The organism is Paenibacillus sp. FSL R7-0340, from assembly GCF_038002205.1.
GTDB classification, from domain to species: Bacteria; Bacillota; Bacilli; order Paenibacillales; family Paenibacillaceae; genus Paenibacillus; species Paenibacillus polymyxa_B.
This window is the reverse complement of sequence record NZ_JBBOBY010000001.1, coordinates 3,697,501-3,928,186: the sequence shown is the minus strand read 5'-3', so window position 1 is coordinate 3,928,186 and position 230,686 is coordinate 3,697,501. Positions and strand designations below refer to the sequence as shown.

Genomic DNA, 230,686 nt, shown 5'->3' with positions numbered 1-230,686 from the left:
CGTTTTCAGAAAGTGATGATGGAAGGTGAAGATTGACAGCTACTTTTAGTAAACATATAATTAGATATATATCTATTTTATGTGATTAAATTCGCTTGCATAGCAAGTATGTACTAGTGAAAAGAGGTGCAATAACGATGCAACTGGATAAAATGGTCAATTATCATAAAGCACTTGCTGATCCAACGCGTATGCGAATATTACTTCTTTTGTCCCGTGGGGAGATGCATGGCCAAGCTTTGGCGAAAAAGCTGAATTTGTCTCAGCCGACTGTTACACATCATGCTTCCAAACTCCGTGAGGCTGGGCTGATTAAGGAACGACGTGATAAAAACACGGTGTATTTTACACTGAATCCAGAGCTGATCCGGCAGCATGCCGAGGCGACGGTGCGATTTATTTTCGAAAAAGGAGAGGGGGAGGAAGAGATGTCAGAGTTGAATGAAACGCTGGAGGCGTCGGTCTTACGCAATTTTTTTTCCAAGGACGGCAAGTTGCGCCAAATCCCTGCGCAGTATAAGAAAAAATTAATCGTACTTCAGATGCTGGCAGAAAAGCTGGAGCCAGGCCGCATGTATCCTGAACGTGAATTAAACGAGTGGATCAAGCAATACCATGAGGATTTTGCAACGATTCGGCGTGAGCTGATTATGCATCAGTTTATGTACAGGGAACGGGAAATGTACGAATTGAACCCGCGTGAGATGTGGACGCGCTGGGATCAAGTACACTAAACGAAACTTGACAAAGATTTCAAAAAAGTTTCGTGGGCAGCCTTGACAGACAATTGATGGACTTGTATGATAAAGGAAATTTTAGGAGGAGGCGATGTTATATGCGTACGAACATGAATGGATGGGTTCAGCAGCAGAATGACTTGTCTCCCGCACGGACGATGCACGGTTAAAGACTGTATAGATCTATAGTCTTGGCTTAGCAGTTGGTTGGCAGTAGAACCAACGAAATCCGCAGGGAGTGATTCCCTGCGGATTTTTTATGGTTAGGCATCTTGTTATCCAGTTGCTGGTTCTGGGGAGTGGTCTGTGAAGACTGCTTGCTTAAGTGAACGAACGGATCACATCGGCCTGAATCGTATACCCTCCGCAGGGAAACCCCTGCGGATTTTTTGCGTTGTTTGCATGCGGGGAGAAAAATGTATACCTATCGATCGAATAACACTACGATCAAAAAAATAATAATGATTTCAGGAGGAAAACAATGAGTATACATGAATACGGTTGGTCTGATTACTGGAACGGTTTTTGGGACCAATGGAAGCAAAGTTTTGAGGAACGCGTAGGAAATACACAGGTACGTCCTGCCCGCTTGATTGCCGATTATGGACAAAAGGTGAAACTTATCACAATGGATGGAGAACGCTGGGGAGCGGCTTCAGGTAAGCTACGACATGCTATTGTCGATCCGGCGGAAATGCCTGCCGTAGGGGACTGGCTAGCAATCACTACGCCAGATGAAGTGTCGGATGCAGTCATCCATGCCGTCTTGCCACGGAAAAGTCGAATATCTAGACAGGCCGCGGGCTTTGAGACGAAGGAACAGCTGATCGCTACCAATGTGGATACGTTGTTCCTTGTTAATGCGTTGAATCATGATTTTAATATGCGCAGACTGGAACGGTATTTAATTATGGCTTGGAACAGCGGGGTAAACCCAGTTGTCGTTTTGAGTAAGAGTGATCTTTGTGAAGATGTCGAACAACGGGTTGCTGAAGCGGAGGGAGTTGCCCCTGGTGTACCTGTTATCGTTATTTCTGCTTTGCAGAACGAAGGCAGAGAGCAACTGGAGGCGTTTCTTCAACCTGGCTGTACAGTTGCTTTGACAGGCTCTTCCGGTAGTGGAAAATCCACGATAGTAAACTGGCTCTCCGGGTCTGAAGTTCAACTGACACAGGATGTGAGGGAGGAAGACAGCCGGGGCAGGCACACAACCACTCACCGACAGCTTTTTCCCATCGCAAAGCAAGCCGTTTTGCTGGATACACCTGGTATGCGCGAGTTAAATCTGTGGGATGATTCCATGGGGGTCGCTCATACCTTTACGGATATTATGGAAACGGCGCAGCAATGCCGTTTTGCAGATTGCAAGCATAAGGGCGAAGCTGGATGTGCAGTGGAGGAAGCTATAGAGAGAGGAGAATTGTCGGAATCCAGAGTGAACAATTATCGCAAAATGCAGCGGGAACTGGAATATCAGGCGCGTAAGGAGGCAGACCGGCGCAGGAAAGATAGCCGTTCAAGCACAACCCCGGGTCGTAGGGATCAGCGAAGCGGCTGGCGACGTGATGTGGAGTGGTAAGCCGAACTGCAGTGAAGCATCAAATGTAAAAATATAAGAAAATCTATGTTGTAGTCGGCATAGGGTATAAAGGGGTGAATATATGCCGAACTACAGCATTGTGGTGGATTTATCGGATCGTCGTTTATATTTGAAAGATGGAGATCAGATTGTTCTTAGTTATCCAGTCGGTATTGGCAAACTGGCTACACAGACACCGCATGGGCAATTTACGATTATTAACAAACAGCCCAATCCCGGCGGCCCTTTCGGAGCGTTCTGGATGGGGCTGTCCAAGCCGCATTATGGCATTCACGGCACCAATGAGCCATGGTCCATTGGCAAGATGGTGTCACATGGCTGCATTCGAATGCAGAATAAGGATGTGCTTGAGCTTCAGGAAAAGGTAAGTATAGGCACGCCAGTCACGATACAGCCGTAGCGGCTAGACGACACTAGATTCTGTATCTACTCAGACGTGGATACCGCGTCATAGGCTGTATCTGTGAAGCGTATTTCATGACGAACGGCCGTAACTTTAAGTTAGATGCTGTGTTTAGTTACGATTTGGGTTGGATAGGGATACGGGCTTCAATCTGTTTGGAGCCCTCTTTGTCGTCTGCGGATTTGACTAACGGTCCCGAAAGACGTTCTCCTTGTGTACCATACGCCTGTTTGGCGTTGGTCCACATATCTTCGTTTGGTTCGAAACTTATGACTATGGTGTAACGGTTGGCAAGGCTCGGCTTTTTGACCCTCATGCTGAAGGAGCCGTCAGGCATAACTTTGGTTTGATCATCGTAGCCAAACTGCCATCGTCCCGGAAAATCAATCGTGAGTTTGACGTCCGACCCTTCCAGCAAATTGCTGCGCGCATATACATGATAATAGTTACCTTCTTGCTTCACATCAGGCTTAATCCACACTTGAGGGCTACCGTAGTCCTTAGGTTTGTTCCAGACGGGCTTAACTAAAGGGGTATTGCGTTCTTGTTCAGGATCAAATTCAGCCCCAATCCGAACTTCATGCAGAAGCTGTTTGTTTTCTTCGTATTGATATACATAAGGACCTTCCAATTTGTTGCCACCGCTACCATACAGATTTCGTATTTCATTGTCTTGGTCATCCGGACGGAACAGAACAGTCAGATCCATACTGCCCTGTATACCTGGGCGTTGTACCTGAAGTACAAAACTTCCGTCCTTTTGAATGGTGGTCTCATCCGTGTACCCAGTTAACAGGGAGTTTTTGACCGCAAGATTCCCTTTGATCCGTGCTCCGGCCGGGAGGTTGGAATGTCCTGTAACTTTCACGGTATTTTTATCAATGCTAACGCCACCTGATATTTCGACATAGCTGCTGCCTTGCTGATGAATAGGTGTATGATTGGCAGCTCGTTCATCAAGGGATGATGCGCCTTGGTTGGGATTGCCCGTTACGGTGTAGGCACGTGCTTCAGCTTCATGTTGGGCCATACTCCGGGTTGAAGCTTTGTCCCTGCTGCATGCAGCCAGCATCGTTAGGATTAAGAATGCACATAAAAGGTTCCAGCCTATTTTGGTAATCATGTGTTTAATCATGGTTTCTGCTCGCTCCTTGTCCATAGCTTCCAGACTTAACGTGATAAAATTTTCGAAACTTTATGTATTTACCCTAATTAAAGGGTATGTAATCCTGCCTGCTTTATCCTATAAGGAACGTACCTGTTTAAACAACGTACAGAATGGTTAAAAATGGATAGCCTGATCATCCCCTTGAAAAGCAGGGGCAGCTTGCTGTAAAGGAGCCTGAGTCATATGTCCATTGACCGTTTTATCTTAAAAAAGCTGGACAACTGCCGGGAAGAGCATACACGCGCTAATTTACTAGAACTGTTTAGAATACGGATTGAGAAGGCGCAGAATAAGGAACGAGGCGGTAAAAAAGGTTATCGCAGAATACTTTAAATAGAGTCTGATCAAATGCATAAGCTGCGGTAAGTCACATGTATCATGTTTCAAAGTTGCTGATATGGAGAGGGTGCTGAAATGCCCCTCTCTTTTTTGTGTCTAATGTGGACAAAAAAAAGTCCCTCTTAATAGAGGGACAATGCCAATGAATCATTTTCACTAACGCTATGCAGGATGGCTTCACAACCGACAATCTCTATACTGATCAAAGAGTTAAGACATTTTTGAAGGGCACGTTTGCCGCTGGAGATTTTATTCTCCAAAGTGTTACTTAGAAGTTTTAAAGTTTTTTGTACCGGTTGCTTATTTTCTTGATTGAAGTATACGGGAATACGTTTGTTTTGAAATGTAATTAATGTTCTCACAAAAATCACCTCGCCTGAGTTATTTCATGGCTTTATTGTAGTGCCCGTTTCTTAAAATTACCTTAAAAACACCTTATAAAAACATAAAGGTCTGAAAAATTTACAAAGTGTTCACAACAGCCTAGGGAACAATCGAATTTAGTTCTAACTAATCGACAAAATGACGTATATAGCCGTATTAGAAACGATTAAATACATATTATTGATACCAATGACTCTACTAATGTGAGAGAATATGACTAAAGTCGCTGTTTTATTTTTAGAGTGGGTATTTTGTAACAAATTGACAGTCTAATAGTCGGATGCTACAGTTACGATAGCCATTTTTCCGTAGAAATAGGCTTTTTGCGTGAACTTTGCCATATATTAAGGATCGGGAGGGATGACAGATGATCCTGACCGTGCTTTCAGGACGACAGGAAACAGAGTGGTTTGACATCGAGGTAGCTGACGAATACTCGGTGGAACATTTAAAGCTGATGCTGGGTGTGCGCATTTTCGGCGAGCCTCCGGCGGAAGGCATGCAATATATTATGGAAGCAAAGTTTCCGGAAGGGCTTTGGTTCAGGGTGGGAGATAACCAGCTACTCACAGGATCAGGCTTACGGGAAGGCTGTACTGTGCGCATTCAGCGCGCTTTTTCGACAACTCAGGACGAAGCGCCTGTGTATGGAAGGCGTTCTCTGTTTCAAAGTGAAAAAAATGGGTAAATACACACATGAAATTATATGAAACCTTGGTAAAATGAAATAGTAAGCGAAAAGGGGGACTTTTGTCTTGAATGCATTATACCAGCGATCCCCGAGATTAAGGCCGGCGCTCCGAGAGGAGAAGCTGGAGATTTTACGGCCTCCGGCTGAGCCGAGCAAGCCGTCTTTTTCTATTATATCTATACTTATTCCGTTAATGATGACGTTGGTGACTATAGGCTTTTACGTATATATGAGCAAAACAGGCAAGATGGGTAACAGTAACTATTTGATGTTCCAGATGGTCACCGTGGTCATGATGCTTACATCTTATACGATTCCTTTTTTCGTCTATTTAAATAATAAGAAGGAATACAAGCGCAATCTGGAGGAACGGGACCGGATGTACCGGGAACAGCTTCAAAAGCATCGTGAAGAACTTGAAATGAAACGCGAGGAGCAAATTCGCACACTATATGAAATTCACGGTGACCCGCAAATATGCACTCAAATCGTCAAAAACCGCAATAGTTCACTCTGGGAACGATCACCGGAGGATGAGGACTTTTTGCAGGTGCGTATTGGGACTGGACAAGTTCCCTTTCATATTAAATTGCAAATCCCACGTCCAGATGGTTATGACCGAGATCCTTTGTTGGGAGCTGCGGATGAACTGGAAGAGGAATTTCGTCTGGTAGACGCTGCTTCCATTGCATTACCGCTGTTTCAATCCAAAGTGGTTGGATTGGTTGGCGACCGGGAGCATACCCTTGCTGCGTTAAGAGTCATTTTGGCACAGGTGACGGTTCGTCACTCGCCAGATGAAGTGAAAATTGCTTCCTTCTATGACGAGCGAGAGGAAAGTGAATGGACTTGGATGCGCTGGCTTCCACATGTGTGGGATGATGACCGCATCCAGAGAATGATGTCAGACCGCAGTAGCAGTGCACATCAATTAGCTGATTTTCTGTTTGCCAGACTGAACCGTCGTAAAAATAATCGCAATGATCGCCAGGGCAAAGGAATGGAAGTCCCGTGTTATATCGTTGTTTTATCTGACACCCAGCTGATTGAGGAAGAACCGTTGCTGCCGTTGTTACTGGAGGACGGTCGAGCCATTGATGCGTGTACGATTGTGCTGGCTTCTCGTAAAGAGGCTTTGCCGATGCAGTGTCAGCTGATTGTGGAGGCTTCCAAAGAGCAGGGCGTATATGCCCGCAAATCAGAATCGGCGGAGGTTGAACAGCAAAGTTTTAAACCGGATCGTTTGTCAAAAGAGGAAGCCGATGCATTGGCGAGGTACATGGCTCCTATTCGCTTGAAGCGTTCCTCTGCTTCTGACATTCCCGCTGTGCTACCTCTGTTTGATATGATGAGCGTAGCGAGTGTGGAAGAACTGGACGTGGCAGATCGGTGGCGACGTAACCGCCATCCCGATACCTTACCTGTGCCGATGGGCGTGCGAGCAGGCGGTAAGAGGATTATGATTAACCTGCATGATAAGATAGAGCGTCAAGGACATGGTCCCCATGGCTTGATCGCCGGTACAACGGGTTCAGGGAAGAGTGAGGTTATCCAGTCCATCGTAGCCTCGCTTGCTGCCGAGTTTCATCCGCATGATCTTGCTTTTATGCTGATCGATTACAAGGGTGGAGGCATGTCCAACACGTTCGTTAACTTGCCGCATGTTGTGGGTACGATCACGAACTTGGACAATAATTTGATTGAACGCGCCAAAATATCTCTTAAAGCAGAACTGGTTCGTCGACAGAAGATATTGAACGATGCAGGCAATTTACAGCATATTGATGAATATTACAGACTACTCCAGCAGCGGCAGGAACAACCGCTGCCTCATCTGGTTATTATTATTGATGAATTTGCACAATTAAAGCGGGATCAGCCAGAGTTTATGGACGAGCTAATCAGTATTGCCGCGATTGGGCGGACACTAGGTGTCCATTTGATTTTGGCGACGCAAAAGCCCGCAGGTGTCGTAGATGATAAGATCTGGAGTAACTCCAGGTTCCGCATCTGCTTACGGGTGCAAAGCGAAGGTGATAGCCGTGACATGTTGAAAATACCGAATGCCGCGTGGATTACGAAGCCGGGACGAGGATATTTCCAGGTCGGTAGCGACGAGGTGTTTGAAGAGATGCAGTTTGCTTGGAGCGGTGCGCCGTATATAGGCAACAGCGATATTTCTTCTGCACTACCTGTACATGAAGTGAGACTGAACGGGAAACGTGAAGCGCTACTGACGGGCGGCGAACGGGCAAGCTCAGGCTTAAAAGGAGAAGAAGCCCCTAAACAGCTTCAAGTATTTATTGATTATATTGCGAATGAGGCTGCTAAGGCAGGGATCGAACGACTTCAGGGACCGTGGCTTCCGCCGCTGCCTGAATTGCTGGATTTAACAAATCTGCCGGCATGCACCGAAATAGATAGTACATCATCACCTTTGGAGTTGAAGGCCCTTATTGGTCTGGTGGATGATTTGCCGAATCAGCGGCAGGAGCCAATTTATGCATCGCTGGATCATGGTCATTGGGCTGTGTATGGCATGCCGGGCATGGGAAAAACGACCTTTTTGCATACATTGCTGATGTCCACGGCTCAGCGTTTTGCAGCGAATCATTGGAACGGGTATATCATTGATATGGGTCGAACGATGCGCGACTTTGGGGAACTTCCCCAAATCGGGGCTGTTATGATGGCTGAGGAGGATGACCGGATCAAGCGACTGTTCCGTTATCTGTTCAAGATGGTGGCCGTACGCAAGGAAATGCTTTCCGAGGCTGGTGTCAAAACAATAAGCTCTTATCGACGTTCTGCTGTTGAGGATATTCCGCAAATTGTCGTAGTTATTGATGGATATCTTAATTTCCGTAATGCTTATCCAGATGAAAATGAACTGCTGGAATCTCTTTTGCGAGAAGGAGGCAGTCTAGGTATTACGTTTATCATTACAGCGAATCGGATTACCGATGTGTTTGAGAAATTCCGCAGTAACATACCGAATGCTGTTTCTTTTGAAATGTCCGACCCGAGTGACTATTACTATGCGGTAGGACGACCAGCCAAAACGCCAGGACCGTTAATTCCAGGCCGCGCTCTGGTTAAAGGGCATGTTCCTCCGCTGGAGTTCCAGACGGCATTGCCTTCACCAGGAGAAGATGAGGCGGAGCGATCAGCACGGTTACGTCGCAATATTGCTGGCATTGTGCAGGAATGGAAAGGCAAGCACGCACCAGCCATCCTCCCATTACCTGAGCGGATTCCACTGTCGGAACTGCTTCAGCAGTGGGATCGAACAAGTGGACCATCGGGTGCACTTCCTTATGAAGTACCTGTAGGTCTACAGAGTGACGATCTTGAGCCTTTTCTCCTGAATCTGAAAGAAGGGCCCAATTTTATAGTGGGTAGTCCAATGGAGGGTGGAAAAACCTCTTTTCTAATGAGCTGGATTATATCGCTTGCTTATTACACATCACCCGATCAATTGGAGGTCTATACGATCGATACACGCTATGGAGGCGGAGGACTATCTAGATTACGGCATCTTCCTCATGTTAAGGCTGCTGCCGAAAGCGAGGAAGAAATGGGACCTCTGGTACAGAAAGTGTATGATATCGTTCAACAGCGGAACAAGGAGGGGAATGATCCCGAATTGCTCCTGGTCATTGATGATGCGGATATGTTAAGTAAGCAACTGAACGATTTTATGATAAAGGATCAGCTCTCTGCCATTGTACGGTTGGGACGTGATCGCAATGTGCATGTCGTGCTCTCGGGTGTGCCATCTGATTTCCCTACCTTTGGTGTGGACTGGTTTAATGATGTCAAGGCAAGCCAAAGCGGTATGCTATTTGGAACACTAGATTCGAATGATCTATCGTTCTTTCGTATCCCTTATTCGGAGGCGAACGCCGCTGCTGGTGGCCTAAAAGTCCTGCCACCTGGGCAGGGATACTACGTACGGCGCAAATTTACCAGGATAAAAGCGGCAATTCCCTTCTCAGAGCAAGTGAGCTGTGAGGATTGGATAACGAAAATTCGTGACCGATGGCATGTTGTAGTTTGAAGGGAGGTGGCTCATAATGTTAACGTTTCAAGCTTCCAAGCAGAAGTTAATAACCCTCAAGGCGAAGGAACTGTTTTTTCTGGCAGGCGTACTGGGTTCTGACAGACTGCTTGGGGTGGAAGATCCGTTTAAGGGCTATCTAGCAGAGGAGTTGGCGGAAGAGTGGGAGCAGGTAAAAGCTACTCTTTTGGAAAAGGGGTATCTAAAGCGGGTAGATAAGGGCAAAGAGCTAGCAATGCCTCCTACCGTTTTTTCAAGAGTCGCTATCGCGGGATTATCCAACAGGGCTTGCCGTATACGCTATGTGCGGGGAGGTAAGCGGTTTGAAGGCTATCTCCATTGCACGAACGAGCGTGTAGTGGAACTCGTGAAATCCGCTGATGAACCCGATGAGTATCGACTGTATGATCTGGGTAATGTGGAAAAGGCTTGCGAGACATTGATTGATAAAATGGGTTGGGTAGATCGACTTGTGCCTGAATCCCCCGCACTTATGTTCTCCAAGCAGGCATTTAATAAAATTTACGAGCAATCGGCAGGAGAAAGTGTGTCTCTGATCAGCAGTAAACTGACCGAGGCTAGCGGAGATGCAGAGGGGGCTGCAAGACTGGCTCAGTCTTTGAGTTCCCGTGTTGCCGAGGGAGAACTGCAATTGCTGGTATGGAACGGCAGGGAGTGGGAATCACAACGGGCAGCCTTTGTCCTGTGTCCTGCAATGAACTGGATATTTCGGATGAGCTCAAGTGGTAACGGAGACTGGCTGATTGCAGCTATGGCTTCAAGAGATCAGTTTGTGGATTTATTATTAAATTGGTTGAAACAGTCGGCAGTGAATGAAGAAGTGACAGAAGAAGGGTGATGGATATGCGCATTCGAGTTGAACCGGATGTGCTTCGGGGGCTTAGCGGGCAGCTACAGCATGCGGCGGAGCAAATTCAACAGTTAACAGCAGGTTTGGAGCAGGCGTTACAATCGCTGGATTGGGATGTATCTGCACGCGAGGCGATCTTGAATCATTGGATGCAGGCCAAGCGGATGTCAGAACAGATCCATGCTTACCTCCATACATCAGGTACACAACTGAACCGAAAGGCAGAGCAGTTTCAGTCTGTTGACCACAACTATCAAACGATTCTGTCATTTGCCAGCCAACCATTGGGACGACCCGTCACAATGCTCGATTGGTCGAATCAGCAATCACCGTCTATTCTGCCTGGGCAAGCTTCGGAAGCAGGCAGTCTGATTTCAAACCCGCAGTCTGTCGTACATGCCATTGCTGGTGTACAGTCTTCGGATGTAGAAACGTTGCATCAGGATATTCTGATGCAGGCGTCTTCTAGCAGTCCGCAGGATTGGTATTTTACTGATCCGTCTACAGCAAGAGATCAGCCTGTCGCTTAGTTGGGATCGCGTTCCGGGACAATCTGGATCGACTGCAAAATTTACTTGATTCGTTTCGCAATTCCCGACTTTATGGGACTTATTAGGTGGTTGTTTTGTTAATATTATACTGTTAGATGCTGTTTTATAGTTAAAAAGTGGGATTGTTACAATTAGGTCCTTTGCCTTTTGTAGGGAATTAAATAGCCATAGTACAATTTGAACTAGATAAAACAAAAACATTTTTATCATCAAGGAGGACGCAAAAAATGGCAGGACGCATTTTAATTACCCCAGAACAGGTTGATCAGGTGGCTAACCAATTTAAACAAAGTGGTGAGCAAAGCCAACAGATCGTTTCCAGTTTGACACAGTCCATCTCAGGTATGGAAGGTCAATGGGAAGGTATGACTAAACAACGCTTCTTCCAAGAGTTTCAGGAAGCTAGCAAACAAATGCAAGCTTTCGTAACGACTTTGAACAGCATCAGCCAAGAATTGACAGCTATCGCTAACAAATTCCGTACGGTTGACCAAACGAAATAAGTTGCCTTGCCTGATAGGCATTAACTTGTCATATACCACTCTATAAGAAGCAATATGTGAGCCATTCCTCACGGTTTGGCACAGGATGTTCAGGAAAAACCGGGCGATCTTCGGATACCCGGTTTTCTTGCCATCCATAGATGTATATAATAAGGTGAGGAAAACTAGCATACTGAATGATGTAAGGAGAGGGATGTTTCATGTCTTTTCAACCGAATCCGGGAGACGAATTGATCATAAACGGCACAGCTTATGTGGTTGGACGACATCCCGCTGCACCCGGTTTAGCCTATGCTCAAGCAGGGCGGCAGGGAATTGTATACCAGCTGAATGCCAAAAACGGAGCACCGCATGAGGCAAAAGCCCTTAAAGTGTTTTTTCCGAAGTTCCGCATCCCGGCTATGGTTTATCAATCTGAGCATATGGAAGCATACGGGGATATTCCCGGTTTGCAGGTATGCAAGCGTGATGTGCTCACTCCAGAAAGAAACGGAAGTCTGATCGCCGAGCAGCCTGATTTGCTGTATGCGGTGCTGATGCCATGGGTTCACGGTATGACATGGTTCGATTGTCTCACAGATCAGCGTCAGCTTGAGGCTTCCGATAGTCTGGCTTTAGCCAGAGCATTGGCAGGGATCGGTTCAGCTATGGAGCAAAAAGGATTGGCGCACTGTGATTTATCGGCGCCGAATGTGATGCTTCCGTTTTTTTCTGAAGTGGAACTGCCTCAAGGCACGTCAGCTGTGGAATTGGTGGACGTGGAACAAATGTATAGTACTAAAATGGATCGTCCAGATGCTCTATTGGCAGGTTCGCCAGGGTATGCCGCCCATCGTACCGTCCACAGCGGTTTATGGAGTGCGTATGCAGACCGTTTTGCAGGGGCAATTATTATAGGAGAAATGCTAGGCTGGTCTGACCGTGTTGTAGTCGACAAAGCGTGGGGCGAAAGTTATTTTGATCAGCATGAAATGCAGACGCCTTGCGAACGTTATTTTATTTTACGAAAATCACTTGAATCCCGCTGGGGCAGCAAGGTGGTAGAATTGTTCAGCCGCGCCTGGGATAGTCAGGATTTAAGCAGTTGCCCTACTTTTGGCGAATGGTTGGTTGTACTTAATGCAGTTACTGAGCAGGAAATTCCAGTTGAGGCTATAGAACCGGAGCCTGCTGCGACAGAAACAATAGAATCGGCAGCGGTGAGTGGCCTTTCCAGTGAAGCTGCATCTTCTTTGTCAGCACCTGCACCGCTCAAGGCTGAACAGGCTGCACTGCTAAATCAGGCTGCCCTGGAGCAGGGAGAGCGTGGGGTAACGGACAAGCTGTTCCGACAGGCACGTGATTTGGAGCAGCAGAACAAACCTGCTGCAGCGCTGGAAGTATACCGGTCGTTGTATCATTTTGTAGAAGACGGCAGTCCTCTGCATGTGGAGGTGTCGGCTGCGATCACAGGGCTAGAGGAGCAGTTGAATCCCAAGACGCCGGAGCAACCTGAAAAATCAAAAGCCTGGTATCGCTCCAAAGTGTTTATCGTGACAACTGCGGCCGCAGTCGTTCTGTTGGCAGCTGGAATCCCAGCCGTGAATATTCTTGCAGATCAGTCCAATCAGCGGCAAATCGAGGCGGCCAAGCAGGAAGAGGCAGCGAAGGCTGCAAAGGCGGCCGAGGAAAAGCTGGCAGCCGAGCAGGAAGCCGCTCAAAAATTGCTGACGGAGAAACAACGCCAGGAAGCGGAACAGCAGGCCAAACAGCAGGTACTTGCCGCTCAAAAGCAACAGGAAGAGCAGAAGAGACAGCAAGCCCTTATCGATCAACAGGTTAAATATGAAGCTTATCTCGCCCAAAAGGAACAAAATAAGCAGGCGGCTGCCAAGTTGGCGAAGCAAAAAGCGTATGATCAACAGGCAAAGTATGAAAAATACTTGGCTTTGAAAAAGGAGCAGGAAACCCGTGCCGCCCAGGAAGAGGCAGCTCGTAAGGCAGCAGCCGAGGCGGAACAAAAGCAAAAAGAGTCTATGCATGCACGAAACAAGGAGAACGTTCTTCAGCTTATTTCCCTGTACAACAAGGCATATGCCTCTCAGGAAGGTGGAAGCGCTGCGAAGGCAAAGAGCTTTGCGAAGCGTTTTAGAACACTATATGATAGTAATCCTTCTTATTATCGTTCTGTAGGCGAAGTGGGATATCGGGCTTCCTCGATCTATAATTTTTTAGGCGATACGAATTTTAGACTGCCTAAAATTTAATATTTCATATGTTTATATATGGGCGGAATGATAGCTACAAAACAGATGAAGATAGAAGGTAACTGAGGGGAGCATGTACAAACCATGAATTATACAATACAGGCTTCACAACGCACTCCCGCCCTGATCATTTACCTGATTGACATCAGCGCGTCGATGAACATGCTGATGGAGGGGCGGCGGCGTATTGACGTTGTATATGAAGCTATATCGTTGGCGATCCGGCAGATGGTTTTCCGATCAACCAAAGGAAATCGGCTGACAGCACGCTATCGGATTGCGATTTTAGCTTATAGTGACGACGTGTATGACCTGCTGAATGGTGTCAAGGGAATTGATGAAATCGCGGCCATTGGTTCGTTGCCCGATTTGACACCCAAACGATTTTCAGATTCAGCAAAAGCCTTCCTGCAAGCTGAGCGTATTTTGCAGGCAGAATTACCAGGGATGCAGGACTGTCCTGCACCTTTGGTCTGTCATATGACAGATGGGGTTTCCACAGGCGATGATCCGGAACCGATTGCGAAGCGCATTATGAGCATGAGTGTACCGGACGGTAATGTACTGGTGGAGAATATATTTTTATCCGACAGGTTGCTGGAAACGCCTATTCAGGACCCCCGTCGCTGGAAAGGTCTGACGCATAATACGCCGTTGCAGGATGAACATGCAGTGAAATTGCGTGATATGTCTTCTGTACTGCCTGAAAGTTATCGGGAAATGCTGTTTGAAGCAGATTATCAGTTAGGTGAAGGAGCCATTATGATGCTGCCCGGAACCTGTGCGGAACTGGTGTCCATTGGGTTCCAAATGTCGGCTGCAACGCCTGTACGGTAAGGAGGTAAAAGCATGAATCCACTGCTGTCCCTGCTCCCCGCGAGCAAAAAAAAGGGAATGAATGCAAGGCTGACTCAGCAATTTGCTTACATAAGCTCTCAGACAGGCGATCAGCCTTTATCATCTCATCACAGTCGTTTTATGTGTCGTTATGGCTATGGAAGATCTGCCGAATCTGCCAGTATGGGGGAAAGCGGACAGGATTTCGCCGCAGTACGTATTCATAAATCCGTCTGTTGTTTTGTCTTGTGTGATGGTGTCGGGCTCAGTTACCGAGGAGATTTTGCAGCCCGCTATCTGGGTTCCTCTTTACTGGATTGGATGGAACGGGGACAAGATCTGTCTGTTGATCAGTTAAGAGTGTACCTTGAACGTTTGGCAGGTACAGCGGCAGAGGAACTGGATCGGCAGCCTTTGGATCATGAATCAGGCTTAATGCGCTCGGTATTGGAAGATAAACGTCGTCAGGGAAGCCAGTCCATGTATATTTGCGGTAAAATCGAACTGCCGAAGCGTGGTAGCCGTGGCCGTCTCCGACTTGCCTGGCAAGGGGATTCACGTTTGCGACTATGGAACGGTGCCGAGGAAATTAGCGAGCTGTTCGATCATACCTTTTCTACATCGGAGCGCTGGTCTACAAGTCGTGGGCCGATTGGTGGGAAGCCTCATTGGTACGAAAGAAGCATACCCGCAGATATGCCTATGAGATTACAGGTGTATACGGACGGTTTATCCGATTTAGACCCCATTCGCGAGCCAGTCCCTGATGAGCAGATACAGGTATTATTGGACGCATCCCATACCGGGGGACTTGATGATGATGCTGCATTTATTGAGCTTCAGTGGTAAATGAATAAGCAAAAGGACGTATGCATCCATATCCATGGTTGTATAACGTCCTTTTTTTGATGAATACATAGAAAAATACGATTCGTTAAGATATTTATAGAATGTAACGAGGAGGAGAAGGAAAGACGCGCTAATGCGCGTAATATTCGTCCTTTTCTTAAATACCGCAAAGGAATAGCAAAAAATGCGCAAAAATGGTGATTATAAAGTATATCCTTTTGGGTAATCTTGTGATTATACAGATTACTGAAAGGGAGCGATACATATGAGCTACATATATGCAGGAGGCGCGCGCTTTGAAGGCAAAACCGCTCTAATCACGGGGGCTGGTTCTGGGATTGGAAAGGCAACGGCCATTCAAATGGCCAGAGAAGGAGCGAATGTCGCTCTTTTTGACGTAAGTAATGAGCGCATTTTGGAGACGGAAAGAGAAATTAATGCCATACGTGAAGGATCAGCTCGGGCATTTGACGTGGACATTGCTGATCCGGTGCGTGTGGAAAAAGCAGTTCTGGAAGCGGTTGAATTATTTGGCGGTCTGCATATCATTTTTGCTAATGCCGGGATTAACGGGGTCGTCGGACCGATCGAGGATCTGAGCATTGAGGATTGGCGGCAAACATTGTCCACGAATCTGGATGGTACCTTCCTGACGGTGAAGTATACAATACCACATTTGAAAAAGAACGGTGGTGGCAGCATTATTATTACCAGCTCCATTAATGGAAATCAGCGCTTTACCAGCTTTGGAATGTCAGCCTACAGCACATCGAAGGCGGGTCAAACCGGTTTTGCTAAAATGGCTGCGCTGGAGCTGGCTAAGTTCCGTATTCGTGTGAATGTCATCTATCCGGGTGCCATTTCGACGAATATTGATGAAACCACGGAGAAATCGGAAGGGTTAAAGCAAATTACCATCCCCGTCAAGTTTCCCGAAGGAGGGCAACCGTTGGCTGATGGGCCGGGTCAACCCGAGCAGGTAGCTGATTTGGTGACATTTTTGGCTTCTGATCATTCGCGTCACATTACTGGTGCACAAATTGTAATTGATGGGGCAGAGTCGTTATTGTTTTAGAAAATAGAGCATTCTCTGGGACAGAGAAATGTTTTGTGGTATCCTGAGTGTATTGTCTTGGTTACGGTGCGAATGTGAAGCTCACATAAAAACCCCGGGTCCTTCGCACCTCGAAATTTGTCGAAATGGATTCGGATTAGCTTTCTTCGTTAGAAGTCAATAGTCGATTCAAGCTTTTTTGGCATCGTTTTTTTCGAAAATGCATGGAATTGATATCATTAGGGTATGAATTCCTTCATTTTCGCTGTCGCACTCTATGTGAGTGCGTGGATTGAAATGGCATACCAATTGAGGAAGTGGACAAGGCTCTACGGGTCGCACTCTATGTGAGTGCGTGGATTGAAATCGTTGTATGCTCGGATGATTTACCAAGACCACACTCGTCGCACTCTATGTGAGTGCGTGGATTGAAATGTCAATCACTTCGGATGATGGTCTACCTATTACGTCGCACTCTATGTGAGTGCGTGGATTGAAATGACCTGGTTCGAGTGCATAAGTTTGGGGAGCTTGAGTCGCACTCTATGTGAGTGCGTGGATTGAAATAATGCTTCCAGCAATAATAAACCAGGTGTCATTGTCGCACTCTATGTGAGTGCGTGGATTGAAATTTTTGCCTTCATATGAAAGAATGTGAGCTATTCTGAGTCGCACTCTATGTGAGTGCGTGGATTGAAATAGGCAAGATTTTAAGATTGTGTAAGGTCACAGTCACGTCGCACTCTATGTGAGTGCGTGGATTGAAATATACCATCGCTCCTTTTTTTTATTTTTTTGTTAATCGTCGCACTCTATGTGAGTGCGTGGATTGAAATACACCATCCAAGCTCCTCACCTCAGCCTGGAAGGTCGCACTCTATGTAAGTGCGTGGATTGAAATATTGCTGTTCACCTCCCCTCTTTGATAAAAGTAGTCGCACTCTATGTGAGTGCGTGGATTGAAATAGCCGCCTTGACTGCACGCTGGATTAGGCGCTCAGTCGCACTCTATGTGAGTGCGTGGATTGAAATACGAGACTCAAATTCATTAGCTATGATCCGCGCAATCGTCGCACTCTATGTGAGTGCGTGGATTGAAATTACACTGGCAGATGATATGAATGAGAATGTCGAGAGTCGCACTCTATGTGAGTGCGTGGATTGAAATTTAACGGTTCTAATGATACTGCGCTTTTTACCTTCTTGTCGCACTCTATGTGAGTGCGTGGATTGAAATCCTCCGCGTTTTGGTCAGACGGCGCAGCCCTGTAAACGTCGCACTCTATGTGAGTGCGTGGATTGAAATATTGATTACCTGGGTACACCTGACGGGCTGTATGAGGTCGCACTCTATGTGAGTGCGTGGATTGAAATAAAGTGGAAAACACTACAAAAAAACTGTATACGAGTCGCACTCTATGTGAGTGCGTGGATTGGAATTTCTGTTCCTTGAAAAGCGAGATTGATAGAGTTGTGTCGCACTTTATATGAATGCATATATTGAAATCGTCCAAAACAAGAGATAACCAGAGCAGAATCTGCGGTCGGTCATACTCTGTATTAGAGTGTGGATTAATATATATAAAGTCCGCTCAGTGAGGTTCAAACAGAAGAAACGGGCAGCATTCAAATAGAATCTTCAGGAAGCTCAAGATAACAGCGAGGGAAACTCGCGTCTTACATTTAAATTCTATCCTGTAGATATTATGAATCCTCAGAGGAAAGACTCTGGGGATTTTTAATTTTTGTAGAGGACGAATAAAAGAGCGGTACATGCTCCTTCTCTATGAATAGTACCGCGCTGCTACAAGTTTTTTTATGTTAGTCAATTTATCTGTTAATTTGATTTTTTTAGGAGGTATTTGTCATTGGAAGTCGAAATAAGGTAAAAGTAAATAAGTCTTTATTCCTTTTTTGTTATTTTGTTAGTAAATAAGACTTGGTTCAGGAGGCACTTTAAATGAAATATATAGCTCACATTCGTCAGAAAGACGGACGTATTCAGACAGTGAGAGATCATCTACAGGAAGTGAAAGAGAGTTGTGAGCATTATGGAGGGAAAATTGGTGTCGGTCATTTGGCTGGACTGGCGGGTTGGTTACATGATTTGGGGAAAAATACAAACGAATTCAAAACGTATATTCAAGGAGCTGTGGCTAATCCGGATGCACCTTCACGCAGAGGTTCTGTAGATCATTCAACAGCTGGTGGTAAATTACTCTTTGACCGTTATCATCATTCCTCTTCCATTCATGACAAGGTTACCGCAGAATGGATCGGAAATTGTATCATTTCACATCACCAAGGGTTACGGGACTTTATTGATCCCGAACTGAATTCTCCTTTTTTTAAACGCGTTTCCAAAGACTTGGAAGAGTTTGAGCAAACAGTATCTGAATTTTTTGAAAATGTTCCACAACATGAGCTGGATCAATATTTTTCTGAAGCTAAGAAGGAACTAGAACATTATTTAGGCCTTATTAAACAGCATAAACTTCCTTCTATTGCTGCTTCACTTCTTATGAAGTACATATTTAGTTGCCTTATTGATGCGGACCGAACCAATACCCGGCAGTTTGAAGAGGGTGAAGAACCGGAGCAGCCTCTGGATAGTCATTCGTTTTTTAAAAGAAGCTATGATGCTTTGACAAACATGCTAGAGACACTTGAGAACGATAGTGACTCGGAAGAGCCAATTAATCGCTTAAGACGTGAGATGTCCCGGCAATGTGAAGCTTTTGCACTACGACCATCTGGTATATACACGCTATCCATTCCTACAGGCGGGGGCAAAACACTGGCGAGCTTGAGGTATGCGCTTAAACATGCGATGACCTTTAACAAAGATCGAATCATTTACATTGTCCCTTACACAACAATCATTGAGCAAAATGCTGCAGAAATCAGGGGTATCTTGCAGGAAGACGACATGATTTTGGAGCATCACTCTAACGTAATTGAGGGAGAAGATGAGCTTGAGAACGAAGACTATGACGTGCATCAGAAAAAAATAAAGTTAGCAAGAGATACTTGGGATCGTCCGATTGTTTTCACTACTATGGTTCAGTTTCTGAATACCTTCTATGCGAAAGGTACGCGTAATGTACGAAGATTGCATCAGTTGTCGAATTCAGTCATTATTTTTGACGAAGTTCAGTCGGTACCTGTGAAATGTATTTCTTTATTCAACGCGGCACTAAATTTTTTGCACATTATGGGTGATTCCAGTTTGTTGCTTTGTACAGCGACGCAACCTGCCCTTGATTTTGTAAAGCACAAGCTTCATTTTTCCGATCAGGCCGAAATTATCGAAAATATGGATGAAGTGGGCAAAAGCTTCAAACGGGTAGAAGTGGTGAATCGTACAACAACTCTGGGGTGGAGAGCCGAGGAACTGGCCGACTTTGTTCAAGAACAAATGGAAGAAGTTAATAGTTTGCTTGTGATTCTGAATACAAAAATGGCTGTACGCAAGCTATTTGACCAATTAACCCAACGTGAGGGATTGGGAGAAGGTGGCGCAAGATTATTTCATCTGAGCACGAATATGTGTGCGGCCCATCGTAAAGATGTGTTGTCCGAACTAAAACAGGCCCTTGAGGCAAATGAGCGTGTCATCTGTGTTAGTACGCAGCTTATTGAAGCAGGAGTCAATATCAGCTTTGAATGCGTTGTTCGCTCACTATCTGGGCTGGACTCTATTGCGCAGGCAGCAGGTAGATGTAACCGACATGGCAAGGATAAGCTACGGTATGTGTATATCATTAAATCGGCTGACGAGAATCTTTCAAGGTTGCCTGAAATTCAGATTGGCAGGGAACAGACAGAGCGTATATTAAATGAGTTTGAGCAGAACCCGCAACGATTCGACTATGATTTATTATCTGCATCAGCAATGAAAGCCTATTTTGAATATTACTATCACAATATTAAAGAAGAAATGGATTATCCCGTTTCCAAGCTGGAAAAAAATTTGTTCGAATTGTTGAGTGCAAACAAGGACTATTATGGAGCTTATAAGAAAAAGTGGGGTAAAAATCCCGAGATTCTAAGCCGCCCATCTATAGCGACTGCGGAGCAATATTTTGAGGTTATCAGTAACAAGGCTACATCAGTATTGGTACCTTATAATGACGAAGCAAAAGAGTTAATCTTAGCGTTTAATGGTGAACTGGGCAGTTGGGAACTGGGTGGGCTACTGCGGAAACTGCAACCCTATGTCGTTAATATCTATGACTATGAGCTAAAAAAGCTGGAGAAAAACGGTGATCTATATCCTTTATTGCATGGTCATGTTCTGGCATTGAGGGAAACGGCTTATTCTGGGCAATTTGGAGTTGGGTCAGAGGGTGAAGGGGAATGGTCGATGGCTATGATCTAAAAGAGAAAACCCGCCAAAGGCGGGCACTCAAATAATCCTATATAATTTTCAATCCACGCTTCTCAGCGACACATTGAGTGTAGCACAGGATGAGAAACACAATCAATCTGCAAAGTGATGGTTGTATTTATTTGGAATATAGTATATGCTGAAAAAGTGAATTCTATAAAAATAAATGATCCTTTATAAGAAGGGGGGATAAAAATGCGGAATCAAATTGAGTTTGAGGTGTCCGGAAGATACGCTCTTTTCACAGACCCATTAACCAAGCTTGGAGGAGAAAAATTTTCATATCAGGTTCCTAGTTATGAAAGCTTAAAGGGGATTGCGGAAAGCATCTACTGGAAGCCCACCCTGATCTGGTATATAGACGAGGTTCGAGTTATGAATGTTATCCAGACCGAGTCAAAGGGAATTCGCCCTATTGAATATAGCGGGGGAAATACCTTGGCTTACTATACTTATCTCAAAGACGTTCGTTATCAGGTTCGTGCGTATTTTGAATTCAATCTTCATCGTGAAGACCTCATTTATGACCGCAACGAACATAAGCACCATAATATTGCTAAACGGGCGGTCAAGGCCGGAGGACGCAGAGATATTTTTCTGGGCACGCGTGAATGCCAAGGCTACGTTGAACCCTGCGTTTTCGGCGAAGGAGCGGGGGACTACGATGAGGTTCCTGAAATTGATTTTGGCACAATGGTGCATGGGATCAGCTATCCAGATGAAACCGGTCGAAAAGAACGGGAAACCCGGCTTTGGAGGGCCAAAATGCAATATGGTGTAATCCGCTTTATTCGTCCGGAGGAGTGCACACTGGTGCGTAAGACAGGTGAGGGGGCAGTGAAAACGTTCAGTTCTGCCAACATGCAAGATGTGGACAGTCTGTACGAAGAAATGTTCGTGGATGGGGGAAGTGAATGAGCTGGCTGGCGAATTTATATAAAACGTATGAAAAACATACGCGTGATGTCGGACAATTTGAGAAAAAGAAAAATAACCGTGAATACGCGTTGATCCCCGTATCCCATACGACACAGAGCGCTCACATAGAGGTCAATCTGGACGGGGAGGGTAACTATCTTTCAGCAAAAGTTATCGACAAAAACGAGGGGAGCACTATTATTCCATGTACGGAGGCCTCAGCTAGTCGGACAAGCGCTCCAGTTCCGTATCCACTTTTTGACAAGCTTGTCTATGTGGCAGGCGACTTTGTACAATATTGTGGCGAAGTAAAAGGAACGCCACACACAGATTATATGAAGCAATTGCGTTCCTGGTGCGAATCTCCCTATGGGCACTCGAAGGTAAAGTGCGTTCATGAATATCTGGCCAAAGGAACTCTCATAACAGATCTGATCCGGGACAAAGTTCTCTGGATTGACAGTCAGGGCAAATTGATTGAAAAATGGACGGCAGCACTAGAAGCGGAGCGTGGGGAAAAGCCTGATATTTTCAAAGTAATTGTCTCCGATCAAAGTGCGGCTTTTATTCGCTTCGCGGTTCAGGTGCCAGGGGAGGTAGAGTCCAGATTATGGCGTGACCCATCTGTTCAGCAATCTTTTATCCAATTTTATGAGATGAGCTTAGTGGAAAAAGACTTATGTTATGTGTCGGGTGAACTGTTGCCTTATGCAGACAAGCATACTTCGCGCATCCGCAACTCCGCTGACAAATCCAAGCTGATTTCAGCGAATGATTCTGACGGCTTCACCTATCGGGGACGATTTCGTAGCAGCCGCGATGCGGCGACGGTCAGCTACGAAGTATCTCAGAAGGCTCACAATGCCTTAAAGTGGCTGATCGAACGTCAAGGGATTACTGTGGACGGTAGAGTTTTCCTTGTGTGGGGAATAGAAAGTCTGGACATGCCTGATCCGCTCGGTGATACGTTCAGCCTGTATCAAGATGAGGATGAAGAGCCGACAGGAGGAGACAGTACTCATAAGGAATTTGCTAATCAAGTGCGTCGCGCCATTGGCGGTTATCGTTATGATGGCGATTATGCCTCCAATGTCATCATTATGGTATTGGATGCGGCAACACCGGGGCGGCTGGCAATGGTATATTACCGTGATCTGAACAAGGAGATGTTTCTGGATCGGTTACAAGCTTGGCACGAAACCTGTTACTGGCAACATCGGTATCGGAAAAGTGCAGATAACAAGAACATTACCTTTATTGGAGCACCTGCAACGAGAGATATTGCCTTTGCAGCCTACGGTCCACGAGCGAATGATAAGATTGTCAAAGGTTTAATTGAACGGATGCTTCCATGCATTATTGACGGACGAAAAATTCCGCTTGATATTGTACGCTGTGCGGTTAATCGTGCCTCTAATCCAGTGGGCTTGGATGAATGGGAGTGGGAGAAGACGTTGAGTATCACCTGCGCATTGGTAAACAAAACATTTGAGAGGGAGGGCTTTGAAGTGGCTTTAAATACCGAAAATAAAGACCGCAGCTATTTGTTCGGCAGGATGTTGGCGATTGCGGATGTACTGGAAAGACGGGCACTGGGTCGGGAAGAAAAACGGGCTACAAATGCGGTTCGTTATATGAATGCTTTTGCACAGCGGCCTAGTCGAACCTGGATGATTATCCAGTCGAATATTCAACCGTATCAGGCAAGAATGGGAACCGATGCGGGATATTACAATCGCCTGCTGGATGAGGTAGGTGCACAGCTAGAAGCTGAGAATTTTACGGACAAACCGTTAAGCGGTCTGTACCTGCTCGGATTTTACAGCCAGCGTAACGATTTGTACACGAGCAAGAAAGATAAGGAAATAGGAACTGATACCGAACAAGACCAGGAAAATAATGAACAGGGAGAGATCGTATAAATGAGTGTACTTGACCATAAAATTGATTTTGCCGTTGTACTGTCAGTTCGTAATGCTAACCCGAACGGTGATCCGTTGAATGGCAATCGTCCGCGCCAAAATTATGACGGTTACGGTGAAATTTCCGATGTATGTATCAAACGCAAAATCCGTAATCGTCTACAAGATACGGGGGAATCCATTCTTGTACAATCCGATGAGAGACGTGTGGATGCTTACCGCAGCATTAAAGAACGTGTAGACGCTAATGAGGAAGTACAGGAATTTGGTAAGGGCAAAAAGCAAAACAATGAGCTTTACGCCCAAGCAGCCTGCAAATCCTGGATCGATGTACGAAGTTTTGGGCAAGTATTTGCTTTTACCAAAGAGGATATATCCCTGGGCATTCGTGGACCTGTGTCTATACATACGGCGGTAAGCCTTGCTCCTATTGATATTTCCAGTATGCAAATTACCAAGAGCGTCAACGCAGTAACCCCGAAGGACCCTAATAAGAAAAGCTCTGATACGATGGGGATGAAGCACAGGGTTGATTTTGGCGTCTATGTTTTTTATGGAAGTATAAATACACAATTGGCGGAAAAAACCGGATTTACCTATGAGGATGCGGAGAAAATTCGGGAAGCTTTAAGAACACTGTTCGAAAATGATACCTCTTCCGCACGTCCTGATGGGAGTATGGAAGTTCATCATCTGTACTGGTGGGAGCATAATTCCAAATTAGGGAAATATTCTTCGGCTAAAGTCCATCGTTCACTACAAATTCAGCTAAATAAAGATGTGAGCGAAGCGAGGTCTTTTGAGGATTACGTATGCACGGTTCAACCGCTCGAAGGCTTAGAGGTCCAAGAGTATGCAGGGCTATAACGAAGAAGATTATTTGCTGCTATCCGGTTTACAGCATTTTAATTTTTGTAGAAGACAGTGGGCGCTTATTCACATTGAGCAGCAATGGGAAGAAAACGTGCGGACGATTGAGGGCAATCATTTGCACAGGAAAGCCGATCAGCCCATGATTCGTGAAAAAAGAGGGGATAAGCTCATCGTACGCGCGTTACCTGTACATTCCAGAGAGCTTGGAATTACAGGAATCTGTGACGTGGTAGAGTTCATATGTGATCCCCTTGGTGTTCCGCTTGCAGGGGAGGAAGGTACCTACCTTCCTTTTCCTGTTGAATACAAGCGTGGCAAACCGAAACGAAATGACTCGGATCATGCACAATTGGTCGCACAAGTGATGTGTCTTGAAGAAATGCTCGTGTGTGAGATTTCAAAAGGCTACTTTTATTACGATGAGATCAAACACCGTGTAGAGGTCATCATCACGGCGGCTGACCGCGAGCGTGTGCGTACAAGCTTGCAGGAAATGCGGCATTATTTTGAGCGAAATCATACACCTAAAGCCAAAGCGGGACCACACTGCCTGAGCTGCTCACTACATAACATATGTGTTCCCGAAATACTGAATAAAAAATCAGTTTCAAGCTTTATTGAAAGCAGGATAGCTGAATGAAAAAATTACTAAACACATTATTTGTGACCATGCCAGATACGTACTTATCACTAGATGGGGAAAATATCGTGATCAAACAAGAAGAGTCCATTCTTGCACGGTATCCTTTGCACAATTTGGAGGCGGTTTGCACTTTTGGCTATTCAGGGGCCAGTCCAGGCCTCATGGGAGCTTGTGCAACACGCAATATAGACCTAACCTTTATGACACGAAGCGGACGCTTCTTGGCGAGAGTTACCGGGGAAAGCCGGGGAAATGTGGTACTGAGAAAAGAACAGTACCGGATTTCCGATGATGATAGAAGAAGTGCTCTTGTAGCCAGAAATATGATTATAGGCAAAATATATAACCATAAATGGATTTTGGAACGGGCAACGAGGGATTATCCACTTCGTATTGATACGGAACGCATGAAGAAGGTGACCGCTTCTTTGACAGAGATCATGAAGCAAGTCCGAGAAGTGGAGGAACTGGACATTTTACGCGGTTTGGAGGGGACGGCGGCAGTTCAGTACAATTCCGTGTGGGATGATCTGATCTTGCAGCAAAAAGATGATTTTTACTTCCATGGGCGCCATAAGCGCCCACCGCTAGATAATGTGAATGCCCTATTATCTTTTGCCTATACATTGTTATCCAACGATATGAAATCTGCACTGGAAGCTGTCGGTCTGGATGCTTATGTAGGTTTTCTGCATCGAGATCGTCCAGGGCGAGCCTCCTTGGCACTGGATGTGATGGAAGAGCTTCGAGGAGTATATGCCGACCGTTTTGTCCTTACATTGATTAACAAAAAATTGATTCATGGGAAAGGATTTTACAAAAAAGAAAACGGGGCTGTGATGATGGACGATGATACGAGGAAAATCGTACTGAAGGCATGGCAAGAACGGAAACAGGAAAAAATGATTCATCCTTATTTGAATGAGAAAATGTCTTGGGGACTGGTGCCCTATTCACAGGCTTTGCTCTTGGCTAGATATATTCGGGGAGATTTGGACGAGTACCCTCCATTTTTGTGGAAGTAGGTGTGAACACTTGCTCATTTTGATCACGTATGATGTAAGTACAGTAGACAGAGAAGGTAGAAAAAGACTGGCAAAGGTTGCGAAAAAGTGCGTAGATCACGGACAAAGGGTGCAAAATTCTGTGTTTGAATGTATTTTGGACTCGACCCAGTTCCGCAGCTTAAAGTATGAACTCGAAGAATTAATAGACCCAAAAGAAGACAGCTTGCGCTTCTACAACTTAGGAGATAACTACAAGAAGAAAGTAGAACATATAGGGGCAAAGGAAGCTTATGATATGGAAAGCCCACTGATTTTGTAAGGTGCGAATGTGAAGCTCACATAAAAACCCCGGATCCTTCGCACCGCGAAATTTGTCGAAAAGCAATTAAATCAGTTACCTTCAGTAAAAGTCAATGGTTGACTCAAGCCTTTTTGGCATCAGTTTTTGCGACAATGTGTGGAATTGATATCATTAGGGTATGAATTCCTGCATTTTCGCTGTCGCACTCTGTATGGAGTGCGTGGATTGAAATTCCCGGTACCATTGAGCAAATATACCCAACATAAAGTCGCACTCTGTATGGAGTGCGTGGATTGAAATAAAACATAGATACTTCTCGATCTATAAAGTTATAAGTCGCACTCTGTATGGAGTGCGTGGATTGAAATTTTGATCTGACCGCCTGAGCGGTGCTGACGTTTGAGTCGCACTCTGTATGGAGTGCGTGGATTGAAATCAATTAGATAAAGTTGGGGATGCGGTCAAAGAATTGTCGCACTCTGTATGGAGTGCGTGGATTGAAATTTCCCACTCTACCAAGTCCTCAGAAAAACCCGTGTCGCACTCTGTATGGAGTGCGTGGATTGAAATCTCTGCCCGCTGTAGAGCATAATAAGATTGCTCAGTCGCACTCTGTATGGAGTGCGTGGATTGAAATTCTTTATCCTTCAAACGCCGCTTGCTGCCTGGCGTCGCACTCTGTATGGAGTGCGTGGATTGAAATCCACCTGATGAACCGAATGGTGAATATATCATTTTGGGTCGCACTCTGTATGGAGTGCGTGGATTGAAATACTATGGTTGAATTGTCGCAGACTTTAAAGAACCTGGTCGCACTCTGTATGGAGTGCGTGGATTGAAATCGTCAGTCGTCCCGTTCGTATCTTTTTACTGTCAAGTCGCACTCTGTATGGAGTGCGTGGATTGAAATATCCATAACCTTGTTGATATCTTGATCGTAACCATTGTCGCACTCTGTATGGAGTGCGTGGATTGAAATAATAATATAGCCCCTAAAGGGCAAGGAGAGGAATAAGTCGCACTCTGTATGGAGTGCGTGGATTGAAATACCTTCATTATATAGACTCAAATCGACATAAACGAGTCGCACTCTGTATGGAGTGCGTGGATTGAAATGAGAATCCAGTTCTACACCGCCAAGCAGAAGGCGCCGTCGCACTCTGTATGGAGTGCGTGGATTGAAATAGTTAAAGCCCTACGACACCGTGGTGCAGGATATCGGGTCGCACTCTGTATGGAGTGCGTGGATTGAAATTATAGATAGCGTTGATGTGGATAAGCCAAAGAAAATGGTCGCACTCTGTATGGAGTGCGTGGATTGAAATCCCATTGCTGTGAGCACGGCGACGTCCCGATTTCGGTCGCACTCTGTATGGAGTGCGTGGATTGAAATGTACTGTACCGCACCACCATTACGACTATCATCCGTCGCACTCTGTATGGAGTGCGTGGATTGAAATACCTGTCAGACAACAATAGCGACGAGGCGTTTTTCAAGTCGCACTCTGTATGGAGTGCGTGGATTGAAATGCCAGCGTCACTCCACTCATTATCATTCGCCGTCGGTCGCACTCTGTATGGAGTGCGTGGATTGAAATAACTTGAAGTGGAGGCCGTACACGTTAGGTATAAGTCGCACTCTGTATGGAGTGCGTGGATTGAAATCGCAACTGGTTTTCGATAGTTGAAAGCTTTAAGAAGGGTCGCACTCTGTATGGAGTGCGTGGATTGAAATCTTTAGGTGCAGTTCGTTCCTGCCGAAAAATTGAGGTCGCACTCTGTATGGAGTGCGTGGATTGAAATCCAAACCTCCTTATTACGCTGACCGTGTACCTTTGCCGTCGCACTCTGTATGGAGTGCGTGGATTGAAATAATTGATCTACGCTCTATGCGTTTTTTGCGCTCAGCGTCGCACTCTGTATGGAGTGCGTGGATTGAAATAGGACGGTGACTCCATCCCTAAGCGCCATCCCTGAGTCGCACTCTGTATGGAGTGCGTGGATTGAAATAGTTTGTTGTGGTGCTGCTGTTACTTATTGGACTTGGAGTCGCACTCTGTATGGAGTGCGTGGATTGAGATGATATGGGGAAGGATTACGCAAAATTTTCAGGAGGTCGCACTCTGTATGGAGTGCGTGGATTGAAATAATATCGGTACTGGGGATATCGTCACTTTAATTGACGTCGCACTCTGTATGGAGTGCGCGGATTGAAATTTGCTAGGACTTGAAGAATTAACAGTAGAAGCTAAAGTCGCACTCTATATGGGTGCGTGTTGGAGACGTAGTATATTTCATAAGGAGGTTTTGTATTGGCTCCGGCGCATTATCGCTACTTTTTGGAGTAAGGAAGAAGACAATGACGCTTTTGAGGCAGGTGTTCAATCTCTTCTAATGAAAATCTCAGAACAATACAAACTAACGTATGGCGAAAAAACACAGCTGCTTGCTTCAATGATACTAGAGTATTCGAAATACGTAATAAGATGGGAACGTCACAGTACAATGGATGAAGAAGGAATGTGGGAGTAATTGAGACAAATGCGGCACTGGAGTTGAACGAACTGGACTTGATAGAGGAGAGGAGGAGAGAATGAAAACTTCTGTATGGCTACATAATTATACTCAATTCACAGCCCTAGGACCTATTAGCACCGAAAACAGTACCATTTTGCGTGGCTCTAAGGGGGGAAGAGCAGCCACCTTAGAGCCAGTACATCCCGCCAAGGAATTTAGTAGCAGGACGGCGTGTTTTTATTGAGTGAGTTAATTTGTCCGAAAAGGCACATATAAGTTATTACCTGCCAGTCATTATTTATATTTTTCTAATACACTTTTCTTCAGCTCATTATACTGATTATTAGTAGCTTGTAATGTTTTTTCTTCTGCATCAGTCCCAGACAAATCATGCTTTCCTTGTTCTAAAGCATTAATCCAATATCCACCAAGCGGCTCACTCCATACTAAAAATAAGATGTATTCCTTCCCTTCTTGCATTGGTGTGTAATCTTCATAATTCATTCTAATACTGCCCTGTTTGTCTTGGATCACATAGGTAGGCTCGAATGCTACAAGCTCAGAACCGATTTCCTTTTTTATGGAATCTTTATATACTTTAGTTACTTTGACCTTAGTTTCTGTTCTACCTGAAGGCCCCCAATCAAAATTTTCAATGACATTTTTGCTTTCTCCGGTTGCAATGACTTTAACTACAGCATCAGATTGAGCTTCCGCATCATCTGCATTTGTGAAAATTGCATGGTTGGCTTCAATTTCACCTGTACGTAATATAGATGAAGGGTCTTTCATAGCAATTAGATTAGCATTATGTTGGGCTTGCTTACTTATTGCCGCACTATTTGAATATGAATAGGAGAAAATCCCCATCCCAAGTGCTAGAGAAGCAGCGACCGTCAATACCAGTTTTTTCCTCATGTTTAATTCCCCCATTTCTTAACCACATGTGAAGTATCTGTTGATGTAGGTGATGAGAGAGCATATCTACCTGATTTCATCCAATGTTCTCCTGCATGAGCAGGAGCATTTTGAAAGTGGTTTAAGCCAAGTACATGACCAAGTTCGTGACCAGCATTCATAAATCTTTCTGATTGTGACCAGCCGCTTGTCCAGCCTGCATCTAATACAACTCTAGCCACATCATAATTTGACCCATTTGTTATGGCTCCAGCGTCAACTTGCTGTCCGTTAGAAAGAAAGTAAGAGGTTGATCCGTAAGTACCTCCAGGAAGTGAGTAATTCCCGGCATAAACTTTTAATTTTGCACTTGAGGAACTTCCAGAACTCCATCCAATTCTAGATGATGTTGCATCCCACTTACTTCTCGCATTGTCTACAGCACCAGTTTGGCCGTATGTTGAAAGAGATGAATCGTACCAATAGGAGATATTACTTGCCCCACCTGATATAGAACCAATTTTAATATGCGCGGCTCCAGTGTCAGCGCTTACTGTTGCTGCCATTAAAGATAAAACAAATGTCATTGAAGTGATAATCAATTTCGTTTTCCATTTCACTTTTCTCAATGTTTGTTCCTCCTATGGAATTTTTTATAAATCAACGATCAACTATATAGACGTTGTTATTCAGCAAAAAGTTTCCATATTATAATATTTTTTGTCATTTTTTATTTCAGTAGCCTTGATAAGAGGAGGAGAATGAAAGCCTCTGTATGGCTACATAATTAGAATGGCAAAAGTAAAGCTGATCCCTTCTTGGATCAGCTTTACTTTTAACTCAATTCACACCCTACGACCCATCTGCAAGGAAAACAGTACCATTTCACATAAGGGATTCTATGGTTTTAGCGTTCTTCCCTTAAAGAGAATATACGACAGCTCATGTTTGATAATTTTATTATTCTCAATTGTTTTCACATAATCTATGTCATATTCGCGAGTTACAATTTCATCCTTATCTATATTGGGTCTTTTACGATTTCTATTTTCCCCGGCCGTGCTATCGTCAGAAAAAATAAAAGTGGTATTTAAATCTTCAATGCCCTCACTAATCTTTTTCCCTGTCATATTCTTAGCTGTAATGGCCAGATGAATTTTTTCTCCCATGGCCAATTTGTACGATAATAACTGAAATGCATTTTCATTATCAACATGTTCTCTAAAATGATCCAAATCTTCTACATTCTCCATCATAGGTGTCTTCATTAATTCTTTCCCTGATAGGGAATACAGTTTATTTTGCTGATCCCATTCCTGGTGTATGTCTAAGTGCTTAGTAAGTACCCCTAAAGGGACAAACATCGCATTTTTATAAAGCACAGGGACGGTATCCATCACGGACGTGCTCGAGTCGGTAACAATCTCAGTGGAGTTCATTTTAAACTCAACCTTGTGTGTTCCAAACTTAATTGTGGCCGTATTAGAAGTTGGGTTAAACGTAGTCTGTCCCCCCAACAAATCATTAATGGATCTCAAAGGCACCATATAGCGATTATTCTGATCAATATAAGGTGCTTTAGGAGCTGTGAACAAGACATAGTAATTGTTAATCTTCAAAAATGGAGAGCTTGGAGCTATACTCTGAGCTGACATTTTTCCTGTATAGGGTTGAGAAAAGCAAAAAAACAATGCACCTATAAGCATAATTCTGAACAACATCTTTCCCACAAAATTTCCTCCTTAAAAGAGAGGGGTGAAGCAGCCCCTCTCATAAAAATTCAGTCTAAAAATATACTGTCTGTTTCCTCTCCTCCATGCACGTAATCCACTTCAACTTTACTCCGTGGCATAGAACAATAATCATAGGTTTGACTGTTACGCCAAGGGATATTATCTTCTGAATTTGAACCGATATAGGATGTGGCCCAACGAACTCTTCTAATGTAAGATCCATCATTATAGTCTTGTCGATCTTGTATCTGCCCTATACTTGTCGTTCTTTTGATAAGGTTACCGTTGCCAGTAGCAGTCCAACCTGGGGCCGGCTCGACATAGCTCCTACTTATCTTTTCACCGTCTGCATAACCTGTTACAGTCAAGGCAATGTTACCGTCAGAAGGAACATGAAATTTCATTTGTACTTCCTGATCGGGTTCAAAACGTGGCTTAAAAGTATAAGGGTTCTTCACACCTTCAATAAGCATAAAAGTAGCCCAGTCATTATATTTTGTACTATGCTGCAAACCAACATCAACCGCCATATTGGTGTTACTCCAACCACCCATATAGATAAATCCTGTGCTTCCATTATAACCACTATTATTATCACGAATCTCTCTAGCACTTGGTAAATGAACCCGTGTACTAGCCCATGCAAACCCTATATGTGACCATACCGAACGATACGGCCCGTTTCTCAGGTCTCGACATTCAGGAAAGCTCGCGGAGTTAGTGCTAAAATCCATTGGTGTTAATGAGTGATTTCCCATACACGCTGGTTTAGGCTGTAATACGGGTAAAGTATATAACTGCCCCGTTGAATCTTTATACCTATTATTTTTATACGTAGTATCAGTTACGGATGTGAGGGATGAATTCGAATTCTTATACGTAACCTGACTCACTGGTTCCAGGGGGATAACTTCCTGCGTTAAACTTTCCTTGTTTACCAGCACTTATGATGTACATTCAATCTCGTATGATGATGATATAAACAGGGACTATTGAGGTATTTATATGAAAACTGGATTATATTATCATCCAGGCAGAATTAAATCTGACCAATGTCCTGTCATCATGAACGCATGGCATCACAGAGAAGTGAAGGAGCTGGTGATTTTACGCTGTTTGGAGGGGAGGGAGGCGGTTCAGTACAATTCCGTTTGGGATGAACTGATTTTGTAGTGAAAAATTGATTTTTACTTCCATGGACGCCATAAGTGCCTGCCGTTAGATCATGTGAATGCTTTGTTATCTTTTGCCTATACACTGCTGCCCAACGATATGAAATCAGCACTGGAAGCCGTCGGCTTGGATGCTAATGTAGGTTATCCGGGATGAGCCTCCTTGACACTGGATATGATGAAAGAGTTTCGAGGCGTATGCCGGCTGTTTTGTCCTGTTTTTGATTAACAAGAAAATGATTAGATAAAGGATTTTACAAAAAAAGAAAATGGGCTGTCATGATGAAACGATGATATAAGGAAAATCGTAATGAAGGCATGGTACAATGAAACAGGATAGGATTATGTATCTCTATTTGAATGTATTTTGGATTTGCCCAATTTAGACGTTTAAAGTATGAACTAGAAGAATTAATAGACGAAAGAGAACTTAGCCTGCATTTCTACAATTTGGGTGATAGTTATAAAAAGAAGAAGAGCATATAGGGGCTAAGGAAGCTTCCAATATGGAAAGCTCACTGATTTTATAAGGTGCGAATGTGAAGCTCACATGAAAACCCCGGGTCCTTCGCACCTCGGAATTTGTCGAAAAGTATAGAAAATGCTATCAGTGAGAAAAAGTCAATGGTTAATTTAAGCCTTTTAGACATTGCTTTTTTCGAAAATGCATGGAAATGATATCATTAGATAATCAATTACTGCATTTTCGCTGTCGCACTCTATATGAGTGCGTGGATTGAAATAAGCTCCACAAGTAGTTGCACAGACTACGCATGACGTCGCACTCTATATGAGTGCGTGGATTGAAATCCCACACTTGCAGGAGCCTGGGGCGGACAGCTTTGTCGCACTCTATATGAGTGCGTGGATTGAAATTTTATCTCCACGGATTTATTGTAAATCCGAAGTTGTCGCACTCTATATGAGTGCGTGGATTGAAATTCTCTTGAACACAATATACCATGTTTTGAACACAGTCGCACTCTATATGAGTGCGTGGATTGAAATTTGGCGGCGGGCTTTGGTTGTTTGATTGTCGGGGTCGCACTCTATATGAGTGCGTGGATTGAAATAAATTTTCGTATCTATACGTTCCACCGATTAACGTCGCACTCTATATGAGTGCGTGGATTGAAATTCATTTGCTGATTAGGGTACCCGTTAATGATTTCAGGTCGCACTCTATATGAGTGCGTGGATTGAAATGATTCTGAACGCGGTAATACTACGTAAATCACCAGTCGCACTCTATATGAGTGCGTGGATTGAAATCGACGCCGAACGGGAGTAGGTTATGTTACCGTCCGGTCGCACTCTATATGAGTGCGTGGATTGAAATATTTGCGAAAATGACAGTATCTTAGCTATCAGACGTCGCACTCTATATGAGTGCGTGGATTGAAATATGATGAATGGAGGACGTCCTCAAGAAAGAAATAGGCGCACTCCATGTGACAATTGACGATGCGGCAGGATTCACGGTCAGTCGTTACGGCATATGGTTTTGTTTGACTGGTATGCTTTGCATAGTTCTCAGGGCTTCAGCCGCAGAAGGAAGAAAATAAAATCGAAGTGAAACGATCTTTGTGATATGTACAATGCTCGCAATGGGCGCGATGAGAGGCAATGATGCGGGGGAATGAGGCAAGAATATGAGTGCGTACAGGGGATAAAATGAGGAAGAACCACCGAAGGATGAAAAATCCAGTGCGGTGGTTCTTTTTTTTCACTCGTCTTGTATGCCATCATTATAGGGGGAGGGGATGAAGGATGTTCCAGGATTTCAAGCTCGTAAGTGACCGGCCGGTCTCGATACAAGTAAAAGAATACGTCAATCGTTTAATTATAAAAGGGGCGCTTCAGGCGGATCAGAAGCTACCTTCCACACGAGAAATGAGCGTTCTGCTTAAGGTGAGCCGCAATACAGTCATTGCAGCCTATGAAGGCTTGGAGGATGACGGGTTTACGTATGCGATTCCCGGAAAGGGTAGTTATGTGGCCGCCATGGTGGGCCAGTCGGCCGTAGATAACGGAGGATCTGACGGTTCTGCCACCTGGGAGATCGACTGGAAGGCAAGAATGAACGAGTATGCTGTATCGGCTGTTGATCTGGATATGATGAAGCAGGGCATTCGTGCCCAAAAGGGAACTATCTCGTTCACAAGCATCGCTCCGGATGAGCAGCTGTTTGATCTGGGGGATGTAAGGCGAGCTTTTATGGATCGGATGGCAATCGAAGGGCAGGTGCTGCTCAACTACGGCTATGCCAAGGGCTACAAGCCGCTGATTGATTACCTGATGCATTATATGGAGAACAAAGGCGTCGATATAATTGGCAAGGATATGCTGATTACAGGCGGGTTTACAGAAGGCTTTGACATTGTGCTGTCGGCTTTACGCCCTTCTGCACGCCGTGGAGCGGCAATTTGTGAAAATCCGACCCATCACACAGCGATCAAAAATTTGAAGTTGCAAGGATTTGAGATTACCGGCATTCCGATGAAGTGTGACGGTATTGATGTAGAGCGGCTAGAGGAGGTATTACAGACCAATAGCTTCGATTTGGCCTATTTGACTCCTTCCTATCATAATCCGACAGGCATCGTCATGTCGCCAGCAAAGCGTAGCGCTGTTATGAAATTAATGATGCGCTATCAGATTCCGGTGATCGAGGATGGATTCAATGAGGAGCTACGCTACTCGGGAGCGCATGTTGCGCCCTTAATAGCGACAGCAGGCCAAGGGAACGGAGTAATCTATATTGGCAGCTTCTCCAAGGTGCTGTTCCCTGGCTTGCGTGTAGGCTGGGTGCTTGGAGACCGAGCACTGATTGACACTCTGGAAAGCATTAAGCGTGCGCGCACCATTCATACCTCAACAATCGATCAATCGATTTTATACCAATATATGCTTAACGGAAATTTCGATAAACATGTAAAAAAAGCACGTACAGAGTATAAGCGCAAATATGAGCTGACAAAGGCATGCTGTGAAGCACATCTTCCTGAGGCGCAGGTGTCTGGTGACGGAGGCTTGCATTTGTTCCTTACCTTCCCGACAGGCGTAAATACACGCAAGTTGCTAGAAGCTTGCACAGAACAGGGCGTCATTTTCACACCGGGAGACAAGTTTTTTATTCAAGAAGGCGAAGGGACGAATACATTGCGGCTTGGGTTTTCACGAGTAACAGATGAAAATATCGAACGGGGTATTCAAATAATCGGTAAACAGACGCTTAACTTTCTTAAAGCATAATAGAAAAAAAAGAACTACAGAGACGGAATATTGTTCTGAAGAAGCACCAGCGATCAAAAGAACAATCCGTAACCACATAAAGATTTTGAAGAAAAATGAGGTGTCATGATGAAAATTGGTGTTATTATGGGCGGTATTTCCTCTGAGCGTGAGATTTCTTTGCAGACAGGTCAAGAGATGATCGATCATTTGGATCGCAGCCGTTATGAAGTGGTTCCAATGGTGATTGAGCAGCGAGTGGATTTGATCATGCAGGTCCAGCAGGCTGGCATTGATATCGCCTTGCTGGCACTACATGGTCAGTATGGCGAGGACGGCACGGTGCAGGGAGCGCTGGAGACGCTGGGCATTCCCTACACAGGCAGCGGTATCCTGGCAAGCAGCTTATGCATGAATAAACAGTTGTCCAAGACGCTGTTGAAGGCAGCGGGTGTGAATACCCCTGAAGGCCTTTGTTGGCAGGGGATGAACGATTATGATCCGCAGGTGGTGGAGCGTTTGGGCTACCCGGTAATTGTGAAGCCGAATACGGGGGGATCCAGCATCGGCATCCAGCTTGTACAAAATGAGAAGGAGCTGCTACCAGCTGTTCAGGAGGCTTGCAGCTTGGATCAAGCGATCTTGATTGAGCCCTATTATAAAGGGACGGAGATTACCTGCTCCATCGTAGATGGCGAGGTATTACCGATTATTAGCATTAGCTCCGCTCGTTCGAAGTGGTTCGACTACCAAGCGAAATATGAGGTCGGCGGCGCTGAGGAGAAGGTGGTCGAGCTTCCCCCCGTTATTGAGCAGCGTGTGCGTGAGGCGGCACTGGCCAGCTACCGGCTGCTGCAATGCAAGGTCTATGCAAGGGTCGATATGATTTTGTGTCAGGATAGACCTTACGTGCTGGAAGTGAACACATTACCGGGAATGACCGCCAACAGCCTGCTTCCGAAGAGTGCGGCAGCTGCGGGTATAACCTTTACACAGCTACTGGACCATATTATTGCCAGCTCGCTCCATGAGCGGAAACAGGAATGGGGGATGGCGTAATATGTTTAGTGAAAAGGGGACAGGGCGGTTTGTATCCTCGCGTGTACGGGATATTCGGCCATCGGGAATTCGCGCTTTTTTTGATCTGAATGCAGCAGGCGGAGGTACAATCGCCCTTGGGGTCGGAGAGCCTGATTTCGTTACACCGGAAAAGGTACGTGAAGCTTGCATTCAGGCATTGCGTGAAGGACAGACGAAATATACTTCGAATGCCGGCTTGATGGAGCTGCGGGAGGAGATCTCGGCTTATTTTTCCAGCAGCTTCGCGCTTTCCTATGACCCTGAGCAGGAAATGATTGTGACGGTGGGGAGCAGTGAAGCCGTCGACCTGGCGCTGCGAGCAGTGATCGATCCGGGTGACGAGGTGCTGATTCCAGCACCAAGCTATATTGCCTATGAACCCATTACCCATCTGCATGGCGGTAAAATTGTAGAGGTGGCGGCTACGGCAGAGGAGCAATTCAAGCTGACCCCGCAAGCGCTGCAAGCGGCAATTACACCTCATTCAAAGGTTTTAATGATCAATTATCCCTGTAATCCGACTGGAACAGTTATGACGGAGCAGGATTGGCTGCCGATGACAGAGCTCATTATCAAACATAATCTGGTCGTCATTTCGGATGAAGTGTATGCCGAACTGACTTACGGGAGAAAGCATGTCAGTATCGCCTCTTTGCCGGGCATGAAGGAGCGTACGATTGTCATCAGTGGTTTTTCCAAAGCATTTGCGATGACAGGCTGGCGGGTAGGCTATGCGTGCGGTCCGCATGAGCTGATTGCCGGCATGCTGAAAATCCACCAGTACACAGCCATGTGTGCGCCCACCATTGCACAGATTGCCGCGCTGGAATCATTGCGCCATGGCTTGGCTGCCAAGGATGAGATGATGGCGAGCTACAATGAACGTCGCAAGCTGTTTGTGGCCGGCTTGAATGCAATCGGGCTTGCTTGTCATGAGCCTGAGGGGGCTTTCTATGCCTTCCCTTCAATTACTTCTACTGGCATGTCATCTGAGCAGTTTGCACTTCGTATGCTGAAGGAAGCGAAGGTGGCGGTCGTACCGGGACATGTATTCGGATCAGGCGGAGAGGGCTTTATTCGCTGCTCATATGCAGCCTCGCTCGTCGATTTGGAGAAGGCGCTGGAACGGATGGGAAGGATTATGCAGGTAATGCAGCCTGTATGATGAACAGGGTTAATAACTCAACTTTTGCCGAACGTTTTCATAAAATATTTTACAAATACCTTTATGATTTTCGAAAATATAAAGGTATTTTTCTGATCAATGTAGTCGATATTTCCGGATGTATTTACCCAAAGCCAGAACGTTCAGCTTTGGTGTTAACTGGTGGAGCCCTGCTTTTAAATGCGCTATCGATGAATTAAATATATTCGAATGTGCGCTTACTCCTTCACAGGTGGCAGAACTGGCAGAGGTGAAATAAGTCCAGGCAGGTATTTGTTGCTAAGCTAAAAAGCGAGTCTGTCCAGGTGCGAATGTGAAGCTCACATGAATTCTCCGAGAGATTCGCACCTCAGATTTTGTCGAATTACATCGAATGTGAACAAGTTTTAAACGATCGCAAGAGGATAAGGTAATATTAGATGCGTTTTTGCCAAAATAACGCTAGAATGTTACTTAAATAGGGGGCATTTGACCCATTTTCGCTGTCGCACTCTATATGAGTGCGTGGATTGAAATCAAGTGTACCAAATGAGTAACCACCAATACAATACGCGTCGCACTCTATATGAGTGCGTGGATTGAAATACCAGTTGCACCCCTTTACTTGAACGTTTTCCCAAAGGTCGCACTCTATATGAGTGCGTGGATTGAAATAAGTAGTGATGCCGTTATACTGTCTGTCGTTGATGACCGTCGCACTCTATATGAGTGCGTGGATTGAAATACTCTCTAGCAGATACCCCTAAGGATGAACAGGAAAGTCGCACTCTATATGAGTGCGTGGATTGAAATACTGCTACGAGAAAGGAAGGTTAACCCCTGCAACGTCGCACTCTATATGAGTGCGTGGATTGAAATGAACCAAGGACCGCGGCTGTATAAGAACCGAACTCGTCGCACTCTATATGAGTGCGTGGATTGAAATTTTTAGTTAGGGGGTTATGGCGTGCAGTCTTTCAGAGTCGCACTCTATATGAGTGCGTGGATTGAAATATTTTGTCAAAAAGCAAAGCCTCATAAATGATCGTAGGGTCGCACTCTATATGAGTGCGTGGATTGAAATAGTTTGGATGATCCGTGCCGCCGCTGAACGTGATAGTCGCACTCTATATGAGTGCGTGGATTGAAATACCAATTGCCAATTCGTTAAAGAAGGTACTCACCGTCGCACTCTATATGAGTGCGTGGATTGAAATCTCTATAGAATACGCCGCACGTAACATATCTGCCGTCGCACTCTATATGAGTGCGTGGATTGAAATATTTGACTGAATGACATGATTTTGTCTATCAAACGTCGCACTCTATATGAGTGCGTGGATTGAAATTGTGACATTTGTAGGGGAACCTTGGTGGCTGCGTCGTCGCACTCTATATGAGTGCGTGGATTGAAATCAGTCAGAGGTGTAGAGATACCGTCTATTGTTGCCGTCGCACTCTATATGAGTGCGTGGATTGAAATATACACTGGTGTCCTCCTTCTCTGGCGTGTCCTTCTTAGTCGCACTCTATATGAGTGCGTGGATTGAAATTTATTTGAGCCAAGATCAACCTCCCCCTTTCTCGTCGCACTCTATATGAGTGCGTGGATTGAAATTCATTGGGCAACCCTTACTCTAAAAGCATTCAGCGGTCGCACTCTATATGAGTGCGTGGATTGAAATTACAGGTCAGGGTAGTGGCGCTCAATTAACCTTAGTCGCACTCTATATGAGTGCGTGGATTGAAATATCATCACCACTCATTTCCGAACTTTATTTCAACGTCGCACTCTATATGAGTGCGTGGATTGAAATTCGCTTGACGGTATACAATTGGTGCTTTTTGCGCCTGTCGCACTCTATATGAGTGCGTGGATTGAAATTTCTTAGTCGCTGGTTTGGGCGCTGGTTTTGGTGCGGTCGCACTCTATATGAGTGCGTGGATTGAAATACGACTTGATCCATTAGGCTTTGTCCATGCCAGCCGTCGCACTCTATATGAGTGCGTGGATTGAAATCACCTTGTCACGCTTACCGCTACGGGATCAAACAGTCGCACTCTATATGAGTGCGTGGATTGAAATACCCATAGTCAAACTGTGAAAAACTTGAATGGAGTCGCACTCTATATGAGTGCGTGGATTGAAATTGATTAGCCGCATTTGCTGGATTAGCATTAGCCTTGTCGCACTCTATATGAGTGCGTGGATTGAAATTAAGGCGTCTTTAAGCGCCTGACATCCAGCCGGAGTCGCACTCTATATGAGTGCGTGGATTGAAATATATTGCGTTTTACAGTAGAAATTATTTTGCATGGTCGCACTCTATATGAGTGCGTGGATTGAAATCCGCCGCCAGTATCGCCCCCGCCTGTATTCCCGCGTCGCACTCTATATGAGTGCGTGGATTGAAATAGATCCCAGGCCCTTAAACGACTTGAAGCTCATGCGTCGCACTCTATATGAGTGCGTGGATTGAAATTCGCCATATGAAATCATGCGGAGGTGCTGATATAAGTCGCACTCTATATGAGTGCGTGGATTGAAATTTGTTCGTTCCCGGCGTGATTTGATATCGTCCTTGTCGCACTCTATATGAGTGTGTGGATTGAAATGTTTCTCTGCCATCTCTGCTTTTAAGAGTTTTGGTCGCACTCTATATGAGTGCGTGGATCATGACGGAGCAGCCGCCACTTGGTCGTACGAGTGGAGAGCGCCTCTTTATCCGAAATCATGAAGGGGTCCGTGAAGTGAGGAGCTGGAGATTTTACGTGGTTTGGAGGGAGACGGCGTTGGTTCAGTACAATTCCGTGTGGGATGATCTGATCTTACAGCAAAAAGATGATTTTTATTTCCATGGACGCCATAAGCGCCCGTCGTTAGATAACGTGAATGCCCTATTATCTTTTGCCTATACACTGTTGTCCAACGATATGAAATCCGCACTGGAAGCTGTCGGTCTGGATGCTTATGTAGGTTTTCTGCATAGAGATCGTCCAGGGCGAGCCTAATTGGCACTGGATGTGATGAAAGAGCTTAGAGGAGTAAATACCGACCGTTTTGTTCTTACATTATTAACAAAAAATGATTCATGGCAAAGGATTTTACAAAAAAGAAAACGAGGCTGTCATGATGGACGATGATACGAGGAAAATCGTATTGAAGGCATGGCAAGAACGGAAACAGGAAAAAATGATTCATCCTTATTTGAATGAGAAAATGTCTTGGGGGCTTGTGTCCTATTCACAGGCTTTGCTCTTGGCTAGATATATTCGGGGAGATCTGGACGAGTACCCTCCATTTTTGTGGAAGTAGGTTGATCTTGTTAATACTAATTACGTATGATGTAAGTACATTAGATAGAGAAGGCAGAAAAAGACTGGAAAAGGTTGTGAAAAGGTGCGTAGATCACGGACAAAGGGTGTAAAATTCCGTGTTTGAGTGCATTTTGGATTCGACCCAGTTCCGCCGTTTAAAATATGAATTAGAAGAATTGATAGACAAAAAAGAAGACAGCCTGCGTTTCTACAACTTTGGAGATAGCTATAAAAAGAAAGTAGAGCATATAGGGGCTAAGGAAGCTTACGATATGGAAAGCCCACTGATTTTATAAGGTGCGAATGTGAAGCTCACATAAAAACCCCGGGTCCTTCGCACCTCGAAATTTGTCGAAAAGTATTAAAATTGCTATTTATCCGTAAAGTCAATAGTTGATCCAAGCTTATTTGACATCAGTTTTTGCGACAATGTGTAGAATTGATATCATTAGGGTATCAATTACTGCATTTTCGCTGTCGCACTCCATGTGAGTGCGTGGATTGAAATATCGAGTTATATACGGCGGCATGGGCGGCGGTGGAGTCGCACTCCATGTGAGTGCGTGGATTGAAATCAATTGGACGTAGCTCATGGACTTGTGGGCACGGTCGCACTCCATGTGAGTGCGTGGATTGAAATTTTACGCCCATTACAAAATACGTATTTGCCCAATTAGTCGCACTCCATGTGAGTGCGTGGATTGAAATTATTTAATCTCCCCTGTAGCGTCCTGTGCGCCATCCTCGTCGCACTCCATGTGAGTGCGTGGATTGAAATTTAAATAATATTCACTCGCCTTCAAGTGCCTTCAGTCGCACTCCATGTGAGTGCGTGGATTGAAATTGTTTAAACACGGGGGATGGGTTTCCAAAGGTAAGTCGCACTCCATGTGAGTGCGTGGATTGAAATTGCTTCACACCACTGTTTACTATTTTCGCCGCCTGCGTCGCACTCCATGTGAGTGCGTGGATTGAAATTGGCAGACCCACCCTTTCATGTGGCTCGGGCTGGCAGTCGCACTCCATGTGAGTGCGTGGATTGAAATCTTATCAGCCGCAAAGGTACGGACTACAATATGCGTCGCACTCCATGTGAGTGCGTGGATTGAAATAATCATGACCAGTTCACCCTTGCTGTCGAACTCCGTCGCACTCCATGTGAGTGCGTGGATTGAAATAGCCTAAACTTAAACTTGACGACTTTGACAATTATTGTCGCACTCCATGTGAGTGCGTGGATTGAAATAGCCTGTCTCCGCTAAGCTTCAGCAGGAGGAAGGCGGTCGCACTCCATGTGAGTGCGTGGATTGAAATTCGCATATCAAAGATGGACTCATGAACCACTTTGAGTCGCACTCCATGTGAGTGCGTGGATTGAAATCTTAATAAGTTCAGAGAGCATACAGCCTGACATGAGTCGCACTCCATGTGAGTGCGTGGATTGAAATCTCCAGAAACACCTTTCTAAACAATGACCTTTTCGTCGCACTCCATGTGAGTGCGTGGATTGAAATTATCCTCCAATAAACTCCCACTCATCAAAAGCGGGGTCGCACTCCATGTGAGTGCGTGGATTGAAATAGAGGGGCATTAAAGGGTTGCAGTTGGGAACCGCGTCGCACTCCATGTGAGTGCGTGGATTGAAATCAGATAGCTGCGGGATGCCCTGCCAGTGCTGTCGTCGCACTCCATGTGAGTGCGTGGATTGAAATCCAAGGAGGAAACTGATTTGGATGGACTCGTTATTAGTCGCACTCCATGTGAGTGCGTGGATTGAAATCACAAATAGCCCTCCTTATAGAACTTTTGCTACGTCGTCGCACTCCATGTGAGTGCGTGGATTGAAATCTCGAATAAGGAACACGTCAATTGGGGTTCCAAAGTCGCACTCCATGTGAGTGCGTGGATTGAAATTGGAGCATTTGCAGATAGTATTGCTGCATGTTAAGTCGCACTCCATGTGAGTGCGTGGATTGAAATATTAAGCCGCAGGCCAGTGGTGGCCAGCAGTAAAGTCGCACTCCATGTGAGTGCGTGGATTGAAATCCTTAGATTGATTTGAGTAGATTTATTTATACCATGTCGCACTCCATGTGAGTGCGTGGATTGAAATTTTGGTTCAAGGCCCTTATCAAGTGGTGGTAAGCAGTCGCACTCCATGTGAGTGCGTGGATTGAAATCACATCGAATAGTTGAAATAATTTCTATTTTTTTGTCGCACTCCATGTGAGTGCGTGGATTGAAATTGGCGCAATGCCTTTTCCAAGTCGCTAATAGCATCATCGTCGCACTCCATGTGAGTGCGTGGATTGAAATACTTTCGATGGATCACGGGCAACTAATTTGTACTTGTCGCACTCCATGTGAGTGCGTGGATGGTATGAAAAAGAAGGCTTGTTTCGTGGCCTGCCCAGCAGTGAATAGGTGCAAATTTCTTCTTAACGGATTCCTGATTCGGAAAATTCCCCTTACTTTTATGCGACAATTAACTAACATTTACAATGGTTGAAGTATAAATTTAGGTGGGAGTTGCTTATGAGAATTTCCATGAGTAAGTTACTAAAACGCTATGCAGCGATTTTGTTGGGCTACGCAATAGGTATAGGGTTATTTTACGCTTTGGGATATAAGATGAGCGCTATGGGAATCTATGCAATTTTGACAGGAATGGTGACTGGAGAAATAATCAACTTCGCATTATCAAAGCGAGAGAAATGAACCTATGTATCCCTTGATTACATCAACATCAGGGGATTTTTCATGTAATTTAAAGGTCCAACAGAGTTTCTGCATGGGACCTCACCTCTATATCATTTACTGGTGAGAATCCACATGGGAAATGAATTAGTCATATCAACGCTGTGAAATCTTTACTTGGAACCATCCAATGATTCCAGGATGTCGCTTGTCCAACATGTCCCAATATGTGTAAGTTATGCTGAATTTTCGCTATAAACATTAGTTGCATAATATATTGACAGATGGTTAATTATGGAGAAGAATAGAGGGTGATTTTTAAAATAATGGAATTTTTATGTGAAGGGTGGTTATGACTTGAAGCATACACCTACGATTTCAGCGGAGTTTGAGGATTATCTAAAACAAAATGATATGACATTGAGTCAATTTGCCGAATATTCAGGGGTTCATCAAAGAACGCTTAGTAATTGGATTACTCAGCATCGTCCTGTTTCCGTACAGCAGCTAGACCGAATCACTGTGGCTATGGATTTGCCAGAAGGCTATTTTTACGATCTATACATAGAAAATTACATCATTGACCTTTCCCCGAATTTTAGGCGAATCGAGCCATTATTGTATCGTTGTGCGGAGCTGGACAAGCTGGATGCAATCCGTCGAATGGTTGGACATATCATGGATAATCCGCTGTATGCGTCCAGGCTATTTGATGTTGCAGAAGCATTATTTGAACAGGGACGACATGCTGCTGCGCTGCCTCTCTATGAGAATGTCGCAGAAGTGGAGAAATATCAGCATTCTGAACGCTTGGCCATCTGTCAATATCGTATATTCTCGATTCAAGTTGGAGACGATCAGAGCCGTAATCTCAAGGCAGCAACACTATTTGAACCCTTTGTGGAACGTCTGGATGAAATAGACCAACTTGATGCGCTAAAAGATTTGGCGAATGTGTTTCGTTCTTTGCGCTTATGGGACAGGCTTGATGTGACCGCTCGAAAAATGAGAGTTAGAGCGGAAATTCAATATACATTAGAGCATCAGCAGAAAAAACGAAAGCCTGCGGAACTTGAAAAGAGGCTGAGCCGTCCATTGTTTGTGTACATCACCTATTCTGATTTACTGTGTGCCAGTGTATATGAGGCCAAAGGAGATTATGAGCAGGCATTAGAATATACATACGCCTACGCTAATTTAGATTGGGTCAAAGAGACTGACGAGGATACTCTGCATTGGATTAAACAGTTTCAAGATTGGGCGTTATGTAATACTTATGTTAATAAACTACTGTTTGGAGATATAAGCGTGCTTTCGGATTATGTTGAATATATTGCTGCATCAAAAGCCGATAAAGAAATGGTTACTAAGCTACTGAATGTAATGTTTGCTGCTAACCGGTATCAGTTAAATGTGAATCACGTACTTGAGCGCTTTGAAACCCTTATTGACTTTTTCGTGAAACAGGGGCAGTCATCATCTGACATGTATACTAAACAAGTTATACCAGAACAGTTTGCACGTCTTGGATATGAGTTAGCTTATTATTATTTGTATCAAGGAAAGTATAACGATGGCTTTAAATACTTGATGTATGCAATGCTAAGGTCACATATAATAAATAATGAGACTTATTTTATAAATTGTATGGGTTTGTTTTTACATTTTCGGGAATATGCGATTACTGAAACCAAAGCGGGTTTTTTAAATCTTATTGAAAAGGTGTGGTTAGAGAATGTTGAAAAAAATGGTACTGCTGATCATCGCGGCTAGTTTTTTGTTTATTGTTACTGTGCCGGTTCATTCGCATAGTCACATCCAACTTAATGACCAAGTCGGAGGAGCCTAAAGGGAATTGGTTAACCTTACTTTTAACGGGTGTTGTTGGTTGCAAGTTTAACTCTGAACAACTTGAAACCAACTGAAAATAAACATATACCGACAAAAAGTGCCTCTGGAATATTCCAGAAGCACTTTTTTTGTTAAGCGTATTTTAAAAAAATTCAAAAATTTACGTTTTGCATTAGGATATGACATAGAAGGGGGAATCATGCTGATGAATCCAGGTGTGACTTTACTTCGTGTCGAACGGGCCAGAAAAAGACTGTACCAAGTCCAGAAGAAATACGGATTTTTAACGCATCCCAAAGTGATTGAACAATCCATGAAACTGGATGAACTATTGAATCAATACCAAATATACAAAATGAAATCTTAACAAATGAGTTCATGACATGTTGCTAAAGGAAGAGCGTGAAATCCAATCTCCAAACCCCAATCATAATCCTAAATCCTAAATCCTATACTATGAAGAGGTGATAACGTTGTTGAACAAACGAAATCCTGTAACCCCTTTTGGTTGGAAAATCAAAGAAAAGCTAGTCGAGAGGCAAATGGATCAGAGAACATTTTGTGATACCTACCATATTCCTGCTAGTCGCCTGTCCAATCTCATTCATGGAACACGTAAGGCCAAAAAATATAGAGTACAAGTATGTCAATTGCTTGGGATCGAGGAATAACCCTCTTTCTCCTTTATGGATACAGGACATCCTAATGATATGTAAGCTACAGTGGCAAAGGACTCCAGGTTTCTTTAATATAGATTGTACATAGGATGTTTAATACAAGAGTGGAAAGGATCGATGGAAATGTTCTCCAGAATGGCAGAGCAGAAGATTGCTGAGGCGATGGCCAAAGGTGAGTTTGATCATTTACCGGGAGCGGGCAAGCCACTGGTCATCGAGGATTTGTCACATGTTCCAGAGGAGCTGCGGATGTCGTACAAGCTGTTGAAGAATGCAGGCATTTTACCGGAAGAGCTTCAGTTACAAAAGGAATGTGTCCAGTTACGTGATTTGCTTCACGCTTGTCATGAGGCAGGAGAGCAACAACGGATCAGTCGCAGGCTGACTGAAAAATCACTTCGTCTCCGTATGCTGCTGGAGGAAAGAGGGCTAAATACGTCGTCTGTATTTTATGAATATGAGTCCGCTATGCGTAAGCGACTGGAGGAATAGAAGCGAGCGGAGCAAAGGGCGGAATGCCCTTGCCCGTACACTTTGATTTCCGCGCTTTACCTCATTACCGTTGCAGTGCAGATAATCTCATGAGGCATTGTTTCGTCAGGATGACGGGTTCTTTGGGCAGTTTGTCCAAATGAAAGTCATCGATTAAATCCACAGCCTTCACAGGCTCAGGTGAATCCAGCAGCCCGGAAAAATAGGCGAGCCAGCCAATGACTGCTTCCGGTGTGATACCTTGTCGGCGCATAGCTCGGAGTGCTACGCCACCATGTCGTTTGGCCAGCCTTCGCCCATCAGGGCCCAGGACAAGGGGAACGTGTGCGAAACGTGGCGACTGCAACCCCAAAGCTTGGTACAGCAATAGCTGACGAGGAGTCGAATCGAGAAGATCATACCCACGTAGTACGTCGGTCATATACATATCTGCATCATCGACAACGACAGCCAGCTGATAGGAAAACATGCCGTCCGCCCGTTTGACGATAAAATCGCCGCCCTCTGCCGCACCGAAGGTCACATGGCCTGCTACCTGATCATGAAACGAAATAACGGCATCTGGATTTTGCGGTACTTTAAAGCGAAGTGAAGGGAGTTTATGTTGTGCTTTGGCTACGACATCTTGAGAGCTAAGGTTACGACATGCACCTGAATATGCGGGTCCTTCACCAGACAGTCCATGTGGAGCATGGGCGGCAGCCACAATGTCGGCCCGACTACAAAAACAAGGATACAGCAAATCTTGCTCCTGTAGTATCTCCAATGCAGATTGGAAGCGTTCCAGCCGCTGGCTTTGAGTGTAGGGACCGTAGGGACCGCCTACGTCGGGTCCTTCGTCCCATTCCAGCCCGATCCAGCGCAAATCTTCCATAATCCCTTGCGCCAACTGGCTGCGAGCTCGCGTCATATCGATATCTTCCATGCGCAAAATATAGGTTCCACCCAGGGACCGAACGTGCAGCCAGGATAATAAGGCGGTGCGAGCGTTTCCTAAGTGTATCCATCCCGATGGTGTTGGGGCAAATCGCCCTCTGATGGGTTGGGCCTGTAATTCCATACGAAAGTGACCTCGATTCTATATTCCGTCCTTCAGCAATCCATATCAACCATATTATAAAACGAACTTGCCGCGAGTGCATCCCGACAGGGTATAGGAGCTAACACAGAAAACTTACATAGCTGCGATGGCCAGACGGGAAATTTAAATATCTGTATAATAGATTTAGAAGAATTATGCACGACAGATCAAAGAGAAGTCCCAGAGTGCAGCTTAACATTTTTTATTCAATATTCAATAATTACAGGTAATGAAAAATTCACAATAATAAAGGAATTAAAACTTAGATTCTACGCATCAAGCGTATCATTGGAGAGATTTCATTGACAGATAAACAACTGCCTATTATGCAAGTGATCCCCGAGCTTAAACATACACTGCAATCCCATTCGGCGGCGGTACTGATTGCACAGCCGGGAGCGGGGAAAACGACGGTAACACCGCTGGAGCTGCTGCATGAGCCGTGGCTGGCAGGGCAAAAGATGATTATGCTGGAGCCGAGGCGTTTGGCAGCACGTGCAGCAGCAGCGCAAATGGCGAAAGCGCTGGGAGAGCCCACCGGGAAGACCGTGGGTTATCGAGTTCGTATGGATACAAAAGTAGGACCAAACACGCGGATTGAAGTGGTTACGGAGGGCGTACTGACCCGGATGCTGCAACATGATCAGGCATTGGAGGGAGTCGGGCTGATTATGTTTGATGAGTTTCATGAACGCAGCCTGCATGCAGACTTGGGATTGGCACTTGCCCTGCAAAGCCAGGCGCTGTTGCGACCGGATTTGAAGATATTGATCATGTCTGCCACCCTGGAGGCAGAGCCTGTATGCAGACTATTAGGGGATGCGCCATTGCTGGAATGTCCAGGCACCGTATTTCCAGTAGAAACCTTTCATATGTCCAAACCTTCATCAATCTCATTAGAGTCTTTTACGGCTGAGACGGTAGATAAGGCGCTTGATGTTCATGAAGGCGATCTGTTGGTGTTTTTACCAGGGGCTAGAGAAATTCATAGAACGGAACGAGAATTGGCTTCAAAGCATTTACCAGCACACGTCAAGGTAATTCCGCTGTACGGCAGCATGAAGCTGGAGCAGCAGGATGAGGCCATACGTTCATCGGCTTTGGGCAGTCGAAAAGTGGTATTGGCCACATCGATTGCCGAGTCCAGCTTGACCATCGCCGGGATTACGGTGGTGATCGATAGCGGACTGTCGCGGGAATCGGTGTTTTCCGCGCGAACCGGTATGAGCCGTTTGACCACCGTCAAGGTGTCCAAGGCCTCCGCCGACCAGCGGCGCGGACGGGCGGGCCGTCTCCAGCCGGGCGTATGCTACCGGCTGTGGAGCGCACAGGAGCATGCCGCGCTCCCCGATGCCAGTCGCCCGGAAATCGCCGCGGCGGATCTGGCCCCACTCGCGCTGGAGCTGGCGGCCTGGGGCGTGCGCGAGCCCGCCGAGCTGGCCTGGCTGGATGCCCCGCCTGAGGCCGCGTACCGCCAGGCCACAGGTCTGCTGCACCAGCTCGGCTGCCTGGATGAAGCAGCCGACGGCACTACAGGCGGCATCACCGCGCATGGGCGCGAGGTGTCCGCCCTAGGCACGCACCCGCGCCTTGGACACATGCTGTTGCGCGCAGCCGCCCTTGGCCTGGCCCCGACTGCCAGCCGTCTGGCTGCGCTGCTGCAAGAGCGGGACCCGTTCCGCGCACATGGCGGAACGGATTTGCGCCCGCGGCTGGATGCCCTGCGCGAGGCGGCCCATGCCCGCAGTACGCACAGCCTGCTGCGGGCAGCAGACGATACGGTGATTCGCCGTATCGTGCAAGAGAGCCGGCAACTGCTAGCCACGCTGCCGACAGCAGCCGCAGCGCAGGACGAGCCTGACGGCTCCGCGGCTTGCGGGCTGCTGTTGGCCTTTGCGTATCCGGATCGGATCGCGCAGGGCCGGGGGGATGGCCGCTTTTTGCTTAGCGGCGGCCGGGGCGCGCGACTCCGACAAGTGGAGTGGATGTCGCGTTCGTCCTATCTCGTCGCCGCCGAAGTGGACGACGAGGGAGCAGATGGCGCCATTCAGTTGGCGGCACCGGTTGAACTGCAAGAGCTGATCCAGCATTGCAGCGATTTGCTGCTGGAACAAGCCAGCGTATACTGGGATAGCTCCGCCTCAGCAGTGAGAGCCCGCAAGGTACTGCGGCTGGGCTCACTCGTCTTAAAGGAAACGTCCTATGAGCGACCTCCGGCAGAGGAAGTAGCTGCCGCCTTGATGCAGGGTGTCCGTGAACGAGGTCTGAAGCTACTGTCATGGAATCGGCAAACCCTCCAGTTGCAGGCTCGTTTGATTTTTATGCACTTCTCGGCGCCTGAGGACTGGCCGGACTGCACGGAATCGGCATTGCTGGATTCATTGGAATCGTGGCTGTTGCCTTTTGCTCTAGGAGCCAAAAATGTATCCGATTTGCAACGGCTGGACAGTGCTGCATTGCTGCTTGGCAGGCTGGATTGGGAACAGCGGCAGCAGCTTGATCAGGAAGCGCCGACGCATATCCGCGTACCCAGCGGTTCCCGCATTCCTGTCGATTATTCGAATCCTGAGGCACCAGCGCTGGCCGTACGACTACAAGAGTTGTTCGGTATGAGGGATACGCCTCTTATTGGACGCGGACGCGTACCCATTGTATTGCATTTACTGTCACCTGCCCAGCGACCTGTCCAAGTGACTTCCGACTTGTCCAGCTTCTGGAGCGAGGCTTACTTTGAAGTCAAAAAGGACCTGAAGGGCAGATATCCCAAGCATTATTGGCCGGATAATCCACTGGAAGCTGTGGCGACCAACAGAGCAAAGCCAAAGCATTGACCAGCAGCTGTCTTATTATGCGACAGAACGGTGTGAGAAGTAGTAAGCTGAATTCAAAAAAGTCACATAAAAACGGAGTAGGCAGAATGGTGCTGTACAAGCGGAAGCGGTCGCCTTTGTCTCCAGGTTTCTACTCTTGCACGTTCATTCAGGAAATCTGGGGACAACAGCGATGGGAAGCACCATCTGACTGCGCAGTGGCTCCATATGTAACTTTTATAGAATGGGTTCAAATTGAAGGGTATCGACTTTTTGAATTTTCGTAAAATCGTTTAAACGTCATAATAGCGGGGTAATGAAAGACGAACCACTCAACACCAAAATATTGGGAGGTAACTATCATGACTAATAACTTAAACGATTATAATGAAAAGAAAATTGTTGGTGTTTTTGATACAGAGCAGGAAGCATCTCGTGCGATAGGACAATTGCAGAGCAAAGGAATCCCAAGCAGTGAAATTTCTGTGATCACCCGTGACCGTGACGAGCTAAGGACGATTAGTGAAGAGACAGGCACCAAAGCACCGGAGGGTGTGGCCACAGGTGCGGCTACCGGCGGTATTGTAGGCGGCGTTGCTGGCTTGCTGGCAGGCATCGGGGCCTTGGCTATTCCGGGTATCGGACCGATCCTCGCTGCTGGACCTATCGCGGCTACTCTTACCGGAGCAGCTGTCGGTGCGGGAGCAGGTGGCTTGGTCGGTGGACTGGTCGGGCTAGGTATTCCAGAAGATGATGCACGTCAATACGAGACATACGTCGATCAGGGCAAGATTTTAGTGCTGGTGGATTCAGCTGACCATCACAGGGATGTTTATGATATTTTCCGCACCAACCGTTCGCTGAATGCGGATCGTTACAGAACGTATGATGATACGGTGGCGGACACGCGGACAGATGCGTACACAGATACTAGAAGGAACCTGTAAACAACTAACGGCTAGTTGAGAACGTGATTTAACAGGCTTTCCTATCTCCTTTGTATATAGGTTGTTTCTCCAGCAGCAGTCTCCCCGAGAGGGAAGGCTGCTGCTTTTACATGTTAGTGAAACATAGAATAAACCTGAGATAAATGATGCTTTGCTTGCTGTTGGCACGTTTATCCTTCTATATATTTTTACAGAATTGTCGTTATAATAGATTTGAGGATTTTGAAAAATCCTGGATTTATAAATTGCTAGATGTAACAGGAGAGTGACATGAGTCAAAAAGAGAGAATTTCCGAAGTCGCTTTGCTAAGAGGGCTGGCTTTTGCCGCCGTTGTTCTTCAGCATTCCGTCGCACATTATGCGGTTGCGCAGGGGGCGCGCATCCAGGACGGGGTTTTGATGACACTTTTACTGCTGTGTTCCAAATTTGCAGTTCCGGTGTTTGTGTTTATCACGGGCATGGTGCTATTTTACAATTATGATGGGGTCTTAAAGTACGGAACGTTTTTACGTAAAAGATTCATGGACATCATCGTTCCGTATATCATATGGTCTCTTTTATACGAATTGGGAAATCAGCTTGCCCAAAGTGGTGGATATATTCACCCGCTGGATTTTTTCCAGAAGCTATTGAACGGGAAAAGCAGCTATCATCTATGGTACATCGTTATGATTATCCAATGTTATGTGTTATTTCCCGTGTTTCGTTATGCGGTCCGTCATTTGTCTGCGCTACTGCCGTCAAAATGGCGACCCGCTGCATTGGCTGGATTCGGCGTGCTATATATTTTGCTCATGTTCGCCGTTGGACCCGTATACCAAGCGATGGATAAGCTCCAGCTTCCGGTCATTACCTCTTGGTTTACCCTGTACGCTGACCGGAATGTGATCTACTTTTTCTTTTATTTTGTGTTAGGAGCGGCAGCCGGGATGAACGTCAAGCGTTGGAATGCTTGGGTAACCAAAGCACAGATGATATACTGGCCGTTGTTTATCGTGATTACAGGCTACTTACTGTACGAGATGATCGGTCAGTTCCAGACGCCGCGAGGTACAGTTCTTTCCTTTAACTATTTGTCTTTGCTGCGTCCGGTCATGGCTGTATATTGCGTCGCGTCTATTTTTGTAGCTTATCGGGTAGCGACGTGGATTGCTCATAAGGGGGGACGTGCGGCGAGTATGCTGACGGCCATCGGAACGTTGTCCTATGGAGCGTATCTCATGCATGCCTTTATGCTGCGTGTGACCTATTATTTTGACGAGACGTTTTTTGCAGACTGGAGCCACGTTCTTCGTACGCTGGCTTCGTTCGTTCTCTGTATGATCTTTTCCGTTGCCGGAACATGGCTACTGGCACGCTTGCCTCTGGGCAAATGGATCGTGGGGCTTCGGGTTCGTCCTCGCCCGACTGGAGGTCCGCTAGCCTTACAAAAGCAAGCCTGATTTGATAACCCAATCACATATGTTCACATGAGTATCCCAAAGCCAAGAACTAAGGCCAAGGGATACTTTTCTATATCTACATTTGTTTAATAGTATGCATACTGATAGACTGGATGTTCCTTTACCAGTTAGGTGAAGGAACATCCATATGGGAGGGTCGCAAAATGAGTGGTCCAGATACAAGAAGCGTTTTTCCAATGAAAAATATTAGAAGTCTGTGTTTTTTGAACAATGTAGTGGTTAATCCATATATCGAAATCGGGGATTATACCTATTATGACGATAATGATAACCCTTTGGATTTTGAGAAAAATGTCCTTTATCATTTTGATTTTATAGGGGACAAATTAAAGATTGGTAAGTTTTGTGCGATTGCAGCCAAAGCCAAATTTATTATGAATGGTGCTAATCATAATACAAATGCATTTACGACTTTTCCTTTTGGAGCGTTTGGCGGAGATTGGGAAGTTGGTTTACCCAATTTAAGTGGGGGCTACAAAGGGGACACTGTGGTTGGAAATGATGTTTGGATTGGTTACAACGCTACCATTATGCCCGGAGTTCAAATTGGTGATGGCGCGATCATTGCGTCAAACGCCGTGGTGACTAAAGATGTTCGGCCATATTCCATTGTAGGAGGAAATCCTGCGAAGTTAATTCGTTATCGGTTTGATGAGGAAACTATAGCTATGCTACAAACCCTGAAATGGTGGGACTGGGACATCCAAAAAATAACAGAATATATTCCTGTTTTGACAAGTAACGATACGGAGGCCTTAAAACAATTAATCCAGTCTTCGTAATCTGTAACTCTATTTTTTTAGCTTTAGTTATATTATTTCAACATATGAAAAATTCATAATAGTAAAAACAATAAAATTATTTCTCAGCGCTTCGCACACTACTCTATATCGCCTCATTCTATATCTCTCGCCATCTTAAAACAGGTCACAAGAGATGAAGGGTTCTCATACGCTCTCATATCATCAAAGGAAATAGTGTATGGACGCAGAGTGGTTTATAATGGAAGATAAGGTGCACGAATAAGGTGTGGAGGAGGCTATGAAATGGCGTTTATGATATCCCAGCGGGCTTTTATCAAAATTTATCTGATCACAATGGTGGAGAGGCATCGCGGTTATGGATATCAGATGCTCGAATCGATGAAGGATGAGTTTAGTGGCTTTGGATATGTTCCGCCTCAGAGCGAGGTTTACCGGGCGCTGCATGAGCTGGTACAGGAAGGCGTTTTTTACCGTACCAAGCGATTGAAAGGAACAGACCCGCGCGTGGATTTTCAGGAGATTGTACTCTATCACTTTACAGATGATGGCGAGGAGAAAGCCCGACTGTACAAGAAGCAGGTCAAAGCCGATTTGGACCGTTGCTTAGGTATGCTGCATAAAGCGGAACAAGACAACTATTCCTAACCACGAAAGGATGAGAATGATGGGTAGAAAGCTGAAATGGGGAATTTTAGGCACTGCGGAGATCGCCCAAATCGCTGTAATTCCTGCGATTCAGCAATCCGAACGCGGAGAAGTGCTTGGGATTGCTAGTCGTAATGCGGATAAAGCCGCTGAGGCCGCCCGGGAGTTCGATATTCCAAAAAGTTATGGAAGCTATGATGAACTGTTGGCTGATCCCGAAATCGGAGCGGTGTACATTCCGTTGCCAAATCATCTGCATGAAGAGTGGACCATTCGGGCAGCGGAGGCTGGGAAGCACGTTTTGTGTGAAAAACCATCTTCTCTTAGCTCGGCTGGGACAAGCCGCATGATTGAAGCATGTCAACGTGCAGGAGTGATCTTTGCAGAGGCTTTTATGTATCGCTATCATCCCAAACATCGAAGAATTAAGGAAATTATCAATAGTGGGGAAATTGGTGACATTCGCGGCATCCATTGCACGTTTACGTTTAACAATACCGATCAGGCAGATAATGTGCGCTTTAATAAAAACATGGGCGGCGGCTCGCTATATGATGTGGGCGTCTATCCGATATCAGCCGCTCGTATGTATTTGGACCGGGAGCCGGAGGCAGTGACGGTACATGCCTTATTTTCCCCGGAGCATGACAACGTCGATATGATGGCTTCCGGCTTGCTGGAATTTCCGGGTGGAGTCAACCTTACTTTCGATTGTGGCATGTGGGCAGCCAACCGTTCCAACATGGAAATTCTCGGTAGCAAGGGTACGATTGCGATGCCCAAAATGTTCGGTTGGGAAAGAACGTCTGTGGTACCGCAAATTTTCGTCCACGTCGGTTCGGTTACGCGTGAGGAACGTCTGAAAGGTTTTAATTCCTTTGAACTGCAAGCGGATGCTTTTGCTAAAGCGGTGCTTGATGGTGTCCCGTTGCCGTATGAGCCAGAAGATGCGGTGAGCAATATGAAGGTGATCGACGCTTGTATTGAGTCAGCTCGCAGTCGAAAACGGATAGAAATTGGATAAACGGGATCACCGTATTCCCGTAAGGCATAAAAAAGCAGCCTGTCCAAAGGACAAGCTGCTTTTTTAGATGAACGAATACATAAGCGTATAGCATTACATATTTTCATCATAATCGGTGACATCACGCTTGGCGGCAGTTGCAGGCGAGTTCGATGTACCGTATTTTTCTACGGCATCCCATGCGCCCGCATCGTCAAATCGTCCTGCATTTCGTTGGCGAACCTCACCTGCACCCTTGGGTGGCGGAGTCATGACCTGTTCCTCGACCGGGCGGTCATTCGATAATTCTCGAGTTGGCGTGTGCTCGACGGTATAGGCTGTATATGGAATGGCTTGCAACCGTTCAAAAGGAATTTCTTCCCCGCTCTCCACACATATCCCGTACGTCCCATTCTTCATCCGTTGAAGGGCAGCATTGACCTGCTCCAGCTCGTCTTGCAGCGAATCATTAATCGCCAGATCACGGGACCGTTCAAAGGTTTCTGTCCCTATATCAGCGGGGTGGTTGTCATAGGACGAGAGCTCACCTGTAGAATCTGTCAGTGTTTCTCCCAATGGAGCGTTTTCCTGACCGTTTTGTTCAAAATGCTTTTCTAAATCCTTTTTCTGCTCCAACAACATATGTTTCAGCTCTGCAAGCTGCGAATCGTTCAAGTGGTTCATGATCATCTCTCCCCTTCGTGGTCTGGATAAGTGACACGTATGCTCTTTTATACCCGTTCATAGGGCTGGGCAATCAGCAGAGACTTTTATTCCCAGCCTAGAATGTGATATAAAAAGAATAGTGTGTTAAGGAGGGAATAACCGATGGATGAACATATGAAGCGTCGTCTGGATAAGCAAAAGCAGTTGTTTAAGCAACTGGGCATTCAGCTGGACGCGCTCTCCATTCATGAGAAACAGTTTAAGAATAAAATGCGCGGCTATGATCCGGACGAGGTGGATGCCTTTCTGGATGAAGTGATCAAGGATTACGAACGCTTTTATGCGAATATAGCCGACCTGATGGACAAGTGGCAGGAGCAGCAGGCAACCATACGTGATTTGAAAAATGCACCCAAGCCTGCCGCCGACCTTAATGGACTTGACCGTCGTCAACTGGAGGATATCGTTAAACAGTTGGAATATAGTGTACGCCAATTAAAAGTGCGAGTACGTCCTGAAAATGACTATTTTCCGGAGTAAGGTGCAGTAAGCACTGTGTTGGTGCCTCTATTGTGGTATGATGGAAGCAAGCATTTTACCAAACATTTAATGAGGCACACACATAAAGGTGGTTAACATGAGTACCCATTTTTCCGTTAGTATCCATTGTCTGCTTCTTCTGGCTGAAGGGGCACCGGAGCGAATGACATCGTCACTTATTGCTTCCAGCATCAATACAAACCCGGTAGTTGTGAGAAGGATTATGAGCCGACTCAAGCAAGCGGGTTTGGTGGATTCGTCGCCTGGAGCACGCGGCTTTCGTCTAAGGATGTCCAGTTCAAACATCAATCTGAAAATGATCTATGAGGCGACCAAGGATGAAGGTCCGTTGTTCGCCATCCATACCGATAGCAATCATAATTGTGAGGTAGGCAGGAACATAGACGCATTATTGGATGGTTTATATACCGTGGCAGAGCAGAAAATACAGGCGTTTTTCGAGACCATTACGCTGCGAGATCTGGAGCAGGCACTTCAGCAGCGCGTGGGGCAACAAAGTTCATCCGTGTAAAGACGCTGGTAAGGAGAATTTATATGAAAATCATCGTACTTTCAGACACTCATATGCCGCATAGAAGCAAAGCGTTGCCTAGTCGGCTTGTACAGGAGTTAAAAGGCAGTGACCTCATTCTCCATGCCGGAGACTGGACGGATTGGTTTGTATATGAACGTCTAGCTGAATTTTCGCCTGTGCAAGGCATTGCCGGAAACAATGATGGAATGGACATCGTGGAGCGTTTAGGCTATCAGCGAATCATCGAAGTCGAAGGCAAGCGGATCGGTATGGTTCACGGTCACGGCTGGCGAGGCTCGACAGAAAATATCGCATTGAATACGTTTAAGGGAGAAAAGCTGGATTGCCTGATTTATGGACATTCGCACATTCCGGTGGTCAAAACGATTGACGGTCAGCTTGTCCTTAATCCGGGGTCTCCGACAGACAAACGCGGCGAAGACGAATATTCATTTATCGTGCTGACGATTGAAGCTGGTCAGATGGAAGCACAGCTTGTTCTTTATCCAGATAAACATTGATTTAAAACCAACAACTGTTGATTAAAGGGGAAGCTATGGCTATTTTTGAATTAGAACCAATGAAGCATCATGTGTTGATCTGCAATGGAGGCACATGTATGCGACATGAGGGTGAAGAAGTTACACAGGCAATTCGGGATGAAATTCGTAATCAAAATGCAGAAGCATATATTCATACGACCAGAACTCGCTGTAATGGGCGTTGTCATGATGCTGCGGTTGTGATCGTATATCCTCAAGGGGACTGGTATGGTCAAATGACCCCCGACTCGGGGACTCAACTGGTGCAGAAGCTCGTAACGGGAGAGAAGCTGGAACCTCATCTTTTTCATGAGTGTACAGGTAAATCCAGCTCGGAATAATCCAATCAACCATCTATAAGAACATGAGTAGAGAAAATCTTTGCGGAGATTTTCTCTTTTTTGCGTTTAATCCTCGATGTGAAAGGTAAAAGTATACTGTGAACACCAATCCGATAGGGAGGGAAGTAAAATGGCCCCATTTGAAGATAACCTGCACGATCAGAATGAGCAGAAAGGACAGACGGGGAAAGGAACAACGGAGTCTAAACATCAGGAACAGTCGATCAATCGAGATCATGCAGAGCAGTATCCGACAGAGCAGGAAAGCTTGTTTGACCGTTTTGAGATTGAGCAGACGGTAGACGCCATTCCCGTAGAGGATTTGAAGATGGAAAGGCAGGAGGAGAGAGACAAGGATGCAACCAAGCACACCTCTTCCAGTGAGAAAAAATATAATGGTGGCGTATAATCATCAACTAACTGGTAATATTTAAAAAGAAATCTCTTGACTTTAAGATATATGTAATGTATATTAAGTTACGAAAAGTAATTAATTTTTCTCAGGAGGTAACAAAATGGCTAAAGACTTCTTCACAGCTCTGAAAGACAGACGCTCCTATTATGGTATTAGCAAAGAACAGGTCATTTCTGACCAACGGATTCAAGAGATTGTAGAGGAAGCTGTCAAGTACACACCTACCTCTTTCAACTCCCAAACTTCACGCGCTGTAGTGCTGCTTGGAGAGCATCATGACAAACTATGGAATATTACAGAAGATATTTTGCGTGAGGTTGTAGGCAATGAGGAGCAATTCAAGTCTACTGCCGAGAAGATGAACGGTTTCCGCAGCGGATACGGAACAGTCTTGTTCTTTGAAGACAATAACGTGGTGGCTGGTCTGCAACAACAATTTGAAGCCTATGCGGACAATTTCCCGATCTGGTCCAACCAATCTAATGGTATGCTACAATTGGTTGTATGGACGGCTCTGGAGCAAGAAGGACTGGGCGCATCCCTTCAGCATTACAACCCATTGATTGATGAAAAAGTGAAAAACGAATGGAACATTCCTGAGCATTGGAAACTGATCGCTGAAATGCCATTTGGTAAACCGACATTCCAACCAGGTGAAAAAGAATTCCAGCCTGTTGAGGAACGAGTAAAAACATTTAAATAATTATAATTTTCACGATAAAATGACGATTCAGGCTCGACCTGGTAAAGCACTGTGGGTATCCACAGTGCTTTTTGTCATTCCATTTTTAAGGCATATAAGCTTTGATATGTACGGACACAGGGGTTAATTCATCCGTTAGTGGGTGATATTATGTTTAAAATTGGATGAGAAGTTTACATAGGTGTTATTGCGATTTTATGCAGATGTCTAGGATAACGCGCATTCAAAGGAGGAAAAGTTATGAACTATGATTGCATTATTGTTGGTGGGGGAATTGCCGGATTGCAAGCAGCGATTCAATTGGGGAGATACAGCAGTCATCGAGTTCTAGTGATAGATTCGGGCTATGGTCGATCTACGCTGTGCCACCAGTATCATAATATTTTGGGCTTTCCTGACGGAATTTCTGGTGAAGAGCTGCGACGGCTTGGACGTAGTGAAGCCACGAAACTAGGTACTGAATTTGTTGAAGGGAAGGCGGTAAAAGCCACCAAAAGAGATGAGCTTTTTGACATTCAAGTGGAGGCAGGATCCGTCTATTCGTCAAAAACGCTGCTGTTGGCGACAGGGCTAACGGACCGTTTTCCAAAGCTGGATGGGTTACAAGCCTGCTTGGGCAACAGTGTATATGTATGCCCGGATTGTGACGGTTATGAGGTTCAGGATCGCAGTACGGTCGTTATGGGGGCAGGCAAAGCAGGAGCTTCCATGGCTCTGATTTTATCAGCGCGCACCGATCAACTTGTTTATGTCAATCATGAGCGTTCAGAGGTGCCGGACGAGCTGATCGTAAAGCTGCGGGAAAAAGGGATTGGCTATAAGGAAGCAGCCATTTCAGAGATTATAACCGGAGAACGGGGCTGTTTTGAAGGAGTGCGGCTGGCTGATGGACATGTGGTTCGAGCAGAGCGGGGCTTTTTAGCCTTTGGCAGCAATCACGTTCATTCAGAGCTGGCGGAGCAACTGGGTGTACATCTGCTGCATAATAAGCATATTGAAACTCATCCTCGCAGCAAAATGACAAATGTGGAAAATGTATGGGTAGCCGGGGACTTAGGAGCTCATGCCGAGCAAGCGACTGTGGCGATGGGAGAAGGAGCTATGTCAGCGATTTGGATACACAAGGTATTAACTGGTATGAAAACAAAAGAACCGCAGCTCTGAGAGCTGCGGTTTAGAACGGTGGGTGTGTACTCGTTGGGAGTTGAAGTTCGAAGCGTTTTAATTGATCGCTCATGCCGTACTTACGTAAAATTTCCGTCTGTTTGTTGCCGATAAGATCAAAATGCGGATAGGGCTGACGCTGATGAATATATTGGGGGTTCAATCCGTTATGGTTGCACCATAAGCGCAGCTTGTCCAAATCAGAACATCCCACCTTGGTGACGGTTGTAATGCCTGGAAAGCGATCATCCAGCCAGTAATGTGTCAGGAAAGCAATTTCACCACGACTGACCTTTCTTTTCCAGGCCATAAGCTCCTGCCGGGTAATGCCAAATGCCATCGTTCTCATCCTTCCTTGGCTCATTCTGAAATCATGAGCTGCTGCGCGGTTGTTCCATTATTTTCGTACTATAGTTTGTATCATGATCCACATGGGGTAACACAATAACAGGAGACCCTGTGTGACGACCTCCTGTTAGCGGTTAAAGCCATCTCTCGGCCCAGCTCTCCACACCATTTAATGCATCACCTAGCTCTTTACCCTTGCGTGTCAGCGAATACTCAGTACGCACAGGCCGCTCTGTGATGACATTGCGAAGGATCAGGCCGGAAAGCTCTAGTTCCTTGATGCGTTCGTTCAGCATGCGTTTACTAAGGTCAGGTATGGAGACGTGAATTTCACTAAATCGTTTGGGATGTTCCATCAAAGTATGAATGATGAGAGCGGTCCATTTTTTGCTGATGATCTGAAAGGACTGTTCCACCTTACCGCACAAAAGCTTAGGCTGCCTGTCGTCGCTCATCTGAATCCCCTCAATTTCATTGTTGTTTTAAACAGTATACTAAAAGTAACTCTGTATACCAATAGTAACTATAAAGCTTTGTATCAACTGTGACATATTTAACAGTTTTTTCTCTTTCCTTTCGTCAATCATACCACAGAAAACGTTATCATTACAGGATATATCGAATGTTCACGATTTCGCTAAAATTTGATTGACTTGCCCCTTATTTTGGGTGTATTATGGGTTACGTTAATTCCTCAGGTAACTTTTAATAACCTCATCTTTATAATGGGAAGAAGGAATATTTCATGGATTCAATGACATTTGTCTTATTTGGAGCGACAGGGGATTTGGCGAAACGCAAAATTTACCCTGCCTTGTATAATTTGTTTGTAGAAGGTAAAATTCCGGCTTCCTTTTCTGTAATTGGGATGGGGCGTCGTGAAGTGGCGGACGAGCAATTTCAAAGTAATGTAGAGCAATCCATTAAGGATTTTTCCAGACACGTGAATGAAGACCGTGCACAGATGGATCAGTTCTTAAGTGCTTTCCGTTACAGCGCATTGAACGTCAACCACCCGGAAGATTATAAAAAGCTGCTGCAGCTTGCTGAGCAACGTGAAAATGACTTGGGAATTCCGGGGAACCGCATGTTTTACTTATCGGTGGCACCGGAATTTTTTGATGTGATTGCCCTCAATATTCGGGAGAGTGGTTTAGCTGAAACAAAGGGTTGGAAACGGCTCATTATCGAAAAACCATTTGGACATGATCTGGAATCAGCACGTGAGCTGAATGATCGCCTGAGCAGAACCTTTGCTGAGGATGAGATTTATCGTATTGACCATTACTTAGGTAAGCCCATGGTACAAAACCTGGAAGCCTTAAAATTTGCTAATCCATTGCTTCAAGGGATATGGAACAATCAATACATCGCCAATGTGCAAATTACCGCATCCGAGACTGTAGGGGTGGAGGAGCGAGCGGGATACTACGATCACTCCGGCGCTATTCGTGATATGGTACAAAATCACATGCTACAGGTGTTGATGATGACGGCTATGAACAAGCCGGGACATGTCACGGCTGATCAGGTGCGTGACGAAAAAAGCAAGGTGATGGACGCGCTTCGTGCGCTTGATCCTTCCGATATTGCTTCCAACGTGGTTAGAGGCCAATATACCAACGGTGAGATCAACGGAAAAGCAGTTCCTTCCTATAATGAAGAGCCGGACATCGGTCCTGATTCACAAAATGATACTTTCATTTCAGCTCGCCTATGGATTGACAACGAACAATGGTCGGGTGTACCTTTCTATATTCGTACTGGCAAACGCATGAAAGAAAAATCTACTCGTATCGTTGTGGAATTCAAAAAGGACAGCACAGATCCTTATGCCGCTCAAGGGCAACCGACTGACCCGAACTTGCTGATCATCCATGTTAACCCGGATGAAAAGGTAACGCTGCGTCTGAATAGCAGAGACCCGTTAAACGCTGGTCAACTGGAAACGGTTCTGATGAATTATCATTCCGAGGCCAAGGATGTACCAGAAGCCTATGAGCGCCTCATCTTTGATGCGTTGCGCGGCGATTCCACCTTTTTTGCTCATTGGAACGAAGTTGAGCTTTCATGGGTGTGGGTTCAACCTGTACTGGAAGCTTTTGCTCGTGGTGAGGTTCCACTTCATACGTATGCAGCAGGCTCTTACGGTCCAGAAGCTTCAGATCAATTGTTGGAAGAGCAAGGCTTTACATGGTGGCTGGACGAAAAGTCCGAAAGCACTGAAAAAGCAGTCGTTCGTTCTTAACATCAATAAGAAAGTATATACAAAATATGTTTGCTACGGCAGGAGGCCTTTACAATGCAAGTAGGATTAATTGGTTTGGGAAAAATGGGCTTAAATCTCGGGAAAAATTTGATCGATCATAAGCATGAACTTGTGGCTTACGACGTCAATGCAGCCGCCATCCAAGAAATGAAGGATTATGGAGCTACAGGTGCTTCCACATTGGAAGAGCTTGTACAGGCAACTCAATCCCCTAGAGTATTGTGGATTATGGTTCCTCACCAAATTGTGGATTCTGTGCTGGATCAGCTTCAACCGATGTTGTCCAAAGGAGACATCATTATTGAAGGTGGTAATTCTCATTACAAAGAGTCTATTGCTCGCCATGCCCGTCTTCAAGAATATGGTATCAGCTTCATGGATGCTGGAACCTCAGGCGGGATGGAAGGCGCACGCAATGGCGCTTGTTACATGATCGGTGGCGATCCGGAAGCTTGGGCGGTTGTTGAGCCTATTTTCCGCGACACAGCAGTGGAAAACGGATATCTGTATGCAGGTAAATCCGGAAGCGGACATTTTCTGAAAATGGTTCATAACGGTGTGGAATACGGCATGATGGCTTCCATCGGTGAAGGATTTGAAGTGCTGGAAAAAAGCAGCTTTGACTTTGATTATGAACAAGTAGCGCGTGTGTGGAACAACGGTTCTGTTATTCGCTCTTGGTTGATGGGCTTGACTGAACGGGCATTCTCCAAAGATGCAAACCTGGACGAAATCCGTGGGGTTATGCACTCTTCTGGTGAAGGAAAATGGACGGTTGAGGAAGCGCTGGACATTCAGGCTGCAACTCCAGTCATTGCTTTGTCCCTGCTGATGCGCTACCGTTCTCTTGATGCGGACACGTTCAACGGGAAAGTGGTTGCTGCGCTGCGCAATGAATTTGGCGGTCACGCGGTAGAAAAGAAGTAATAACAATATAAGCTAGTATCTATCCCCGTAGCTTCACAACTGCGGGGATATTGCTATATGTTTTGTCGTTTATTGGATGTTTGCAAAACCTGCATATGCATATTTTTCCTTGTATATCCGCACAATAGGTGAAAAAGGCGGAAGGATGAATAGCATATGTGCAAAAGGTTTTCGTTATCGGCTGATTTGGATGAGGTTAGGGATCATTTTGGTATACAACGGGTGATGTATTATTACAAAACACGCTATAACATGAGCCCCACCCAGCATGTTCCAATTGTGCTGCATCAGGATGGAGAACGAGTACTTGATGAATTTCGCTGGGGATTTATTCCCTACTGGGGCAAGGATTGTGTCAATGCAGACTTGAATACGGTTCGGGTAAATCCGAGTTATCGCAAGATGGCGGAAACCCGACGTTGTATCATTCCATGCAATGGATTTTACTATTGGCGCAAATTGGGTAAACGCATGTGTGCTGTACGGGTGGTACTGCCGGAACAGAAGATGTTTGCGGTCGCGGGGCTATATGAAGTATGGCAGGATAGTCGTAAGGAGCCTTTACGCACCTGTACGATGATGACAGTTCATGCCAATACGGATATACGTGAATTCGATACCCGTATGCCGGCTATTTTGGAAGCTGATCATATAGATTCATGGTTGGACCCGTCTGTCCAGAACATAGATGAGCTGTTGCCTCTACTGCGCACGTATGAGCAAGGAGACATGAGTATCTATCCAGTGACCCCACTGGTGGCCAATGATGAACATGATAACCGTGAATGTATTCAGGAAATGGATTTGCAGTGGTCCTGGATTAAACCTTAAACGTATGGAGATTTTCATCCATGATTGATCATAAGCTTCCCGCCACCTGCATAGGTATGTATTGGGGAACAAGCGTCATGATCCGGGGAGAGGGGAAACGGCCGAAGGAGTATCTCATATGGGATGGAGGCGATTGGAATGAGTAACGATACACTCATCCAGCTGCTAGTGCTCATGGTGACGATCATCGGTCTGGTCCAAAACCGGTAAGTGGCAGGTTCCAGAAGGCGGGAGAATTGCCGTAGGCAATCTTCCGTTTTTTTCTGTGTTAAAAAGCTCGCAGATTAAGGAAGCTTACGGTACAATAGATGCTAGACTACAGGTGACAAGACACCTGAATATACGTCTACATACGATATATTTTTAAGGGAGAGCGAATCATGAGTGAATTAACTTCATTACCACCAGCCAAAAAAAGAAAATTGCTGTTTAGCGCAGGGCTCAGCTGGTTGTTTGATGCTATGGATGTGGGGCTGCTTTCATTTATAGTCGCAGCGTTGGCAAAGGAGTGGCATCTGGGATCTGAGCAAATTGGACTGCTGACTGCAATGAATTCGATAGGAATGGTGTTCGGAGCCGCTTTGGCGGGGATTTTGGCGGATCGTTACGGCAGACGCGCCATATTAGTGTGGACATTGTTGATCTTTTCTATTGCCAGCGGCTTATCAGCTTTGGCGACAGGACTCGGAATGCTGCTGGTGCTGCGTTTTATTGCTGGTGCAGGCTTGGGCGGGGAATTGCCTGTTGCTTCGACGCTGGTGTCAGAATCAGTGCCTGTAAAAGAACGAGGAAGAGCGGTTGTCCTGCTGGAAAGCTTCTGGGCGGCAGGCTGGATCCTTTCGGCTCTTATTGCTTATTTTGTTATTCCGAAGTATGGTTGGCAAATGGCATTTATTCTCGGCGCAGTACCTGCGCTGTACGCTCTTTATCTGCGCAGAGCTATTGATGATTCACCGCGTTACAAGCAGCAAAGCGTTAAACTTCCGCTGCGTGCACGATTGGCTTCGATTTGGTCGGGACCCCATCGCAAGTCTACGCTGATGCTGTGGATTTTATGGTTCACAGTTGTATTTTCATACTACGGCATGTTCCTGTGGCTACCGAGCATTATGTTTATGAAAGGTTTCGAACTGGTTAAAAGCTTTGAATATGTACTGATCATGACGCTTGCGCAACTACCAGGTTACTTTACCGCCGCCTATCTAATTGAAAAGCTGGGGCGCAAATTCGTACTGATCATCTACTTGCTGCTCACAGCAGTGTCCGCCATTTGGTTCGGCACCTCGGAAACGGCGGGAATGCTGCTAGCTGCTGGTATCTGCTTGTCCTTTTTTAATCTCGGTGCTTGGGGAGCCATGTACGCTTATACTCCGGAATTGTACCCGACAGCGGTCCGTTCTACCGGTGTGGGTATGGCGGCTGCGTTTGGCCGTATTGGAGGCGTTATCGGGCCTTTTGCGGTCGGTATACTCGTAGGACAAGGCGTAGCGTTACCATCTATCTTTGTGATTTTCTTCGTAGCTATCTTGATCGGAGCAGTGGCTGTATGGTTGCTGGGTACGGAAACCAAAAACCAGGAGATTGACTAACCTTTACATTCACCTGTGTAAAGATTCATAATATAAGAGAGAGGAGTGACCTGAAATGGAGCATACCTTTCTGCTCAAGGCAGACTGGAACGGGGGGCGCAACAGCGACGGCCGTATTGAGGCTGGACAGTTGCGGACTGCAATTTCGATCCCGGCTGAGATGGGAGGCCCTGGTGTGGGCACCAATCCAGATGAAATGCTGCTCGGTGCCGCCGCTACCTGCTATTTGATTACGTTGGCGGCTATGATGGAGCGCGCGAGTCTCCCGGTGGCATCACTGGCGCTGGAATCCGAAGGGATTGTCGATGTAACGAACAATATTTTTACATATCGCCGAATTGTGCATCGTCCGCAGGTTCAATTGGCCGCCGATGCGACAGAATCGCAGATCGAACAAGCATTGCGACTGGCAGAGCAGGCAGAAACCTCATGCATGATCTCGCGTGCCGTAGCGGGAAATGTGGCGTTGTCCACAGAGCCCGTGGTGGAGCGCGCCTCTTAAAGCGATATTTGTAACAGGAGCAATCATTCCAATTGCCCATCATTTTTTTAATCCAAGGAGGACACAACCATGACAGCACAACAAAAATTGCTCGTATTCGCAGGCTCTTACGCCGAATTGGAAGGTAACGGAGTTTATTCGTACACTTTTAATGAACAGACAGGAGCACTTACACTACAGGATGAGTTCTCCGGCTTGAAAAATCCTACATTCCTGAATGTGGACGTCAAAAATCGGAAGCTGTATTCCATTGGAGAGACGACTTCTGCTGCAGGAGCGAAAGTAGGCGAAGCCTCTGCTTTCGAAATTGACCCAGTTAAAGGAACATTTACATTGCTGAATCGTGCGGAAAACGTGGGTGCAACAACTTGCCACATTCAGCGTGATCCATCTGATCGTTACCTTATTGTAGTCAGCTACCACGGAGGTATGGTGGGACTGGTATCTCTGACCGAGGACGGACGTATCGGTGAGTTGCTGGATGTTAAACAGCATGAGGGCAAAGGAGCGCATCCTGAACGTCAGGATCGTCCACATCCACATTCCAGTTTCTTTAGTCCGGATGGCCGCTTCCTGTTCGTACAAGATCTCGGTCTGGATCTGATCCGCGTTTACACCATTGATGACAGCAAAGGACAACTGGTGCTTCATGGTGAAACGAAAACCCATGCAGGTGCAGGTCCACGTCATTTGACGTTCCACCCGAATGGTAAATTTGCTTTTGTCATTAACGAAGTGGATTCTTCCATTACTTCTTTTGCATACGATGCAGAGGCTGGCAAGCTCACTGAGCTTGAGAGCGTACCGACATTGCCGTCTGACTTTACAGGTGAAAACACAACTGCTGAAATTGCGATTTCGGGGGATGGAGCTTATCTGTACGGTTCCAACCGTGGGCATGACAGCATTGTGGTATACGCTGTAGATGGAGCAACTGGCAAGTTGAGCTTGGTCGAGCATGTATCTGCCGAAGGAGAGCATCCACGCCATTTTGCTTTGACTCCAAATGGTGACCATATGCTCGTGGCCAACCGCGACACCAACAACATTGTTACGTTCAAAGTGGACAAGGCAAGTGGACGCTTGACCTACACTGGGCAACAAGTAACCGTGTCCAAGCCAGTATGCGTACAGCCTTTTTACTTTTCTGTGTAAAAGGAGCGCTACATTTATATCATGCGGAGTGGTTAAGTGATAGTGATGCGGATAATGGTCGCTACGAGGACGGATCATTCTTCCGGTCGCTGTTGCCCCCGGATTTCTCGATTGTATGTTCAAGGGTAGAAATCCGGGGACAAAGGCGAACGCTCCGCTTCTTCAGAACAATTCCGTCCTCTCCGCTGCTTTAGTGCTTTTGGCGACCATTTTTTTATGCAGAAACAATAAATGAATACGTATATGTTGATGGTACTGATAGATTAACCAAGCATAGAAAATTTTTTAGTGAAAACGGCTCGTAGGATAACCTACAGCCGTTTTTATTTTAGGGCTTAGTCATTTCAAAAGAAGTCACTACCTACAAAAATAATATAAAATTTTATGGTTACAAATAAGATACGAATAATCTCGGCAGGAAAAGGGTACATATGTTATAAGCGGGACAAGAATCTCTCAATCCGATAATGCAAATCTAGGACAAGCATTGTGAGTTCCATATAAGGGTTAGAGGCTTAAAATAAAAGTATTATATTTGGCCTAAGTATTAGTTTAGGTCGTTGGCTTTTTTAGAGGCAAACTCATGAAAAATGAGCAATGGCAAGGATAAACTGAGTAACGAAGCGGGCAGATGGATTCGGAGAAGCGATAGCGTTCGCCTTTGGAACTTGATTTTAACCATTAAAATATATTCAAAAAATCAAGCTCCAACAGCGATCGGAGAAACCATCTGATCGCGAAGTGGGCCTCACAGACCGATAAGAGTATATAAAGGAGGAAACGAAATGAAAATTATCATTACGCAAAAGGAAGCCGTCGACAAAGGAATATGGACAGAGATCATGGGGATGTTTGCTGTGACCAAAGAGGACGAAGTATGGCAAAATGAAGAGTTTATTCTCACCGAAGAACAGGCACGTCAGGTCGGATTATTAAGATAGCAAAGACAAATAGGACATGTTATCAAGTTTTAAGACCAAGTCTTAAAAAATCGTAACTTCTTTTTTATGTATCTGATACACTTTTTAACCGTGCAACGTTTATGATAAGTACACAAGGGTAATGAAGCTTACAGACACCGTGTACATACCCAAACGGCAAGGAGAGATCAGACATGATGAAACTAGCTTCGAAATGGACCGTATTGGCTTTAATGATGATGCTGATTACGACGGCAGGGGCAACAGCGCAAGGCTACACGCCTGTAGCAGCTGCTGAAAATCAGGAGACCGTATATATAAACCAAATGGAGATTCGTGACGGACAAATTTATTTGTCGGCAGACCCGATTGAATGGTATGAAGGCGCGGCAGCTGACAAAGCATTTGTGGAGCATGAAGGAAATACAGGATTGGATGGAGCTCCGGATGGCTACTACATCGTAAACAATTCCGTGCAAAATGACGTGTATCAGGTTGCACCAGATGCTTCAGTAGAGGTGCAGATTTATGATCACACGGGTAACATAGAAGATACAGACGTGCAATGGAACGAATCGATTCCTCTGGCACAGTTTGAGAAAGATTTTGCTAAAAAGGACGTTCTGGACCTCAGTCAATTTCCATACCATATTACGCTTCGTGAGGGTAAAGTTATAAAAATCGTGCAGCAATTCATTCCTTAAAATAGAAGTAATCTCATTTCACAAACACGTGCTTTCACTTGATTATAGATCAGGGGAGCACGTGTTTTTTTATACTTTATAACAAAAAAAGAGGATATCCAGCCCATATAGGGCGCGGATATCCTCTTCTCTTCATAATATATGATTAGAACGATTTTGCTGTGTCTACTGCACGTTGTACAGCAGAAGCAACGATTTCTTGTGCTTGATCTGGAGATTGATTATGTCCTTCCAGAACAACTTTCACGATGTCTTTCACTCCGAAGAAGGATAAGATGTTGTTCATGAAGTTCAAAGACATTTCAGCTGCAGCAGCTGGTCCTTCGGAATAAACGCCGCCTCTTGCATTCAGCAGGGCTACTTTAGTTTCAGTTACGAGACCAACAGGACCTTCAGCAGTGTATTTGAATGTTTTACCAGCTTGGTTCAGATAGTCAATGTACGTATGCAGTACAGCTGGAATCGTCATGTTCCAGAGCGGGAAAGCAAATACGACTTTGTCTGCTGCCAGGAATTGATCCAGGTAGCCATTAGCAATGTTTGCCAGGCGAGCTTCTTCTGCGTTCAGCTCCATGCCTCTAGCGGATTTGAACGTGCCGTTGATCATGTTAGCGTTCAAATAAGGAAGCTCGACGGAGAACAGGTCCAGCTCAGTGATTTCATCAGTTGGGTGGGAAGACTTGTAGCTTTCTACGAAGGCGTTATACAATTTAACTGTTGCAGATTCTTCAGCTGTACGATCATTAGCTTTGACAAATAATACTTTAGACATGATTTATTTCCCCCTAAGTAAGTTGAATAAGTAAGTTAAGTTAGTAAGTTACCAAGTAATATTACAATATAAAGATAATATCTGTCAACACTTTTATATTAAATTTACTTTGAAAAGCTACTTTATTTTTTACACTAAAAATTTTACGTGTTTCTTTTGCAAAATATCAGTTTTGCGGTAAAATTTAAATGTAAAGTTTAATGAAGAGAATGGTTTGAGTAGGCGAAGAAGAAAATGAACATGGTGCCAGCAAGATATAGCACAATAGTTGAACGAAAAAAGGTGAGTAGCTTGAAGATAGGTTTTTTTGATTCAGGATTGGGTGGAATTACAGTATTGTCCGAGGCACTAAGACGTTTGCCAAACGAAAATTTTGTATACATGGCGGATACCCTTCATGTGCCTTACGGGACGAAAACTCCCCAAGAGGTGCTTGGTTATGTCAAGGCTTCAGTACAAACGATTCTAAAAGAAGATGTTAAGGCATTGGTAATTGCCTGCAATACGGCTACAAGTATCGCGGTTGCGGAGCTAAGGAAAGAATATCCTATTCCGATTATTGGTATGGAGCCAGCAGTGAAGCCAGCGGTCGAGATGAACCGATCCAATGGTAAAAGAGTTCTGGTGTTAGCCACACCATTGACCTTGAAACAATCCTGTTATGCAGCGCTGGTATCCAGAGTTGACGATCATGGGAGCGTGGACTCACTACCTCTGCCGGAGTTAGTACAGTATTGCGAACAGTTGAATTTTGACCGGGCAGAAATGTCCGAATATTTTAACCGGGAGCTGTCTTCGTTCAATCTCGACATATATGGTACGGTGGTATTGGGGTGTACTCATTATCCTTTTTATAAGGAGATTCTAAGGGAACTACTGCCTTCTCATATTCAGTTAATTGACGGGAGCCAGGGAACAGTTAGATGGTTGAAACAGGTGTTGTCTGAGCGTAATTTGCTGGAGCCTTCGCCAAAATCCGGTCCATCGCAGGAGGGACATATTACATTTCTATGTTCTAGTCAGGATGAGGCCTATGTGCATAAGATGGAGCGGGCGCTTGAAATCTATGCGGAGCATGAAAAGATTTATTTTTAAAAGAAGAGCGGCTGGCGAATGTGTTGGATCTTAATGAAATATCCAAATCGCCAGCCGCATTGTCGATCAGACGCATGGAGGGAGGGCGTAAGATGGATGTTCAACTGATCCTGAATGAGCTTCACGAAACGGGCGTGCTTGAAAGCCATATGCGAAATCTCAAACCGCTGACCGGCGGAACTTCGAGCAAAGTGGTTGTTGTCATGGACGGAACTAAGCCGCGATACGTGATTAAGCAAAATGATCCCGCTGTCGTAGAAGCCGAGGCAGAATTCTTACATACCTATGTACAGGTTGAGAAACTATCGCGTTTGGTTTATGTAGATCCGTTGCACCGTTATTTGGTGTACACGTTTAGGTCAGGGCTCACACAGTATCATGGACCAAACAAAAGCGATTTGTTACTTCGTCTGGCGACGGAGGTGATCTCGCACTATAAGCCTTTTGGTGAGGAACGTCATTATGGTTATCCGGACCACCCGTTTGTGGAATGGAGAGATTTTCTGCTGCACAGAACGAAGGAATCTGAAAAGATCATACAAGACGTTTTACCCCCAGAGGATCATCGGTTCGTCCATACCCTTGTGGCCGGATCGCCGCAACGGAATATTAAATATTTGCTTCATGGTGACTGTGGAGTACATAATTTTGTGTTTGCCGAAAATGGTACGTTGACAGGCATTATTGATCCTGACCCAGTCGTGGGAGAGCCTCTGTATGATTTGATATACGCCTTTTGTTCTTCACCCGATAGGCTGATCGTCGATACTATTTTGCCTGCTTTAGAGAAGCTTGGGCCGGAGATGGCAGGGGAATACGAGCTGAACAGGGAAGTGTTACTGGGATTATACTTTCGTATAGCTACCTGCATTCGCCATCATCCTAAAGACCTAAATACATATACAGAAGCGTGGCCTTATTGGCTGAACAGGGTTCGCTGAAAGGAACAGGGAATATGAGCATACAAGGATGGAATCATATTTGCTTTTCGGTGTCTGATTTGGAGAAGTCTATACATTTCTATCAGAATATACTAGATGGAAAACTGCTCGTTAAAGGACGTAAGTTGGCTTACCTGGACTGCTTGGGAATGTGGCTGGCCCTCAATGTGGAGGAGGATATCCCAAGAAATGAAATTCATCAATCCTATACGCATATTGCATTTTCGGTAGCGGAAGCGGATTTTGAGAGCATGCTTAACAAGCTGAGAACTTTTAATGTCACCATTTTGCCCGGAAGAGAGCGGAATGAACAGGACAAAAGGTCGGTCTATTTTACAGATCCAGACGGACATAAGTTTGAATTCCACACAGGACAATTGCAGGACCGCTTGAACTATTATAGAAACGATAAAAAGCATATGACTTTTTATGATTGAGTAAGTGTTATCGATATTGACGTGTAGGTATTAAGTAATAATTGGGTCGCATTTAGGAGGAATACGGAAGGATGTCACTGTCTCAGGAAAACGGTTCCAAGCAAGCACAAGCCGTTAAAACGATGACGGTTTTTGCCATCACTTGGCCGATCTTTATAGAGATGTTGTTTCACATTTTGATGGGTAGCGTGGATACGTTCATGCTAAGCCATGTTTCTGATGAGGTTGTATCGGCTGTAGGTGTATCAAGACAGTTGATTGAATTTACGATTATACTTTTCAATCTGCTTGGTCTTGGTGTAGGTGTGATCATTGCTCAGCTATTGGGGGCGCAAAAGCATGTGGATGCAAGCCGTGTTACGGCTTCGGCACTAACCTTTAATCTGGTGTTTGGTCTGGCGCTGAGTTTGATGTTTATTGTGAGCCGGGATTTTTTACTATCCTTTTATCATATTACCCCGACGATTAAGGGAAATGCAGAAATCTATATGATGCTGGCAGGGGGTTCGCTGTTTCTGGAAGCGCTCATGCTAACCGCAGGTCCGGTTATTCGCTCGCATGGTTTTACTAAAGATACGATGATCGTGGGCATTGGTATGAATATATTGCATATCGTGGGGAATGCGTTGCTCATTTATGGCTGGTTTGGTCTGCCGCAGATGGGAGTGGCGGGAGCAGCGATTTCAACAGTTATTAGCCGTGCTGTAGCGTGTGTCTGGATTTTTCTACTGCTGTACAAGCGTGTAAGTGCGCCGATTCGCATCCGGTATTATGTACAGCTTCAATGGAGTAAGCTGGTATCCATCCTGAAGATTGGTATTCCTGCCGGGCTGGAATGGTTGTCTTATCAGCTTAGCCAAATGATGGTGACCCGGTTTGTCAGCTTTATGGGTACAACGGCGATCGCAACCCATTTTTATACGAATACAATTGTGTACTTTTTTATGGTATTTGGAATGGCTGTAGGTGAGGGGACAGAAATTATTGTTGCCCGCCTAATTGGAGCAGGAGACAAGGAAAAGGCCTATCATCAACTTTTACGGAGCCTGAAATGGTCTTTGGTCATTACGATTGCTGTGATCGTGGTAGTATCCTTTTTCCGATATGAAGTGATGGCGATCTTTACAGATGAGCCGGCGATCATTCAATTAGGGGCAGCAATTTTGCTCTTCTGTATATTGCTGGAGCCGGGCCGAGTGTTTAATCATGTTGTCATTAACTCCTTGCGAGCGGCGGGAGATGTTCAGTTCCCGTTGATGATGGCCATTATTTCAATGTGGGGGATTAAAATCCCGCTAGCATATGTGCTGGGCATTCATATGGGATATGGTGTGCTGGGAGTGTGGATTGCACATGCCTGCGATGAGTGGGTACGAGGCATTTTCCACTATTTACGCTGGAAGGGGCGGAAATGGCAGCACAAATCGCTGTTATCTAAGGCTGAACTTCAGGCGGAATCAGCCTAAGGCTGAAAGAGATTCTACAACAGACATTCTTCAAGCGAATTGGAGGATGTCTGTTTTTTTTACAAAAATAAGCAAAATGGGGATGTTCAAACTTTTCAAAAATTGCTAGAATATAGTAACCTCGAATGTAGTAGAGGTTTTCAAAGTTTCAAAGACGGATGGTTTCCGATTGAATCCATGAAGGAGGGAATAAGATGGAACGTAAAGTGCATATCATTCCTTACCAAGTGATCAAGCAGGAGCAACAAGTGAATGAAATACCGCGAGGTGTAGAGCTGATTCAGGCTCCTGCGGTATGGAACCAGACTCGAGGCCGAGGCGTGAAGGTGGCGGTGCTGGACACGGGCTGTGATTCGGACCATCCTGATTTGAAGGCGCGCATTATTGGCGGCCGGAATTTCACGGATGATGATCAAGGTGATCCGGAAATTTTCAAGGATTACAACGGTCATGGTACGCATGTGGCAGGAACCATTGCGGCAGCAGAAAATGCGGATGGTGTCGTGGGTGTTGCTCCAGAGGCAGACCTACTCATCATCAAAGTGCTAAACAAGCAGGGCTCCGGTCAATATGACTGGATTATTCAAGGCATCTATTATGCGATTGAGCAAAAGGCAGATATCATATCGATGTCACTTGGCGGTCCTGAGGATGTGCCAGAGCTTCATGAAGCAGTAAAAAAGGCTGTAGCTAGCCAAATCTTAGTCATCTGTGCAGCTGGAAATGAGGGAGATGGTGACGACAGAACGGACGAGCTTGGCTACCCCGGCTGTTATAATGAAGTGATTAGCGTAGGTGCTATCAATTTTGACAGGCACACCTCAGAATTTAGTAATTCTAATAATGAGGTGGATTTGGTTGCACCGGGAGAAGATATTTTGTCCACCGTTCCGGGCGGCAAATATGCGACCTTTAGCGGAACTTCGATGGCTACTCCACACGTAGCAGGTGCATTGGCGTTGATTAAGCAGCTGGCGAATGCGAGCTTTGAGCGTGATCTCACCGAACCGGAATTATACGCACAACTCATCAAACGCACGATTCCACTGGGCAATTCTCCTAAGCTGGAGGGCAACGGTCTACTGTACTTGACGGCAGTGGAGGAGCTTTCTCGTATTTTCGACGCGCAGCGTGTAGCGGGAATACTAACTGTAGGATCATTGAAGGTTAAATAAACCGTAACTTCAATTCGGAAATATAGCGGCTCTCCTAAAGGGAGGGTCGTTTTTTTGGATTTCAAATCTTAGGAAAAACTCCATTTACATTGCATTCAAATGTCGGGTAACATATACCTCAAAGATAGGCATGAGTCAGAAGTGGAGGATGAATATGAACGATATCATGGCGCAAGCTGACGAGCTTAGACGAACAGGGCAAGCAGAGAAAGCACGTAAGCTTCTTTTAAAGGCATTAGAACAGCAGCAAAATGATGCAGAATTGTGGTATCAGACAGCTTGGACACATGATTCATTGGGCTTAGAGAGGGAAGCGGTTGCCTATTATGAAAAAAGCCTAGGTATGGCGTTATCCGCAGAATCAAGGAAAGGAGCCATCCTGGGATTAAGCAGTACATATCGTGTATTGGGAGATTACGCCAAGGCGAAAGCGTGGTTGGACACAGGAATGAACGAATTTCCGGATTACAGACCGTTTCGGGTATTTTACGCGATGGTGTTATACAATCTGGGGGAATACGGGAAAGCCATGCAGGAGCTGCTAATGGAGGTGGCTGAGACGACCTCGGATTTATCTACACAGGAGTACTCACGTGCTATTCAATATTATGCAGATAAACTGGATCAGATCGAGGCATAGGTGAACCGGAGTGAGAGCATAAGCAGTAACGTATATATATGCTCGTACATAAAAAGATCACAGTCAGAGAGCAGTAATTCTCTTCCCTGACTGTGATCTTTTACTGTTTATTGTTTAGCTATAGGGTCCGTAACTTGATGAGTTAAATAACTGTGATTACTGCGCACCTTCAGTAACGGCAATTTCTTTCTCCAGGTTTTCTCTGGACAGGTTGGCCTTCAAGTAATCCGGCGTATCGGGCAGGACCAGGTGCAGATTGGATTTTTGACAAATGCGGATGGTACACTTTTCGACGATAAAATCAAAGACATGCCCGCCTCCGGTGCGTTCATCGTTAATAAAATGCAGATGAAATCCGGCTACCCCAATACCTTGAGCATAGGCAGGTGTCCAAAAACCTGTAATCACGCCGGAAGCCTCATTAAAAGTGAAGGTAGGCTGTGATTTGGTCGCTTCGATAAAAGGTTTGTATGGTTTAACTTGGTGAGGCACGGTCCGTGTCTTTACTTCATGAAAAGTGCCATCCATACGGAAGGCATAGAACAGATTACGGCTTGGAAACAACGTTAACAGCAGAGCTTCCAGCTCTTCACGATGCATAGGGCGGTCAATAGTATATGTGAAATCTTCCTGGAAAAAGGTGACAGTGGAAAAAGGTGTAGTTTCTTCCGGTTTTACGCGATGGGCCGTACCGTCTGGAAGCAAGTGATAAAATTCACCATCGAACGCGATCATCTCGCCATTCAGTTGATCAAAGGTACCAATTCCGAAATCCCCGTGCTTTTGCAACTCCTCAAAGGCAACAACTCCGTCATAAAGACCATCTAATAGAGCAAGCATAGTGGATGTTTGGTAAATATCATGATCAGCTTCTTGCTTGGTTTCCAATTGCGCAACGGTCATGGCAATACACTTCCTTTTATAATTGTATGCATTTATTTTCTTTCTTTTTCAATAATAAACGTAAAATTTCAGTAAATAACATGAATAACTCAAAAAAATCATTAAAAAAACGTTATACTCCATAATTGTCATAAAGCCGTCACGACTGAGGCATGGTTAAGGTTAGTTTAATTGGTTAGGCAGCAGTTTACGTCCCAACTGGATGTTATCCTGATAATCAATCGGAATATCGACGACCACAGGACCATCGGTATGAAGTGCCTGCTGCAATACACTTTCTAGTTCTTCAGGAGAGTGCACGCGTAATCCAGTGGCGCCGAAGCTTTCAGCATATTTCACTACATCAACATCTCCAAATTTTACACCAGACGTTCTTCCGTATTTAATCTGTTGTTGAAAAGCGACCATGTCATAGGAACCATCTCTCCATACGATATGCACCAACGGTGAGTTAAGACGTACGGCGGTTTCGAGCTCCATGGATGAAAAAAGAAATCCTCCGTCTCCAGAAATAGAAACGACTTTGTGACCGGGATTGACGAGCGTGGCAGCAATCCCCCAAGGCAGCGCTACGCCTAGCGTCTGCATTCCGTTGCTGAATAGAAGGCGCCGCGGTTCATACGAACGGAAATATCGTGCCATCCAAATATAGTGTGAACCGACATCACAGGTGACTGTGACGTTATCATCAATCAGGCTGCGCAGTGTACGAATAAATTGCAATGGATGAATCAGAAAATCATGCTTGTGTGCGGGAACAGCCGCTTGCTCGTTTAGATCATGGCGCAGACGATTCAATTGGTCGCAGGAGGATTTAGGTAGCTTTAAGGTAGGTAATTCTTCTGCAAGGCTACCCACAATCAGGGCTATATTTCCGATTAGCTCGTAGTCCGGTTGATAATCATGATCAATATCGGCTTGATGGTCATCCAGATGAATGAGTGTTCGGTTTGCCGGAATGTTCCAGTTTTTTGGATCGTATTCGATAGGATCATAGCCAATCGTCAGTACCAAATCTGCGGCTCCAAGAAGCATATCACCCGGTTGATTGTGGAACAGACCCACTCTTCCAAAATAGTGGTCTTCTAGTTCACGGGAGATGGCTCCAGCGGCCTGGAAGGTTTCGACAACAGGCAGATCTGTATCTCGGATGAGAGCACGGATAGCTGCGGTGGCTTCAGGCGTGCTGGCTTTCATGCCGAGAAGAAGTACGGGCAGCTTGGCTTTTTTGATTTGCTCTGCGACTTGTTTGATGAGTCCGGCGGGTGCGGTTCCGAGTTGGGGAAGAGAAACCTTCTCAATGACTGTTACTTCAGATGACGAAGTCAACACGTCCTGCGGCAGGCTGACGAATGTGGCTCCAGGCTGGGCTGAGGTCGCAATTCGAAATGCATTAGCAATTGCTTCCGGTACATTATCAGGATGTTCTACTTCTACACTGTATTTGGTGATGGGTTCGAATAGTCCGGCGTTATCCATAGATTGGTGCGTGCGTTTCAAGCGTTCGGATCTTGGGACTGCACCCGCAATGGCGACGACAGGATCACTTTCTGCATTAGCGGTGACAAGTCCTGTCGCCAAGTTAGATGCGCCTGGACCTGAGGTAACAATGCATACGCCCGGTTTACCGGTTAATCGACCGACTGCCGCTGCCATAAAGGCGGCATTTTGTTCATGACGACATACGATCAATTCGGGCCCCCGATCTTGAAGAACATCAAAAACAGAATCGATCTTGGCACCTGGAATGCCAAAAATATGGGTAACCCCTTGCTTGATCAAGCAATCGACAACAAGGTCGGCTCCTTTTGTATCGGATATAGTTTTAGTTTGAACAGCTTGCACTTTTGTACTCAATGCTACCACCTCTTCTTCTTCTCTGTGAAATAACTAATGAAATACTTTTAATGTAAATCAATGGATGTATATTGCAATTATAATACAATAACTGGTATTTTCAAGAAAGAAATTTTCAGAAAAAAAGAGAAAAATATATAAAACGTTTTCAAAGTTTGATCTATCACGGAAAATTAAAATTGTGGAATTTTCTTGTGGTGTCGGTCATCGAGAAGGTATAGAACAGATATGTCCCAAATGGAGGCAGATCATTTTTATCCGCTCACATGATAAAAATCACTTTCCTCTACAAAGGATAGCGGTTACAATGTAATTGTTGTTAACGTAAACATTAAATTTAAGGTGAAGAAAACCAGTATGACATGATGTACAGGTATCATATTATAGTTGTATTGTCCTGTACAAATCATATGGATTTCCCACTGCTATGGGGAATGTAATTGTTAAAAGGCAAGTAGTATCTCGAACTTTTTTGTTAACGTTAACAATTTATTAGGAAACACGATTATAGAAGGGATGAGAGAGTAATGACTAAAGCGTTTTTAGACGAAAACTTTTTGTTGAGCAATCCAACGGCTGAAATCTTGTACCATCAGTACGCCAAGGATATGCCGATTATCGACTATCATTGTCATTTAAGTCCACAAGAAATTTATGAAAATAAAGCGTTCAAGAATATTACGGAAGCCTGGTTGTACGGAGATCATTACAAGTGGAGACTTATGCGGGCCAATGGGGTTGAGGAACGCCTGATTACGGGGGATGGTGAAGATTATGACAAGTTTTTGGCTTGGGCCAAAACCGTACCTACACTAATCGGCAATCCGCTGTACCATTGGACGCATTTGGAGCTTCAACGCTTTTTTGGTGTCTATGAGCTGCTGAATGAACAGAACGCACCAGTGATCTGGGAAAAGGTAAACCAAAAGCTGCAGGGAAAGGGCTTTGGCGCACGTGATCTGATTGTGAACTCGAAGGTAACTGTGGTGTGCACCACGGATGATCCGACAGACCATCTCGAATACCACAAACAAATCAGCAAGCTGACCGATTTCCCAGTGGCAGTGCTGCCAAGCTTCCGCCCCGACAAAGCTTTGGAAATTAATCGTGAAACTTTCCAGCCTTGGGTGGCTCGGTTGGGTGAAGTCAGCGGACTGGATGTTTCTGGCTTGGAAGGATTTTTGAATGCGTTGGCGAGCCGGGTGCGTCATTTCCATGCTGCCGGAGGCCGGGTATCTGATCATGCGCTGGATACTGTAGTCTATGAAGAAACGACACTTGAGGAAGCGGTAGCCATATTCAGCAAGGCGCTGGAGGAAGGCCATGTGACTCCTTTAGAGGAGGCGAAATATAAATCGTACGTTCTGGTTTTCCTTGGCAAACAGTATGCAGAACATGGCTGGGCTATGCAATACCACATTCACGCGCTGCGTAACAACAACACGGCTATGTTCCGTCATTTGGGACCGGATACAGGCTACGATGCCGTAAATGATGGCTCCATCGCTCGTCCATTGGCGGCATTGCTGGACGCACAGGAGCTGGCAGGAGGATTACCAAGAACCATTTTGTATTCGCTTAATTCGGTTGATTATCCAGTACTGGCAAGTCTCGCGGGCTGCTTCCAATCCGGTGGAACTGTAGGGAAAATCCAGTTTGGCACGGCATGGTGGTATAACGACCATATCGAAGGCATGCAGGAGCAGATGAAGTTGCTGGCTAACTACGGGGTGCTGTCCCGCTTTATTGGTATGCTGACGGATTCCCGCAGCTTCCTCTCCTACACACGCCATGAATATTTCCGCCGTATACTCTGTGACTTAATTGGGACGTGGGTTCAGGAGGGTAAGGCGCCTGAGGATCTGGAACTGCTCGGAGCAATGGTACAAAACATTTGCTACAATAACGCTGAGCAATATTTTAATTTCCCAACGGTTGTTCATAGTAAGTGAAGCTACCGCCTAAGGTGAGAACTCACTAACTTTATAAAAAATTGCTCTTGCCAGGAGCTTGTTTCAAACTCCCGGTAAGAGTAATTGAAAACAAAATAGTTATCAACTGAGGATTTTGCAAAAATCCCATAAGCGACTTCCAATGAACAAGATATAGATCGAAATGGTTTAGTTCGTCTGTATCTTGCACTTCGGAGCGACTGGAATCGAATTTTGCAAAATCCTGAACTAGATATGTGAAAATAATTACAAACATAGAGGAGTGTGTAGGTATGGGAGTGCCTATCGTGCAGGAGAGCGTCCAAACTGACAACAAGACAGGCGAGCATATTAGCCTGAAAGAAAAGATTTCGTATGGTATGGGTGACTTTGGAAACGGATTCATGTTTGATTTGGGGCAGTTGTATTTGCTGAAATTTTTTACAGATGTAGCAGGGGTTTCTGCAGGAGCCGCCGCAGGCATTTTCTTGGTCAGCAAGCTGTTTGCCGCCATCTGTGATCCCATTGTCGGGTCCTTTGTTGATTATCGCAAACATATCGGTGCACGTGGAAAATTTAGGCCTTTTCTTATCGTTGGAAGCGTTATCCTTGCAATTCTTACGGTTCTAACCTTTATTTCGCCGAATATTTCCCCCACAGGAAAACTCATTTACGCCTATGCGTCCTATATGATCTGGGGGATCGGCTACTCTATTGTAAACATTCCATACGGCTCGCTGGGTGCCGCCATTACGCAGGATACTCATCAGCGTGCTTCATTGTCATCTTTCCGTCAGGCAGGATCTCTGGGCGCATTATTCGTCACCAGTGTCGTTGTCATGCCGCTTATTTTACTGTTTCCTAACCATCATGTTGGCTATCCGGTTGTGATGGGGATTATGTCACTCATTGGTGTGATCGCTTTCATCATATGTTACCGAGGAACGAAAGAACGTATTATTAGCCAGTCCGGGCCAAAAGAGAAGCTATCTATAGGCGTTATCGTGCATACCTTTACGAATAACAAGCCTTTGCTGGTACTCGTTTTGATGACGATTTTCACCATATCCGCGTACAATATTAAGTCCGCACTGCTGATCTATTTTGCCGAATATAACTTGGGGCATGTAGAATTAATGGCTTATATGAATTTTATTATTATCGGTTCGTCGCTACTGGGTGTGTTGTTCCTGCCCAAGCTGGTACGGCGCTTCGGTAAACGAAAAACAGCTATACTGGGGATGCTGGTTAGTGTCATTGCCGACTCTATTAACTTTTTCATGCCTTCAAATGTATATATTTTCACAATCCTGGCCAGTATTTCATTCATTGGTATTAGTATTCCTAACGGGGTTACTTGGGCATTCGTGTCCGATATCATTGATTATGGCGAATGGTCATCCGGGGAGCGTAAGGAAGGGATTACTTACTCGTTATTTAACTTTTCACGTAAGTTGGCTCAATCCTTGTCTGGCTTTCTATCGGGTATTGGACTAGCGCTCATCGGGTATGTTCCGAATGTGGTTCAGTCCTCTGGAACGCTGCTTGGGATCAAGGCATTACTTTGTCTCTATCCGGCTGTTGCCCTGGCTTTGGCCATGCTGGTCATCGGTAAAATGTACAAGCTGACGGACAGTAGACATGCAGAAATGGTTCAAGAGTTACAGCGTCGACATGCGGACAACCACGTATAATTTGTGAAAGTCTTCTTTTCCGGGCGGCTCCTGTGGTATGGTGGGTATATAATTTTTTTAGAGCCTCACTAAGGAAAGGATACGTATATGGCAGCTACCATTAAAGACATTGCCAAATTGGCTAATGTTTCCCATACAACCGTCTCCCGGGCGCTCAATAACAGCCCGCTGATTAAAGAAGATACGAAACGCAAAATTATGGAGTTGGCAGAGCAACTCAATTACATTCCAAATTTTAATGCCAAAAGCCTGGTTCTCCAGCGCTCGCATACGATTGGCCTGTTTTTCACCAGTATTTCAGAAGGCACCAGCTCCAGTTTTTTTGCGGATACCATCCGCGGAGTTAATCATGTCATCGGGGTGGATTACAATTTGTTTGTGCGAGGAATTGACGATTACGCCGATTTTTCGGCCATTCACCGCAAGCGTTTTGATGGTATCATTCTGATGAGCCAGAGCGAGGCGGACAACCCTTTTATTTATCATGTGCTCGGTCAAGGTATTCCGCTTGTTGTACTGAATCGGCAGGTGTCCGGTGCGGGGATTGTAAATGTGATTTCTAATGATAAGGAAGGGTCCTATGAAGCGGTCTCCTTTCTCGTTGAAAGCGGGCATGAACGCATTGCGATCATCGAAGGGGTAGAAGGCTTCAAGTCTACCCAGCAACGCCGTGAGGGTTTTATGAATGCGTTGATTGATAGTGGTAAGCCGATTCGACATGAATATATCGTGCAAGGTCATTATGATACTGAAAGCGGAAGCCAGGCAATGAAGCAACTGCTTTCCTTGCAGGAGCCGCCGACAGCGGTATTTTGCTCTAACGATGATATGGCTATTGGGGCCATGAATGCGGTATTCGAAAACGGCTTGAAGGTACCAGAGGATATCTCAGTCATTGGTTTTGACGATATCGGGTTCTCAATGTATACGACTCCACCGTTAACAACGGTCAAAAGACCGATTGAGCAGATAAGTGAGCGCGGAGCCGCCTGCATTCTGGAACGAATTCAGTCACCGTCCAATGAGGGTGAGCTTATATTTATGGAGACTGCGCTTATGAAACGGAAATCAACGGCAAGCAGACCACGCTGAGTTTCGTTTTATTAACAGCAGGCCAAAGGGGCAGAAACCATGCTAAATGTATGGTTTCTGCCCCTTTTAGGTTGAAATGCGCTCTGCTTCGTCTGGATTTAACGAAAGAGATTGGTTTTAGCCAGTTCTACAATCTCGTCACCGCGTCCGTTCAACATCGCTTTCATCATCCACAGTGTAAATCCTTCTGCTTGTTTAAGATTAATTTTGGGTGGCATAGATAGTTCCTGACGGTTCACCACCACGTCTACCACAACAGGGCCATCATGAGCCAATGCTTGCTGAATGGCATCCTCCAGCATTGCTGGATCTTCAACCCGGATGCCCTTGAGCCCCATGGCTTGCGCTACAGCACCAAAATCAGGATTCACCAGTTCAGTGCCGTTTTCCAGGAATCCGGCTGCTTTCATTTCCAGCTCGACAAAACCGAGAGCGCCATTATTGAAAACAATGACTTTAATAGGCAGCTGATGCTGCTTCAGAGTGAGCAGATCGCCCATCAGCATCGTGAGCCCGCCATCGCCTGAGAGGGCAATCACTTGTCGGTCAGGCTCAGTAGCCTGCGCTCCGATTGCCTGCGGCAGCGCATTTGCCATCGTGCCATGGTTGAACGAGCCGAGAAGCCGACGCTGACCGTTCATCTGCAAATAACGCGCAGCCCATACAGTGGGAGTACCGACATCACAGGTGAAAATAGCATTTTCCTGCGCGGCGTCACTGATGACCTTGGCGAGATATTGGGGATGGATCGGCGTATGACCTGGTTTACCGACGGCAAGGTCATCCAACTCCTGGCGTACCTTGGTATAGTGGGAGACGGTTTTCTCTAGATGCTTGGAATCATGCTCTGACGTTAAATGCGGTAGCAGCATTTCCAATGTGGCTTTTACATCCCCGCATAAACCATACGTCAACGGAGTACGTCTGCCGAGATGGGCTGGCTCTATGTCTACCTGTAGGACAATCGCATCTTCAGGGTAAAATTGTCTGTAAGGGAAGTCTGTTCCGAGCATAAGCAGGACGTCACAATCCATCATCGCATGGTACCCGGAAGAATACCCGATCAGTCCCGTCAATCCAGCATAGTAAGGGTTGTCATACTCCAGATATTCCTTGCCTCGCAGAGCAGATACCATAGGGGATTTTAACTTGTCGCATAGCTGCATGAGCAATTCATGAGATTGTGCACAGCCGGCGCCGCATAGTAACGTAATTCGTTTGCCTTTATTCAAATATTCGGCCAGTCTGGAAATTTCGGAAGCTGACGGATGCACTACAGGTGCAGTGGGATGATAGACATGTTCAGGGACAGGTACCTTTTCCGCCTCCAAAGCTGCTACATCACCGGGAAGAACAATGACGGAGACACCTGAACGTGAAATTGCCTGTTGAATGGCCATGGTCACCGTTCTGGGAATTTGACGCGGTGTCGTAATAACCTCACAGAAGTGACTGCATTCTCCGAAAAGATGCTCAGGATGCGTAGCTTGAAAATATTCACTTCCGATTTCGTCGCTTGGAATATGAGCGGCAATAGCCAGTACAGGCACCCGATTGCGGTGGCAATCATATAAACCATTAATCAGATGCAAATTTCCGGGACCACTACTTCCAGCACATACAGCAATGCTACCACTAAGGTCAGCATCCGCTCCGGCTGCAAAGGCAGCCACTTCTTCGTGCCTTACATGAATCCATTCGATTTGACCATTGCTACGAATGGAATCAACCATATTATTTAGAGAGTCTCCAACAATGCCATAAATCCGCTTGACCCCTGCATTGACCAAAACTTGTACAATAGTATCTGCGATTGTCTTCATAGATGTTCCTCCTGCCTAGTAAGTAGTGTTATCCTGCCCGTGCTTTCTTGCGTCTATTCTCCTGAAATGTATATAAGAACAAGGTCTCGGGATAGGGTGATAGTTAGCCTTAACCGTCTTGGATCAGGTGCGAAACAACAGAAAAAGGACGATATACTTGCAAATTTTTATATAAACGTATATGTTAACGTGTTCATATTATTGTCATTATTATTTTTTTAAACTAAAAATATTGATAAAACTATTTTGTTAACGTGTGCATTGTGATAAAATAACGATGAAATCATTATGGTAATTGTGGGAGGTTACTCCGGATGAAACAAGTAGATGAATTAGACCAATTAAACAGAAAAAGCTTTATCGTAACAGACCCGCATCCTGTGAGGGTGCTGCAATTCGGGGAAGGGAACTTCCTGCGTGCTTTTGTAGACTGGCAATTTGACAAAATGAATAAGCTGGCAGAATGGAATACGGGAGTTGTGATTGTACAACCGCAGCCAGGAGGCCTCGTGGAGAAGCTTAACGAGCAGGATGGCCTGTATACGGTTATTCTTGAAGGGATTAAGGATGGGAAGGCCATGAAGGAGCATACCGTTGTGGAGTGCGTCACTCGTGGGATTAATCCATACGGCTCTGATTTTTCCGAGTATGAAGCATTATCCCAAAAGCCGGAGCTGCGTTTTGTCGTGTCGAACACGACGGAAGCGGGGATCGCTTATGCACCAGAGGATCAATTGGAAGATCGTCCGCAAAAGAGCTTTCCAGGCAAGCTAGCCGCCTTTCTGTACAAGCGCTTTCAATTCTTCGGGGGCGATCAGAGCAAGGGACTGGTGATCATTCCGTGCGAGCTCATCGACCGTAATGGAGACGCTCTCAAGGAAATCGTACTGAAATATGCGGACCAATGGAAGCTTGGGGCTGAGTTTATTGCATGGTTGGAGGAATCGAATACGTTCTGCAACAGTTTGGTCGATCGGATTGTACCTGGTTATCCCAAAGACCGGATTCATGAGATTCAAGCAGAATTGGGTTACAAGGACGATTTGGTTGTTGTGGGCGAACAGTATCATTTATGGGTTATTGAAGGGCCACAGTGGCTTAAAGAAGAATTACCTGCTCATTTGGCCGGATTGAATGTACTGATTGTCGACGATATGGCGCCATACCGTACACGGAAAGTACGCATTTTGAATGGAGCACATACGGCGCTTACCCCTGTAGCTTATTTATATGGCCTGGACACGGTGGGGCAGGCGGTCGAGCATGATATTATGGGAAACTTTATCCAGTCGCTGATTCGAGAAGAAATTATTCCGACGCTGGACTCGCCAGAAGCGGAATTGAATGTATATGCCGACGATGTTATTGAACGATTCCGTAATCCCTATGTAAGTCATTATGTTATGAGTATCGCACTAAATTCGGTGTCCAAGTTCAAGACACGGAACTTGCCATCCTTGCTCCAGTATGTGACACAGCGTAAGGCGTTGCCTGCCAAAATTGTATTTTCGCTGGCGTCCTTGCTCGTATTTTACCGGGGTGACAGAAATGGCGAGTCGATTGCGTTGGCAGACGAAGCTGAAGTGTTGAGTACGTTTGGTGAACTGTGGAGTAAATATGACGGTACTCTCGCCGGGGCGAAGCAATTGACTGCGCTGGTACTTGGCCGGCAGACATGGTGGGGGCAAGACCTGAACCAGATCGAAGGACTGGCTGAACAAACGGCACAGCACGTGTATGAAATTACAAGCAGAGGAATGAAGGAGACGCTCGATTCTCTAACCGGGAACAGCGTGCCCAGAGCATAAGCAAGGAGGAGACCGGAATGCTGGAGTTCATTCAAATTCATGATCAAGATAACGTGGCTGTCGCCTTGCGTGATTACAAGCAGGGAGAGACACTGGCGTGGGGAGCACAAGAAGAACAACGAGTGGAGCTAGCCGAGGATGTAGCACGTGGGCATAAAATCGCCTTGCAGGATATAGCTGAAGGTGGGCATGTTCTGAAATACGGATATCCCATCGGTCATGCCATTCAGCCCATTCAGGCAGGACAGCATGTGCATACGCATAATACGAAGACGAACCTGACAGGCGTGGAGGAGTACACTTATAAGCCTAAGCCAGCTCCTCATTTATATGAACAGGAGAGTCGTACGTTTCAAGGTTTTCGGCGAAAGGACGGCCGTGTGGGGATTCGCAATGAGTTGTGGATTGTGCCGACGGTCGGCTGTGTGAACGGGATCGCTGAACTTATTCTAAACCGTTTCAAGCAGGAAGCGGGAGATATTTCACCTTTTGAAAATGCACTGGTGCTCAAGCATAACTATGGTTGTTCTCAGTTGGGTGACGATCATGCACATACGCGCACGATTTTGATCGATGCTGTGAAACATGCGAACGCAGGTGGTGTACTTGTACTGGGTTTGGGCTGTGAGAACAATGAGATGAAAGAATTTAAGGAAGCCATCGGGGAATATGATTCGGAGCGGGTAAAGTTTTTGCTTTCCCAGGATGTGTCGGATGAAGTAGAGGAAGGGGTAAGGCTGCTTCATGAAATTTTTGCGGCCGTGCAAGAAGATCGGCGGGAACCTGTACCTTTGTCAGAGCTGAACATCGGATTGAAATGCGGTGGATCTGATGGCTTATCGGGTATTACTGCCAACCCACTACTCGGACGATTGTCGGATTATATGGCCGCGCAAGGTGGAACAACGGTATTAACAGAAGTACCTGAAATGTTCGGCGCGGAGACGATTTTAATGGAGCGCGCTGCCGATGAGCAAGTATTTAATAAGATCGTACATCTGATTAACGATTTCAAACAATATTTTCTGGATTACAAGCAGCCAGTATACGAAAATCCGTCACCGGGCAATAAAGCAGGGGGCATCACGACGCTGGAGGATAAATCACTGGGCTGTACGCAAAAATCCGGGTCTTCTACGGTCACTGATGTTATTCAGTACGGGGAGCGTCTCAAGACCAAGGGACTCAACCTGCTCAGCGCGCCGGGGAACGATCTAGTGGCATCTTCAGCTCTCGCCGCAGCGGGCTGCCAGCTCGTCATTTTCACAACCGGACGCGGTACGCCGTTTGGCTCCTTTGTTCCGACGATGAAGGTCTCAACCAACTCGCCGTTGTATAAGGCTAAACCTCATTGGATCGACTATAACGCCGGTTCATTGGTGGAGGATGTCAGTATGGAAGATGCGCTCCGCAACTTTGTCGATTACATCGTCGATGTAGCCAGCGGAACCTGGGTGAACAATGAGAAAAACAATTTCAGAGAGCTCGCTATTTTTAAAAACGGTGTTACGTTATAAAAGGTTGTAGTGTAAGGGAGGCGGAATTATTCCGCTTCCCTTTTTGAGTTTGTATGCTTCTAAATAGGCATGTTAGAAAAATTGGAATATATTATCATAATGTACTTGTCACATGTTTGTATTTATGATATAACTTAATTACGTAATAAATACGTAATTAAGTTATTTTTAGATAGGATTTAGATTTTACTTTTGTTTGGTGAATATAAAAAGTCGGACAAGGAGGCGGGAACGGTGGATGATCTTGTTCACTCCGACATCACAGATCTAGACACACTTGTTAACATGATTAAGCTGTCTTTTTCATTTGCGGATGGTGCCAATATGATTGCTTTATGCGACCGGCTGTATAGCCATGTCAACCAAAAGTATCAGGAATTGCAGCTCTACAAAGCGCGCAAGAAACCTATACAACCCATACATACCAAACGGCCGCTAGTCTACTACTACGGCTACAGTCATCTCATGAAAGGCATGGCCTTCCAAAAACAGGGCAAGTATGAGGCCGCTCGCGATTGCATCGAAAAATATGCAGAATTGGGCTGGTTTAATGGTCTCGATCAATATGGGGAGGCAGAGGTAGAATATTACCGCTATGCTGCTAGAGCTAATTTGTATGCCCTTGATATTTTGTCAGGTCATGCCGAAGTGTTGCAGGAATACATCGAATTTCTTCGTAATAATCCGGAAGAACTGTTACCGGGGCTTCTTTCCATCGTTGAGGGAGCGTCGAGATACGACTATCCTTTAGAGGCTGTGCTAGAATCATTTGCCGAACAAATTGAAGGTTTTACATATTTTGAAGAGCCTGTGAATGTATCTTATTATTTTCGCTTCTGCTATCAACTGGCTCTTTATTATATCAAGCAACAACAGTTTACGGTTGCGTTGGGCTATATCCTGCAATCTCTCATGCTGTCCGATACCCTGGGTATGGAACATGAGCATGAGTTTAGGAAATGTACTGCTATATTTGAAATTTTCAGATCCCAAGCTACAGCAACACAGCAAGACCAATATATAACTATTTTAAAAGGAGTGTTAAAGGATGAAAAAATTGATTTCACGCCCTCTGTCGCTCAGTCTGTTTAGTTTGCTAGTGTTTGTTACAAGTCATGACCTCATCACGGTGTTCTATCATGGAGCCAATCATTAAGAAGGCAGAAGTAAAGTAGAAGTACACCCAATAGCAAGTAAGCTCATTAAGATCAGGGCTTACTTGCTATTTGGCGTATTATGAAGACCGATCATAACGTATATATAACGTGGCACATGTCCCAAAAATATTTAAGCTGTTGTAGGTTTATGCAGCAAACCTTGTTCTGATGGATGCAATGAAATTCTTGTCTGTTGGTAAACGGGGAATGGTTCTTCCGTACTGTATGGTCTGCTTTTTAACGCTGCATCCAGTGCCCGTAGCAAGGAACCTATGAATTGCTCTGGAGAAAAGAAAATGCTTTTCCCGACCATATGAATGTGAAGCTCGTTATGGTCACGGTTGCTTACAGACAGCAATATACCTTGACCCTGGAAACCCGTACCGATTGCGCGTATTTTGTTTATACCCGAGAGTAGCATTTCCGTTTTCACCGCACGCCCCTGTTCCTCTACAAATACAGAAATCAGGCGTTTGTCTGTAACGATAACAATTTGGTTACCCCGAAATGTATGACTCAGGTGTAGAAAATCTTTATATACCCCAATAGTCTGCTCATGCGGAGAAACAATCCCCATCCGTACAAACTCCTCCAGCTCAGTGACATCGGGTTCCTGATGATTTTTAATTCGTTTTTTGATACTGAACTGAATAGTCAGGATGCCCAAGATAGCTATGAGAAAAGCGCTAAGTCGGACATTAAATATAAAGAACATCAGGACAATAAGGCCGCCTACTAACCACTGTCCCCAAGTTAGATAGCGCAGCTTTTGTTGTACCGTACGGCGATAATAACCGTAGCCCTTTCCCGGTTGATACTCTTTGGTAAACTTTGTCATACCACGCATTATGGTTAATCCATAGACGGATAAAATTGTCATCGCGAGCGCCAAGAGCGTCATAAGCCATTCCTGAGCTGCAACGCCAACTAAAGTACACAGACCAAACATGATGAGCCCCGCCCAACAGGCAACCTTTTTAATTCGAACCTGTTTCTGAATCGAACGAACCAATTCTTCCATTCTTAATCCTCCTGATCTAGGTATATAGGTAATGATTGGAATCACATATAGTCTTATCGTACCATCTGATAGTCTTTTTCGTAAATTAATAGATGTAAAAATCCAAAGGATGGAAGAAGATTTTCGCGTATAGTCAGATCCCCACCTGAACTTTAGATACCAAAATCGAAAAATCCAGTACTACTCATTCGAAGCAGAAGCCTCTAAAATAATAAATGTAAGTGCTTACATTACAAAGAAGGGAGGTCTTCGTATGAGAACAGGATGGAAGAATCCGCAGCCACAGCCACCGGTTCGATCGGGTAGAGGGGCATCACTAGCGCGCAAATGGGTTCAACAAAGACATTTGCAGACTATGGCGCTGCTTGGGGTGGTCTGGATGATTATTTTCCATTACATTCCGATGTACGGCATTTTGATTGCTTTCAAACATTTTGACATCATTGGTACCCTATCAAGCGCACCTTGGGCGGGGTTAGAGCATTTTCGGGCCTTTTTGGAGGATGATAACTTTTGGTACATTGTCAAAAATACACTGGGCATTAGCCTACTCAAGCTGGCCATCGGGTTCCCGTTGCCTATTGTATTTGCTCTATTCCTGAATGAAATACGATCTACTCGGTTCAAAAAATCTATTCAGACCATTTCATACCTTCCTCACTTTTTATCTTGGGTCATTCTTGGCGGGATCTTAACGACGTGGCTGGCAGATACTGGGATGATTAATCAACTGTTGCTAGCCTGGGGTTGGATTGACCAGCCGATCAGTTATTTGGCAGAGCCGAGCTATTTTTGGGCTATCGTCGTTAGCTCGGATATCTGGAAGGAGCTTGGATGGTCAGCTATTATCTATTTGGCAGCAATGGCGGGGGTATCTACAGACATGTACGAAGCGGCCACCATTGACGGGGCCGGACGGTTTCAGAAAATGTGGTACGTCACACTTCCCGCTATCAAGGGGACAATATCTATTTTGTTTATTTTGGCGGTTAGCGGCATATTGAACTCCAACTTCGATCAAATTCTCGTCCTGCGTAACTCGCTGAATGAAAGTGCAAGTAATGTAGTTGATATTTATGTGTATCAGATGGGCATTCAGCAGGGCCGTTTCTCGTATTCTACCGCGGTGGGTTTGCTGAAATCGGTTCTTGCTCTCATTTTGCTGCTAATTGCCAATTCGGTGACCAAGCGGGTGAATAATACATCTCTATTTTGAAGGAGGACGGCTGCATGCAGCTATTGCAACGCAGAACAGCAGGCGAAGCGATATTCGATTTCATGAACAACGTCTTCATGCTGATCATTTGTTTTGTCACGTTGTATCCCGTGTGGTATGTGCTGGTGAACTCCTTTAACGAAGGAGCAGACGCTATGCGGGGCGGCATTTACTGGTGGCCAAGAGTCTTCAGTCTGGGCAGCTATCAGGCCGTATTTGCTAACAACGGTATTATGGCTGCGATGGGGGTGACTATTGCCAAGACACTTATCGGCACGATTGTTCATGTGTTTTTTACTGCCATGATTGCATATGCATATTCCCGTAGGGAGCTGATCGGGCGCAAGTTGTATATGCTGATTGGCACCATTACCCTGTTTTTCGGTGGGGGATTGATTCCAACCTATTTGCTGATACGTGATCTTGGACTGCTGGACAGCTTTTGGGTGTACATCATTCCTGCGATGTTCAGTTTTTTTGACCTTATTATTTTTATGGCTTTTTTCCGAGAACTGCCGGATGCACTGGAAGAGGCGGCGAAAATAGACGGTGCGAATGATTTTGGTATCTTTTGCCGGATCGTGCTTCCTGTATCTATGCCGGTAGTAGCGACGATTGCGTTATTTCATGGGGTATACCAGTGGAACGATTATTTTACCGGAATGATTTATATTAATAATACGGATCTTCAGCCAATTCAAACATATTTGTACCGGGTTGTTGCCCAATCCAGCTCTAATCAGATGATGGCTGCTGCACCGGGAATTGTTGCCCAGTCCGTCACTTCGCAATCGATCAAGCTGGCGACGATGGTCGTGACGACACTGCCTATTGTACTGGTATATCCTTTTCTGCAAAAATATTTCGTCAAGGGTCTGATGATCGGCTCGATCAAGGGTTAGCACATCATCCAAGGGGGAGATTTATAATGAACATTCGCAAATGGCAGAAGGGGCTGTTGGCCTCTGTTCTGCTGGTGGGTTTGCTCGCGGCATGTACGTCCGGTGGAGGCGGTACTGTCACGGAATTGAAGGACGAGAAGACCAAGGCTACGGCAGATGCACCGGGATGGAAGGCGGATATGGAGCCGATTACGTTTGACTGGTATTTGAACTTTTCCTGGTTCCCGAACAAGTGGGGGACGGATATGACCTCGAAGTATGTTACGCAAAAGACCGGGGTCAGCGTCAATTTTATCGTACCCGCAGGGAATGAAAATGAAAAGCTCAACACCATGCTGGCCTCCGGCAAGCTGCCTGATTTTGTCACGCTTGGTTGGGGAGAGGACGCGGTCAAAAAAATGATTGAGGGCAAGATGGTGCTTCCGCTCAACAAGCTGGCCGAGAAATACGATCCGTATCTGATTAAAATAGCTGATCCGGCGAAAATGTCCTGGTATCGCCAAACGGACGGGAATGTTTACGGGTATCCTAACGCTTCTTCTTCGCCACAGGATTATCAAAAATACGGCCAAAATTTTGTTTCCAACCAGACGTTTATGGTTCGGAAGGATATGTACGAGGCGATCGGCAAGCCGGATATGAGAACACCGGAAGGATTTTTGAAAGCGCTTCAAAAAGTGAAAGAGAAATTTCCAGAGGTGAACGGTCAGCCTCTTATCCCGATGGGATTCCACGAATTTACGGATAACGGAAATTATTCTTTTGAAGACTATTTACTTAACTTCCTAGCCATTCCTCATGAAAAAGACGGCAAGCTATACGATCGTCGTTCGGACGAAGAGTATATTCGCTGGCTCAAAACATTCCGTCAAGCAAATGAGCAGGGCCTGATCGCCAAGGACGTATTTATCGACAAACGTCCGCAAATGGAGGAAAAGGTGGCACAGGGCCGATATTTTGCCATGTTATATCAGCGCTCTGACTTTGCCACACAACAGGTAATGTTATATGCGAAGGACCCGAACTCCGTCTATATCGCGGTGGATGGACCTTCGAACAGTAAGCTGGACCCGCCGACGCTGGCTGGGCCGGGTATTTCCGGCTGGACGGTGACGCTTATTTCGAAGGATGTCAAAGACAAGGAGCGGGCTATTGAATTTCTGACTTATCTGATTAGCGAGGAAGGAAACCGCGATCTGTATCTGGGGGAGCAGGGCAAGCTGTGGGACATGGTTAACGGTAAGCCAGCCTTCAAGCCAGAGGTGCAGGAACTGCTGAACAAGGATCGTTCTGCTTTTGATAAAAAATATGGAGCCTCCTTCACCTTCTGGATGCTGATGGATACGAATATGAATTTGCAGTGGGCGCCGCCCAGCGTCGAGCCGTATAAGCAGCCAGAGGATTGGACGAAAGGCAAGACGAAAGGCTTCTCCCAATATGACAATATCAAACCGACCGGAACTTCGGCGGAGGGCATTGCGTCAGGCCAGATAGATAAAATTTGGGGCAAGACATTGCCGAAGCTGCTGCTGGCTTCCTCAGATGAGGAATTCGACCAGCTGTTTGCTCGCTTTTTGGAAGATCGCAGAAAAGCAGGATATGACAAAGTTATGGCCTATCAGCAAAAAGCCTATGAGGAAAACCTTAAGAAAATTGAACAGTTCACCAAATGATTTAATTCGATGACTTAATCTATTGAACCCCTAAGGATGTGATTTCATGCCAGGCCGTGCACGTTCACAGATGAAGAGCCTGCTGCGCAGCACTATATGGCAGTGGATGAAGGGGACGGCCGATCGGCTTGGCGGTTGCTCTCTTCAAGTTAAGCTCATTGTCGCGTATATCGGAGTCATTTTAATTCCGGTGGTATTGTTCTCGCTATATACCTTTCACCAACTGTACGAGAATACCATGCAAGACATTACCGTACAAAATCAGTATGTGTTGGATACAGAGCTGGCCCATATTCACAGCAATATGGAAATTATGGAGCGAACCGCACAGCTTGCGATCTCAGATCGCAACGTACTTCGTTATCTGACCGAGGAACGTGAAATAAGCAGCGATGAGCTGGTCCAATTCAACTTGAATGTGTTTCCAAATTTACAGCACTTGCTGTACAGTAATCCCAATGTAGAGAACATTCGACTGTATACGAGTAATCCTCAGGCACATGAAATATGGCCAATGATTTTTAATGAATCACGACTGCCTAAAGCTTCCTGGCTGAAAACGGCCCAACTCCGACAAGGGAAAATATGGTGGGAAATGTACAAGGGGCCGAAAAGCTTACTTCTGGGGCAATCCCGGCAGGAAAGTGAGACAGTGCAGTATATGGCACTGCTGCGTGAAATTCAGTCTACCGGAGGAAGACACGCAGGGTTGGTAGAAACAAACATGAGGCTGGAGCTATTTTCACCTAGAGTATTTGGAATCCCACAACGTGACCGCGCATGGCAAATGTTCATTCTAGACGGCGACGATTCCAGCTCAAGGAACGCTGATAAACCAATGTCTTCTACCGATATAGCTACAGCTTCCTCTCAATCAGATTCAATTTCGATCCCTCTGTCCCATGTGCACCATCTGTTTCAGTCCCAGGTTCAGGGACCGGGTGGTGCTTTTGATTTTTCCTATGAGAATAAGCCTTATCTCGGCATGTACCGTTATATAGAAGGGTTGGACGCCTATTTGCTAAATGTGGTGGCGCTGGACGGTCCGCTGGGTGATCTCCGTCAGAAACGCAATGCCATGCTACTCATTATTAGTATGCTGATTGTGTTTATGTCCGTCATTTCTTATACCCTGCATGCCTACATTCTCAAGCAGCTACATACACTGCGTGAATCCATGAAAAAAGTAGAGCAGGAGGGTGACTTTCAGCTTAGAATTCCAGTATATGGGCGGGGAGAAGTGGCTGAGCTGGCTCTATATTTTCGCAGTCTACTGAGTCGGATAAACGGACTCATTGCCGAAGCAGTACACAAGCAGGCCGCTGCTCAGGAGGCTGAGCTGCTAGCGCTCAAGCATCAGATTGATTCCCATTTTCTCTATAATACATTGGAAAATTTAAAAATGATGGCGGAGATAGAACGACAGTATCCGCTGTCGGATGCCCTTACTTCCCTTGGCTCGATGATGCGTTATAATCTCCAATGGTCGGGATCGTGTGTTGCTTTGCGGGATGAAATCCGCCATATTCAGCATTATGTGGCCATCATGAACATTCGCCACGATAACCAAATTGGATTGGAAATTCATCTATCGTCGGCGTTTATGGAACTGGAGATGCTGAAAATGTTGCTGCAGCCTGTAGTCGAAAATGCTATCAAGCACGGTTGGAGTGCATTGCAAAGCCCATTCAGCATCACGATTGAAGCCTGCCCTAAGCAGGATATTATAGAATTGCGCATACAGGATAACGGAGTGGGGATATCTGAAGAAAGAAGAAACGCCATCATGGCTGGTCTAGCGCGAACGGAAATGGATTCCCACGAGCCCGGGATGAATGGGGGAATCGGTTTGTATAATGTGCATCGCCGTTTGAGTATGCAGTATGGCGAAGAGTATGGCATAAGACTGGACAGCATCCCCGGACAATCGACGACAGTGACCCTGATTTTGCCTAAACGTTACATGATGAGGGGGGCAGACCATGACGACCAAGCTGTTGATTGCGGATGACGAGAAAAATATTCGAATGGGACTTCAAGCTATGATCGAACGGGAATTTTCCGGTCTCTATGAATGTGTACTGGTCAAGGACGGAATGGAAGCCTGGCAGCATGTGAAGCAGTTTTTGCCCGAGTTGGTGATAACGGATATCCGTATGCCTGTTATGGATGGCATTATGCTAATGCAGCATATTCACGAGCTGGAGCCGGGTCGCAGACCTTTGGTAATCATTCTCAGTGGATATGACGAGTTCCAGTATGCGCGCGAAGCGATTCGCTGTGGGGCACGGGAGTATTTGCTCAAGCCAATCGTAAGGGAGGAACTGTTCGGTGCGCTGGCAGTTTTGAATGAGGAATTGAAGCAGAGGAACCACCTCATATACGATGGTGTTGTCAGCGTAGAGAAAGATAGACCAGCTGGCGCGAGTGCCATCGTCGATAGAAGCGGTAGCATGACACGTGCTATCCAATACATCCATGCTCATTACAGCGAGGATTTGAATATGGCAGTAGTATCCAATTCAGTATCCTTGAATTATACGTATTTTAGTCAGGCGTTCAAAGCCTATACAGGCCTTAGCTTTGTTCAATATGTAAAAAGGCTGCGCATTACAGAAGCCAAAAAGCTGCTGGAGTGTCAAGGGGGCAAGATTTATGAAATTGCGGCTAACGTGGGCTTTGACAATGCAAAGCACTTTAACAAAGTGTTTCGTGAGCTGGAGGGGATGACCCCGCAACAGTTTCGAGTGCAGAATCAAAGGGGTAATTAGATATAAAGAGGCGGAAAACTTCACTGCCTTTTTAACCTTATCCTGATATAATAAACGTAAGCATAACCATCGCCTTCAATCAGAGAGTTTGTACACAATCACACGAATCGCCGAACGGAAGGGGAGAGCATATGGTTATTTATGAAACGGACCAAGCTTATATCATGACGACGCAGCATGACCATGCCCATATTTCAGGTGAGTTGGCTTCACAATGGGAAGAGAGTGCCTTCAAGAATAGACGTCATAAGCAGGATTTTGTATATGCAGCAAGGGAGCATGATCGGGGCTGGATACAGTTAGACGCTGCTCCTTTCTGGAATGATCATGTGTCTGCACCTTATACGTTTATTGATTTTCCGCTCAATCCTCGTTTTGTTTTCTATCGTCTTGGGATTGATGAAGTCGAACAAGGTAATACGTATGCGGCGTTGCTGTGTAGCTTGATGTACAAGGAGCTAGTCGGACGGACCGAGCATCAAAACGCTCAGGACAAGCAGATTACGCATGCTTATCAGGAAGCGGAGGCACAGCGTCGTCAGAGGCTCAAACAGGAGCTGGCATGTGGCGTAACCTTCGACCATCAAGTGCGGACGGATGTACGGAGAATGTTGTTTTGTGACGAATTGAGTCTGTTTTTGTGCAGCCGAGAGCCGGGCACGCCTACAGCAGATTATGAATGGTTTGCTGAAGGTTTAAGCTTCCCGGCTGTTCGACATGAAAGCGGGCGAGTTTGGGCCGAGTGGCTATCGGATCAGACTGTAGGTCTTTCCTTTTTTCCTTTCAGGGGCAAGGTAGGGATTACTCATACCTTTAAGAAGGTGGACAAGGAGAAAATTCGTACCTTTGGTCTCCTAGAGGCTTACCGTTCTTCCGAATGGACGCATCGAACCTTTACCGTTGAACATATCATGGAAGTAGAAGAACATAAGGAGAACGCCTGACCGTTTACGGATACAGCCTCGAACAATATTTTGTTCGTAGACGCAGAGAAAAGTCAGGGCAAAGCCTCCCTGAACCATGCTTCAGAGAGGCTCGCTTTTTTCTAGCTTTAACATTTTACGATTTTGCAGATGTTTTCGCACGATTGACAATAGTCTGTACCTTATTCAATACCTTATCGCGTGCCCCTTTATTTTTCATCAGATACGTAACACCCATTCCCAATGCGGCTACCACCCATTTTTTATTCTTCATGAATAACGCCTCCTTATGATCATGTTGTCATACACGCTTGCTTTAAAAGCATCCAAAATGTGAAAAGATGAACGGGATTTTACGATTTAGTGATTCCTTGCACTCGTTCCGCATAACTATGATTTTACCCTTCTCCATCAAATCTTACCCGTTCCTTCGCCAATGAAACGATTACGACTGTCTTTTCATGTTTAATGGATATTATTAAATATCCCGCCACAATTGCTTCAGACGCACATGACAGGGAGGTCTTTGTTATGAGAAAGAAGGAAGTGGTTGCCATGCTGCTCGCCGGCGGACAAGGCAAAAGACTCAAAGGACTTACCCGTACACTAGCCAAACCGGCAGTATTTTTTGGAGGAACTTACCGCATTATTGATTTCCCTCTCAGCAATTGCACTCATTCTGGTATAGACACCGTAGGCGTATTGACCCAATACGAGCCGTTGGTGCTTCATTCCTATATCGGCGTTGGGAGCGACTGGGATTTGGATCGCCTGGATGGAGGAGTTTTTGTTTTACCACCGCACGAGAAAGAAAATGGAAACAACTGGTACAGAGGCACGGCGGATGCAATTTATCGAAACCTGCATTTCTTGGATCAGTATGACCCAGAGCATGTACTCATTCTGTCAGGGGATCACATTTATAAAATGGACTACAGTCGAATGCTCCACTATCACAAGGAGAAGGAAGCAGACTGCACCATTTCTGTCATCAATGTCACGATTCAGGAAGCCAAACGATTTGGGATATTGAACGCCGATGATGATCTGAAAATATATGACTTTGAGGAGAAGCCTGATCAGCCGAAAAGCACATTGGCCTCCATGGGCATTTATTTGTTCAAATGGGAGGTGTTACGTCGCTATTTACTGGAAAGTGCAAGCGATTCTGAATCCTCACATGATTTTGGCAAGGATATCATTCCATTGCTGCTTCAGCATGGCCGGTCGTTGTATGCGTACCCGTTTGCCGGGTACTGGAAGGATGTAGGTACCATTCAGAGCTTGTGGGAGTCCAACATGGATCTTCTGGTTCAGGATCCGCCTTTGGATCTGAACGATCCTTTCTGGCGCATCTATACCCGCAGTCCTAATCAACCGGCCCAGTATATAACCCAACGGGCAATCCTCAAAAACAGCATTGTAAATGAAGGCTGCATGGTGGATGGAGAAGTAAGGCATTCTGTACTATTTTATGGGGTCGAAGTAGGTGAAGGGAGCGTCATTACCGATTCTGTCATCATGCCAAACGTAAAAATTGGGCGCAATGTACGTATCCACCGGGCTATCGTGAATGAGAACATCGTTATTGAAGACAACGCGTTTATCGGACCTGAAGATAGTTCTGATGAGATTATTTTGTTCGATCAGGAAAGCCAGCTTCATGCACGAATTTAACCCGGATAAGGACGGTGTCTGCTATGAGCCGACTCATTGGAGTTATCAACCTGGATCACGAACTGGATCAGTTGAAGGAGTTGACCTATTTCCGGTGCGGGGCCGCAGTACCCTTTGCCAGTCGATATCGGCTCATTGATTTTACCTTATCCAACATGATGCATGCAGGGGTGCATGATATTGCACTGTTTATCCGCCGAAAATACCGTTCGCTGTTGGACCATCTGGGTGAAGGTCGGCCTTGGGATTTAGACCGCAGACGGGGCGGGTTGTTTATTTTGCCACCGGACTGGAATGATCCGACGGATGCATCACGTGGGGATTTGCAGCATGTGCACAACAATCTGGACTTTTTCCATCGCTCATCGGGGCAAACCATTGTTCACGCAGGAACTCAGCATGTCAATAAGGTTGATATCGAGGATGTATACCGTTATCATCGGGAGAAAAATGCAGATGTTACCCTCGTATATAAACCCATAGACCAGCTCGAATCTGAGCATGCTCCTTGTGCACGACTGGAGATTGATGAGAACGGACGAGTGACTGGTATTCATCAGGAGCAGGATCATCATAATATTTATCTGGAAATGTTCGTGATGGACAAAGGCTTGTATCTGGATCAGGTGAAGCATTGCATTGCCCATCAGGATAATCATTTCTTTCGCGATGCCATCCAGAAAAACCCAAGTGGACTGCGCATTTATGCGTATCGTTATGAAGGTTATCATGCGGTCATTAATTCTATCGAGAGCTACTATAAAAATAGCATGAAGCTGCTGGATCAGGAGCAGTATCATGCACTGTTTCAGAATCAGCCGGTGCATACCAAAATCAAGTATGAAGCCCCGACCCGTTATACGCACAGCGCCGAGGTGGATCATTCACTTGTTGCCAATGGCTGCACCATTGGGGGCAAGGTCGAGAACAGTATTCTTTTCCGTGGAGTACGGGTGGAGGAGGGTGCGCGGGTAAGCAACTCGATTATTATGCAAAAATGCGTCATCCGTAAAGGGGCAGTTGTGGAGAATGTGGTTTTAGATAAAGATGTACAGCTTTCACCAGATCGAACTCTGATTGGAGACATTAGAGTTCCCTATGTCATTGCCAAGAATAGCGTAATTTAAAGGATATACTTAGCCATTAAAACGGAAATAACAGGAGGTACAACTTTGTTCAGCAATAAAGAAGCATTTAAGCAGGCTTTTCGAGAGCAACTGGTCGGAAGGCTGGGCAAACCGATGCAGGAGGCTCAGTCGGAAGACGTATATAAGGTTTTGGGTGGCATGATTCGTGAACAAGTCGGCAAGAATTGGGCAGAAACGAACCAAGCCTACAAAGAAGGACAAGAGAAGCAGATTTATTATTTTTCACTGGAATTTTTGATAGGTCGTCTATTGGGCAGTAATCTGTTGAATTTGGGCGTACTGGATATGGTTCGGCAGGCATTGGGTGAACTGGGCTGGGATCTGGAGGAAATTGAAGAACAGGAGGCGGACGCGGGGCTAGGCAATGGTGGCCTCGGCCGTCTGGCGGCTTGCTTCATGGACTCGCTGGCATCCCTTGGCTATGCAGGACATGGTTGCGGTATCCGATATAAATATGGTCTGTTTGAACAGCGTATTGTGGACGGCAATCAGGTTGAACTGCCGGACTACTGGCTACAGAAAGGGAATGTCTGGGAGGAACGCCGTCCTGACAAAAAGGTCGAGGTTCATTTTTGGGGAAGAGTGGAAACCCGTGAACAGGAGGGACGTCTTGTATTCGAGACACAGGATACCGAAACAGTCTGGGCTGTCCCTTACGATATTCCGCTGGTAGGCTATGGTCATGCGCAGGTGAATACGCTGCGGATTTGGAGTGCGGAATCAGCGCTTGATCCCGTTCGAGGACCGATTCGAGGCGAGGGCGGTTATTACCGCTTTCTCGACTACAATCGATCGGTGGAATCCATCTCGGCATTTCTATATCCGGATGACTCCAATTATGAGGGGAAGCTGCTTCGCTTGAAGCAGCAGTATTTCCTGTGCTCGGCCGGCCTGCAAAGTATTTTGCGTACGTTCGAGAAGCTTCGTTTACCTTACGCCCAGTTGCCCGATAAAATAGCACTGCACATTAACGATACACATCCGACGCTGGTTATACCGGAACTGATGCGTATTCTGATGGACGTGAAGGGCTTGGGCTGGGACGAAGCATGGGATATTACGACACGAACCGTTTCATATACGAATCATACGATATTAAGTGAGGCGCTGGAACAATGGCCTGTCAATATGGTACGGGAGCTGCTACCTCGTATTTCCTTGATCATTGAAGAAATTAACAAACGTTATTGCGCTATGCTACTGGAGCGTTACCCAGGCCAGGACATCAAAATTGGTGAAATGGCGATTATTCATGGTGAACAAATCCGTATGGCTCACTTGGCAATCGTCGGCAGCTACAGCGTTAATGGGGTGGCTGCGCTGCATACGCAAATATTAAAGGAACGAGAGATGAAGTCGTTTCACGAGCTGTACCCTGACCGTTTTAATAATAAAACAAACGGGATTGCCCATCGCCGCTGGCTGATGCACGCCAACCCGGAGCTGGCAAGCTTGTACGATGAGACCATCGGCACACGTTGGAGGACCCGTCCAAGGGAGCTCATCGACCTGCTTCGTTACAGTGGGGACGAGTCGTTCAAAGAACGGATACAGGCGATTAAGCGAAATAATAAAGTCAGGCTCGCTGAGCATGTTTTTGCAAAACAGGGAGTACGACTGGATACGTCCTCCATTTTTGATGTACAGGTCAAACGGTTACATGGTTATAAGCGACAGCTGCTCAACATTTTGCATGTGATGCATTTATACAGTCAGCTTAAAAGTAATCCTGGCCTGGATGTGACGCCACGCACGTTTGTTTTTGGAGCCAAAGCCGCCCCCGGTTATTTTCTCGCCAAACAGACGATCAAGCTTATTAACAACGTGGCGGACACGATCAATCGGGATGTAGATGTCAAGGACAAGCTGAAAGTCGTTTTCCTTGAAAATTATTCGGTCTCGCTAGCGGAGCTGATTATTCCTGCGGCGGATGTCAGTGAGCAGATTTCCACGGCAGGCAAGGAAGCCTCAGGCACAGGGAACATGAAATTTATGATGAACGGTGCGCTCACAATAGGTACATTGGACGGAGCCAATGTTGAAATGCATGAAATGGTAGGGGATGCCAACATGTTCATTTTTGGATTGAAGGTGGATCAGATCGAGGCATATTACCGGGACGGCCAGTATTCGGCGCGCAAAACAGCCAATAGTGACGAAAGACTGCGTGAAGTGTTGGATCAACTCGTGAACGATGCTCCTTTTACGCGGCATGAACGGGAATTTGAGGCCATTTATCAATCCCTGATTGATCATAATGATGAATACTTTGTGCTCAAGGACTTCGCACCCTATGTGGATACACAGGTTCATATTGAACAAGTGTATCGGAATCCCTCGGAGTGGACTCGGCGTGCTATTGTCAATATGGCACACTCCGGTAAATTTTCTAGTGATTGTACGATTCAGCAGTACGCGGCTGAGATTTGGGACATTGTGCCTCTCCAAAACGATGTCAACAAGCGAATTCTGTCCTAAAACGGCGAAACAGGCGGAATAACATTGCTTTTCGAACGCTGAGGGTTATAATGACAGTATAGACATAAGTAAGGATGGGAACTGTATATACTCATTCCTGAACTTGAATTGTACTGTTGAAGGAGTCCTCCTATTGATAAAGCTCAATCCGAAAAGGCTCAAACCTCATAAATCGAAGAAGAAATATAATATGTTTCAAAATATATGGCGTGCGATTCGGCTGAATTTCATCAAGCTATTGCGCGCCCCTGGTGGAGTTAAAAAGATCTCTTTGGGCTTCGCCATTGGCTTTGCGCTGGAGATGATTGTGATTTCCACGGCTTCTCTGGTATACCTTGTTTTTTATCCGATTGTTCGTCTGTCCGGCGGCTCGTTGCCTGCGGCCATTGTGGGTAACGTTGTAGGTAAACTGACCTTTTTGCCAATTGTACTGATGCCATTCGCCAAGCAAGTGGGGGCTTGGATTTATCCATCCCATTATCCGGTACATGTCAGGGGCGGACGACTTCACGAGCATTCTTTTATGGAGCTGTTTCACGGCAACTGGTCTGTATTCAGAGACTTGCTGCACGGAGGCTTGCACATCCTGATCGGCATGTCGATTTTCGGTGTGGTGCTGGGCATTATCTCGTATTTTGTCATTCAGGTTCTGTATAATCGTTCGCTGCACAAACGGTTGGAAAAGCGGAAGTTGCGTCATGGTGCAGCATTTTCGGCGGCCAGACTGCTGAAGAATGGATAACGATGCATAAGAAAGAAGCTCTTCGAGCCTATTTATTAGGTCCGAAGGGCTTCTTTGAGTTGGGGCAAGCAACTTTTATTTTTGTATTACGTCTAAGGAATATATGTATCCATTCTTTTAAGTCTCTTTTGAGACATCAGGAGGAATTGCCCCATGAAAAAATGGAATTCTATCACTGCAACAGTTGCGGCAATATCCATGCTTTTGGGAACGGCTCCAGTTGCATGGGCACAGCAGCCCGCCGCTGCCATAGCTCAAAACGCACAAACTTCTGTTAACTTGGACCCAACCGCCACTAAGCGTTTAACAGATGTGCTGAACACATTAGCGGGGAAACAAACAATAAAGTTTACAAGCGCTGATACTGCTTTTGACTCATGGACGGTAAACGGTACTTTGAGCGGGACAGCTAATGCTGATTTCATCCAAAATTACGATTCCAAAAAGGGAATCGTGCAATCCACCAGCATTATTTATGATGCGGCTGATCTCAACAAAGTTATGGACAATAATCTACGCAGCAAGGTTGCATCGTTCCTGAAAACATTTGATTCTGATGGAGTGTTTAAAACGGATGCTGTCTGGCGTGTATATTCACCGGATGACGAAGGAGAACTCAAAAATTATTGGGTGCTATGGGGGCATGACCAGAGTCTCTACATTGACCTTGATCAAGGAAATAAAATAACGGCTAGCATAATGTATTCGCTTAAAGACGTTAAAGCTTCACTGTCCAACAAAGCGAATCGTTCGCTTAAAACAGTTGGTATTGCTTCGAGCAATCCGTTTGAATATGTGTTTCGTCAGCATGAAGGCAATGATACCGTTTGGAATTTCCGGGACGATAATGAGTTAAACAACGTGTTGATTGGGGTGAAAACTGGTAAAGTGTGGGCCGTAAAAAACGAGCTTGGCATGGATTGGACGGGGGAAAAGGATTTTGTCAAAGCATTCGCTAAGCCAAAGCTCAGCCAAACTCAGGCTCTTTCAGCCGCGAAGTCGAAAGTGCAATCTCTTTTTGGAATTAACCTAAAAGGATATACCGTAAAAATTAAGGATAACGAGTATACGTTCTCCCAAAAAGGCGCAGTTACTGTGGTGGGAAAAATCAATAAAAAAGGAGCATTTTATTCCCTAGAGGCTATGCCCGCGAATGGAGTTCGAAATTAAGCAGAATGATTTTATTGAAAAGCGTATGATCTCTATAAGAGGCATACGCTTTTGACATATTTTGTAACAGGATTGGCTTCATTCGCTCGAATCGTTTACAATACGTGTGCATACAACAATGGACGACAGGTTAATGTACATACAAGGAGTGATGAAGTTGCGGAAGATATGGCAAATCTACTTAACAGACTGGAGAAATGTATTCAAAGTATCGACCGGGACTTTATTAGTCATTGGCATCATTCTTTTGCCTTCTGTCTATGCATGGGTGAATTTGAAAGCGATGTGGGATCCGTATGCGAATACATCTGGGATTAAAATTGCAGTAACCAGCCAAGATCAGGGTGCAGAAGTGAATGGTAAAAAGATTAATATCGGCGATGAGGTTTTGCATAACCTTCAAAATAACAAGAAGCTGGGTTGGACTTTTGTCAATGAAGCGGAAGCACGAAAAGGTGTGTTGAATGGTGATTATTATGCCAGCCTGCTGATCCCGAAAGATTTTTCAGAGAAAATTACGAGTGTGCTGACGGAAAATCCGCAAAAGCCGGAAATTGATTACGCCGTAAATGAAAAAATTAATGCAGTAGCTCCGAAAATTACATCTTCGGGGGCAACCTCTCTGACGAACCAGATTAGCCAAAACTTTATTGAAACTGCCAGCCAGGCGGTATTGACGAAGTTGAAGGAAGCCGGAGTCAGGCTGGAGGAGGAGCTCCCGACGATTCGTAATATTGAGAACCGGGTGTTGGAGCTGAATAATCGATTGCCGGATATCGAAAGGTTGGGCAAACAGGCATTGGAACTGGAGCGAAATTTGCCGAAAATAAAGGCACAGGGACAAAAGATCATTGCATTGAAGGAGAAAATTCCTGAAATTAACCGTGCCGGTGACCTGGTGCTCAAAATTGACAAAAACATGCCTGAGCTGGACAAGGTAGCCGCTGTTATTTTGGATATCCAAAAAAGACTACCTGATATTCAAAAGGCCGGTGATCGAATTGTTGAACTAGATCAAAATTTCAGCAAGGTAGAAAGCGCACTGGCCACAGCCCTAGAGGACACGCAAACGGCTCTTAAAGTCATTAATGCTGCCCAGAAAGCACTGCCAGAAGTACAGAAAATAGCGGACACAGGCAAGGATTTTACAACCGGTTTACTCGAATTTCTGGACAAAAACGAGGGTGCGCTTGATTCGATTGGTACAGTAGTTAAAGAAGACTTACAACTGGTACAACAAATCGCGAATGAAGTTTCTCAGATTACAGACATTGTTCGTGGTGTGGATTTTGATCCTAAAGCAGCACAAGCTGCGGTGAATCGTGTCAGCGGTAGGCTGACAACTGCCGTGGGAGTGTTGGATCATATTTCTCAATTGCTGAAGCGTGTGAACGGATACTTGCCAAGTCAACCTCTGGATTCACTTATTTCCCGTGTGAGCGGGGTAGAGGATCGTTTCCGTCGTCTGAATAGCACAGTAACTAGCATCGGGGATGCCATTCAGCGCGGCGAAAAGCCTGCGCAAAATCTGCTGGATGACACTGATCGCCTTGCAGGAGAAATCAGTAGCGGAATTGACAGCATTTTGGGCAATTATGATACGGAGTATGCACCCGCCATTCAAAAGGCGCTGGATCAGATCAAATCCGTTGCCCGCAATTCTGCCAATGTGCTGACTACAGCTCAAGAGCAGCTACCGAATATTGAAAAGCTATTAAATGACGCACAGGCTGCAGCAGAATTCGGTCAGCAAGAGCTAACACGTCTCCAGCAGGATCTGCCACAATACCGTCAAAAACTGCATGAAGCGGCGACGACGATTCAGGGGCGCATGGGCGAGTTTACGAATGCTGTGAACAAAGCGGCAGACTTTGTAAATAACGATTTGCCAGCGGTTAAAAATAAAATTCATCAGGCAGCAGATTTTGTGCGTAATGATTTGCCTAAAGCGGAACAACAGTTTGTCAAAATGGCTGATTTAATTGAAAATAAATTTCCTGAAGCTGAAAAAGCGGTACACCAAGTAGCCAATTTTGTAAGGACCGATCTTCCAGCTGCCGAGGATTCCATACGTCAGGCTGCAGACACAATTCGCAAGCTTAAGGGCGAAAATGCACTCGGACGCGCTATTGCATTGTTAAAGGGGGATGTGAAAAAGGAAAGTGATTTTCTCGGCAGTCCGGTATCGTTGAAGCAGGAGCGGATATACCCAATTCCCAACTATGGTTCTGCGATGTCACCTTTTTACACTACATTGTCGATTTGGGTAGGTGCGATGCTACTGGTCTCCATGTTCAGGGTAGATGTGGATGACCCGGAAGGACAATTTAAAAGCTACCAAGTGTATTTCGGACGGCTTATGACATTCTCCACGATTGGCATTTTTCAAGCGCTGAGCGTATCTCTCGGTGACTTGTTCCTGCTCGGGGCGTATGTGGATGCCAAAGTAGCTTTTGTACTATCGTCTATGCTGATCAGTCTGGTGTTTACGGCGATGACCTATACACTAGTTTCTGTGTTCGGCAATATCGGCAAGGGACTGGCAGTCATCCTGCTGGTGCTTCAATTCTCCAGTTCAGGAGGGACATTCCCGATTGCGACGAGTACACCGTTTTTTCAGGCGCTGAATCCGTTCGTACCATTCACCTATGCGGTTAGTCTGTTACGAGAGACAGTAGGAGGGATGTTGCCTTCAACGGTGATACGAGATGTGGTGATGCTGTTTGTATTTATCGGTGTTTGCTTCCTGTTTGGATTGGTGTTTAAGAAGCCGCTCAGCAAGCATACGAAAAAAATGGCCGAGCGAGCAAAAGAAACGAAATTGATTCCTTGATTGTAAAAAAAGAATGAGTTACGGTGGCTGAAGTGAGCCGCTCCGCGAAGGATTTGATCTTACGATCGCTGTTGCCACGGGATTCTTTGGATTAGGACATGACAAGGTAAAAATCCCATGGCAAAGGCGAACGCTTCGCTTCTCCAGATTCAAATTCTCCGCTCCGCTGCAACCGCCGTAAAGTCACTATTTTTTCATATGGAGTAGGTAGTATGGTAGGAGATGCCTCGCGCTTGCTGCTTCGGCGGTGCGTGGGGCTTTTTTGCATGCGCTATCCAACCTTAAATTGCATTTGGGGTTGTTTCAATGTGGTTTTTTCTGGTGAATAAACGGAGTATGGTCTTTTTTGGCATGTAATTTTGCGGAATTTTAAAATCCTTAGGCAAAGGCGGGAAGCAGTATGGAGTATTCATACTTAGGAAAGTCAGGCTTGAAGGTTAGTCGGTTATGTCTGGGGACGATGAATTTCGGACCGGAAACCGAAGAAAAGGATGCGTTTAAAATTATGGATGCCGCACTGGATGCGGGCATTAACTTTTTTGATACGGCTAATGTATATGGCCATGATCGTAAAGGTTGGACAGAGGAAATTATCGGACGTTGGTTCCAGCAGGGCGGCGGAAGACGCGAGAAGGTCGTGTTGGCAACGAAGGTATACGGAGACATGAAAAATGAACATGACGGACCCAATGCAGGATCAGGCTTGTCTGCTTACAAAATTCGCCGTCATTTGGATGCGTCGCTGAAACGTCTTCAAACCGACCATGTAGAGCTATATCAAATGCATCACATTGACCGAAATGTGTCATGGGATGAACTGTGGGGCGTATTTGAGTCCGTGGTGGATCGGGGACAAGTTGATTATATCGGTTCCAGTAATTTTGCAGGCTGGCATATTGCGGTGGCGCAGGCAGAAGCGAAGGCACGGCGTTTTCTGGGGCTTGTATCCGAGCAGCATTTGTACAACCTGAACGAACGTTCCGCCGAGCTTGAAGTATTACCAGCAGCTCAAGAGCTGGGTCTGGGTGTGATCCCATGGAGCCCGCTGGCCGGCGGACTGTTGGGACGGAATGCGTTAGCAGGTACTGGTTCTCGCAGCGCACGCGCCAAAGAAAAGGTGGAGCAGAATCGTGCGAAGCTGGAGCAATTTGCAGCATTGTCCCGCGAGCTGGGTGAAAAGGAAGACGTGATTGCACTGGCTTGGGTACTGTCCCATCCGGCCGTAACGGCTCCAATTATCGGACCACGGACCTTAGAACAGTTAGAGGATGCTCTACGGGTACCTGAGGTCAAATTGAGCGAAGATGTGCTTGCCAAGCTGAATGAGATTTTCCCCGGTCCAGGAAAACCTGCGCCAGAAGCCTACGCTTGGTAAATAATACTTCGTACTCGTAATAAAACATCATTCTTTGTGAGAAATAATCGGCAAAAAAGCAGCAGATCAGGAGCTTCCTCTTTGATCTGCTGCTTTTTTTCTGGTGCCTGATCCACACTTGAACGACCGTAACAAGAATAAATATGCGCTAAATGGGATCTATCTTTTTAGATATGATTTTCTGAGTGGTTTTCTTATGATGTGTTACATAACTGTGTAGAATCATGCCGAGGATGACGATGAACATACCCATCCATGATAAAGGAGACGGCATGGGGATAGACAAAAAGATTAATTCTCCCATTAATGCAAAAAGAACTTCCAGAGATTGTGTTGCTTCTACGGTCGCCAGCTTTTGCATATTTCCACGAACCTGATCTGTAGCTTTAAAAAATAAAACCGTAGCGATCACCCCTGAAAACACAGCCACCAAAGCAGACTGTATCGTCTGATCCTTACTTGGCATTCCCGCGCTGAAAACTCCATATAACGAAAGCAATAACCAGAAGGGTAAGCTGGCTAATGTCATCCCGAGCACACGCTGATAGGCATCCAATCGTCCTGCACAGACTTCCATCATTTTACGATTACCTAATGGATAAGCGAATGAGGCGAGTATGACAGGCAGAATACCGAATAAAAAATCTTGGGTAGAAATGGATTGCGACTGTTCGACTTGCATAACAATAATGCCGATTAAAATAACGAGAGACATCAACAGTCCCTGGAGGGGGATTTTTCCTCGTATTTTGACAGGGCCGTTCTCCGTTTGGACAACCTCAGCAAATAAAGGGACAAGCAAAGAACCAGAAATGATGGTAATTTGCCAGGTTCCCGCGATCAACCACCCTGGTGAATAAGCCGATGCGAAGCATAACGGAGCATAAAATAAGCCAAATCCGATGAAGCTCCACCACAACCACGTTCCTGGTTGTTCCTTCATGACTTTCCAAAGAGGCTTAAGCTTTTGTTGGGTCATCACAATGACGACTAGAATAGGAACCATAAACAGATATCGCAATGAAGCACTCCAGATCCAGCTCCCGCCAGACAGCTCCATAGACCGGTTCAGAACAAATGTAAAAGCAAAAAAGAAAGCCGCCAACACACCTAACCAGATTGAGCGCATAGCATTCACCTAATTCTTTAAGTATCGTTATTTCTCATATTAATAACTTTAGATCATTCAATTCAAGAGTTTCTTACAGTTGACAAGGTAAGAGGGATGCTGTATATTACTGAAAGTTAATGTTAATAGTAATTATTACGATTTAAAAAAGAATGAAAATGAAAAGCCAATATTCAAGGGAGCGTAACAGCGATGAATAAGAAAGCAATACCGGTAACAGTGTTGAGCGGATATTTGGGTGCAGGAAAAACAACGATTTTGAATCATGTATTAAACAATCGGGACGGAATGAAAGTGGCAGTCATCGTCAATGACATGAGTGAAGTGAATATAGATGCTGAGCTGGTTAAAAAAGAGGGCGGCTTGTCCAGAACAGAAGAAAAACTGGTCGAGTTGTCAAATGGTTGTATTTGCTGCACATTGCGTGAAGATTTATTGCTGGAGGTCAAGAAGCTGACGGAACAAGGCGATTTTGATTATATTTTAATCGAATCTACAGGCATCAGTGAACCCGTGCCAATCGCTCAAACTTTTACATACGTTGATAAAGGAACTGGCATTGATTTGGCTTCGCTGGCAAAACTGGATTGCATGGTGACCGTAGTCGATGCGAACCGTTTCTGGCATGATTTTGAATCGGGAGAAACGCTACTGGATCGCAGGCAGGCTACTGGTGAAGACGACACGCGTGATATCTCGGACTTGCTGATTGACCAGATTGAAACCTGTGATGTATTGATTCTGAATAAGTGCGATCTGGTTCAGCCTGCGGAGCTGGACAAGCTGGAGGGTGTGCTGCGGAGATTACAGCCTGAAGCCCGAATCATTCGTACTTCCAAGGGAAAGGTCGCTCCTTCGGACATTTTGAATACAGGGCTGTTCAATTTTGACAAGGCTAGTCAATCCGCTGGATGGATTCGTGAGTTGGAGCTTGAAAGCCATACACCGGAAACGGACGAATATGGGATCAATTCCTTTGTATATCGCCGTAGAAGACCATTTCATCCTGCGAGATTGGCTGAATTTATGAACTACTGGCCGGAGGAGGTCGTTCGCGCCAAAGGTTTGGCCTGGATTGCAACCCCGCAGGATTGGGCAGCGAGTATTAGCCAGGCAGGACCATCTATTCAATTTGGCCCTGCGGGAAGCTGGCTTGCTGCGTTATCAGAAGAAGAACGGCAGGAGATCGTCGCAGCCGACCCTGAGGCTCTGGACCATTGGGATGAACAATGGGGCGACCGCATGAACGAAATCGTCATGATAGGTATCGGAATGAATCGATCGGACTTGGAAGAAGAGCTAGATGAATGTCTACTGAACGATAACGAAATGGATATGGACTGGTCCAGTTTTGAGAATCCGCTTCCTTGGCCGACATGCTGAAGCTAGTTGATCCATTCAGTAATAAAGTCCATACATTTTTTAGCTGCTGGAGAAACATTTTTTAAGGAAGCGGTAGCGATACCGATAGTACGGGAATGCCTTTCGTCCAAAGGTCGAATAGAGATGTCGTAAGGAATGTGAGACAGGATCATTTCAGGAAGAATACTCACGCCTAGGCCATTCTGCACCATAGCCATAATCGCATGGTCATCTTCTAATTCATATTTGATTTTAGGTGACATATTATGCTGTGAAAAAATATTTCTTACATCGGTGTCACAGCCTGCAACAGGCATAATGAAAGGCTCATCTCTGAGCTGTTCTACTCGAATTGAGGCTTGCTTTCCAAGAATATGATCGGAAGGAAGTAGACAAAGCATGCTTTCTTCTTTTAATGGCAACGCCTCTAATGTGTCTAACGTGGGTAGGTTCACAAAGCCGAAATCAGCTTCCCCACTGACTATCCAGCTCTCAATTTCATGGTAGTTCCCATCGAGCAGTTTTACTTCAATAAGAGGAAACTGCTCATTGAATTTTTTTAGAATGCGCGGCAGCCAATGAATAGAGACGCTTGAAAATGTGCCGATCTTTACGGTTCCGATTTCCAATCCTTTAATTAAAGCTACCTCTTGGTAGAGCTTTTCGTCCATTTGTACAATCTCTCTAAATCGCTTCATTAATCTTTCCCCGTTATTGGTCAATCTGATGCCTGAACGACCTCGGATCAGAAGAGTCAGCCCTAGTTCATGTTCCAATCCAGAGATCGCATGGCTGATTGCTGATTGTGTAAGATTTAAAACTTCCCCGGCCTTTGTGAAACTTCCCATTTCAACTACGCAAAGAAAAATCTTATATTTAAACAAATTCGTGTTCACTCCTATTTTTTTATGAAATATATTCATGCATCATATCAGATATATTCATTTTTTTTATTTAATATTTATGATTATAATCAAATTAAAGAAAGGTTATTTAATTTTATTTTAGGAGGAACATATGAACTCAATTGCTAAAACTCCTCGGCCGCCCTATTATGCGGCTATCTTTACTTCTGAACGTACGGAAGGAGATGGCGGGTACGGAGTGATGGGAGACAAAATGGTGGAACTGGCTGCCCAACAGCCTGGTTTTCTAGGTGTGGAAAGTGTTCGTGACCACAATGGAGTAGGCATTACAGTTTCCTATTGGGAGTCTCTGGACGCTATAAAAAATTGGAAACATAACGAGCTGCACAAGGTAGCGCAGGAAAAAGGGAAATCCGAGTGGTATAAAACATTTGGGTTAAGAGTGAGCAAGGTAGAACGAGATTATTTTTTTACAGTGTAAATAGGTTCAATATCAAAGTTAGTGCTTAGCATGAAGCCAAATCTGGAAATAAAGGTTTAATTCCATTATTCCATTAAAAAGATATCCATGAGTTGAAGCCAAAGAGGTCCCATATGGGACTTCTTTGGCTTCTCTGTCAGAAGGGCATCGTCGACAATTTTGGAAAACGTAAACGGTTCTATTCATATTCAGTTCATAAACGTGGGTTATCCTCTCTGTAGAAACCGTACAGGGAGGATATGAATGTGGATTATACAGACAGAAAAGAGACCTTAGCCATTGAAGCAAGGGGACTCGTAAAAGCTTTTGGTGACAAGCAGGCGGTTGACGGTGTCGACTTGAACGTGCGTGCTGGCACGATCTACGGTGTGCTTGGTCCTAATGGAGCAGGCAAAACGACTACCATCCGAATGCTGTCAACGTTATTGCGGCCCGATGGGGGATCAGCCCGTATCTTCGGGCACGATGCAGTAAAGGAGCCGCAGGTTGTGCGTCAGTTAATCGGAGTGACAGGTCAGTACGCATCGGTCGATGAGTCGCTTAGCGCTACCGAGAACCTGATCATCTTCTCCAGACTGCTTGGACTGGGACGTGCCGAGGCGCGTCATAAGGCAGCGGAGCTGCTGGAGGAATTTGGCTTGGCCGAAGCGGCCAAACGACCGCTAAAGCATTTCTCCGGAGGTATGCGCCGTCGGCTGGATTTGGCCGCAAGTCTCATTGCCAAGCCGCCGCTGATTTTCCTGGATGAGCCGACTACCGGACTAGACCCGCGCACGCGTGTCCAGATGTGGGACACGATCCGGAGTTTGGTCAAGACCGGTTCCACCGTACTGCTTACAACCCAGTACCTCGACGAGGCGGATCAACTTGCTGATCGAATCGCGGTGATCGATCATGGCCGGGTAGTCGCTGAGGGTACGGTGGATGAACTGAAAGCGGCAGTGGGGGCGTCGACTCTGCAACTCAAAGTGCAAAATCAACAGGACATCGAGAGAGCTGTTCAGATCGTTGAACAGGTGCTTTCAGTTAAGTCCAGCGTGTCAGTGGAAGCTGGAAAGATTATCTCTCCGATGGCCAACGCAGATCGGGTAACGGACCTGCTGATCGCCCTCCGTACCGGAGAGATTCGTCTAGCAGAGATGAGTGTGCAGAAGCCGACGCTCGACGAGGTGTTTTTGTCCATCACTGGTCATGGGGCACAAGTAAACAGACAGCAGACGTCCCAAGGAGCGCATGCTGTGGAGGGGGCGAGAGCATGAAGAGTACTACTGTTATGACAGGTTCTGATCGCACATTGAAGAAGTCTGTGAGTTTCAGGCAGGCGTTTTTCAATTCCATGACGATGGCCTACCGGGGCATTCTGAAGATCCGGCATACTCCCGAGCAATTGTTTGATGTCACGCTCCAGCCAATCATTTTCACCCTTATGTTTACCTATATCTTTGGTGGCGCCATCTCAGGAGACGTGCAGCATTATTTGCCGGTTATTATTCCAGGCATCCTCGTGCAGACGGTGATCTCGACCTCCGTCGTTACCGGCGTCCAACTACGTGAGGATATGGACAAAGGAGTGTTCGACAGGTTCAAGTCACTCCCAATCGCACGCATTGCGCCTTTGGCTGGAGCTCTGCTGGCTGACAGTATCCGGTATACTATTGCGACTGTACTTACCTTCGCCATGGGGTATATTTTGGGGTATCGGCCAGAGGGAGGACTGCTGAGTGTCGCTATCGCCGCGCTTTTGGTCATCGTGTGTTCCTGGGCAGTCAGCTGGATTTTCGCCTTCTTTGGCGTGATTGCCCGCACTGCTTCCAGTGTACAGGGCATCTCCATGATTGTTCTGTTTCCGCTCACTTTTGTTTCCAATGCATTTGTGCCTGTGGACACAATGCCTGGTTGGCTACAGTGGTTTGTAAACGTCAACCCGATTTCACATCTTGTGAACGCAGTCAGGGAGCTTGCGAATACGGGAACGATTGGCGAGGAACTGGCGATCTCACTGCTTGGCGCTACAGTCATTGTGGCGATCTTCGCGCCGCTTACGGTGCGTGCTTATATGCGTAAAGCATAAGATGGCGGTCTTCTTGACGAGGACGAGAGATTTAAGGCAGAGTTAGTTAGGGGGGATTGAAATGACGTGTGTATTAGTCGTTGATGATGATCCGCATATTCGTGAACTGGTCGGACACTTTTTGAGAATGGAAGGTCTGGAGGTAGTCGAGGCGGTGGATGGTTTGGACGCGATGCGCATTTTTGATCAAATCAAGGTCGATTTGCTTGTTCTTGATATCATGATGCCGGGAATGGATGGTTGGGAGCTGTGCCGTAAGCTGCGAGAGCAGACCGACCTGCCGCTGCTTATGCTTACAGCCAAAGGCGAGACGTCACAGATCGTGAAAGGCTTCGCGCTCGGAACGGACGACTATCTTGTCAAACCATTCGACCCCATGGTGCTTGTCGCACGCGTGAAGGCTTTATTAAAACGTTATCGTATCATGGCTTCAAAATCAGTGACTGTCGGAGATCTTGTCCTGCGCAGCGATACATTTGAGTGTCGGGCTGGAGAGAAGGAGATTACCCTGCCGCTCAAGGAGTTTGAGTTGCTCTTCAAGCTGGCCAGCTATCCTGGCAAAACCTTTACCCGCGACCAGTTGATCGAACAGATCTGGGGTTATGATTATGAGGGAGACGAAAGAACAGTTGATGTCCATATCAAGCGCCTTCGGGAACGGTTTCCGGAGGCAAGGCACTCCTTCCGGATCAGTACGATCCGGGGATTGGGTTATCGGCTGGAGGTAAGGCAATGAAGCGGGAACCGGGATTCCTCCATATCCTTGCGAGACTCATGCTGGTGTTAGTGGTGCTGTATCTCAGCTGGACTGCCGCGTACTTTATTACGGCGGCGATCTATTCGCGCATGTCATGGGCTTTTCATGATTTGTTCGTCTTTCTTATTAATGCGACGCTTGGCTTTTTCTTCTTCGGTATTTTCAGTATGACGGTAAGGCGCTTCATCCAACCTAGAGAGCAGCACGCTTTTACCGAAATGATCGATGCTTTAAAACGTATTTCGCAAGGAGACTTTCACATTAATCTGGATTGGGACCTCGGCGGGCGGAACGGAAAACATCGGAGGCCGCATCCTTATGTACAGTTGGTGGACAGTATCAATGATATGGCTGCAAATCTGAAGGCTATGGAAAAACTGCGGGAGGAGTTTATTTCGAACGTATCCCATGAAATCGGCTCACCACTGACCTCGATAATCGGATTCGCCAAGGCGCTTAAGGATGAGAATCTGGATCGTGAGCAGCGAGACCGGTATTTGTCGATCATCGAGACGGAGTGTATTCGTCTATCCAAGCTAAGCGATAATCTCATGAAGCTGGCGATTCTGGATTCGGAGCGGCATCCGTTTCGTCCGTCCCTTTATCGGCTGGACAAGCAGCTGATTTCGCTTATTCTCGCCTGCGAACCGCAATGGGAGGCTAAAAAAATCGAGATGACTGTTGAGGTGGATATAGTTGAGGTCAACGCGGACGAGGATCTGATGGGCCAGGTTTGGGTGAATCTTCTTCACAATGCCATTAAGTTTACACCACAGGGTGGAAGCATATCTGTTTCTCTTTCAAGTAACGGTGATCAGGCGGTTATCTGCATTGCGGATACGGGACAGGGCATCAACGAACAGGATCAGCAGCGCATTTTTGAACGTTTTTATAAAGCAGACCAGTCACGGGCCCGAACTGCAGGAGGCAGTGGTTTGGGACTTTCCATTGCTTATAAAATAACAGAGATGCATACCGGCTCTATCTCTGTATCCAGCAAGGTGGGAGAAGGAACGGTATTTACAGTTATGCTGCCGCTGCGCCAGAAAGTAATGAAAGGCAGCAGCAACTGTGAAATGTACAACGGCACAGTAATTTAAAAAGGAGCGTCTTCAAAGCCACAAACGGCTGAAGGACGCTCCTTTTTAGTTCCCATACTTATACTCTTATGGCATATGCGTATGTGCTCAGGACTTAGATGTATTTACCGGCTGCATCTCCTGTATAGCTTCTTTCAAGCTTTGTGAGCATTGCTCATATAGATGTTTTCTTTGTTGCTCACTGGAACCAGATGCGAGTTTTTGCAACTCCGTTGTGCATTGTTCCAGCAAAGTCAGCACGGTTTGATTCGAATCCTGCACCTTGTTTAGCTGTACATTGTCACTATATTGGTCAATGTACAGTTCTCCTTGCGGGTCCACCTGCGCGAAAAATACATCTTTGACCGTTAGACTCTTTTCCTTTAGCTTGGCATCCAGCCATTGTTGAGTGATCCCCATATATGCCATTTGTTGCTCCATAAGTTGTCCATCCATAATGACTGCTGTTGGTTCCTTCTCCGGTAATTGCTGCATATTCAGATCCTTAAGTGTCACAGGCTGCTTGTCTTTGGTTAATAACACATTGACTTCGCCACTGGTTTCCATAAGAGCAAATTCCACGTCAGATACTTTGAATACATTTTTGCTTCGAAGCTGCTCCATGAGTTCATCCAGGGTGAGCCGTTCTTTTCTCAGATTATCCTCTAAAATTTTGCCGTCTTTGATCAGGATTGTTGTCCTTCCATCTGTTATATCTCTGATTTTCTTGCTTTTAATTTGCAAATATTCAATGCCAAGTGTTGTCAGTACCCATACTGACAAGGCTATGAGGCCTAGATACCAGGTGGATTCACGCTCCATAGGAATGGTAGCAGCCAGGTTACCTATCGTGATTCCTGTTATATATTCGAACAAGGAAAGCTGGGATACCTGACGTTTTCCAAGAATTTTGGTGATTAAAAATAATATAGCGACAGCCATTAATGTGCGTATAGCAACCTCGGCCCAATCCTGCATTTGCTCAACCTCATTTCATTTCGCCACAAGGACGCTACTATTCCAAGGATATCCGCGTCAAGGCACATTTAAACTCCAATTCCCCTAAATTTAAATAACCAAGCTGCCAATAAGCGATGAAATACAATATATAATTAAAATTTTCTATCGATGAATTATCATTGTCTATTGCACAAGCGATTGACGGAAAGGAGGGGGGAGGATACATTATAGATATAATTCTTATTTAATTCATCGGGATTATAAACATTAAGCTCACGGAGGTATGTATATGTCGTCCAAACCTAAAGTTGTATTGTGGAGTAAAACCGGCTGTCATTTTTGTGGAGAGATCAAATCGTACCTGGAATCCCAAAATCAGCCGTATGAAAATATCCAAGTGGACGGAAATGATGCGCTGCGTGACGTGCTGGAGACCAAATATGGTATTCGTTATGTCCCTGTCGTCGAGGTAGGCGGGGATAATAAATATGAAGCACTGCTCAACCCGGATCTGGAAGAGTTGGGTAAAGTGCTGGAAAGTTACAATCAAGTAGTATAGGCCAATAGGAAAAGGATCAGTTACTCCGCTGCCTATACAAAATAAGTAGCGGAGACTGCCCTACAAACCATTAGCAGCCTAGCTGCCCTAAAAAAATGATAGCCGTAGGATAACAATTATGTTCAAGAGAGGTGGAAGAGTTATGGCTAAGAATAGACAAATTAAATTTGGTGCGATTATTCACGGTGTTGGGGGAAGCATGACGACTTGGCGTCACCCTGAAGTACCTGCGGATGCGAGTGTTAACTTTGAATTTTATAAAACGCAGGCGCAAAAGGCAGAGGAAGGAAAGTTTGACCTCGTATTTATCGCAGATGGCCTGTTCATTAACGAAAAATCTATTCCCCACTTTCTGAACCGTTTTGAACCAATTACGATTCTGTCCGCTTTGGCTGGGGTGACGAAGCATATCGGACTGGTCGGCACACTGTCGACTTCCTATAGCGAACCGTTCACGGTAGCACGCCAGTTTTCTTCCATTGATCATATTAGCGGAGGTCGTGCAGGCTGGAATGTGGTAACTTCTCCGCTGGAAGGCTCTGCCCTTAACTTTAGCAAAGGCGAGCACCCGTCGCATCCGCAGCGCTATAAAATTGCAGAGGAATATTTACAGGTTACCAAAGGACTGTGGGACTCGTGGGAAGAGGATGCGTTCGTTCGTGATAAGGAAGCCGGCGTATTCTTTGATCCTGAAAAGCTGCATACATTGAACCATAAAGGTGAGTTTTTCTCTGTGCAGGGCCCACTGAACATTGGACGATCCAAGCAGGGACAGCCGGTTATTTTTCAGGCAGGTTCCTCGGAGGATGGCAAAAACCTGGCCGCCAAGGAAGCGGATGCTGTATTTACAGGACATGAAACGTTAGAGGAAGCGCAGCAGTTTTATCGTGATGTGAAAGAACGTGCGGTACGCTATGGTAGATCCGAAGAGGATATTGTCATTTTGCCGGGCATATCGCCGATTATTGGCAGCACGACGGAGGAAGCGGAACGTAAGTATGAAGAGATCACTAATCTGGTGACGATTGAGGCTGCGTTAAAATATTTGGGACGTTTCTTCGATCATCATGATTTCTCACAATATCCGCTGGATGAGCCATTCCCTGAGCTTGATGGTATTGGCAGCAATGCGTTCCGCAGCGGTACAGATAAAATCAAACGAGTAGCCAAGGAACAAAATTTGACCTTACGCGAGGTTGCGTTGCGTTCAGCTACGCCGAGAACCTCTTTTATCGGAACCGCTGAGCAGGTGGCGGATCGAGTGCAGGAGTGGTTTGAAAGAAAAGGAGCAGACGGATTCATCATTGGTTCTGATGTACCCTCGGGTCTGCATGACTTCGTAAATCTGGTTGTGCCTATTTTGCAGGAACGCGGTATTTACCGTCAGGATTATGAATTTAGCACACTACGTGAAAACCTGGGCGTGCCTATTCCTGAGAACCGCTATACAGCAGCCAAATCTAAAGTGAAGGTTGACGCATAACAGAAGGAGGAAAAAATATGTCCAAGGTTGTCATCCTATCAGGCAGTCCGTCTACACAATCCCGTTTATACGGCTTGATTAACTATACAACGGAGCAGTTGCAGCAGGCTGGAGCGGAGGTCACACTGCTGAATGTGGTCGACTTGCCGGCGGAGGATCTGGTCACAGCTAACTTTAACAGCCCCGACGTCACAGCATCACTTGCATTGATTGCAGCAGCGGATGCCGTTATTGTGGCTTCTCCAGTCTATAAGGCGTCCTATTCAGGATTATTGAAAATATTCCTGGATTTGGTTCCGCAGGAGGGGCTAAGAGGGAAACCTGTCCTGCCTTTATTTATCGGAGGTACGCTGGCTCATCTGCTGGTCATTGACTATGCCTTGAAGCCGGTTATTAATGCACTGGGCGGAAGACATATTCTTGGCGGGGTGTATGCAGTGGATCAGTGGGTCGAACGTCTACCAGATGGAGCATACGGGTTGTCCGAAGAATTGGTTGCACGGTTGGAACGTTCTGTTAAAGAACTAAATGAGCTATTAAAATTATAGATATTTTCAATATTTCCATTGACAGGTCGTTCAGTGAGTTTTATGATACAAAAAAACCAAGTTAACATATTGGATAAATGTATATAAAACTTACTGGGGGACTTACGTATGAATATCGAGAATATGGAAGCCTTTGTATACGTGAATCATTATGGGAGCTTTAACAAGGCGGCAGAAGCCTTGTTCTTGTCCCAGCCCTCCGTTACAGCACGGATTCAGACGCTAGAGCGCGAGCTAGAATGCAAGCTGTTCGACCGCCAAAGCAAGCAAACGGTTCTGACGGAGGATGGACGAAAGTTTCTTCCTTATGCGGAGCAGATGCTTCAGGTGCTGCAAAAAGGGAAGCAAAAGCTCCAACAGCGTAAGAAAGCCCCTCAGCAAATTCGAATTGGCTGCACGATATCGGTGTCGAACTACATCATTCCTGAGATATTAAAGCAGCTTCGTGCCCGTTATCCAGAGGTTAACTACAAAATTGTGACGGCTACGACGGATCAACTGGTACATAAACTGTTGAACCGTGAGGTAGACATTAGTTTTGTACGTAAAGTGATGCATCCGGCTATCCGTACGCTTGCTTTTTATGAAGATCCGATTTCCCTGTATGTATACGACGGCCATCCGTTTATGAAAACAGGAAAGGCCAGCATACAGGATATTCAACGTGAAACACTGGTATTTTTCGAATGCGGATCACTAGATTGGATGAGGATTCATCGCGCTTTTGAATCACTGGAGCAGCCACCGGACATTGCTTTTCAGGTAGACAATGTGGTCACGGCCAAAAAGCTGGTATTGGAAGAAGCGGGTATTGCCTTTTTGCCGGATGTCTGTGTGAACCGTGAAGTGAAAGATCAGAAACTATTCCGTATCCATGTTCCAGAGGTAGCTGGGGTGTCTATGCAGATTAGCATAATAGCGACCAAAGAAGACTGTGCAGTGACCTCGGATTTTGCAGATGCACTGACAGAAGGTTTCCGGGGTGCTGTTTTGTTATAGAAATGTTCTATAGCTTGGTGGATTGACGTATAGGTTTCCAGGTGTTAAATTAATCACATCCTAAAACCGATTAAGTTTATAGGAATTATGAATTATTGGATGTTGTAGCTACCATGTATGTCGCAAACTGCTGATATACAAAGAGATGAGGGGGATTCATATGAAAAAGTGGTTTGCAATATTGTCTGTTATGGCAATCATCCTGGTGTTGGCAGGCTGCGGTTCCTCAGATAACGCGTCTAGCGCGTCAGGTTCAAGCGGAGACGTGAAGAAAATTATCGTAGGCACAGGTACTCAATTCAAAAATGTATGCTTTATTGACGAAAACGGAAATTTAACAGGTTTTGATGTGGAGCTGATTAAGGAGCTGGACAAGCGCCTGCCTCAATACGAATTTGAATTCAAAACGATGGACTTTGGAAATTTGCTGCTAAGTCTCGATGCCGGCAAGATTGATCTGGTATCGCATCAAATGGAAAAAAACCCGGAGCGCGAAGCCAAGTATCTGTTCAACAAAAATCCGTATAGCATTTTTCTGAACAGAGTCGCTGTAGCGAAGGATAACAATACCATTCATTCAATTGATGATTTGAAAGGGAAAAAGGTGCTCACCAGCCCAACCAGTAATGCGGCGTATGTGCTGAAAGAGTATAACAAAACCCACGGAGATGCCCTGAATATCGTTTATACGAGTGGTGCAGCCAATGATACGGTGCAACAAATTACGAGCGGCCGTATAGATGCTACCGTTACGACAGACTTTGCGAACCGTTTTAACACCGATGAAAAAGGAGAAGTAGCTCTGAAGACCGTTGGTGATCCTTTGACTCAATCGGATGTACTGTATGTACTGAACAAAAATGAGCAAGGGTTGGCGGATGACCTGGACAAAGCCATTCAGGAAGTGAAGGACGACGGTACGTTGTCGAAGCTGAGCATTAAATGGCTTGGAGAGGATTTCACTAAGTCTCTGGAAGATGTGAAAAAAGAAGGTAGTAGCAGTAAGAAGTAAGGATAGACTTGGACATTTCAGCGGTCAGGGTACTCTATGTATTCTGACCGTTGATGTATAGAAATGAGGCAGGCATATGAGCAGAGAGTTCAATATTGACTATGTTTTTAGCTTTATCCCGAAAATGCTGTCTTACTTACACATCACCTTGTTTATTGTGGCAAGCTCGCTTGTATTGGGGCTTATCATTGGTCTGTTGGTTGCGCTGCCTCGCATGTATAACATTCCATTTCTCAAACGTGTTTCTCAAGTGTATGTCTCCTTTTTTCGCGGAACACCTATTCTAATCCAATTGTTTCTGGTGTATTACGGCCTGCCAGAGCTACTAAAGCTGGTGGATATCAATTCCTCCAGATGGGATGTGCTGTGGTTTGCCGTAGCAACCTACGCGCTCAATAGTGGAGCCTTTATTTCCGAAATTATCAGGTCAGGAGTAGAGGCAGTAGATCGAGGACAAATCGAGGCTGCGCAGTCCGTCGGCATGTCAGGCTACCAGACCTTTACACGTATCATAATGCCGCAAGCGCTGGCTGTGGTGGTTCCGGTATTTTCCAATCTGGTGATTGGCAATCTGAAGGATACTTCGCTGGCATTTACGATCGGAGCGATGGAGATGACAGGGAAATCACAGACATTAGGGTCGGCTACCCAGCATTTTGTTGAAACCTATATCGCGTTATCCCTTATCTATCTGGTGATCAGTCTGATTTTACAAAAATTGTTCAAGGTGCTGGAAAATACGCTTCTCCGGCACGAGCATCGGGATGCAGTACAGAAAGAACCCGAGAAACGAAAAAGTTTTGTGGTGCGCTACCTGAGAAGTCCTCGTCTTAGTAAAGGAGGTAAAGGCATATGAGTCTGGATTTTGGATTTATATATACTGCCTTTTTTGGGTTGTTCTCCGCGCTGCCCAACACTTTAATTATTACGGTGGTTTCCGTACTGGCAGGGTTGGTCATCGGTATTATAACGGCACTGGCGCGAATCTATAAGGTTCCTGTGTTGTCCCAAATTTCTCACGGTTACGTTACCTTTATCCGTGGCACACCGATGCTGATGCATTTGCTGCTTATTTATTTCAGTTTGCCTTTGTTGATTGATGCGGGAGCGAAGCATTTCGGCTGGCCTCTGCATTCCAAAGATGTTCCTTATATGGTATTTGCACTCATTTCGTTTTCCATTACCAGTGGCGCGTATATGTCTGAGGTCGTCCGTTCTGGAATCCAATCGGTCAACAAGGGGCAAATCGAGGCGGCTTATGCCGTTGGTATGACGACGTGGCAAGTGCTGAGACGGATTGTATTTCCGCAGGCGTTCGTGGTGAGTTTGCCAAACCTGACGAATTCCGTTATTGGGATGCTTCATGGCTCTACCTTGGCCTTCACGGTTTCGGTCACAGAAATCCAGGCACAGGCTGAAATTCTGGCATCTACCAACTGGAAATATTTAGAGGTATATATCGCGGCTGCACTGCTATTTTGGGGCTTGACGGTATTAATTGAGCGAATATCCGGCTTGGTGGAGAAAAAAATCAATGTGTTTAATGGAGGTCGAGCATCATGATCCGTCTGCAAAATATTACGAAGTCGTTCGGCAAACATGAAGTGCTCAAAGGCATTGATTTGACCGTGAACAAAGGCGAGGTCGTCGTTATTTTAGGCCCGAGCGGTTCAGGAAAAACGACTCTGCTACGCTGCATTAATTATCTGGAAAAGCCGAATGATGGGGAAGTCAGCATTGGCGATTTTACAGTGAACTGCAAGCGACCTGCGAAGAGGGATGTTTTGGCTCTACGTCAAAAGACGGCTATGGTTTTCCAGCAATACAATTTGTTCAAGCATAAAACAGCGCTGGAAAATGTCATGGAGGGACTTGTCGTTGTCCGCAAGGTCAAGCAGGAGGAAGCGAAAAAAATTAGCATTGAAGTGCTGGGAAAGGTCGGTCTGGGTGAAAAGCTGAATCATTATCCAAGCCAGCTATCCGGCGGGCAGCAGCAGCGTGTTGGCATAGCGCGTGCCTTGGCGCTGAACCCGGAAGTGATTTTGTTCGATGAGCCGACTTCGGCGCTGGACCCTGAATTGGTGGGTGAGGTGCTGTCGGTGATCCGCAAGATTGCGAAGGAAGGCATTACAATGATTGTCGTTACACATGAAATGGGCTTTGCGCGCGATGTTTCAAATCATGTGGTATTTATGGATGGCGGTCATATTATCGAGGAAGGCACACCGGACGACATTTTTAACCACCCCAAAGAGGAACGTACCAAACAATTCCTGAAACGGATTACACCGGAATATAACTATTCAATTTAGACGGGAGAGGGAGACATGAGTATTAAAATCGGAGTATTGGATCAAAGCCCTATACACGAGGGGGAAACGGCAGCGCAGGCCCTTCGTAATACGATTAAGCTAGCACAGCGTGTAGAGGAATTGGGGTTTACGCGCTTCTGGGTATCAGAGCATCACGATTCCGAGCAGGTTGCGGGCTCTTCGCCAGAGGTACTCATTTCCCATTTGCTGGCACGCACTGAGCGTATTAAAGTCGGTTCTGGTGGAGTGATGCTTCAGCATTACAGCCCTTATAAAGTAGCTGAAAACTTTAATGTGCTGTCCTCTCTTGCACCGGGTCGCGTAGATTTGGGAATTGGACGCGCGCCGGGCGGGTTGCCGAAATCCACACAGGCGTTACAACGAAACGTTCATGACGCGCCTTCTCTCGAAGAAAAAATTGATGAAGTAAGTCGCTATATTCATAATATTCCGTCTGAAGAAGGACCGTTAGCCGGGTTACAGGCGAATCCGATTCCAGAAACACCAGCGGATATTTACGTTTTGGGTACAAGTACAGACAGTGCTGGAATTGCTGCGCGTTTGGGGTTGCCCTACGTTTTCTCGCAATTTATCAATAGTAATGAGCAGATTGCATTGGAATCATTCCGTACGTATCGGGAGTCTTTCGATTATAGTTATGGACGTGAGCCGAAAGCTCTTTTTGCGCTTTCAGTCATCGTAGCGGACACTTCCGAGGAAGCTGCGGAGTTAGCAGGGGAGCACAAGTTGTACAAAATTCATCTGGCCAGTGGCAAGACGGCTACGGTGGGCACGCTGGAAAGTGCAGAAGAGTTCGGCAAGCAATCAGGTGAAGAATATACAATTGAAGCTACACAAGCGCAAATTAACAAAGGGAATAAAGACGAAATCTATGCTGTGTTGACGGAAATTCAAGCGAAGTATCAGGCCGATGAGCTAATTGTTACGACAGGAATAAGGGATATACACAAGCGCGTGCGCTCGTTCGAGTTATTGCATGAAGCTTTTGCCGGGTTGCCTGTGCAGTCCTAGATGTTGTTGGTCTGAGAGAATTGTAACTATTTTGGGTTCACGAAGGAGGAATAGGGATGAGTGGATCAACCGGGACGAAGGAGCAGGTTTTGGAGCAGAAGCTGGTGGACATTCGCCGCCATCTGCATCGAAATCCCGAGTTATCTAACGAGGAGGTTGAAACTACCGCCTTTATCCGCCGTCTGCTGGAAGAACAGAACATAACCATTCTGGATGTGCCGCTGCGTACCGGATTAGTAGCGGAAATCGGCGGACAGCAGGAGGGACCAACTGTCGCGCTTCGTGCAGACATTGATGCGTTGCCTATTCAGGAAGAGACGGGATTGCCTTATGCTTCGGTGCATCCCGGCAAGATGCATGCCTGTGGGCATGATTTTCATACCGCATCCCTGTTAGGAGCAGCCGTATTGTTGAAGCAGCGGGAGCAGGAGCTGAAAGGCACGGTTCGGCTGGTGTTCCAGCCAGCTGAGGAAAAGGCCAAAGGCGCTGCCCAAGTGCTGGACAGCGGTGCGTTGGCAGGGGTGCAGGCCATATTTGGCCTACATAACAAGCCGGACCTGCCCGTAGGCACGGTCGGCATCAAAGAAGGTCCGCTAATGGCAGCGGCGGATGGTTTTTACATCGAGGTGGAGGGTCTGAGCACACATGCGGCAGTGCCGCATGCAGGGATTGACCCCATCGTGGTATCGTCACATATCATTACGGCGCTGCAATCCATTGTGAGTCGGAGCGTTAATCCGCTGGATAGCGCGGTCATTAGCGTCACGAAGCTGCACAGTGGCAACGCCTGGAACATCATTCCTGACCGCGCCCATTTGGACGGAACAATTCGCACATTTGACGAAAATGTTCGCGCCCAGGTGACTGAGCGCTTCGAGCAGGTCGTAAAAGGCGTTGCGGATGCTTTCGGCACGAAAGCATCCATCCGCTGGATCGAGGGTCCGCCGCCTGTGCTGAACGACGGTAAGTTGGCCGTCATCGCGGAGGAGGCGGCAGAAGCGGTCGGCCTGGACGTAGTTCGTCCCATACCATCCTCGGCGAGCGAGGATTTTGGGTTTTATCAGAAGAACATCCCCGGTGTATTTGTCTTTGTCGGCACTGCGGGAAGCCAGGAATGGCATCATCCTGCCTTTGATCTGGACGAACGCGCGTTGCCCGGAACAGCGAAGCTACTGGCTTCACTGGCAGAATCGGCATTGATATCCATAGAGTAGGAGTGCGAGCCTAGTCTATGGATACTTATCCCCTCCTTGTAGAGGGGATATTTTTGTTTGACGCTATATCATTCCAATGATAGTATAAAATTGTAATTTTATTCAAAAACGAGAGTAGGTGTAATAAGAGAGTAGGCGTTGTCCTTTTAGATGTCTCGTAAAAATAAAAGGTATGGAGGTTAAATAAATGCCGAAGAAAAATGGAATGATCATGGCTTCTTTTTCATTAGTAGTGGCTGCTTCTTTACTGGTTGGCGGGGCTAACGTTGGTTCAGCAGCCTCAGATTTGGAAAGCACTTCTGATATAGCGTCGACAAATATTAATTTGGCTGCTGCTGATATACCTGCTAAATTTAAGCCATCGGTAGAATGGGTTTGGAAGAATAGAATGGTCAAAGAAGGCTCCACCAACCGTAAAAATTTGATTTTTGATCAAATCTATGCGGGAAAAGGAACGCTAAATTATGTAGTGCGTTGGCAATCCTCTAAAAATATCACTCTTCAGCAGCGTAAAGATATGGCTTCCATGCTGAGTCGCCAAATCAATAATTGGAATAAGCAGTTGAAAGGGTATGATGGCTGGCCTTATAACAATATTACAGTAAAAATAGTAGGCTGGGCCGTTGCGAATCCATCACAGATTCTTAACAAACAATCTAATGAAATCGTTTACACGGATACCATTACGGATGACTTAAGTAAAACAGACCCGAATATTCCAGCTAAACTTCCAGTTGCTCCTAACGCACTATCGAGATTTGAACATTTTATGGACCCTAACTATTCTTACCCAGGTGGCCTGGACAAGCGGTTTGATATGTACTTATGGGGAACGTCCAATTTTCAAGGCGGAGCTGGCGGGGATTGGGGGCAACGTATGCCTGATGATTATATCCTGAACACCTTGAATTCGGATGAAATCCAGATTACAGAGCACGAGATGGGGCATGGATTCGGCTTGCCTGACTTCTATGAAGAACATGAGCGTCCACCCGGTGGGTTTCCTGTGCCAACTATTATGTGGGCCGGAAATTCCCCCAAAATAACAGAGTGGGATACCTGGATGTTGCGTTATACCTGGAGCCAGGTTAAGAAGGATACCTCTCGTTTTCCTAACCGCTAAAAAATGCTAGAGTAGTGTGAAAAAAGCTTATAAATAGAGCCGTTTGTTCCAAAATCAAATTCTATGGTGGAATTGATTTAGTGAATAAACGGTTTTTTCATTTTATAAAATACCAGTTTTGTGCATGCAAAGATCAAGTATATGTTCCAAGATACGATTAAAATGACTAATTTAAATCATTAAGGAAAATATTGACGATGCAATAATCCAGTGATAATATGATTTGTGATTATTTACAAAAAACGACAAGGAGATTTGATAGTGTACTCTTAATCTCCTAGATTAGTTCGCAAACACGAAAAGAGAGGTGATAGAGATAGTTATTTCAAGAAAACTATTGCAATAATACAAATGGATATGGAGGTACATACATGTTGAACAGAAAAGGAATGATGATGGCTTCTTTTTCAGTAGTCATTGCTAGTTCATTACTGATGGGAAACGCTAGTTTTGTATCAGCGGATTCTCATCTAAACGGGGATTCTGTGGTTGCGGCAACGGGTGATTCGACGTTAGCTGATATGCCAGCTTATCTCAAATCCTCGGTGGAATGGGTTTGGAAGAATAGAATGTTGACCGAAGGCTCGACGGCTCGTAAAAATACGATTTTTGATCAAATTTTTGCGGGAAAAGGGACTCTTAATTATGTTATACGCTGGCAATCCTCTAAGCCCGTCACACTGAAGCAACGCCAGGATATTGCTAAAATGATAGATCGGCAGATGAACCATTGGACAGATCATCTTCAAGGATATGACGGTTGGCCCTATAAGAATATTAAAGTAAAAGTGGTAGGCTGGGCTGTTGCCGATCCTTCACTGCTCCTGAACAAGCAGCCTGACGAGGTCATTTATACGGATACCATTACAGATACACTAGCTTCTGAAAAACCGGAAATTCCTGCTGCGCTTCCAGTTGCGCCTAATGAAATATCCCGGTTTGAGCATTTTTCGGACCCGAACTATTCGTATCCGGGTGGATTGGATAAACGCTTTGATATGTATCTCTGGGCCACAGAAAATTTTGGCGGGGGAGCCGGCGGCGACTGGGGACAGCGTATGAATGATGAATACGTTCTGAGTACGGTAAACTCGGATGAGATTGAGATTACTGAACATGAAATTGGTCACGGATTTGGGTTAAACGATTTTTATGAAGAACATGAGCGTCCACCAGGTGGATTCCCAACGAACACCATTATGTGGGCCGGCAATTCCGATCATATCACCGACTGGGATGTTTGGATGCTGCGTTATACCTGGAGTCAAATCAAAAAGGATACGACTCGTTTCCCAATCACGACTAAAGACGACGATGGCCCAATTGAAACAGATCCTGATGAAATCGTGAACATAGCACCTGCGGCAACGGCTAGCAGCTCTTATACTTCATCTTGGGAAAATGTAAGCGCGCTAAACGATGGATTTGAACCTGCCAATTCCAACGATAGAAGTCATGCTGTGTATGGTAACTGGCCTGAGACGGGTACACAATGGGTCCAATATGATTTTGATCAAGAATATACGATATCCCAAACGGATGTCTATTGGTTCAAAGATGGCGCTGGCATTGATGTTCCTAAGTCTTACAAGATCAAGTATTGGAATGGTCAGGGCTGGTCTAATGTCAAGCAGGCCAAAGGGCTGGACACCGCGGTAGATCAATATAATACGACTACTTTTACGCCTGTAAAAACAACCAAAATAAGAATTGAAATGGTGTCCAAAGGATCGGCATCTACAGGAATCTTGGAGTGGAAAGTAGCAGCGAATCAGTAAGTAATCTCTTGAAATGAGATGGAGGGAAACGACGAATGTTGAAGAAAAAAGGAATGATGGCGGCTTCTTTTTCAGTAGCCATTGCTAGTTCATTACTGATGGGAAACGCTAGTTTTGTATCAGCGGATTCTCATCTAAACGTGAGTTCTGTGGTTGCGGCAACAGGTGATTCGACATTGGCTGATATGCCGTCCTATCTCAAATCCTCAGTGGAATGGGTTTGGAAGAATAGAATGTTGACTGAAGGCTCGACTGCTCGTAACAACACGATTTTTGATCAAATTGATGCGGGAAAAGGGTCACTCAATTACGTTGTGCGCTGGCAATCTTCTAAGCCCGTTACACTGCAACAACGCCAAGATATTGCTAGAATGCTAGGTCGCCAGATGAATCATTGGACGGAGCATCTCAAAGGATATGATGGCTGGCCCTATCAAGATATTAAAGTAAAAGTAGTAGGGTGGGCTGTTGCTGATCCTTCACTATTACTGGACAAGCAACCTGACGAGGTCGTTTATACGGATACGACTACAGATGAGTTAGCTTCCGAAAAACCTGAAATTCCCGCTGTACTCCCGGTTGCGCCGGCAGCCTTGTCCAGATATGAGCACTATTGGGACCCATACTATTCGTATCCGGGTGGATATGATAAACACTTTGATATGTATTTGTGGGTAACCGAAAATTTTGTAGGAGGAACCGGTCAGGATTGGGGCCAACGTGTGAATGATGATTACCTTTTTAGCACTTTAAACTCGGATGAGATTGAAATCACGGAACATGAAATTGGGCATGGATTTGGCTTAACTGATTTTTATGAAGAACATGAGCGTCCACCAGGTGGATTCCCAACGAACACCATTATGTGGGCCGGCAATTCCGATCATATCACCGACTGGGATGTTTGGATGCTGCGTTATACCTGGAGTCAAATCAAGAAGGATACGGCTCGTTTCCCAATCACGACTAAAGACGACGAGGGCCCAATTGAAACAGATCCTGATGAAATCGTGAACATAGCACCTGCGGCAACGGCTAGCAGCTCTTATACTTCATCTTGGGAAAATGTAAGCGCGCTAAACGATGGATTTGAACCTGCCAATTCCAACGATAGAAGTCATGCTGTGTATGGTAACTGGCCTGAGACGGGTACACAATGGGTCCAATATGATTTTGATCAAGAATATACGATATCCCAAACGGATGTCTATTGGTTCAAAGATGGCGCTGGCGTTGATGTTCCTAAATCTTACAAGATTAAGTATTGGAATGGTCGTAGCTGGTCCAATGTCAAGCAGGCTAATGGATTGGGTACTTCGGCAGACCAGTATAATACGACCACTTTTACGCCTGTAAAAACAACGAAATTAAGAATTGAAATGGTATCCAAAGGTTCAGTATCCACAGGAATATTAGAGTGGAAAGTAGCAGCTAACAAACTTTAAGCATCATATTATTTGTCCAAAGGTTGTCTCCTGCGATATTTGTGGGAGACAACCTTTTTTAATTCATAGCTGAACAGTTAGAGTCTGATGAGATCAGGCTTTTTTTTCGTCTTGATTATGATGCTTGTTTCCTTCATATTTGTATCTGTGTTTTGCTAAATTCTCGTATGAATGGATCACTAAGAATGAACGGGTGTACGATAGTATGTATAATGGACATCAGACATGAAAGAAAAGAGGACAGAAAGCGATGAGTCACGACGTGAATGCTCCTTACGATGTACATGTAGCATATGGACCGGTGTTTGAGCTGCTCAGCAGCTTACACACCTTTATTTGCCGCAAGGCTTACAAGAAGACCGATTTATCAGCCGGGTGGGCGGAGCAAGTGCGTAGAACGCTGTCTCCAGGTTTGTCCAAATTGCTGGAGTCCATGGAAATCAATGCAGATTGGAAGGTTATTTATGGACTCGTCTGTATGCTTTCTGATCAGGGGAACGTTGAAGAGGTCGTAGACCGTCTGGAGAACCGGGCTGTACAGGAATTAAATGAACAGGCATCAGCCTTTGGGGTCCCGCTGCCTGACGATATGGAGAAGCTTCGTAAACTTGCTTTGCAACTGCTATCTGGCTGGGACGAGGAGTATTTTCGCCATGTGGATACAAGTATTCTAAGCGGTCTGGAACAGGAAGCTGAACGGAGAAATAAGGAGAAGGGCTTACATAGCTCTATGGAGTGGGTGGATCGTACCACTAATGGCTTCCGGTTCGAGCCTTCCGAAGGGCTGACACGGGTGTTGCTGGTGCCTCAATACCATTTTCAGCCGATTAATATCATTTATCGATTTGGGTCGCTCCTGTTGTGCCATTATTCGGCAGGGATTTATGTTCAGGAGGACGATTTTTTATCCCCACAGGAATATCGAATGATCCGAAGTTTGGGGGAGAAGAGCAGGCTTAAGATTTTAAAATATTTGTACCAAAGCCAGTCTCCACGAACCTTTATTGAGATTGTCCGTCATCTCAAGCTGTCCAAGGGAATCACCCACGACCATATTTTTAAGCTCCGGGCCTCTGGCTTCATCCATGCACATTTTGATGGTGAAACATTGCTCGGCTATAGCGCACGGCTTTCGGCTGTGGATGAAATGCATCGGAGCATCCTGGGCTATATGGAGCGAAATTAGGCTGCACTCACCAGTTAGACTTTAACACTTTAAACAAATAGACGTCGATCATTTGGAATCCAGATGAGATGACGTCTATTTTTTTACATAAAAAATGGAGTTCTCTCTTTACAGAACCGGAATAGATTCCTATAATGAGATTTATCTTATTAATTACAACTTGTTCGATCGGAATTTACTAAATTAACTCGGGGGGATTATTTTGAAAAAGGGAATTATTCTACTCAGCAGTCTACTTCTGGCAAGTTCTACCTTATTAGCAGCTTGCTCTAGTGGTGGATCAGATAGCACTAGCGATGCTACTTCGCAAAATAGTGATGCCGCACAGACAGCCGCTACAGCGCAGCCATTAACAAGTCTGGTACAAGCTTCTGATTTATCCAAATTGCCGGAAGTGTCCAAAAAGAGAAGCGACACGATTATTGTTGGTCTGACTGACCCAGCCGGGGTGTTTACTCCGTATTTTAACCAAAGCGGCTATGACGGCAACGTGATTTCGCAGTTGTGGACTCCGCTGGTCACGGTAGACGAGAAGGGGCTTCCGCTGCCCAATCTGGCTAAGAGCTGGGATATTTCTAAGGATAATCTAACGTACACGTTTCATCTGGTTCCCGGTACAAAATTCAGTGATGGCTCTCCTTTGACAGCAGAGGATGTCGCTTTTACCTGGACGTTGATCTATGACAAAGCCTATCCTGGTGACAGCCAAATCCGAAAGCTGAACATTAAAGGCGGCAAAGACTATACGGAAGGCAAGGCAAAACAAATTGAAGGAATCAAGGTGATTGATGCGCAGACCATTTCTGCGACGTTGGAAAAACCAAACGCGCTGGCTCTGCCGATTCTGGGTGACTATGTACTGTCCAAAGCCTACTACGGCAAGGATTACAAGTTCGGACAGCTGGATTATTTTAAAAATTTACATAGTAGCCCTCTGGGAAATGGGGCTTATAAGTTGGAAAAGTTCATTCCAGGGCAAGAAGTTCGTCTGGAGGCGAATGATCACTTTTTCAAAGGCAAACCGAAAACACAGCATTTCATTTACAAAACAGCAGAAGGCGACGCTTGGCAATTCATAGAAACAGGCGATACCGATTTTGCTCAATTCACCGCAACTCAGGAAAATATAGACAAACTAAAAGGGCTTGGCTTTTTAAACATTTTGCCGTATACCCCTAGCACTTACGGATATTTGCAAGTAAATCTTGAAAATGAAAAGCTTAAGGATAAAAAGGTTCGTCAAGCATTGACCTATGGACTGGATCGGAAAAGCATTTATGTCGACGCAGCTCAGGGAGCAGGGGCGGTCGCAAACATTCCAGCTTCCCCAATATTCTGGTCTTACACGACCGATGGAATCAATCCATATAACTACGACCCAGAGCAAGCGAAAAAGCTGCTGGATGAAGCGGGCTGGGCAGAAGGTAGTGATGGCATCCGTGAGAAAAACGGTCAGAAGCTGACCATTCATCTGCTGACCTCTAAACGTCCAGAAACAGATACCTTTATTGCGCTTGCGGCTGAAAATTACAAAGCGATTGGCGTTGACCTACAGCCGGAAATCTTTGCAGACTTTAATGCAATGGTCGCCAAAGTAGAAGGTAAGGATTATGATCTTGCCGCCTTTTCGACAGGCATGCTGACAGATCCATCAGATGGAATCGAGCAATTCGTCAATGGAGAAGTCAAGGGATATAACAATCCAAAGGTAAAAGAGCTATATGAAAAAGGCTTGTCTACGACGAATATGGAAGAACGCAAGAAAATATATCAAGAATTATATGTGCTGCTAAACGATGAACTGCCCGTAATTTTTACCAACTATAAGAAGACGGTGTATGCCTACAATGGTCGGATGGAACATGTAAAGGTCAGTCCGTTCATTGGCTTGTCTGGTAATCTGTTCGAATGGTCCCTTAAATAAGCCACATTTTCGGGCCCCTTGTGAAGAACATCAGGTTCGGATCAAGGGGCCTCCCAAATAGGGGAAACGTAATGAGTAGCCTGACCTTGAATTGAAAGGAGTCTGTCATGAGCTCGTTTTTAACGAAAAGACTGACGTATATGGTTATTATTTTGTTGGCCGCTTCGATGATGATTTTTTTCCTGTATGCCATGACACCGGGAGATTTCATTAGCGGCAATCTGAAGCTGTCGCCAGAGAGAAAGGCGGAGCTGAGGGAAATTTACGGCCTGAATAAGCCTATTCTTGAACGCTATGGAAATTGGCTGGGCAATGCGCTGCATGGAAATTTTGGTTATTCGCTTGCCCAGCAAAAGCCGGTGCTGACCTTATTTAATGAGTATATCTGGAACTCGTTTTTGCTGGCCGTTGTATCGACCTTCCTGACCTGGTTTATCGCGGTCATTATCGGTGTGGTTGCTGCTTATAAGCAGTATTCATGGTTTGATACTTTGGTAATGGTGGTGATTTTCGCTGCCATGTCTGTGCCCTCATTTTTTATCGGGTTGTATCTGATTAAAATCGCAGCGGTTGACCTGAAGTGGTTGCCACCCGGTGGCATGCTTAATACGGGGAGTAACGCTACAGGTATGGAGTATGTGAAGGAGGTTCTCCAGCATATGACCTTGCCAGTGATCGTTATGACGCTGCTGGGACTGGGGTCGTTGACCCGCTACTTCCGTAGCAATATGATCGACGTGATCCAGCAGGATTATATACGCACAGCCCGTGCAAAGGGCTTAAAGGAAAGAAAGGTACTTTTTACGCACGCATTGAGAAATGCATTGCTGCCTGCCATTACGCTCGTTGGCTTCGAACTACCTGCGCTGTTTGGCGGGTCCCTGATTATTGAAAAGATTTTTAATTGGCCAGGAATCGGTCAGTTGTACATGCAATCCTTTTCGCTCCGGGATTATCCACTACTTATGGGCTTTACGATGCTAATTGCCATATTGAGCGTTATCGGAACACTGTTGTCCGATATTTTGTATCGCATCGCGGACCCGCGTGTGAAAGTGTAAGAAGGGGGCTAAGGAATGTCATCCGTGAGCAGTAATTTAAGCAAGAGCAGCGGCAGACTGCGAACAACTGTTAAATCTTCAATGTGGCAGCAAGCGCTCCGGCAGCTGTTCAGAAACAAGCTTGCTATGGCTGGTCTGCTTGTCGTGGTATTTATGTTTTTGCTCTGTTTTATCGGTCCGCTATTTTCTCCTTATTCCGATAATAAAACAAATATATTAATGATGAACAAGGCGCCAAATATCCATCACTGGTTAGGAACAGACAAGCTGGGGCGGGATGTGCTGACACGTGTGATGCAAGCAGGTCAAATTTCTCTTACCGTGGGTTTGGCTTCAATGGTATTGTCAGTCTTTTTGGGGGCTACGCTGGGGGTCATATCCGCATATTTTCGCGGGATTGCGGATCAGATTATTATGCGCGTTGCTGATTTGCTGCTGACGATTCCCAGTTTGCCCCTGCTATTTATTATGGGCGCGCTGCTATCTGACTGGAAGGTTCCACCCGATCAACGGATGTATATTGTCATGCTGATGCTTAGTCTGGTCAACTGGCCGGGGATTGCACGGATGGTGAGGGGCCAGATGCTTAGTTTGCGGGAACGTGAATTTATGCAAGCCGCGACGGTACTGGGACTCTCGAATCGTCGAAAGCTGTTCAAGCATCTGCTGCCGAATATTTTACCGTTGTTGATCGTTATCGCTACATTGAATATTGGCGGAGCCATCCTGAGTGAATCTGTGCTCAGCTTCTTTGGCCTTGGCGTGCTGCCCACAACACCGACTTGGGGCAACATGATTGATGCCGCTAACAATGTGCTGGATTTTCAGCAACGTCCGTGGTTGTGGATACCGCCAGGACTGTCTATTTTTGCTACAGTCATCGCTATTAATATTTTTGGTGACGGGCTGAGGGATGTACTTGACCCGAAACATAAGAGGTAGGTGATCATACACCATGGACAATTTACTTTCTATTGAACATTTAAGCACTCATTTTTATACAGAAGAAGGAACGGTTAAAGCGGTGGATGATATCAGCTTCCGTGTGAAGCCAGGGGAAACGGTATGCATTGTCGGTGAATCGGGATGCGGCAAAAGTATTACCGCGATGTCCATCATGGGTCTGATCCAGAGTCCCGGTGGTAAAGTGGCAGGCGGAAGCATCCGCTTTGAGGAAACCGATCTGCTAGAGCTTAGCAGAAATGAGATGCGCACGATTCGCGGACATGAAATATCCATGATCTTTCAGGAGCCGATGTCTTCATTGAATCCGGTCATGACCATTGGTGAACAGCTATCCGAACCACTGATTGAGCATTTGAAAATGGGCCGTAAGGAAGCTCGTAAGCGAGCACTGGAGCTGATCGAACAGGTCGGTATATCCCGGCCGGAGCAGATTTTAAAAAGTTATCCGCATGAGCTGAGCGGGGGGATGCTGCAGCGAATTATGATTGCAATTGCTGTTTCTTGTGGTCCCAAGCTGCTTATCGCGGATGAGCCAACCACCGCTCTGGATGTAACGATTCAGGCGCAAATCCTCGATATGCTGCGTGAATTTAAAGCCCAATCCAATATGTCGCTCATGCTAATCACCCATGATCTGGGTGTTGTCGCCGAAATGGCTGATTACGTCATTGTGATGTATGCAGGCAAGATCGTCGAGGAAGGCGAAGTGGTACAGCTGTTTAATCATCCCAAGCATCCTTATACACAAGGGTTACTAAAATCCAAACCGGTGCTTAATCAGCGCCAAGAGGAACTGTATTCCATTCCCGGGCAGGTACCTAATCCGCTGGAGCTGACGACTTCCTGTTATTTTCATGACCGCTGCGGGCAGTGCATGGACATTTGTCGTGTAAAGGAGCCTACATTAAAAGAAGTTTCAGCTCAGCAGAAAGCATCCTGCTGGTTATATGAGGAGGCGGTTGTTCATGGCTGAGCCGGAGCCGTTGTTGGAAATAGACCGCTTAAAAACGTACTTTCCGGTGAAGTCCGGGTTTATGAACCGTACTTCAGGACATGTGCGGGCGGTAGACGATATCAGCTTTACGATCCGTCAGGGTGAAACCTTCGGATTGGTAGGGGAATCGGGGAGCGGTAAAAGCACGGTGGGCCGCACGATTGTTAGATTGACGGATAAAACGGACGGTACCGTAAAATACAAAGGGATGGATTTGCACAGCTTGTCTGCCAAAGGGATGCAGGAACTTCGTCCCAAAATTCAGCTGATCTTTCAAGACCCGTATAGCTCGCTGAATCCGCGTGTACGGATTGGTGATGCCATTGGTGAGGCGCTACTGGATCACGGTATAGCAACGAAGGAGGAGGTCCGGCAGATTGTGCTGGACGTGCTCAAGCTATGTGGATTGTCAGAGTATCATATCGACCGTTTTCCCCATGAATTTTCGGGAGGTCAACGCCAACGGATCGGCATTGCCCGAGCGCTGGCGCTTCAGCCGGATCTAATTATCGCTGATGAGCCGGTATCAGCGCTGGATGTGTCCATACAGGCGCAGATTATTAACCTATTCGCCAAATTGCAGGCCGAACGGGGTCTGACATATTTGTTCATCTCGCATGATTTGAGCGTGGTGGAACATTTGTGTTCCCGTATTGGCGTGATGTATTTAGGCTCCATGGTCGAAACGGCATCGCGTGACGAGCTATTCGGGAATCCGTTGCATCCGTATACGAAGGCGTTGCTGTCGGCTGTACCTATTCCGGTGCCGAAGCTGAAGAGAGAACGTATTTTGCTCAAGGGGGATATTCCAAGTCCGGTTAATCCGCCTTCGGGCTGCAAGTTCCATACTCGCTGCCCCTTTGCAATCGACCGTTGCTCCAAAGAGATTCCACTCTATCGTGAGGCTCGTCCAGATCACTGGGTAGCTTGCCATTTGGCTGAATGAACAAAGTCAGTCAGCAAATTTTAAAGCCGTTGAAACGGCAGACCGTTCACAAGAGTGAAGGGGGCTGCTGTTTCAACGGCTTTTTAATGTCGTGATTCAAACCGCTTGGGTTGACAACACACCTGGAGCAGCGTTATATTAAATAGTAATCGTAATTATTACTATTTAAGGTATAAAATCATGTCCATATCCGTGTTCATCAATCTCGCGGTAGTGATGGTGAACCTTCATGATTGGCATATATCACAAGGAGGAGCTTTACATGGCCAAGAAGTCAAAAGTCGTAAAAGAGAAGAAACGCCAGGATATTGTAGCTAAATATGCGGACCTGAGACGTGAATTGAAAGCAAAAGGGGACTACGAAGCTTTGCAAAAGCTTCCGCGTGACTCATCTCCAACCCGCCTGAAAAGCCGTTGCGAGCTGACGGGCAGACCTAGAGGATACTTGCGCAAATTCAAGCTGTCTCGTATCGCGTTCCGCGAGTTGGCACATAAAGGCCAAATTCCAGGAATTACGAAATCAAGCTGGTAAACAGGTACTTATGTCGATCGTCAGCGCATGGAGATTATCTGTGTTGTTAACCTGAGGATATGTCTGATAGAAGGTTGTAACGGGAATGCTTCATGTCGTAGGGGGACATGGGGCATTCCTTTTCCATGGAAAATATTATCGTTTGTATTGATTCTCCTCAGATGGTTAGGTAGAATATGGACGGGTTAAAAATATACATAACAAACGATTACATAATGTGGATATATCAGATTATGTATACCTCAGGAGGAGCTACAAGATGGAAGTGAAACAGAGAGAGGACTCCTTTTGGAGTATGGTCAAAAAAGGAAACAAATCCTCGGGCTCGGCGGCGTTAGGTAATACCGGCATTGCTCTGATTAAGGGGATTGCTTTTGCCTTGACAGGCAGCGGCTCTATGTTTGCTACGATGATGCATTCCATTGCGGATGCAGTGAATCAAATGTTTGTATTCGCGGGCAGTGTACTAGCAGAGAAAAAACCGACAAAACGCTTTCCTACCGGCTTTGGACGAGTGATTAACCTGTTTTGTATGGTTGCCGTTATTGTTGTAACGATTATGGCCTATGAAACCGCATTGGAAGGCATTCATTTGCTGCAGCATCCAGCTGAATCTACACATGGATTTTGGATTAATGTAGTAGTGCTGATTTTGTCACTAGTGGTGGACGGATTTGTATGGAGCAAAGCGATGAAAGAAGTGCTGCATGAATCCAGAGTAGAAGCGAAGGGGCTAAGCATTTTCACCACTGCGTTCCGCCATGTGGGGCGTGCTGCACCGCCAACCCGGCTGGTGTTTTATGAAGATTTGGTAGCAACAACGGGTGGAGTACTTGCTCTGCTAGCAGTGGTGGTCACATCGCTGACAGATTTTAAACTGCTGGACGGAATTTCGAGTATACTCATCGGTTGTCTGATGGTCGGTGTTGCTTTCCGGGTCGGTTACGACAACATGGTAGGCTTGATTGGTGTATCTGCTCCTCCTGATATCGAAGAACGTGTGGCTTCCATTATTCTAGCAGATACACATGTAACGGATATTTATCAAATGCGTATTTTACAGGAGGGACGCTACTATCACGTGGAAGGGTTGATTGAGCTTACACCGGGCATGACGCTGGCAGATGCTGACGATATTAAATTTAGAGTCGAGGACGCTTTGCTACGTGATCCTAATATCTCAGATGCAGCATTGGGTATTCTGGAAGATGACGGGATTAGAAAGTGGAAACAAGAGAAACCCACAGTTTAGAAAAATGATCAAAGCGAATCTGGACGGGGATTGGCAATAGTGTAAAATAAGAGCTTCCATGACCACAGCAACGGGGCATGGAGGTTCTTTTACTTTTTTCTCAATTGTTTTACTACCCCTTTGAATTTAGGATGATTGTTAGATACAATGAAAGCGTTAACAAAAAAGAAGGTGAAACAAATGCTTCTCATGGGGAGGAAATGCAAATGAGTCTTCTGAGGGAGGCTTGGCCTGCTTCGCGGCTCGTTAAGGCGCTGGCTGGCGGCATGCAGGATTCAGCAAGGCAACGGTTAAGGAGTAATTGGACAAAAAGGCTGCGGACGACTGTCTCTGAGCCGATATACGCCGAACTTTGGATGGATATTGTGCGTGTCTGTAAAGATAATCGGGAAACATCATGGCCTGAACTGCCGTTGTCTCTGTTTCGGGAATTTACTAATACAGGAGAGCGCAAGCCGTATGAGGATGTGTACTTTGAACGGCGTGGACGACTGGTTGCTATAGTGCTTGAAGCTGTTGTCAAGCCGGAGCCTCGAAAGATGAAAGAGGTGGAAAGCGGTCTGCTGGACATATGTAGCGAGTACACATGGGCGCTTCCTGCACATGTCAATGAAGAGGACACAGTAACACCGCCTTGGCAGCAGGTGGATTTATTCGCGTCCGAAACAGCACAAACGCTGGTTGAAATTTTATTGCTGCTAGGAGAACAACTGGCTAGCCATGTGGTCGCTCAGGTGCACGAAGAGATTGAACGTCGTGTGCTGGAACCCGTTTTTTGGAAGCCTCGTCATTTTGGATGGGAAACCGCAGATCATAATTGGTCGGCAGTATGTGCTTCCGGTTGCGGAATTGCAGCATTGCTGCTGGTAGAAGACGACTTTTCCAGAGCGGTAGCCATCGAGAGTATGCTGGGGGCGCTGGATTGTTTTTTGGCAGGCTACAGAGAGGACGGGGGATGTCCCGAAGGAGTAGGTTACTGGGTGTACGGCTTTGGTTATTTCACTTATTTTGCCGATATGCTGCGTGAGTTTACCGAGGGAGCTGTGGATATTCTGAACTCGGAAAAGGTTAGGCAAATCGCAGCCTTTGCAGAGCGGGTTCATCTGTCGGATGGTATTTTCGCTAATTATTCGGACAGTAGTGAAACGGAACGATTGCCTTCCGGACTCATTTCTCATTTGAATTCTTTGCAAGGAGGACCATCTACACTCCCTTTCCGCGTACCTGGTCTGTTGGAAGACCCCTGTCGCCGCTGGGCTCATGTATTGCGCAACTTGGTCTGGACGAATCCTCTGGCATTCGGGAGCGGTGAGACCGTTACCAATTATTTGCCGCAACTCGGTTGGCTGATGTGCCGCAGCTGCAGTTCCAGCCATAGTGGACCCGAAAGCCAAAAGGGTGAACCAGGTGTCATGCTTGCATTTTCAGCGAAGGCTGGGCATAACAATGAACCGCACAATCATAACGATCTTGGACATTTCATCCTTCATGGCGGTGGCGAAAATATATTGTGCGATCTGGGAGCAGGCTTGTACACGAAAGCCTATTTTTCATCGGGACGAGAGTCGATTATTAATATCTCCTCCGGCGGTCATTCCGTGCCTGTCATCAATGGGACTATGCAGCAATCGGGCGCACAGGCAAAGGCGGCTGTGCTGGATATTGCTTTGGATGAGCAGGAGGAGGTACAGACGGGCACAAGGCTTAAGCTTGATTTGACATCTGCTTATCCTGTAGAAGAATTGGCGGTCTTCACCCGCTCCTTTACATGGAATGTGCTGGAGGGAAACGAGGCGGCAAGGCTTACCGTCACAGATCATTTTGAGTTTGAAACGTCTGGCGTGAGCATGAAGTCACGGGATGTGGAGGAGCTTTTGATCAGTCGTATTCAGCCTAATCTGGGAGCAGGCTTCGTGGAATGGAAGGGAGCGAACGCAGGGGTCAGGTTAGATTATGATGCCAGCGTGCTGCGGGCGGGGTTGGAGGCTGTGAAGCACATAGATCATGACGGAATTCCTTTTGTGTTTTATAAAACATCGCTGCAACTGGACTCCAATCAATGGAACGGTTCTGCAAGCGTAGATTGCAATCTGTTTTTTACCATACATTAATTTTCATTTTGAATGGGAGGCAGACAGGATGAATAAGCTGCAGACAGGCAGCGTGTACCCTTGGCAGACGGAGCTGGAGAGATTTATAGAACAGGTGGAAAGCGCGCCAAATCGAGTGAATGACGGATGGACTCACCAACATAAGCTGGCTGTGCTGGAAAAGCTGGTTCGCGCATATGCCCTGCATCAGGACGAAACCGGAGCTATCATTGACCCCCATTCTGAAAGTGAACGGTACTACTCCACCCCCTCCTATGCGTTGGCTGCGGCGGTGTTGGTCAAAGAAGGCCGGCATGATTTACTGGAATCTGCTGCTGCGGCCTTGACGCATAGCATAGCTTGTGTAGTGGAGGAAAAAGCGCCAGATCACCACCCAGACTTTTTTCCAATTATGATGATGGGAGCGTATCGGCTCCTTAAAAATCTGCTGCCAGAACAAGCCATGGCATGGAAGCAGCAACTGAGCAGAATTCAGCCGGAGCAGACCTACATTTTTACGATGAGCAAAATGAAAAATCCGAACCGGATGATCAACTGGAATGCGATTATGATTTCCGGCGAGTTTTTGCGTGCAACGGAAGGAATTGCAGCCGATTCGGAATGGATGGAGACGTATATCCGCAGCTACCATTTGCCTCGTTTTACCAGGTTGGGCCTGTATCAGGATGGTCCGTTGGATCGGCCCAATAGCCCATTTGCCTACGATATCGTTACACGTTTTCATCTGGGCGTGATGCTGGAGAACGGATATGATGGCAGCTGCGCACTCGAACTGCGTGACCACCTTCGCAAGGGGGCGCTCAGCACATTACTGGCGCTATCCCCGCACGGGGAAATTCCGCCGCGTGGAAGAAGCGCCCAGCATCAGTGGAACGAATCGGCGGCGGCCTTTGTCTTTACAACACATGCACAGCAGGCTTTTACAGCAGGAGAGCATGGGCTCGCAGGTGCGTTCCGACGGGCAGCAGATCTATGCTGGCAAGCGATTAGCCGCTGGCAGACGGATGACGGCAAGCTGCATATCGTCCGCAACCATTATCCGTCCGAGGCACGGCATGGCTTTGAGGTGTACTCGAATCATACCTGCTACAGTCTGTGGACGGCGGCTGTGCTGGCCCACACCCTTCTACATGGTGAGGAGATGGATCGCATTTCCCCAACCTTCATCCCGGCGGAGATCGGCAGCCGGGTGTTGGCAACGGATGGCTGGTTCCAGACTGTCATTGCAGCCGTAGACGGGCAGCAAATGCTTGTGCAAACATCGGTCAACGACCCGTACAATATTCCGGGCATCGTGCGTATTCAGCAGTCTGCGCTGCCGTCGCTGATCGGTCCGTCCTCAGCAGGTCATGCAGACCGCGGCTTTACAGGCTTCGCGGAGGGAGATATTTTCCCGTTGAGCTATACCCCGGCCTGGCAAACGGAGGACGGAAAGTGGCACAGCTTGTCGGAGGGCATTCCCGGTACGCTGGAGTTCGACCGGGATGGAGGGATTGACCCGCAGGATGGTGGAGGAACCGTACAGATGGAACAAAGCTCAGCGTCTGACGGAGCAACGGATTTTACACTCCTGTGGGAAGGCCCATTCCCGGGAGTGAGGGAAATCCGAACGCATTATCGTCAGGTACCCGGCAAAATTGAAGTGGCGTATGAGCTTCAAGGCAATATTCAGAATGTAGGGGCACTTATTCCCCTAATGGCGTACGACGGTCGGGAGCGCAGTGTTATTCATCATGTCATGTCAGCTGGGAAAGAAACGGAAAGCATTCGAGTAGAATACGCAGGTGCAAGCCTTGAAGTCATCCCGACGACGGAAGGAACGAACGTGGTTTGGCCGGAAGAATTAGCTTCTGTGGCCTGTCGGAATGGTTTACTTAAGGGAGCGCGTCTGGAATGTGAAGGCAACCGCATTTCCTTTATCATTCGGTTACCTGAATAAATGGAACTGGTGTAGCCATATATATTTTTAAACATGTGGAAAAAGGGAGAGGAAAAAGAAATGACGAAAACAGAAGCGTGGCTGGAGCAATCGTGGGAGCTGGCTTTGGATAAAACGCTTGCCTTGGCGGCAAGACTGGGTGACGCTTTTCCACATGTTGCAGAGGGTGGACGTTATGATAATCGTGAAGAAGCGTGGTGGACAGCAGGCTTTTATCCGGGACTGCTATGGCTAGCCAATCGGGCGCGTCCTGACAGTGTGGCTGCCGGGATTGCACAGCGGTGCGAGGGTCGTTTGGAAAAAATACTCTATAATAGCGAAGCTGTAGACCATGATCTTGGCTTTATTTGGCTGCTCAGCGGCGTGGCCGCCCACCGATTGAACGGAGATTCTGAGTCCAGAAGACGTGGGTTATTGGCTGCCAATCTGCTGGCTGCCCGTTTTAACGTGAATGGCCGTTTTATTCGTGCGTGGAACTTCCCCTCGAAGGACATGGATACACGGGGCGTTGCGATTATAGATAGTATGATGAATCTACCCTTGCTTTATTGGGCTTCGGAGGAAAGCGGAGATCCGCGTTTTGCCGCTCTCGCTGTGCAGCATGCAGATACCGTAGCACGTGAATTTGTCCGTTCGGACGGTTCTATCGCACATGTGATCGAATTCGATCCAGAGATTGGAAAAAAGGTCGCCGAGCATGGCGGACAGGGATTTGCTCCCGGTTCTGCCTGGGCACGTGGCACGGCTTGGGCTCTGTATGGTTTTACGCTTTCGTATGGGTACACGCGCGATTCGCGTTATTTGAAGGTGGCCGAGAATACGGCTGACTTTTTCCTGTCCCAGCTGGGCGATGCTTGCCTGCCTGTGTGGGATTTTAGAGCAGAAGAAGAGCACCGCGGGGCATGGGATTCATCGGCGGCGGCAATTGCGGCCAGTGGTTTGCTGGAGCTGGCAAAATATTCGACGCGTGCAGAGCATTTTACAGAAGCTGCAGCATCTATCCTCGAGGGCTTGCATCATACGTGTACGGCGTGGGGCGAGGAGCATGAGGGATTGCTGATGAACGGGACTGTACATTATCCTGAGCAAAAATACATCAACGTTCCCATTATCTATGGCGATTATTTCTTTGTCGAGGCATTGGCAAAGCTGCGCGGAGAAGAAGGTTTGTTTAGTGTTGAATGCAAAAAAATATAGTGTATAAGCGTGCAAGAACGAACTCATTTTAATCATACGGTCGTTTGTCAGATTTACGGAATGAATTGTGAAGCAGCGTGTGTGTAATTTCATTTACATATACGCTGTTTTTTTATGCATGAAAAGGCTGGATTTATTTCGATGCCAAAGTACTACTTATAGGGGGTTAAGAGATTGTGGCTGAGCTTATTTTGTACCCAATCAGAGAAAAATCATTGATATAAGCTCTTAACTCCTATGAAAATTTTCATTTTGATGCATGGAAATAGGTCCTTTTACTTGTTTAAGAGCATTTACTCGTAAATTGACAATATAGGTGGGTAACCGTATGATATCTTTTTGTGTAAAGGAATAAACTGGTTTTTAAATCTCATTTGCAAAAGGAGTTATACATATCATGACAGCAACAAGTGATTGTACAAAAAGAATATACGGAGGATTTTGGATAAGAACGGCAGCGTTTGTGATTGATCTGATCATCCTTACTGCCATAGTCCTTTTAGTAGGGGGCGCAATTTACATTATCCCAGATCTTCTGGGCATAAAGGAGACGGGTTTCATACAAGTACTGCTTATGTTGTGGCCGCTGATCTTATGGCTCGTAGTGCCATGGTTGTACTGTGTGTTATGGGAATCATCGAAGGTAAGAGCAACACCGGGTAAGCTGGTGTTCTCTTTAATTGTTGTAGACAAGGAAGGAAAGCGTCTTGGATTCTTACATGCCTCAGGACGTTATTGGATTAAAGCCATTTCTTTTGTAATTGCTCATATTATTTATATTGTGGTTGCTTTTACTGCCAAAAAACAGGGACTCCACGATCTTTGTACCAACACCTTTGTTGTGAATAAAAAGGAGTTGCAGCACATGAGCAGCAATTGTCCTTCACTCCAGTAGCTTCAAATATCATGAATTAAGGAAATTTCCGTTGCAGAAGATGGGTCTATTATGTAATATTAAGTGAATGATAATGATTATCATTTTCTATAGACTATATAACTTGGAGGATACATCCATATGCTACATGTAAAAAAATCGACCAAACTCCCTATACTGGCGGGAGTACTGCTCATTATAGCCGTTGTACTATCAGCTTGTAGCTCTCAAGGAAATGTTGCCCAAACTTCCCCTACAGCAGGACAGGCTGCAAACAGCACGGTTCAAAAGGAAGAGGCATCAACAACGCCGACCACCCGAGAATATACAGACTCTCAAAAACGTAAAGTAACGATTCCGGTAAATCCACAGCGGATCGTTTATGTAGGCAGTGATCCGGGGGATTTGCTTGCCTTGGGTGTACGTCCAGCAGGTGCGAGTCTGAGTGTCATTCAGTCACAAATTGTGTATGCGGACCTTACCAAGGATATTACCGATGTAGGCTACCCAGTGAATCTGGAAAAAGTGACGATGCTGAAACCGGACCTTATTCTTCACGACAATTGGGATGAAAAGGCGATTGATACGTTAGCTAAAATTGCACCTACCGTGGCTCTTCATTCCGACCAGGCAACTTTTGAACGTATGCAGGAGCTAGGTAAACTTCTTGGAAAAACTAAAGAGGCAGACCAATTCAAAACCTTATATGACGAGAAGGCCAAACAAATGAAGGCCAAGCTGGATGTTGACATTAAGCCAGGAGAGACAGCGACGGTGTTGTTAGTTATGGGGAAGAACCTGTATGTTATGGGACATCAGGGTGCATCCGTGTCCTTGTATGATGTGCTTGGCTTTAAACCGGCTCCCAAGGTACAAACAGACCTGATTGATAAAAAAGAGCGCTTTGCTACCATTTCTAACGAGGTGCTTCCTGCATTTATCGGGGATGAACTATTTATTCTGTCGGATCAGAGTAAAGAAACAGTTGCAGTTACTAATAATCTGATGAACAGTGAAATATGGAAGACCATTCCCGCGGTTCAAAACAAACGGGTATATACACTCGACAGCTCATGGAATTTTGATGATGCCATCACGAGAGAACGGCTTCTTGAACAAATTCCAGATTTGATGAAGCAAAAGTAAACATGGAACCAGCCAGTGCCTGAAAGCATTAGCTGGTTTCTTTGTTTTCTCATTATGCTATGAATAATTCCCTTGCTTAACCTATCTCTTATCAAGCTTTCTCCACCAAATCCTTCGCCAAATCCTCCTCGTAGCGTACTCACACAAACGAACCCTGATGTCCTTTATTTATAGAATTTCATGGCGAAATAAAAAATGTAAGCTGTTCTTACAGTTTTCATGTTCTTTTTAGCTTGTTTTGCGTTATAATGAAAGGATGCACATTATGAACGAATTGGAGGCACAGCCCGATTGACTACTTACCCTTTTGCCTTTGATCCGTCCAAGCCGTTTATTGAGCAGGCAAGTGACTGGATTGCGGATGTATTTTATGAAGTTTTGCCTGAAGTCGGCTTTGAGGTTCGGGATGAACAAATTTATATGGCATTCCAGCTAGAACGTGCCTATAAGGAAAAAAAGACCATTTTTGCAGAAGCAGGTGTGGGCACTGGTAAAACGCTGGTATACCTGCTGTACGCTATTGCATATGCTCGATACATGAGAAAACCGGCGATTATCGCCTGTGCGGATGAATCGTTAATTGAACAATTGGTAAAGCCGGAAGGGGATATCGCCAAGCTGGCACGGCATTTGAGTCTGACGATTGATGCCAGATTGGGGAAGTCGCCGGATCAGTATATTTGCCTGAATAAGCTGGATGAGGTGCGAGGCGGACTGGATGAGGACGCAGATGTTTTCCGTGATATTTATCAGGAACTGCCGGATTTTGTTCATTTTCCAGATACGTTACAGTCCTTCACTCCTTACGGAAATCGGAAGGAGTATCCCGAGCTAACAGATGGACAGTGGAGCAGACTCGGATGGGATGTATTTCAAGACTGTCTCGTTTGCCATCAGCGCCATCGTTGCGGTCAGACGTTGTCTCGTGATCATTACCGCAAAGCGGCAGATCTGGTCATTTGCTCTCATGACTTTTATATGGAGCATGTATGGACCTACGAAGCGAGAAAGCGCGAGGGTCAGCTGCCGTTGCTGCCGGAGCACAGCTCTGTCGTCTTTGACGAAGGGCATCTGCTGGAGACAGCGGCACAAAATGCACTTACCTACAAGCTTAAGCACGCTCAGTTTGAGTCTATTATTACCCGACTTCTCGAGGGGGAAGTGCGAGAATCTTTGGCAATGACGATCGAAGATGCGATCTCCCAAAGTGAGGTTTTGTTCGCTGCGCTTGATAAGAACAGTCAGCCTGTACAGGGTTCTAATCGCAAGGAGTTCATCCTGAATGAGTCGCTGATTCGAGAGGTAAACCGCTTTGGTGAATTGATCGGCACGATCGAAGAAGAGCTTGTATTTGAAAGCGGGCTATTCTCTTTGGATGAGTATCAAGTCAAAATTGTGGAAGAACATTTGGAAATGATTCAAACCGCATTGGCTTTGTTTAAGCGTCCTGAACTTCTCATTTCGTGGGTGATGGAGGATCAGGATGGGTTAACGCTTGTGGTTATGCCGAAGATGGTAAAAGAGATTCTCAAAGAACGAGTATTTGCGCAGCATATACCAATCGTATTCTCTTCAGCTACGCTTTCCGTAGAGAGCTCTTTTGACTATATGGCACAGAGTCTCGGTATTGAAAATCCGCTAACGTTTTCTGTTGCTTCACCTTATGACTACAGCGATCAGATGCAAGCTGCACTGTACCCGTTGCAAGTGGGGCATGATCCAATCCAGAGAGCGCTGACACTGCTGGAGAAATCGCAGGGAAGAGCGCTTATCCTGTTTCCTTCACAGGAGGAACTGGCTGCATTCAAGAAGGATCTCGTTGCTTACCCGGAGGCATCAGCCTATCGTTTTCTGTACGAAGGTTCGGCTGAAATCAGCCATCTGATCTCAGCTTTTCAGAATGATGAGGAAAGTGTGTTGTGCGCTGTTACATTATGGGAAGGATTGGATATTCCTGGACCTTCTCTGTCGCACGTCATTATCTGGTCACTGCCATTTCCTCCGAATGATCCGGTTTTTACGGCTCTGCGCAAGGATGCAGCAGATCCGTTTATTCAGATAGATATGCCTCACATGGCACTTAGACTCAGACAAGGCATAGGGCGTTTAATTCGCTCGCGTAATGATCGAGGCTGGATATCCATCATGGGCCAGGATTTGAGACGTCAAGAAGTACGCACACAAGTTGAACAACTACTGCCTGCGGGCGTAGAATGCACCGTAATTGAAGGAAACCCGGAGGGAATAAAAACATGTTGAATTTTACAACGTACACAGTAGATCAGATTAAAGATGCTTTTGGTATTTTGACTGGACAGCGTTATGAATTTATCATTGATGTAGAGGTAGAGGAGGACGACGAGTTATACACTGAAAACGGACTGTATATCCGTTGTCTTTATTTAGTAGACGAAGAAAAGACGGGACTGCTAAAGTATGAATTAATTGAAAAAGTAACGAATAGTTACATTGATCTTGAACTTGAAGATGATGAGCTGCAAGCTGTTGAGAACTTCTGTAAAGAACATGTACAGGATGAAACAGTGAAGTAACAGTATAGAACACTTAGCTAGCACAGCTGGTGTATAGCTAACATATAATGAAGATATCAAGGAGTCCTGACATGATCAGGCTCCTTTTTTTATGGTCAAATGAAGAGAACTTATTTGCTCTAGCGCAGTCTATCCCACACATTCACCATAAACAGCACAGTCCCCCCCGCGAGTAACACCCACCCTATGGTGATCCACACTCCAGCCTCTGGAACCTCGTAATTTTCACCTATAATCGCCAATATCAACACAGGCAGACCGATATTATGCATCCAAAAATGGATATGTGCCAGAATAGTAACTGAAAGTGCAGGAAAGGTCACATAGATCAGACCTATAATTCCAAGTGCAATCCAACCTAACAAATGGATATGAGACTGAACATTGGACAGACTGTAATCACCCGACACGCCAATAATTACACTAAGCAGCACACTGAGGGCAAAATATACGGCAGCTATCTTCAGAAATTGCTTTCCCATATATGAACTCCTCCTTATGTTGCACGGGGATATTTTGTGACATCTTCTCTATCATATCGAGCAAGCAGGCAGGGTGTGTGGGTATTGTGACTGGTCCATTTGACAAAAGCTTCAAATACACATAAAATCTTATTGCATCAATACTTACCGTATTACTGTGTTTTCTCGGAGATGATAGCGAACTTCTCCGACAATAGGCGTTAATTTTTGACCATTGGTTTATTTTGGATTCGCCATTAAAAGGAGCTTGAAATTATGAATGTATATCAAAATACCCTTGAACTCATCGGACGTACGCCATTAGTGGAGCTGAACAGCTATTCTCTACCGAGAGGAATTCGCCTGTTTGCGAAGCTGGAGTTTATGAATCCCGGCGGCAGCGTAAAGGATCGGGTAGGTAAGGCTCTAATTGAAAAAGCATTAAAAACAGGTCAGCTGAAGCCAGGTGGGACATTAATTGAAGCAACAGCAGGCAACGCAGGTATTGGTCTTGCGATGGCGGCGCTTCATTATAATATCTCGGTTATTTTTGCTGTGCCTGAGAAGTTCAGCCAAGAGAAGCAGGACCTGATGAAGGCATTGGGAGCACGCATCGTTCATACCCCGACAAGTGAGGGGATGAAAGGAGCTATCGAAAAAACAAAAGAATTGGCTGCTGAAATAAAAGATGCATACTTGCCACGGCAATTCAGTAATCCGGATAATCCCGAGGCATATTATACGACAATGGGACCTGAAATATGGAACGATCTGGACGGCAAAGTGGACGTATTTGTGGCAGGTGCAGGCTCGGGGGGAACGTTTATGGGAACCTCGCGTTATCTTAAGGAACAAAATGCAGCCCTTAAAACGGTCATCGTGGAGCCGGAAGGGTCCATTTTGAATGGCGGCGAGTCAGGTCCACATAAAACGGAAGGAATTGGCATGGAATTAATCCCTGAATTTGTGGATAAAGGATATTTTAATGCCATTCACACCATTAGCGATGTTGATGCTTTTGACCGTGTCAAGGAACTGGCTGCACGTGAAGGTCTTCTCGTTGGCAGTTCTTCAGGGTCTGCTTTACATGCCGCTTTACTGGAAGCCGAAAATGCACCGGATGGCGCACATATTGTTACCATTTTCCCGGATAGCAGCGAACGTTATCTGAGCAAAAAAATATATGAAGGCGGGATATAAAATGAAACGCAAAACAAAACTGATTCACGGCGGGCTTCCTACCGATCCCCATACAGGCGCGGTTAACGTTCCTATTTATCAGGTAAGCACTTATGAGCAAGAGGAAATTGGCGTCCATAAGGGATACGAATATTCGCGTACAGGCAATCCGACCCGGTTTGCTCTGGAGGAGCTGATTAAGGATCTGGAGGAAGGAAAGCGTGGTTTTGCTTTCGGTTCGGGTATGGCAGCAATCCATGCGGTATTTTCACTGTTTAATGCAGGGGATCATATTTTGCTGACCGATGATGTATACGGAGGCACCTACCGTATTGTAAGCAAAGTCCTCAGCCGTATCGGAATTGAGTCCACATTTGTGGATACGACTGACCTGGAAGCCATCTCCAATGCAATTCGTCCGAATACGAAGGCATTGTATGTCGAAACGCCAACGAACCCGCTTTTGAAGGTTACGGATATCCGCGCTGTTTCGGAGCTTGTAAAAAAACATGATCTTTTATTGATCGTCGACAACACATTTGCTACCCCTTATTGGCAGACGCCAATTACACTTGGGGCTGATATCGTCATTCACTCTGCTACCAAGTATTTGGGCGGCCATAGCGATGTTGTAGCCGGTCTGGCTGTTGTGAACAGCGACGAGCTGGGAGAACAACTTCATTTTCTGCAAAACGCCATTGGTGCTATTCTCGGCCCGCAAGATTCTTGGTTATTGATCCGAGGTATTAAAACATTGGGTCTGCGTATGGAAGCGATTGAGCAAAATGCAAAGGAAATTGCAGCCTTTTTGGAAAAACATCCGAAGGTTAGCAAAGTGTACTATCCTGGACTGGAAAGCCATGCACAGCATGAACTGTCCAAAATCCAGGCCGAAGGCTTTGGCGGCATCATTTCCTTTGATGTAGGTAGCGACGCTAACGCGGTTGCACTTCTGAAAAAGGTGAAATATTTTACACTGGCTGAAAGCTTGGGAGCGGTTGAAAGTCTGATTAGTGTTCCGGCACGTATGACGCACGCCTCTATTCCAGTAGAACGTCGTGCAGAGCTAGGTATTACCGAAGGTTTGGTGCGGATTTCGGTTGGGATTGAAGATCTGGAAGATTTGATCGAAGATTTGCAGGCAGCATTGTAAGAAAATAATCGTAATGTTCAAGAGAGGTAGCTGAGGCTGCCTCTTTTTTTGTGTATTGTAGAATAAAGTATTGCTTTCCCTTAATAACCGAGTATAATACTTGGTAATAGATTGAGCCGAAAGGAGAGAGACCCTATGAAACAGATAAAAACACGCAGTTACCTGCAGGTAGATGACTATTTGGATCTTCTTAATTATGCGAAACAATTGAACGATATAGAGTGGCAACAGGAGCTCAAAGAAGCCCTGCGGCATCAATTGCTGGAGAATGGCAAAGAGACTAAAGATTCTGAGATTAATACGCTGTGGCGGCATTTTGATCAGATAAATGATGAATTGCTGAGGTTGTTTGATCTCTTACGGAATAGTAATAACGCGGCGGATCGAAACTCGTGGAGCGAACAGATTTGGGAGCTAAAGTTAGAACGCATTAAGTTGGAAAAGCAAATTCAAGCGAGTTATGCACATTTTTAAAATAGTAACTTCACCCTAAACATACTATACCCTAGTATTGTTAGCAACAATCATGGCAGCATTAAATAGGTTTTTAGATATAGAAATTTTTAATAACGAAGTGAAGCACTCTGCTTTCTTCGTTTTTTTTGTTTTATCATAGCTACTTTTTTGAGAAGAACAGAGGAGTACGTAGAGGTAATAACGAATAGTTTTATATAGTTAAATTGAATGTTAAACGGAATATAACCGCGACTACGTCTCTGAGGAAACAAAAACCTGGAGGGGGAATGTTATGAGGTTCACACATCTGGAAAAAGCAACAACTGTGCTGTCGGATCATCCGGTACGTCTGAGGTCTGCTTATGCAGTCGGTCCGGTCATGCTCCCGGAAAATTGCGGTGTGGGCAGGGAATGGACAAGTTATTTTGCCCATGAGGAATGGAATTTGGAAAAGGCTTGTGATGAAGAAGGAGTAGAGCTTTCAGCCGGAGGAAAGGCAACTTGCCGATTATTGACCGAGCTGGACCCTCGGACTGCCGAACTAAATCTAGGTGTTTTTCCGCCTTTGGCCGAACAAGAAAGGCTTTTGCTGGTTTCAAATCTTCGTTGTATGGCTGCACAGGAAGTGATTTTCAGACCCTTTGAAGGAACGGGACAAATTTGGATAGATGGCACACTGGTATATGCGGAATCCGGTCCTTTTCGCTTGTATCTGGAGGAAGGCGATCACACGGTAGTTATCATTGCTGCGTTTATTCCCGAGGAGGCCCGCTCTATTCGTATCAGTGGAAATCAGGTATGCGACGAACCAGATGTGACAGAACTGCAACGTGAATTTGTAGAGCGTAATATACGTTTTCATATGGCTTGGTTAGAGGTTGAGAAAAGTGCTGGCAGGGAGGGTGAAGACAGCCCGATCTTATTTTATTTACTGCGTAAGGATCGGATAGATCTTCCCTTAGATCAAACGTTATGGGTCGAGGTAACGAATGATGAAGGCATGAAGCTGGATCGCTTTCCAGCACATTGGGAGCAGGAGCAAAGCTATGACTGGGACGAGGAAAAGGCCAGGAATACGGGAATGCTGCACTTCACCGTTACATATCGGGATCATGAGGCTGTGGAGCATCATTTTGTGTATTCGGCACTTGTGCGGCCTTTGTCAGTCGTCGTGGAGGGCTTGCAGGAAGAGTATGACCGGTACATTCAAGCCCGCGCTATAGATATTCTTCATTCTGCGCAGGAAATACAAATAGAGGGCCTGCTTGAGGAATTAAAAAGGTTAACGGATTTGCCGGAAGATCCTTTTGAAATCTGGGATTACCGGGTTGTACGTGAATATATCAAGCTATTAAAACAAATCTTCACGTGTGGACATGCCGAACAGTCACACTCCCCGTCCTTACTTCAAGAAGAACACATCTTTTTGTCTAATGACGGAATTGGGGAAGGATTTTTTGTCTCCCGTTTGGATAATAGTTTGCAACGCTATACCATTCAGCTTCCCAGAAGCTATTCGACTGACCGACAGTATCCTCTGATCGTTCTGATGCCAGGCAAGCGATATGAACTGGGCTTGCCGGATTTTCAGAATCGAGGTTTTGGGCAAGGCTGGGAAGAGGAAGCTATATTCGTTACTTTTTCATGCCGTGGTGTAACGTTGGGCAGTTATATTGGAGAAGCTGCTTTTTTGGAGGCGCTGGATGTCATACTGCAAGCGTACCGAGTGGACGAAGAGCGGATCTATCTGACGGGTTATTCGAACGGAGCATATGCGGCCTGGGCGATGGCACAGGCTTATCCTTCTCGGTTTGCGGCTATTGCGGTTATCTCTGGAGCGCCACATCCCAAGCATCTGATAAATCTGTTGAATATGCCAATATTGAATGTATGCGGAGATCAGGATTACTTATTTGCACAAGCATACACAGCCCCTGTCACAGAGCTTCCATCTGATCATTTTAAAGGTGTCGTAGAGCGGCAGTCTAATCACTGGGATACGCATGAGCTGAGACTTCTGGACGGCGTACTGGGTTGGCTTATGCAATGGAAAAGGGATGTCGTACCTCAGCGTATTGCCTATCGGACGGAACGGGGTAGACATAACCGGGCTTACTGGCTGGAACTGACGCGAATGGATGAAAATGAGGAATATGCCGAGTTGTACGGTGAAATGAGTGCCACAGGTGAGTTGGATATTGAGGCAGTTCACGCCGAAGAATTTATCATTCATCTTTCTCAAGAGGTCATGCCCTTGGAATTGGCCCAAGTTCGTATCGGAGCCCGTATTTTCGTGTTGGACTTGCGGGAATACAGCCGCTTTCGCTTTGTTAAAACACACTCACATAAACGTCCCTCACCTGAATACCGTTTGATTGCCGAACGGGAGGAAGAAAGCAGTGAATGCTTTTCAAAAGAATCGGATGCCAAAAAGGAAATTGTGGATTCGAAAAGCGTGGGAAGAAACGTTTTGAGCCATGGTATGGGTGTGCTTGACGTTTATATGGATCGTCTTCACATTGTCCTTCCATCCAGCTATGCTACACCGGAGGAAGAGCAGGCGGTGAGACGGACGGCGAACGCCTTGGCTAGCCCACGAACAGCGACTTGGAATCCGTATATCGGTGTTCATTATCCGGTGGTGTCTTCCAATGATATTACAGAGGAAGCACTGGCTGATAGCAACGTGATATGTGTCACTTCGGGCTTATCCAGACATGAGCTGCTTCAGAAGCACCAAGCTGATCTGCAAATTACATGTACGGAGGAAGGGTATACATTGGGCGGCGATTTTACGGCAGGCGAGTATTGTCTGTCATATATTCAACCTAGCCCATGGTCTGCAACCCAGCAAATGCTAGTCGTAGCGACCAATTCCCCCCGTATGTTGGGTAAAAACCTATTTATGCGCAGACTGATTATGCCTGGATATTTTAATGGTTTACACCCATATTTGAATAAAGAGATTATTGTGTATGACAGCAAGGGAGTGCGTGCTTTTAACTTTACTTCCATCAGACATGCGCAGCAAAAACTGCAAGGCCAATAAAGAAGACAGCTAATTAGACACGATAATCCTAAAATAAAAAAACGTCCGGAGTTGGGGAGGGGGACTGACCCCTTAACGTGAGACAAATCAAAACTCCTTCAAGAGAGCTCAACCATGTCGAGATATGGAAGTAGCCTTGTGCGTCCACTTTATTGACAAAGCTAAAAAATGTGAATATCATCATAAACGTTTTGAATCCTTCTTCTGTCCAGGGAAAGGCACGTTAAGTGCACAGGAAAAGATTAATCTAGTCATGCATTCTATTAATATTATTATAAGATATTTTTTTGATCTATTTAGAGAGCAAATGCTCTCTCCGAAGGAGGGAAAACATAATGGAAAATTCATTTGAAAACAAGTCGGTTATTGTAACTGGTTCGAGTAAGGGGATTGGTAAAGGAATCGCCAAAGTCTTTGCTGAAAAGGGAGCTAAAGTAGCCATTATTTCTCGTAACCTAGATGAGGCCGAGATATGCGCTGCCGAAATCAGAGCATCCGGTGGATACGCGCAAGGCTTTAGAGGTGATGTCACGGATCGATCTTCTATGGAAATGATGGCACATTCAGTATCGGTGGCCTTTAGCGGCATTGATGTGTTATGTGCTAACTCAGGTATTGCCCCTATGACTACAATTGAAGAAATGGTTGCTGAAGAATGGGATAGCGTGATGAATACTAATGTGCGTGGAGCTTTATTTTCTGTACAGGCTTGTCTGCCATTCTTAAAAAAAGCTGAATATGGAAGAGTGGTGTTAACATCTTCGATTACGGGGCCGTTGACAGGATTTGTAGGATGGTCGCATTACGGTGCGAGTAAGGCTGCCCAACTCGGTTTTATTCGCAGTGCAGCGCTTGAGTTAGCTCCGTTTGGTATTACAATCAATGCGATCATGCCCGGTAATACAATGACTGAAATGATACAAACCTTCCCAGAATACATTGAAACCATGCTTCCAGCTATTCCATTGAAACGGTTTGGAACCGTTGAAGAAATGGGACATGCAGCTGCATTTCTTGCCTCTAAGGAGGCTGGCTTCATCACGGGACAAACAATTATTATTGACGGAGGACAGAGCTTGCCTGAATCTTAATAAAAACAAGTTTGTACCAAGAGGAATAAAATGAATCCTTCAAGTAGTCATACCCCTGTCAAGTAGACGAATGAAAAAAGCTAAGCTGCAAGCGCGTGCCGATACTCGATCGGGGCGCGCTTTTTGAGTTTATCCTGAAACCGCTGAGCTTCGCTCCGTCACCAGATTTGAATATCGCTTTTTAAGTAGTCCACCCCTGAGCTATCAAGTAATCTCGTTCTTCTTTGATACTGGAAAAGGAGGTACGTGTACGCCCCTTCATCGGGCTGGATGAACCCTTGCGCCAATCGAGCGGTTCAGCATTTCGAACCTTCTTCACCCAAACTTTGAGTTGGTTAGCCATACGAAAATCCCCTCCAGGTTCACTCATACCCTCATGGTAACACACAAGGTTTTTTTAGAGTGTCTACTTGAAGGGGATGATACCACCCAGGCGATCCTGACGGTTTTTTGCTGCTTTATTGCAGTGGTTTGTCATGGTAATGACGTCATATATAGAAGGGCGTTAGGACAGATCAGTTTTTATACTGCTCCATCAGGTACATGATCTTTACTTCATCGGCCAAATCTCCAAAGGGTTCTAACGGATTCTCTTGAATGATATGATATAAACGCTGGACTCGTTCCTTTGGCAGTTTGCGTACATATCTGGAAATGAAAGCGGCATGGGTGACTACGTAGCGCTTTTTACGGACAGCTGCACTGGCTACGCGGACGAGAATATCTTCGCCCCCTGCCAATTCCAGAATACGGCGCTCATAAAAGACTACGTATCGGAATGTCCGGTCCTTGATCAGCTCACGATTGAGTCTGGCAATCTCTCCGATATATCTGACCATAAGCGGCTCGAAGCTCTTGATCAGGAGAGGATCGAGCGTTAATTCCATGTCTTTGCGGAGAACAAAAGATTGCAGCAGGGCGACCTGCTGGAGCCTTATCCGATCATTGTGAATGAGTACAGCCATCTCACGCAGCATTTCATAGGAGACACGCTCACTGAGCTGCCGCAGGGCAACCGCGTTTTTATGATTAACGTTTAGTCCTTCCTGGATCTGCCCTATACGACCTCTGAACAGACGTATAAGCTGCCTACGCTGTTCATAAGGATAAATACCCTGCTGTAGAAGCACCAAGGGCAGCAGAAAGAACGCACCGACGATACCGCATAGAAACATTTGTTGCGGCGAGTGGCCGAAAAAAACAGTAGCGGCCAGCAATATGACGCCGACGGCAAGGTCTTTACGAAAATAACGTTTGGCTCTAAGTTTGGCATATTGCTCTACAGGAACTAGTGTATCCCGACCACATGATGTACACTTCTCTTCCCAAAGGGCGGTGAATTGTCCACAACGCTTGCAGACTCTTAGCTTTTGGAAGGCGTGCTCTGTGCGGGTAAATGGGCGAAATTGTACAGCTTGTTTGGAACTATTCATTGCGCTCACTTCTCCGGTTCATCAGTGCCAGAAGCTCGGTGTCGATTTGTGTAATCGACGGGGCGCGTTTTTTATGTATATAGTAAATTAGTGATTTGATGGCGACAAAAAGAAACATAATCGCCAGACATCCGTATGAGATCATAGTGTACTTCCTCTTTCTGCTTGGATTTTTACTTCAATATTTTACATGGGCGGGTTTCGCTACTGTCATTTTTGTCGTATAAAGGAGAAGGCTGGTGCCCGATTGCCCTTGTTGGGGTATAATTATATCATTACTGCAGGATATTGGTAAAATCACGCGGTATAACAGGCTTTTTGGTTGGATTCAGACCATTCGGGCAGTATTTTCAGCTGGCGCTCATGTAAAACTCATTATAATTTAATAGTAGGGGAGTACAACTGTAATTTAGAATGAGAATTAACCGGCAAAGGGGTACAAGCGATGTTTAGTAGAGACAGAAAATGGTTTTTGGTCATCGGAATCATATGTACAATGATCATGACCTCGATTTTGGCATGGCAGCCACAGATGGCGAATGCCGCTTCACCCTCTGCTTCTAAGGTGGATGCGGTGCTGGTCGTCGATGTAAGTAATTCAATGAACACCAGTGATCCTGGGAAAATTGGCAATGAAGCCATGAAAATGTTCATTGATATGCTGTCGACGCAAAATGACAAGGTCGGGATTGTAGCGTATACGGATGTCGTACAGCGCGAGAAAGCCTTGCTTAATATTACATCCGAAGCGGATAAGCAGGAACTGAAGACGTTTATTGACGGACTGAACCGGGGGGCGTATACTGACACCTCCGTGGGTGTCAAGGAAGCGATCCGCATTTTGCAAGATGGTAAAACAGCTGGACATGCGCCTATGATCGTCATGCTGGCCGACGGTAACAACGATTTTAATAAGACGACAGGCAGAACCGAAAGCCAATCCGATCAGGATATGGCACAGGCTGTAGCCGAGGCTAAAAATAGCGGCGTTCCGATCTACACCATCGGCTTGAATGCAGATGGGAAGCTGAATAAAAACAAGCTTGCCGACATAGCGCAGCAAACGGGCGGCAAGTCCTTTATTACAAGCTCAGCGGATGACCTGCCGAACATTTTAAGTGAAATTTTCGCCAGCAATTTGAAGTTGAAAGTGGTGCCTTTGCAGTCCATTACGGCAAACGGCGACTATCAGGACGTAACGGTAACCGTACCGAACGATAGTGTGCTGGAGGCTAACATTTCGATCATGTCCTCGAAACCGGTGGATGCGAGACTGATAGACCCGTCGGGCAACACCAAGCCGATTCCTTCGAGCGATGTGCTGCTGTCCAAGTCCAAAAGCTACTCGCTGATTAAACTGCTCAAGCCTGTGGCTGGTGACTGGAAGCTCCAAGTCAAGGGAGTCCAGCAGGATCAGATTGATATTAATCTGGTGTTTAACTACGATCTGGAACTGAAAATGGACGCACCGTCCGCCAAATCATACAAAAAAGGCGATGCAGTTCAAATTCGTTCCTACCTGACGAGCAATAGCCAGCAGCTTCAGGATCAGGAATTGTATGCAAATATGAATGCTGTTCTGAAGGTCAAGGATCTGGATTCCGGTACAACGAATGAGGTTCCGTTAACCAATGCAGGGGATTCTTTTACCGGTTCCTATACGATTCCAGATGAGCATGACTACGAACTAACCGTTAGAGCAGAGGAGAAGAGCTTCTACCGTGAAACACAGCCTGTAACCATCAGTGCTAAAGCAGGGGCGACGAACGGTACGAATACAGGCACAACGCAGCCAACAACACCTGCTGAAAAGTCCAAGCTAATGCCACTCATTCTTTTAGGGCTGGGGCTGCTCATTCTGCTGGTTGCCGCATATTTCATCTGGAAGGCTGTCAAAAAGGCCAACCGTGGCTTTGTCGGTCAAATCGTACTGGAAATCCGGGATGAGAACACTGGCGAAAAAACGTATCCACAATACAAGAAGCTGAACACCTTCCGGGGCAAATTTAATCTGCACCAGTTGCTGCAACTGGCACCGGAATTTGCTGGAACCGACAAGGTCGTGTTCACACCAGCCAATCAGGATCGTATCATTGTGCGCAGTACCCCCGAGATTACGATTGAGAAATCCGGACGGGCTGTAGACACAGGAAACGGTCTTGAACTCAAAAACGGTGATCGTCTGACCATCCCGTTAGCCAGTGTGGACAAAACCATTTTACTGGAATTTATTTCAGTAAACAGCTAAACGAACCCTTAGGAGGTCATATCTATGAAACCAGTAGTTAGAGAGCATATCCAACAATTAGACGTATCACTCGGCGGGGGGATCGTAAGCGATAAGATCAGAGTTGATACTATTGATAATCCTATTTTAATTATCGGACTCGGAGGCACGGGAATTGATGCCCTTCTCCGCTTGAAATATCAAATTAACCGCAGATTCAAGCTTCCAGCAGATCCGATCTCCAAGAAAAAGAGCGATAAACCGGACAATGTGGAATTTCTCGCTTTTGAAACGAATGAACAAGACCGCAACAAAAAATACAAGGGGATTGGTTTGGACCCCATCAATGAGTTTGTACTGCTATCCAATGCGGAAATCGGCGGATTGCTGCAAAACCGCAGCATTCTTGAGCCGTACATTACCGATTGGCTGTCTCCAGAGCTGAGCATTACCGATGGTATGAATGGGGCGGCAGGGGTACGTCAGGCAGGACGATTGCTGTTGTTCACCAAAATCAATCAGGTCGTACAAAGCATTGACAAAAAAATCAAAACCTTGTCTGAAGGCACCAACAAGAAGCTTATGGTGTTCCTGCTGTCCGGTTTGTCCGGCGGTACAGGAAGCGGTACTTTCCTCGATATCTCATATATCGTCCGAGGAATTATTGAGCGTGACTATGGCTCTGCAGGTGTAGACCGTGTAAATACATTAGGTTATCTGTTTACACCGGATATTAATTTAGCGAACAAAAGCCTGAGCGAGCATACACGTGAATATATTAAAAAGAACGGCTATGCTGCACTGAAAGAGCTGGACTATTGGATGAATGTAGACAGCCGTGGTGAACGCTTTAAGCAGCAGTACGGAAATATTTTGGCCGTGAACTCGCCGCTTCCGCCGTTTAATCTGTGTCATCTCATTTCGGCCACGAATACGGAAGGCAAGCTGTTGGAAAATGCTTATGATTACTGCATGAATGTCACCGCCGAGAACATCACCAACTTTATGGCGAGTGAGGAAAAACAGTCAGGCGAAGAGTTTGCCATTCATGACTATATCAGCAATATCCGTACCAACATCGCACAAATGAATAAGGCCTATCCGGCAAACTACGATTACAATATTATCGGGGCTTCCTCGGCGGTACTGCCAATGGAGGAAATGACGACATATCTGGCCTATCGAATGTTTGGCAAAATGTCCAAAATGTTTGAGCAATCGCCAAATCAAGAGGATGTAGAGAAGTTTGCCCGCAAGCTGGGCGTGGATCTGGATAGCATGATCAAAAACTTTGAATCCCGTGTACCTGAGCCGCTTCCGGGCTTTGAAAACAGTGAACGGTTGAGTTATAGCAATGTTGTTAAAATGCAAGTTGTCAATATGGACACCGAGCTGGAGCAAACGTTCCTGACGCGTGCCCGCGAAGAGTATATCAAAGCGAAGAAACAGCTTCCTGGTGAAATTACAGGACAGTTTACGGACCAAATCCGCCGGATGTTTCTGCATCCTGAGCAAGGGCCGTTTTATGTATCCCGCATGATTTATACTGAAAAAGGATTTAGCTTGCTGAAAATGCTGCTTTCATATGTTGAGACGTTGCGTGAATCACTGCACCGTATTCCAACGGACATTGAATGGGCGCGTGAGCAGGCGAACGAAAAGCTGGGCGATGCCAAGAGCGCGTTTGTGTCCAAGGATAAAAAGAAAAATGCGTACATTGAAGCGAAAATTAATGAATATTGGCTGCGGGCTGATGTGGAACGTACAGAGCAGCTCATTGAATTTTATGAAGACCTGTATGACCTGTTGAACAAGGAAAATAGCCGCATTTATAATGTATTTACTGAAATTTTGAACGCATTGAGCGCAATTTTCGAGAAGAATGGCGATCTGCTGATTAACGGCGAGGAACAGTCCGATCACAAAGGTAATAAAACGTACTATTGGAATCTGGTAAGTGTACCGGATATTTCTGAAGTTGTGACCAAGCTGCTGGACAACCGCAACGGTGATGATTTGATTCGTGATTTTGCCCAAGAATTGCTGGAAAATTCAGATCAATGGGTGAAGGATCAGGATATGGACATCATTAGCTCAATCTCCAACTTCTTGACTGATAAGTTCGGTGATCTCATTACCCGTTCCATGGAGGATTTCCTCGTCATGAAATACGGGCAAGATGAAGCCATTGAAAAATTTGTGGAGCGCTACATTGCGAGCAAACTGGATGAGGAAGCTGTACCTGTGTTCCATTTGAGCAATAGCTCTGGCAACTTGTACTTCCCATCATGGGGATTCGTTTCAGTACCTGTACAGTCGCCTAATATCCTGAAAGGCGTTCGCAATTATCAAAATAATGCAATTGGCAAATCACACTTTACTATTAAAGAGAGTGAAGTTCGTAACCGGATTTTCTGGCTCAATACGCGTAATGGTGTTCCTCTGTTTGTATATACGCCGCTCAAAGTGTATGAAGAAAGCTATGAAAAAACGATTCTTGACCGCGAAGGTATTGGCCGTCATCTGGTGCAAACAGGTCAGAACAATTGGACTAATCTGCCGTCGCCGATTCCTGAAAAGTCATGGGGCGAAACTTACGTCAATTCGCGTGTGCAAGCTTACAATGCCCGCATTCGTAATGATTTTGACCGTGCCAAGTCACTTGGCGTGATTCGCGAAAAGGATGTCGATCAGAATACGAGCAGCCGCTTCACTGTAATCCGTTCACATGCGCTAGATCTGAATGCGATGCTAGCAGGCTACGATATGCGCTTGCAGGAATCCAAGCCGAATTTGGGTGAGGTAAAAAGAGCATGGTCTGAGTTGAAACGTCTACTGGCTGAAGGGCTGGAGCAGGTCGGAAGCAAGGACATCTTTGGCAGCATCAATGAAGAGATGGCGAAGGAAAACCTGATCCGTTCACCAGAGTTAACACAGGTGGTTCGTGAAGAACTGGCGAAATATACCCAAATTGAAGCGAAAGCCGCTGAACTGGAAGCTTTGCTGGGCAAATATCAGGATGAAGAAAAATGGCTGGATCAGTTCATTCAGGCACTCTATACGGACACGATTACGAAAAAAGGTGCTTTGTACGTCTATGATCGTGACGAAGAAGAAGAGGCTTGGGAGCCTTTTGCCAATGTCATGAAGAGCCGTAATTATGTGGAGTTTGAAGTGTTTACAAACTTCCGTGGTTTGGAAGAAAAGAAATTTGCAGCTCTAATGCGCAAGGCGGATCGCCGTGATGCTGTATTGACTTCATCTGAGGATATTACACCATTGCTGGCGAAGCTGGATGAACTGGCTGCAACTTACACAGAGGCCCGCAATCAATTGGAATATGAAAAGGTGGAGCTGGCTAACGGAGCGGAACTTTATGCATTCTATGCTCAAATGGCTGGAAAATTAAACGACATCCGCAGAAAGTTGAAGTAAAGTATGAGAGAGCAGCTGTTACGTTATGCGGCTGACTATGCAGTCGCAGAGGACCAATTAATCGGAAGCGGAGATGGACGCAGTAGCATCCATTTCCCGTCCGTGTTTCTTTTTATCGGTGATCGCATGAACCCGGTGATGAACACCATTGCAGATATCAACCGGACCAAGTGGGATAACAGCACGGGAGTAACGTATATTCAGATCCGCTCGCAGGAAGAACATGCGGCTGTAGATCGTTCGGTGGATGCTATTGTTCATACGATAGCGGTACCGGAGGAAAGTGGCCACCAAACGATACGCCGTGACTTGCACCAGGCTTTTTATACACATGAATCGCAGCTAATTGAGCTTAACACCGCGTTGCGCCGGGCTAGTGGACATTTGGCAGATTACGGTCGGTTGTATTCTTCGTTCGAGCGTGTTCATTTGTCGATTTTGACGACAGCGGATGACCCCATGAACGTATTAATCCCTGAAATTACGCTGTTGGCGGAGTATATTTTTGCACAGTCCTTTAAATCGGTACAAATGGATTTGTATGTGTTGGTGAATGAAAGCGATCAGGCTGTCCAATTCGGCTACAGTAGTGCAACGTCCGTTGCTTTTATGCGGGAGCTGGACTATATCCAGAGTCCAGAGTATACGTTTACGGCACCGCTTCATATGACTGAGGACAAATTGACCATTCCAGTATCCCATGCTCCATCACCGTTATTCGATCTCGTCTATGTGCTGTCCGACAAGAACGAACGCGGCGTAACGGTGCCGAATAGCCTGCGGGAAAGCTGTGACATCATTTGCCACATTCAGCTTCTTAAAAACCGCTATCAGGCAGGAGATTCCTATCGGTCACAGGATGGGGGATACAACAATACATCGTTTAAAAACAACATCATGACGGAATCCGGGCGGCAGGGTTATGTGTCGGCTGGATTTTCCCGAGTCAACCGCCCTAACCAGTCAATCGCACTTACGGTGCTGTATCATTTTTATGTGAAGCTGCTAGAGCGTATGAGAACAGAGCAGGAGTGGGACATACGCGATAAGCTGAATTATTTTGGTTTAGATGCTGCTGAGCGCGGTCGCACGCGAAATGATCTCGTTCCTGGTAATGAGGCGATCACGGACATGAGCGCACTGATGACCAGCGGAGCCAGCTACGGCTCCTTGAAGCGAATGACATTACGTGAGGCGGAGGGAGCCTTGTTCGGTCAGGGCTGCGAAGCCTTTTTCCGCGATAACTGTGAACGGATTATGCACAAACGGTTGGGAGATTTTCAGGCGGAATCAGGTCTGCAGTTGGCTGTGAATGCAGCTTCCAAGGAATATCCTGAAATCGGCTTATTCGAGTTGACAGACTGGACGGATGAAAATAAAACAGGAAATGTGCTTACGGCCATTCGGGGGCTGATTCGGGATACGTCCAATGACTTGCAGATTAGTACCGCTGAACTGGACACCCTGTATAGCGGTCAGGTGGAGGACCAGCCTTTTCAACGACTGCCACTCATGGATAAGCATAATGTGCGTAGCTTGATCCGTTACCTGACCGAGACGGTTTACGGGCACAAGCTGCACATGCTGCGGATTCAAGCGGATTTGGAGCTGCTTCGTCGCTATGAACTGGCACTAGAAAAATGGCATGCACAGGCGAAGCATATTACAGTACAGCTTTCCAGCCTGGAGCGTGAACTGCATCAAGCTGCAACGGATAGTATTCGGCAGGCTGATAGTTACACAGGTCAAAACCTGTTCGAGTATTACGAACGTGTGACGGAGGATGTCATGCGTGAGCTGGAAAGCAAGCGGGGAAAATCTATATTCTTTGATACCCGGCATATGGGGCCTGTATCCGGATTGCTGGACGGGGGCCTGTCCGCATTGGTGGATCGACTTACGCAGACCTGTCGAACCTTGATTCTCAGTTCACAGCCGTTTAATCAGACCTTCGAAGAAGAATTATTGCGGCGTGCCAATGTAGCTGCTGCATATGAAAATCGGCTGGTCGTTCCGAAGGATGAGCTGTTTAAAAAACTGTATCAAACGTTAGAGGAACATGGCGGAATTAACGTACGTTTGCTCGACTATACCCATGAGCATCGGTATGAAGAAAAGTACTTCTTTGGTGACTACGAAGGCGAATTTCTTCCTTATGCGATGGATGTGGACATTACTTCGCGTATTTACAAGCTGGGTTTTGTACATGAGCGTCGCAGCAGCGGGGTGGAAAAGCTGCATTTGATGGGCGGCTTCCATCTGGAGGATCTGATGGTTTACCGCAACGGCAAAACGTATTATGAGACATATACTGCGAATGGTTTCGTGTTTCACGGAATCGACGTGGACCGGTTGCCGGAATTGCGGTAGCCACATATTAATCCTACTTTAATGATGGAAGGAAGCAACGATTCTTATGAAGCAACGTAAATTTAACGTTCTCCTATTACTGTTCGGCTTGTTGGGCGCTGTAGTAGGCTTCATCTTGGGAGAGCTTATTCTTCACAAATTGATAGGGCACTGGCCGCATATCGTCGTGATTGGGCTGTATTTTGGCATCATGGCACTGTGCATTGGCCTAGGTTGTCTGATTGGCGAACTAATTTCGCCACAGTTAAATGGGCATTCATGGCGGCAGCGCTACTCCGGGTTATCCTGGAAGTTACTGGTGCCTGCTACACTAGTGATGTTGTTCGTGGCAGGTCTGCTATTGGAGTTGGGCTATCAGGTTAACCCTGAAGGGCGCAAGAGCGTACAGGACCTCGTGCTTGTGATTGATAATTCCGGGAGTATGCAGCAAACAGATCCCGATAATGAGCGCCTAACGGCTGCCAAGAGTCTGATTGGCCAAATGGATGGAGACAAGCGGGTAGCCATTGTTTCATTTGAATCTGCTGCGCAGTTGGTTCAGCCATTTACTCCCATTGGCACAGATGCAGAGAAGCAAGCGGTTTATTCCAAAATCGATAGTATGCAGACTATAATGTCAGGCGGTACAGAGATCGGGCTTGCTTTGGACGAGACGATCAAAGAGATTGAAACCCAAGGTAATGCAGAAAAAGGTTCTCTCGTTATCATGCTCTCTGATGGCTTTAGCGATCTGGATACCCAGACAGCATTGGCTCCTTATATCGCCCGCCAGATTCCGATTAATACGATCGGGCTGAAACTGGCAGAGTCGGATGGTATAGCCTTATTGCAAAATATTGCTGACCTGACGGGCGGAACTTATTCTAATGTAGCCAATGCCCAAGGACTTACTCAGGCGTTCGGAAAAATATATAACAAAATCGGTGATCGCACACTGGTAACGGAGCGGACAGGTGAGTATGCCGACAGTCTGTATTTTGCCATTTATCGCGTAACGGCGCTGGTCATTATCGGCGCTTTATTGGGATTGGCTCTTGGGCTGATGTTCGATAACCGTTTTCTCGCACGGAATTTTGCGATTGGAGGAGTCCCGGCAGGCTTGCTCGCTGGTTTTATTTTGGAAAAGGGACTATCTGGCTCGCCTATAGGCGACTTGATGATTCGTTTGGTGGCAGCGCTCGTACTGGCAGCCCTTATTGCTGTCTTTTCGCTTGTTCTGCCGATTGCGGAAAATACTCGCCGATCTTCCGGTGGAGGAAGTCAGGGTGCGCCATCAGGACGCCGGAGAGGGGCACCGGAAGCCCCGACGCGCAATCGACGCAGCAGTGGATTTTAGAACGGGAGGCTGGAACTTATGCAGTATAGGGAAGCACAGCCCGGTGATCCTATTATTTCGGAGCTGAGCCACAAAATTGATGACAACCGGGTTGTGTTACGCTGGCAGTGGCCTGAGGGCGCAGCCGTGGTATATATTGCGAAACAATCAGCCGATGCAGGTGTGAATGGGCAAAATGAAGGTGAAGTTTTACCGCCTTTTTCAAGCCTAAAACTTTTTACACGCGAGGAGTATAAGGCTGCTGGCAGCTATCGTGACCGAATTGAAGGCATTGGACGCGTGCGGTATATCGTATATCCAGCTGTTCGGGAGGATGGAGACACTTACGTGATCCGTCAGCAAGACGGAGCCAACCAACTGGAGTTGAGCACGGGGAGGGCTAAAATCAGATATGCAGTTCACCATAAAAAAAGCTGGTTTCGCAGCCGCAAAACCGTCCAGATTCAGGTGACAGCCGAAGTTCCTGTCCCGCAAGAGGCGCTTTGCTACGTGAAGAAGCGCGGGGGTTATCCAGCAGACCGGGACGATGGAACCTTGTATCCGTTCACGGCACCTTTTGCCGCGGGACGGAATGTTTTACCCTCTGTTGAAGTGGGGGGAGATGAATATGTGCGGCTGTTTTTTACGGATGGCCAGAAATATGGCACGGTATATGAATTAGTCCCTGAATGAAAGGAGGCCGCAACCGATGAGTTTTCTTAGCAATTTATTCAGAAGAAAGCCACAGGCAGCGCCAAGGCCGTTATTTTATGATATTGTGTGCCCTTATTGCTTTAGTAAATTTTCCCCGGAGGAAGTGGTATTCCGTGCTTCTCATCACCGTGAAGATGACGAGGACTACGCTTTGGGTGAAGATGAGCTGTTGAACAAATATCGGGAGCGTTTTGGTTTGGACAGTGTGCATGATATGGAGGCGATTTTGCATCCCCATGATGTCCCTGAGGAACATCGATTGTATTCTGATCATGTACTGACAGGACTGACCGACCGTTATGGCGAGCTGACGCGTCACCGACTGTGCCCGCACTGCCATAACGAACTGCCCGTGACCGCGGGTAAGGTGCCTAGCAATATCATTTCGATCATTGGAGCTTCGCAGGCGGGGAAATCTGTTTATATGACCTCACTGATTCACACGTTGCAGCATGTTACGGCCGATCATTTTGACGCGGCTTGCATGCCGCTCAATGCAGAGATCAGCCGAAAGTTCCGCACCATGTATGAGGAGCCCCTATTTGAACGAGGGGATCTGCTTACATCGACACAAAAAGAAAAGATGCAGGAGCCTTTTATCTTCCAGTTTGTATTTAAGGATGAGGAAAAGCCGCCACTGACGCTGGTATTTTTTGATGTCGCCGGTGAGGGAATGGTAGATCAGGACTATCTGGGACTGCATGGACAGCATATTAAGAATTCTGCAGGTATTCTCTTTATGGTCGATCCACTGCAAATCCGCTCTATTCGGGAGCGCATTAAGATTAACCTTGGCGATAAGCCGGGTGAATGGGTCTCGCAATATGATGAACCGCGTGATGTCGTACTTACGATGTTCGGCGATTTTATCGCTTATCAGGAAAAAGGGAAAACGGACATTCCGACCGCTGTCGTCCTGACCAAAAGTGATATGCTTACTGCGTTGGCAGATGAAGAAGGCACATACATCAAGACGAACAGCAATATTTTTAATCCGATGGAGCATCGCAAATATATGGATTTGGATGAGTTCGCGAACATTGATGGCGAAGTTCGACGCTTCATCGAAAAGGTGGATAAGCCGTTCAAGGGCACGATGGATGTATATTTTACGGATACGGCCTATTTCGCAGTTTCCGCGCTGGGTAGCAATCCGGTGGAGCAAAAGCTGCAAGGGTTGGTTAGTCCGATCCGTGTGGATGAGCCATTCATTTGGCTGCTTTATAAGTTGAAGTACATTGAGGGGAGAGAATCACAGTGAGTTATTCTACCTCTCATTTAATACAACAGCAGATGTACACACGGGAACGGCGTGGTATTTTCCGTTCTACGGAAGGCTTCGATACAGTGGCTAATTCCAAAGGATTGGATGCTTCTTTTATTAAAAAGGTGCTCCATCCCTTATGTGTATATGATGCGCCTGCTGCTTTGACGGCGCGTGGTGAGAAACAGGAAAGCGTCTATCCGGAAGCTATACATCTGGTACGGACGGAGTCCGGGGATGTAGTGCTTGGCCGCAGTATTTATAAGGCCGCGGATTTTACTGGGCTGCGGAGCGCCTTTTTCACGCACAACTATGTGATTCCAGCCGGACATGGTGAATCTCCGTCTGACTATAAGCAGTGGCTGAACACATCCTTTGTTGATACCTATGATATTGAGCAGGGAACGGATTTGCCGGAATTGGAGCGTCTACCGGGTGGAAGTGTATTTCCGGCTGTTGACCCGTCTACAGTGCTGACTCAATTACAGCTGAGCGAAGAAGTGTTCAAACAGCTTTTATACGCAGTCATGATGTCCGCAGCAGGTCGCAAAAAGGTATATGTAGCGCTGAATGTTCCTGTAGAAGCGGTCGGATCTTCAGCCAAGCAGCTACTGGGTGTGCTGTATGCGGCACTGCCTTATGCATTTCGTAACAGACTCGGATTTCTTACATATGCACAGGAACCGAACAGCAGAAAAGGCATTCACTTGATGTTCGTTGAGCCTTTTAGTTTGCGTCCCGGTGATCGGAATGTGGAAAAGGACTTTGTATTTGACCTGTCTAACCATAGTCGAATACTTAATGTGGATGCAGAGCAGGTGAGACAGCCGTATTTTGACTGGATTGTTCGTACGTTGCTGAATGGTGAGACGCCGGACGATTTCTTCAAATTTGCCGAGCAAATGCTGACAGGTATGGAGGCCGGGCGTGATTTGACGCCATCCAGCTATCATGAGCTAATTACGTTGTACAGAATTGAGCAGGGAGAGCGGGCATTATACAACGAACAACGAATCGCTGTGTTACGAAGCTTGACTGATTATTTATCGCCACCCGATGCGCTGCCACGTAAAATGAGGCTGAATGATCTGTTTCTGTCGTTTTTTGATCATGAATTTGATCGGGTGAAGGATGGATATATTCCAGACGTAGGTCTAGTCGATAGTTTCAAGGACTATTATAAAGTTCATGCACGCAGCAGCGAAAATCGGTTGGTGGAATATTTAATCCGTTCGCTAAACAATGCTTATACTGCCAGAAATACGGAAGCAGTTACGTATATTTATCATACGATTGAAGAAAATCCATCATTAGGCAAGGCATATTTTACGAAAGTGTTGGGTAATCCAGCACTTACAAAAATGCTGTTCATTCCCTACATGGACAGTCAGATGAAAAGAACACCGGATGCCAAGGGACTGCTGGCTGTTGTGCACGAATGGGGCAGTCGGTATATCGAAGTGTCGGCGAATGCCGATTTTCAGCTTTTGGCAGAATCTGCGCTGATGGGCAGACTGCGTGCCGAAAGAAAACCAGTAGAGGCTGTGGCTGCCATTCACCAACGCTTGCGTCAATGGGACAGCAGCTCTGCCGTAGGCAAACTGTCCCCGCTGGAGCAATCTGGACTAACAGAGCGCTTGCAGGAAGCGTCGGATCGGTATTTACTTACCGAAGTAGAGCTAAAAGAAATATCACCCGATCAGGTCGTACAGATTCCCTTTTTCACACGGCCCGATTTGGTGCAGTGGGTTGGAAAGCTGCCTGCTCCTCTCAAGGGACAAGCAGTGCGATTGATTGCGGCTTACGATTGGTTTAATACGGAGGAACCGGAACCGTCGGTGCTGGACGGCCTGGAGCCTGGCGAAGTAGAAAAGGTACAGGATTGGGCTTATGGCTGGCTGCCCCAGCAGCTTGCGGAAGGCCATTTTGCCCGTCTGTTGCCTGCTTTCTATCGTTCTGACGGGCCGGGAGAAGGAATATTGGACTTCGCTCGCCTAGTCGGTTCGATCCGCAAATGGGCGAAGGATAACGATACGATGTACCGTTTTATCCGATGGTCAGAGGAACACCCCGAGTTTGCTACTCCACGTGGCGGTTTCGAACCGGCGTATCGACGTGCGCTACTTCTATTCTTCCAAAAGGAAGGACGAGAGGGATTGCACAAAAAAACGCTGTGGCGTCAATATTTTGAACCTGCAAAGCCTGCTTTTAAAAATTTCTATTTGGCAGCAAAGCGGGAGACGGACACGCCGTTGGTCAAAACACTTCGTCGTTTCCGTAAAGGTGGGGTGATTTCCGGGATTGTGCTGATTGTCATTGCAGGTACGCTAGGTGGCCTTAAAGCAACCGGGGTGATCGGATCTGGTGACACACCTGCGCCTGTTGCTGCCCCGAAGCCTGTACAACAGCCTGTAGAGCCTACAGTGCCCGTAAAAGAGGAGCCTACGGCCATAGTGACACATGTGCCTAATACCAAGTCCACTACGAAAATGGTCAAGCTGCTATTTGCGTTTCAGACATCGACAGAGCAGGCAGAATTTAAGCCGAAGAAGCTCGTCATTGTCGGGGCGGATCAACAGGAGCACTTATACGAAAATTTTACGCTTGCTGAACAGAACGACAAGGAAGCAGCCATTAAAGCGAACAATGATCCATCCAGTGACGTAAACATTGGGAATCCCACTACAAAAAGCACAACAGCAGATGGACAATCCACGGACAGTAGTTCCACAGCTCGTGGTGGTACATCCAGCGGAAAAAGCGGCGATCAGTCTGGAGCAGTGACAGACAATACGGACGGAGGCTCGACTTCAGAGATTTCTACTGAGGGTAGTGGTAATGGAACCAACACAGACACTGACGCACCATCGGAGTATGATCTGAAGAAGTATCCTTATCGTACGCTGTTGACCATTTGGCAACGGCTGGAGCTGAATGATGCTAGTACGGTTACCGTTGATGGAGAAGAATATCCGCTAGTTCAAGTGAAAATTGCAGACTAAGCAACTATAAAACAGAAATGAATGATGAATGAAGTAAAAGACGGGTTTCCTTCAAGGACTCGTCTTTTATTATGCCTATATTTACATAAAAGATGAATTCGTAATTTGAAATTCACCTTATCTAATAAAACATCATTTTACGAAAGTATTGACACCAAGTGGGCAGCTGATTAAAATTAGTTGGAATTCAAACTATTAAAATTAGATAGCTATGGAGGTTAGTAGTGAGATGGGAAGTGAGGTGTATCCCGTTTGTCTTCCTTGGGAGGAAGAGAGCACGATGTATTTAATTAAATGGATTTTCACTACCGTCCGGCGCGAAATTGAAACAGCACTGCGCCCTTTGGGGCTCACCTCCCCACAATCGCAGACGCTCTATATACTGGCGATGTCGCCTGGTGTCACCAATACGGATTTGGAAAAGCTATTGCTTATTGATAAATCAAGCGTTACCAGCCTGGTTAACGGGATCGTTAAGAAAAACTGGGCAGTACGCAAAAGTCACCCGGAAGATGCACGAATGAAGCAAATCTATTTGACTGAGGAAGGTTTGGAGATTCACAAGACAGCTGAACGTACCATTGAGGCAATTAAAAGCTCGGTAGGTGAAACGTTATCTGTCGGAGAATCGGAGACGCTGCGCGGCCTGCTTAAAAAAATTCTCCACGATTACCGTTATGCGAACACCCACGTTTGAGCGGATATATAGAGAGTTTGCCCGGATAGGGATATTCAAAAGCAGTGAAATACGATCTTAGATAAGAGGTTTACAGGAGAGGGAGACAACCAAATGATAAATGAACAAACTTATCCCAATGCGGATAAGCTTATGCGTGTGTTGGCTTTCACACTTGTTTTTTCAGTGATGAACGCTTTTATGTTTAATGTCGTTATGCCTGTGATTCGGGAGGAGTTTCATATTAGTGCTTCCGATGTAAGTTGGCTGCTGACTGGCTATATGATCGTGTATGCGGTTGGCTCGGTGACCTACGGCAAATTGGCAGATAAATATCGTCTTAAGGATTTGCTGACGTTTGGGATTATCTTTTTTGCACTGGGTTCGCTTATTGGACTGTTGGCCAATCAATTTTGGATGCTCATTGTAGCTCGTTTGCTTCAGGCTGCAGGGGCTGCAGTTATTCCGGCAACTGCTATGATCGTCCCAGTCCGTTATTTCTCGGCTGAAAAAAGAGGACGTGCTTTGGGCGTCACAGCAATCGGCTTGGCGTTAGGTACTGCACTGGCTCCGATTATTTCCGGTTTGATCACAGGCTTTGCAAGCTGGCGTTTTTTGTTCGTCATTTCCATGCTACCACTGATCGCATTGCCGTTCTTCCGCAAATATTTGGACGATCAGCGTGGAGAGGATCAGAAGTTCGATTTTCTTGGTGGATTATTGCTGGGTGGAACAGTAGCCTTCTTGTTACTTTCGATTTCGCAAACCAATATGATGTTTTTTCTGCTCGGTATGGTGTTATTTGCACTGTTTATATGGCGCATTAACACTGCGCATGATCCATTCATCCAGCCGAAGCTGTTCCGTAACAAGCAATATTCATACGGGCTCCTTATCGCTTTTTTAGGGACGGGGATTAGCTTTGGATTGCCGTACTTGGCACCGCAGTTTCTGAACAGTCTCAATCAGCTTACGCCGGCAATAATTGGACTGGTTATGTTTCCGGCTGCTATTGCTTCGGCTCTATTGGGTAAAAGAGGGGGGCGTTTGGCGGATAGTAAAGGAAATTCGTTTCTCGTCTATACAGCTGTATCGCTTTTGTTCATCTGTTTTATCAGCTTGTCTACGTTTGTGGGTGCATCTCCGTATCTGATTTTATTTTTGCTTATTTTCGGAAACGTAGGTCAGACCTTCATGCAAATTGCCATGTCCAACACGATTTCTCGTACCTTGTCGAAAGACCAGATTGGTGTTGGAATGGGGCTGTTATCTCTGCTGAATTTCATTGCAGGGGCGATCACGACAAGTATTTTGGGCAAAACGCTGGATAGTTCGTCGTCCTTTCATTTGAATCCTGTCGTATCTAATGTGCAGGTGTTCAATTTTAGCAATATTTTTACGGTGCTTGCACTGATTGCGCTTGTGACGATGGGACTTTATGCGTTGCAATTCCGAAGGGGTTCACGCCGTAATACGCCTGCTGTTGAACAAGGATAAACATTTGATGCAAACTCATGCCAAAACAAGGGTATAATATAGAAGGAAAAGTTCATCTATGGAAGGACGGAGTGTCCAGCATGACAAGAAACCTTCAATATGTGCCCTATGGTTATGAGCCTCCGATCGAGACGCATAAAGGGACCATGGTTTACTATGATACGTTCGAGCAGATTACAGCCAGAGAGCTGGAGCTTTTTGCCGAAACGGGGGCTGCATTATCTTTTACAAAGCTGGTGCTGTATCCGCTACATGAAGAAACCGTCAGAAGAATGTGGAAGCAGCCGGTACGTTCGTATTACAAGCGGGTGGACGAGCTGGGAGAGTGGCAGCGGGAGCAGGCTTTGAGTGCTGTTGTGATTGAGAGTTGGGAAGGTAAGCGTAAAAAGTATACGCCGATTGAAGCAGCCATCCGTTTTTTGGCGGAAAAGTATACGACCCCACTTTTTTTGTACATGAGTCCTGAAACTGCAAATTTTTGCGCTTCCTATGCATCGTTTGGAGAATGGATTAGAAATGTCAGATTGCTGCTTTCGAGCGAACCCCAGGAACTTCATCCGAAGCTTGCACAGTACCGTAATCGCTGGAACACGGTAGAAGAAGCGACAAACCGTGACTCTAAGGTTGACAAAGCGGAGCATGAATTATAGAATAGAACTAATCGTAAAAATTACTATTGTAATTGTATACCATGTATTCCAATTAAGGAGGAAGAGAAATGCGCGTAATTGTTACCTTGGCATGCACCGAATCCGGTGATCGCAACTATACAACAACCAAGAACAAAAGAAATCATCCGGAGCGTCTTGAAATGAAAAAATACTCTCCGCGTCTGAAAAAGTACACGATCCATCGTGAAACTAGATAATTTGAGGTTTGCTGCATAGCAACCTGAATGATTCTGCTTCCTGAGCGAAGCCTGTTAAGTTTGCAAAAGCCTGCATTATGGAACCGGCGAAAACTTGAATTAGTCCAGTGGACAGAGCGTCCAAAGTTAAAGCTTGCACCTAAGAAAACGGCTTTTTTTCAAGGCTGTATGATAGATGCCGAGCTACATGGTACGCTTTGCCTTTTGAATCGAAAGCACGTGGCTACCGAGTTCTCCTGTGCTGGTGTCAGCATTTGGGACGAGCCGGAGGACCATTCACTATATGCTTATATAACGATGAAGGCTGACGAAAAGATCCGGAGCGTTCGTGCAATGGGCGATGCGTATATGCGGCATCGTTTGCTTGTCGTTTACGAGCTTGAGCGCAACCGTTATGATCTGTCGTCTTTTTTTCTGGGACATAACCGTTCCTTTTGCCAACTGATGGAGTATTGCGCCAGTACGTTTGAGTTTGAAACTAAAACTATATGAAAGATTAGGTGAAACTAATGAAAAAAGATATTCATCCAACATTGAACAAAGTTATCTTTTTGGACCCTAGCTGTGGATTTACTTTCCTGAGTGCTTCCACTAAATATTCGCAAGAAACGATGGAATGGGAAGATGGCAACACATACCCAGTTATCCGTGTAGATACTAGCTCCGCTTCCCACCCGTTCTTCACTGGTAAACAAAGAAACGTGGATATCGGTGGCCGTGTGGATCGCTTTAACAAAAAATATAACCTTAAGTAAGAACAGTCGAGCGTTATGTTTATGGATTATGCTAATAATCCGTGAACATCGCTTTTTAAAAAACCTCCTGCAGATGCAGGAGGTTTTTTTGTCTTAATCTAGACCTGTCATTTATAGCGAAAGGAAGCACTGTTCCCATTGGTCGGTAATGGATGCTTTGTCGAGTTGCTCCCCAATTAGCGTGACATATCCCTGACTCACGGGAAGTGCAGTAGGCTGCCACTCCAAGTGATTTCCTGAAAATTGCAAAAGCATTGTACCTTCCTGAGGAAGTACGCAATAACCTTTCGCTCGAAGCAGTGAGGAACCTAACCCGGTTAGAAAGTTTTCTAATCGTTGTTTTTCGAGTGGCTGAGGAGAATATTGATGCAGCGTTATGCTCTCCAGACGGGAGAACGAATGAGGCTGCTTAGGATCGTGGTTACGACTGTGTGTCGAAATAACTTTGAAAGCCGTACTTCTGGAGACACTACTGGTGCTTCCGATACTTTTGACGGAAATGGGGACGAACGGTGCATCTGCATCAGTGAGCTGGACCTGTGCAGGTGCTGGTTGAGCTGTCTGTGCAGGTTTCGCGGCAACGGATGCGGAGGCCAGAACAGGCTCTAGTAGTGGTTCAAGGTCAACCCGGCTATATTCAGTAGTTTGCAGCTTGGCCGTATCGTTGAGCTTGCGGATGCTCTTGACGACCTTCGTCACTTCACGGCTGCTTGCTGCATCCGTCTTGTTCACCACAATGAAGTCTGCGGTGCGCAGCTGTCCGTGCAGGGTGCGAACCAGTTCTTTATCAGCCGTAAAGCGGCTGTTGTATTCATGGAACAGCTCAGCATCCACAACACTGATGCTGTGAACCAGATAAAGCCGATCTGCCAGTAGAGGGGAGCGAAGCTCCTCCAGTACTTGTTCGGGGTTGGCTACCCCGGTGGTTTCCATGAAGATCAGATCTGGCTCCTGGCTGAGCAGGGTATGCAGAGCCCCTGCCAGCTCATTTCTTTTGCTGCAACAAATGCAGCCTTCTAGCAATCCTTCTACTGTTACGTCAGGCATTTCCTCTGAAATTATAGCGCTGTCTACATCATATTCGCCCATTTCGTTCATTAAAACAGCAGCACGAAGGGGGATTTGGCGAGTATGGGCTAATAGGCGCAAAAGTAGTGTTGTTTTGCCGCTTCCAAGAAAACCACTGATTAAAATAACAGGAACTTTATTCATCATTTTTCCTCCTTGGTGGGTTTAGTGTGCTGTGTTCAAGCGATCAAAGGTAGCTACCGAGTCTGCTTGGGTATAGACATAAGGGGATTCTGGCTGCTCGACAGCGGTTATTTTTTCGGATCGAATTTCAAGTACGGGAGCGTTGCCCTTTTGTGTGGCATGCAGTGTTCCTTCAATGGTCACCCAGGTATCCTTGTCAAAGGACGGGGCCTTCTGGGATTGGACGATGATCCCGAATGGCATGGCATCGGCAGTACAGCACATGACGAGGAATCTTCCTACTGCAAATAGGCCCTTACCCGGCAGGTTGTCGTCTTTATAGACAAAGCCAGTCACCTGTACTTTTTTTCCTTCAAAAGCTTGTTTATATAACTCAATGGCTCCAATAGTTTCGGAAAAAATCTCAGGCTTGATCTGTATGATAGGTTGCTGATACAGGCGTTTCGCCAGCTCGGCGAATTCTACATTGTACTTGTCAGGCGGAACGAACAGCTTATCCAGCGTTTCCTGACTCCATTTTCCCTCTGGAGGGGACGAAGTTGGGACGGAAGATGCAGTTGATAAAAGGGAGGCGGTGGATGCTTTCGTGGTCTGTGTATCTGTTTTTCGTCGGATATCCGGGTTGGGATACGTGAAGGACATGCCTTTTTTGGCGGCCATATCACTACCAAGTGCCTGATTGGGCAGCAGAGAACCGAACAGGAGCGGGATGAGCAGCATTCCATATACGAGTGTTTTTTTGAACCAGCTTTGCGGCAACGGATGCTCACAATCACATACATCCTCACCGTCCCGCTCCCCGATGATTCCGTGCCATGCCATCGCCAATGCGATGAACAAGAGTGGTACAGGACAGAGTAGGAGCAGCTTTTGCATATGGGGAGCCAAGTAGTAATGAAGTGCATTCGTGCGGCTTAATGAGACGATGTACACAGCCAATCCGATCAGGAGCAAGGAGCGCATGCCGTATTGCCAGCGAATGCTAAAGGTTGAATTCACGTTTGTATTCACCTCCCTAATAACCATTCAGCAGCTATAGAACCCACTAGGACGAGTGAAACAATGAGCAAGCCCAGGATGGCGACAAATTTGGTGCGGAAGGTGCTTAGCAGCATGAGCGTGCCTTTGAAGTCTAGCATCGGACCGAGTACAAGAAAGGCTGCCAGCGGACCCAGTGTAAAGGTATGTGAAAAAGCAGTGGCTACAAAGGCATCGGAGGTGGAACACAGCGACAGTATGTAGGCAAAACCCATCATAAAGGCGTACGATCCAACCGTTCCGTTGCTTAACGAAAGCAGTTCATCGCGTGGGATGAAGGTTTGAATGCAGGCTGTTAATAGTGCGCCGATAATGAGATATTTACTCATGTCCAAAAACTCGTCACCAGCATGTACAAAAAAGCCCCGCCATGTGCGACTATGCCGATGAGTCTGATTGTTCTGCTTTTGCTGGTTAAAAGAGAGCAACGACCGTTTGAGCGGATGCACTCGTACAAAAGCATACACGATCAGCCCGATGATCGCGGAGACGGCAAAAGCCAAACCCATTCGAACGGCAGTGACCTCGGGATGGGAAGGGAAAGCCATCATCGTCGCAGCCAGTACCACGGGATTGATAATGGGCCCGCTTAAAATAAAAGTGATACCCATATAGGCAGGCATTCCCTTGAGCATTAATTGGCGAACGACAGGGATCATGCCGCATTCACAGATGGGAAATAGCATACCTAGTAAGGAGGCCAGCAGGACACCCGGTACAGGATGCGCAGGCGCTATTTTGCGAATCCATGTCTCCGGTACAAGCCACTGCAAAAGGGATGAGACGAGTACACCGATAAGGAGAAACGGAACAGCTTCCAGAAAAATGCCCATAAATACCGTTTTTAACGGTTGCAGCTGGCCCATATCTAACAAACGAAGCCACTGGGGAGATAGCGTGACAAGCACAGGGATGAGAAAGGCAAACGGAATTATAAAAGGCAGCATCTTCAACAGCGTACTGTTTTTCATTCCACGTCTCCTTGGGAATAAGGGTTCTTATCTACATCCTATGTCTGTAGAGGGACAATCATGCCCGCTGGATTGTGCTTGTCTCACCTCCTATATTGACAATTCAAAGAGTGGTCATATATATTTATGTTTGTTATTAGTAATTATTACGATTAAATTTCGATAAATGATTGCAAGAAGGAAACTTTTACGGTACGATCCATATTAAATGTTGCAAAGACAAGGAGGGGTTATATGATACCGATTGTTGTTTTATCCGGTTTTTTGGGTAGCGGGAAAACCACTCTTCTTCAGCATGCGCTGGCTTACTACAAGGAGAAGGGCCTCAAGCCAGCCATTTTGATGAATGAGTTGGGTGATGTTAATCTGTACGGCAGTTTGGTGAATGGCCAAGCACCCATGAAGGAAATGCTCAGCGGTTGTATATGCTGTACCATTCGCGGGGATTTGGGCGTCGAGCTCATGAATCTTGCTGATGAATATAAGCCGGACGTGATTATTGTAGAATGTACCGGAGTGGCTAACCCGATGGAGATTGTAGATGCAGTGACAGACGCCTCCATCTATTCCTCTATGATTTTACAATCCGTTATCACGGTCATAGACGCGCATCAATTTCTGGACTTTGCCTCGGGGAACGAGAGAAGCAAGTCGCTTCGTTTGATGCAGGATCAGCTTCGGTGCGCTTCCAAACTGATTATTAACAAGACCGATTTATTGGCTGCGGGCGAGTTGCAGAAAGTACAGGCCCTCGTAAAAGAGTTAAATCCATATGCTCTGACTGTGAGCACGCAACGAAGTGACGTGGACGCGGGTATTTTTTTCTCCACTCAAGGAGAGGAGCGTATGGACGTTTTGCGGCATAAGGAATCCGCAGTTGATATTGAGAGTGAACATCCTCATTCGGAAAATCATCTGCACACGTATGATCATGATCACCGTGATCACGCCCATGGCCACGAACATGGGGAGCATTATCATTCCTACGACCATGTAGTTGTTCACACGCATTTCTTTGGACAACCTGTGCCACGATCCGAGTTTGAACAGTTGTTCCGCAGTTTGCCAGCTGAAATTTACCGGGCCAAAGGAATTGTGCGGTTTCTGGAATCAGAGGGCCAGATGATGTTTCAATTTGCCTATCGGGAGCTGGAAATCATTCCGATCCGCCCGCAAAAGCCAGTGAACGATGTAGCGGTTGTCATGGGTGAGAATTTCTCTGCTTCCGAGATCGAGGGACAATTGAGAAAGCTGGAAGCGGCCGAAAAGCCATTGAGTAGTTCATGACTTCGAGAACGAGCAACCTTAATCCATCACAACATAATTCTCGCGCACACCTAGCGGGCAAGCCTACTTGGGGATTTACAACAATTCTGCTGATGACTGCTGGGCTGTTGCTTTCGGTCACACTCGCGGTTATGCTGGGTCCTGTAGCTGTCACACCGGGGACGATATGGCGAATTGCACTGTCCCATCTTCCCTGGCTGGACCAGTGGATACCCGTGACATGGACCAAGCCTGAGCAATATATCGTTTGGGAAATCCGCTTTCCACGCGTGCTGCTAGGTGTTGTCGTAGGAGCAGGACTTGCTGTTACAGGAGCGACTATACAGGCATTAATCCGTAATTCGTTAGCAGATCCCTATATTTTAGGAGTCTCGTCTGGGGCTTCGGTAACAGCCACGTTGGTGATTGTGTTCGGAGCTTTCGGATTTTTAGGACGACTTGCGCTGCCTTTATCTGCTTTTATAGGTTCGTTAACTGCAATGCTTATGGTGTTCGCGTTAGCCCGTGTGGCTGGGAGCATATCGACGACCCGCTTATTGCTGGCAGGGGTGGCGGTGTCTATGATGCTGTCGGCTGTGACTAGTTTTATCGTTACGATGGCCCCGAATGAAAAAGGCATTCGTGACGCGATGTATTGGATGATGGGAAGTCTGGCAGGTGCTCAATGGGATACGCTTTTTATTCCAAGCCTCATTGTAGCCGTTGGAACGGCTGTGCTCCTGACCCGATACCGTTCGCTGAATGCTTTGCTAACGGGTGAAGAGACCGCAGTAACGCTCGGTGTGAACGTACAGGCGTTCCGCGTATTACTGGTTGTTGTGGCGTCTCTTTTAACCGGGGCAGTCGTATCAGTTAGTGGCTCGATTGGCTTTGTCGGGCTTATGATTCCGCACATCGTTAGGCTGATAGTGGGATCAGATCATCGGCGTGTACTGCCCGTCAGTCTGTTGGCGGGAGCTATTTTTGTCGTGTGGGCTGATGTATGTGCCCGGCTCGTGCTGGCTCCACAGGAGCTGCCGATTGGTATTGTGACGGCTGTGTGCGGAGGACCCTTTTTTGTGTGGCTGCTGCGTCGTAGTTCCTACTCGTTTGGAGGCGAAAAATGAATATAGAAGTCGAATGCGTGACCTTCAGTATTCACGACAAACGGCTGATCGACGGCATCTGTCTCCAGGTAAAAGCAGGGGAGCTGGTCGGATTGATCGGTCCGAATGGCAGCGGGAAATCGACGTTGCTCAAAAATATGTATCGTGTGCTAAAGCCTGACAGTGGTTTGGTTACGTTGGATGGCCAGGATATGCTGCGGATGAAGTATAAAGAGACGGCCCGACAAATGGCAGTGGTGAGTCAGGATGCGCCGCAAACGTTTGATTTTTCAGTACGGGACATCGTGCTGATGGGTCGCCATCCGCATAAGAAACTGCTGGAAGCAGATACTGTCGCCGATCATGAACTGGTCGAGCAGGCGCTGGAGCGGGTAGGCATGAATGCTCAGGCGGATCAGGGCTTTTCCACCTTGTCCGGTGGCGAAAAGCAACGGGTATTGATCGCCAGAGCTTTGGCCGGGCAGGCGAAATTTCTTGTTTTGGATGAGCCAACAAATCATCTGGACATCCGGTATCAGCTGCAAATTCTGGATTTGGTCAAAACACTTCGGATAACTACGCTAGCTGCACTACATGATTTGAATTTGGCGGCATTTTATTGTGATCGAATGTATGTATTAAAAGAAGGCAAAGTGGTAGCCTCTGGCATAACGGAGGACGTGCTTCAGCCAGACCTGCTGTGGAGTGTATTCGGGGTGGAGACAGAAATCTGCATTCATCCAAAAACCGGGAAGCCGAATATTACCTTTTTACCGGATTCTCTCAGGAGAGGAGGCTATCCATAACGTCAACAGAAAAGGTGATACGATGAGGTAAGATATACTACAAATAAAAGAGGAGACGGTACATATGAAAAAATATAGCAAGCCCGCGTTACCGCTGGTTATGCTCGCTTTGGCGATGATGCTGTTGTTATCAGCCTGCGCAGCAGGAAACACAGCTCAAACAAGCGATCCATTGGCAAACGGGCAGCAACCTGCCGCATTGCAATCGGCAACCAATAAGACGTTGGTAGAGCTTGAGAACATGGGCGTTAAAATGGTATTTCCCGAGGCGCCCAAACGCGCGGTTACATTGAACCAGCATGCGACTGAGGTTATGCTGGCTCTTGGACTGGAATCCTCTATGGTAGGAACTGCGTATTTGGATGATCAGATTTTGCCAAAATATAAGGCTCAATATGACAAAATTCCGGTACTGGCCGGACAATATCCGTCCAAAGAGGTGTTTATGGCCGCTGCACCGGATTTTGCCTATGCGGGCTGGAAGAGTGCCTTTAATGATAAAAATCTGGGTTCCCGTGAGGAGCTAGCCAAACAAGGGGTGCTGACCTATGTACAGGAGTCCTCCAATAAACCGGGTCCCACGTTAGAAGATGTGTATCAGGATATACTAAATATTGGGCGTATTTTCAGGGTTGAGGAGCGTGCAGAAAAGCTGGTAAATGACATTCGTGAACAAGTGCAGTCCATTCAGACTCAAATTGGTATTATTGAACAGCCACCCAAGGTGTTTGTCTATGACAGCGGAGAAGACAAGCCCTTTACGGCTGCCAACAATTACCTAACGTCTTTGATTGAAAGTGTGAAGGCGAAAAATATTTTTGATGATATCGACAAAAGTTTTACCGAGGTAAGCTGGGAAGAGGTTGTGAACCGTAATCCTGACGTCATTGTCATTCTCGACTATGGAGATACTTCACTGGCGGATAAAGAGAAGCTGCTCCTGAGCAAGCCTGCGCTGGCTGGTGTGGAAGCGATCAAAAACAAACGGTTTATAGTACTGCCATTATCCGCAGCGGCTGAAGGCGTGCGCGCTCCGATCGCGTTGAAAACCTTGGCGGCAGGCTTATACCCGGACAAGGTGAAGTAAACAAACAAAAGAGTTTCCAAAACATTGACGAACCTTGCCTAAACTGTTAAACTTGCTAATGCGTAAAGGTTACGTTTATCAAACGCTTATTTTTTTATTACCAAATCGTAATAATTACGGTAGATGGTTTAATGATCATAAACGACCTGGAGAATCTGCGCAAATGATGATCGCTCAGATGGCTCCAGGCTTTTTAAAGGAAAAGGAGATTTGCGTCATGTTATTGGCCTCATTGGAACAGGTCACATTTGGCTACGGAGACGTTCCTAACTTGGTGGATGCCAATGTTGAAATTTTTTCGGGAGAATTTGTAGCTATTACCGGACCGAATGGTGCTTCCAAATCAACCATGCTCAAACTGTTGCTCGGCTTGCTTCAGCCTTGGAAGGGCAAGGTGTTCATGTCTAACCGTACAGGTGAAGGCAAAAAGCTCGTTGTCGGCTTTGTATCCCAACAAATTGCTGCATTCAATGGCGGATTCCCAAGTACGATCCTGGAATTTGTCCGTTCAGGAAGATATACTCATGGCTCTTGGTTGCGCCGTATGCGGCCTGAGGATCATGATCTGACTGAGCAGGCGCTGCGTCAGGTAGGCATGTGGGATTTGCGTCACCGTAAAATCGGAGAATTGTCGGGTGGACAGAAGCAACGTATTTGTGTGGCAAGAGCACTCGCTCAGGAATCGGATCTGCTCATTTTGGATGAGCCCACGACCGGAATGGATCAGGAAAGCCGCCATCATTTCTACGATCTGATGAATCAGCAGGTTAAGGAATATGGAAGAACTGTGGTCATGGTGACCCATGGACTATCGGAAGTGCAACATTATCTGGATCGAATTATTGAGCTTGAGAGGAAGGAAGATGGCGGATGGAAATGCTGCACTACGACTTCATGCAGCGGGCATTTTGTGCCGGTGGGGTAATTGCACTGCTGGCCTCGGTGCTTGGAGTTTATCTGATGCTACGGCGTCAGGCTCTCATGGCGGACATGCTATCGCATGTATCGCTGGCAGGGGTGGCAGCGGGTGCCTATTTAGGCATTAACCCAACGATAACTGGATTTATTGTTGCCGTAATCGGCGCGATTATCGTTGAATACGTCCGCAGGTCTTATAAAACATATAGTGAGATATCTGTGGCTATTATTATGGTAGGTGGCCTCTCGACGGCCGTTATTTTAATGAATCTGAATCAGAGCATCAACAAAGGGTTTTCCGCTTATTTGTTCGGTTCGGTAGTAGCGGTCAATCAGACAGAACTGATGTTGATGATTGTAGTGGCTGTGATCGGAGGTATTTTCTTTTTTGTATTCCGGCGTCCATTGTATCAGATTACCTTTGATGAAGAAACGGCGAAGACTAATGGTCTTCCTGTCAAGTCCATCTCATTTGCATTTAGTATTTTAACAGGGATGATTGTAGCTGCTGCAATGCCGATTGTCGGTGTGCTGCTTGTCTCCTCACTCATCGTGCTCCCTGCGGCGCTGGCGATTCGAATCGCACCGAGCTTCGCGGCAGCCATCTGGATATCTATGATCACTGCATTGATCGGCGTATTTATGGGTTTAACGGCGTCGTATGAACTTAGTACACCCCCAGGGGGGACAATTGCCATGGTGCTGTTATTATTCCTGATCGTAGGAGCTGGTATTCAAAAGCTGGTCCGTAAGCTGGGCAAGCAGCAGGCTTCCCGACGGAAGAATGCGACAGGCCAGTGAGTGTAATTACAGTGAGAGTGACTAAAAACTAACACATAAAGGAGTAATGAATATGAATACATGGTTCAAAAAATCATTTGTATTGTCTGCGGGACTAGCACTTATTTTGTCTGGCTGCGGAGCCAAATCTGATAATACAGCTACAAATGCTTCCCAAACCGAGCCGAATGCGGCACAAACAGCAGACAAGCTGAATGTGGTCACCACTTTTTATCCAATGTATGAATTTACCAAGCAAGTTGCTGGAGACCATGCTAACGTAACCGCGTTGATTCCTGCCGGTGCTGAGCCGCATGACTGGGAACCAAGCGCCAAAGATATGGCACAGGTTAAGGATGCTGACGTATTTGTTTATAACGGTATCGTCGAAGGTTGGGCAGAACAGGCTTTGAGCAGCGCGTCCAACGATAAGCGTGTTGTAGTTGAAGCGAGCAAAGGGTTGAACCTGATGGAAGGCACTGCTGAGGAGGAAGAAGGAGAAGAAGCACACGCAGAGGAAGGCCATGATCATGATCATGTGCTGGACCCTCATGTATGGCTTAACCCAGTCTTGGCCCAAAAAGAAGTAGAGTCCATTGAAGCAGGGCTTGTGGCAGCCGATCCGGCAAACAAAGCTGATTATGAGAAAAACGCTGATGCTTATATCGCCAAGCTGAAGGATCTGGATAACGAGTTCAAAACAGGTCTGAAAGATGTAAAACGTAAAGACTTTATTACGCAGCATGCTGCTTTTGGTTATTTGGCTAAGCAATATGGTCTGACCCAAGTACCTATTGCCGGATTATCTCCAGAGCAAGAGCCTACACCGGACAAGCTGGCGGGTATTATCAAATTTGCTAAAGAAAATAATGTTAAAACGATTTTCTTCGAAACTCTTGTTGATCCGAAGGTCGCTGAGACCGTAGCTACTGAAATCGGTTCAAAAACCGATGTACTGAATCCGCTCGAAGGATTGACGGATGAAGACAAACAGAAGAACCTGGATTACCTTGGTGTGATGAAAAACAATCTGGAGGCTTTGAAAAAAGCTCTTAATGAATAGGGAATTCTTAAATGAATAAGTTTAAAAACTGACGTCGGAATGATACCGGCGTCAGTTTTTTTATAACTATCTAAGAAGATTGTACTTTTTGGGCTAGTGCTCTAGATTCAGTAGATATATAGTCCTTTGTAATTTGCTTTTCAGAAATGATTTACGTCATTGTGAAACGTTTTTTTGAAAACTAATTCTGTAGTAGCTAGTTTCAAATTTCTTTTATAATTCATTGGTAGCGTTTTTATTTTTACAGATTCTTTCTATTAATATTACTAGTTTATTCACCGATATTGAAGTTTGGGCGTGCATATCATTTGACAACGGATTGGAGAGGTTAATTTGGCAACAGTTATAGTAGTGGATGACTCTTTATTTATGCGTTCTGTGCTTAAGGATATTCTTTTGGATTTAGGTCACGCTGTTATTGCGGAAGCAGAAAATGGGTATGATGCTGTTTTGAAATACGCACACTTTCGTCCCGATTTAATCACCATGGATATTAATATGCCTAAGATGGACGGACTTGAGGCTGTTAAAAAGATTGTAGAGCTTGATCCCCAAGCCAATATTTTGATGTGTTCTGCTTTGGGGCAGCAGGAAGCGATTATAAAAGCATTTCAGGCAGGTGCAAAAGACTTTATTGTTAAACCATTTGAGATGGAAAGGGTCGTGAATGCAGTCACAAAAATGCTGGGGAGTTAAGGAATCAAGATTTTTAATACATAAATATTGAACATGTTAAAGCGAGAATTCCATGCTTATTTTCACGAATATGGAGATGAATAGGATGAGCAATCGAGTGTTGTCTCAAAAAGTATTTATAGACGAACTGATCGCTACGATCAAGAATGGAGGGCTTGTCCCTGTAAATTATGAACACCTCGTCAGCGAACAAAGGGAAAGAATGGATGCTCTTAACAATGAACTTACCCTTCGTATTGAGGGATTAGAGACCGACTTGATCTCTGCTTCGACACATTCCATTCCTTTTGCCAATGGCGAAATTATGTTTCTTGCTCGCTATATTGTACTCATTGGGGATCATACCGAGGGATACTTTGTGTTCTATCGAGCAGAAGACTGTGAAAGTCCAGAGGAATATCAGTTTTTAACAAGCTCTTATCAACTTCCACATTTATTACTTGAATTATCTCTTTCTTTAAAAGAACATGGTACTAATGAGCCGCTTGATATTCTGACTTATTGGAATGGCCCTGTCTATCCGCTGAAAGATTTGAATAAAGAAGATATTAAGCTATCCACCTATGAATTTTAAAGTGAGGAGATGGGATTAGGGCCATCGAGGTTTGGGAATTACTTATACAAAGGAGTTGAAAAATCAATGATTAGTAAAGTCGGTCAAATTATGTTGTATGTAAATAACCAGGATGAGGCACTGGATTTTTGGACAAAAAAAGTAGGATTTAAAGTAATTTCTGAAGAAAATAATGGTCAAGGAATGAGATGGATTGAAATTGCTCCTGCAAAGGGTGCAGAAACAAGCATTATTCTCCACAATAAGGAATTCGTTGCTAAAATGTCACCTGAATTAAATCTCGGTACACCTTCTTTAATGTTTTTTTCGGAAAATCTTGATCAATTATATGACGACTTATCAAATAAAAATGTCAAAGTTGGAGAAATTGTAACTATGCCTTTCGGAAGAGTGTTTAACTTTGCAGATAATGAAGAAAATTACTTTGCTGTAAGGGAACGAACTAAATAATAAATTTTTGTAGAAGTTAAATTTTTAAGTTCAGATTACATTGTTACGAAATCCCTTGAGAGAGTCAAATCCCTCAGGGGATTTTTTTACATTGATAATCAAACGCATGTTCGCATATAATCCAAACAAACGTTCTGATAAGGAGTGAAGGATCATGTTGGAAAAATACGTGGGGCAGATCGTGGAAATCGTGTATTTGGATCGGAAGGGCAAACTGTCTCATCGGCGTATCGAGGTGCATCGTGTGCAGAATGGCTTGATACGAGCCATCTGTTTACAGACAGGCCAGCCACGTGTTTTTCGATTAGATCATGTATTGGCATGGCATCCGGTAACCAGAACAGCATAGGAGGGGCTTACGATGGGGAAAAAGCTTGAAGGAAATGGCATATGGGAAAGCTCACGCATGATTTTGCCTGAGCATCGGGAGGCATATTTAAGACTGATGAAGGAGCAAGGAAGGCGCGGCAAGCCAGCACTGGACGATCAGGAAATGCAGCAGATTGAACAGGCCATTATCGTATCCTATAACGAACGTAAGCCTATTACGCTAAAAGTGTTCAATCCATTTGATGATGAGGAGCTGCGTGGACTGGTCACAGTAATTAACACAAGTCGGCGAGAAGTGAAGCTATCCCGTGGGGAAGAGGATTTTAGCTGGATTAAGTTGGAGGAAATTATCGAGGCGCATATATAAAAACAGTCTGACTAAGTCGGAGTGTTTTTTACATTTGTCCCGCCGTTTTTTAAAATTAAGATTGTAGCTCTATGAATCCATATTTAAAATAAAACTGTAATTGCAAAAGGAGGAGTTCAATATGAAAATAAGTAAAAATAATGCTGAACATTATATATGGGGAGATCAATGTGATGGTTGGCGCTTGGTGAAAAATAATGATTTGAGCATTATTCATGAGCGGATGCCCGGAAATACACATGAGGTCAGACATTATCATCATCATGCGCGCCAATTTTTCTTTATTTTATCAGGTACAGCGGTACTTGAAGTGGATGGTGAACGAATCCAATTAGGATCTCAGGAAGGGTGTGAGGTTCCTCCTATGGTGCCTCATCAAATGTTTAATGAAACGAATCAGGATGTTGAATTTTTGGTTATTTCTCAGCCTGCGAGCAGAGGTGACCGGGTTCTGGCCGAAAAATAATATTTTGGAGTAGACATGTTCCAGCGAAGGTTGACAAGTCTTTTTTAGTACCGTATAGTGCTAAATATGATGAAAAAAAATAAAATCACGAATCGGGATGTTGTTCTGCGCATCGCCACCTCATTGTTTCTTACCCAAGGATATCATGCAACAAGTATGGATGAAATTGTGGCTGTGAGCAATGTGTCCAAAACGAACATTTACTATTATTTTAAAAGTAAAGAAGAGCTACTTTCAGCCATTCTGGATCAACTGATTCAAACGTATAATGAGATGATTTATGAAGTTGTTTCGCGTAAGGATCAGTCTGTTCAGGAACGTTTTGAAATCCTTCTTCAATTGCTGACAGAGCAAGAGACAGATTGTTTGGGAGGCTGTCCCTTTATTACTCTTTATACGCAAATGCCTCAAGATAGCGCCTTGTTTCGGAATAAAATAAGCCAGTTCTTCCAAAGCCAAATCACTACCGTAGAAATATTGCTGAACGAGGGAAGGGAAAGATTAGAGATTCAGGCTGAACTTCCTGCGAGGTCGACGGCCCAATTCATCGTCTCGGCCATTGAAGGTGCGCTCTTTCTGCAGCATGCAAGCCAGGACCCAAGCATACTCGAAAATTTAAAATTTACTTTAGCACTTCTGCTAAAGTGATTTTTTTAATCTTTATTAGTACTACGAAGTACTAAAAATTAAAAAAGGCAGGTTTCGTATATGGCACATATCTTTATCACGGGCGGCACAGGGTTTATCGGCATGCATACGTTACGACAACTTTCAAAGGCGGAACACACTATTACCGTCCTGGTTCGTTCGCAGCAGAAGTGGGAACAAATATGCAGGCAAATGGATTTGGAGACAGCATGGCATATCGGGAAATTAACACCGGTTATTGGCAATTTGAGTATACCTGCTCTAGGATTAAATCCTGTTGACAGGCAACTCGTGGAGACAGCAGATGTGATAATTCATGCAGGAGGTCCGATGGATATTCTGCTGGGAGAGGAGGATGCGAGAGCAGCTTTTCTACAAGCAGCAGAAGAAATGATAACGTTGGCTACACATATTCATGCGAGCAAAGGGTTACGACATTTTATCCATTTGGTTGGGTACAAAAGCCCTTTTAATGATCATAATTGGATTACTCCCGAGCCCATCATCGATCATTTGGAACAAGCGCCTCCATATGAACGGATGAAATTTTTGGCTGATTTGCGTATTCGTCAAGGAGCACACAAGGAAGGATTTCCGCTTTCGGTTGTCCATTTGAGCGTTGTCATGGGTGACTCAGAGTCTGGGGATACGCCCCAAACTGGTGGGCTAGGCATTCTCGTAGGTTCTACAGCGCGCAAGCTTATGGGACTTGTCCCCGGCGGAAAATCTCATTGGCTTCCCTTGGTCCATGTAGATCATGCAGCCGAATTGATCAGTGTTCTTACGAAGGAATCACATCCTGCTAGTGAAACATACTACTTGATGGATGACAGGCAGCAGAGTCCAACGATGATAGAGCTGGGAACGAATATGGCGAAGGAGCTTCGTGTCTGTAAACCGCTCGGTTCGATCTCGCCAGCTTGGCTAACCAGTATACTGGGTACTCCTCTGGGCCAAAAGTTAGGTATTCCGAAGGAATCACTCGATTTTATCGTGGATGTGGACTACCCAATGGATGCAGCACGAGAGATTCAACGTAAATACGGGTTGTCACAGGCGATGAACAAAAGCGTGTTCCCATTTGTCATTACTGATCTTGATTTCAGGATTGCTCATTCCACCATAGATACAGATGGATATGTCCGCAACAGACGTGGGCCATTAGCTACCCTGGAGCGAAGGGTGAAGAATGGAAATCCAACGATCGTATTAGTTCACGGTACTTTCAGCGGGGCAGATTGTTTGATACCGCTGGCAAATCAATTTCCGGAATCCTCTGTTTGCTTGGTGGATCTTCCTGGTTTTGGCCGTTCCCCATACCATCATAAGGAGGATGTACTAGAAGGCCACATTGAATCGTTAGTGCAGGCTATTCAGGCTTTGGAAACGCCAATCTGCCTTGTAGGTCATTCGTTCGGCGGACTACTAGCTGCTAAGGCATGGGAACGCGTACCTGAGCGTATCAGTAGCTTACACCTATTGCAGCCTGTATTGCATACTGCTCCGCGCAGATATCGGAGCGCACGAATTACGGAGAGTATGCTAGGCAGACTCAGCGAGTCAGGCTTACGCAAGCAATTGCTTGCGCAGACTTGTTTTGAAAGTATCGACGATATCCCGCCAGCATACATCACATATGTTCTTGAAGAAATGCGTTCCCCACGCGTAAGAAAGACGACTGCGCAAGCCCTAGCCATGCTAACCAAGTCCGATAGCTTCCGGTCGGTCCCTGAGATATCCGAAAGAATGTATAAAGAGGAGGTTTCGATTCTATGGGGTGTGAAGGATCAGATCTATAAGTTGCCCGAGCCATTTCATGCCCTGCATACGCTGAATATTCCGGCAGCTCATCATTTTCCGATCTCGCAACCGGAACGAACAGCGCAATATCTAAAGCAGCACATACGACAGAATAACGTTAGTGTATAAAAATAAAACCAGCCTAGCACATATAAATCAAGTGCAGCCTGGTTTTTTATCAATAAATGTCCTTAGCATCTGCTGGGAGAGCTTTTACGTGATGGAGATAGTTCGTAACACGTTGATCGTCCAGAGTCGGATATTCGTAACCATAATGGTTCGCTACTTCCAAGGCAACTTCTCTAAATAAATTTCCCATGATAAAAAGAGACTGCCACATATGTTCATAATCTGCATCCGCAAACGTTTGGATGTAGGCTGTCCATTGTTCAGGCTCAAGGTGGTTCTCGAAATATTTTCCCTGCTTACCCGGATCTGCCGCGAAGTCTGTTCGTATACCAATATGCCATTCCAACATCAAGTGGAGCGCATCTCTAACAGGCCGATCCAGCATAAATTTAGCATAGGGCAGCTCTTGTCGCCATAATCCTTTAGCCACATAAGTACTGACCCACCAGAACTCGTTGCAGGAATCCGCATAGGCTTGGGCGGTTGGGGGTATCGTCTTATAATCTTGAAGACTTGGCGGTGGGAAAGGCTGCACAAGCCCGTCTTTATCCAGCAGCAGTACACTTAAGCTGTCTCGGGTCCAATTGGCGATGTTTTCTGTAGGATAGAGAGTAAGATCTATGCGATTGCCGTCCGTAAATAACATGAGAAAAGCAAAACGATCACGGGGCATCGGAGTAGGTTCCATATGCTCATCGGGCGTCTGCATAATGATCAATTCACCAAAATGGTTGATCCAGCGACGTTCCTGAATAAAGCTGTCCATGGAGGATACGAGAAAGACGATATCATAATCCTGAAAAATGTCCCGTGAAGCATGTGGATTGGCGCGTGAACCATTCAGAATCACGGCACGTACCCGTTCGTCCTCTTGAGCAAAATGGAGAATGGTATGAAGCATTTCATGTTCACTTCTCATAATAGTTGTCTCCACAAGCGATATCTAAAGGAGAAAAACGTGGACAAGGGAGCAATAGAAATAATGGCCACTAGCTCAAGGATCATCAAGGAAAACAACCTCCTGTAAGTTCTTTTATCTGGGATAAGTCTCCTATCCTTACAATAGCCTATACACAGAAGCCATTCAATTGTGCTGCCGAGGCCTTCTTCATTACCAGAAGTACACTTGACCGAATTGTATGTTTTATCCATAATGAAGCGAGGCATCAAGTACAGACCATCTTAGAGCCTAATCCTCTAATACGTTTAAAGGAGTGATGATGTTTGAACACGAACAAACAAATCAAAAAGCTTATGAGAGATTTATGTATTTAGATGAATAAGAAAGAATCTCTCATAGGCTTATGGGAGGCAAATCGGACAGATGTGTGCTCATCACATGATTAAAGGAATAGAACTCGCGGAATCTTATTTTTATAAGGCATTCGGTCTTTTTATTACAATGAAGCATCACATATCGATTCAAGGTGTTATTAGCGGCACCATACCGGGTAGAATTTTTTTATCTAATAATGGGATACCGCTGTATTGAGCAACCCCCAAGGCATTTTTCTGGGAGGAAGTCCGGACAATAAAGCCTTTTTAAAAGAAATCAACATGTTGCTTCAAGAAATCCTGTTGCCTCAACTTGCATCTAAAGGAAAATTAGACTACGTGCTATATTACCCGGCAGATGAGAAGTGGGAAGCTGCTCTTGAAACCGTGATGAAGGATTTACGGCCTATGAAGAGGTGGACGAATGACGTTTACTCAGCATTTGGACGGTATAGCTAATCCGCTTGGAGAGGATATCGTAGCAATAGATCGTGAACTATTAAAGCAGCGGCATCTGACCGTAATTGTAGAGGTGCTGAGTTTTAAGACTTGGTACCTACCGCAAGCATATGCGGGCTCATACCGATTACGGATTCCTGCTCTTCAACCTGCCGTGATATATCCAGCAAGCGGCTGCGATGGGAAGGAAGCACCCACTTTTCCTCAAATCCGGGTGCAATCCAGACGGGTCCTTCCACGCCCAGTACACGAGGCTTCGGCAATCCAGCCGCCTGCCAGTCTGCGCGCAAGGCATCCGGTGTATGGAAGTAGGAGCGTGTGAGAAAAGAGGGATAAGCAGCAGGGCGCACATGCTGACCATCTGTTAGCTCCTGTCTGACCATATCCATGAACGCATCTTCCTCCACAATGGTATTGTACTCACCGTACACCGATAGCCCCCACAGTAGCGAGCCAAACCTGGAAATAGCTGAAGTAATCAGCGTTCCACCTTTTTTTAAGACACGCGCCGCTTCTTGCAGTGCTTTTACTCGTTCCTTCTGTTCCGTTAAATGATATAAAGGTCCCATCAATAGCACGATGTCCGCGCTTTCATCTTTACGATCAAGATTTCTGGCATCCGCGGTTTCCAGCTTGCTGATGATGGGTTTATTCAGTTGCTGCTGACGAGCGAATTCAATGGCTTGGGAAGATAGATCAAATAGATGAACTTCGTATCCCAGCTCCGCCAGCCACGAAGAGTAGACCCCTACACCGCCGCCGATATCGTAAATAACATGAGTAGACTCCCTGAGATAACGTGAAATGATTTCTTTTGATCTTTCCAGTTCTATTTTTCCTATGCCTCGCTCTAACCTGCCTATTTCTACACCGCCATCATAATAAGCCAGAATTTCATGCGTATCTTTTTTGAGCATAGCGCACCTCATCTCAAGTGATTGGAATAATATAACATTATCACTTACATCATGAACAAGTCTACCGTGTTTAGGATTAAGAAACCATCGGAAGCATTGGGAAAGAAAAAAGCTGTTCCCCAGTAGCTAAACCTACTTTTTGGGAACAGCCATATTTAAATGATGTTTGTTTCCAGCATGCCCTCGAGATCTTCTTTGGTAAGATGGTAGTGTGCGTTACAAAAGTGGCAATGAGCTTCAGCCTGTCCATCGGTATGGATCATATCTTCTATTTCCTTATTCCCTAAGCTGATAATGGCATTGGTAACGCGCTCTTCTGAGCAGGGACAATGAAATTGTACAGGCATGGTTTCCAGTATGTTTATGTTGCTTTCTCCTAAAATCTGACCCAGAATCTGCTCTGGTGTAAGACCTTCCATGACCATTGCGGAGATGCTTGGAATGCTCTCAATACGTCTCTCGATAAAACTGATAACCTCTTCTGGTGTATCTGGCATCAGCTGAATAATAAAACCTCCAGCCGCCTGTATAGAGTTATCCGGGTTAACAATAACTCCCGCTCCCACAGAAGAAGGAATTTGTTCGGATTGGACGAGATAAGATGTGAAGTCCTCGCCCAGTTCACCCGATATGAGAGGGACCTGTCCAACAAACGGGTGTTTTAAGCCGATATCTTTGGATACAATTAGCGCTCCATCTGTTCCTACAGCTCTGGCGACATCCAATTTCCCTATCTGATTAAGCTCAAAATGGGTTTGTGGATTTTTTACATAACCTCTAACTTCACCTTTGGAGTTGGTATCGACAAGAATGGTGCCGATAGGTCCGCCACCGTTGATTCTGATCGTCAGTTTATCCTCATCTTTAAGCATGGCTCCCAGCATGACGCCGACCGTCATAGAACGTCCCAATGCAGCCGATGCTGTGGGCCAGGTATAATGACGCCGTTGGGCTTCACTTACCGTTTCCGTTGTTCTCACGGCATAAGCCCGTACCTGATTGTTGTAGGCAAGAGCTTTTACTAAATAATCGTTCATGTTCATATTCCTTTCTGTTAATTAGAGTTCTTTACAAGACCATTTTTTCCTGAATCCAGTTCTCCAAAGAAGTAATTTTGTCATCATATCCTTCTTTAAAAAAGTCAGCGGATAGTGACGCGATGGTTTCTCTTTTCAGAACGGCCTTCCAGGAGGCTTCCGCTTCTTCCATCAAATTTGCCAGTAAACAACACTCATCGTCTTTCTTTAATTCAAGCATTTCGTTGTATATACCACTGGAAGAATAAAGGGTTTGTTGTCCCTCAATCGCTAGATAAATATCAAATACCCGTATATCCTCAGGTTTTTTCTTTAATTTGAACCCGCCCTTGACACCAGGTACAGAAGTGATCAAATCGGAGCTAACCAATTTTCGTAACAGTTTATGAAAATAAGTAGGTGAAGCACCTAACTGCTGGCTGATGGCCTCCCCAGGTAAAACGGCTTTGTCCGGCAGCATCGTGAGTAGAAGAAGAGCGTAGACAGATTGTTCGACACCTGTTTTCATATGCACTAGCAATCACCTCAATATTTATAACCAGGCTAATGTGGATAAACATTATCCACATATATTGCATAATAGATGAGCTTATTATAAAAGTAAACTGTTTTTTGATAAAAACTAAAAATTTAAATCATTTGCAATTCATAACGGAACACATTATCATAATTGACGTATCAATTGATGGGTCAAAGAATTAAGACGTTGAGGGAAATATGTAAAATAATATTTTGACAGGGGGTTTATATATCATGACTACGCGTAACGTTGCACTATCTATATTAGATCTTGCACCTGTCATTGAAGGCGGCACTCCTGCCGATTCCTTCCGCGACACGGTGGATCTTGCCCAGCATGCTGAACAATGGGGGTACCATCGGTACTGGCTAACGGAGCATCATAACATGCAGGCGGTCGCCAGTGCGGCTACGTCCGTGATCATCGGGCATGTAGCTGCACATACAGACAAGATTCGGGTCGGTTCAGGCGGTATTATGCTGGCTAACCATGCTCCACTCATGATTGCAGAGCAGTTTGGAACCCTAGAGTCGCTCTATCCGGGACGAATTGATCTAGGACTTGGCCGGGCTCCAGGCACGGATCAACCCGCGATGAGGGCACTGCGGCGAGGGCTTCACAGTACTGGGGAAGATTTCCCCGAGCAATTGAATGAGCTGCGTTCTTACCTGAATCCAGCGCTAAACGGAGCCGTTCCGGGAGTAAGAGCGATTCCTGGAGAGGGGCTGGACATTCCCATCTGGTTACTGGGATCAAGCGGATTCAGCGCACAGCTGGCAGGTCAGCTTGGGTTGCCGTTCGCGTTCGCCAGCCACTTTGCCCCGGCTCATTTGCTACAGGCTTTAGAGTTGTATCATCGCAATTTTCGGCCATCCAAAGCACTGGATAAGCCATATGTGATGGTCGGTGTTAATGTGCTTGTTGCAGATTCTGATGAGGAAGCAAAATGGCTCTTTACTTCACAAGAACAGCAGTTTCTAAATGTGCTGCGCGGGCACAGCGGAGGACTGAAGCCACCAGTGGATGACATGGAAAAGCTTTGGAGTGAGCACGAGAAGGAGATGGTTCGTGGTAATATGCTGGGGTATTCAGCCATCGGCAGTCCTGACACCGTCAAGCAAAAGATGGATTTGATAATCGACCAGACGAGAGCCAATGAGCTGATTACAAACTCTCAGGTATATGACCATCAAGCGCGCCTGCGCTCGTACGAGCTGCTAGCCAAAGTGATGCGTATAGTTGGGTAATTAGATGAGTTAAACAAATGAGGCTGTGCCAGAAAGGTTCTTATAACCGATTCTGACATGGCCTTTATTTTCTGCGTGGAAATGATCGTTTTACAATGAATATATCCGTTTTATAGATGGGTAAAAATTAAAATTTATTTTTGATTATTTTTGTATTACTTATTTTCAAATTAAAACAAAAGTGTTATAGTCTCCATAAACAAAGAATAACCACTTTAATAAAGCCTTTCAAAACTAAAACTAAACTTGGAGGTCTTTTTCCTATGGTACAAAGTCTGTGGATTTCTTCACAAGCATCTGAGCAGAAAAGCACGCTGGAACAGCTCGTATACCGTTCTAACCTGATTGGCACAGATAGGAGTGTGTGCAACTGGGGAGGCGGCAACACTTCGGCCAAAACGATGATACAAGATTTTCGTGGGCGTGAAGTAGAAGTGATGTACGTTAAGGGCAGCGGTTCCGATCTCGCAACAATGAAAGCGCATAACTTCACAGGGCTTCGTATGGAGGATATTCGTCCTTTATTTGAAAGGGAAGATATGTCTGACGAGGATATGGTCGCATATTTGGCGAACTGTATGATAGATGCCAAGCATCCACGGGCTTCAATTGAGACGCTATTGCATGCTTTTCTGCCTTTTAGACATGTGGATCATACACACCCGGACGCGATTATTAGCTTGTGCTGTGCGCACAACGGCAAGGAAATCGCTAAGGAAATTTTCGGTGACCGTTTTGTATGGGTGCCTTATATCCGTCCTGGCTTTAAGCTATCGAAAATGATTGCCCAAGGTGTACTCGATCATCCACAAGCTGAATTGGTATTGATGGAAAAGCATGGTCTGGTTACGTGGGGAGAGACATCCGAAGCGGCTTATGCGAAAACAATCGAAATCATTCAAGAAGCAGAAAGCTATATTAAAGCTCGTCAAGAGGAAAAGCAGGCATTTGGAGGCACAAAATATAAAGCGCTTACTTATAAAGAACGCCGCAGCATTGCATCCCAGGTCATGCCATCCGTCCGTGGTGCAGTCAGTGATGAGAAAAAGATGATCCTCACCTTTGATGACGCGGAGGATGTGTTGGAGTTTGTGAACGGCAGGGATTCTGCTGCTTTATCCCAGGTCGGGGCTGCGTGCCCGGATCATCTGGTCCATACCAAGATGAAGCCACTCTATGTAGATTGGACACCGGATGTGGAGGATGTAGAGGGCTTGAAAGTTAAGCTTGCCGAGGGTATAGCAGCCTATAAGGAGCAGTATCAAGCTTATTTCGAGCGCAATCGGCATGAGGGAGATGTTATGTTTGAGGCTGCGCCACGTGTAATTTTGATTCCGGGTATTGGTATGATCAACACAGGAAAAAGCTGGAGCAACGCGCAGGTAAGCGGCGCCTTGTATCATCGTGCTATTGCTGTCATGCGAGGAGCAACGGCGTTAGGAGAATTTGTTTCACTCAGCGAGAACGAGTCATATAACGTGGAATATTGGCCGCTGGAGCTTTATAAGCTGTCACTCGCGCCAGCAGAAGCTGAATTTTCCCGTAAAATTGCGTTCATTACAGGCGGTGCAGGCGGAATTGGCAGTGCAACCGCACGTCGTTTGGTGGATGAAGGCGCACATGTCGTACTGGCAGATCTGAATCTAGAAGGCGCGCAAAAGGTAGCCGCAGAGATAAATAGCAGCTACGGAGAAAATCGTGCCATCGCCGTAAAAATGGATGTGACGCTGGAGGAGCAAATTCAGGCTGCCTATGCAGAAACGGCATTGACCTATGGCGGTGTAGATATCATCGTCAACAATGCAGGGCTTGCTACATCCAGTCCGTTCGATGAAACATCGTTAAAGGAATGGAATTTAAATGTGAATGTGCTGGGAACGGGTTATTTTCTGGTTGCACGAGAAGCGTTCAAGCTCATGAAGGAGCAGACACTTGGCGGCAGCATGGTGTTCGTCGGTTCCAAAAACTCGGTCTACGCAGGAAAAAATGTAACAGCCTACAGCTCGGTCAAGGCGCTGGAAGCGCATTTAGCCCGTTGTATTGCCGCAGAAGGCGGTGAATATGGTATCCGTGTGAACACCATTTTGCCGGATGCCATTCTGCAAGGCTCGGCAATCTGGAACTCCAATTGGCGCAACGAGCGCGCTGCCGCCTACGGGATTGAGCCCGACCAGCTGGAGGAACATTACCGCAAACGGACGACGCTGCTGGTCAACATTTACCCGCAGGATATCGCCGAGGGCATTGCCTTTTTCGCCTCATCCAAGGCAGAGAAAACGACAGGTTGTATGCTGACCATCGACGGTGGCGTTCCCGCAGCATTTACACGCTAGCCGAATTAAAATGAACCTATGTAAGCGATAGACTCATTTCAACGGCTCAACACTTAGGATTATAATGAACTAATTTAATGTACTAATCTATTTCACTAATCCAAGCCACATGACGATAGTTTCGAAGGGCTTATACACACTAACACTTTAAAAATAGAAGTGACTTTATGGGTGGTCAGCAGCAGAGCGGGCGGAATTGTTCTGAAGAAACGATGTGTTCGCCTTTGCAACGGGATTTTAACCTTATCATGTGTTATAAAATGAGAAATCCCGTTGCAACAGCGATCGGAAGAATAATCCGCACGCGAAGCGGCCTCCCGTAACTCACTTCATTTTCCAAGGAGGAACCACGATGAGTGACAAAGCGTACGCCTTATTCGAGGAGCAACAGCAACAACGGGGCATTGACCTGGAGCAAGTAAAGGCAAAGCTGAAAGCGCTTAGCATAGAAACACCATCCTGGGGATATGGCGACTCAGGTACACGGTTTAAAGTCTTTCAGAAAACAGGCGTGCCGCGTGATCCGTTCGAAAAGTTGGAGGATGCTGCGCAGGTTCATGCCGTGACAGGCCTATGTCCATCCGTTGCGATCCACATTCCGTGGGATACAGTAGACAATTACGGCAAGCTTCGCAGTCATGCCGAAAGCTTGGGACTACAGATTGGGGCCGTGAATCCCAACCTGTTTCAAGACGAGGACTACATGCTCGGCAGTGTCACCAATGTAGACCCGGCCATCCGCCGCAAGGCCATCAACCATTTGCTGGAATGCGTGGATATTGCGAAGGAAACGGGCTCTAACGATTTTAGCTTATGGTTCGCAGACGGAACGAATTATCCCGGCCAGGGGGACATTCGCAAACGGAAAAATTGGATGCTGGAAGCGCTCAGTGAAATGTATAAGGCGCTTACTCCTGACATGCGCATGTTGATTGAATACAAGGCGTTCGAGCCAGCCTTTTACCATACGGATATTGCCGATTGGGGTATGGCGTACAATTTCGCAACCAAGCTGGGGCCGCAGGCACAGGTGCTGGTGGATACAGGGCATCATCTGCCGGGAGCCAACGTGGAGCATATTGTCGCGTTTCTAATTGATGAGAAGCGATTAGGTGGTTTTCATTTTAATAGCTACAAATATGCGGATGATGATCTGATCGTGGGCTCCGCGAATCCGTATGAACTGTTCTTGATTTTTTATCAGATTTTGAATGCGGCTCAGGATGCGGATGCGGATATTCGCCATACCGTCGATAAAATTGCTTATTTGATCGACCAATCGCACAATATTGAACCCAAAATTCCGGCGATGATTCGCTCGGTGCTGAATGTGCAGACTCAATATGCGAAGGCACTTCTGATCAATCATGCAGAGGTGGAGGAAGCGGCGAGTCGCCAGGATGTGCTGGGTGCGGAGGATGCCGTGCGCCAAGCGTTTGAGTTCGATGTGGCACCATTGCTCAGAGCGATCCGTGAAGAGCAAGGGTTACCGGCAGACCCGATGAAAGCCTATTTAGCGTCTGAGTATGGCACGCAGATTTTGCAAAGAGGCAAGGGTGGTGCAAGCTGGTGAGCATCCTCGCTTATGATTTGGGGGCAAGCAGCGGCAGGGTTCTACTCGGAGAATTGACAGATTCACGTATAGTGGTGGAGGAAATTCACCGCTTTTCGAATGATCCGGTCAAGGTTGGGGAGCGTCTGCACTGGGATCTGTTGCGTCTGTATCACGAGGTTCAGCAAGGCTTGCTCAAAGCCAAGCATATGGGAGTGAATCCGTCCAGTCTTGCGATTGACTCCTGGGCGGTCGATTTTGGATTAATTGGGAAAACCGGAGAATTGCTGGGGAACCCTTATCATTATCGGGATTGGCACACCCACGGGGTGATGGAAGAAATACAGGAACGGCAGGGAAAAGACTTCATTTTTCAGCGTACAGGCATTCAGTTTTTGACGTTTAACACGATTTATCAGCTGGCTGCTATGCGAAATGCGAGTTCACCGTTGCTGGAGCAGGCAAAGCATTTCTTGATGATTCCAGATCTGCTGCGGTATTTTCTGACAGGTGAAATGTACAATGAGTTTTCGAATGCGACCAGCACGCAATTATATAATCCGTTGCAGCAAAAATGGGATGATGAGCTTTTGTCTGGAATCAATATTCCCCGTTCCTGGTTTGGTGAGGTACTGGAGCCAGGAAATGTTGCAGGAACTATCCGCTCGTCGGTCATGACCGATCTGGGTATTGGGGCGATTCCTGTAATTGCAGTAGCAGAGCACGATACGGGATCTGCTGTGGCTGCCGTGCCTGCGCTGGAGCACTCGTTTGCGTACTTGAGCTGCGGAACATGGTCCCTGATGGGAACGGAAACGGCACAGCCTGTAATCAATGACGATACGCTTCGTTTTAATTTTACGAACGAAGGTGGGGTCGGTCGAACTTACAGGCTGCTTAAAAACATTATGGGCTTGTGGATTTTACAGGAGGCGCGCAGAGAATGGGAGCGGCAGGGATACTCCTATTCCTTCCCCGAACTGGTTCATATGGCAGAACAGGCTCCAGCATTCACTTCTTTGATTGACCCGGACGATGAACTGTTTCTGCACGCCGGGGATATGAAAACACGTATTCGCCAATATTGCCGCAACACCGGGCAGCCATTGCCCGAGACGCCGGGAGAAATCACGCGCTGTGTTTTGGAGAGTCTGGCGTTAAAGTACCGTTACATTTTGGAGCTTACGGAGCAGGTGTCAGGACAACGGTTTAATGGTTTGCATATGGTCGGAGGAGGGATTCAAAATCGCTTGCTGTGCCAATGGACAGCTAATTCGATTCAAAAACCAGTGTGGGCGGGACCTGCAGAAGCGAGCGCAATCGGCAATCTTGCGGTACAATGGATGACACAGGGAAAGTTCGCCGATATATGGGAAGCACGCCGGGTCATCGCGGATTCTATTTCCGTGGAGGAATATGAACCTGCCGAGTCAGAAGCGTGGGAGGATGCCTACGGGCAATTCCGGCGGGTGGCGGGACTTTTTGTACATTAAAGATGTGGAGTGAGATTGCCATGCTGGTCGCAGAAAGATATGAGATGATTGTGCAGCTCGTTAATGAAAAAGGAAGCATACGGGTGTCCGAATTGAGTGAGTTGTGCAAAGTAACGGAGGAAACGATCCGCCGTGATCTGGACCGCCTGGAGCAGGCGGGACGACTGCGCCGTTCGCATGGGGGAGCGGTCAGTGTCAAAAACGAGCAGCCTGAAACGCCCTATGCGGTACGGGAAATTATGAACGCAGAGGAAAAGCGTAGGATTGCCGAGGAAGCGGTCAAGCAGATTCAGCCGAATGATCGTATTTTGCTGGATGCCAGCACAACCGCCTGGTATATGGCGTCAAGTTTACCGGATATTCCTTTGACAATATTAACAAATTCAATTCGGGTAGCTACAGAGCTGGCGGGTAAGGAAAAAATCGAGGTCATTTCGACGGGCGGGCAGTTGCTTCAACGCTCGTTGTCATTTGTAGGCCCGCTCGCAGAGCGTTCACTAGAAACCTATTATGTGGATAAATTGTTTTTCTCCAGCCAGGGGGTTCATCTGGATCGCGGTATTAGCGAATCAAATGAACTGCAAGCTCGTTTGAAGCAGAAAATGGTCAGCATTGCAGACCGTGTGATTTTACTGGCGGATGCGAGCAAATTTGGGCAACAGGCGTTTACGCATGTCGTGAACCTGTCGCAGGTATCCGAGATTATTACGGATTCGCGGTTGTCGGACCCGATTCGCAGTCAACTTGCGGAGCTGGCTATTCCAGTCACGGTTGTGTGAAGCGGGGAGTTTCCAAGGTGAAGGCCGCTTTGCGTTTCATTTGGTCTTACGATCGCTATTGCAGTGGGATTCTTTGATGATGTAAAAAAGTTATAAGTGAGAATCCCACTGCAAGCTTCTAAAGTATCACTTCCCCCGGATTTTTAGCATTGAGTAAAGAATCTGGGGGCAACAGCGATGGGAAGCACCATCTGACTGCGCAGCGGCACTATAGGTAACCTTTCAGTTATAAAGTAATAGCTATTCCATGGACGGAAGGGTGTTCCGTATGAAGGTATCTTTATTTATTACCTGCCTAAGTGATGCGATTTATCCCAAGGTAGGGGAAGCGATGGCACGCTTGCTTGTCAGATATGGTGTTCAGCTGGATTTTCCGAAGATACAGACATGCTGCGGACAGCCATCCTATAACAGCGGCTATTGGGATGAAACGAGGGTTGCGGCTAAAACGATTTTGAAAGCGTTTAACGACAGCGATTTTGTCGTATCTCCTTCCGGCTCTTGCACATATATGATTCATCATTACCCGGAGTTGTTTAAGGATGAACCCGAATGGCTCGATTCGGCACGGAGGCTGGAGCAAAAGACGTATGAGTTTACGCAATTTATGGTGCAGGTGCTTGGCGTGACCGATGTGGGCGCGTCTTTTCCGCATACGGTAACCTACCATCCGTCTTGCCATGGCACACGTTTGCTCGGCGTGAAGGAGGAACCGATGAAGCTGCTTGGCAGTGTAAAGGGGCTGCAATTAGTACCACTTCCCTTTGCTGAGGACTGCTGTGGCTTTGGCGGGACTTTCGCGGTGAAAATGCCGGATATTTCGGGAGCGATGGTGACTGAAAAAGTGGACCACATCAGGGAGACCGAAGCCGAGGTACTGGTCGGACTAGATATGGCCTGCTTGATGAACATTGCTGGAAATCTTCGGTATCGGGAGGAGCCAGTTCGGGTGATGCATCTGGCTGAGCTGCTGTACGAAGGGGTGAAGCACGCATGACCGCCGTACACTCACATTCCATGAACCAAAAGGTCAAAAAACGCGCAGAGCTGGCCCTAAATGATGATTTTCTGCGGAATGCAGTTCGTTTCACTACGGAGCGGCTTCGTAACGGCAAGCGGGTGGCTTCAGAACAGCACGGAAATTGGGAGGAATGGCGGGAACGGGGCCGTCAAATTCGTCTGCATACCATTGCCCATCTGGACTATTACTTAAATCTATTTGTAGAAAATGCCCGTGCCAACGGGGTGCATATTCATTTTGCCGATACAGCAGCCGATGCCGTACGTATTACACTGGATATTGCTGCGCATAGCCAAGCCCGCTCCGTCGTCAAATCCAAGTCGATGGTGTCGGAGGAGCTGCATTTGAATCAGGCGCTGGAGGGTGCGGATATCGAGACGATTGAAAGTGACCTCGGTGAATATATTATTCAACTGGCAGGAGAGCCCCCGTCTCATATCGTCATTCCGGCGATTCACAAAAACCGCTATCAGATTGCCGAGCTGTTATCCAAAGAAGCAGGGGAGAAACTGTCCGCGGATACGACGATTTTGGCGGGCTTTGTCCGCAAAAAGCTACGCGAAAAGTTTCTGGAAGCGGATATTGGCATGACCGGGTGTAATTTTGCTATCGCCGAGACAGGCTCCATGGTCCTGTTTGAAAATGAAGGCAACGCACGAATGGTATCCACTTTGCCCAAAACGCAAATTACGCTGATGGGCATGGAACGGATTATTCCATCCTGGACGGATTTGGAGGTGATGGCTACATTACTGCCACGATCCGCTACTGGACAGAAGCTGACCATGTACATGTCTGGTATTTCAGGCCCTCGGCGCAGCCAAGATGCCGATGGGCCTGACGAAATGCACATCATCATCGTAGATAACGGACGTTCACTACAGCTAGGCAATCCCGAGTTTCAAGAGTTGCTGAATTGCATTCGCTGTGGGGCTTGCCTGAATGCCTGTCCAGTGTACCGACACATTGGCGGGCATGCGTATGGCGGGACATATAGTGGCCCTATCGGTGCAGTGCTTACGCCTGCCCTTCATGGCAACATCGAAGAGTGGAACGATATTGCGAGTGCATCCAGTCTGTGTGGTGCGTGTTATGAAGCCTGTCCGGTCAAAATACCGCTGCATGATATGCTGGTATATTTGCGTAGACGTAAGGTAGAGGCGGGACAAGGAGATAAGCTGGAAACAGTAGGAATGAAAGGTTTTGCGACCGTGGTTTCCAGCTCGAAGCGATTCGCAGCGGCGATTCGGCTAGGGCAGATTGCTCAGAAAGCGGTCGTTCGTAAGGGCGAAATTACCCTAAAGCTGGGCCCCCTAAAGGGATGGAATACGTACCGTGTGGCTCCCTCTTTGGCGAAAAAATCCTTCCGTCAGCAATGGAACACGCTGGAGCATAAGCTGGAGCAGGAACGCAATGTGATGCAGCCGGATGTTCTCAGTCGAATGGAGAAGATTTTGGCAGATAGAAGTAAAGGAGGGACGCAGCATGAGTGAACAGAGTAATCCTTCTGCGCAAGCAAAAGCGGCCCATGAAACGTGGCTTCATCAAATGGAAGCAGAATCCCGTGCCAAGCAGGTACGCTTTATGGACGACATCGCGACGCGGCTCAAGCGTCCACGACAAACGGAACCGCCAGTTCAGCCGTTTCGCGGGGCACCTGCATTTTGGCACGAATTCGAATGGAGCGCGGAGCAGCGCATCGAAGAGTTCACCGCCAACTTTACAAGTGTTGGCGGGCATGTCGTGCGTCTGTCGGATTTGGAGCAGACCGCAGACTGGATCGCGCACAAAGCGCGAGAGCTGGGAGCGGCCTATATCGTCCGGCAGAATGAGCCGGACCTGGATGCGCTCCAGCTGGAATTGGCGCTGCCGGAAGTCCGTTTATCGGTGTGGAACACCGATCCAGTCGAGGATTGGAAGGCCCGCGCCGCCGAGGCGGATATCGGCATCGTCATCGCCGACGAAGCGGCTGCTTACACCGGTTCGGTAGCGGTGCTATCCTCGCCGGAGAAAGGCCGTGCGGTCAGCCTTTTGCCAACTGTACTGATCATTCTTCTGCCAGTAGAGCGCTTGCGAACACGGCTGGGCGAAATTCTAAGCCATTTTGACGAAGCCGGGCGTGAGCAACTGCCCGCAGGCATTCATTTTATTACTGGACCGAGCCGCTCGTCGGATATTGAAAATGATCTGACGATCGGTGTACACGGGCCGGGTATCGTCTATACACTGTTGATTGGTTAGTTTGTAGATGGATTAGCAGGTAGACTGGCGGACCTTCAATTCAAAAGCAAGGGAGGCTGGCTCCAAAGGCTGCCCGTTCAATTGCTGATATAATGTACGGAACATTTCCTGTCCGATTCCCTGCAACGGGTTCGTAATATTGGTCAGTCCCATGGCGTCGGCTACCTGACTTTCGTCAGCTTCAAAGCCGACCACTGCCAAATCTCCTGGAACCTTCCACCCTTTACTACGAGCAGCTGAGATAATACCGCATGCCACCAAATCATTGGTTGTCATGATGGCATGGGGACGTTCCTTTAAAGACTCCAGCTTGGCGAACGCTCGCATTCCGTCCTGCACCGTATGGATACCACTGAGCAACCATTCCTCATTCACTGGCAGCTTCCTTGCCGCGAGCAGGTCATAATAGGCCTGGAGTCTTCTTTGGCTGTTTACGCTGTTTTTTCTGCCTACGGTGCAGGCGATTTTTTCAAATCCCAGCTCGGCCAAATGCTCTAATCCAATCCGAAATCCTTCATAATGGTCGAGATAAATGGATGAAATCTCTTTATTTTTTAATGGCTCGCAGGTCACAATCGGCCCATACTTGGTGTAATGCCTCACAGCAGACCAATCCAGCATACGCCGTAAAATGACGATCCCGTCCACTTTTTTCTGCCTCAAAAGCTCTAACGCCGCGCTTTCCAAATCCTGATTTTCCTCCGTCTGGTAGATCAAAACCTGATAATCTTGCTCTTTACCCGCATTGGATACTCCCTTGATGATTTGCATGTAATAATTATTAATCGTTGGGGTCATGATCCCAATAACCTTGGTACGGCCTACTTTCAACTGCACCGCATTAATATTCGGAATATAATCCAGTTCCCGAATGACTTCCATCACCCTGGTCCGCGTTGCTTCACTGACATATGGATGATGATTAAGCACTCGAGATACGGTACTTGTCGATACCCCCGCAATTTCAGCAATTCTTTTTATATTATGCATGACATTCAACTCCAAAAATTTAGTTCTTGACCTGGAATGCATCCCAGATTGTAGCATGAAAGCATAAAGCGTATGCAGCAATCCGGGATGCATTTGAAGGACATGGGTTCCGCATACTTCTTCACAAATTATAACCTACTTGGAGGAATGCAACATGGAACAGGCAAAAGGTTTTCCCAAGAACTTTCTATGGGGCGGGGCAGCCGCTGCCATGCAGATTGAAGGGGCTTACAACGTAGATGGAAGAGGACTCTCGATTTCTGATGTATTTACCTTTGATCCAGCACTCGACAAAAAGCATTGGCTGGATCAGTGGCATATGATGACCCATGCGCAGGTCAAGGAAGCATTGGACCCAAACAGCACCAAAAATTATCCAAAACGTCGGGGAAATGATTTCTATCACCGTTATGAAGAAGATATTAATCTGCTGGCCGAAATGGGTTTTAAATGCTTCCGCACTTCCATTTCCTGGACACGTATTTTCCCGAATGGCGACGAGACAGAACCCAATGAGAAAGGGCTGCAATTCTATGACAAGGTTTTTGATGCCCTGCTGGCCAAAGGAATTGAACCTGTCATCTCGCTGACCCATTACGATATGCCTTTGTATCTTGTCACCGAATATGGTGGCTGGAAAAACCGGAAACTGATTGAATTTTTCGTCCGTTTTGCCGAGACTGTATTTACCCGTTACAAGGATAGAGTAAAGTACTGGATTACGTTTAACGAAATGAACTGTGTCAAACACCATCCGTTTGTCAGCGCGGGGATCATTGAAGAGAATCACCCGAATCTGGAGCAGGACAAGTATCAATCTGCCCATCATCAGTTTATAGCCAGCGCGCTGGCAGTCAAAGCCTGTCATGAGATTATACCGAACTCCCAGATTGGGTGTATGATCAGCTATCTGTTGCTTTATCCGAATACCTGCAATCCGGATGATGTGCTTGAATGCCAAAAAGAAGAACGAGTGTCCTTCTTTTTCAGTGATGTACAAGCTAGAGGATATTATCCGTCCTATACTGCACGTATGTTCAAAGAAAAGGGTGTTATTCTGCATAAAGAACCTGGCGACGATGAAATCTTGCGAGATAACCTCGTGGACTTCGTGTCCCTGAGCTACTATATGTCCAACAATGCCAGTGCCACTGCCGATCAGCATGCCAAAGCAAGCGGAAATCTGATTGGTGGCGTGAAGAATCCTTACCTGGAGCAGTCCGAGTGGGGATGGCAGATTGATCCTAAAGGATTACGTTATGCGCTCAATAACCTGTATGACCGCTATCAAAAGCCACTGTTCATCTCAGAAAACGGCGTGGGTGCGACAGATCAAATGAATCCTGACGGCACCATTAACGATGATTACCGTATCGACTATCTGAAAAAACATATCGAGCAAATGAGGGAAGCCATTGAGGATGGAGTGGACCTGTTCGGCTACACCGCCTGGGGTCCCATCGACATGATCAGTGCTTCGACCTCACAGGCATCCAAGAGATACGGCTTCGTCTACGTCGACCAGGATGATCTGGGCAACGGAACACTGAACCGCTACAAGAAAAAAAGCTTTGACTGGTATAAAAAAGTGATTGAATCGGGCGGAGAAGTGCTCTAAACGGAGGCGTATGATGCATGAAAGGCTTGAGCCTGCTCTTATGCCTGATCTGGGGCTTTAATTTTGTCATCATGAAATTGGGCAATGGAGCCTTTGAACCTGTTCAATTTGCGGCTCTCCGGTTTCTCACAGGGACGCTACTTCTGTTCGGAATTCTGATGTGGAAACGGGTTCCGAACCCTGACAGGCACACGATAAAATGGTATATACTCTGCGGGATTCTCCAGACTACCTATTTTAATATTGCGATTCAGATATCCCTGAACTACATTAATGCGGGCTTAACCTCCGTGCTTACGTACAGCATGCCGCTGTTTTTATCCATTATGGCTCATTTTATGATTCCAGGTGAGCGGCTGAATACACGCAAAACGATTGGAATTGCTACAGGGGTCCTGGGGCTATTATTTGCTATGGACATTCATTTGGGCGGCAATTTGTGGGCCATGCTGCTTGGGGTGAGTTCAGCGATTGCTTGGGCACTTTCGAACCTGATTATCAAGCTCAAGCTCCAGCATTGCGATAAAACCCAGTTCACGACCTGGCAGATGGCGTTCGGTGCGCTCGGATTGTTATTGTACTCCCTGTTGTTTGAGCGATGGGAGCCGAACTTTAGCGCTGCGTCGATCTTTTATATCTTATTTTCCGGCATTGTGGCGTCTGCTCTTGCATTCCTGCTGTGGACTCATATTCTCACTAGAATGGAAGCTAGTAAAGCTTCTGTTACGCTGTTGCTGGTTCCTATCATCGGTGTTGTGTCCGGCTGGATCTTTCTTCACGAGGCGCTCAAAGCGGCTACCTTGCTTGGCATTTTCTTAGTACTGGTGGGCATCTGGATTGTGAATCGTTCAGGGACTCCGAAGCCGCAGTAAGCGGATGGAAGGCTTTTTTTAATAAAGGGTTGACAGAAAAAAAGAAACTCTATTATAATGAAGCCAAGAAAACGATTACAAAAATGAATCTCATAATTTTCAGGGTGTTACTATTTTAGGCATAACCTGAATGGAGTTCCGGTAAATGGGCGATAACGTCTATGAAGCGGTATTCTGTTCAGGTTTTTTAGTGTATGCACATTTTTTAACAGAGTCTTTTAAAAAATGGCCTTCCAGTAAATAAAAGCAGGTGGTCGCATGATTTTGAAGAAAGCGCTTAACAACAATGTCGTTTTAGCAGAGGAAGAGGACGCCCAAGAGGTCATTGCGACAGGAAATGGAATCGCATTCAACCTGAAACCGGGGGATACCATCGATGAGCGAAAAATCACGAAGCTGTTTGTAGTCAAAACTCAGGATTTATCCGCGAAGCTGGCGGATTTGCTGAAAGATGTGAAGATGGAATGTATTGAAATCGCGGATGAAATCGTGGAGTATGCCAGACCGAGATTGGCTGGAGACATTAGTGACTATATTTACCTAGCCCTGATCGACCACATTTCATTCGCCATCCAAAGGCATGAACGGGGAACACCGATTGAAAACCGATTTCTTTGGGAGATCAAGCGGTTTTATCGCGAAGAATTCGCGATCGGAAAACACGCGCTGGAGATGATTCGTAACAGGATCAACATCACGTTCGATGAGAATGAAGCTGGGTTTATTGCCCTACATTTCGTCAACGCCCGCCTGGATAACCAGAAGCTTGATCTGACGCTAAAAACGTCAAAAGTCATCAAGGATATTATGGATATTGTAAAATACCACTTCAATGTCGAGATTGATGAAGATTCATGGAATTACAACCGTTTTGTAACCCATCTTAAATTTTTTGCCCAGCGGCTTTTTGCCCACGAATCGGCAGACCCGCAGTACATGAATTTGTTCGAAGACCTGAAAATCAAATTTCCAGAAGAGCACAGATGTGTACAAAAAATAGGGGTGTATGTGAATAAGCAGTTTGAGCAGAAATTAACCAATGATGAAATGATGTATCTTATGATTCACATTTCCAGATTGGTCAACAGAACTGAAAACTAACAGGGTGTTACCATTCGTGGGCATTACCTGAGTGATTTCGATACTAAATTGCATTTTGGTATCGGGAATTACTCAGGTTTTTTTTATATCAACCAGAGAACATTGGAGGCAGGCATTATGAGCAAACATGATGAATTAGCGAAATTCATTGTAACTAATGTAGGCGGAGAAGAAAATATACGTGATCTGTACCATTGTATGACCCGTCTGAGATTTACACTTAAGGATAAGCAAAAAGCCAATAAACAGGCTTTGGAAAATTCCGACAGTGTCATTTCCGTGATAGAAAGCGGAGGGCAGTACCAGGTGGTGATCGGCAATCATGTTAACGAGGTTTATGATACGATTGCGAAGAACTATAACCTTCAGGTAAAAAGCGGCAACGACAAAAAAGAGGATAATGCAAAGGAAGGTAATTTCATCAGTCGTGCTTTTACCGTCATGAGCTCTATTTTCCAGCCGATTGTACCTGCTTTGGCTGGTGCAGGGATGCTGAAAGCTATCCTGGTTATTCTTACACAGTTAGAGTGGTTGGACAGTGCCTCCAGTACCTATGCTATCCTTGCTGCCGCAGGCAATGGCGTATTTTACTTCCTGCCACTGATGTTGGCGTTTTCAGCTTCGAGAACATTCAAGACCCAGCCTATCGTATCTGCTGCCATTATGGCCGCTCTGCTGGAGCCTAACTTCACCAAGCTGATGGAAAACACGGGGGATATTGCTTCCTTTATCCACATTCCCGTTGTCCTGATGAGTTATACGACATCCATTATTCCAGCAATTTTAGCCATTTGGCTGTATTCATATCTGGAACGTTTTCTGAAGCGGGTGGTTCCGAAAAGCATTGAATTATTTATGGTTCCGCTTGTTTCCTTACTAATTATGGTTCCGCTTACCGCCATTGTGATCGGTCCACTGGGAGTGTACACCGGTAAAGGTATTGCGGATGGTATTGAATTTTTGAGTACGCAAAGCGGTCTCTTGACTGGAGCCATTCTGGGAGGCGGCTGGACCTTCCTAGTGATGTTTGGTTTACACTGGGGGATTGCACCTGCGATGATCAACAATCTTTCCCTCAAAGGGTTTGATACGATTCGACCTATGATGGCTTCTGCGACCTTCGCCCAATCCGGTGTCGCTCTTGGGGTCTTTCTGAAAGCCAAGGACAAAAAGCTGAAAGCTTACGCACTGTCATCTATTTTCCCTTCACTGTTCGCTGGTATTACAGAACCCATCGTTTACGGATTGTCCGTGAAGCTGAAAAGACCAATGATTGCCGCCGTCATCGGGGGAATGATCGGAGGGGCCATTGCCGGACATTTCCAAACGACCGTGCTTGCTTATGTGTTCCCGGCAATAACAACGATTCCGGCATTCTTTACGAATACAATTGCTTTTTATTTGATTAGTATCATCATTTCATTTGTGGTTACTACCGTATTGACTTATATTCTGGGCTTTAATGAAGGAAACGGGGCAACGGATGCGGAGACAGGAAAGACGGAAGCAGAAAAATCCGAGCCTGCCTTACAAACTGAACCTGGACATACCGAAGTCACCGAGAATGTCTATGCGCCTATCCATGGCCAAATTGTTCCGCTTCATGAGGTTCCTGATCCTGCGTTCTCTACAGAAGCGATGGGTCAAGGAATAGCCATTCTACCGAGTGAAGGAAAGGTATATTCACCGGTTTCCGGGGTTGTCTCGCTCGTATTTCGAACCGGCCATGCGATAGCCATCACCTCAGATAACCATCTGGATCTGTTAATTCATGTGGGACTAGATACGGTTAAGCTGAAAGGCAACTATTTCACGAAGCATGTAGAACAAGGGCAACGGATTGAACGAGGCGATTTGCTGCTTGAATTTGATATTCCGAAAATCCAGGCAGCCGGTTATGACCTGACCACTCCGATTATTGTTACCAACAGCACTGCTTACCAAAAGGTTACCCAGACACAGCAAAAATCCGTTGATTTGCAAAGTGTTTTGCTCACCGTACATTAAATAAAGGAGGAAATGAGTTATGACAGCACAGATAGCCAAAAGTTTTCCTGATAATTTTCTATGGGGTGGTGCTATAGCAGCGAATCAGGCTGAAGGGGCATGGAACGAGGATGGTAAAGGGCCAGCAATCAGCGATGCATTTCGGGGAGGAATAGTAGGCGGGACGTTTGATGATACGATTGATGAAAACAAGTACTACGCCAGCCATGAAGCGATTGATTTTTACCATCGTTATAAAGAAGATATCGCCCTGTTCGCCGAAATGGGCATGAAATGCTTTCGGACTTCCATTGCATGGTCCCGAATCTTTCCGAATGGGGATGATGCCGAACCAAATGAAAAAGGGCTGCAATTTTACGATGATCTGTTTGATGAGCTACTGAAGTATGGAATTGAGCCGGTCATCACCATTTCTCACTTTGAGCTACCTCTGAATCTGATTCGCAAATACGAAGGCTGGAAAAGCCGCGAGCTGATTGGATTCTATGTAAAGTATGCGGAAGTTGTCTTCAAACGTTATAAAAACAAAGTGAAATATTGGATGAACTTCAACGAAATCAACCATTTCCATACCATTCCTTTGGCGGCAGGAGGCATTGTTGTTCAAGACGATGAGCACAAACTGCCGACTATTTATCAGGCTAGTCACCATGTGTTCGTTGCCAGCGCCCTGGCTACTAAACTGTGTCATGAAATTATCCCAGGAGCGATGATGGGAGCTATGTTATCCCTGAGTCCGATCTATCCGAATACCTGTAATCCGGACGATGTGTTTGAAGCCTATGAGCTGAGAAGAAGATCCTTATTTTATTCGGATGTGATCCTTAGAGGCTATTATCCAAGCTATGCGAAACGGATATGGAAAGAGCATACCATCATGGTCCAAATGGAGCCCGGAGATGAACAATTACTGCGGGAGCATACAGCGGATTATTTAGGATTTAGCTATTATCGAAGTACGACACATAAAGCAGGTATGCCCATCTTGGGCAACACAGGGGGAATTATGGGACTCGACAATCCCTATTTGGAAAAAACGCCATGGGGATGGCCAATTGATCCGAAGGGCTTCCGCTATGTGTGTAATGAGATGTACGACCGATATCAGAAACCTCTGTTTGTTGTAGAGAACGGCTACGGCAGTCATGATGAAATTTTGGAAGACGGTTCAATTCATGATCCCGAGCGGGTAGACTATCTGAACAAGCATCTGATCCAGTTGCATGAAGCTATTGAGGATGGCTGCGAAGTGCTCGGCTATACCTGGTGGGGTCCAATCGACATTGTCAGTGCGGGAACGGGAGAAATGAAAAAAAGGTACGGCTTTATCTATGTAGACAAAAACAACGATGGTACGGGTACGCTGGAAAGAAGAAAAAAGAACAGCTTCTACTGGTACCAAAAGATTATTGAATCCAATGGGGAAGTATTGTTTGAACAAAATAAAGGAATATAGTCCTGTATTAAATAAAAGTCAGAAACGAACCGGTCAGAGATACGATCTTTGGCTGGTTCGTTTGTTTATGTGTAGGAGTAGAGGGGAAAACGGGTTTCAAAATCTGTTTGTCTGCGATTGCTCCTAACCGAAATGCGGCCATCATGCAGCTCGGTAATACTTTTTGTAATCGCAAGGCCCAGTCCGGTGCCTCCAGTTTCCTTGGAACGTGATTTGTCCACCCGGTAAAACCGTTCAAACAAGTGCGGGACATCTTCCGCAGGAATTGGGGTGCCGTAGTTGGTGCAGATTACCACCGCCTCGTCGTCTTCGCGTCCTATGGTGATATCGAGGCGTTTGCCGTCTTTTCCGTATCGAATAGCGTTGGAAAACAAATTTTCATACAGGCGTACCAGCTCGTCGGTATCGGCTAGAATCCGAACAGGCTCGACGATTCGGACACGGTAGGACATGTCCGCCTGTTCCAGCGAGGGTACAAATTCCTCAGCAAGCTGAGTGAGCAATTTGCCTAGATCTACAGGCTCCAGCTCCAGGGGGAGACTGCCACCGCTCACACGCGTGTATTCAAACAGCTCGTCGATCAGCTTTTTAAGCGTCAATGACTTTTCATAAGCAATGTTCACATAATAGCGCAGCTCAATTTCATCCCGATAGCGGTCGGTTTCAATATATTCCAAAAAACCGATCACGGATGTTAGCGGGGTACGAAGATCATGAGATACGCCGGTGATCAGGTCGTTTTTGGCTTTGGCGGAAGCCCGTTCTTCTTCCAGTGAGAGACGGAGCTTGTCCGCCATGGTGTTCATATTTTTCGCCAAGGTACCCAGCTCGTCCGCTGAAGAAACAGGGATCGTATAGGACAGATCTCCATCAGCAAACTCCTGCATCCCCGTCGTAATTTCCCGAAGATAGCCAATCGTATTTTTGGTAAAAAGGAAAAAGAAATAAATATATAAAGGCAGCCCTCCAATCAGCATGATGAGTGGGGACCCAATATGATTCACGGTCCAGCGAATTAGACGAGTGCCAAAAAATGAACGGGAAGGGTTCAGCCATAGTAGCAAAGATGCTCCATAATAAAACACCATCAAAATCAGTCCGGTTAAAGTGAAGGCGGCAAGGCTAAGGGCTGCCAGCTTCCATCCCAATGTGTCATATCGTTTTGCCTTCAAGACGTGAATCCTCCATTAATCGAATTTTTCCATTTTGTAGCCGATTCCCCACACCGTTTTCAGGTATTTAGGTTTTCTCGGATCAGCCTCAATTTTCTCGCGAATTTTACGCACATGAACCATCAGCGTGTTGTTGGATTCCAGATATTGCTCCTTCCATACTTTTTCATAGATCTGCTCCATGCTCAGCACTTGACCACGATTACGTGCCAACAGCTCGACAATGGCAAATTCACGCGGGGTCAGCTTAATGGATTCTCCGGCGAGAGTGACCTCATGCGTAGCAGAATTAATGGAGAGTTCATCCAGTATCATTTCATGCTCCAATGCAGGGGAGGAGTGGGTATATTTCCGTACTCTGCGCAGCTGGGATTTGATGCGTGCCACCAGCTCCAACGGGCTGAACGGCTTAGTGACATAATCATCGGCTCCAACGCTGAGTCCTGTGATTTTGTCCATATCTTGTCCCTTCGCAGACAACATAATAATCGGAAAATGCTCGGTTTCTCTGATCTTCATGCAAGCTTCAACCCCGTCCATATTGGGCATCATCACATCAAGCACCATCACATCTATCGATTCCCGACTGACTTGCTCCAGCGCTTCCAGTCCGTCTCGTGCCATAAGCAGTCGATATCCTTCATTTTCCAAATAAATTTGCATCAGCTTAATAATTTCAGGTTCATCGTCTACTAATAAAATGGTTCCGTTATGCATGGTTGTGCACCCTTTCTGTTCTTTCCAGCAGTATACAATATGGGCGTATTATATACCTTTTTAAAGATGGAGGCTATGGACACTCATCTCAGTTCGCTTGCTTGGGGTCGTCAGCCTTTGGATAGTGCTGTTTCAGTTGAAGTAATACGGTTTTCTTGCTTGAATTGTCTTTTTTCTATTTCTGGTAGTTGACCGAACAAGATCCAAGCAAATGGCAGGAAACGGGAGATGATCGACACGACGAGCCAAGAGCAAAGAAGTGCAAAGAAAAAACCTCCGGCATACCACACATGAATAAGCTGCGGAGAACCGATATGTGGTGAAAACTGCCGATACAGGAGCAGGAAGAACGGATGAATCAGATACACACCAAAGGACAGTGTGCCCAGACGTTCCAGTTTGCGAGTCACAAAGGAATGTTGTCGTCTAAACATTAAAAAGGAAATCTGTAGTATTACCAGCGTGCTAGACAGGCTGTACATATTATACATAAGTTCAAAAACTAGCGAATTGTACGAGATTCCGTACATTCTATTTTCGTACCACATATAGACATGCATGGTGGCTGAAATCAGCCATAAAGCCCAAATTGCGATCCATGTCAACACTCCGGCAACACTTCGTTCCCCCTTACGCATCAAAAACCACGTTCTCAGCTGTGGGTAGTAGTAACCGAGAGCAGCACCCAGCATGTAGCAGGCTATATAAGACAGTGCCCAACTGCCCTTATTTTGAACCTGAAATAGAAATTTATTTCCAATAACAAATGACCACTGTACCAACAGCCCAAGGACAATAGACCATTGTGGAAGTTGCCGACAACGCTGGAACAGCCACAGTACGAATGGAAATGCAAGATAGAATTGCATCATGATAAAAATATAATATAAATGAGTATACGCTTTGCCTGTGGCCAGCATCAGAGCAAAGCTTTTCGCAAGTGTGATTATATTCCATGGTTCGGAGCTGCCAGCCATAAGGGACAGGATGAAATAAAATAGAGAGAACATGACGTAAGGTAAGAGGATGTACAGCAACCTCTGCTTATAAAAGCGGCTTAAGAGCTGTCGTCCCATCGGACGATCCTTGTAGTTGTAGAACAGTACCATGCTGCTAAGCGCGATAAATACGGGGGTTCCATACTTCATCAACACATTGAGCGCATTGTATACAACATAAAGACTGGAATTTGTAAGCTGAACCGTTGCATAAGAAGTGGCATGTACCATCAAGACGGCTAAAATCGCCATGGCTCTGACCAACTGCAATTCGGGAATTTTTTCTTTGGTCTTAGGCTTCATAAGCTTCATTTCCTTTCAGGAGTGAACTGTATCTTGTTGAACTCTTTCTATTAAAAGATAAAGTTCTTAACAACCCTGAAGGGAAGGGCTTAAGAAACGCTTATGAACTTCTTAACTTTTGTTAAGAATTGAGGATTTTGCAAAAATCCCATAAGCGACTTCCAATGAACAAGATATAGATTGAAATGGTTTAGTCCGTCTATATATGCACTTCGGAGCGACTGGAATCGAATTTTAAAAAATCCTGAATTAAAAAGAACTTCCATAGCCTCAAAATGAGTGGCATGGAAGTTCTTTTTTATACTCATGATCATTCGTTATTTGCAGCGTTTGATAGGTGCGCGTCTAATTTGTCCACGAATGGCACCGTTCGGATGACGGATGGTGTGGACATTGACGTAAGCATTGCCCTCTCTGATTTGGCACACCAAATCATAAATGGTTCTGCCTCTGAGCGGACCGGTAAGATCACATGCACGTAGCACGCCGGTAACGACGCCTCTTCTAACGGTTATCCCAAATTTCGAAGGACCAAACAGTGTAGCAACAACAGGGCCGTTTTCACCTCTTCGTCCCAGATGAATATGCGCTTCGGTTACCCGTGAGATATTGCGCACAGTCAGTTCAAAGCTTAATTGTTGGCTCGTTGGACGGTAACGAAATTCGGCTGTTCCTGTAGCATTTGTTCTGACAGGAGGCACTTCATTAGCCCCCCTTAAGGTGGCTCTAAACTTATTAGACATGACATCCCTCCTTTCCCAGTGTTGGTTTAGTGTATTCACAGGGCCAGAGAAAGGGCTGCACATTAGCCTATTCATCAGAAGTTGTGTGTTTTACAAGTTATTCAGTCCAAGCACAAAACAAACTTTTTCATAGTCTATGAGTATCTGGTAGAGAGAGGAGGGGAAACCATGGGGACATTTATTGATGGAAGAACATCCCAAAATGCTTCGACAGCCAACTCTATTGCCATTCCGATCACGGTTTTGAATACACCTCAATTGTTTGGACAGATCGGATTAAACACACAGGGAGCTACAGGTACGCCACGGGTTCTGCTTAAAGGAACCATATCGCTTCAACTTCCGCTTGCTTTAGTAGGAATTACTATCACTATTGTAAGAGGTACTGTGGTAACTGACCCTGTTGTTTATTCGGCTACATCCACTTTTAGTTTGAGTTTATTAGCTCCACAGGTTATTGCGTTCTCAGCAGATGATTTCAATCCGCCGATTACGCCACAACTGGTGTACACTGCTTTTGTTTCTGCTAACCTGCTGGGTACAATACGTGTAGGTCCAGAGAGCTTTGACGGAATTTTGGTTGCGGATTAATGTAGTGATTTTGATATGAAGAAATATTGCTTCATAAAGCTTCGCAGTTGTAACTGCGAGGCTTTTTTGTGTACAAGTACAAGTTTTAGCTTAACGAATAAACTACTTTTCTTTTGCATAATAATCACATAGGCATAACCCTGCAACAATTGGTAGAATTTTATGTATGCGCTTACAAAAATAAAATATTCTTTGCTTCGTACAATTAAAAATCTGAAGGAGGAATGAAGAATGAAATGGAAAAAAGGATTGACTGGTATGCTTTTAGCAGCTTTTTTATGTGGTGCACCAGGTATGGGCATAGCTACGCCGGCACATGCATCCGCTGGCGAGTACAAGTTTGATTTTGGCGGAGGTACGGTCGAAACGGGTTATACCGGTGTGAGTGCTTCGCTGTCCTATGACTCAGCACGTGGATATGGCTTTCGTACCCCTGAGAATATGCGTAATGTCAGCGCTTCGGGGACTGGAGTGGCAAGTGATGCGGTACGGTTCCTGGCTACAGGTACGAAAAGCGAGAATACTTTTGACGTTGATCTTCCTCCTGGTTTGTATGAGGTGTCGGTTACTTTAGGAGATACCTCTCGTTCGAGTATTGCGGCTGAAGGGGTGTATCAGGTCATTAATATGACAGGGAATGGGGCCAAGGATCGTTTTCAAATTCCAGTGACAGATGGACAGCTAAATCTGCTGGTTACTGAAGGCAAAGAGGGCGCGGTTTTCACACTCAGTGCATTGGAAATCAGGCAATTATCTAGCAATCCGGTTACGAATCGAACGATTTATATGGGTGGAGATTCTACGGTTTGTAACTATTATCCGCTAGATAGCAGCGTACAGGCGGGATGGGGTCAACTGCTGCCAGAGTTTGTGAACACGAATACTTTTCAAATTCGCAATATGGCGTCAGGAGGCCAAATTGCTAGAGGCTTCCACCAGGACGGTCAGTTGGAGGCCATCGTCCAATATATTAAGCCGGGGGATTATTTTATTCTCCAATTGGGCATCAATGACACCAATCCAAAGCATAACGAAAGCGAAGCCGAGTTTAAGGACTGGATGAAGGATATGATTCGGCAGGTTAAGGCTAAAGGGGCGACGGTAATCCTGTCAACTCCGCAAGGACGAGCGACTGACTTTAATGCTAACAATGTACACAACGCAGAAAATAGATGGTATAGAAGCGCTATTTTGGCACTGGCTCAAGAGGAACAAACGCCTTTAGTCGACCTGAATGTTCTTAGCTCAGCTTATTTCACTTCTATTGGTAAAGACGCTACACTGGCCTTGTATATGAACGGCGATACACTCCATCCAAACTATGAAGGTGCAAGGGAACTGGCCCGATTGGTAGCACAGGATTTAAAAAGGCAGGGTCTGAGCGGATTCTAAATTTAAACGATGGGTTTTCCCCTGCTTCTTACATTCGTAGGAGCAGGGGTTTTTAGCCTCTGTTCAGGGTGCTATAATTATTGAAAAAGCAATAGTAATACGGAGGAATTAGAACATGCAGCCTTTCACTGCCCGTGTGCTTCAAATTATACTGTTGATCCCTGAGGGAAAAGTAATGACTTACGGTCAAATTGCGGCAGAGGCCGGAAGCCCAAGAGGTGCCAGACAGGTGGTGCGAATTTTGCATACATTGAGCCAAAAACACCGACTTCCTTGGCATAGAGTAGTCAACCGTTTGGGGGAGATTGCTTTGCAGGAGGATGAGTCCGCATCCCTGCAGCGTCTGTACTTGGAGGAGGAAGGCATACGTTTTAATGAAAGCGGGCGTATTCCACTCGATCAATATCTCTATGATCCGCAGGCGGAGATGGAAGAATAGGAACGGAACAAGCTATGCGGTTTTATATTAGATTTGATGATCACAAAAATCCGGGACAAATCAATTATCGATTTGTCCCGGATTTTTTTCATCTAGCATACGAAGCGGATAACTAGAGGTAATCTGTTATTTATAGCATAAGATTCACTTGTCATTTTATCCGATAAGATGCTGCTGATCCCGTTGGGCAAGGTGAAAAGAAATGCTGTTCATCAGCGGTATATCGTTATTTTTCCGGGCTTCCCGGATCAGTTGTTTCTTTTTTTGTTCTGATTCACGTAAAAAGCGGGTCATCCACAAATCAGACGGTTCGTTAGTGGTTGTCATGCGAGATTCTTTTATCATCTATTAACCCTCCCAGTGAGCGGCTGTAATTCTTTCTCTAGTATATGTTCCAAACCTTAATAGATGCTGTTGGTTTCCTTAAAATTAGCTGAAAATTAGGTAAAGTTCAGGTGAAAATAGGTTGAATCAATATCTCATTGGACGAAAAGTAGTATAAAGCGAGTAATCAGGAAGTAAAGGTTACAAAAATGTATTGTTTTAACACCTTGTACCAACATAAACCTGAAAGTACAATTAGAATGCAAAGAGTTCGTGGAAGTTTATGTCGAAAAAAATGGAAAAGATTAGGGGAATGAACCGAAAGGGGAGAGATTCATCTATGAAGCAAAAAGCGGCTGTCGTGCTGCTTGTATTGTCCTTATCATCAGGATTGGCCTCCACTGTACAGTCTGAGAGTTTATCAGGAAATGTAGCATCAAGTACGTCGGTTAGTCCATCTACTGAGGCTACATCGAAGACATCATCCGTAACGGGTCAGGCTTTACCTACATTAACACTCAAGCAGGCCGTGGAATGGGCACAGACGAACAATTACAATACGCGTACCGCCGAACGGGACGTAGAGCGTCGCAGAATGGAACTGAAAAATGCAGAAAAGGATCTGGGAAATGCATTTGTTGATTTTATAGACGGTGAATATGTTGATGATAATACCTCTTGGAGAAGTTATAACTCTTCGACGCTATCTTATCTAGCCAGCAAAAAGCAGGCGCAGTTCGCCAAAGACCAGATTTATTTTAATGTGATGAAAAGCTATCAAAGTGTGTTCGTGGCAGAGAATCAAGTGAAAAATGATCTAGAAGCGCTTGAAATTGCCCAAGCGGAGGAAAAGATTGCACTTGCCAAATTTGCGCGCGGCAAGCTGTCTGAGTATGCGAAAAACGAGAGTACACAGACCAGAAGCCAGGCTCAGCAAACAGTAGAGCAGGGGAAAATTGCGTTGCAAAAATCTAGGGATGCTCTGAACTTCCTCATGGGACAGCCTAACGGAACAGCCTATGAATTGGTTGATCGGCCCGTGTACAAGGAACCGAAGAAGCTGGATATCGAAATACATATACAACAGCTGACAGACATGAATCCAAATTTATGGAAGCTGGAGGATAGTATCAAAACTTCGGAACTTAATGTGAGATACTTCGATTTTAACAGCGGAGCAGGTGCTTACGATCTAGCTAAAATGGATGTCGATACGGCTAAAGAGGAGCTCGACAAAGGTCAAAAGGATTTTGCCGAATCACTCCGCAATTTGTATGCCACGGTTAAGGAAAACCAAAAAAAATATGTACAACTGGAAGAAAGCTTGCGTACGGCAAAAGAGGCCTTGGAGTTATCACGCAAAAAGTGGGACAGAGGTCTAATTATCGAGATGGAATTGAAAAATAATCAGTTGAAAGTGAACCAGATTGAACGGCAAATGGAAGAGCTGGCGATCGAGTTGGATCAAAATGAGTATACGTTGAACAAGCCATGGAGCACATAGGGAGGAAAAGGCGTTGGCAGAAACGGTTTTAAATGATGCTTTAATCAAGTTACGGAAAAAACGGAGAAAAAAGTGGATATGGACTGCAATTGTTCTACTGGTTGTAGGTGGAGGCGGAACAGCAGTATATCTGAGTCTGCCCAAGGAGCAGGCGGCACCTTTGGTTCAGGATGAGACGCTTAAAGTAGAGCGCGGCGATGTGAGTGAGAAGCTGGACACGTCCGGTACCGTGCAAGCGTCCAAGGAAGTGAAGTTAAACTTCACGAGTGCAGGTGATAACAAGCTGGCAGTGGTAAATGTGAAAGCCGGGGACAAGGTGAAAAAAGGACAGGTGCTGGCTCTTCTGGACAGTTCAGAAATTAAAATGCAAATTCAGACTGCGTCTGATACTTTGGAAATATCCAAATCCAAGCTGGCTGAATTGGAGAAAGGTCCGAAGGCAGAGGACATTGAAATTCAGAAAACAAATGTACTTCGGGCCAAAATGGCTATTGATACAGCGCAAGAATCATTTGAGCTGGAAGAAGCCGAAAGTCAGAAGAAAACTTCCCAAAAGCAGTTGGAACAGGCGCGAAAGGCATATGAAGACCAAAAGTTTTTACATGATGCCGGTGCGGTGTCCAACAGTGAATTGGAGCAGGCAGAGCAAGCACTGGATAAAGCACAGACGGACTATGATGGTCTGGATCTGCAGTTCCGCAAAATCATGTCGCAAAAACGTCGCACCATTTCAGAAGCTGAAATCGGATATCGTACGGCAATGGCAGAGCTTCGCAAAATTCAGGTTCCGGCTGATGCATCCAATATTCAAGCCTCACGGATAGAGGTTCGAAGACAGGCGACGGAACTGGAGCAGAAGAAAAATGAACTGAACAAGCTTCAGGTCACAGCACCTTGGGACGGGGTAATCTTGAAGGTGAACGGGGATGTAGGGACCAGTCCGACGGCTCCATTCATTGTCATGAATAACTCGGATTCCAACGATCTTAAGGTGGTTGTGAAGGTAAGTCAGACCGACATTGTCAAAGTAAAGAAGGGTCTTTCAGCCGTGTTGACTACCAATGCATATCCTGGTGAATCATTTCCAGGGAAGGTGCAATTCGTCTCACCGGAAGCCTCTACGGATGAAGGGATGACGACGTATCTGATGGAATTGTCTGTTCATGACCCGAAAGGCAAGCTCAAAACGGGCATGATTATGAATGTGGCTGTTATTTTGGGAGTACACAAAAATGTGCTGTTCGTACCTGCTACTGCGCTGAGATCGGAAGGGGGACAGGATGGTGTGTATGTTTCCGCTAATAACGCTGCGAATCCAGGGGCGCGCACATTCAAGCCCGTAGAACTCGGATTTTACACGCCAGATCGAGTCGAGCTCAAGTCAGGTGTAAAGGAGGGTGACACGCTTATTGTGCCTGCTCCTGAACCTCCGCCGGACCCTTCTGCTATGGGCGGCATGCAGGGAGGCTTTTAAACGGGTATGAGATACGTCATTCAGATTGAGGATTTGAAAAAAGTGTATCAGGTCGGAGATCAGGAAATTCATGCCCTGCGTGAGGTACAACTTGATATTGCTGACGGTGATTTTGTTGCGATCATGGGACCGTCTGGATCAGGCAAGTCCACGATGATGAATGTCATCGGCTGTCTGGATTTACCTACATCGGGACAATTTTATTTGGATGGCTATTCGATATTAGATGCCCGCGAGGATGAACTGGCTATTATACGTAATCAGAAAATCGGATTTGTATTTCAAAAATTCCATTTGCTCCCGCGAGCAACGGCTTTGGAGAATGTGGAACTGCCTATGATCTATGCGGGTATTCCTGCCAAGGAGCGTCGTTTGCGGGCAATGGAGGCTCTTACTAGCGTAGGTCTAGGCGATCGGATGAACAATAGGCCAAACGAATTGTCAGGCGGTCAGCAGCAGCGGGTGTCTATTGCGCGCGCACTTGTGAACAATCCGGTCATTCTCTTGGCGGATGAACCGACAGGCGCATTGGACTCCAAAACAAGTGTTGAAATAATGGGGATTTTTCAGCGTCTGAATGATCAGGGGAAAACGGTTGTATTGGTTACTCATGATCAGGAGGTTGCGGAATACGCCAAGCGTCTGATTCATTTTCGGGATGGGCGGATTGAAGAGGATCAGCCTGTTGGGAAACGAAGAATGGCGGCAGAGGAAGTGAAGGCATGAAGTTTAAGGAAATTATCCGTGTATCGCTCAACAGTTTGCGAACCAATATGCTGCGATCTTTGCTGACCATGGTGGGCATTATTATCGGAGTGGCCGCTGTGATTATGATTGTAGCCATCGGTAAAGGATCAACGGCTACGATTACATCTCAGATCAACAGTATGGGAAATAATCTGCTGATGATCTATCCTTATGCTCCATATGATGGCTCCAGCTCCATGTCGTTCAGTCAGACGAAAGGAATATCTCTGGAAGATATCGATGCGCTAGAGGAGCAAAAAGCAGTAGCAGAGGTAGCGCCAAGTGCCATGACCAATGCAGATATTACGTGGAGTCGCAATAAGGTCAGCGCGCAAATTGAGGGGACTTCGCTGGCATTCGTTCATGTGAGAAAGCTGTCACTAGCTCAAGGCAGGTCGTTTACCCACTATGAAGTGGATAAACAAATGAATGTGGCCGTGCTTGGGAGTGATGCGGCCCGTAATATTTTTGGTCCGGATGCCTCAAGAGCGGTCGGTGAGACGATCATGATTAAACAGCTTCCTTTTAAGGTGGTTGGTGTGCTGGCAAATTCCAATTCCAATATGAGTAACAGTGGTCAGCAGGTATATGTACCGATTACAACGGGGATGGAACGGCTAGGCAATATGAGTATTCAGCAGGTGAACGCCTCTGCAACAACAGAGGAGAAGATTAATCAGGCAAGTGCTGAAATTCGGCAGGTGCTACGTGCCAGACATGAGCTAAAGCCATCAGAGGGCGATGACTTTCAGATCATGACCCAGACGGAAATCTTAAAAACAGTGTCCGGGGTTGATCGGATTATGAATATGCTGCTGGCCGGTGTAGCTGCAATTGCGCTTGGCGTTGGAGGTGTCGGCATTATGAATATTATGCTGGTGTCCGTCACGGAACGTACGAGGGAGATCGGGATTCGTAAAGCGATTGGTGCGCAACGCAGTGATATTATGCTGCAGTTTGTGGCTGAGGCTGTTTTTCTCAGTCTGATGGGTGGACTGGTTGGCGTAATGGTGGGTCTCGGAGGTGCAAAGCTGCTCGAGAAATTCGTCCAAATGCCGATTGTGTATTCGATAGAGCCCGTGCTGTACTCTTTTCTGTGCTGTATGGGGGTTGGAGTGTTGTTCGGAGTATATCCGGCGCGAAAGGCGTCGAAGCTGCGTCCAATTGATGCTTTAAGATACGAATAAGGGAGCGGGTACTTCGCCTTACTCGAAAGAGCAGGGTGCAAAGTACCCGTTTTTTGTGTTAAATAAGTGTTTTAAATGATAAAAAGACATGAATAACCGCCTTAATTTTATATATGTGATGTTTTATATGCTTTTTAAGGTTGATTTATTGTTATATATGACGTATTATATTCAATATTAGATCGCAAGAAAAAAGGAGGGACGTTCATCATCGACCTTACGGCAAGACAAGTAGAAATTTTAAACATCGTACAAAAGCATGCCCCGATTACCGGGGATCAGATTGCGGAAATGCTTAATCTCAGCAAGGCGACCATTCGGACCGACCTATCCAAATTGGGCATTCTGAATTACATAGATGCAAAGCCCAAGGTCGGATATTTTGTTGGAAAGCGGGGCACGCCGAACCGGGAGGAAAAATTCCGGCTGTTGCAAATGAAGGTCGGCGATCTTCATGGGGTTCCAGTCATCGTACGAGAAACAACCACGATTCAGGAAGCTGTCGTAGCTCTCTTTTTGGAAAATGTGAGCAATTTGATCGTCACCGATGAAGACGGAGATTTGGCAGGGGTAGCTTCCCGCAAGGATTTGCTTAAGGTAACGTTAGGGAATCCCAATGCAGCAACCATTCCTGTCAGCCTTGTGATGACCCGACAGGCGAATGTTGTCACCGTTTCCCCAGAGGATACGGTATTAGAGGCAGCGCGCAAAATTATTGCCCGTCAAATCGACAGCCTGCCTGTTGTCGTCCCTTCCGACTCCGACAAGCCAGGGGAGCACTGGAAAGTTGTGGGACGCATTACAAAAACGAATATTATTAAAATGTTGCTCGATATGGTAGCAGAGGATTAATGGGAGGAATCGAATGGTTCAGGTGAGCAGTCATTTTATAGCGATCTGTTCAGACTCGATTGGCGAGACGGCAGAAGCTGTCGTACAGGCGACCATGCGCCAATTTGAGTTACCGGACACAGAGATCAAAAGATTTATGAACGTGAGGGATGAAGACGAACTGAGCCGGGTGATGGAGGAAGTTGCCGAGCGTAAAGGCTTCGTAGCTTATACGCTGGTACAGCCAGAATTGAGAGAAGCGATGAAAGAGGAGGCTGTCCGGCTGAATGTGCGGGCTGTCGACATTATGGGACCGATGATGCAGGCGTTTGCTGATACGTTCCATAACGATCCCAAAGAGAAGCCTGGTCTGCTGCACCGACTGGACGATAACTATTTTCGCCGTGTAGAGGCCTTGGATTTTGCGGTTCAATATGATGATGGCAAAGATGTGAGCGCCATTCTCAAAGCGGATATTGTATTGCTTGGAGTATCCCGTATTTCCAAAACCCCTTTATCCATGTTTCTCGCGCATAAAGGTTATAAAACGGTCAACATACCGATTGTACCGGAGCTGACACCGCCTGTTCAGTTGAAGGATGTTCAGCGTGGTCGAGTATTCGGATTAACGATCGAGCCAGAGTTACTGTTGAAAATACGCAGTGAGCGACTAAAGGTTATGGGGCTTCCTAATAATGTGCAGTATGCTACAGCGATGAGGGTAGAAGAGGAAATAGCGTATGCGCAGTCTTTGTTTAAAGAGCTGAATTGTCCGGTTATTGATGTTACAGATAAGGCGATTGAAGAGACGGCAGGTTTAATTATCAGAATGTTATAGAGCCTAGTAGCTGGCTCATATAACTAAAAATTAAAATCGTAGGATACAGGAGTTTAATAGATAAATAGAAAGATTGCAGCAAAGTTGCCCTAAATAATTCATTTGCTTAAGGGTAACAATTAATTTTTAGGAGAGGTGGAGGGATAGGTATGGAGAGTCAAATGGCATTGGAATTCGTTCGGGTAACAGAGGCAGCGGCACTGCAATCAGCACAATGGACAGGGCGTGGAGATAAGAATAGCGCAGACGAGGCGGCTACGGTAGCCATCCGCACTCATTTTAATGCGGTATCCATGGACGGCACGGTCGTCATTGGCGAAGGCGAAATGGATGAAGCTCCCATGCTGTATATCGGGGAAAGAGTAGGCAATCGCAGAGGACCGGCTATGGACATCGCTGTCGATCCACTAGAGGGAACCGAAACGGTAGCAAATGGTTTGAATAACGCTCTGTCGGTCATTGCTGCTGCACCTCGTGGTAGTCTACTCCACGCTCCGGATATGTACATGCAAAAAATGGCCGTTGGCCCGGCATTGGCTGGAAAGCTATCACTTGAGGACCCAATTCCAACTACATTGTCAAAAGCTGCACGAGTACTCGGTAAATCCTTGTCTGATCTTACCGTGTCCATTCTTGATCGTACACGGCACGCCGGGATTATCAAGCTTCTGCGGGAAAGCGGCGTTCGAATCAAACTGCTTGGCC

At 46.0% G+C, this 230,686-nt stretch carries 204 protein-coding genes, 2 pseudogenes and 5 CRISPR repeat arrays (1 of these 211 cut by a window edge); of the genes and pseudogenes, 170 read left to right on the top strand and 36 right to left on the bottom strand.

Features of this window, described 5'->3' with window-relative positions; translation table 11 throughout:
• Positions 1-137 precede the first annotated feature (137 nt).
• From MKX59_RS17110 to MKX59_RS17100, 3 genes are all read left to right on the top strand, one after another.
• Positions 138-734 carry a DUF2087 domain-containing protein gene (locus MKX59_RS17110; RefSeq protein ID WP_068940675.1) on the top strand — a complete coding sequence of 199 codons (597 nt, stop codon included), beginning with the start codon at positions 138-140 and terminating at the stop codon, positions 732-734.
• 484 nt (positions 735-1,218) lie between these two features.
• Positions 1,219-2,316 carry a ribosome small subunit-dependent GTPase A gene (gene rsgA, locus MKX59_RS17105; protein WP_076264231.1) on the top strand — a complete coding sequence of 366 codons (1,098 nt, stop codon included), beginning with the start codon at positions 1,219-1,221 and terminating at the stop codon, positions 2,314-2,316.
• An 82-nt stretch (positions 2,317-2,398) separates the two neighbouring features.
• The gene (locus tag MKX59_RS17100; protein WP_023988260.1) at positions 2,399-2,737 is read left to right on the top strand and encodes a L,D-transpeptidase; all 339 of its coding nucleotides are present in this window, start codon (positions 2,399-2,401) and stop codon (positions 2,735-2,737) included.
• A gap of 118 nt (positions 2,738-2,855) precedes the next feature.
• Here the strand turns inward: MKX59_RS17100 and MKX59_RS17095 are convergent, their stop codons facing one another.
• The gene (locus MKX59_RS17095) at positions 2,856-3,875 is read right to left on the bottom strand and encodes a flagellar motor protein MotB (RefSeq protein WP_256703527.1); all 1,020 of its coding nucleotides are present in this window, start codon (positions 3,873-3,875) and stop codon (positions 2,856-2,858) included.
• A gap of 216 nt (positions 3,876-4,091) precedes the next feature.
• On the opposite strand from MKX59_RS17095, the gene MKX59_RS17090 reads away from it, so the two are divergent.
• Positions 4,092-4,241: a hypothetical protein gene (locus MKX59_RS17090; protein WP_023988262.1), complete on the top strand. Its 150-nt coding sequence runs from the start codon at positions 4,092-4,094 to the stop codon at positions 4,239-4,241.
• 128 nt (positions 4,242-4,369) lie between these two features.
• Here the strand turns inward: MKX59_RS17090 and MKX59_RS17085 are convergent, their stop codons facing one another.
• Positions 4,370-4,609, bottom strand: coding sequence for a hypothetical protein (locus tag MKX59_RS17085; RefSeq protein WP_013370782.1), 240 nt, complete (start codon positions 4,607-4,609; stop codon positions 4,370-4,372).
• A gap of 389 nt (positions 4,610-4,998) precedes the next feature.
• On the opposite strand from MKX59_RS17085, the gene MKX59_RS17080 reads away from it, so the two are divergent.
• From MKX59_RS17080 to cas2 (MKX59_RS17005), 16 genes are all read left to right on the top strand, one after another.
• Positions 4,999-5,319: a hypothetical protein gene (locus tag MKX59_RS17080; protein ID WP_023988263.1), complete on the top strand. Its 321-nt coding sequence runs from the start codon at positions 4,999-5,001 to the stop codon at positions 5,317-5,319.
• Between the two features lie 67 nt (positions 5,320-5,386).
• Positions 5,387-9,382: a type VII secretion protein EssC gene (essC, locus tag MKX59_RS17075; RefSeq protein WP_340858650.1), complete on the top strand. Its 3,996-nt coding sequence runs from the start codon at positions 5,387-5,389 to the stop codon at positions 9,380-9,382.
• Positions 9,383-9,398: 16 nt separating this feature from the next.
• Positions 9,399-10,241: a hypothetical protein gene (locus MKX59_RS17070; protein ID WP_068940682.1), complete on the top strand. Its 843-nt coding sequence runs from the start codon at positions 9,399-9,401 to the stop codon at positions 10,239-10,241.
• 5 nt (positions 10,242-10,246) lie between these two features.
• Complete coding sequence (locus MKX59_RS17065) at positions 10,247-10,783, top strand: WXG100 family type VII secretion target (protein ID WP_025719059.1); 537 nt, start codon at positions 10,247-10,249, stop codon at positions 10,781-10,783.
• A 248-nt stretch (positions 10,784-11,031) separates the two neighbouring features.
• Entirely contained in the window at positions 11,032-11,307 is a 276-nt protein-coding gene (locus MKX59_RS17060; RefSeq protein WP_013309990.1) for a WXG100 family type VII secretion target, read from the top strand.
• A 200-nt stretch (positions 11,308-11,507) separates the two neighbouring features.
• On the top strand, positions 11,508-13,553 hold the full coding sequence (locus tag MKX59_RS17055; RefSeq protein ID WP_340858648.1) for a hypothetical protein: 2,046 nt from the start codon (positions 11,508-11,510) through the stop codon (positions 13,551-13,553).
• A gap of 84 nt (positions 13,554-13,637) precedes the next feature.
• Positions 13,638-14,390 (top strand): vWA domain-containing protein, encoded by a 753-nt coding sequence (locus MKX59_RS17050; protein ID WP_013309992.1) that lies wholly within the window; start codon positions 13,638-13,640, stop codon positions 14,388-14,390.
• Between the two features lie 12 nt (positions 14,391-14,402).
• The gene (locus MKX59_RS17045) at positions 14,403-15,239 is read left to right on the top strand and encodes a hypothetical protein (RefSeq protein WP_028542687.1); all 837 of its coding nucleotides are present in this window, start codon (positions 14,403-14,405) and stop codon (positions 15,237-15,239) included.
• A gap of 265 nt (positions 15,240-15,504) precedes the next feature.
• Positions 15,505-16,314 (top strand): SDR family oxidoreductase, encoded by an 810-nt coding sequence (locus MKX59_RS17040; RefSeq protein WP_028542686.1) that lies wholly within the window; start codon positions 15,505-15,507, stop codon positions 16,312-16,314.
• A 246-nt stretch (positions 16,315-16,560) separates the two neighbouring features.
• Positions 16,561-17,800: direct repeats of the CRISPR family, unit length 32 nt; unit sequence GTCGCACTCTATGTGAGTGCGTGGATTGAAAT.
• A gap of 453 nt (positions 17,801-18,253) precedes the next feature.
• Positions 18,254-20,674, top strand: a complete 2,421-nt coding sequence (locus tag MKX59_RS17035) for a CRISPR-associated helicase/endonuclease Cas3 (protein ID WP_076264228.1) — start codon at positions 18,254-18,256, stop codon at positions 20,672-20,674.
• Positions 20,675-20,878: 204 nt separating this feature from the next.
• Positions 20,879-21,601, top strand: a complete 723-nt coding sequence (cas5c, locus tag MKX59_RS17030; protein ID WP_028542684.1) for a type I-C CRISPR-associated protein Cas5c — start codon at positions 20,879-20,881, stop codon at positions 21,599-21,601.
• Positions 21,598-23,523: a type I-C CRISPR-associated protein Cas8c/Csd1 gene (cas8c, locus tag MKX59_RS17025; RefSeq protein ID WP_076264227.1), complete on the top strand. Its 1,926-nt coding sequence runs from the start codon at positions 21,598-21,600 to the stop codon at positions 23,521-23,523. The genes cas5c and cas8c overlap by 4 nt, the downstream gene beginning before the upstream one ends.
• Positions 23,524-24,390 carry a type I-C CRISPR-associated protein Cas7/Csd2 gene (gene cas7c, locus MKX59_RS17020; RefSeq protein ID WP_028542682.1) on the top strand — a complete coding sequence of 289 codons (867 nt, stop codon included), beginning with the start codon at positions 23,524-23,526 and terminating at the stop codon, positions 24,388-24,390.
• The gene (gene cas4 / locus MKX59_RS17015) at positions 24,377-25,036 is read left to right on the top strand and encodes a CRISPR-associated protein Cas4 (protein ID WP_076264226.1); all 660 of its coding nucleotides are present in this window, start codon (positions 24,377-24,379) and stop codon (positions 25,034-25,036) included. The genes cas7c and cas4 overlap by 14 nt, the downstream gene beginning before the upstream one ends.
• Entirely contained in the window at positions 25,033-26,064 is a 1,032-nt protein-coding gene (gene cas1c / locus MKX59_RS17010) for a type I-C CRISPR-associated endonuclease Cas1c (protein WP_076294870.1), read from the top strand. The genes cas4 and cas1c overlap by 4 nt, the downstream gene beginning before the upstream one ends.
• A gap of 10 nt (positions 26,065-26,074) precedes the next feature.
• Positions 26,075-26,365 (top strand): CRISPR-associated endonuclease Cas2, encoded by a 291-nt coding sequence (cas2, locus tag MKX59_RS17005; protein ID WP_023988276.1) that lies wholly within the window; start codon positions 26,075-26,077, stop codon positions 26,363-26,365.
• Positions 26,366-26,546: 181 nt separating this feature from the next.
• Positions 26,547-28,564: a CRISPR direct-repeat array (repeat unit 33 nt; unit sequence GTCGCACTCTGTATGGAGTGCGTGGATTGAAAT).
• 594 nt (positions 28,565-29,158) lie between these two features.
• On the opposite strand, the gene MKX59_RS17000 is transcribed toward cas2 (MKX59_RS17005), so the two are convergent.
• From MKX59_RS17000 to MKX59_RS16985, 4 genes are all read right to left on the bottom strand, one after another.
• Positions 29,159-29,782, bottom strand: coding sequence for a hypothetical protein (locus MKX59_RS17000; RefSeq protein WP_028542679.1), 624 nt, complete (start codon positions 29,780-29,782; stop codon positions 29,159-29,161).
• A 2-nt stretch (positions 29,783-29,784) separates the two neighbouring features.
• Positions 29,785-30,390 carry a hypothetical protein gene (locus MKX59_RS16995; protein WP_028542678.1) on the bottom strand — a complete coding sequence of 202 codons (606 nt, stop codon included), beginning with the start codon at positions 30,388-30,390 and terminating at the stop codon, positions 29,785-29,787.
• 270 nt (positions 30,391-30,660) lie between these two features.
• Positions 30,661-31,482, bottom strand: a complete 822-nt coding sequence (locus MKX59_RS16990) for a copper amine oxidase N-terminal domain-containing protein (RefSeq protein ID WP_231517283.1) — start codon at positions 31,480-31,482, stop codon at positions 30,661-30,663.
• Positions 31,483-31,541: 59 nt separating this feature from the next.
• On the bottom strand, positions 31,542-32,048 hold the full coding sequence (locus MKX59_RS16985; protein WP_231517256.1) for a hypothetical protein: 507 nt from the start codon (positions 32,046-32,048) through the stop codon (positions 31,542-31,544).
• Positions 32,049-32,499: 451 nt separating this feature from the next.
• On the opposite strand from MKX59_RS16985, the gene MKX59_RS16980 reads away from it, so the two are divergent.
• The 12 genes and pseudogenes from MKX59_RS16980 to MKX59_RS16925 all read left to right on the top strand — a co-directional run bounded on the left by MKX59_RS16980 (position 32,500) and on the right by MKX59_RS16925 (position 47,159).
• Positions 32,500-32,667, top strand: a complete 168-nt coding sequence (locus tag MKX59_RS16980; RefSeq protein ID WP_256703525.1) for a hypothetical protein — start codon at positions 32,500-32,502, stop codon at positions 32,665-32,667.
• Between the two features lie 54 nt (positions 32,668-32,721).
• Positions 32,722-32,823 (top strand): CRISPR-associated endonuclease Cas1, encoded by a 102-nt coding sequence (locus MKX59_RS16975; protein ID WP_256703524.1) that lies wholly within the window; start codon positions 32,722-32,724, stop codon positions 32,821-32,823.
• Positions 32,824-33,377: 554 nt separating this feature from the next.
• A CRISPR array of direct repeats spans positions 33,378-34,071; the repeat unit is 32 nt; unit sequence GTCGCACTCTATATGAGTGCGTGGATTGAAAT.
• 365 nt (positions 34,072-34,436) lie between these two features.
• Entirely contained in the window at positions 34,437-35,921 is a 1,485-nt protein-coding gene (locus MKX59_RS16970) for an aminotransferase-like domain-containing protein (RefSeq protein ID WP_023988281.1), read from the top strand.
• 108 nt (positions 35,922-36,029) lie between these two features.
• Complete coding sequence (locus MKX59_RS16965; protein WP_076294869.1) at positions 36,030-36,959, top strand: D-alanine--D-alanine ligase; 930 nt, start codon at positions 36,030-36,032, stop codon at positions 36,957-36,959.
• 1 nt (position 36,960) lies between these two features.
• Entirely contained in the window at positions 36,961-38,145 is a 1,185-nt protein-coding gene (locus MKX59_RS16960; RefSeq protein WP_076294868.1) for an aminotransferase class I/II-fold pyridoxal phosphate-dependent enzyme, read from the top strand.
• 484 nt (positions 38,146-38,629) lie between these two features.
• Positions 38,630-40,805: a CRISPR direct-repeat array (repeat unit 32 nt; unit sequence GTCGCACTCTATATGAGTGCGTGGATTGAAAT).
• Positions 40,806-40,877: 72 nt separating this feature from the next.
• Positions 40,878-41,440 (top strand): annotated as a pseudogene (gene cas1 / locus MKX59_RS16955) (CRISPR-associated endonuclease Cas1); the annotation flags it as partial.
• A 7-nt stretch (positions 41,441-41,447) separates the two neighbouring features.
• A pseudogene (gene cas2 / locus MKX59_RS16950) lies at positions 41,448-41,738 on the top strand (CRISPR-associated endonuclease Cas2).
• Positions 41,739-41,917: 179 nt separating this feature from the next.
• Positions 41,918-43,825: direct repeats of the CRISPR family, unit length 32 nt.
• 152 nt (positions 43,826-43,977) lie between these two features.
• Positions 43,978-44,160, top strand: coding sequence for a hypothetical protein (locus MKX59_RS16945; RefSeq protein ID WP_340858641.1), 183 nt, complete (start codon positions 43,978-43,980; stop codon positions 44,158-44,160).
• Between the two features lie 336 nt (positions 44,161-44,496).
• Entirely contained in the window at positions 44,497-45,912 is a 1,416-nt protein-coding gene (locus MKX59_RS16940) for a helix-turn-helix domain-containing protein (protein ID WP_340858639.1), read from the top strand.
• Positions 45,913-46,189: 277 nt separating this feature from the next.
• Positions 46,190-46,357: an aspartyl-phosphate phosphatase Spo0E family protein gene (locus tag MKX59_RS16935; RefSeq protein WP_071558834.1), complete on the top strand. Its 168-nt coding sequence runs from the start codon at positions 46,190-46,192 to the stop codon at positions 46,355-46,357.
• Positions 46,358-46,466: 109 nt separating this feature from the next.
• Complete coding sequence (locus MKX59_RS16930; RefSeq protein WP_053326560.1) at positions 46,467-46,661, top strand: Rha family transcriptional regulator; 195 nt, start codon at positions 46,467-46,469, stop codon at positions 46,659-46,661.
• Positions 46,662-46,784: 123 nt separating this feature from the next.
• Positions 46,785-47,159: a DnaJ family domain-containing protein gene (locus MKX59_RS16925; protein WP_053325287.1), complete on the top strand. Its 375-nt coding sequence runs from the start codon at positions 46,785-46,787 to the stop codon at positions 47,157-47,159.
• Between the two features lie 64 nt (positions 47,160-47,223).
• On the opposite strand, the gene gluQRS is transcribed toward MKX59_RS16925, so the two are convergent.
• Positions 47,224-48,219 carry a tRNA glutamyl-Q(34) synthetase GluQRS gene (gluQRS, locus tag MKX59_RS16920; RefSeq protein ID WP_023988291.1) on the bottom strand — a complete coding sequence of 332 codons (996 nt, stop codon included), beginning with the start codon at positions 48,217-48,219 and terminating at the stop codon, positions 47,224-47,226.
• A gap of 323 nt (positions 48,220-48,542) precedes the next feature.
• On the opposite strand from gluQRS, the gene hrpB reads away from it, so the two are divergent.
• The 6 genes from hrpB (at position 48,543) to MKX59_RS16890 (ending at position 55,894) form a co-directional block, all read left to right on the top strand.
• On the top strand, positions 48,543-51,071 hold the full coding sequence (gene hrpB, locus MKX59_RS16915) for an ATP-dependent helicase HrpB (protein ID WP_340858634.1): 2,529 nt from the start codon (positions 48,543-48,545) through the stop codon (positions 51,069-51,071).
• A 341-nt stretch (positions 51,072-51,412) separates the two neighbouring features.
• Positions 51,413-51,997: a general stress protein gene (locus MKX59_RS16910; RefSeq protein ID WP_071640621.1), complete on the top strand. Its 585-nt coding sequence runs from the start codon at positions 51,413-51,415 to the stop codon at positions 51,995-51,997.
• A 270-nt stretch (positions 51,998-52,267) separates the two neighbouring features.
• Positions 52,268-53,440 carry an acyltransferase gene (locus MKX59_RS16905; protein ID WP_340858632.1) on the top strand — a complete coding sequence of 391 codons (1,173 nt, stop codon included), beginning with the start codon at positions 52,268-52,270 and terminating at the stop codon, positions 53,438-53,440.
• 164 nt (positions 53,441-53,604) lie between these two features.
• Positions 53,605-54,243 (top strand): CatB-related O-acetyltransferase, encoded by a 639-nt coding sequence (locus MKX59_RS16900; protein ID WP_053325291.1) that lies wholly within the window; start codon positions 53,605-53,607, stop codon positions 54,241-54,243.
• Between the two features lie 264 nt (positions 54,244-54,507).
• Positions 54,508-54,870, top strand: a complete 363-nt coding sequence (locus MKX59_RS16895; RefSeq protein WP_013310011.1) for a helix-turn-helix transcriptional regulator — start codon at positions 54,508-54,510, stop codon at positions 54,868-54,870.
• Positions 54,871-54,889: 19 nt separating this feature from the next.
• The gene (locus MKX59_RS16890) at positions 54,890-55,894 is read left to right on the top strand and encodes a Gfo/Idh/MocA family protein (RefSeq protein WP_061830313.1); all 1,005 of its coding nucleotides are present in this window, start codon (positions 54,890-54,892) and stop codon (positions 55,892-55,894) included.
• A gap of 93 nt (positions 55,895-55,987) precedes the next feature.
• Here MKX59_RS16890 and MKX59_RS16885 read toward each other — a convergent pair whose 3' ends face one another.
• Positions 55,988-56,557, bottom strand: coding sequence for a TraR/DksA C4-type zinc finger protein (locus MKX59_RS16885; protein ID WP_165175559.1), 570 nt, complete (start codon positions 56,555-56,557; stop codon positions 55,988-55,990).
• A 144-nt stretch (positions 56,558-56,701) separates the two neighbouring features.
• On the opposite strand from MKX59_RS16885, the gene MKX59_RS16880 reads away from it, so the two are divergent.
• The 7 genes from MKX59_RS16880 to MKX59_RS16850 all read left to right on the top strand — a co-directional run bounded on the left by MKX59_RS16880 (position 56,702) and on the right by MKX59_RS16850 (position 60,779).
• Positions 56,702-57,079 carry a DivIVA domain-containing protein gene (locus tag MKX59_RS16880; protein WP_023988297.1) on the top strand — a complete coding sequence of 126 codons (378 nt, stop codon included), beginning with the start codon at positions 56,702-56,704 and terminating at the stop codon, positions 57,077-57,079.
• A gap of 97 nt (positions 57,080-57,176) precedes the next feature.
• Positions 57,177-57,611 (top strand): Rrf2 family transcriptional regulator, encoded by a 435-nt coding sequence (locus tag MKX59_RS16875; protein WP_340858630.1) that lies wholly within the window; start codon positions 57,177-57,179, stop codon positions 57,609-57,611.
• Positions 57,612-57,634: 23 nt separating this feature from the next.
• Positions 57,635-58,135 (top strand): metallophosphoesterase family protein, encoded by a 501-nt coding sequence (locus tag MKX59_RS16870; RefSeq protein ID WP_340858627.1) that lies wholly within the window; start codon positions 57,635-57,637, stop codon positions 58,133-58,135.
• Between the two features lie 35 nt (positions 58,136-58,170).
• Positions 58,171-58,497 carry a (2Fe-2S) ferredoxin domain-containing protein gene (locus MKX59_RS16865; RefSeq protein WP_076160164.1) on the top strand — a complete coding sequence of 109 codons (327 nt, stop codon included), beginning with the start codon at positions 58,171-58,173 and terminating at the stop codon, positions 58,495-58,497.
• Between the two features lie 130 nt (positions 58,498-58,627).
• Entirely contained in the window at positions 58,628-58,906 is a 279-nt protein-coding gene (locus MKX59_RS16860) for a hypothetical protein (protein WP_013310018.1), read from the top strand.
• A gap of 106 nt (positions 58,907-59,012) precedes the next feature.
• Complete coding sequence (locus MKX59_RS16855) at positions 59,013-59,615, top strand: nitroreductase family protein (RefSeq protein ID WP_025722870.1); 603 nt, start codon at positions 59,013-59,015, stop codon at positions 59,613-59,615.
• Positions 59,616-59,855: 240 nt separating this feature from the next.
• Positions 59,856-60,779, top strand: coding sequence for an NAD(P)/FAD-dependent oxidoreductase (locus MKX59_RS16850; protein ID WP_340858624.1), 924 nt, complete (start codon positions 59,856-59,858; stop codon positions 60,777-60,779).
• Between the two features lie 10 nt (positions 60,780-60,789).
• Here the strand turns inward: MKX59_RS16850 and MKX59_RS16845 are convergent, their stop codons facing one another.
• Together MKX59_RS16845 and MKX59_RS16840 are read right to left on the bottom strand one after the other, a co-directional pair.
• Positions 60,790-61,119 carry a hypothetical protein gene (locus tag MKX59_RS16845; RefSeq protein WP_340858623.1) on the bottom strand — a complete coding sequence of 110 codons (330 nt, stop codon included), beginning with the start codon at positions 61,117-61,119 and terminating at the stop codon, positions 60,790-60,792.
• 142 nt (positions 61,120-61,261) lie between these two features.
• Entirely contained in the window at positions 61,262-61,582 is a 321-nt protein-coding gene (locus tag MKX59_RS16840) for a winged helix-turn-helix transcriptional regulator (protein WP_007430161.1), read from the bottom strand.
• A 290-nt stretch (positions 61,583-61,872) separates the two neighbouring features.
• On the opposite strand from MKX59_RS16840, the gene zwf reads away from it, so the two are divergent.
• The 9 genes from zwf to MKX59_RS16795 all read left to right on the top strand — a co-directional run bounded on the left by zwf (position 61,873) and on the right by MKX59_RS16795 (position 70,024).
• Positions 61,873-63,375: a glucose-6-phosphate dehydrogenase gene (gene zwf, locus MKX59_RS16835; RefSeq protein WP_023988303.1), complete on the top strand. Its 1,503-nt coding sequence runs from the start codon at positions 61,873-61,875 to the stop codon at positions 63,373-63,375.
• 54 nt (positions 63,376-63,429) lie between these two features.
• Positions 63,430-64,323, top strand: coding sequence for a phosphogluconate dehydrogenase (NAD(+)-dependent, decarboxylating) (gene gnd / locus MKX59_RS16830; protein ID WP_053325295.1), 894 nt, complete (start codon positions 63,430-63,432; stop codon positions 64,321-64,323).
• 156 nt (positions 64,324-64,479) lie between these two features.
• Positions 64,480-65,154, top strand: a complete 675-nt coding sequence (locus MKX59_RS16825) for an SOS response-associated peptidase (protein WP_023988305.1) — start codon at positions 64,480-64,482, stop codon at positions 65,152-65,154.
• A gap of 20 nt (positions 65,155-65,174) precedes the next feature.
• Positions 65,175-65,300, top strand: coding sequence for a hypothetical protein (locus MKX59_RS16820; protein ID WP_023988306.1), 126 nt, complete (start codon positions 65,175-65,177; stop codon positions 65,298-65,300).
• A 234-nt stretch (positions 65,301-65,534) separates the two neighbouring features.
• Positions 65,535-66,743, top strand: a complete 1,209-nt coding sequence (locus MKX59_RS16815) for an MFS transporter (protein ID WP_209941840.1) — start codon at positions 65,535-65,537, stop codon at positions 66,741-66,743.
• Positions 66,744-66,798: 55 nt separating this feature from the next.
• Complete coding sequence (locus tag MKX59_RS16810) at positions 66,799-67,245, top strand: OsmC family protein (protein WP_013310026.1); 447 nt, start codon at positions 66,799-66,801, stop codon at positions 67,243-67,245.
• A gap of 69 nt (positions 67,246-67,314) precedes the next feature.
• Positions 67,315-68,400: a lactonase family protein gene (locus MKX59_RS16805; protein WP_025723669.1), complete on the top strand. Its 1,086-nt coding sequence runs from the start codon at positions 67,315-67,317 to the stop codon at positions 68,398-68,400.
• 785 nt (positions 68,401-69,185) lie between these two features.
• Positions 69,186-69,341: a hypothetical protein gene (locus MKX59_RS16800; RefSeq protein WP_023988309.1), complete on the top strand. Its 156-nt coding sequence runs from the start codon at positions 69,186-69,188 to the stop codon at positions 69,339-69,341.
• Positions 69,342-69,514: 173 nt separating this feature from the next.
• Positions 69,515-70,024 (top strand): hypothetical protein, encoded by a 510-nt coding sequence (locus tag MKX59_RS16795; protein WP_023988310.1) that lies wholly within the window; start codon positions 69,515-69,517, stop codon positions 70,022-70,024.
• 145 nt (positions 70,025-70,169) lie between these two features.
• Here MKX59_RS16795 and MKX59_RS16790 read toward each other — a convergent pair whose 3' ends face one another.
• On the bottom strand, positions 70,170-70,796 hold the full coding sequence (locus tag MKX59_RS16790; RefSeq protein WP_025723667.1) for an FMN-dependent NADH-azoreductase: 627 nt from the start codon (positions 70,794-70,796) through the stop codon (positions 70,170-70,172).
• A gap of 240 nt (positions 70,797-71,036) precedes the next feature.
• On the opposite strand from MKX59_RS16790, the gene murI reads away from it, so the two are divergent.
• From murI to MKX59_RS16760, 6 genes are all read left to right on the top strand, one after another.
• Positions 71,037-71,891 (top strand): glutamate racemase, encoded by an 855-nt coding sequence (gene murI, locus MKX59_RS16785; RefSeq protein ID WP_340858618.1) that lies wholly within the window; start codon positions 71,037-71,039, stop codon positions 71,889-71,891.
• 92 nt (positions 71,892-71,983) lie between these two features.
• Positions 71,984-72,832 carry an aminoglycoside phosphotransferase family protein gene (locus MKX59_RS16780; RefSeq protein ID WP_340858617.1) on the top strand — a complete coding sequence of 283 codons (849 nt, stop codon included), beginning with the start codon at positions 71,984-71,986 and terminating at the stop codon, positions 72,830-72,832.
• A gap of 14 nt (positions 72,833-72,846) precedes the next feature.
• The gene (gene fosB, locus MKX59_RS16775) at positions 72,847-73,269 is read left to right on the top strand and encodes a metallothiol transferase FosB (RefSeq protein ID WP_028542404.1); all 423 of its coding nucleotides are present in this window, start codon (positions 72,847-72,849) and stop codon (positions 73,267-73,269) included.
• Between the two features lie 71 nt (positions 73,270-73,340).
• Positions 73,341-74,735, top strand: coding sequence for an MATE family efflux transporter (locus tag MKX59_RS16770; protein WP_076264210.1), 1,395 nt, complete (start codon positions 73,341-73,343; stop codon positions 74,733-74,735).
• 194 nt (positions 74,736-74,929) lie between these two features.
• Complete coding sequence (locus MKX59_RS16765) at positions 74,930-75,910, top strand: S8 family peptidase (protein ID WP_028542402.1); 981 nt, start codon at positions 74,930-74,932, stop codon at positions 75,908-75,910.
• Positions 75,911-76,064: 154 nt separating this feature from the next.
• Positions 76,065-76,550, top strand: a complete 486-nt coding sequence (locus tag MKX59_RS16760; RefSeq protein WP_061830331.1) for a tetratricopeptide repeat protein — start codon at positions 76,065-76,067, stop codon at positions 76,548-76,550.
• A 156-nt stretch (positions 76,551-76,706) separates the two neighbouring features.
• Here MKX59_RS16760 and budA read toward each other — a convergent pair whose 3' ends face one another.
• Together budA and alsS are read right to left on the bottom strand one after the other, a co-directional pair.
• Positions 76,707-77,453 carry an acetolactate decarboxylase gene (gene budA / locus MKX59_RS16755; RefSeq protein ID WP_025722973.1) on the bottom strand — a complete coding sequence of 249 codons (747 nt, stop codon included), beginning with the start codon at positions 77,451-77,453 and terminating at the stop codon, positions 76,707-76,709.
• Between the two features lie 162 nt (positions 77,454-77,615).
• Positions 77,616-79,319, bottom strand: a complete 1,704-nt coding sequence (gene alsS, locus MKX59_RS16750; RefSeq protein ID WP_172828313.1) for an acetolactate synthase AlsS — start codon at positions 79,317-79,319, stop codon at positions 77,616-77,618.
• Between the two features lie 518 nt (positions 79,320-79,837).
• Here alsS and uxaC point away from each other — a divergent pair.
• From uxaC to MKX59_RS16735, 3 genes are all read left to right on the top strand, one after another.
• Complete coding sequence (gene uxaC / locus MKX59_RS16745; protein ID WP_071558825.1) at positions 79,838-81,262, top strand: glucuronate isomerase; 1,425 nt, start codon at positions 79,838-79,840, stop codon at positions 81,260-81,262.
• A gap of 272 nt (positions 81,263-81,534) precedes the next feature.
• Positions 81,535-82,935, top strand: coding sequence for an MFS transporter (locus MKX59_RS16740; RefSeq protein ID WP_071558824.1), 1,401 nt, complete (start codon positions 81,535-81,537; stop codon positions 82,933-82,935).
• An 87-nt stretch (positions 82,936-83,022) separates the two neighbouring features.
• Positions 83,023-84,027, top strand: a complete 1,005-nt coding sequence (locus MKX59_RS16735; protein WP_028542397.1) for a LacI family DNA-binding transcriptional regulator — start codon at positions 83,023-83,025, stop codon at positions 84,025-84,027.
• A 98-nt stretch (positions 84,028-84,125) separates the two neighbouring features.
• On the opposite strand, the gene poxB is transcribed toward MKX59_RS16735, so the two are convergent.
• Complete coding sequence (gene poxB / locus MKX59_RS16730; RefSeq protein WP_053325300.1) at positions 84,126-85,850, bottom strand: ubiquinone-dependent pyruvate dehydrogenase; 1,725 nt, start codon at positions 85,848-85,850, stop codon at positions 84,126-84,128.
• 314 nt (positions 85,851-86,164) lie between these two features.
• Here poxB and MKX59_RS16725 point away from each other — a divergent pair, with 314 nt between their 5' ends.
• The 3 genes from MKX59_RS16725 to MKX59_RS16715 all read left to right on the top strand — a co-directional run bounded on the left by MKX59_RS16725 (position 86,165) and on the right by MKX59_RS16715 (position 90,267).
• Positions 86,165-87,658: a tagaturonate reductase gene (locus tag MKX59_RS16725; RefSeq protein WP_023988325.1), complete on the top strand. Its 1,494-nt coding sequence runs from the start codon at positions 86,165-86,167 to the stop codon at positions 87,656-87,658.
• A gap of 17 nt (positions 87,659-87,675) precedes the next feature.
• On the top strand, positions 87,676-89,175 hold the full coding sequence (locus tag MKX59_RS16720; protein ID WP_013310046.1) for a UxaA family hydrolase: 1,500 nt from the start codon (positions 87,676-87,678) through the stop codon (positions 89,173-89,175).
• 234 nt (positions 89,176-89,409) lie between these two features.
• Positions 89,410-90,267, top strand: coding sequence for a hypothetical protein (locus tag MKX59_RS16715; protein WP_023988326.1), 858 nt, complete (start codon positions 89,410-89,412; stop codon positions 90,265-90,267).
• Positions 90,268-90,462: 195 nt separating this feature from the next.
• Here the strand turns inward: MKX59_RS16715 and MKX59_RS16710 are convergent, their stop codons facing one another.
• Positions 90,463-91,353, bottom strand: a complete 891-nt coding sequence (locus MKX59_RS16710) for a hypothetical protein (protein WP_023988327.1) — start codon at positions 91,351-91,353, stop codon at positions 90,463-90,465.
• A 253-nt stretch (positions 91,354-91,606) separates the two neighbouring features.
• Between MKX59_RS16710 and MKX59_RS16705 the strand changes: the two genes are divergently transcribed.
• The 6 genes from MKX59_RS16705 to MKX59_RS16680 all read left to right on the top strand — a co-directional run bounded on the left by MKX59_RS16705 (position 91,607) and on the right by MKX59_RS16680 (position 98,859).
• On the top strand, positions 91,607-92,569 hold the full coding sequence (locus tag MKX59_RS16705) for an ABC transporter permease (RefSeq protein WP_023988328.1): 963 nt from the start codon (positions 91,607-91,609) through the stop codon (positions 92,567-92,569).
• A gap of 14 nt (positions 92,570-92,583) precedes the next feature.
• Complete coding sequence (locus tag MKX59_RS16700; protein ID WP_023988329.1) at positions 92,584-93,471, top strand: carbohydrate ABC transporter permease; 888 nt, start codon at positions 92,584-92,586, stop codon at positions 93,469-93,471.
• A gap of 26 nt (positions 93,472-93,497) precedes the next feature.
• A complete protein-coding gene (locus tag MKX59_RS16695; protein WP_028542391.1) occupies positions 93,498-95,144 on the top strand; it encodes an extracellular solute-binding protein in 1,647 nt (548 codons plus the stop codon).
• A gap of 46 nt (positions 95,145-95,190) precedes the next feature.
• Positions 95,191-97,155, top strand: coding sequence for a sensor histidine kinase (locus tag MKX59_RS16690; protein WP_023988331.1), 1,965 nt, complete (start codon positions 95,191-95,193; stop codon positions 97,153-97,155).
• On the top strand, positions 97,127-97,915 hold the full coding sequence (locus tag MKX59_RS16685; RefSeq protein ID WP_023988332.1) for a response regulator transcription factor: 789 nt from the start codon (positions 97,127-97,129) through the stop codon (positions 97,913-97,915). Before MKX59_RS16690 ends, MKX59_RS16685 begins: the two co-directional genes overlap by 29 nt.
• A gap of 131 nt (positions 97,916-98,046) precedes the next feature.
• Positions 98,047-98,859, top strand: coding sequence for a DUF3891 family protein (locus MKX59_RS16680; protein ID WP_023988333.1), 813 nt, complete (start codon positions 98,047-98,049; stop codon positions 98,857-98,859).
• A 115-nt stretch (positions 98,860-98,974) separates the two neighbouring features.
• Here the strand turns inward: MKX59_RS16680 and MKX59_RS16675 are convergent, their stop codons facing one another.
• Positions 98,975-99,112 carry a hypothetical protein gene (locus MKX59_RS16675; protein ID WP_023988334.1) on the bottom strand — a complete coding sequence of 46 codons (138 nt, stop codon included), beginning with the start codon at positions 99,110-99,112 and terminating at the stop codon, positions 98,975-98,977.
• Positions 99,113-99,369: 257 nt separating this feature from the next.
• On the opposite strand from MKX59_RS16675, the gene MKX59_RS16670 reads away from it, so the two are divergent.
• The 7 genes from MKX59_RS16670 to MKX59_RS16640 all read left to right on the top strand — a co-directional run bounded on the left by MKX59_RS16670 (position 99,370) and on the right by MKX59_RS16640 (position 110,261).
• Positions 99,370-100,515 carry a glucose-1-phosphate adenylyltransferase gene (locus tag MKX59_RS16670; protein WP_023988335.1) on the top strand — a complete coding sequence of 382 codons (1,146 nt, stop codon included), beginning with the start codon at positions 99,370-99,372 and terminating at the stop codon, positions 100,513-100,515.
• Positions 100,516-100,538: 23 nt separating this feature from the next.
• Positions 100,539-101,642 carry a glucose-1-phosphate adenylyltransferase subunit GlgD gene (gene glgD, locus MKX59_RS16665; protein WP_023988336.1) on the top strand — a complete coding sequence of 368 codons (1,104 nt, stop codon included), beginning with the start codon at positions 100,539-100,541 and terminating at the stop codon, positions 101,640-101,642.
• Positions 101,643-101,687: 45 nt separating this feature from the next.
• Entirely contained in the window at positions 101,688-104,141 is a 2,454-nt protein-coding gene (locus tag MKX59_RS16660) for a glycogen/starch/alpha-glucan phosphorylase (protein ID WP_340858602.1), read from the top strand.
• Between the two features lie 190 nt (positions 104,142-104,331).
• Positions 104,332-104,883, top strand: coding sequence for a DUF2062 domain-containing protein (locus MKX59_RS16655; protein WP_028542387.1), 552 nt, complete (start codon positions 104,332-104,334; stop codon positions 104,881-104,883).
• 153 nt (positions 104,884-105,036) lie between these two features.
• Entirely contained in the window at positions 105,037-106,053 is a 1,017-nt protein-coding gene (locus tag MKX59_RS16650; RefSeq protein ID WP_023988339.1) for a hypothetical protein, read from the top strand.
• Between the two features lie 157 nt (positions 106,054-106,210).
• The gene (locus MKX59_RS16645) at positions 106,211-108,886 is read left to right on the top strand and encodes a YhgE/Pip domain-containing protein (RefSeq protein ID WP_340858599.1); all 2,676 of its coding nucleotides are present in this window, start codon (positions 106,211-106,213) and stop codon (positions 108,884-108,886) included.
• Between the two features lie 400 nt (positions 108,887-109,286).
• On the top strand, positions 109,287-110,261 hold the full coding sequence (locus MKX59_RS16640; protein ID WP_023988341.1) for an aldo/keto reductase: 975 nt from the start codon (positions 109,287-109,289) through the stop codon (positions 110,259-110,261).
• Between the two features lie 148 nt (positions 110,262-110,409).
• On the opposite strand, the gene MKX59_RS16635 is transcribed toward MKX59_RS16640, so the two are convergent.
• A complete protein-coding gene (locus MKX59_RS16635) occupies positions 110,410-111,390 on the bottom strand; it encodes a DMT family transporter (RefSeq protein ID WP_023988342.1) in 981 nt (326 codons plus the stop codon).
• 192 nt (positions 111,391-111,582) lie between these two features.
• On the opposite strand from MKX59_RS16635, the gene MKX59_RS16630 reads away from it, so the two are divergent.
• Positions 111,583-112,773: a GTP-binding protein gene (locus tag MKX59_RS16630; protein ID WP_023988343.1), complete on the top strand. Its 1,191-nt coding sequence runs from the start codon at positions 111,583-111,585 to the stop codon at positions 112,771-112,773.
• Between the two features lie 2 nt (positions 112,774-112,775).
• Here the strand turns inward: MKX59_RS16630 and MKX59_RS16625 are convergent, their stop codons facing one another.
• A complete protein-coding gene (locus MKX59_RS16625; protein WP_071558822.1) occupies positions 112,776-113,675 on the bottom strand; it encodes a LysR family transcriptional regulator in 900 nt (299 codons plus the stop codon).
• Between the two features lie 94 nt (positions 113,676-113,769).
• Here MKX59_RS16625 and MKX59_RS16620 point away from each other — a divergent pair, with 94 nt between their 5' ends.
• From MKX59_RS16620 to MKX59_RS16600, 5 genes are all read left to right on the top strand, one after another.
• Positions 113,770-114,099 (top strand): antibiotic biosynthesis monooxygenase family protein, encoded by a 330-nt coding sequence (locus tag MKX59_RS16620; protein ID WP_025722950.1) that lies wholly within the window; start codon positions 113,770-113,772, stop codon positions 114,097-114,099.
• A gap of 239 nt (positions 114,100-114,338) precedes the next feature.
• Positions 114,339-115,358, top strand: a complete 1,020-nt coding sequence (locus MKX59_RS16615; RefSeq protein ID WP_023988346.1) for a daunorubicin/doxorubicin resistance ABC transporter ATP-binding protein DrrA — start codon at positions 114,339-114,341, stop codon at positions 115,356-115,358.
• Positions 115,355-116,170, top strand: a complete 816-nt coding sequence (locus MKX59_RS16610) for an ABC transporter permease (RefSeq protein ID WP_028542381.1) — start codon at positions 115,355-115,357, stop codon at positions 116,168-116,170. Before MKX59_RS16615 ends, MKX59_RS16610 begins: the two co-directional genes overlap by 4 nt.
• 61 nt (positions 116,171-116,231) lie before the next feature.
• The gene (locus MKX59_RS16605; RefSeq protein WP_023988348.1) at positions 116,232-116,906 is read left to right on the top strand and encodes a response regulator transcription factor; all 675 of its coding nucleotides are present in this window, start codon (positions 116,232-116,234) and stop codon (positions 116,904-116,906) included.
• Entirely contained in the window at positions 116,903-118,027 is a 1,125-nt protein-coding gene (locus MKX59_RS16600; RefSeq protein ID WP_023988349.1) for a sensor histidine kinase, read from the top strand. Before MKX59_RS16605 ends, MKX59_RS16600 begins: the two co-directional genes overlap by 4 nt.
• 87 nt (positions 118,028-118,114) lie before the next feature.
• Here the strand turns inward: MKX59_RS16600 and MKX59_RS16595 are convergent, their stop codons facing one another.
• Positions 118,115-118,984 carry a DUF421 domain-containing protein gene (locus MKX59_RS16595; RefSeq protein WP_103744835.1) on the bottom strand — a complete coding sequence of 290 codons (870 nt, stop codon included), beginning with the start codon at positions 118,982-118,984 and terminating at the stop codon, positions 118,115-118,117.
• Positions 118,985-119,255: 271 nt separating this feature from the next.
• Here MKX59_RS16595 and MKX59_RS16590 point away from each other — a divergent pair, with 271 nt between their 5' ends.
• From MKX59_RS16590 to MKX59_RS16455, 28 genes are all read left to right on the top strand, one after another.
• Positions 119,256-119,525, top strand: coding sequence for a glutaredoxin family protein (locus MKX59_RS16590; RefSeq protein WP_023988351.1), 270 nt, complete (start codon positions 119,256-119,258; stop codon positions 119,523-119,525).
• Between the two features lie 142 nt (positions 119,526-119,667).
• Positions 119,668-121,008, top strand: coding sequence for an LLM class flavin-dependent oxidoreductase (locus tag MKX59_RS16585; RefSeq protein ID WP_023988352.1), 1,341 nt, complete (start codon positions 119,668-119,670; stop codon positions 121,006-121,008).
• A 17-nt stretch (positions 121,009-121,025) separates the two neighbouring features.
• Positions 121,026-121,556, top strand: coding sequence for an NADPH-dependent FMN reductase (gene ssuE, locus MKX59_RS16580; RefSeq protein WP_029519116.1), 531 nt, complete (start codon positions 121,026-121,028; stop codon positions 121,554-121,556).
• Positions 121,557-121,664: 108 nt separating this feature from the next.
• Entirely contained in the window at positions 121,665-122,555 is an 891-nt protein-coding gene (locus tag MKX59_RS16575) for a LysR family transcriptional regulator (RefSeq protein WP_013310069.1), read from the top strand.
• 160 nt (positions 122,556-122,715) lie between these two features.
• Positions 122,716-123,567 carry a transporter substrate-binding domain-containing protein gene (locus tag MKX59_RS16570; protein ID WP_028542376.1) on the top strand — a complete coding sequence of 284 codons (852 nt, stop codon included), beginning with the start codon at positions 122,716-122,718 and terminating at the stop codon, positions 123,565-123,567.
• Positions 123,568-123,643: 76 nt separating this feature from the next.
• Complete coding sequence (locus MKX59_RS16565) at positions 123,644-124,423, top strand: amino acid ABC transporter permease (RefSeq protein ID WP_023988355.1); 780 nt, start codon at positions 123,644-123,646, stop codon at positions 124,421-124,423.
• On the top strand, positions 124,420-125,130 hold the full coding sequence (locus MKX59_RS16560) for an amino acid ABC transporter permease (protein ID WP_071558820.1): 711 nt from the start codon (positions 124,420-124,422) through the stop codon (positions 125,128-125,130). Before MKX59_RS16565 ends, MKX59_RS16560 begins: the two co-directional genes overlap by 4 nt.
• Positions 125,127-125,879, top strand: a complete 753-nt coding sequence (locus MKX59_RS16555; protein WP_071558819.1) for an amino acid ABC transporter ATP-binding protein — start codon at positions 125,127-125,129, stop codon at positions 125,877-125,879. Before MKX59_RS16560 ends, MKX59_RS16555 begins: the two co-directional genes overlap by 4 nt.
• Positions 125,880-125,894: 15 nt before the next feature.
• On the top strand, positions 125,895-126,911 hold the full coding sequence (locus MKX59_RS16550; RefSeq protein ID WP_023988358.1) for an LLM class flavin-dependent oxidoreductase: 1,017 nt from the start codon (positions 125,895-125,897) through the stop codon (positions 126,909-126,911).
• 56 nt (positions 126,912-126,967) lie between these two features.
• Complete coding sequence (locus MKX59_RS16545) at positions 126,968-128,125, top strand: amidohydrolase (RefSeq protein ID WP_023988359.1); 1,158 nt, start codon at positions 126,968-126,970, stop codon at positions 128,123-128,125.
• A 187-nt stretch (positions 128,126-128,312) separates the two neighbouring features.
• On the top strand, positions 128,313-129,248 hold the full coding sequence (locus MKX59_RS16540) for a dockerin (protein ID WP_023988360.1): 936 nt from the start codon (positions 128,313-128,315) through the stop codon (positions 129,246-129,248).
• Positions 129,249-129,619: 371 nt separating this feature from the next.
• Positions 129,620-131,026 (top strand): discoidin domain-containing protein, encoded by a 1,407-nt coding sequence (locus MKX59_RS16535; RefSeq protein WP_071558818.1) that lies wholly within the window; start codon positions 129,620-129,622, stop codon positions 131,024-131,026.
• 35 nt (positions 131,027-131,061) lie between these two features.
• Positions 131,062-132,471 (top strand): discoidin domain-containing protein, encoded by a 1,410-nt coding sequence (locus MKX59_RS16530; protein WP_071558817.1) that lies wholly within the window; start codon positions 131,062-131,064, stop codon positions 132,469-132,471.
• 250 nt (positions 132,472-132,721) lie between these two features.
• A complete protein-coding gene (locus MKX59_RS16525) occupies positions 132,722-133,657 on the top strand; it encodes an ArsR family transcriptional regulator (protein WP_023988362.1) in 936 nt (311 codons plus the stop codon).
• Positions 133,658-133,859: 202 nt separating this feature from the next.
• Entirely contained in the window at positions 133,860-135,581 is a 1,722-nt protein-coding gene (locus MKX59_RS16520) for an ABC transporter substrate-binding protein (protein ID WP_023988363.1), read from the top strand.
• Between the two features lie 107 nt (positions 135,582-135,688).
• Positions 135,689-136,642, top strand: a complete 954-nt coding sequence (locus MKX59_RS16515) for an ABC transporter permease (protein WP_023988364.1) — start codon at positions 135,689-135,691, stop codon at positions 136,640-136,642.
• A gap of 15 nt (positions 136,643-136,657) precedes the next feature.
• On the top strand, positions 136,658-137,584 hold the full coding sequence (opp4C, locus tag MKX59_RS16510; RefSeq protein ID WP_023988365.1) for an oligopeptide ABC transporter permease: 927 nt from the start codon (positions 136,658-136,660) through the stop codon (positions 137,582-137,584).
• 13 nt (positions 137,585-137,597) lie between these two features.
• On the top strand, positions 137,598-138,581 hold the full coding sequence (locus MKX59_RS16505; protein WP_023988366.1) for an ABC transporter ATP-binding protein: 984 nt from the start codon (positions 137,598-137,600) through the stop codon (positions 138,579-138,581).
• Positions 138,574-139,548 (top strand): ABC transporter ATP-binding protein, encoded by a 975-nt coding sequence (locus MKX59_RS16500; protein ID WP_034095022.1) that lies wholly within the window; start codon positions 138,574-138,576, stop codon positions 139,546-139,548. Before MKX59_RS16505 ends, MKX59_RS16500 begins: the two co-directional genes overlap by 8 nt.
• 262 nt (positions 139,549-139,810) lie before the next feature.
• Positions 139,811-140,080, top strand: coding sequence for a 30S ribosomal protein S14 (rpsN, locus tag MKX59_RS16495; protein ID WP_023988368.1), 270 nt, complete (start codon positions 139,811-139,813; stop codon positions 140,078-140,080).
• Between the two features lie 259 nt (positions 140,081-140,339).
• On the top strand, positions 140,340-141,332 hold the full coding sequence (locus tag MKX59_RS16490) for a cation diffusion facilitator family transporter (RefSeq protein WP_023988369.1): 993 nt from the start codon (positions 140,340-140,342) through the stop codon (positions 141,330-141,332).
• 206 nt (positions 141,333-141,538) lie between these two features.
• Positions 141,539-143,443: a heparinase II/III domain-containing protein gene (locus MKX59_RS16485; protein WP_076265328.1), complete on the top strand. Its 1,905-nt coding sequence runs from the start codon at positions 141,539-141,541 to the stop codon at positions 143,441-143,443.
• Positions 143,444-143,471: 28 nt separating this feature from the next.
• Complete coding sequence (locus MKX59_RS16480; protein WP_028542367.1) at positions 143,472-145,382, top strand: hypothetical protein; 1,911 nt, start codon at positions 143,472-143,474, stop codon at positions 145,380-145,382.
• 60 nt (positions 145,383-145,442) lie between these two features.
• Entirely contained in the window at positions 145,443-146,579 is a 1,137-nt protein-coding gene (locus MKX59_RS16475; protein ID WP_023988372.1) for a glycoside hydrolase family 88 protein, read from the top strand.
• A gap of 397 nt (positions 146,580-146,976) precedes the next feature.
• Positions 146,977-147,474 (top strand): RDD family protein, encoded by a 498-nt coding sequence (locus MKX59_RS16470; RefSeq protein WP_023988373.1) that lies wholly within the window; start codon positions 146,977-146,979, stop codon positions 147,472-147,474.
• Between the two features lie 120 nt (positions 147,475-147,594).
• Positions 147,595-148,599, top strand: coding sequence for an ABC transporter substrate-binding protein (locus tag MKX59_RS16465; RefSeq protein ID WP_023988374.1), 1,005 nt, complete (start codon positions 147,595-147,597; stop codon positions 148,597-148,599).
• Positions 148,600-148,890: 291 nt separating this feature from the next.
• Positions 148,891-150,858, top strand: coding sequence for an ATP-dependent DNA helicase (locus MKX59_RS16460; RefSeq protein ID WP_023988375.1), 1,968 nt, complete (start codon positions 148,891-148,893; stop codon positions 150,856-150,858).
• Positions 150,852-151,151, top strand: coding sequence for a DUF6509 family protein (locus MKX59_RS16455; RefSeq protein ID WP_023988376.1), 300 nt, complete (start codon positions 150,852-150,854; stop codon positions 151,149-151,151). Before MKX59_RS16460 ends, MKX59_RS16455 begins: the two co-directional genes overlap by 7 nt.
• A gap of 119 nt (positions 151,152-151,270) precedes the next feature.
• On the opposite strand, the gene MKX59_RS16450 is transcribed toward MKX59_RS16455, so the two are convergent.
• The gene (locus tag MKX59_RS16450) at positions 151,271-151,633 is read right to left on the bottom strand and encodes a hypothetical protein (RefSeq protein WP_028542364.1); all 363 of its coding nucleotides are present in this window, start codon (positions 151,631-151,633) and stop codon (positions 151,271-151,273) included.
• A 255-nt stretch (positions 151,634-151,888) separates the two neighbouring features.
• Between MKX59_RS16450 and MKX59_RS16445 the strand changes: the two genes are divergently transcribed.
• The 5 genes from MKX59_RS16445 to fabG all read left to right on the top strand — a co-directional run bounded on the left by MKX59_RS16445 (position 151,889) and on the right by fabG (position 158,540).
• Entirely contained in the window at positions 151,889-152,812 is a 924-nt protein-coding gene (locus tag MKX59_RS16445; protein ID WP_023988377.1) for a PLP-dependent cysteine synthase family protein, read from the top strand.
• A gap of 1 nt (position 152,813) precedes the next feature.
• Complete coding sequence (locus MKX59_RS16440) at positions 152,814-153,944, top strand: bifunctional cystathionine gamma-lyase/homocysteine desulfhydrase (RefSeq protein ID WP_023988378.1); 1,131 nt, start codon at positions 152,814-152,816, stop codon at positions 153,942-153,944.
• A 135-nt stretch (positions 153,945-154,079) separates the two neighbouring features.
• On the top strand, positions 154,080-154,418 hold the full coding sequence (locus MKX59_RS16435) for a hypothetical protein (protein ID WP_023988379.1): 339 nt from the start codon (positions 154,080-154,082) through the stop codon (positions 154,416-154,418).
• Positions 154,419-154,692: 274 nt separating this feature from the next.
• A complete protein-coding gene (locus MKX59_RS16430) occupies positions 154,693-157,449 on the top strand; it encodes a PHB depolymerase family esterase (protein WP_028542363.1) in 2,757 nt (918 codons plus the stop codon).
• A 335-nt stretch (positions 157,450-157,784) separates the two neighbouring features.
• Positions 157,785-158,540 carry a 3-oxoacyl-ACP reductase FabG gene (gene fabG, locus MKX59_RS16425; protein WP_023988382.1) on the top strand — a complete coding sequence of 252 codons (756 nt, stop codon included), beginning with the start codon at positions 157,785-157,787 and terminating at the stop codon, positions 158,538-158,540.
• 181 nt (positions 158,541-158,721) lie between these two features.
• Here fabG and MKX59_RS16420 read toward each other — a convergent pair whose 3' ends face one another.
• From MKX59_RS16420 to MKX59_RS16410, 3 genes are all read right to left on the bottom strand, one after another.
• Entirely contained in the window at positions 158,722-158,883 is a 162-nt protein-coding gene (locus MKX59_RS16420; RefSeq protein WP_023988383.1) for a hypothetical protein, read from the bottom strand.
• 172 nt (positions 158,884-159,055) lie between these two features.
• Positions 159,056-159,973: a hypothetical protein gene (locus MKX59_RS16415; RefSeq protein WP_103744832.1), complete on the bottom strand. Its 918-nt coding sequence runs from the start codon at positions 159,971-159,973 to the stop codon at positions 159,056-159,058.
• A complete protein-coding gene (locus MKX59_RS16410; RefSeq protein ID WP_340858581.1) occupies positions 159,966-160,118 on the bottom strand; it encodes a hypothetical protein in 153 nt (50 codons plus the stop codon). Before MKX59_RS16410 ends, MKX59_RS16415 begins: the two co-directional genes overlap by 8 nt.
• Before the next feature lie 300 nt (positions 160,119-160,418).
• Here MKX59_RS16410 and MKX59_RS16405 point away from each other — a divergent pair, with 300 nt between their 5' ends.
• From MKX59_RS16405 to MKX59_RS16345, 13 genes are all read left to right on the top strand, one after another.
• Entirely contained in the window at positions 160,419-162,221 is a 1,803-nt protein-coding gene (locus tag MKX59_RS16405; protein WP_068940780.1) for a vWA domain-containing protein, read from the top strand.
• A 24-nt stretch (positions 162,222-162,245) separates the two neighbouring features.
• Positions 162,246-165,635 carry a tubulin-like doman-containing protein gene (locus MKX59_RS16400; RefSeq protein ID WP_340858579.1) on the top strand — a complete coding sequence of 1,130 codons (3,390 nt, stop codon included), beginning with the start codon at positions 162,246-162,248 and terminating at the stop codon, positions 165,633-165,635.
• Positions 165,636-165,638: 3 nt separating this feature from the next.
• Positions 165,639-168,005 (top strand): transcription initiation factor TFIID, encoded by a 2,367-nt coding sequence (locus MKX59_RS16395; protein ID WP_053325327.1) that lies wholly within the window; start codon positions 165,639-165,641, stop codon positions 168,003-168,005.
• 46 nt (positions 168,006-168,051) lie between these two features.
• Positions 168,052-169,341 (top strand): vWA domain-containing protein, encoded by a 1,290-nt coding sequence (locus MKX59_RS16390; RefSeq protein WP_023988389.1) that lies wholly within the window; start codon positions 168,052-168,054, stop codon positions 169,339-169,341.
• An 18-nt stretch (positions 169,342-169,359) separates the two neighbouring features.
• The gene (locus MKX59_RS16385; RefSeq protein ID WP_068940786.1) at positions 169,360-170,013 is read left to right on the top strand and encodes a beta-mannanase; all 654 of its coding nucleotides are present in this window, start codon (positions 169,360-169,362) and stop codon (positions 170,011-170,013) included.
• 16 nt (positions 170,014-170,029) lie between these two features.
• Positions 170,030-171,295 carry a TRAFAC clade GTPase domain-containing protein gene (locus tag MKX59_RS16380; RefSeq protein WP_023988391.1) on the top strand — a complete coding sequence of 422 codons (1,266 nt, stop codon included), beginning with the start codon at positions 170,030-170,032 and terminating at the stop codon, positions 171,293-171,295.
• Positions 171,292-174,300 carry a GAP1-N2 domain-containing protein gene (locus MKX59_RS16375; protein ID WP_340858576.1) on the top strand — a complete coding sequence of 1,003 codons (3,009 nt, stop codon included), beginning with the start codon at positions 171,292-171,294 and terminating at the stop codon, positions 174,298-174,300. The genes MKX59_RS16380 and MKX59_RS16375 overlap by 4 nt, the downstream gene beginning before the upstream one ends.
• Before the next feature lie 229 nt (positions 174,301-174,529).
• A complete protein-coding gene (locus MKX59_RS16370; protein ID WP_340858575.1) occupies positions 174,530-174,997 on the top strand; it encodes a MarR family winged helix-turn-helix transcriptional regulator in 468 nt (155 codons plus the stop codon).
• Between the two features lie 93 nt (positions 174,998-175,090).
• Positions 175,091-176,473: an MFS transporter gene (locus MKX59_RS16365; protein WP_028542356.1), complete on the top strand. Its 1,383-nt coding sequence runs from the start codon at positions 175,091-175,093 to the stop codon at positions 176,471-176,473.
• 80 nt (positions 176,474-176,553) lie between these two features.
• The gene (locus MKX59_RS16360; protein WP_071558811.1) at positions 176,554-177,123 is read left to right on the top strand and encodes a hypothetical protein; all 570 of its coding nucleotides are present in this window, start codon (positions 176,554-176,556) and stop codon (positions 177,121-177,123) included.
• A gap of 68 nt (positions 177,124-177,191) precedes the next feature.
• On the top strand, positions 177,192-177,341 hold the full coding sequence (gene rpmG, locus MKX59_RS16355; protein WP_007430271.1) for a 50S ribosomal protein L33: 150 nt from the start codon (positions 177,192-177,194) through the stop codon (positions 177,339-177,341).
• Between the two features lie 27 nt (positions 177,342-177,368).
• Positions 177,369-177,833, top strand: coding sequence for a hypothetical protein (locus MKX59_RS16350; protein WP_071558810.1), 465 nt, complete (start codon positions 177,369-177,371; stop codon positions 177,831-177,833).
• A gap of 17 nt (positions 177,834-177,850) precedes the next feature.
• Positions 177,851-178,096, top strand: a complete 246-nt coding sequence (locus tag MKX59_RS16345; RefSeq protein WP_013310118.1) for a type B 50S ribosomal protein L31 — start codon at positions 177,851-177,853, stop codon at positions 178,094-178,096.
• A gap of 111 nt (positions 178,097-178,207) precedes the next feature.
• Here the strand turns inward: MKX59_RS16345 and MKX59_RS16340 are convergent, their stop codons facing one another.
• From MKX59_RS16340 to MKX59_RS16330, 3 genes are read right to left on the bottom strand one after another with little or no spacing between them, the layout of a single operon-like run.
• Positions 178,208-179,311, bottom strand: a complete 1,104-nt coding sequence (locus tag MKX59_RS16340; protein ID WP_071558809.1) for a CobW family GTP-binding protein — start codon at positions 179,309-179,311, stop codon at positions 178,208-178,210.
• Positions 179,312-179,329: 18 nt separating this feature from the next.
• Entirely contained in the window at positions 179,330-180,307 is a 978-nt protein-coding gene (locus MKX59_RS16335; protein ID WP_071558808.1) for a TIGR03943 family putative permease subunit, read from the bottom strand.
• Positions 180,308-180,315: 8 nt separating this feature from the next.
• Complete coding sequence (locus MKX59_RS16330) at positions 180,316-181,317, bottom strand: permease (protein ID WP_068940793.1); 1,002 nt, start codon at positions 181,315-181,317, stop codon at positions 180,316-180,318.
• Between the two features lie 234 nt (positions 181,318-181,551).
• Here MKX59_RS16330 and MKX59_RS16325 point away from each other — a divergent pair, with 234 nt between their 5' ends.
• From MKX59_RS16325 to MKX59_RS16255, 15 genes are all read left to right on the top strand, one after another.
• Positions 181,552-182,604, top strand: coding sequence for a CobW family GTP-binding protein (locus MKX59_RS16325; RefSeq protein ID WP_340858571.1), 1,053 nt, complete (start codon positions 181,552-181,554; stop codon positions 182,602-182,604).
• Complete coding sequence (locus MKX59_RS16320; protein WP_076265335.1) at positions 182,601-183,710, top strand: FecCD family ABC transporter permease; 1,110 nt, start codon at positions 182,601-182,603, stop codon at positions 183,708-183,710. Before MKX59_RS16325 ends, MKX59_RS16320 begins: the two co-directional genes overlap by 4 nt.
• Complete coding sequence (locus MKX59_RS16315; RefSeq protein WP_076265336.1) at positions 183,707-184,495, top strand: ABC transporter ATP-binding protein; 789 nt, start codon at positions 183,707-183,709, stop codon at positions 184,493-184,495. Before MKX59_RS16320 ends, MKX59_RS16315 begins: the two co-directional genes overlap by 4 nt.
• 64 nt (positions 184,496-184,559) lie before the next feature.
• Entirely contained in the window at positions 184,560-185,582 is a 1,023-nt protein-coding gene (locus MKX59_RS16310; RefSeq protein WP_340858570.1) for an ABC transporter substrate-binding protein, read from the top strand.
• 217 nt (positions 185,583-185,799) lie between these two features.
• Complete coding sequence (locus MKX59_RS16305; protein ID WP_023988404.1) at positions 185,800-186,507, top strand: metal ABC transporter ATP-binding protein; 708 nt, start codon at positions 185,800-185,802, stop codon at positions 186,505-186,507.
• Complete coding sequence (locus MKX59_RS16300; RefSeq protein ID WP_028542348.1) at positions 186,453-187,301, top strand: metal ABC transporter permease; 849 nt, start codon at positions 186,453-186,455, stop codon at positions 187,299-187,301. Before MKX59_RS16305 ends, MKX59_RS16300 begins: the two co-directional genes overlap by 55 nt.
• A gap of 52 nt (positions 187,302-187,353) precedes the next feature.
• Positions 187,354-188,343, top strand: coding sequence for a metal ABC transporter substrate-binding protein (locus MKX59_RS16295; protein ID WP_069079665.1), 990 nt, complete (start codon positions 187,354-187,356; stop codon positions 188,341-188,343).
• A gap of 333 nt (positions 188,344-188,676) precedes the next feature.
• Positions 188,677-189,039: a response regulator gene (locus tag MKX59_RS16290; RefSeq protein WP_023988407.1), complete on the top strand. Its 363-nt coding sequence runs from the start codon at positions 188,677-188,679 to the stop codon at positions 189,037-189,039.
• Between the two features lie 85 nt (positions 189,040-189,124).
• The gene (locus MKX59_RS16285; RefSeq protein WP_023988408.1) at positions 189,125-189,613 is read left to right on the top strand and encodes a hypothetical protein; all 489 of its coding nucleotides are present in this window, start codon (positions 189,125-189,127) and stop codon (positions 189,611-189,613) included.
• Positions 189,614-189,679: 66 nt separating this feature from the next.
• The gene (locus tag MKX59_RS16280) at positions 189,680-190,063 is read left to right on the top strand and encodes a VOC family protein (protein WP_023988409.1); all 384 of its coding nucleotides are present in this window, start codon (positions 189,680-189,682) and stop codon (positions 190,061-190,063) included.
• A 154-nt stretch (positions 190,064-190,217) separates the two neighbouring features.
• Positions 190,218-190,412: a hypothetical protein gene (locus MKX59_RS16275; RefSeq protein WP_028542346.1), complete on the top strand. Its 195-nt coding sequence runs from the start codon at positions 190,218-190,220 to the stop codon at positions 190,410-190,412.
• A gap of 12 nt (positions 190,413-190,424) precedes the next feature.
• Positions 190,425-190,760, top strand: coding sequence for a YolD-like family protein (locus MKX59_RS16270; RefSeq protein WP_028542345.1), 336 nt, complete (start codon positions 190,425-190,427; stop codon positions 190,758-190,760).
• A 121-nt stretch (positions 190,761-190,881) separates the two neighbouring features.
• On the top strand, positions 190,882-191,226 hold the full coding sequence (locus MKX59_RS16265; protein ID WP_028542344.1) for a cupin domain-containing protein: 345 nt from the start codon (positions 190,882-190,884) through the stop codon (positions 191,224-191,226).
• A gap of 66 nt (positions 191,227-191,292) precedes the next feature.
• The gene (locus MKX59_RS16260; protein ID WP_226887689.1) at positions 191,293-191,874 is read left to right on the top strand and encodes a TetR/AcrR family transcriptional regulator; all 582 of its coding nucleotides are present in this window, start codon (positions 191,293-191,295) and stop codon (positions 191,872-191,874) included.
• Positions 191,875-191,934: 60 nt separating this feature from the next.
• Entirely contained in the window at positions 191,935-193,803 is a 1,869-nt protein-coding gene (locus tag MKX59_RS16255; protein ID WP_075154136.1) for an alpha/beta fold hydrolase, read from the top strand.
• 49 nt (positions 193,804-193,852) lie between these two features.
• Here the strand turns inward: MKX59_RS16255 and MKX59_RS16250 are convergent, their stop codons facing one another.
• Positions 193,853-194,722, bottom strand: coding sequence for an aminoglycoside 6-adenylyltransferase (locus tag MKX59_RS16250; protein WP_076265337.1), 870 nt, complete (start codon positions 194,720-194,722; stop codon positions 193,853-193,855).
• 569 nt (positions 194,723-195,291) lie between these two features.
• On the opposite strand from MKX59_RS16250, the gene MKX59_RS16245 reads away from it, so the two are divergent.
• Positions 195,292-195,537 (top strand): hypothetical protein, encoded by a 246-nt coding sequence (locus MKX59_RS16245; RefSeq protein WP_076265338.1) that lies wholly within the window; start codon positions 195,292-195,294, stop codon positions 195,535-195,537.
• Positions 195,538-195,620: 83 nt separating this feature from the next.
• On the opposite strand, the gene MKX59_RS16240 is transcribed toward MKX59_RS16245, so the two are convergent.
• From MKX59_RS16240 to MKX59_RS16230, 3 genes are all read right to left on the bottom strand, one after another.
• Complete coding sequence (locus MKX59_RS16240; protein WP_076265339.1) at positions 195,621-196,454, bottom strand: class I SAM-dependent methyltransferase; 834 nt, start codon at positions 196,452-196,454, stop codon at positions 195,621-195,623.
• 155 nt (positions 196,455-196,609) lie between these two features.
• The gene (gene hslO / locus MKX59_RS16235; protein ID WP_076265340.1) at positions 196,610-197,491 is read right to left on the bottom strand and encodes an Hsp33 family molecular chaperone HslO; all 882 of its coding nucleotides are present in this window, start codon (positions 197,489-197,491) and stop codon (positions 196,610-196,612) included.
• 31 nt (positions 197,492-197,522) lie between these two features.
• Entirely contained in the window at positions 197,523-197,999 is a 477-nt protein-coding gene (locus tag MKX59_RS16230) for an Rrf2 family transcriptional regulator (RefSeq protein ID WP_081327414.1), read from the bottom strand.
• A 245-nt stretch (positions 198,000-198,244) separates the two neighbouring features.
• Here MKX59_RS16230 and MKX59_RS16225 point away from each other — a divergent pair, with 245 nt between their 5' ends.
• The 8 genes from MKX59_RS16225 (at position 198,245) to MKX59_RS16190 (ending at position 208,677) form a co-directional block, all read left to right on the top strand.
• Positions 198,245-199,258 (top strand): LLM class flavin-dependent oxidoreductase, encoded by a 1,014-nt coding sequence (locus tag MKX59_RS16225; protein WP_076265341.1) that lies wholly within the window; start codon positions 198,245-198,247, stop codon positions 199,256-199,258.
• Between the two features lie 263 nt (positions 199,259-199,521).
• Entirely contained in the window at positions 199,522-201,591 is a 2,070-nt protein-coding gene (locus MKX59_RS16220; RefSeq protein WP_028542340.1) for a bifunctional rhamnulose-1-phosphate aldolase/short-chain dehydrogenase, read from the top strand.
• Positions 201,592-201,943: 352 nt separating this feature from the next.
• Complete coding sequence (gene rhaI / locus MKX59_RS16215; protein WP_028542339.1) at positions 201,944-203,164, top strand: L-rhamnose isomerase; 1,221 nt, start codon at positions 201,944-201,946, stop codon at positions 203,162-203,164.
• Positions 203,161-204,636: a rhamnulokinase gene (gene rhaB / locus MKX59_RS16210; RefSeq protein ID WP_053325348.1), complete on the top strand. Its 1,476-nt coding sequence runs from the start codon at positions 203,161-203,163 to the stop codon at positions 204,634-204,636. The genes rhaI and rhaB overlap by 4 nt, the downstream gene beginning before the upstream one ends.
• 20 nt (positions 204,637-204,656) lie before the next feature.
• A complete protein-coding gene (locus MKX59_RS16205; RefSeq protein WP_023988422.1) occupies positions 204,657-205,415 on the top strand; it encodes a DeoR/GlpR family DNA-binding transcription regulator in 759 nt (252 codons plus the stop codon).
• Positions 205,416-205,683: 268 nt separating this feature from the next.
• Positions 205,684-206,412 (top strand): (Fe-S)-binding protein, encoded by a 729-nt coding sequence (locus tag MKX59_RS16200; protein ID WP_025724218.1) that lies wholly within the window; start codon positions 205,684-205,686, stop codon positions 206,410-206,412.
• The gene (locus MKX59_RS16195) at positions 206,409-207,929 is read left to right on the top strand and encodes a LutB/LldF family L-lactate oxidation iron-sulfur protein (protein ID WP_028542337.1); all 1,521 of its coding nucleotides are present in this window, start codon (positions 206,409-206,411) and stop codon (positions 207,927-207,929) included. Before MKX59_RS16200 ends, MKX59_RS16195 begins: the two co-directional genes overlap by 4 nt.
• On the top strand, positions 207,922-208,677 hold the full coding sequence (locus MKX59_RS16190; protein WP_028542336.1) for a LutC/YkgG family protein: 756 nt from the start codon (positions 207,922-207,924) through the stop codon (positions 208,675-208,677). Before MKX59_RS16195 ends, MKX59_RS16190 begins: the two co-directional genes overlap by 8 nt.
• A 12-nt stretch (positions 208,678-208,689) precedes the next feature.
• On the opposite strand, the gene MKX59_RS16185 is transcribed toward MKX59_RS16190, so the two are convergent.
• Complete coding sequence (locus MKX59_RS16185) at positions 208,690-209,667, bottom strand: LacI family DNA-binding transcriptional regulator (RefSeq protein WP_028542335.1); 978 nt, start codon at positions 209,665-209,667, stop codon at positions 208,690-208,692.
• Positions 209,668-209,821: 154 nt separating this feature from the next.
• Here MKX59_RS16185 and MKX59_RS16180 point away from each other — a divergent pair, with 154 nt between their 5' ends.
• The 5 genes from MKX59_RS16180 to MKX59_RS16160 all read left to right on the top strand — a co-directional run bounded on the left by MKX59_RS16180 (position 209,822) and on the right by MKX59_RS16160 (position 216,721).
• Positions 209,822-211,285 carry a glycoside hydrolase family 1 protein gene (locus MKX59_RS16180; RefSeq protein ID WP_340858550.1) on the top strand — a complete coding sequence of 488 codons (1,464 nt, stop codon included), beginning with the start codon at positions 209,822-209,824 and terminating at the stop codon, positions 211,283-211,285.
• 17 nt (positions 211,286-211,302) lie between these two features.
• Positions 211,303-212,157, top strand: a complete 855-nt coding sequence (locus MKX59_RS16175) for a DMT family transporter (RefSeq protein ID WP_264453835.1) — start codon at positions 211,303-211,305, stop codon at positions 212,155-212,157.
• A gap of 258 nt (positions 212,158-212,415) precedes the next feature.
• Positions 212,416-213,258 carry a BglG family transcription antiterminator LicT gene (licT, locus tag MKX59_RS16170; RefSeq protein ID WP_023988429.1) on the top strand — a complete coding sequence of 281 codons (843 nt, stop codon included), beginning with the start codon at positions 212,416-212,418 and terminating at the stop codon, positions 213,256-213,258.
• A gap of 117 nt (positions 213,259-213,375) precedes the next feature.
• Positions 213,376-215,265, top strand: coding sequence for a beta-glucoside-specific PTS transporter subunit IIABC (locus MKX59_RS16165; protein ID WP_340858549.1), 1,890 nt, complete (start codon positions 213,376-213,378; stop codon positions 215,263-215,265).
• A gap of 19 nt (positions 215,266-215,284) precedes the next feature.
• On the top strand, positions 215,285-216,721 hold the full coding sequence (locus MKX59_RS16160; protein WP_340858547.1) for a glycoside hydrolase family 1 protein: 1,437 nt from the start codon (positions 215,285-215,287) through the stop codon (positions 216,719-216,721).
• A gap of 65 nt (positions 216,722-216,786) precedes the next feature.
• Here MKX59_RS16160 and MKX59_RS16155 read toward each other — a convergent pair whose 3' ends face one another.
• From MKX59_RS16155 to MKX59_RS16140, 4 genes are all read right to left on the bottom strand, one after another.
• Entirely contained in the window at positions 216,787-217,893 is a 1,107-nt protein-coding gene (locus MKX59_RS16155) for a sensor histidine kinase (RefSeq protein WP_028542331.1), read from the bottom strand.
• A gap of 15 nt (positions 217,894-217,908) precedes the next feature.
• Positions 217,909-218,610: a response regulator transcription factor gene (locus MKX59_RS16150; protein ID WP_023988433.1), complete on the bottom strand. Its 702-nt coding sequence runs from the start codon at positions 218,608-218,610 to the stop codon at positions 217,909-217,911.
• Positions 218,611-218,720: 110 nt separating this feature from the next.
• The gene (locus MKX59_RS16145; protein WP_340858546.1) at positions 218,721-219,911 is read right to left on the bottom strand and encodes an acyltransferase; all 1,191 of its coding nucleotides are present in this window, start codon (positions 219,909-219,911) and stop codon (positions 218,721-218,723) included.
• A gap of 317 nt (positions 219,912-220,228) precedes the next feature.
• Entirely contained in the window at positions 220,229-220,654 is a 426-nt protein-coding gene (locus MKX59_RS16140) for a CHRD domain-containing protein (protein ID WP_053325353.1), read from the bottom strand.
• Between the two features lie 168 nt (positions 220,655-220,822).
• Here MKX59_RS16140 and MKX59_RS16135 point away from each other — a divergent pair, with 168 nt between their 5' ends.
• The 3 genes from MKX59_RS16135 (at position 220,823) to MKX59_RS16125 (ending at position 223,076) form a co-directional block, all read left to right on the top strand.
• Complete coding sequence (locus tag MKX59_RS16135; RefSeq protein WP_028542329.1) at positions 220,823-221,245, top strand: hypothetical protein; 423 nt, start codon at positions 220,823-220,825, stop codon at positions 221,243-221,245.
• Between the two features lie 231 nt (positions 221,246-221,476).
• Positions 221,477-222,637: a rhamnogalacturonan acetylesterase gene (locus tag MKX59_RS16130; protein ID WP_023988437.1), complete on the top strand. Its 1,161-nt coding sequence runs from the start codon at positions 221,477-221,479 to the stop codon at positions 222,635-222,637.
• Positions 222,638-222,752: 115 nt separating this feature from the next.
• Complete coding sequence (locus MKX59_RS16125; protein WP_023988438.1) at positions 222,753-223,076, top strand: MGMT family protein; 324 nt, start codon at positions 222,753-222,755, stop codon at positions 223,074-223,076.
• A gap of 156 nt (positions 223,077-223,232) precedes the next feature.
• Here MKX59_RS16125 and MKX59_RS16120 read toward each other — a convergent pair whose 3' ends face one another.
• Positions 223,233-223,421 (bottom strand): hypothetical protein, encoded by a 189-nt coding sequence (locus MKX59_RS16120; protein WP_013370989.1) that lies wholly within the window; start codon positions 223,419-223,421, stop codon positions 223,233-223,235.
• A 319-nt stretch (positions 223,422-223,740) separates the two neighbouring features.
• On the opposite strand from MKX59_RS16120, the gene MKX59_RS16115 reads away from it, so the two are divergent.
• The 7 genes from MKX59_RS16115 to glpX form a co-directional block, all read left to right on the top strand.
• Positions 223,741-224,904, top strand: coding sequence for a TolC family protein (locus MKX59_RS16115; protein ID WP_028542327.1), 1,164 nt, complete (start codon positions 223,741-223,743; stop codon positions 224,902-224,904).
• A 13-nt stretch (positions 224,905-224,917) separates the two neighbouring features.
• Positions 224,918-226,378, top strand: a complete 1,461-nt coding sequence (locus MKX59_RS16110) for an efflux RND transporter periplasmic adaptor subunit (protein WP_053325356.1) — start codon at positions 224,918-224,920, stop codon at positions 226,376-226,378.
• 6 nt (positions 226,379-226,384) lie between these two features.
• On the top strand, positions 226,385-227,104 hold the full coding sequence (locus tag MKX59_RS16105; protein ID WP_023988440.1) for an ABC transporter ATP-binding protein: 720 nt from the start codon (positions 226,385-226,387) through the stop codon (positions 227,102-227,104).
• The gene (locus MKX59_RS16100; RefSeq protein ID WP_023988441.1) at positions 227,101-228,312 is read left to right on the top strand and encodes an ABC transporter permease; all 1,212 of its coding nucleotides are present in this window, start codon (positions 227,101-227,103) and stop codon (positions 228,310-228,312) included. Before MKX59_RS16105 ends, MKX59_RS16100 begins: the two co-directional genes overlap by 4 nt.
• Before the next feature lie 237 nt (positions 228,313-228,549).
• Positions 228,550-229,164, top strand: a complete 615-nt coding sequence (locus MKX59_RS16095; RefSeq protein WP_223822107.1) for a helix-turn-helix transcriptional regulator — start codon at positions 228,550-228,552, stop codon at positions 229,162-229,164.
• Positions 229,165-229,177: 13 nt separating this feature from the next.
• Positions 229,178-229,981 (top strand): pyruvate, water dikinase regulatory protein, encoded by an 804-nt coding sequence (locus MKX59_RS16090; protein ID WP_025723337.1) that lies wholly within the window; start codon positions 229,178-229,180, stop codon positions 229,979-229,981.
• A gap of 149 nt (positions 229,982-230,130) precedes the next feature.
• Positions 230,131-230,686, top strand: the 5' portion of a protein-coding gene (gene glpX, locus MKX59_RS16085; RefSeq protein WP_013310165.1) for a class II fructose-bisphosphatase. The gene runs 422 nt beyond the window's last position; the window shows 556 of its 978 coding nt (coding positions 1-556); it begins with the start codon at positions 230,131-230,133; its stop codon lies beyond the right edge, outside the window.

Excerpts from the sequence above, each read along its gene's own strand:
- MKX59_RS17110 (WP_068940675.1), top strand. The coding sequence starts at position 138 with ATGCAACTGGATAAAATGGTCAATTATCATAAAGCACTTGCTGATCCA.
- rsgA (WP_076264231.1), top strand. The coding sequence starts at position 1,219 with ATGAGTATACATGAATACGGTTGGTCTGATTACTGGAACGGTTTTTGG.
- MKX59_RS17100 (WP_023988260.1), top strand. The coding sequence starts at position 2,399 with ATGCCGAACTACAGCATTGTGGTGGATTTATCGGATCGTCGTTTATAT.
- MKX59_RS17095 (WP_256703527.1), bottom strand. The coding sequence starts at position 3,875 with ATGATTAAACACATGATTACCAAAATAGGCTGGAACCTTTTATGTGCA.
- MKX59_RS17090 (WP_023988262.1), top strand. The coding sequence starts at position 4,092 with ATGTCCATTGACCGTTTTATCTTAAAAAAGCTGGACAACTGCCGGGAA.
- MKX59_RS17080 (WP_023988263.1), top strand. The coding sequence starts at position 4,999 with ATGATCCTGACCGTGCTTTCAGGACGACAGGAAACAGAGTGGTTTGAC.
- MKX59_RS17070 (WP_068940682.1), top strand. The coding sequence starts at position 9,399 with ATGTTAACGTTTCAAGCTTCCAAGCAGAAGTTAATAACCCTCAAGGCG.
- MKX59_RS17065 (WP_025719059.1), top strand. The coding sequence starts at position 10,247 with ATGCGCATTCGAGTTGAACCGGATGTGCTTCGGGGGCTTAGCGGGCAG.
- MKX59_RS17060 (WP_013309990.1), top strand. The coding sequence starts at position 11,032 with ATGGCAGGACGCATTTTAATTACCCCAGAACAGGTTGATCAGGTGGCT.
- MKX59_RS17055 (WP_340858648.1), top strand. The coding sequence starts at position 11,508 with ATGTCTTTTCAACCGAATCCGGGAGACGAATTGATCATAAACGGCACA.
- MKX59_RS17050 (WP_013309992.1), top strand. The coding sequence starts at position 13,638 with ATGAATTATACAATACAGGCTTCACAACGCACTCCCGCCCTGATCATT.
- MKX59_RS17045 (WP_028542687.1), top strand. The coding sequence starts at position 14,403 with ATGAATCCACTGCTGTCCCTGCTCCCCGCGAGCAAAAAAAAGGGAATG.
- MKX59_RS17040 (WP_028542686.1), top strand. The coding sequence starts at position 15,505 with ATGAGCTACATATATGCAGGAGGCGCGCGCTTTGAAGGCAAAACCGCT.
- MKX59_RS17035 (WP_076264228.1), top strand. The coding sequence starts at position 18,254 with ATGAAATATATAGCTCACATTCGTCAGAAAGACGGACGTATTCAGACA.
- cas5c (WP_028542684.1), top strand. The coding sequence starts at position 20,879 with ATGCGGAATCAAATTGAGTTTGAGGTGTCCGGAAGATACGCTCTTTTC.
- cas8c (WP_076264227.1), top strand. The coding sequence starts at position 21,598 with ATGAGCTGGCTGGCGAATTTATATAAAACGTATGAAAAACATACGCGT.
- cas7c (WP_028542682.1), top strand. The coding sequence starts at position 23,524 with ATGAGTGTACTTGACCATAAAATTGATTTTGCCGTTGTACTGTCAGTT.
- cas4 (WP_076264226.1), top strand. The coding sequence starts at position 24,377 with ATGCAGGGCTATAACGAAGAAGATTATTTGCTGCTATCCGGTTTACAG.
- cas1c (WP_076294870.1), top strand. The coding sequence starts at position 25,033 with ATGAAAAAATTACTAAACACATTATTTGTGACCATGCCAGATACGTAC.
- MKX59_RS17000 (WP_028542679.1), bottom strand. The coding sequence starts at position 29,782 with ATGAGGAAAAAACTGGTATTGACGGTCGCTGCTTCTCTAGCACTTGGG.
- MKX59_RS16990 (WP_231517283.1), bottom strand. The coding sequence starts at position 31,482 with ATGTTGTTCAGAATTATGCTTATAGGTGCATTGTTTTTTTGCTTTTCT.
- MKX59_RS16985 (WP_231517256.1), bottom strand. The coding sequence starts at position 32,048 with ATGGGTGGTTGGAGTAACACCAATATGGCGGTTGATGTTGGTTTGCAG.
- MKX59_RS16980 (WP_256703525.1), top strand. The coding sequence starts at position 32,500 with ATGAAAACTGGATTATATTATCATCCAGGCAGAATTAAATCTGACCAA.
- MKX59_RS16970 (WP_023988281.1), top strand. The coding sequence starts at position 34,437 with ATGTTCCAGGATTTCAAGCTCGTAAGTGACCGGCCGGTCTCGATACAA.
- MKX59_RS16965 (WP_076294869.1), top strand. The coding sequence starts at position 36,030 with ATGAAAATTGGTGTTATTATGGGCGGTATTTCCTCTGAGCGTGAGATT.
- MKX59_RS16960 (WP_076294868.1), top strand. The coding sequence starts at position 36,961 with ATGTTTAGTGAAAAGGGGACAGGGCGGTTTGTATCCTCGCGTGTACGG.
- MKX59_RS16945 (WP_340858641.1), top strand. The coding sequence starts at position 43,978 with ATGAGAATTTCCATGAGTAAGTTACTAAAACGCTATGCAGCGATTTTG.
- MKX59_RS16935 (WP_071558834.1), top strand. The coding sequence starts at position 46,190 with ATGCTGATGAATCCAGGTGTGACTTTACTTCGTGTCGAACGGGCCAGA.
- MKX59_RS16925 (WP_053325287.1), top strand. The coding sequence starts at position 46,785 with ATGGAAATGTTCTCCAGAATGGCAGAGCAGAAGATTGCTGAGGCGATG.
- gluQRS (WP_023988291.1), bottom strand. The coding sequence starts at position 48,219 with ATGGAATTACAGGCCCAACCCATCAGAGGGCGATTTGCCCCAACACCA.
- MKX59_RS16910 (WP_071640621.1), top strand. The coding sequence starts at position 51,413 with ATGACTAATAACTTAAACGATTATAATGAAAAGAAAATTGTTGGTGTT.
- MKX59_RS16905 (WP_340858632.1), top strand. The coding sequence starts at position 52,268 with ATGAGTCAAAAAGAGAGAATTTCCGAAGTCGCTTTGCTAAGAGGGCTG.
- MKX59_RS16900 (WP_053325291.1), top strand. The coding sequence starts at position 53,605 with ATGAGTGGTCCAGATACAAGAAGCGTTTTTCCAATGAAAAATATTAGA.
- MKX59_RS16895 (WP_013310011.1), top strand. The coding sequence starts at position 54,508 with ATGGCGTTTATGATATCCCAGCGGGCTTTTATCAAAATTTATCTGATC.
- MKX59_RS16890 (WP_061830313.1), top strand. The coding sequence starts at position 54,890 with ATGGGTAGAAAGCTGAAATGGGGAATTTTAGGCACTGCGGAGATCGCC.
- MKX59_RS16885 (WP_165175559.1), bottom strand. The coding sequence starts at position 56,557 with ATGAACCACTTGAACGATTCGCAGCTTGCAGAGCTGAAACATATGTTG.
- MKX59_RS16880 (WP_023988297.1), top strand. The coding sequence starts at position 56,702 with ATGGATGAACATATGAAGCGTCGTCTGGATAAGCAAAAGCAGTTGTTT.
- MKX59_RS16875 (WP_340858630.1), top strand. The coding sequence starts at position 57,177 with ATGAGTACCCATTTTTCCGTTAGTATCCATTGTCTGCTTCTTCTGGCT.
- MKX59_RS16870 (WP_340858627.1), top strand. The coding sequence starts at position 57,635 with ATGAAAATCATCGTACTTTCAGACACTCATATGCCGCATAGAAGCAAA.
- MKX59_RS16865 (WP_076160164.1), top strand. The coding sequence starts at position 58,171 with ATGGCTATTTTTGAATTAGAACCAATGAAGCATCATGTGTTGATCTGC.
- MKX59_RS16860 (WP_013310018.1), top strand. The coding sequence starts at position 58,628 with ATGGCCCCATTTGAAGATAACCTGCACGATCAGAATGAGCAGAAAGGA.
- MKX59_RS16855 (WP_025722870.1), top strand. The coding sequence starts at position 59,013 with ATGGCTAAAGACTTCTTCACAGCTCTGAAAGACAGACGCTCCTATTAT.
- MKX59_RS16850 (WP_340858624.1), top strand. The coding sequence starts at position 59,856 with ATGAACTATGATTGCATTATTGTTGGTGGGGGAATTGCCGGATTGCAA.
- MKX59_RS16845 (WP_340858623.1), bottom strand. The coding sequence starts at position 61,119 with ATGGCATTTGGCATTACCCGGCAGGAGCTTATGGCCTGGAAAAGAAAG.
- MKX59_RS16840 (WP_007430161.1), bottom strand. The coding sequence starts at position 61,582 with ATGAGCGACGACAGGCAGCCTAAGCTTTTGTGCGGTAAGGTGGAACAG.
- zwf (WP_023988303.1), top strand. The coding sequence starts at position 61,873 with ATGGATTCAATGACATTTGTCTTATTTGGAGCGACAGGGGATTTGGCG.
- gnd (WP_053325295.1), top strand. The coding sequence starts at position 63,430 with ATGCAAGTAGGATTAATTGGTTTGGGAAAAATGGGCTTAAATCTCGGG.
- MKX59_RS16825 (WP_023988305.1), top strand. The coding sequence starts at position 64,480 with ATGTGCAAAAGGTTTTCGTTATCGGCTGATTTGGATGAGGTTAGGGAT.
- MKX59_RS16820 (WP_023988306.1), top strand. The coding sequence starts at position 65,175 with ATGATTGATCATAAGCTTCCCGCCACCTGCATAGGTATGTATTGGGGA.
- MKX59_RS16815 (WP_209941840.1), top strand. The coding sequence starts at position 65,535 with ATGAGTGAATTAACTTCATTACCACCAGCCAAAAAAAGAAAATTGCTG.
- MKX59_RS16810 (WP_013310026.1), top strand. The coding sequence starts at position 66,799 with ATGGAGCATACCTTTCTGCTCAAGGCAGACTGGAACGGGGGGCGCAAC.
- MKX59_RS16805 (WP_025723669.1), top strand. The coding sequence starts at position 67,315 with ATGACAGCACAACAAAAATTGCTCGTATTCGCAGGCTCTTACGCCGAA.
- MKX59_RS16800 (WP_023988309.1), top strand. The coding sequence starts at position 69,186 with ATGAAAATTATCATTACGCAAAAGGAAGCCGTCGACAAAGGAATATGG.
- MKX59_RS16795 (WP_023988310.1), top strand. The coding sequence starts at position 69,515 with ATGATGAAACTAGCTTCGAAATGGACCGTATTGGCTTTAATGATGATG.
- MKX59_RS16790 (WP_025723667.1), bottom strand. The coding sequence starts at position 70,796 with ATGTCTAAAGTATTATTTGTCAAAGCTAATGATCGTACAGCTGAAGAA.
- murI (WP_340858618.1), top strand. The coding sequence starts at position 71,037 with ATGGTGCCAGCAAGATATAGCACAATAGTTGAACGAAAAAAGGTGAGT.
- MKX59_RS16780 (WP_340858617.1), top strand. The coding sequence starts at position 71,984 with ATGGATGTTCAACTGATCCTGAATGAGCTTCACGAAACGGGCGTGCTT.
- fosB (WP_028542404.1), top strand. The coding sequence starts at position 72,847 with ATGAGCATACAAGGATGGAATCATATTTGCTTTTCGGTGTCTGATTTG.
- MKX59_RS16770 (WP_076264210.1), top strand. The coding sequence starts at position 73,341 with ATGTCACTGTCTCAGGAAAACGGTTCCAAGCAAGCACAAGCCGTTAAA.
- MKX59_RS16765 (WP_028542402.1), top strand. The coding sequence starts at position 74,930 with ATGGAACGTAAAGTGCATATCATTCCTTACCAAGTGATCAAGCAGGAG.
- MKX59_RS16760 (WP_061830331.1), top strand. The coding sequence starts at position 76,065 with ATGAACGATATCATGGCGCAAGCTGACGAGCTTAGACGAACAGGGCAA.
- budA (WP_025722973.1), bottom strand. The coding sequence starts at position 77,453 with ATGACCGTTGCGCAATTGGAAACCAAGCAAGAAGCTGATCATGATATT.
- uxaC (WP_071558825.1), top strand. The coding sequence starts at position 79,838 with ATGACTAAAGCGTTTTTAGACGAAAACTTTTTGTTGAGCAATCCAACG.
- MKX59_RS16740 (WP_071558824.1), top strand. The coding sequence starts at position 81,535 with ATGGGAGTGCCTATCGTGCAGGAGAGCGTCCAAACTGACAACAAGACA.
- MKX59_RS16735 (WP_028542397.1), top strand. The coding sequence starts at position 83,023 with ATGGCAGCTACCATTAAAGACATTGCCAAATTGGCTAATGTTTCCCAT.
- poxB (WP_053325300.1), bottom strand. The coding sequence starts at position 85,850 with ATGAAGACAATCGCAGATACTATTGTACAAGTTTTGGTCAATGCAGGG.
- MKX59_RS16725 (WP_023988325.1), top strand. The coding sequence starts at position 86,165 with ATGAAACAAGTAGATGAATTAGACCAATTAAACAGAAAAAGCTTTATC.
- MKX59_RS16720 (WP_013310046.1), top strand. The coding sequence starts at position 87,676 with ATGCTGGAGTTCATTCAAATTCATGATCAAGATAACGTGGCTGTCGCC.
- MKX59_RS16710 (WP_023988327.1), bottom strand. The coding sequence starts at position 91,353 with ATGGAAGAATTGGTTCGTTCGATTCAGAAACAGGTTCGAATTAAAAAG.
- MKX59_RS16705 (WP_023988328.1), top strand. The coding sequence starts at position 91,607 with ATGAGAACAGGATGGAAGAATCCGCAGCCACAGCCACCGGTTCGATCG.
- MKX59_RS16700 (WP_023988329.1), top strand. The coding sequence starts at position 92,584 with ATGCAGCTATTGCAACGCAGAACAGCAGGCGAAGCGATATTCGATTTC.
- MKX59_RS16695 (WP_028542391.1), top strand. The coding sequence starts at position 93,498 with ATGAACATTCGCAAATGGCAGAAGGGGCTGTTGGCCTCTGTTCTGCTG.
- MKX59_RS16690 (WP_023988331.1), top strand. The coding sequence starts at position 95,191 with ATGCCAGGCCGTGCACGTTCACAGATGAAGAGCCTGCTGCGCAGCACT.
- MKX59_RS16685 (WP_023988332.1), top strand. The coding sequence starts at position 97,127 with ATGACGACCAAGCTGTTGATTGCGGATGACGAGAAAAATATTCGAATG.
- MKX59_RS16680 (WP_023988333.1), top strand. The coding sequence starts at position 98,047 with ATGGTTATTTATGAAACGGACCAAGCTTATATCATGACGACGCAGCAT.
- MKX59_RS16675 (WP_023988334.1), bottom strand. The coding sequence starts at position 99,112 with ATGAAGAATAAAAAATGGGTGGTAGCCGCATTGGGAATGGGTGTTACG.
- MKX59_RS16670 (WP_023988335.1), top strand. The coding sequence starts at position 99,370 with ATGAGAAAGAAGGAAGTGGTTGCCATGCTGCTCGCCGGCGGACAAGGC.
- glgD (WP_023988336.1), top strand. The coding sequence starts at position 100,539 with ATGAGCCGACTCATTGGAGTTATCAACCTGGATCACGAACTGGATCAG.
- MKX59_RS16655 (WP_028542387.1), top strand. The coding sequence starts at position 104,332 with ATGTTTCAAAATATATGGCGTGCGATTCGGCTGAATTTCATCAAGCTA.
- MKX59_RS16650 (WP_023988339.1), top strand. The coding sequence starts at position 105,037 with ATGAAAAAATGGAATTCTATCACTGCAACAGTTGCGGCAATATCCATG.
- MKX59_RS16640 (WP_023988341.1), top strand. The coding sequence starts at position 109,287 with ATGGAGTATTCATACTTAGGAAAGTCAGGCTTGAAGGTTAGTCGGTTA.
- MKX59_RS16635 (WP_023988342.1), bottom strand. The coding sequence starts at position 111,390 with ATGCGCTCAATCTGGTTAGGTGTGTTGGCGGCTTTCTTTTTTGCTTTT.
- MKX59_RS16630 (WP_023988343.1), top strand. The coding sequence starts at position 111,583 with ATGAATAAGAAAGCAATACCGGTAACAGTGTTGAGCGGATATTTGGGT.
- MKX59_RS16625 (WP_071558822.1), bottom strand. The coding sequence starts at position 113,675 with ATGAATATATTTCATAAAAAAATAGGAGTGAACACGAATTTGTTTAAA.
- MKX59_RS16620 (WP_025722950.1), top strand. The coding sequence starts at position 113,770 with ATGAACTCAATTGCTAAAACTCCTCGGCCGCCCTATTATGCGGCTATC.
- MKX59_RS16615 (WP_023988346.1), top strand. The coding sequence starts at position 114,339 with ATGAATGTGGATTATACAGACAGAAAAGAGACCTTAGCCATTGAAGCA.
- MKX59_RS16610 (WP_028542381.1), top strand. The coding sequence starts at position 115,355 with ATGAAGAGTACTACTGTTATGACAGGTTCTGATCGCACATTGAAGAAG.
- MKX59_RS16605 (WP_023988348.1), top strand. The coding sequence starts at position 116,232 with ATGACGTGTGTATTAGTCGTTGATGATGATCCGCATATTCGTGAACTG.
- MKX59_RS16600 (WP_023988349.1), top strand. The coding sequence starts at position 116,903 with ATGAAGCGGGAACCGGGATTCCTCCATATCCTTGCGAGACTCATGCTG.
- MKX59_RS16595 (WP_103744835.1), bottom strand. The coding sequence starts at position 118,984 with ATGCAGGATTGGGCCGAGGTTGCTATACGCACATTAATGGCTGTCGCT.
- MKX59_RS16590 (WP_023988351.1), top strand. The coding sequence starts at position 119,256 with ATGTCGTCCAAACCTAAAGTTGTATTGTGGAGTAAAACCGGCTGTCAT.
- MKX59_RS16585 (WP_023988352.1), top strand. The coding sequence starts at position 119,668 with ATGGCTAAGAATAGACAAATTAAATTTGGTGCGATTATTCACGGTGTT.
- ssuE (WP_029519116.1), top strand. The coding sequence starts at position 121,026 with ATGTCCAAGGTTGTCATCCTATCAGGCAGTCCGTCTACACAATCCCGT.
- MKX59_RS16575 (WP_013310069.1), top strand. The coding sequence starts at position 121,665 with ATGAATATCGAGAATATGGAAGCCTTTGTATACGTGAATCATTATGGG.
- MKX59_RS16570 (WP_028542376.1), top strand. The coding sequence starts at position 122,716 with ATGAAAAAGTGGTTTGCAATATTGTCTGTTATGGCAATCATCCTGGTG.
- MKX59_RS16565 (WP_023988355.1), top strand. The coding sequence starts at position 123,644 with ATGAGCAGAGAGTTCAATATTGACTATGTTTTTAGCTTTATCCCGAAA.
- MKX59_RS16560 (WP_071558820.1), top strand. The coding sequence starts at position 124,420 with ATGAGTCTGGATTTTGGATTTATATATACTGCCTTTTTTGGGTTGTTC.
- MKX59_RS16555 (WP_071558819.1), top strand. The coding sequence starts at position 125,127 with ATGATCCGTCTGCAAAATATTACGAAGTCGTTCGGCAAACATGAAGTG.
- MKX59_RS16550 (WP_023988358.1), top strand. The coding sequence starts at position 125,895 with ATGAGTATTAAAATCGGAGTATTGGATCAAAGCCCTATACACGAGGGG.
- MKX59_RS16545 (WP_023988359.1), top strand. The coding sequence starts at position 126,968 with ATGAGTGGATCAACCGGGACGAAGGAGCAGGTTTTGGAGCAGAAGCTG.
- MKX59_RS16540 (WP_023988360.1), top strand. The coding sequence starts at position 128,313 with ATGCCGAAGAAAAATGGAATGATCATGGCTTCTTTTTCATTAGTAGTG.
- MKX59_RS16535 (WP_071558818.1), top strand. The coding sequence starts at position 129,620 with ATGTTGAACAGAAAAGGAATGATGATGGCTTCTTTTTCAGTAGTCATT.
- MKX59_RS16530 (WP_071558817.1), top strand. The coding sequence starts at position 131,062 with ATGTTGAAGAAAAAAGGAATGATGGCGGCTTCTTTTTCAGTAGCCATT.
- MKX59_RS16525 (WP_023988362.1), top strand. The coding sequence starts at position 132,722 with ATGAGTCACGACGTGAATGCTCCTTACGATGTACATGTAGCATATGGA.
- MKX59_RS16515 (WP_023988364.1), top strand. The coding sequence starts at position 135,689 with ATGAGCTCGTTTTTAACGAAAAGACTGACGTATATGGTTATTATTTTG.
- opp4C (WP_023988365.1), top strand. The coding sequence starts at position 136,658 with ATGTCATCCGTGAGCAGTAATTTAAGCAAGAGCAGCGGCAGACTGCGA.
- MKX59_RS16505 (WP_023988366.1), top strand. The coding sequence starts at position 137,598 with ATGGACAATTTACTTTCTATTGAACATTTAAGCACTCATTTTTATACA.
- MKX59_RS16500 (WP_034095022.1), top strand. The coding sequence starts at position 138,574 with ATGGCTGAGCCGGAGCCGTTGTTGGAAATAGACCGCTTAAAAACGTAC.
- rpsN (WP_023988368.1), top strand. The coding sequence starts at position 139,811 with ATGGCCAAGAAGTCAAAAGTCGTAAAAGAGAAGAAACGCCAGGATATT.
- MKX59_RS16490 (WP_023988369.1), top strand. The coding sequence starts at position 140,340 with ATGGAAGTGAAACAGAGAGAGGACTCCTTTTGGAGTATGGTCAAAAAA.
- MKX59_RS16485 (WP_076265328.1), top strand. The coding sequence starts at position 141,539 with ATGAGTCTTCTGAGGGAGGCTTGGCCTGCTTCGCGGCTCGTTAAGGCG.
- MKX59_RS16480 (WP_028542367.1), top strand. The coding sequence starts at position 143,472 with ATGAATAAGCTGCAGACAGGCAGCGTGTACCCTTGGCAGACGGAGCTG.
- MKX59_RS16475 (WP_023988372.1), top strand. The coding sequence starts at position 145,443 with ATGACGAAAACAGAAGCGTGGCTGGAGCAATCGTGGGAGCTGGCTTTG.
- MKX59_RS16470 (WP_023988373.1), top strand. The coding sequence starts at position 146,977 with ATGACAGCAACAAGTGATTGTACAAAAAGAATATACGGAGGATTTTGG.
- MKX59_RS16465 (WP_023988374.1), top strand. The coding sequence starts at position 147,595 with ATGCTACATGTAAAAAAATCGACCAAACTCCCTATACTGGCGGGAGTA.
- MKX59_RS16455 (WP_023988376.1), top strand. The coding sequence starts at position 150,852 with ATGTTGAATTTTACAACGTACACAGTAGATCAGATTAAAGATGCTTTT.
- MKX59_RS16450 (WP_028542364.1), bottom strand. The coding sequence starts at position 151,633 with ATGGGAAAGCAATTTCTGAAGATAGCTGCCGTATATTTTGCCCTCAGT.
- MKX59_RS16445 (WP_023988377.1), top strand. The coding sequence starts at position 151,889 with ATGAATGTATATCAAAATACCCTTGAACTCATCGGACGTACGCCATTA.
- MKX59_RS16440 (WP_023988378.1), top strand. The coding sequence starts at position 152,814 with ATGAAACGCAAAACAAAACTGATTCACGGCGGGCTTCCTACCGATCCC.
- MKX59_RS16435 (WP_023988379.1), top strand. The coding sequence starts at position 154,080 with ATGAAACAGATAAAAACACGCAGTTACCTGCAGGTAGATGACTATTTG.
- MKX59_RS16430 (WP_028542363.1), top strand. The coding sequence starts at position 154,693 with ATGAGGTTCACACATCTGGAAAAAGCAACAACTGTGCTGTCGGATCAT.
- fabG (WP_023988382.1), top strand. The coding sequence starts at position 157,785 with ATGGAAAATTCATTTGAAAACAAGTCGGTTATTGTAACTGGTTCGAGT.
- MKX59_RS16420 (WP_023988383.1), bottom strand. The coding sequence starts at position 158,883 with ATGGCTAACCAACTCAAAGTTTGGGTGAAGAAGGTTCGAAATGCTGAA.
- MKX59_RS16415 (WP_103744832.1), bottom strand. The coding sequence starts at position 159,973 with ATGAATAGTTCCAAACAAGCTGTACAATTTCGCCCATTTACCCGCACA.
- MKX59_RS16410 (WP_340858581.1), bottom strand. The coding sequence starts at position 160,118 with ATGATCTCATACGGATGTCTGGCGATTATGTTTCTTTTTGTCGCCATC.
- MKX59_RS16405 (WP_068940780.1), top strand. The coding sequence starts at position 160,419 with ATGTTTAGTAGAGACAGAAAATGGTTTTTGGTCATCGGAATCATATGT.
- MKX59_RS16400 (WP_340858579.1), top strand. The coding sequence starts at position 162,246 with ATGAAACCAGTAGTTAGAGAGCATATCCAACAATTAGACGTATCACTC.
- MKX59_RS16395 (WP_053325327.1), top strand. The coding sequence starts at position 165,639 with ATGAGAGAGCAGCTGTTACGTTATGCGGCTGACTATGCAGTCGCAGAG.
- MKX59_RS16390 (WP_023988389.1), top strand. The coding sequence starts at position 168,052 with ATGAAGCAACGTAAATTTAACGTTCTCCTATTACTGTTCGGCTTGTTG.
- MKX59_RS16385 (WP_068940786.1), top strand. The coding sequence starts at position 169,360 with ATGCAGTATAGGGAAGCACAGCCCGGTGATCCTATTATTTCGGAGCTG.
- MKX59_RS16380 (WP_023988391.1), top strand. The coding sequence starts at position 170,030 with ATGAGTTTTCTTAGCAATTTATTCAGAAGAAAGCCACAGGCAGCGCCA.
- MKX59_RS16370 (WP_340858575.1), top strand. The coding sequence starts at position 174,530 with ATGGGAAGTGAGGTGTATCCCGTTTGTCTTCCTTGGGAGGAAGAGAGC.
- MKX59_RS16365 (WP_028542356.1), top strand. The coding sequence starts at position 175,091 with ATGATAAATGAACAAACTTATCCCAATGCGGATAAGCTTATGCGTGTG.
- MKX59_RS16360 (WP_071558811.1), top strand. The coding sequence starts at position 176,554 with ATGACAAGAAACCTTCAATATGTGCCCTATGGTTATGAGCCTCCGATC.
- rpmG (WP_007430271.1), top strand. The coding sequence starts at position 177,192 with ATGCGCGTAATTGTTACCTTGGCATGCACCGAATCCGGTGATCGCAAC.
- MKX59_RS16350 (WP_071558810.1), top strand. The coding sequence starts at position 177,369 with ATGATTCTGCTTCCTGAGCGAAGCCTGTTAAGTTTGCAAAAGCCTGCA.
- MKX59_RS16345 (WP_013310118.1), top strand. The coding sequence starts at position 177,851 with ATGAAAAAAGATATTCATCCAACATTGAACAAAGTTATCTTTTTGGAC.
- MKX59_RS16340 (WP_071558809.1), bottom strand. The coding sequence starts at position 179,311 with ATGATGAATAAAGTTCCTGTTATTTTAATCAGTGGTTTTCTTGGAAGC.
- MKX59_RS16330 (WP_068940793.1), bottom strand. The coding sequence starts at position 181,317 with ATGAAAAACAGTACGCTGTTGAAGATGCTGCCTTTTATAATTCCGTTT.
- MKX59_RS16325 (WP_340858571.1), top strand. The coding sequence starts at position 181,552 with ATGATACCGATTGTTGTTTTATCCGGTTTTTTGGGTAGCGGGAAAACC.
- MKX59_RS16320 (WP_076265335.1), top strand. The coding sequence starts at position 182,601 with ATGACTTCGAGAACGAGCAACCTTAATCCATCACAACATAATTCTCGC.
- MKX59_RS16315 (WP_076265336.1), top strand. The coding sequence starts at position 183,707 with ATGAATATAGAAGTCGAATGCGTGACCTTCAGTATTCACGACAAACGG.
- MKX59_RS16310 (WP_340858570.1), top strand. The coding sequence starts at position 184,560 with ATGAAAAAATATAGCAAGCCCGCGTTACCGCTGGTTATGCTCGCTTTG.
- MKX59_RS16305 (WP_023988404.1), top strand. The coding sequence starts at position 185,800 with ATGTTATTGGCCTCATTGGAACAGGTCACATTTGGCTACGGAGACGTT.
- MKX59_RS16300 (WP_028542348.1), top strand. The coding sequence starts at position 186,453 with ATGGAAATGCTGCACTACGACTTCATGCAGCGGGCATTTTGTGCCGGT.
- MKX59_RS16295 (WP_069079665.1), top strand. The coding sequence starts at position 187,354 with ATGAATACATGGTTCAAAAAATCATTTGTATTGTCTGCGGGACTAGCA.
- MKX59_RS16285 (WP_023988408.1), top strand. The coding sequence starts at position 189,125 with ATGAGCAATCGAGTGTTGTCTCAAAAAGTATTTATAGACGAACTGATC.
- MKX59_RS16280 (WP_023988409.1), top strand. The coding sequence starts at position 189,680 with ATGATTAGTAAAGTCGGTCAAATTATGTTGTATGTAAATAACCAGGAT.
- MKX59_RS16275 (WP_028542346.1), top strand. The coding sequence starts at position 190,218 with ATGTTGGAAAAATACGTGGGGCAGATCGTGGAAATCGTGTATTTGGAT.
- MKX59_RS16270 (WP_028542345.1), top strand. The coding sequence starts at position 190,425 with ATGGGGAAAAAGCTTGAAGGAAATGGCATATGGGAAAGCTCACGCATG.
- MKX59_RS16265 (WP_028542344.1), top strand. The coding sequence starts at position 190,882 with ATGAAAATAAGTAAAAATAATGCTGAACATTATATATGGGGAGATCAA.
- MKX59_RS16260 (WP_226887689.1), top strand. The coding sequence starts at position 191,293 with ATGATGAAAAAAAATAAAATCACGAATCGGGATGTTGTTCTGCGCATC.
- MKX59_RS16255 (WP_075154136.1), top strand. The coding sequence starts at position 191,935 with ATGGCACATATCTTTATCACGGGCGGCACAGGGTTTATCGGCATGCAT.
- MKX59_RS16250 (WP_076265337.1), bottom strand. The coding sequence starts at position 194,722 with ATGAGAAGTGAACATGAAATGCTTCATACCATTCTCCATTTTGCTCAA.
- MKX59_RS16240 (WP_076265339.1), bottom strand. The coding sequence starts at position 196,454 with ATGCTCAAAAAAGATACGCATGAAATTCTGGCTTATTATGATGGCGGT.
- hslO (WP_076265340.1), bottom strand. The coding sequence starts at position 197,491 with ATGAACGATTATTTAGTAAAAGCTCTTGCCTACAACAATCAGGTACGG.
- MKX59_RS16230 (WP_081327414.1), bottom strand. The coding sequence starts at position 197,999 with ATGAAAACAGGTGTCGAACAATCTGTCTACGCTCTTCTTCTACTCACG.
- MKX59_RS16225 (WP_076265341.1), top strand. The coding sequence starts at position 198,245 with ATGACTACGCGTAACGTTGCACTATCTATATTAGATCTTGCACCTGTC.
- MKX59_RS16220 (WP_028542340.1), top strand. The coding sequence starts at position 199,522 with ATGGTACAAAGTCTGTGGATTTCTTCACAAGCATCTGAGCAGAAAAGC.
- rhaI (WP_028542339.1), top strand. The coding sequence starts at position 201,944 with ATGAGTGACAAAGCGTACGCCTTATTCGAGGAGCAACAGCAACAACGG.
- MKX59_RS16205 (WP_023988422.1), top strand. The coding sequence starts at position 204,657 with ATGCTGGTCGCAGAAAGATATGAGATGATTGTGCAGCTCGTTAATGAA.
- MKX59_RS16200 (WP_025724218.1), top strand. The coding sequence starts at position 205,684 with ATGAAGGTATCTTTATTTATTACCTGCCTAAGTGATGCGATTTATCCC.
- MKX59_RS16195 (WP_028542337.1), top strand. The coding sequence starts at position 206,409 with ATGACCGCCGTACACTCACATTCCATGAACCAAAAGGTCAAAAAACGC.
- MKX59_RS16190 (WP_028542336.1), top strand. The coding sequence starts at position 207,922 with ATGAGTGAACAGAGTAATCCTTCTGCGCAAGCAAAAGCGGCCCATGAA.
- MKX59_RS16185 (WP_028542335.1), bottom strand. The coding sequence starts at position 209,667 with ATGCATAATATAAAAAGAATTGCTGAAATTGCGGGGGTATCGACAAGT.
- MKX59_RS16180 (WP_340858550.1), top strand. The coding sequence starts at position 209,822 with ATGGAACAGGCAAAAGGTTTTCCCAAGAACTTTCTATGGGGCGGGGCA.
- MKX59_RS16175 (WP_264453835.1), top strand. The coding sequence starts at position 211,303 with ATGAAAGGCTTGAGCCTGCTCTTATGCCTGATCTGGGGCTTTAATTTT.
- licT (WP_023988429.1), top strand. The coding sequence starts at position 212,416 with ATGATTTTGAAGAAAGCGCTTAACAACAATGTCGTTTTAGCAGAGGAA.
- MKX59_RS16165 (WP_340858549.1), top strand. The coding sequence starts at position 213,376 with ATGAGCAAACATGATGAATTAGCGAAATTCATTGTAACTAATGTAGGC.
- MKX59_RS16160 (WP_340858547.1), top strand. The coding sequence starts at position 215,285 with ATGACAGCACAGATAGCCAAAAGTTTTCCTGATAATTTTCTATGGGGT.
- MKX59_RS16150 (WP_023988433.1), bottom strand. The coding sequence starts at position 218,610 with ATGCATAACGGAACCATTTTATTAGTAGACGATGAACCTGAAATTATT.
- MKX59_RS16145 (WP_340858546.1), bottom strand. The coding sequence starts at position 219,911 with ATGAAGCCTAAGACCAAAGAAAAAATTCCCGAATTGCAGTTGGTCAGA.
- MKX59_RS16140 (WP_053325353.1), bottom strand. The coding sequence starts at position 220,654 with ATGTCTAATAAGTTTAGAGCCACCTTAAGGGGGGCTAATGAAGTGCCT.
- MKX59_RS16135 (WP_028542329.1), top strand. The coding sequence starts at position 220,823 with ATGGGGACATTTATTGATGGAAGAACATCCCAAAATGCTTCGACAGCC.
- MKX59_RS16130 (WP_023988437.1), top strand. The coding sequence starts at position 221,477 with ATGAAATGGAAAAAAGGATTGACTGGTATGCTTTTAGCAGCTTTTTTA.
- MKX59_RS16125 (WP_023988438.1), top strand. The coding sequence starts at position 222,753 with ATGCAGCCTTTCACTGCCCGTGTGCTTCAAATTATACTGTTGATCCCT.
- MKX59_RS16120 (WP_013370989.1), bottom strand. The coding sequence starts at position 223,421 with ATGATAAAAGAATCTCGCATGACAACCACTAACGAACCGTCTGATTTG.
- MKX59_RS16115 (WP_028542327.1), top strand. The coding sequence starts at position 223,741 with ATGAAGCAAAAAGCGGCTGTCGTGCTGCTTGTATTGTCCTTATCATCA.
- MKX59_RS16105 (WP_023988440.1), top strand. The coding sequence starts at position 226,385 with ATGAGATACGTCATTCAGATTGAGGATTTGAAAAAAGTGTATCAGGTC.
- MKX59_RS16100 (WP_023988441.1), top strand. The coding sequence starts at position 227,101 with ATGAAGTTTAAGGAAATTATCCGTGTATCGCTCAACAGTTTGCGAACC.
- MKX59_RS16090 (WP_025723337.1), top strand. The coding sequence starts at position 229,178 with ATGGTTCAGGTGAGCAGTCATTTTATAGCGATCTGTTCAGACTCGATT.